The sequence below is a fragment of the Leucothrix mucor DSM 2157 genome (assembly GCF_000419525.1).
Classification (GTDB): Bacteria; Pseudomonadota; Gammaproteobacteria; order Thiotrichales; family Thiotrichaceae; genus Leucothrix; species Leucothrix mucor.
The window spans coordinates 2,129,485-2,360,170 of the sequence record NZ_ATTE01000001.1; the positions used below are offsets into that span (position 1 = coordinate 2,129,485).

The window sequence follows — 230,686 nt, forward strand, 5'->3', positions numbered from 1 at the left end:
TTTCATTATTGGTCTGGTCAATGAGATAAACCTCACTATCGCCACCTACGCTATCCTGAATAGCCATTAATACTTGGCTGCCACCGGCGCTACAAGCCACTGATTGAATCGTTCTGTCTTCATCCATGACGAACACGGCTTTCTGGTTATCTGTATCGGTACTCAGATCGTATTGAAGGATGCTCCAGCGATGCTTACCAATGGGAGTATGGAGAATATTGCAGGCCAGACCCTCAATGGGGATACCGGGGCTAAGCGTGGTTTTACCAAGCAGTTCTGGTTCCGCAACTGAAGTATCCGCCATAACAGTACTCGACACACTCAGCGCTAAAACAGTAACCGTACTAATTAACCACCTAGCCAGAGGATGAAGACAATAACCGTTCATATGAAATACTCCAAAACACCAATGTTTGCGTGACCAGCCGAGCTGATCCATAAAAGCCATACTCTTAAAATACCACAATTACAGGCCACAAATTATTAACATTAATCTAAAATATTTTTATGTCAGACCATACTAGCAGCGCGAATGATTTTTCTACATTCCCTTTTATCTTGTTCCACTAACTAAACGGGTACTGTGGGCAGCGCTCTTAGGGTAAATAAAGTAATTACCGTTATAAAAATCAATGTTCCAGGCACCTTCAGCATCAGCAGAATTTGAATCCGCAGACCAAATATGTAAATCCGTCACCAGGGTGTTAACGTCATTAAAGTAATTGAGGTCAACTGCTGCATTTTTATTCCCATAATTGAGCGTTGAAATAACTTCATGTCGCGAGGGCAAGCGCCAACTCGAAATACCACAGTATCCCGCTTGATTGACGCGGGCAACGTAAGCTTCGGTATTGCAGTACGTTGATGGGTCTGTAGCTTCATACCCGGAGCAATCATCCCTCTGGCTGTTCGCATATCCTTCGCTTCCAGCATTCGTATCAGCCGTCGTGCTGTACCAGGTAAATCGGTCATCTGAGTCATGAAGCCCCTGATCACCTACACGATTATTCATACCTGTTTTAATCTCCCAGACTAAACCACTCACATCATCCCGCACACAGCTCCAATCAGACGCTGTTGCAGGCAAGGCCTTGCCATGCTCGTCAAGCTTAGTATAAGTAAATCCCGCCACGCCATCCGTATCGTCATTAAGCGTCACATCACGTCCATACGCCTGATCCTGATTTGGATGCGCAGCGCAATCATCAGGCAGACTCCACCAATCCTGCGTATCGACACAACGAGTAATGCCGGTATCATTTAATGGCTGATACAGAGAGTTAGAATAAAAGGAGGCTAAATAGCGATCCGGCCCTGACAATGCAGCGCCTATAGGAATTATTTGCTGTGGCTCTGCCCACAGGCTCGCCAAATAAGATTGTCTGTCGCCATCAACCTCATTAACACTGAAGATCAGGGACTCACCCTCTCCAGATAGCATAGGGTGTTCAATGCCGTGTTCATTGGTAACAACTTGATGAGATGTTTGACTTAAAACGTCTTTAACAATATAGCGATTACTTTGTCTTCCCTCTGTCCAGCCAACAAAATTACCATCATCACTAATGCTAGGATTGGAAATCCTTTTTCGGCGAGGCACCCGCCGTATTTCAGTAAACGCCTCTGTCGCCACCTGGTATCTGAGCACACTATAGTTGTTGGCACGCAATTGAATAAACGTTAGCCACTCACCGTTTTGACTCAAAGAGGGTTGCAGGAAGGGGAATGCACTCGCTAAGCGCTTGGTGAGACGGTAGCTACCGTCTAATTTCAGTTGATTTATGTTAATTGCTTGCCGACCATCACTTAGCTCCGCAGGGCAAACGCATGAACATAAAATAATCAATTTCAGGGCCAGGTATCCTATAAAATGAAGATTTTTCTTCATGAGTCAGCGCTCACTCTTAGAATACATCGAACAACTCCCCGACCCTCGTCAGTCTAACAAATGCAGCCACCGCTTTAGTGAAGCCATTTTTATGGCGGTCTGCGGTATTTTGTGCGGTGCTGATGACTGGAATAGCATCGAATTATACGCAAAAACCCGTGAAGATTGGTTTCGTCGCTATCTGAAACTCCCTGGCGGTGTTCCGTCTCATGATACCTTTAACCGCTTGTTTTCATTGCTGGATCCGGCGCATTTTCATGATATTTTTATCGAATGGGTACAGGACACATTAGTACAAACGGAGTTAGCGGGTGTCATTGCGGTTGATGGGAAAACGCAACGTGGCTCCCGCGGTCACTCTGCCCCCACCAGTCATACCGTCAATGCCTGGTCCACTGAGCTGGGTATTTGTTTAGGTCAGGAGACGGTAAATGACAAGTCAAACGAAATCACGGCAGTCCCTACCTTGCTGGAAAAGCTGGCGATTAAAGGGTGCTTAGTGACGGCGGATGCAATGAGCTGTCAAAAGAAGATTGCGAGTCAAATTGTGAAGCAGCAAGCGGATTACCTATTAGCGGTTAAAAAGAACCAACGGAGTCTGTATAACGCCATCGATACTCACTTTATGGGTTATTGGGCACAGCATCCGGAGGACTCACCGACTGATCCAGCGTTCAGTGTGATGACGGATGCGAAACACCACCGTCAGGAGTATCGCCGTTGTTCGGTGCAAGACGCTTCCGGGTGGCCGGCACTCAAGAGCTGGGGGCTAAAACGGTTGCCGCAATTCAGTATGATCGGGAGGTAGGCGAAAAGAAAACCAGTGATATTCGTTACTTTGTGAGTAGCCGGGTGATGTCCGCCGAGGCGGTACTGATCGCCAGTCGCCAGCACTGGCAGGTGGAGAATAATCTGCATTGGGTGTTGGATGTTGCTTTCAATGAGGATCAATCCCGCGCTCGGCAGGGATTTGCCGCTAAGAACCTGGCCACTGCCCGACAAATTGCGTTGAATTTACTTAAACAAGATACGACGATTAAGCTAGGCATCAAAAATAAACGGAAAGGCTGTGGCTGGAGTGAGAAGTACTTATGCCATATTCTGGGACTGATTGTTTGATTTATGTTCATGCGTTTGCCCTGCTTAGCTCCGTTTGCCAAGAAGCAACCGTGCCCTGCCTATTTAGGGTGACGTGTAAGTCATCTTGCTCATTGTCAGTAAGTTGAAGAACCTGCTTGCTACCGTTCAGTAAGGCATATATTTCATATTTACTGCGTGGGCTTTCCTGCATAGAAAATACAATCACATTGCCCGTATAGCTGCAGGCAACTGATTGGATTTTACGATTATTGGCAATGCCAAACGCCGACCGGGAAGTGCCGGCATTTAAATCGTAAACGTTAATACCCCACTTACGAATATCTGTTGGAGTATGTACTACATTACAAAGCACCCCGGACATCAGAACATTAGGGGCTTCATCAACAGCAAACGCGCCTGAAGGGATTATTAGACTAAGGAACGGGATCAGTACACCAACTAACCCTCTTTTGTAGATAACCATCGAGACTCCTGCTTTGGACTATTAGCGCACCATACGAACAAAGTCAGCTGAGCTGATATCATTGATAGAGATGCCCCCGCTATCAGGATGGAAAAACCATGCCGCCATTCGTTGCTCATGATAAATGTAGGGAGATGAGCTCCATAAGAAAGCGCCAATACTATGAGGCGTGCCTGGAAAGACCACTGTGTTAATCGAAGGGCTAAAGCATGCTACTTCTGAAATACTCTCCAGCTCTTTGATATTAGGCAGCCGCCAAGTACCATCAGATAATGCAAGTGCGGCAGGCCAATCATATTGGGCTGCGATACCAGTACAGACTGTTCCATTCCAAGCCCGCCCTTCAGGACACCGTTTCCATATCAGCCCCGTCACATTATCTCTTACTTCTTTTCCATCCAGCAAAAAATCATAGCGACTTAGCGGTGTACTACGCGCCATATGCTCATTACAACCTTGGGTAGCAGCCAGAGCAACTTGCCCTGATAAACCCGCAACAAATACAAACCATATGATGACTTTGTGCACTTTTTCCTCCTCTAAAGCAAGGTCATTACTTACCTACTGAATGAGGCACTACCCGAATAGTCCGGGGAAGGTGTATAGCTAACCGTATTACCCGCAACACCGTGCTGCGGTTGACCGGTTAGCTATGAACGCTTCACCCAAATCAATCATCCCCATATAGGAAGCCAATATTTCGGAATACCCCACCAAGGCCATCCGGAGCAATTACTGACACGGCATACCGAGTCCCAGCAATACCCAGCAGACGATAAATGGTTTTCGCCCCTAATGAGTCGGCGACAGACCCTGCTTAGTCACTACCTTTTCCTAATAAAATAGCATAGATATGAATACTGGTTTGATTAAAAAAACAACCTTGTTAGTATTTTTTATATAGGTTAGTATCTTGTCTTAAATACATATATAAGCATTTTTGGGCGATAAGCCCTGTCCTACATGAGTAGAGGAGTTCTAGGTGCAAAAGTTGTTACTCTGTTTGTTTTTCGTACTATTCACATTCAACCTTTCAGCTGACTCATCACTCGATGACCCCCGCAGTCAGATCAAAATAACGTCTTTCTCAAGCATTGCTAAAACAACACCAACTGAGCAAGGCTTGACATCTGAAGCTCCACTCTTACAAGCTCAAGCGAGCGGATTACTTCCTGAAGAAATTGGAGGTTATGCTTGCAACGTTTCACACACACCAAATGATGAAGTGAAATGGTCGATAAACCTCTATAACCTCAACAATGGCCTTCACAGTGTAAAAACCATTTTCAGCACTAATAAAAATAAGAATATTCAGTCGGTTGCCTGCACTCCAAACGGGCGCTACATATTATTTTCGATGAAGGATAGCCCGCGAGGGGACTACGAAATATATAGCATGGATCTAACAGACACCGAGGTCGTTCAACTCACAACAAATGATACCGACGACGTTGATGTCACCATGAGTGAAGACGGCTTTACCAGAGCTTGGCAGAGTCGGCTTTCAGATGGTCGGCAAGCAATTAACCTGCGAACTTATTCGTCACCAACAGATTACTCCGATAGAACCTTAGCGAGCGCCAGCCCTTTTGTTCAACCCTCTTTAAGCCCAAACGGTGATTGGCTTGTACTTCTACAGTTAAAAAATAACTTTATTCTGAATCGATATAACATCAAGAGTAATAGCTGGTTAAGCATCAAATCAGTTCCCAGAAGAATTAAAATGTACCACCCCACTATTTCAGATGATGGCAATAAGGTTGGCTGGCTGGAACGCAAGAATCAATCACTCTTTTTTATGAAGGATATTGAAAATAACTCAGCTCAAATCGTTCTCAATATTCCAACGGGTATTTCCCACCCGACGATTTCTCACGATGGAAAATGGCTGTCATATGGCGTTAATGATGAAGAAGGCGGGAAGAGCCAGCTCACTTATCTGGCATCTGGCGAAACAGTACAGTTAGGTGACCCTCTTAGTTCTGGAGGTCGCTACTTGGCAACTAGTTGGATGGGAAGGTTTGTTACTGAGGATGGTAGTAGCAATGGATACGGTGGCTGCGTAACAATTGGTATGCCTGAGGCTGGTACAAGAGCTTACTTCGACTCATCAAGTAGTAGCAAGTCAAGAACATACTTAGAAGTGACAGAACTAAACGAAAAGTTCATTGATTTAGAACGTTATGATTCAACTGAAGTTTTGTATGAAAGGCGGTTCTTAATACAATCAAACCAGCGGTATCAAACACACCTTAAAGTTACTAATCTTTCGACTGGTCTGTCATATAAAAGTGAAGATTCTCCTCCAATAAGAGATTACAAGTGGGGTCTCGTATGCTTAGGTCAAAAATTCGATGACGCGGAGGTTGCGTCTATTAATACACAATTCAATGGCTACAAAACGGTGGTCTTCCTACATACAGAAGATGGTGAGACTTTTCCAATACGTAATGACATTTCAACAGGCATATATACTGACCACCTTCTATGGATCGACCAAGTTGATATCAGTGAATATGGTTATTGATATTCTACTAGCTAGGTAATCGAGTATGCGTTCACGCCTAATCTAGCGCTCTACGCACAATTATGATAGATTTTCAGTCATTCAACTGACTATGGATGATTACTTAATGGAGATCAGTGGGATTGCAGATAGCGTTACCTCGCTGAATGAGGCCAGACAGCTCCAAAGCGCCCTCAACGGATTCTCCGGAACAACGTCATCAGCGCAAGAAACGGCCTAAGCCATCCCGAAGTAAAGGGGCGCAACCGGGACATAAAAACACGAACGCACCCTATTGCCGGACGATCAGGTGATACCATCCATCGCTACTTTCCTCTCTCACGCTGCCAGTGTGGTGGCGTCGTGACGCCAAACGCTCAACCCACCTAACGTGCCCTGAGACGACTTTTTTCCGGTAAACTGCTCCAGGTCTGCTTTGGCTAATCCGAGTTGCTGGGGTTGCTTATCCAGTACTTGCTTCAGATAAGTGACTTCGTCATCGTTATAAATCATTGGGCGTCCGCTTCGGGGTTGGTCATACAAACCGGTAAGGCTCTTCTGATGCCAGCGGTCAACCCAGGCACTCACTCTATCGCGGTGTGATTCGAGCAACCGACTAATATCAGGAATTTTGTACCCGCGATTACTCAGTAAAATAGCGTGAGATCGCTGCCGGACACGGTGATTCGTGTGGGTCTGGTAAACGCGTGTGAGCGCCTTTTTGTCCTGTGGGGACAGTGGGTTGACGTATTTCAAGGTCGCCTCTTTCAGAAGACGGTAAATAAAGGCTATTTTGCCACAGAATTTATAGTTGAGTACTTATTACTATTCGCCTGAACTCTGAAGTGGTGTAAACTTTAATTATCCACCATTGCACTTAAACAGCTATTCAAAAGGAGCTCTTATGTCATGTATAAGTTTTCTATTGCCTCAATTATAAAAAATGAATCTCCATACATACTAGAATGGATTGCTTATCATCTATCGATTGGGGTTGAGCACTTTTATATTGCTGACAACTGTAGTGACGATGGTCAATATCAGCTTCTTGAAGCACTACAAGATTTAGGTATAGTAACATTATTTCACCAAGAAAACTTAGAATCAAAAAGCGCTCAGGTAACAGCTTATAATAAAATTATTAAGATGACTTCTCATACATCCAAATTGGTCGCATTCATTGATGGTGATGAGTTTATCACTATTCGCAACGTTGAAAGATTTGAAGCTCGTTTAGACTCTTTAATAAACGATGATCTTTGTGGAGCTATAGCTATAAATTGGAAAACATTTGGCTCGTCTGGGAAAGAAAGATTCGAGGAAGGATTGGTTATTGAGCGATTTCTGCATTGTGGTAGTAATGAATATAGAGGAAACAGGACAATAAAAACCATATCAAAACCTACTTTCGTGAAAAGACAGATGATTCATCATGCAATTTTAAAAAAAGGCAGGTATGAACATATTTCGTTGGATGGGGTCACATTTGAATCCGGCGATAGACAAGGACCCAGAACTACTAATTTTAGCTATGATGTAGCTCAAATAAACCACTACGTTGTTAAATCTAAAGAAGAGTTTATTACTAAAAAAATGAACCGAGGTTGTGCGAATAGAGGTAAAGAAAAAATTAAATTTCTACAATATTTTAATAAAAACGATGTAAATGATGAATATTGCAAAATTGCGAGCAATCTTGCTCCACAGGTCAAAAGTGTCATCAATGAATTAAATGAATCGTTATCTAGATTGGGTTATTTTTCAGATTTTATTTTTAGATTTGACCGTAAAGGTGATGTTTTTTTTTCAGGCTGGGTTAAGTTCAAAGACAGGGAACAATCAGCTAAGTTGAGAGTTTTGATCGATGGGTGTTATGAGTTTTACTATGACGCAAATATCCTAAGGCCTAATTTACTTGAATCAAGTGGTGGTTCTTTTGGAAATTATGGATTTAACTTTAAGCTACAGCACATCCCAGAAAAAAGCATTATTATTAGTGTGAAAAGTAATCACTCTAAACCAATATATTCATATGAAAAAAGCTGAGGGTGTTCAAAATTCTGTGTCAGCGGGTGTATTGGTCAAGTGAATCCTGACACATTAATTTCAAATTCCAGGGGTGCCAAATCGCCATTAGCTGTAAAACTCCAGACCTGATCTGACAGTTACCAATTTTCAGGAGGTGTCTGTCAGGTTCGGTTTAGTTCACAAACTTTTCTTTCCAGGTCGATTTCCCATCGACTAATGTCTGCATGCAATCGTTCAAACAACCAGCTCAGGCACGTACGCGTTCACGCCTAATCTAGCGCTCTACGCCTGATTGTGATAGATTTTCAGTCATTCAACTGACTGTGGATGATTGCTTAATGGAGCTTAGTGAGATTGCAGATAGCGTTACCTCGCTAGATGAGGCCAGACGTAACCCTTCACGGGGTTGCATTTAGGCCACAATTCGTTATGATTAAACAATGAACAAACTAACTGAGGCGCTTTTCAATCACCAACTGCCCGCGGATCTGGCGGCGTCGCAGCGTCTCAATCGTCAGTTATTGGATTTAGTGACCCAACTGGAACAGCGTGTCGCTGAGCTGGAAGACATCGCAGGCAGCGGGAGTTCTTCCAGAAACTCCTCCAGACCACCGTCCCAGGATTCACCGGAACAACGGGCTAAGCGCGAGAAGAAGCCTAAGAGTCCTCGCAAGCAAGGAGCCCAGCCGGGTCATCAGGGTCATCAACGCGTTCGGGTAGAGCTGTCTGCGACGGATGAGCAAGTTCATTACTACCCAGGCACTCAATGCACCTGTGGTGCGGTGTGTGATGTCGCTCAGGAGCCTTATCAGCGACATCAGGTCTTTGACCTGCCTGAGGTTCGCAGTCAAGTCACTGAACATTGTCTTTATGAGGCAATCTGTCCGGGTTGCCGCAAGCGTCAGGTGGCTCGCTTGCCAGACACGGTTCCCTGTGGGCAAATGGGGCCGGGACTGGTCAGCTGGATTACGCTGATGAATGGCGCTTATGCCTTATCGGTGTCAAACATTCAACGCTTACTGAAAGATCACTGGCAACTCGCCTTCAGTACCGGTGCCGTGAGCCAGGCCACCCGCTCGGTCACGGGATGGTTGCTGCCGCTGTATCAGCAAGTGGGTCAGGCGGTACGGAATTTACCCGTTGCTCATGCGGATGAAACCAGTCATTACCGCAATAATGAGCAGCGTTGGCTTTGGGTGCTGTGTTCCTCGCAAGTCGTCTACTTTCTAACGCATCATTCTCGGGGTAAAGGTGCCGCGAAGGGTTTACTGGATAATTTTGAGGGTATACTGGTCACTGACCAACATGGCGGCTACAACGATTATCCGGTCGAAAAGCGCCAGCTTTGCTGGGCGCATATTATCCGTAAGTTTCGGAAAATATCAGAACGTGTGGGACGGGCCGGGGTGCTGGGGAAACAACTCTGGCGATTATCCCGCTTGATTGTACACTGTCGTAATCGTTGGCGATCGGGCGGCTATTCTGATGCTGGCTACCACACACGAATGCGACGATTCAAACAGGCGATCCATACGCTACTGTGCCTGGGGTGTGAGACCGCGCCCGCTGACCCGTTAAAAAAAGCCAGCAAAACAGCCAATCAGTGCAAACGACTGCTGGCGGATGAATCGATGCTCTGGACGTTTTTGCAGGATCGCGCGATTCCCATGACCAACAATGAAGCAGAACGTGCGATACGTCCTTATGTGATCTGGCGTAAAACCAGTTTCTTCAGTCAGTCTGCCAGAGGAGATCAGTTCCGTCCGGTGATTCTGACTCTGACTGAAACCTGTAAGCGGTTGGGCTTAGGCGTTTATGGACTATTGAGAAAAGTCTGTGAACAAGGCCTGTGTGGTGAGGCTATTACCGTACGGCTACCCTTAGGTCAGCACGCTATATCAGCGTAAGCCCCCCGTGAAGGGTTACGGCCAGACAGCTCATTCGTGAGTTGGTGGCGATCAATCAAGCTCTGCAAACAGAAGTAGCGACCCTAAAAGTAGCCGTTGAGTCTTTGCAATCACAGCACGGTTCAAGTTCGCGCAACAGTTCTAAAGCCCCCTCAACGGATTCTCCAGAGCAACGCCATCAGCGCAAGAAACGGGCCCAATCCTCTCGGAGCAAAGGGGCGCAACCGGGGCATAAAAAATACGAGCGTACCCTGCTGCCGGACGACCAGGTCGATACCATCCATCGTTACTTTCCTCATTCACGCTGCCAGTGCGGGGGCGTTGTGACGCCAAATGCTCAGCCCACGTATCGTCATCAGGTGTTTGAGTTGCCCGAAGTGCGTTATCGCATAACAGAGCATCAGCTCTTTACAGGACAGTGCGCAAATTGTCAGCGTCAGCTAACGACCACCTTGCCGGATTGGGTCCCTAGCGGACAAATGGATGCGGGGTTAGTCAGTACCATTATTCAATTGAGTGGGCAATTTCATTTATCCATTCGCCAGATACAAGCGTATTTGTCTGAGTGTTGGCATCTGGACTTCAGTATTGGTGCGATTAGTCAGGCACAGGGGAAAGCCAATGCCTGGTTAGGGGTGCCTTATCGGCAAATTGCTAACAAGGTGAGACAGAGCCTGATTGCACATGCGGATGAGACCCGCCACTACCGAGGGACTGAACAGCGCTGGCTCTGGACGCTAGCCACGCAGTCACTTTGCTTTTTTATGGTGCACTACTCACGCGGCAAAGCCGCGGCCAATGAACTGCTGGGTGAGTTTACAGGGTATTTGGTGACGGATCATTACAGTGGATATAACGATGTGCCGGTTGAGCGGCGTCAATTATGTTGGTCGCACCTGATTCGTCATTTCACCAAGATCAGCGAACGCAACGGATTAGCCGGAGAGATTGGGAAGCGCTTATTATTAATCAGTGCTGCAGTGGTCAGAACGCGGCACCGACAATTGGATACACCTGATCACCTTGAACGATACCAACGCCGTTTGCGGCGTCTGCGACAAAGCTTCTCCACCACATTGTTGCAAGGCACTGAACTCAAGCTTGCGGATCGAACCCGCAACCAATGTAGGCACCTATTGAAAGATGAAGCGATGTGCTGGACCTTCCTCAAAGACTTGTCGATTCCATTGACCAACAATCTGGCTGAACGTGCTATCCGACCGTATGTGATTTGGCGGAAGCTCTCTTTTGCCAGTCAGTCCTCTCAGGGAGATCAATTCCGACCAATGATTTTGAGTATTATTGGAACGACACGGTGTTTGGGTATACGCACCTCAGACTATCTGAGAAACCTCTGCAACGAAGGACTTCGGGGTGACCCGATTAGCCAATTACCGCTGGATAAAGCGCTGCAAGCCACTGTTTAGGGCATGAACGCGTACAACTGTGATGACCCGCTGACACAGAATTTTGAACACCCTCTTGATTTATGTTAATAGAGTACTTAGTCTTTTTGGGTAATTAACAAAGGGCTGTCCAAAGTCGATGGCATGGTAGCCCATAGAACACAATTCATAGGCCAAGACAGTGCCTGCCATTCCCTGACTTAAAACAATCATTTTTTTTTCAAGATCAGGGAAGCTTGTTATTTTTTTCAAAATTTCATAATAATGCTCACTTAAGGCATTTTCCAGAACCGTTTCAATAACACAAACCGATTTAGCTGTCTTGAATATTTGGTTTATACTCAAGCCATAAAGCTCACTCGTTTGCGAAGACCCCGTTACATACAAAATATCTTTTTCTCTCCAAAGAAATAGGTGTCTCTCGTATACTGTGTTTCTGAATATTCCTGTTTCAAAAATATGCTCTCGGGCTCTTTCTGGACATTTATAAAGTGCTAGTGCGTCATCGCGATACTCGGAGAATATAGGCATTCTTGGTAAAAATCCGGTCTTTTTAGTGCGAAAGAAAATACTTAACGCATTAGCAAAGGTCAGTTGGTTTACAACCACATCATCTTCAATCAAGCCAATAAGGTGTTTTTTAACCGGCTTTCGCAGTACCTCTTGAAGCTTCTGTTTCGCAAAGTCAGTAGATTTATCGAAGTATACTGGTCGATCACGTTTGCTTTGGAGCATCGAATACTCACCATCTCCAAATCGGCTAAAACTGTACCCATCCCTCAACATGTTTAATAACTTTTCATAATCGTCGCATGTTTCAGGATAGTTATTGTCTTCAAGTATTTTTTTAGACTTAACTACCAGTGATTTTCCATTTCTTGTATAGAAAAGCTTTCTTAGTTCTTTATTTTTAGAATTTAATATTTTCCGCTTAGTATAGTTGCGGTTAATTACCGGCTTGAAAATTTTATATATAAATACTAAAAGCAATATCTTTAAATCATCAAGCTGATTAAATTTTACAGACATAGCGCAGACGTCCCTTCATACTTTATGGTGTTTGAAATATTTTTGATGAGTGCTTTGAGCGACTACTCTCTGAAGCTTATCACACCATTCTTATTGGGTCCCATTTAGACAGTCGACATATGAACTATTGCTGGTGAATGGGCATTGGTGGCGTATATCACCTGGCGACAGGATTTGGCGGACCGCAAACGCCGTAATAGTGATGTTGCAATAATGTAAGCAGGTCAGTTGCAATAATTAGTATAAAATACAATCTTAATTGACTTAAGTTAAACCAAATAAAACACTTTTCAATATCCTGAACTATAGTTTTGATATCTGGCAAACACATTGTCAGCTATCACAAACATCATTAAAAATGGAGATAATTAAAGTGATGAAAAGGTTATTACTTACCAGCATAAGCTTCATACTTTTACTAGCAGGCACCAGTACCTATGCAGACTATCCCGTTGCCAAAGCAAGGCCTGGAACTTCAGATCTGATGACAGCTGTTTTGTTAACAGGGGACTGAATGATGTGGTGTCATCGATCATTATCACCGCTGCCCCTGCCCGAAATCAGGAACAAGCTTGTTTCAACATGGTGCAGGGAAAAGTTGCCTGGAATCAGGCAGGAAACACAAAGTGGGGGCCAAATAACATAAAGAACTTATGTAAAGGTAGCCGCAATCCATCACAAACTATTTCCTGTTTCAAACAAGGTATTGCCCGCCATAATAACTGGGGGCAAGCGATATCCAGCTGTGCTGGCAAGTTCTAATGTAACCAGTCTTCAGCGCTAGTATTAACTTCACGCAGACCTTCCGAGCAAAGCGAGGGGCGAAGTGCAGTTAATACTAGCGCTGAGGACGACCTAATTACTACAGAAACACACCCTTAAGCCGCTCAACAGCCTCCAGCACCATCTCACGCCGACAAGCAAAGTTAAACCTTAAATACCCTTCCCCACCAGTACCAAACATCGCCCCATGATTGGTCGCAATGCCCGCCTGCTTCTGTACCCGATCAATCACCTCAGCGCTAGACAAGCCGGTATCCCGAAAGTCCACCCAAGCCAAATACGTCGCTTGCATCGGCATCGACTTCAGCCCAGGTAGATCCTTAATCCCCTCATCAAACACGCGACGATTCTCATCCAAATACGCCAATAGTTCTTCCAACCAGCTAGCACCATCGCGATACGCCGCAGTCGCCATCAACACCCCATAGCGAGCCGGTGAAGTACCTGATGCCAAATGCGCCGCCATAAAGCGCTTGCGCAGTGCGGCATCTTGAATAATCACATTTCCGGTTAAGCCACCAGCGATATTAAACGTTTTAGTGGTCGCGGTCAGCATCACCAACTGCGGGATAATCGTAGGCTCAGCCACTGCCATCACCGTGTGCTTGGCTGGTGCATACACCAAGTCATGATGAATTTCATCGGCGACCATGATCAAGTCATGCGTCTTACAAAAAGCGGCTAATACCTGCAGCTCTTCAACGCTCCACACACGACCACCAGGGTTATGCGGCGAGCACAATATCAGCATTTTCTCATGGCCTTTGAGCTGGCTGGCGAGCTTATCCAGATTCATCTCATAGCGCTGATTATTGATCTCCAGTGGTGACTCAATCACTTCACGACCATTGGCTTTAATGATTTTGGCAAAAGCATGGTAGACCGGCGTAAACAAAATCACGCCCTCGCCCGGCTGAGTGAATGCCTGCACACACAGCGCAGTCCCCTGCACTAGCCCGTGCGTGGTGCTAATCCACTCCGCTTCAACGCTCCAGTTATGACGGCTTTGCATCCAGTTGATAATGGCTTGATGATGTTCGGTTTCATCCCCGAAATAGCCATGCACGCCATGGTCAACCGCGCCTTGTAGCGCCTGACTAACCGCTTGAGGTGGTTTAAAATCCATATCCGCAACCCACATCGGCAGGCTGGTTTCAGGCTTTAGCCCGTAGAATGGTTCTAACATGTCCCACTTCATGGAGTGAGTGTTGATACGGTTGATTGATTCGTCAAAATTCATGGGCTGTGATCTCACTTACAGTCTGTCGGCAAAGCGCCATCATACTGCATCTTTTAAGCTGACCACAGCCACAAACTCGGCGTATTTGAGCAAGTGTTACAAATAGCCACCAGTAGCCTGCACTACCGTTTGGCTGCCGGGTACTGATAACCACACCGCTATAGCACTATTGCGCTGTCCGCGTTGCGGGATTTGTGGCTTAGCAAGCTGCCATGCACTCGACCCTGCGGCTACTGTTTGGGCTTGATGGCTCAGGACCACAAAGTCATGTTTAAGCGTTACGCCGTGGTTTTCACCCGCAGTTACATCCGAGCTTAAACCCATACCCAACACCGCCACATTCAACACGTAATTTTTAGGCTTGGCGGCATTGGTTGACCAGTTATTAGTTTGCGGTTTAAAGCTTACGGTTAGTGTATTGGATTGCTCGGGCATAGAAGCTTTCAGCACACCCACATTGGCATTACGCGGCTCCCATTGTCGGCTACCAGAAAGCCATGCAGACCACTCTTGACTATTGGCGACAAACTGCGGTGTATAGGATTGTCGGGTATTGCCATTCACCACATGACGACGCTGGCGTTGGCTAAATTCAGCGCTGGCAAAGCGATCCTTCCAGCCAATGTAATCCCAATAATCGACATGAAAAGCCATTGGCACAAAGTCTTTAAACACACCTTGCTTAGTCACCAAGGTGCTAAGCCAGCGGTCGGCACGTGGGCAGCTACTGCAGCCTTCTGAGGTATATAACTCCAGCACGTCAGTCGATTGCACGCCGCTACTAAACTCTTTAGCCGAGACGCTACCAACCAATAGCGCGGCACCAATCAAGGCGCTAACGCTGGTATATTTGAGCAATGAAAAAGGGATATTCATGGATGTTGCCTCCGTTACTGTGTTTCTAGTATACGAAAAGCAAGGCGCTTCAGATTAGAATCAACGCCAGCGGCAAATTTCAGGCATAAAAAAGGCCCGACAATTGCCGGGCCTCTTACACTTACTTAATCGCTTAAGCTTAGTGTACTTTTATAGTGTTGAACTTAGGTGCGACTTCAACTTCTTTGTAAGAACCTGCTGCTTCACCCACTTCTGAGAACTCAACGTTAGACGCGCCATCGTAGTCGATCTCGCCGCCTTCAGCCAAAATCTTCAGGCCTTTAGCCAGCTCACCCGGTAGGATTTTCTCACCAGGAGCATTCGCTACTTTCATGATGTTCTTAGCAATGTCTGCACGGTCAGCTGAGCCACCCGCTTGAATAGCCAATACGATCAGCGCTGCAGCATCGTAGCTTTCTGCGCGGTAAGGACCATCGCCGTCCATGCCGCTGGCTTTAGCCACATCCAGGAATTTCGCCGCACCGGCAGACTCAGAGCCTGGAAGTGTTCCGAAGGTACCCGTCAAGTCGCCATCAACGTTTTGGATTAGTGAGTCACCAATCATGCCGTCAGCCAGAATGAAGCGAGAGAATGCATCCGCATCCATAGAGGCCTGAATGATTCCACGGCCACCTTGGTCCAGGTAACCCAGTACCACTAGATCTTCTGCGCCAGACGCTGACAGTGCGCCAACTTCAGCCGAATAATCCGCTTTACCATCTTCATGAGCGGCAGAAATTGCAACCTTACCGCCTTTAGCTTTGAATGCAGTACCAAATGATTCTGCTAAACCTTTACCGTAGTCGTTGTTAGTGTAAGTCACTGCAACTTCTTTGATGTCGCGGCCAATCGTTACTTCAGCCAATACTTCACCCTGACGTGCATCAGAAGGCGCAGTACGGAAGAACATGCCGTTATCATCCAACGTGGTTAACGCAGGAGAGGTTGAGGATGGAGAGATCATCGCAACGCCGTTTGGCGCAGCAACTTTAGTTGCAATCGCCGTAGATGCACCAGAACACGCTGCACCGACCATTGCCACAACATTTTCAGAGGTTACCAAACGCTCAGCAGCAGAGCTGGCAACAGCCGCATCGACACAGGTTGTGTCAGCGCGAACAGGAGTAATTTTTGCGCCTTTCAATAACAGGCCGCTGTCTGACGCTTCTTTAAAAGCCAGCTCAGCAGACGCTGCCATATCTGGGGTCAATGATTCAATCGGGCCAGTGAAGCCCAGGATAATACCAACCTTAATATCGCCACTGTGGCTTGCAGCCATAACACTCATTGTTGCTGAAAGTGCTAATGCAGTTGCCGATGCTAATAATGTTTTTCTCATGAATCTTTCCTCTATTTTCTTTAAAAATTCCGGCTTCCCGGAAGGTGACCCGCTTTTATTAACTAGCTGGTTCAAACATTACTACACTTGCCAGATTTTGTCTGCCAAGTGTAGTGAATTTTAGGAATGCCGCACCTTTTCAGGCAGTATCCCTCGGGGGCTGAAGCGCAATACCAACAGCAATAATAAGCCCATCAGGAACAGGCGTAAATGCGGTGCGTTCTCAACCAAATGCGTGCGAATTGGGTTCGTTGCCTCAAGGCCACTCGTCAATGTCGACATCAGTACAACCGCAATCGGCTCTGCTTCAATCCACATAAACCAGATCAGGAAGCCACCAAACACCGCACCCAAGTTATTACCACTACCGCCCACGATCACCATGACCCAAACCAGGAAGGTAAAGCGCAATGGCTGGTAACTGGTCGGCGTGAACTGGCCATCCAAGGTAGTTAGCATAGCACCGGCAATACCGATGACCGCCGAGCCTAAAATGAACACTTGCAGGTGACGACGCTTAATGTCCTTACCCATTGCACTGGCCGCTTCATCATTATCACGAATGGCGCGCATCATGCGGCCCCACGGCGAGTTCAGCGCGCGAATACTCAAGGCCAGAATAATCAGTAGTACCACACTGAATAAGCCCGCATAACACAGTTTTACAAAGATACTGGAGCCTTCAATCACCATGCTGCGCAAGGCATCATCGTAAGCAGAATCCATTAAGCCTTCTAACTTACTCTCATTGAAGCGCTCAACCAGCGAGATAAACCACTGAGAGGATTGCAAGTCAGACTCAAACGGCACCGGACGCTTTAAACCCGTGACGTTTTTAACCCCACGCGTTAGCCAGTCTTCGTTTTTAATGACGGCAATGACGATCTCAGAGATACCTAAGGTGGCAATCGCCAAGTAATCAGAGCGCAAGCCCAAGGCTACTTTACCGATCATCCAAGCGACGCCGGCGGCTAATACACCACCTACAAACCAAGAGAACAAAATCGGTAAGCCCAAGCCGCCTAAATAACCGTAGGTGGATGGGTCATAAGACTCAATGCGAGAAACTGCCGGGTAGAAGGTTTGACGAATCACGTACAGGCCAGCAAACAACACCAAGGTCATCAGCAAAGTCCTCAGCTTGCCTTTCCGCATTGATTTGTGGATGAACATTAAAATGCCCACCAACACAATCAACATCAGCAGCGACAGACCAATGCCCACACCGCCGACTGACCATGCCTCGCCCACTGGCGAGCTGGAAACCAATACTGCAGCCACACCACCAATCGCCGTAAAGCCCATCACTCCGGCATTAAACAGACCGGCATAACCCCACTGGATATTCACGCCCAGCGCCATCACCGCAGAGATCAGGCACATGCCTAAAATGCTTAAAGCCACTGACCAGGATTGATTAACGCCGACAAACACCAACATGCCAGCCATGATTAAAAATACTAAGGGTGCTCTTAAAGCTTGCATCAGATCACCTTCCCTTTAAACAGTCCGGTCGGTCTTATCAGTAGCACCACCACCAGAATAATAAACGATACCGCGAACTTGTAATCGGTCGATAGCAACTGCGCTAAGCCATCTGGCTGCCAGTTTTCCGGAAAAATGTAGATGAACACTTTCTTATAGGCGTAAGTCACCATCACTTCCGAGAAGGCGACCACATAACCTCCCACTACAGCCCCGACCGGATGCCCGATTCCCCCTACAATCGCTGCCGCAAAGATCGGTAGCAACAGCTGGAAATAGGTAAACGGTTTAAAGCTTTTATCCATGCCGTACAGCACGCCCGCCGTTGTAGCCAAGGCCGCCGCAATAATCCACGTAATCAGTACGACGCGATCAGGGTTGATACCCGATAGCAGCGCCAGATTCTCATTATCCGAAAATGCGCGCATGGCTTTACCGGTACGCGAGCGCTGCAAGAACCAGAACAAAGCAATTACCACCAGAATAGTGACCGCTAAGGTCAACACCTGCGTGTAACGAATCGACAAGCCTTCATCCAGCCCCGTCATTTTCTTGAACTCTCTGGCGCCTAGCAGGAACTTATCACCGTCGTAGAACTGCTGATCATTTGGTCCGATCACGAAACGCACAATGGCGTTCATCATGAACATCACTCCGATCGAGGCAATGGTCAAAATCACCGGCGCACTTTTCTTAATCCGGTAAAAACGGAATACCGAGCGATCCACCAAAATGGAGAATATCGCCGTCACCAAAATACCAACCGGCAAGGCCAATAAGGCGGTGGGTAGCGGGCTAATGCTCACGCCCATTGACTGCAACCACCACGTCACCAAAATGGTCACCATGGTTCCAAATGCCATTAAATCGCCATGAGCGAAGTTGGCAAAGCGCAAAATACCAAACACCAGCGTCACACCCAATGCGCCAAGCGCCAGCTGTGAGCCATAGGCTAAACCCGGCACCAATACAAAGTTGGCGAACAAGGTTAGCGCATTTAAGATTTCCATTGATTCAGGCATGGCTTAACCTCCCAGGAAGGATTTGCGCACTTCAGGGTCGGCCAATAGCGCAGCCCCAGTGTCGGTGAATCGGTTGCTACCGGTAACCAGTACGTAGCCGCGATCGGCAATTTCCAGTGCCTGACGCGCATTCTGCTCAACCATCAGCACAGCAACGCCGGTATTTCTGACCTCAATAATGCGGTCAAATAATTCATCCATCACAATCGGTGACACTCCGGCGGTCGGTTCGTCCAGCATCAGCACGCCGGGCTGGGTCATCATCGCGCGACCAACAGCCACTTGCTGGCGCTGTCCTCCGGATAATTCGCCAGCAGCTTGCTTACGCTTGGTTTTTAAAATCGGGAACAGCTCATAGATCTGCTCCATAGTTTCAGTGATATCGTCGCGGCGCAAAAAGGCACCCATTTCCAGATTTTCCTGAACCGTCATACTGGTGAATACGTTTTGGGTTTGCGGGACAAAGGCAATGCCTTCGCCAACGCGCGCTTGAGGTGTGAGGTTGGTAATGTCTTTACCGCCCAATAGCACCTTGCCTTTACGTAAATCCAACATACCTAACAAGGCTTTCATAGCGGTCGACTTACCAGCACCGTTCGGGCCAACAATGACCGCGATCTCACCTTTATCAACGCTAATGGTCAAGTCATTTAGAATGTCCATGCCACCGTAGCCGCCGGTGATGTTTTCCCCAATCAAATAACTCATGATTGCAGCTCCTCGCCCGGTTTATTTTTGAGGCCAGTACCCAAGTAGGACTCGATAACCTCTTCGTTATTTTTAACTTCCTCAGCGGTACCTTCTGCTAACACGGTGCCTTCAGCCATTACGATTACCGGATCACACAAGCGCGAGATAAAGTCCATATCGTGCTCAATCATGCAAAAGGTATAGCCGCGTTCCTTATTCAAACGAATGATGGCATCGCCGATGGTGTTTAGCAGCGTGCGGTTTACACCCGCGCCCACCTCATCCAGCAACACCAGCTTGGCATCGACCATCATGGTGCGGCCTAGCTCCAGCAGCTTCTTTTGGCCACCAGACAAATTGCCTGCCAGCTCTTGAGTGATATGGCTTAAGCCTAAGAATTCGATCACGTCAACGGCTCGGGCGCGAATCTCAGCTTCCTGCTCACGCACTAAGGAGGGCTTAAACCACGCATCCCACAGTCGTTCGCCTGCTTGTTCGCCGGGCACCATCATCAGATTTTCCAACACGGTAAGCGTTGGGAATTCATGAGCGATCTGGAAAGTCCTTAACAGGCCTTTGTCGAAAAGTTGGTGAGGTTTAAGTCCGGTGATGTCTTCATCGGCTAAATAAATGTGGCCAGAGGTGGGAGCAATATTACCGGCGATGATATTAAACATCGTGGTTTTACCTGCCCCATTTGGGCCAATTAATCCGGTGATAGAGCCTGTCTCAATAGTGAGCGTAGCATTATCAACCGCCTTAACACCGCCAAAGTGTTTACTTACTGCTTCTACACGAATCATGCGTGGCGAGTACTCAGTTAGTTTATAGATTGCTTCTTATTCGAAACATTTGATAATTATTATCTGGATTCCTAGGGAGAAGGAATACCGGCTGGGGACGTATTGTAGTCGCCATTAAGGCTTATACTCAAGGAACGAACCTCAATTTAAACCAGAATTTAATTTGACATTTGTATAAACTAGCCTTCATGCCGGTATAAGTGAACATAATGCCAGCCCGCCGATACCAAGGATAAAATATGCCGTTGCAGGAAATACCATCATGAGTGAGCAAAACAATCAACAAGAAGTCGACTACTCAAATAAACGCTGGTTTGTATGGGGTATTTCCGCTGCACTAGGCCTGTTAATTGTTGGATTGCTAACGCTGCTCAGCCCAAAGTCAGAACCGGAAACAGTCGCTACCATCCCCAGCCTGTCATCTAGCCTGATGCTGCAAGAGTCTGGCGGTAAAACGAGCTTAAGCGGTGTGCTCCCCTTAAACCCCAGCTCGCAAAAATTCCTCACTAATATTAAGCAAATATTTGGCGACAAGATGGCCACCGATAAGCTGATCATCACCGCACAAGCCAAGCCGGCCGAATGGCTGACCAGTGCCGCTCACTTTATTACGGTATTGCCCGGCACTGAAAAATTAAGCTTTAAGATTGATGATAATCAGGTGTTGCTGTCTGGCATCGTTGCCAATAACGAAGCCCGCAACTCATTACTGGATCTGGCCACGGTTCGCTTTGGCGATAAGCTCAGTGCTTCGCTGGACGTTACCCCAATGCCACCTAACCTTGCAGAACTCGCTGCCACCAAAGCCACTTGGCACGCCCGCCTTTCAGAGCAAATTCGCTTTGCCAGAGAAGCCGAAGCCCGCGCTAAAGCAGAATACGTTGCAGCAGAGCAAGACAAGTACATCGAGAATCAACAAACCCGGATCGATGCCTTAGAAGCGCAATTGGCCAATGAGCAGCGCGCGCGTCTAGATAACGAAGCCATGTTGAAAGCAGAAATTGAAGCCAGCTTAGCCACTCAAACTCAACAGTTAATTGTGCTAAAGCAGACCGAAGCAGATTACAGAGCTGAAATTGCACACAATAATGAACTGGGCGCGTTAATCGATGACTACCAAGCCATTGAGATAGAGCGGATTGAGGAACAGGTAAATCTTGAAATCGCCGCACAGCAAGCAGAAGCAGCACGCCTGGCTGCACTCGCTAAAGCCAAGCATGAGGCCGAGCTTGCCGAAATCGCCCGCCAAGAAAAGGCTCGGAAACTGGCCAAAGCACAAGCTAAAGCTCAACGCGAAGCAGAATTAGCAGAGATTCAACAACGAGCGATGCAAGCTGAGCAGGTTCGCCTAGCCAGACAACAAGCCGCCACCCAAAGCCGTATTATGATTGCCAATTGCGAACAGTTATTGAACCAATTAGGCAGCCAAGCACCCTCATTGTTTGTTGCTAATAGCGCGACGATTAATGGCGCAAGTTATGGCGCGCTAGGCCTGTTAGCTCAGCAAGTCCAGCTGTGTGAGCCTGCTTTACAAGAGAATGAGTTATTTATTGGCGTTAGCGTGGCAGGCAATAGCCAGCAAACGCAGAGCCTGATTAATTATTTAGAAAATTTTTATGGGGTTTATCCGGGCTTACTGCGCGCGATTAATCACCCTGTTACACAGTCCGGCAATAATTCGCCACTGTACTTTACAATTAGCCCGCTGAAGCCAAGCTAAGGCAGCGTGCTCAACCGATATAATCACAATGACCGTCACGTCAGGAGCAAGTCATGATCGATACAGTTAAGATTTTGGGAAGTTTGTTAGGGAATGGTGCTTTATCTCAAGGCTCTGGTAGCAATGTATTAGGCAATATACTAGGCGCAGCACTCGGCGGCGGCTCCAACCAACAGTCTGGCGGCGGCATGGGTGACCTTCTTGGCAGCTTGCTCGGTGGCGGCAACACACAACAGCAATCTTCTGGCGCTGGTGGCATAGGCGATTTGCTCGGTAGCGTGCTGGGCGGCGGCAATAACCAGCAACAAGCTGGCGGCGGTTTGGGTAGTATTTTAGGTGGACTATTGGGCGGCGGCGCGCAGCCTCAACACACCAACAGCACTGCTGATTTATTGGGCGGTTTGTTTGGCGGCAACCAGCGCAATATGAATGCGCAATCCGGCGGTGGTAGCCTAAGCGATTTACTGGGTGCAGCGGTTACCAAATACGCGCAAAGCCAGCAGCCAGCTGATGCGACTCAGCGTATTAACAACCCATTTGAAGCACAAATCAACCAAAGCGAAGCGCTGGATCAGGCTGAATTGCTAATTCGTGCGATGATTAATGCGGCAAAGGCCGATGGCCGTGTTGATCAGCAAGAACAGCAAAAAGTGCTGGGTCGTTTGGGTGAAGTAAGTCAGGAAGAAGCTGATTTTGTACGCCGCGAATTGGCTGCACCACTGGATACGCAAGCGTTTATTCGCAGCATTCCAGCAGGTTTTGAGCAGCAAATTTATATTGTGTCTCTAATGGCCATTGATCTGGATACCAATCAGGAAGCACAATACCTGCACCAGCTGGCACAAGGACTAGAGCTGCCTGCTGCACTGTGCAACCAGATCCACGAGAAACTGGGAGCACAAAAACTTTATAGTTAACCCATTACTCACAGAGGCCTGCTATGCCAAGCATGATCGACTACCGAAGCGACACCGTTACTAAGCCCACGGCGGTAATGAAACAGGCGATGGTCGATGCCCCTCTCGGCGATGATGTGTACGGTGAAGACCCGACCGTCATCGCGCTGGAGCAGCAGGTCGCAGCACAATTTGGGAAAGCCGCTGGATTGTTTTTACCCAGCGGCACCCAAAGCAATTTTGTGGCGATGCTCTCGCATTGTCAGCGTGGCGAAGAAGTCATTACCGCCGAGCAATACCATGTCTTTAGTTATGAGGCGCGTGGTGCATCCGTATTAGGTGGCGTTTCACTGCACCCTCTGCCCAGCACACTTTATGGTGCGTTGACTCCAGATCAGATTAAAGCCGCAATCAAAGAAGATGATTCCCACTTCCCTATCAGTCGTTTAGTTAGCTTGGAAAATACTGTTTCTGGTTGTGTGCAGGATCAACAAAACCTAGACGCCATTACCACCCTAGCGCATCAGCACGGTTTAAAAACACACCTTGATGGCGCACGGATTTACAATGCAGTTGTCGCCTCAGAGCGCTCACCCGCAGAGTTAACCGCGCAAATGGACTCGGTCTCGGTTTGTTTATCTAAAGGACTTGGCACACCAGCGGGCTCAGTATTAGTAGGCGATGAAGAGTTTATCCGTTATGCCCGACGCCAGCGTAAAATGCTGGGCGGTGGAATGCGCCAAAGTGGCATGTTAGCGGCAGCAGGTTTATATGCGCTGGAGCACAATGTGGCACGACTGGCCGATGACCATACAAATGCTAAGCGACTAGCAACAGCGTTAGCAGAGATTCCTGCTTTAAACGTCGATCTTGGTCGGGTGCAAACCAATATGGTGTTTATTGCCCCGAAAGAAGATGAACTGACTGAGCTGGCTTCGTTTATGCAGCAGCACGATATTATTCTCAGCCGCCAACGCTTGGTATTGCACCTTGATATTACGGCTGAAATGGTTGAGCGCACAATTAGCGCATTTCAGGCATTTTACGCCAAGCGTTGATTGAAAAGACGGGGCACTAATTTCAGTGCCCCGTCTCGTTATAGCAGCTCAATACCATTAGTTAAGTGTTAAGCCATAGCCCGCTTTTCAATCGCCACCAACGTATCGTTATAACAAGCACCACTCATAATATCGGTACGCGCATCAGCCGACATTAATGCATTCACCGTTTGCCCACTGGCACTCGTCGCCTGCCACGCCCCTTTCGGGGTATACAACACTCCCGCCTTAACCGCCTCAGTCACATGAGCGCTAAACATCACCTCACCCAGCGCATTCCACACTCGGACTTCATCGCCATCAGCAATGCCTAGCACCGCCGCATCATCCGGATGAATCTCAACCGTTTGGATCCCCAGCGACTCAGCACAGCCACCAAAGGTGGCATTCGTCCGGTCATCAGACGAAGGCGAAATAATCATAAACGGATAATCCACCTCAGCTTCCAGCGGATAATAACGCGGCACACCAAAACCATAGTCACGCTCTAGCGTCTCACTAAATAACTCAATTTTCCCCGATGCAGTCGCAGGCTTTACCGTATCGCACATAATGGTTGGCTCGCCCTGCTCGGTATTTATCAGCAGCGCTTTATCCAGCGGCAACTCACTTGGCTTGTAGCCTTGTAATCGCGCATCATTATCAACAAAAGCCTGATCCATTAATTGCTTATCGCTTTGCTGGAATAACTCATCATCCATACCAAAGCGCGCGGCTAAGCGCCGGAAGATTTCAGTATTTGGCAGTGCCTCGCCCACCAGCGGAATAATCGCCTCGGCACGTTGTAAATAACTGTGCCCGTAGGAGCCGTAAATATCCTCAATTTCAAACACACTAGCGGCCGGTAAAATCACATCGGCATAGCGCATGCTATCGGTCATCACCACCTCGCAGCCGACAATAAATAAAGACTCCTGACTCAACGCCTGCTGCATACGATTTTGATCAGGATGCGTGGCTATCGGGTTGTGGTTATAAATCATCATGGCCTTAATTGGCGGAGCCAGCGCGTCATCTAAAAGCGCTTTGCTGATATCCACGATATTCAGGACACGCGTATTGGCTGGTGCTAAATCGGGACGAGATAGCCGATCGCCGGTTTTGGGAAATGCCAGTCCAGGCTTGGCCATTACGCCAGTGCCCACTTTGCCTAAGTTACCCGTGAGCGCCTGCAAGGCCATCGCCGCCCGCAAGGCAGAACCACCACAGCGACCGCGCTCAATGCCATTGCCTAATGAAACCGATACGCGCTTTGAGCTGCTGTACAAATCAGCGAGCACATCAAATAGCTCCAAACTCAAGCCACAGATTTGCTCTACATCCTGCCGTGAATATTGCCGTGCTTGCTCAAGGTATGGCTCACTGCCCTGCACCCATTCAGCCATAAACGCCTGATCTAACGAACCACGGCGCTCCAATTCTGCAGCCAGCGCCATGGCTAACACCACATCAGTGCCCGGTTTGATTTGCAGATAATGATCGGCGCGCTCCGCAATTCGCGTGCGCTTTGGATCAATCACCACCAGCTTGCAGCCGTTTTTCTGCACCTGTGCAGCAATGCGTCCAAAGTGCAGATTAGACACAGTGACGTTATTACCCCAGACAACAATCAGATCAGAATCCAACGCTTGCTCCGGCGGCATCCCCGGCGCACTGCCAAATAAACTAGTGTAAGCCCCACCGCGCACGCCTCCGCATAATGGCCCGCGATCCAGCTGCGTGGCACCCAGCACATTAAAAAAGCGAAGATCTAAAGAGCTACCCGCCAACTCACCATGCGGGCCAGCGTAGTTAAAGCCGAGCACCGACTCCGGCCCATGTTCCGCAATGGCTTTGCTAAACCCCTCATGCACCAAATCAAGCGCCTGCTCCCAGCTAATGCGCTGATACTCGCCACTACCACGCGGCCCAACCCGTTGCAGCGGGTATTTCAGGCGCTGCTCGCCATGTACAAAGTCAGGATAAAACCGCGCCACCTTGCTGCAAATCGCATTATCGGTATAAGGGTTCGCACGCGAGCCTCGAATCTTGGTGATTTTATCATCCTGCACCGTCACCGACAGGCTACAGGTATCCGGACAATCCAGCGGACAAACCGCCGGGCGCACTTCACTAGTTACAACACTCATAATTCTTCCTGTAATCTCTGTTTAGACCGACCGAAATTCGTTTAGCGACTGGCGCTGCTGGCCGTTTTCATCAAAATTCTCTGACGCTAGCCATTGCTCAAAACTGCTTCGCAATCGTGGCCATTCACTGTCAATTACCGATAACCACGCTGTATCCCGATTGCGGTTTTTGTAGATCGTTGCCTGCCGGAAAATACCCTCAAACTGAAAACCTAAGCGCTTAGCCGCATTTTTAGAGGGCTCATTTAAGGCATCGCATTTCCACTCATAGCGACGATAACCCAACTCATCAAACACCCGCCGCATCATTAAAAACATGGCTTCGGTGGCCAGTGGTGTGCGCTGCATCAGTGGTGAAAAGTGAATATGCCCAACCTCGATCACACCCACCGCTGGCTCAATGCGTAGATAGCTGGCCAAGCCAACCGCCAGCCCCATCGACAGATCAATCACCGCATGAAATAAGGGATCAGACTGTTGCGATTGTGGCGTTAGCCAGTTGTTAAATGCCTCAAAACTATCAAAGGGGCCGTAGGGTAAATACGTCCAATTGGCATGATTTTTATCCTGCACAAACGCCTCATATAACGCCTTGGCATGAAGCGCAGGTTGCAAAATTTCCAAACGGCAATAACGCCCAGGCATCGGTAACAACGGCGGTGACTGGCATCGCGACCACCCATTGATCGCAACGCCAATCGGCTGGCCTAACTCGTTTAAACGCTCACTCATAACCCTGACACCTTAAGTTGATAACCGCTGCTGATCACTAAACCGCTCATTGCAATGCATCGCCACTAGTTGGTAGCTGGTAGCTGGTAGCTGGTAGCTGGTAGCTGGTAGCTGGTAGCTGAGCCTATCGTTAAGCAATATTTGATTTCTAGTGAGCATACTGGCTAAATGGGCCAATAGAGAGATCCATTTTAAAACATAATTGAGGCCCACTTTGTCGGATACTGCCTTCCCCTCAGAACTGTTCTTGCCATTCCTCAAAGCCGAACAGAATTTGCCGCAATACATGGCCTTATTTCGTGCCTTTCAGCAGGCGATTTTACAGGGCGATTTGATTACCGGCGCCAAGCTTCCCGCTAGTCGCCCGCTTGCGATTGCGCTGAATATCTCCCGCAATACCGTTAAAACCGCCTATGAAATGCTGCAAGCTGAAGGCTATATTGAAACTCGCCATGGCGCGGGCAGCTATGTGGCGCAGCATTTATCACATCAAAACTCACCGCAAAAGCGCAAACAGTCCTCAGTCAACAAAGCTATCCACGCACCAGTACTGTCCGATCTGGCAAAACGGCTGCAAGCGTTAAAGTCCTCACAAACACCTTCCCACGGCAACCTTTTCTCGCTGGCATTACCCTGCCTCAATAGCTTCCCCTGGCAACAATGGCAACGCCATGTAAACAGCGCCGGTCGTAAAATGCGTCATGCCAGCGGCGACTCAGGAATCGGCAATGCCATGCTACGCGCACAAGTCGCGGACTATCTGCAAGTCTCGCGCGGGGTAAAGTGCGATGCGGCCCAAGTGATGATCTGCTCCGGCTCACAACAGGCGCTGTATCTGGCGCTGCAAGTATTGGTCAATCCCAATGAGCCCGTGATGGTGGAAAGCCCCGGCTATCGCGGCATTGATGGCGCGCTGCAGTCGGTGGGGGCGCGTAAAATTACCGTACCCGCCGACCAAGAAGGCTTTTGTTTGGAACAAGGCTTAGCTCAAGCCAAACAGGCGCGGGTTGCCCTACTCACACCCTCGCGCAATTATCCGATGGGTTACACGCTGAGCTTAGAGCGCCGCCTACAACTCATCCAATGGGCGAGCGCGGCAAGCGATACAAACCGCTGGATTATCGAAGATGATTACGACAGCGAGTTTCGTTTCGATGGTCCGCCGCTCACCTCATTACACGGCCTTGGCGGCGAGCAGCAAGTGATTTACATCGGCACTTTCAGCCGCATTTTGCACCCGTCCATTCGCTTAGGTTATATGGTGATGCCCACTGCGCTAGTCAAGCCATTCACGCTGGCTAAGCAATATATCGACGGTGGATTATCCCAGCTGCCGCAGCTGGCCTTGGGCGAATTTATGGCCTCCGGTGAGTTCTCCAGCCATGTACGGCGAATGCGTAAACTGTATCAGCAGCGTCGGGATTGCTTAAGTGAATTGATGGAACAAGCCTTTGGCACACGCTTAAAACGAGTCAATAGCGATGGCGGAATGCATTCGGTGTTTTTACTGCCAGAAGGCTATTCCGATACCGACATTTGCCAACAAGCAGCCGCGCACGGCTTGGCCATTAAGCCGCTATCGGGATTTTATAGTGACGTTGATCAGCCGGTGACGCAAGGTTTAGTGATTGGCTTTGCGGGGTTTACGGCAGAGGAAATGGCGCGTGGTGTTGAGGTTTTAAAAGCAATCATCCTGAATCAAGCCCCATCGCAGCAACAGACCTAGCCATATCCGGAACCACAACACAGAAACGAATGGTGTATTGCTAGAAAGCCCGTTAGATTGCACCCACTAACCACTAAAGGCACACCGCCATGACCCCACAAGCGCCCAATATTGATTTGAAATCAGGCTTATTACTACTCGTGCTGGCATCGGTATGGGGCGGCTTCTTCTTCTTTGCAGAAATTGCACTCAGAGAAATCGGCCCATTTACCATTGTGCTTTATCGGGTGTTTCTAGCCGCACTCGCCCTATTTTTGGTGGTTCGCTGGAAAGGCATTGAGATTCCGCGCTCAATCAAAGTCTGGCTTTGCTATCTCGTCATGGGCGCACTCAATAATGCCATCCCCTTTTCACTCATATTTTGGGGTCAGGTCACGATTGATAGCGGGCTTGCCTCCATCCTAAATGGCACCACCGCCGTCTTTGGTGCGGTAGTAGCCGGTCTACTACTCGTCGATGAACGCCTGACGGCACGAAAAATCATTGGCGCACTATTCGGGCTTTTTGGTGTCGCGGTCATTATGGGGTTTGATGCCTTAACCAACTTTGATCTGCGCAATCTCGCCCAGCTCGCCATCTTAGGTGCAGCCTTGTCCTACTCCTTTGCGGGAGTCTGGGGCAAACGTTTCCTTGGAGGCTATCCTCCGCTAATGAATGCCTTTGGCATGTTAGTCGGCTCCACTCTGCTGATGATTCCAGTGGCTACGCTGACAGAGGGCTCACCAACGCTGACATTATCAGTGGAAGTCTGGGCTTCAATTTCGGCCTTGGCTTTCCTGTCGACCGCATTCGCTTACCTACTCTACTTTAAAATTCTTGCGCAGGTAGGTTCTGCTAACCTAATGCTGGTGACACTACTAGTCCCACCAATGGCCATCGGCTTGAGTGTTACGTTTTTGAATGAACACATAGGCACAGCAGCTTGGATAGGATTTGCCTTTATTGCGTTTGGCCTTGCGATTACGGATGGGAGATTACTGGGCAAGTTGAAAGGCAAGATAACGTATGGCTAACTTGATATATATAAACCCGTGATTGAAACAAAGCTGTAACACACCGAACGAGTAGCGGGTGTACTATTCGGGGTTGCCCTCAAACAAAGCAACGATGGATTATATGATATGAGTGAACCGATTAAGGTAAAAAAGAGACTTGAGGACCTAACATCAGAGTTTCTAATGCCTCGGGAGCTAAGCTGGCTTTCCTTTAACGCGCGCGTACTGCAAGAAGCCGAAGACCCTTCAGTACCGGTAATCCAGCGCCTGCGGTATCTGGGTATATTCTCCAACAACCTTGATGAATTTTTTAGAGTACGTGTGGCGGAAGTCCGTCGCCTTATCTCCCTGTCAAAATCCACCAATCGGGATCGGTATAAATCTCTGTTGGAAGATATCCAGCACGAGGTAGCAGCCCTACAGCTCAAGTTTGAGGAGACTTATTCTCACGTATTAAAAGAGCTCTTCCGTCGGCATATCTACCTCATTAACGAGATGCAGCTATCGGATAATCAGGCGCAGTTTGTACGCGACTACTTTCGGCGGACGGTGTTGCCCGAGTTGGAGCCTATCCTACTGACAGAGAACCGTGATCTAGCCAGCCTTACTGATGAGTTGATCTATTTGGCAGTTGATATTCGTTCGGGCAATGATCGCCACTATGCCTTGGTTGAAGTCCCTACTGACCGTCTTGAGCGGTTTGTGCAAATCCCCAATCGAGAGAAAGGCGGCAGCAAAGTCTTCATCGTATTAGAGAATATTATTCGCTTCTGTATGCCTGAAGTGTTCCGTGGAGTGATTCCAATCGATGAGACCCACACCTATACCATCAAGTTCTCTCGCGATGCCGAGTTGGAAATTGATACAGGACTGGGTGAAAGTTTTCTGGAGAAAATGGCAACCAGCTTAAAAGCACGGCGTACCGCTGAGGCCGTTCGCTTTGTTTACGACAGCGAAATGCCGGATCATTTACTGGAGCTGCTTAAGAAACGATTCAAGCTAGGTCGCTATGATAGTTTGATTGCCGGTGGGCGATATCACAACTCCAAGGATTTGATTAGCTTCCCGAATCTCGGTCCCAAATACCTGGAGTTCAAGCCGCTGCCACCGTTGAAGGTAAACGCTTTGGAGACGCGCAAGGGCAGCATTTTCTCTGCCATTCGCCAGAAGGATGTACTGCTCTACTATCCCTATCACTCCTTTGATGTCATTACCGACCTCCTTAAAACAGCTGCGTTGGACCCCAAAGTCACCAGTATAAAAATTTGCCTGTATCGTGCCGCTAAGAACTCACGGGTCTGCGACGCTCTGGGCAATGCAGTACAAAATGGTAAGCGAGTGCTGGCCGTGGTTGAGCTACAGGCACGTTTCGATGAGGAGGCTAATATTAACTGGGCTAAACGGCTCACCGATGCCGGCGTCGAAGTGATGTTTGGGGTGCCGGGCCTCAAAGTCCATAGCAAGCTGTTGCTGATCGAGCGCATGGAGAGCAGCCAACTCCGTTACTACAGTCATATTGGTACAGGGAATTTTAATGAAAAAACCGCTCGCCTCTATACGGACTTTTCATTGCTCACCTACCACCAGGAAATGGGCGAGGATTTAGCCAATGTCTTTGATTTCTTGCGGTTCAATTATAAGCGTCCAAAATACAAACATTTACTGGTATCGCCACACACCAGCAGACCGGGCATCACTGACCTGATCGAGCAAGAGACCAAGAATGCCCGAGCCGGTTATCACGCAGCCATCACGCTCAAATGCAATAGTCTTGTGGATTACGACATTAATATGCGACTGTACGAGGCAAGTAAGGCTGGGGTAAAGATCAAGCTGATTGTACGTGGGATGATCTCACTGAAACCCGGCTTGCCGGACGTTTCCGAGAATATTGAAGCGATCAGTGTGGTCGATCGTTTTCTTGAGCACCCCAGAGTGTACGTATTTCACAACCGTGGTGAGCCGGTTTATCTCATTGGGTCAGCAGACTTAATGACGCGAAACTTAGATCATCGGGTAGAGGCGTTGTGCCCTATTCTGGATCGCGATCATCAGCGGACACTTCAGGATATATTGGACTTACAGTGGAATGACAACACAAAGGCCCGAGCGCTGGATGCCGAGCAATCGAATGCCTTCGTGCCTGCCCGTGGCCGCTCGCACATTCGCTCTCAGGAAGCGATTCACAAGTATTTGGATTCGGGCGTGCTACCCCGTATGCCGCGATCAGAAATGAGCCGGCCACCGACGCGCAAACGTTCGAAAAAAACGAATCATCCATCATGATTTTACGAATAATCACGCCAGCGGTTTTCCGGTAGAATTAGAGCTATTTTTTCATTAATAATTGATAGTGGAGCTAATAACAATGGAATACCTTTTAACCCTCGCCGCGGACCCCGTTGTCTGGCTTGCACTGGGCACACTGATCGTCATGGAGGTGGTATTAGGCATCGACAATCTGATCTTCATTGCCATACTCACCAACAAACTGCCCGAAGAAAAACGCGAGTTTGCCCGTCGCTTGGGTATCGGTGGCGCACTGATATTACGACTCGCCCTACTCGGCACCATCGCCTGGATCGTCAAGCTGACTGCACCGGTTTTTTCAGTCTTCGATCACGGCTTCTCGTGGCGTGACCTGATTCTGATCGTGGGTGGATTATTTCTGGTTTGGAAAGCGACCAAAGAAATTCACCACCATGTCGACCCAGACCCCGAGGAAGATGTCTTCGGTAGCAACACCAAAGCGGCCACCGTTACGATCGGCTCGATTATCGTGCAAATCCTGCTGCTGGACTTAGTATTCTCGGTGGATAGCATCCTAACGGCGGTGGGGATGACGGAGCATTTGCCGATTATGGTGATCGCGGTGATTGTCGCGGTATTAGTGATGCTGCTGGCGGCGACGCCACTGTCGAACTTCGTCAATGACAACCCGACCGTGGTTATTCTGGCGCTCGGCTTCCTCTTGATGATCGGGATGATTCTGATTGCGGAAGGCTTTGGCGCACACATTCCAAAAGGCTATGTGTATACCGCCATGGCATTCTCCGCGCTAATCGAAGGCTTGAATATGATGGCCCGTCGCAAGCGTCAGAAACTGGCAAAACAAGCAAAATAAGCTCAACAGGCCGCACTCGTTTGGGTGTGGCCTTTCCCCGCTTCACCTCACTTCCATCTCATCTGCCTCAAATCGACGCCAAGCCAGTATCAGCTTTGCTGCAAAACCCAGTGTTAGTAGCAAAGCTGCACCGGTCACCATAAAGCTAATCGCTAAGGTCGAGATTTGAGGCAAATTACCCGCAAAGGTATAGCCCAGCATCACGTAAGTCGTGGTCCAAATCATCGAGCCAACCAGCGCCATTGCGGTGAAGTGCACTCGTTTCATCCGCTTGATGCCACAGAAATAGGCAATGTACGGGCCAATGGAGCTTAGCACCGTGCGGCTTAATAAAATCGCCAGCAAACCATTCTTTTCATAGAACGTTTCACTGCGCTGAACCAATGGCCCTATCCGCCTTGAAGCCCGAAAACGCGCCAGCCATTGTGGTTTGGCCAAACGACCGAGCGTGTAGGCGCATTGGTCACCCACCACATAAGCCGCGAGGGTTGCCAGCAACACCTCTGACAGCGCAAAATCGCCGGTCGCGGCCAAGCCACCGGAGGTCAGCGCGATCACCGATGCTGGCAGCGGAATGCCCATCGCCGCGATAAATACGATGCCTGTGACAATGTATAAGCCATAGTCGGGAACCAATGCCAACAGGTAATCAGTCATCGGGATTCTCCCGATAGGCTTTTTGAGCAGCGCGAACTTTTACCGTCAACTCCTCCAGCGTAATGCCCAAGGAATCAGCCAAGCGATCCAACCGCCGAGGGGATTTTTTGCCTTCCTCTATGCCTAATAACTCCATCACCAGCGGACGCGGTAATTCATAGGACAAAGCCATGTAGCGCGGCGTCATCCACGCCTGCAGCTCGACGTTCTTATGTCGCGGATCGTTAAAATAGATGGCATCGGCGAGGAAGGAAACGGAGACCCAGACCAGCGCCGTCGCTGACAGCAACAAACCGGCAATCGTCCAGCGTTGGGCTTTTAGGAAACGGTGGAGTTTAGGATTCACGGTGTCGCTCGGGTTGGGATTTTGTTGTGGTGATGGCTTGTCTGGTGGTTGTCATGGTGCGAGTCCTTGGTATCTAAATGGCATCGTTGTGAATAAGCCATGGTTAAAATACCTTAAAAGGTTTGAAACTGGCAAACGGCTGGAGGTGTTGGTTGGTGGTTTTTACGAAGGTTTACAATTGAGCTCCGGACTAAGCAAGTCTGGATTAATTAGTTAAACTAGTAGATGTGTCATCAGCCTTAAAGTGCTTTGAATTTCAAGCTATAAGTATGTAGGCCGAATCTCAATGCTGTAGCCGCTATAACTTTTCATTTTTTAACTGTAATATCTGTTCAAATGAACAGCCTGTGTATATTTTGTATACAGAACCTATTTAGGTTAATCAACATGCTCTTCCGGATAGAATATTTTTAGCTTCAAATAAGACAAGGAATTTAAGATGGATCAGATGGCTCTAATACCGAGAGTAGAAGAGGGAGAAATTATTCCTCAACGTGTCGGTGATGGATATATCAGTGCGACGGCCCTTTGCCAGTCTGTCGGCAAACAGTTTTCAGACTATCGTAGCTTAAAAAGCGCTCAGGCTTTTCTCGCAGAATTAACAGCTCAAACTGGGCTGTCAGAACAACAGCTGATTCATGTTATTCGTGGCGGGAATGCTAAGCTTCAAGGCACATGGGTACATCCATTCTTAGCGATCAACCTTGGTCAGTGGTTGTCGTCGAAGTTTGCTGTAAAAGTATCTCAATGGGTTATAGAATGGCAGCAAGGTGGAGCTAAAGCGGTAATGCCTGTGCATATTGATCGCTATATGCAGAACAGGAGCAAGGTTCCATACACACATTTTTCTATGCTAAATGAGCTCACATTAAATCTTATTGCTCCAATGGAGCAAGCAGGGTACACCTTACCCCAAGAGATGGTTCCCGATATCTCAGAAGGCCGAATGTTTTGTAAGTGGCTTCGCGATAATAAGAGTATTGAGCCAAATACGTTTCCTACATATCAACATTCATACCCCGATGGCCGAGTCGTCTCAGCAAAACTATACCCAATAGAGCTATTTGAAGACTTTAGACGCCACTTCAACGAAACATGGCTTCCTAAGCAAGCTCCGAAGTATTTCGGTCAACGAGACAAAACAGCTTTACAGTTTGTTGAAACTTTGCTTTTACCCTCAGCATAAATCTAACAAATAGCTGCGCCGACAGGTACATCATGATCAGAAAATCTATATAAAGGAATAGCGAAATCTATCCAAATAGAGAAAACTTATACCAAAAATGCTCTGCACTCCCAGTTTTAAGTCATGGTATAACGGTTTAGGTCTGGTGCTCCCCCCTAATAAAATTAATCTAAATCTGAGCTTCAAGATGAAAAAAATACTTATAGATATAGAATTATCAGTTCGATATTCTGGCTGCTATACTTTTGATAAACCCATGATAAATAAATTTTGGGCTTCTTATTTAGTTTACTATGAGACTATGGTACTTCTCATGGCTAAGAGTAACACTCTTCCAGAAAGTCTAATTACGATAGAAGAGTACCCGATAGTTGAAATTGTAGCTCATAGCGTTACGGATCTCCCCGTAGATGATCCATTAGAAATTAAATTATGTTCAATATCCTACTGCATTGAAAATGAAATAATTTACTGCGCACAAGAATTTGATAGTATAAATGAAAGAAAAACACTCATAAATGAAACAGGAAGGCACATACCAGAGAGCATAAGTTTTCTCAAAAAATCCTTCCTAACTCTTGATACGATACAGTTTATTTTATTTAATCAAACCCCTGTAGAGGGAAAGCTTTCGGAGTCTCTAGTTAAGGCAATTACTGATTATAAAAAATCAGACCACATTTCAACATTGAGAGAAGGTATTGAGAAAATAATTGAAGAAAACAAAGGGAACTATTATTTAACAGAAGATATAAAAAGAAATATTCAATCCAAATTGGTTGAAAATCAAACCAAGATACTTGATATGTTAGACTTCGATAAGATAACTACTTTTGATTTGAAGTCTCTAGTATCTGATGGTGCTTCCATAGTCGCAGGACTGCTAACACCTTTTCTTCCGCTAAGTACAATACAAGAAATATACACTCAATTTAAAAACAAAAAAACAATCTCAAACAACTCTGATATTTTATTTACACTATCTGTAATGTACATCCAGAAAGCTATAGCACAGAACAGCAGTTATGAGGCTAAAAGCCAATGTGGCATATGTAAATTAACTTCTGTAGAAATTGACAATATTAACGATAATGATGTTGATGATTTCACTTTTAAGTCAATGGAGCAAATATGCTTCAAGCATCTTGAGTCTTACTTAGAGTTAAGAAAATTTCATGGACTAATGGGAAAACCATTATTAAGACGCTTGATAGAATCGTAATAAAAAGTTATGGGCAGATACCACATACAGAGTATCAAAAGATGAAAGGTAAAGCTTAGCTCATCACTCCCTCAGCTTTGTTGAGCGATAATAATTTTTGCAAAGAAAAGATCAGGCTCAATTTTTCACGCCTGATATCATGTAATAAAGATGGGAATCAGCATGTAAAAAAATACCTGCCGCCTCACCAGGCGTAACCCTTCACGGGGTTGCATTTAGGCCACAATTCGTTATGATTAAACAATGAACAAACTAACTGAGGCGCTTTTCAATCACCAACTGCCCGCGGATCTGGCGGCGTCGCAGCGTCTCAATCGTCAGTTATTGGATTTAGTGACCCAACTGGAACAGCGTGTCGCTGAGCTGGAAGACATCGCAGGCAGCGGGAGTTCTTCCAGAAACTCCTCCAGACCACCGTCCCAGGATTCACCGGAACAACGGGCTAAGCGCGAGAAGAAGCCTAAGAGTCCTCGCAAGCAAGGAGCCCAGCCGGGTCATCAGGGTCATCAACGCGTTCGGGTAGAGCTGTCTGCGACGGATGAGCAAGTTCATTACTACCCAGGCACTCAATGCACCTGTGGTGCGGTGTGTGATGTCGCTCAGGAGCCTTATCAGCGACATCAGGTCTTTGACCTGCCTGAGGTTCGCAGTCAAGTCACTGAACATTGTCTTTATGAGGCAATCTGTCCGGGTTGCCGCAAGCGTCAGGTGGCTCGCTTGCCAGACACGGTTCCCTGTGGGCAAATGGGGCCGGGACTGGTCAGCTGGATTACGCTGATGAATGGCGCTTATGCCTTATCGGTGTCAAACATTCAACGCTTACTGAAAGATCACTGGCAACTCGCCTTCAGTACCGGTGCCGTGAGCCAGGCCACCCGCTCGGTCACGGGATGGTTGCTGCCGCTGTATCAGCAAGTGGGTCAGGCGGTACGGAATTTACCCGTTGCTCATGCGGATGAAACCAGTCATTACCGCAATAATGAGCAGCGTTGGCTTTGGGTGCTGTGTTCCTCGCAAGTCGTCTACTTTCTAACGCATCATTCTCGGGGTAAAGGTGCCGCGAAGGGTTTACTGGATAATTTTGAGGGTATACTGGTCACTGACCAACATGGCGGCTACAACGATTATCCGGTCGAAAAGCGCCAGCTTTGCTGGGCGCATATTATCCGTAAGTTTCGGAAAATATCAGAACGTGTGGGACGGGCCGGGGTGCTGGGGAAACAACTCTGGCGATTATCCCGCTTGATTGTACACTGTCGTAATCGTTGGCGATCGGGCGGCTATTCTGATGCTGGCTACCACACACGAATGCGACGATTCAAACAGGCGATCCATACGCTACTGTGCCTGGGGTGTGAGACCGCGCCCGCTGACCCGTTAAAAAAAGCCAGCAAAACAGCCAATCAGTGCAAACGACTGCTGGCGGATGAATCGATGCTCTGGACGTTTTTGCAGGATCGCGCGATTCCCATGACCAACAATGAAGCAGAACGTGCGATACGTCCTTATGTGATCTGGCGTAAAACCAGTTTCTTCAGTCAGTCTGCCAGAGGAGATCAGTTCCGTCCGGTGATTCTGACTCTGACTGAAACCTGTAAGCGGTTGGGCTTAGGCGTTTATGGACTATTGAGAAAAGTCTGTGAACAAGGCCTGTGTGGTGAGGCTATTACCGTACGGCTACCCTTAGGTCAGCACGCTATATCAGCGTAAGCCCCCCGTGAAGGGTTACCACTGCCCTAGCCCTCTCAACCATGCCATCCGTTAAACAATTAACGCTATTAGGCAGAAGGCCCGCCGAAAACATCGTTGGCGACTCTGTTTCCCAGCATGAAATCGACATCTTTTCACCACAATCCTACGAGCCTTTTTTAGCCGATCACGACACCGCAATTTGCACGCTGGGTGTCGGTCAACCTTCAAAGATGAGTAAGGAAGAGTTCGTTAAAATCGATAAAGATGCGGTGTTAGACTTTGCCACTGCCTGCAAACAAGCAGGTGTTAAGCATTTCTCATTGTTGAGTTCTGTGGGCGTCAGTTCAACGTCTTCTTCGTTCTTTTTGCGTACGAAAGGCGAGCTTGAAGATGGCTTAGAAGCACTTGGCTTTGAGCGCTTGAGCCTGTTTCACCCCTCGATGATTATGACGCCCACCAACCGCTATGGTTTATCGCAGGGTATTACGCTTGCCGTAATGCCATGGCTTGATCATATATTGATTGGCCCACTGAAAAAATTCAGGAGTATCTCCTCCGAAAAGTTGGGGAAGTCTATCGCCATGAACCTGCTTGAAAATAGCCACTCCACTGGCACCGAATCGCTGCAGTGGGGTGATTTTATAAGGCTATGTTGATTACGTTATCAGAAACTCATAAATATCATCCACCCGCAACTCTATTCCAACAGAGCGAAGTGTAATAACATCACCACCGGAGAAATACTCAGTACTCCAATCGTTATCACGCCGGTGTAACTCTATTGACGGTGAATCCTGCGAGCATAGAAGATACTCCTGCAAGCTTGAGATTTGCTGATACGCGTGGAGTTTTTCAGTACGGTCTGTGCGCGCCGTGCTGGTAGAAAGTACTTCAATGATCAGACAAGGTGACCGATTGTAATACTGGTCATTCTCTTCCTCACAGCTCACCTGAATATCGGGGTAGTAAAAATAGCGCTCGTCTTGCGTACTGATTCCAACCTTCATATCCGATTGAAAAACTTCGCACGGGCTACCTTCAAGGTGATTAAAGAGTCGATTGAACAGTTTACCGCATAGGCGATTGTGGTTTCTGCTAGCGCCTGCCATTGCATAAACTTTGCCATTGACGTATTCGTAACGGATGCCATCGGATCGGTCATTTTCACCCAACAGGTACTCTGAAGGTGCGATGTAATCAGACTGTGTTGCTATACCCACAAAGTAACTCCTGATAAAAATTTAGCGACTTAACTTACTGCTTTTAATAGCCATATTAGCACAGCAAAACCTAGCATAGTCATCACGTATTTTTACAAATGCCCGCAAAGTGATACTATAGTGACACTCTAATCAACTCAAGACAGATCTCATGCGCACAGAACTGGTAACCACTCTCAAGCGGCAAGCCACCAAACTACTCGCCGAGCTACGCGAGTCCAAAGAGCCAATTCTAATTACAGAACACGGCCAACCATCCGCCTATCTACTGGATGTTAGCGACTACGAATACATGGTGCAGCGCATGGAAATTCTGGAAGGGATTGCCAGAGGCGAGCAGGACATTCGCGAAAACCGCACGATGACAAATGCTGACGCTAAAAAGAAGCTGTCTAAATGGCTGAAATAATCTGGACTGAGGAAGCACTAACGACCTTGGAGAGTATCGCAGACTACATTGCTGTGAGTTCTGAAACGGCCGCATCCAAACTGGTCAAAAACATCTTTGAAAAAACAGATCGTCTCGAACGCTTTCCTGAATCTGGTCGTGTTGTCGAAGAAGTCCGCGAAATGGGTTACCGTGAAGTGATCGTGAATCCATGTCGTATAATTTATAAGCTGGAAAGTGACACGGTGTATATCCTGCATGTGATCAGGCAAGAGCGCGATTTAAGGCGCTTTGTGATTAATGAAACGGCAGCTGACTATCGAGCGTAAAAAGCCTGCAAGCCAAATCCACTTGCAGGCCTTTACCATTACTGACTAACGACTACCGTTGCAGCGTCTTTCACCAATAACGTCGCCAACTGAAAGTCTTTTTTACCTCCAGTGCTGGTTCCATACTGAATATTCCCAATCCAAATACTATCTGCAACCGCTAGCGTCAATGAGCGGCGAGCAGGCGTCGATGACCAAATACTCAAAGCCTCTCGGCCAATCGGGAAGATCGTCATATTCATACTAGGCGAGGCACAAGCATGTTCCATAATGCTTTGGAGTTCCTTGATATTCGGCACACGCCAGTCGCCAGTTGCAAGCTCCATGGCCGACTTCCAGTGCACCGCCGTGACCGTACCGTCGCATTGGCTGGTCTCACTGTTCCAGCTTTGACCTTGTGCGCAGCGCTGCCAGATCAGGCCGGTTTGGGTATCAGTAACTTCATCATCATTCACTTGAAAGCGGCTATCGGGCGTGGTCGGTGTGAGGTTTTCATCACAGACTTGCGCCGCATTGGCCGCACCTGCAAGCAACAAAGCTAGTAGCGCAACGCGGGATTGTTTGATCAGTTTCATAAGATTCTCCTGTTACTCTGCGACTGGTGCATTGCTAACCAAACGCGCTGCCGTATTGCGGTTTTTCGGGTGCGTCAGCATGTGTCCATCGTAAAAGGCGAAAGCCTTCTGTAGGGATGGATAAGCAACGTTGGTGCTAGACGTGTGGTATGTCGCATAGGCGGTATTTGGAAAATAAGCCGTGTCGATGGTTGGCGCACGCCCGTCGTAGTTCGCAATGGATTGCAGCTCTGGCAGGCTCGGTAAACGCCATGTGGTGATGCCGCACAGTGCTTCAGTATTTACGCGTTGCGCAAAGGCTTCAGTATTACACCAAGTCTCCGGCAGCCACGACTGATAGCCATGACAACTGATTAAGCTGGCATGTTGCCGCGTTCCGGCATCCCCGCCATTGGTGCTTGTATTGCTGTCATACCATGTGTATTGATCATCCGCGCCATGCAGTCCAGCCGCACGAATTCCCTCGGAAAGCCCGACTTTGCTTTCCCAGATCAGTCCGGTGACATTATCTTTGACGCAAGACCACGTAGTCGCTTCTGCCGCTAATGGCTGGCCATCAGCATCGAGCTTGGTAAAGCTAAATCCGGCATGGCCATCGCTATCATCCGCATGGGTAACATCACGGCCGTTTGTGGCATCTTGCTTAGGTGGAATCGGGTCGCCTTCGGCATCAACGCCTGAGCACGTGGTGAGGTCGGCATTATCATGCCCAACCACCGGAAAGTCTGCGCAAGTCACTGCACCCGTGTCATTCAGCTGCCCAAGTTGTACTGTCTGGCCCGGCTCTTCGACGGTGATTAACACTTTGGCGCTATCGGTTTTGCCGTAGATGTTTTCGACCACATACCAAAATTCATCCTGCCCCGTAAAATCGGCCGGTGGCGTGTACACAGCCTTATTACCGTCGATGCTAATCGTGCCCCATTTCACCGAGCTTTCATTGACTGATTTAATGAATTTTCCAGTACCAAAGTCATTGGATAGCACATCAATGCTGATCTGAGTATTTTTTAAAATACGGCTGTTGTCTTCTCTGGCCGTCGTCCAATCCTGAGCGGCAGACTCGCCCAGCGCGATGGTGACTTTAGCGGAATTTGTGCGTCCCCAAGCATCGGTCATGACATACCAGAAACTATCCGTCTCCGGCCAGACCGCAGGCAAGCCGAGCTTGCGATAGCTCAGCGTTTTATTATCAGGGTTAATAAAGACCTTACCGCCGTTACTGCTCCACTCATTCACGCTGGTCAGCGTCAAGCCCATCCCCGTATCATTCTCCAGTACCGGAATGGTGATGAGGTTTTGGTCGGTGGTGGTCGCTAGGTCGGCCGCTGCGCCGGGCCATGCTTCGGGTTTCTCACCCACGGGAGGCTCAGGGTCAGTCACATAGATCGCGACTTTAGCGGCGTTCTTTCTGCCTTCATTATCGGTGAAGTTATACCAGAAATAATCCACCCCTTTGAAGCCTGCCGCAGGCTGGTAGATAACAGACAGCTTGTCTTCACTGATTGAAGCGCTGCCGCCTTCGACGGTCGTGGTATTGACGGTGGTTAGCGCCAGCTCCGTGCCAATGTCATTATCTAGCACGGAAATGGTGGTGGATTGATCGGGCGTGGTGCTTACATAATCCGGCGTTGCGGTGGGCCAAGGGCTGGCCTGAGCCACACCGCCGAGTAAGCTAAGAATGGCGAGTGCTAAAACGTGCTTTTGTAGCCTCATGGGAGTGCCTTTATCAGTTAGTCGGGGTATTAAAAACCACAATAACCAGCGGCACTAAAGCAAGATATAACAGGCCCATTAAAGGCATAATGAGCCAGACCATCGGTAGTACATTTTATGGCGAACACGCTCATGCAAATGGTATGCGCAATCGCCAGTCAGTCACCTAAAAGCCATCAACGCGACTAGACGCTTTTCGGCTCAACCGCCAGAAAGCCTGTCCAGCGATACGCTTGGTTATTAAACTCAACCGTCGTTTCACTTTGTTCAGTCGCATCAGGTCTATTATTAACCATGACAGTCAGCGCAATGCCATCACCCAAAATCTCAATCACCGAAGCATTGTCATCAAAGCCAATCACATTCACAGACTGAATTTTACCGCTGGCATCGATACTGATTTCTTTAGACTCGTTAAAGAAGCCGTGGGTTTCTACCACATTGGCAAACAAGCTATTGCTAGCCTCTCGGCGCAGTACAAAGCCTGGCTCACTGCGCAGGTTAAATGACGGATCATTGGCCCCTGTGCGTGTGAAAATCAGCGTGTCGTCGGAGGATGAAGCGCTTAACCAGGTGTAGAAACTCTGGCCTTGTAACCAGCTCACTTTATTGGTGTCTTGCCCTGCACCCTCGGCCACATTCCACAGATGCTGATAACCAAAATCTTCACCCAATGCATTCATGGATGCGTGCTGCTGCGAGTCAACGTTGGTATCAATAATCTGACCTTGGTATTGCAGCGCGTAGTCATATTGGTGCGTTGCTTCACTGCTAAGACGGAATAAATCCACTAATAGCGGCTGTGCCAACTGCTCATGTTCGATCAATATTAAAGTGCGCTGCTGATCAACGCCTGGGTAGAAGTCATGGGCAAAGGCGCTCATCGCCTGCGTGTTGCCAGTGCCGATAAAGAAATGCGGAACCGCGTGCTTGCTATCCCCGATGTCACAATCTGAATTGTTCTGGCTGCTGCCATCCACCGCTACCACATTGTGCGCGATGGTTTGACGTGCGTAAGAGGCATTTTCCGCAAGATAGCGGCCACCAAACTTCGGCTCAACATTGATCCAACGACCATAGCCATATTCACGTAACACTTCTTGATTATTGTTGAAGTACGTCAGCCCCAGCGTATCGAAATGGCCATGTCCCATGCCGTGTTGACCATATGCCATAACCAGCTGGCTAATGTCGCCCTCAGCATTTTGCATACGGATAAAACCTTGCGCGCCTTTGTCGCCATTCGGGCCTTCGTTTAGCTCAACGCTAGGCAAGCATGGCAGCTCAACCGAGTCTTGCGCTTCATAAGCTTGAGACAGCGCCACACCGCAACCACTTACCCACACTTGGTTTTGGATTTTCGCGATGCCGTAGAGGTTTTTATCTTCGGGGTAATGCTTAGCATACAAACTCACGGCAATTACCACACCCTCGTCGGTAATATCCATGCTTTGTGAGGAGTCGTTCAAGGCTGGGAACACGCCATTAGGGTAAGCCGTTGAGAGCAATGCCTGAATGGTTTTGCGAATGACTTGATCTTTAAAGTTAAAGATATCGATTTCAGGGCGCAGTCGCTGGGTGATCTCTGCCAACACGCATAAAGGACGGATCGCATAACGGTGGTAATACGGCCCTTCGATGTAATAGCCAGACGGCGCAAATAAGTTACTGATCTGCGCAAGGAAGCCACCAGTGACATCATCCCCCGCTAAGCCATGCAGCGCTTGATCGATATATTTTTCCTGACCGCAAGCAACACCCATTGCCGCAACGCCCGCCACAGCCCACACGCCATGGTTATGAATCGTGTCGTATTTGTCGCTGTATTTTACGGTCGCGACTTCCAGCATCGGCTCAAACAAGCGCTCGATAATGTGCTGGCGTTGCGCTTCTGATAGGTGACTACTGATACAGCTGTAACCCAAGCCCACATACATCATCCAAACATGCTCATTCAGCATTTGGTGAAATAAACGGCCCGGAGGGTTGGTATTTTTCTGCTCGTGAAAGCCCATCTCTAAATACTTATCGGCGTATTCCGTTAGCAAGTCGGCGGCAAACTGCGCGTACTTGTCATCGCCAGTAATTAGAAATAAACGCCCTGCCTGATCAATGTATTTACCATTTTGAACGTGTTTATTATGCGCGTAGCCACCGGCTGGACTTTGGCCGGGTACGTCGATGCCAAGCGCCAAATAGTTGTCTGTATCGAGAATGAGTGCGTCGAGGCTTTGGCCCATCAGGCTCGGTTTGCCAAGCTCTTGTTGGATGGCAGCGATTTCTTCTGGGTTCAGTAACACAGGCTTTGTATTGGAAGGCATTGATTTTCTCACTCACTAAAAATGGTAGTCATAAAAAAGGGGCAGCACCCTTTTGCGCATTATTCGCTTGAGTTGTCGACTCTTTCGATAAGCATAGCACAACTAATATCTTAGTTTAACTATCTAATATATTTCAAGGCGTTTTTAGAAGAAATCTGCTGCGGGGCTAGCTACTGCGTTGTTTACGATTACAAAAAATACTCAAAACTATTATTAATGATAATTTCCTGAACTAATAAAACAGATGTACATTGCTCCTCATCGACAATCCTGTCCTCTTTTTTAAAGGTAGACCGTATGACTGCTTCACTTTTTGAGCCGATTAAATTGGGCAATTTAACACTTAAGAATCGTATCGTGATGCCACCGATGACGCGCTCACGAGCCACACAGCCAGGTAATAGCGCCAATGAGTTAATGGCAGAGTATTACGCGCAACGCGCCACTGCTGGGTTAATCGTGAGTGAAGGCACGCAAATCTCAGCACTGGGCCAAGGCTATGCCTGGACGCCGGGTATCTACTCGCCTGAGCAGATTGCAGGCTGGAAAAAAGTCACCACTGCAGTACATGAGAAAGGCGGCGTGATGTTTGCGCAGCTATGGCATGTTGGCCGTGTGTCGCACCCTGATAATACGGGCGGCGTGCAGCCTATTTCATCCTCTGCCCTGAAAGCGGAAAACGTGAAAGTGTTTGTTGATAATGGCAAACAAGAGCCGGGCTTTGTGGATGTGGTAATGCCACGCGAAATGACTAAAGCGGATATCAAGGCCGTGGTCGAAGAGTATCGCCAAGCAGTACTTAACGCGATGGAAGCCGGCTTTGATGGGATCGAGTTGCATGCGGCGAATGGCTATTTGATAAATCAATTTATCGACTCTGAAGCAAATAACCGTACCGATGAATACGGCGGCTCGACGGAAAACCGTTTACGCTTCTTGGGTGAAGTGGTTGCGGCATTGGTTGAGGCGATTGGCGCGGATCGTGTTGGGGTGCGGTTGGCTCCGCTGACTTCATTAAATGGCACAGTGGATGCGACACCAGTTGAAACTTATACCGCCGCCGCGGCATTGTTAAATACGTATAAGGTTGCCTATTTGCATATCGCCGAAGTGGATTGGGATGATGCACCGGATACACCGGTTTCATTCAAGCAGGGCCTGCGTAAGGCTTTCCAAGGCGTGCTGATATTTGCAGGTCGTTATAATGCAGAGAAAGCTGAGCAAGCATTGGCTGATGGCTTGGCGGATATGATTGGCTTTGGGCGGCCTTTTGTAGCGAATCCTGATCTGCCGAATCGGATGAAGCATGGCTATCCGCTGGCAGAGCATGTGCCTGAAACGCTGTTTGGTGGCGCAGAAAAGGGGCTGACTGATTATCCGGTTTATGGATAGTTAGTGGCGAGCCTCTTCCACCTCATCGTAACTAAAATTAGAGCCTGCCTTAGTGGTGTTCAATCTCATCGAGCACCACTAAAGCACTCAAGCAAGTACGAGTTGCTATGAGTGCCAGAGGAATTTTCGCACAACATTGAATGTCATCACGTATCACAGGGCCCTTTCTGGTGCACCACCGCAACCTCCTAAACAAAACAAACTTCTAACAAACTGTATTATAAACACTTAATTTTTTGGCACGCAGATTGCTCTGATAGGGAAATACACTCCAAAACCTCCCTATCGAAAGGATAATGCACCAAATGAATACGAAATCCGTCACTGAGCTGTTAAGTGAAGTTGAGCTGTTTCAAGGTATCGACGCCCCAGACCTCGCACTCTTTGCAGAACATGCTCAATGCCAGACGCTGTTGGCCGGAGATATTCTGTTTCGTACTAATGACTTGACCGATGCGCTGTACGTCATTGCCTCGGGCAGTATTCAGCTGTTCGATGACCAAGGAGCACGGGAGCGAAGCCTCACGGTATTTTCACAATACGAATTCATTGGTGAAACCATGCTGATCGCGCCGGCGCACCGCCAAGGCGTGTGTGCACGGTTGTTATCCGATGGTGTTTTATATCGCTTTGAGCGGGATGCATTGCATGAATTACTCAGTCAGCGCGGCGATCTGGCCTTAAAAATCTCTGCGACGATTTCGCAAATTATTATTCGCCGCATGGAGCACGCCAACAGCCGTTATAAAAACATCTCCGCGCTGTATCGAGCCAGAGGCAAGCGTATCGAACATGACTTACTGGGCGATAAAGAAGTGCCAGCAACTGCCTATTACGGTATCCAAACGCTGCGAGCTTTGGAGAATTTTAATATCAGCGGCATTAGCCTCAACTTCTACCCCGACTTTATTAAGGGGCTAGCCAAGGTCAAAAAAGCGGCGGCGATTGCCAATCATGAATTGGGGCATATTCCGGATGAGCTGATCGGAGCCATTTGCCAAGCTTGCGATGAGATCGGATTGGGCATGCTGCATAACCATTTTATCGTCGACATGCTGCAAGGCGGTGCGGGTACTTCCACTAATATGAATGCCAATGAAGTAATTGCCAACCGGACCTTAGAAATCCTCGGGCATCGCCGTGGTGAATATCAGTATTGTCATCCTAACAATCACATCAACCGCTCCCAATCCACCAATGACGCTTACCCGACTGCAATCAAAGTTGCGCTCATGGATGCCAATGACAAGCTACTGGCGGAAGTTCACAAGCTGATTGACGTGATCGATGATAAGACTTTTGAGTTTGCAGATATTCTAAAAATGGGCCGCACTCAGTTGCAAGATGCCGTGCCAATGACCCTAGGCCAAAGCTTTAACGCCTACGCCACCAGTTTGCGCAATGAGGTCAAACGCCTGAAAACCTGTAGTCAATCGTTTCTAACCGTGAATATGGGTGGGACGGCAATTGGTACCGGCCTGAACGCCGACCCGCGCTACCGTGAGCGCGTGGTACAGCATCTAAGCAAAGTCACCGGTCGGGATATTGTGCTGGCCGATGATTTGATTGAAGCCACCCACGATACCGGCTCGCTGGTGATGTATTCATCCGCACTAAAACAGCTGGCGGTAAAGCTCTCCAAAATCTGTAATGACCTGCGCCTGATGTCATCCGGCCCACGTGCCGGACTCAATGAAATCAACCTGCCACCGATGCAGCCAGGTTCCTCCATTATGCCGGGCAAAGTGAATCCGGTGATTCCTGAAGTGGTTAACCAAATCGCCTTTAAAGTGATTGGAAATGACCTGACCACCACACTTGGTGCCGAGGCCGGACAACTGGAACTCAATGTGATGGAACCCGTCATGGTCGAGAGTTTATTTGAGTCAATCGAGATTCTAAAGCGCGGCATGGATACCTTGGGTAGTCGCTGTATTGCGGGTATCACCGCTAATAAAACGGTGTGCGCCGACAATGTTAAAAACTCTATTGGCTTAGTGACTGCGCTCAATCCGCACTTAGGTTATGAGGTCTGCACCGCGCTGGCAAAAGAAGCGCTAGAGCATAATCGCAGCGTGTATGATTTGGTGCTTGAGCAGGAGTTACTCTCGAAAGAACAGCTTGATGAGGTACTCGCGCCGGAAAACATGGTGCGCTAATACTCAACGGCAAAGCCCATGCAGCATTAGAATAAACCATGAATTCTGGCTTGAAATCAGTACTAATTTTGAAAGCGGTCAGAGAAATATGAATGTACACTGAGGCTGCACCACGCTGGACTTTTAGTTCAGTATCGTTTCTAGTAAGGCATGCAGGCCCCACGGCAGGGGCTTTCTGTCTATTGTTAAGTAGTATCAAAAACCATCCGAAGTAACATGAATGTCATGGATTTCCAAATAAAGGGAGCAGTGTATGAGTGAAGCGAAGAAAATGAGTTTAACGATCAAAGTGCTATTAGGCATGGGTCTTGGAATTCTCGTGGGGTTGTTTCTTAACCTCACGGGTTTAGTTGCCAACCCATTTGTTGATGGCTATATCGTTAACGGGCTGTTCCACATTGTTGGAAAAATGTTTGTTAACGCCCTGAAAATGCTAGTCGTACCCTTAGTCTTCTTCTCGTTGATTTGTGGTGTGTGCGGCATCGGCGATATCAGAATGCTGGGTCGAGTTGGCGGCAAATCGTTTGCCCTCTACATGATGACCACAGCCATCGCGATTGCGACAGCGATCATCATCGCCGTGACTTTCGGTATCGGTAAGGGCATGAATGTTGATTCTGCTGCGAATTTCACGGGTAAAGAGTCACCACCACTGAGCGAAGTACTGATCAGCATTATCCCGACCAATCCGGTTAATGCCATGGCTCAGGGCGATATGCTGCCGCTGATTTTCTTCTCTATTCTGTTGGGTATCAGCATGCTGCTGGTCGGTAGAAAAGCGAAGGGATTTGTTGCGGGCGCAGAAGTGGCCAATGAAATCATGATGAAGATGGTGACCATTGTGATGGCCGTTGCGCCGTATGCTGTGTTTGCCCTGATTGCAAAATCAATTGCGACCTTAGGTTTGGATTTACTCTACTCCTTAGCAGGCTACGTGCTGGTACTGGTCGGTGCATTGATGTTCCATTTGTTCTTCACCTTAATGGTTGTGCTCAAAGTATTCTCCGGTTTGAGCCCTTCAATCTTCCTGAAGAAAATCCGCAATGTGCAGGTGTTTGCCTTTAGTACCGCCAGCTCCAATGCAACGATCCCCGTGACCATGCGGACCGTGACTGAGCGCTTTGGTGTGAACAACTCTGTTGCGTCATTTACCGTTCCGTTTGGTGCCACCATCAATATGGATGGTACGGCGATCATGCAAGGTGTCGCGACGGTATTTATTGCCAACGTGTATGGCGTTGAGCTAGGTATCGCAGGCTATCTAACCGTCATCCTGATGTCAGTACTGGCTTCTATTGGAACCGCCGGTGTACCAGGTGTTGGTTTGATCATGCTGTCGATGGTATTCGCACAGGTTGGTTTGCCGATCGAAGGTATTGGTTTGATCTTGGGTGTTGATCGCCTGATGGATATGATCAGAACTGCCGTAAACGTATCAGGTGATGCGACGGTATCGACGATTGTTGCTAAGAGTGAAGGTAAGCTGGATCTTGCAGTGTATAACGACCCGGATGCAGGCACTTACGACAACGATGAGATCGGCGAGTTTGATGCTGAAGTGGAAGCTGAAATGGCTCAGGCTATCCAAGAGTCCAGAGAGAAAAAATAAGCGTTAAGCGCTTGAAGTAGAAAGAAAAGGCAGAGTTCATACTCTGCCTTTTTTGTGCCCATTCATAATCCCTATCAACCCGTCATCAAACTCTTTTTTCATCCAAGCCACTACACATTCTGCGCGCGGTCTCTAACATTTTGTTGACAGTTCTTTGAGAATGGGACATATTAAAAAGCAGAAGATATACCGGTATACCTAACATAAAGTTCAAGGTTAACCTATCAACTAAAGCAATGCCTGAGCCGCTAACAACGGAACATGTTTTACAAGGAGGAAAGAGAATGCAACGACCCGGTTTGGCATGAATAGTCATCGCTAAATGGTACCAATATTAACTGCAGTTCTTTAAAAATCATCCAGGAGGTTTTGTGCTTTCCTACATCTTACGACGCTTTTTAATAGCGATACCCACCCTGATCATAATATCGATTATATCCTTCGTTATTATTCAGCTCCCGCCGGGTGATTTTGTCGATGCCTATATCTCTGAGCGATTAATGATCGACGGTTCGATCAATGATGTTGATGCGCTGAGAGCCAGTATTCAGGCTGAACTCAATATCAGTGACAGCATGACCGTCAATTACTTCAAATGGATTAGTGGCTTCCCGCAGGGTGATTTTGGCTACTCATTCCAACACCAAAAGCCAGTTCATGAATTAATCTGGAGCAAATTAGGGCTAACCTTTTTAATTACCTTCATTACTCTGATCTTCACGCTGGTCACCGCTTTTTTCACCGGTATTCTTTCTGCACTAAAGCCGTATACCCTATTTGATTATGTCGTTAGCTTCTTAGGATTTTTAGGCTTAGCCGTTCCGAATTTCTTGTTAGCGCTACTGCTGATGTACCTATCACTAAATTGGTTTGGTACCCCTTTCTCAGGTCTGTTTTCACCCGAATATATCAACGCGCCATGGAGCGTGGATAAAGTGCTCGATGCACTCAAGCACATGTGGATTCCGGTTATCGTCGTCGGCACCGCAGGAACGGCAAGCCAGATCAGAATTATGCGTGCCACCATGATGGATGAGCTGCACAAGCCGTATGTTGATACGGCGCTATCCAAGGGCTTACCAATGCACAGAGTAATACTCAAATACCCTGTCCGACACGCTGTTACCCCGCTCGCTTCCACAATCGGCTGGATGCTACCGGAGCTAGTATCCGGCAGTGCGATTGTTGCCATCGTGCTGAGCTTACCAACCACCGGCCCTTATTTATTAGAAGCACTCAGGGGGCAGGATATGTATTTGGCGGGCACCTTCCTGATGATGCTGGCAGTCCTTACCATTATCGGTACCTTGCTTTCCGACATTATTCTCGCCTTGCTTGATCCACGCATTCGTCTTTCTTAGGAGTTACTATGACCTCGGCATCTAATCTCGGGCAAAGTAGCTCGGATATAGCAAATAGCTTTGATGATGAAGATCAAGGCAATGACATCTTTTACGCGTCGAAATCCCGCTTAATGTGGCTTCGGTTCAAGCAGCATAAAGTCGCCCTGTTTAGTGGCATCATGATTATTCTGTTTTATCTGGTCGCTATTTTCGCCAATTTTATCAGCGTTCAAGACATCAATACCTATAGTGCCAAATTTACCTATGTGGCACCGACTGAGATTCACTTTACGGATAAAGACGGGAATTTTACCCGACCCTTTATTTACAACCTAACCCGTAAGATGAATATGGAAACGCTGGAGTATGAATATACTCAGGGTGATGAGGCGTATCCAATTAAGTTCTTTCATCGTGGCTACCGTTATAAATTCCTAGGCTTAATTGAAACCGATCTGCACCTCATGGGCGTTGATGATGGAGCTGCTTTATTCCTGATGGGCTCCGACAAACTGGGGCGTGATATCTTCAGTAAGGTCGTTCATGGTGCCAGAATCTCGCTCTCCATCGGCTTAATTGGTGTGTTCCTAAGCTTGATATTTGGGGTCATTCTGGGCGGTATTTCAGGCTTTTATGGTGGCAAGGTCGATACAGTTATCCAACGTGTGATTGAAGTACTGATGTCATTCCCTTCGATTCCATTGTGGATGGCACTAGCGGCATCCTTACCGCCAAGTTGGTCGCCAATTTTTGTCTATTTCATGATTACCTTGCTGCTATCCATTATCGGCTGGACAGGTATCGCTCGTGTAGTTCGAGGCATCGTGATGCGCCTAAAAGAAGAGAAGTACACCGAAGCGGCCCTCCTCTCCGGAGCCAGTAATGCCTATATCATTCGAAAGCATTTGCTACCCGGTGCCACCAGCTTCGTGATCGCCCATGCCACGCTCAGTATCCCGGCAATGATTATTGCTGAGACATCGTTAAGCTTTTTGGGTATCGGGCTGCGGCCACCAGTTGTTAGTTGGGGTGTATTGCTTCAGGAAGCGCAAAGCGTTGAGGTGATTGCTAATTATCCTTGGATTCTGTATCCCGCCATCTTTGTCATCGTGACCGTGTTGTTTTTTAACTTCTTAGGTGATGGCCTGCGTGACGCGGCTGACCCATATATGAACAGGGCTTAAATGATGCGAAATAAACTACTTGAATATAAAAACGTCGCGGCTCAATTTCATACGATTGAAGGCGTAACCAATACCATTAACGACATTGATCTCACCATTTACGAAGGCATGAGCCTTGGGATTGTTGGCGAGTCAGGCTGCGGTAAAAGTGTGACGGCCCGTTTGCCGATCCGCCTGCTGCCGGAGCCATCGTTCAGAATTACCCATGGTGACGTGATTTATCACCGCAATGGTGAGCCGTTTGAAGTACTGAAAACTAAGCGCAACGGCAAAGAGATTAACAAGATTCGTGGTAAAGAAATCTCGATGATTTTTCAGGAGCCGATGAGTAGCTTAAGCCCTATTCATACCGTCGGTAGCCAGATGATTGAGCTCATCATGCAGCATACCGATATGGATAAAAAGCAGGCTAAGGAGCATGCCATTCATATGCTGGATCGTGCCAGAGTGCCCCGCGCCAGAGAGGTTTACGATGACTACACTTTCCAGCTATCAGGTGGTATGCGCCAACGGGTAATGATTGCCATGGCAGTGAGCTGTAGCCCTCGCCTACTATTCGCCGATGAGCCAACCACTGCATTGGATGTAACCGTTCAGGCACAGATTCTGAGTTTGATCAAAGACATCCAGCGTGAACAGAATATGGCGCTGGTATTGATCACTCACGATCTGGCCGTCGTGGCCAATATGGTAGATGAAATCGCTGTATTTTATCTGGGCTATATCGTCGAGCATGGCACCACCGATCAGATATTGAAGAATCCCAAGCATCCGTATACCAAGGCGCTTATCGAGTCCATCCCGACCTTGCACACCAATGAACCGCTTAAACCAATTAAGGGCAGCATTCCTGATCCTTATAGCAAAATTACCGGCTGCCCGTTCTGGAAGCGCTGCAATCAGGTGACTGATAGATGTCGCCAGGAAGTGCCCCCGTTTGTTACCCAAGAAGATGACCACAAGGTCAGATGTTTCGAGGCATAAGACATGAGTACTACACCATTAGTTGAAGTCGACGGCCTGAAGATGTATTTCAGTATGAAAGGCGGCTCATTCAGTCGACGTAAAGGCGTAATCAAAGCCGTTGATGACCTGAGTTTCAAGATATATCCCAATGAAACCTTTGGCTTAGTTGGCGAGTCAGGCTGTGGCAAAACCACCGTTGGCCGAGCCATTTTAAAAGCCGTTCAACCCACCGGCGGTAAAGTGATTTATCACAGCAAAAACGGTGAAAAAATTGACCTTGTACCCATGTCGAACAAGGAGCTTCGCCCTTACCGCCAAGAAGTACAAATGATATTCCAGGACCCTTATTCATCACTGTCTCCACGTATGACGATTCAGGAGATCTTGGAAGAACCGATGCGGCTCGCAGGCATTACCGATAAGGAATACCTGTACGAGCAAGCCGCAGAGATGATCGAACAAGTGGGCTTAAGAAGCTCTCACTTGATGCGCTACCCGCATGCTTTCTCTGGTGGCCAACGCCAGCGAATTGGTATTGCACGTGCCTTAATTACGCGCCCACGCTTTATCGTGGCAGATGAAGCGGTCAGCGCACTGGATGTGTCTGTTCAGGCCCAGATTCTGGAGATACTGGCAAACCTCAAGGATAAATTTGAGCTGTCATACCTGTTTATTTCGCACGACTTGAGCGTAGTGAAATACCTCTGTGACCGGGTTGGCGTTATGTACCTTGGACGCATCGTAGAGGTAGCCCCCACCGAGGCCTTGTATGCACGGCCTTTACACCCTTATACCGAAGCTTTATTACACGCAATTCCCGATATAAACGAACGGCAAATCCGCAGCGATATTCTGGCAGGAGAAATTCCTGACGCAGCCAATCCTCCCTCTGGCTGTGCCTTCCATAACCGCTGCAAATATGCCAAAGACCGTTGTAAACGCGAAGTCCCTGAATTAAAGGAACTGACCGATACGATCAATGGCAAAGCTATCTTACGACAGAGTGCCTGCCACTTTGTTGAAGAGATCTACGACAAGCACTGAGAGGAAATCATATGAAACGTAAACTGATGGCATTAACCCTATTGCTGGGTTCATTTAATGTCTGGGCAGCCAATCAAGAAGCACCAATGCTGACTGAAATGGTCGAAAAAGGCTCGCTTCCTGCCTTGGAAAAACGCCTTCCTGAAAATCCGATGGTCATCACCCCAATTGATAAAGTGGGGAAATACGGTGGTACCTGGCGTCGTGTCGAACCTAACTATCACTTTCATGAGTGGAGTAATGAGCCTCTTGTCATGCTGGATAGCAAACAGGATTATGTCCCTAATCTGGCAGAGTCTTTTGAGCTATCAGATGACAAGCGCACTTATAAATTTACCCTGCGCAAAGGTATGAAATGGTCCGACGGTGCGCCATTCACCACGGAAGATGTAGACTTTTGGTATAACAGTCTGGAACTGAATTCAGACCTGGAGCCCAGTGTTAAGTCGCTATTTTTATCCGGTGGCGAGCCTGCCAAGTTGAACATCATTGATGCCCAAACTTTTGAGTTGCAGTACAAAGAGCCCAACCCGAACTTTATCGAGATGCACCTGCGCTCAACCATGGAATTCCGACTGCCACAAAGCCCCAAGCACTATCTTAAGGATTACCTGCAAGGCATGGCTGACCAAACTGAACTGGATAAGAAAGTGGCGGATGCAGGTATGACCGATTGGCGCCAGCTGTTCCACAACCGCTGGAATACCCGCTCTAACACCAACCCTGATCTGCCAGTACTTTATACTTGGGTCTACAACACTGATCCTCAACAACTTCAGCAGCAAGCCGTGCGTAACCCTTACTACTGGAAAGTTGACACTGAAGGTAACCAACTGCCTTACATTGATGCGATGAATTGGCCACAAACCGCTGAGCCACAGGTCATTATCCTGAAAGCACTGGCGGGTGAGGTCGACATGGACCGCATATCCAAGCTGACCAGTGATTTCACCGCGTTGAAGAAAGGTGAGAAGAAAGGTAACTACAAAACCCGCATGATGGAGCTAGATGATCACGCCAATATGCTGGTGCTATTTCCAAATCTGGATTATGACGGTGAGGAAAAAGAAGTTCAGCGCCTGATGCGCTCGAAATCCTTCAGACAAGCTATTTCATTAGGAATTGATCGTGAAACGCATAACGATATTCTGGGTATCGGCCTTTCTACACCGGCCCAATCGGTCATTTTGCCAAGCTCTCCGGGTGGTAGTGAAGAAACTTCCAGCGCTTACACCAAGCTGGAACTGGACAAAGCAAACAAGATACTCGATGACCTTGGTCTGAATAAGCGTGACTCTGATAACTACCGGCTGGGTAAAGATGGCAAAGAGCTGAGCTTTTTAGTGCACTTTCAGGCAGGTCGTAAGATCAGTGAAGAAGGCGCGATTTTGCTGAAAGCAGACATGGACAAGCTAGGCCTGCGCTTTACCATGCGCTCGGATGAAAAAAGTTACTTCGAGCAAGTTCGACGTGGTGGTGATTATCAGATGGTATTACACAACAATACTTCCGGTTTGAATCCATTGTTTGGGGCTAACAACTACTTCCCTGTTATGTCGGAGAATAACTTTGCACCTAAGCAGTCTGCTTACTTCTTATCGAAAGGTAAAAGCGGGGTAGAGCTCACACCAGAAATGAAAGAGCTGGCTGATATCTACGAGCAGCTACTTCAGGAAGCGGATAAAGCGACCTTCGCCAGTAAAGTTGATCAGGTGATGAAACTGCATGCTGAGAACCTGTGGGCGATCGGTATTTTACGCTATACCGCCTCTCCTGCCGTGGTTCATAACCGGATGAAAAACGTACCGGCAAAGCTTTACTCGGTCTATAAGAGCCCGTTCTACCACTACAAAGAACAGTACTACATCGAAGAGTAATACCTTAGGGGCCTATCTTTCTTGGTAAGCCCCTTTTTCATCTACCAGCTTAGTAATGGAGCCAACTTATGTCAGTACAGCAGCAACATGGTGGTGAGTTAAGTGATGAGGAGTTCCGGAAATTCACACTCTATTGCAACCAAAGCAACAATTACCATGATGACACCAAGCGCGCTGAGATTCTCGGCCAGCCGAATGAAGATGTCCGAATAGCACCCGGCGCTATCGTTCGGGTTAAAGAAAACCACATCGGGAAAAAGTCCTACGTTGGTTTATACAGTTATGTGAATGGTGATGTTGAGATTGGCGAGAATGTGTTAATCGGCCCTCATGTCAGCATTGTTGCCTCTAATCACCGCTACAACCCTGCAGAAGATAAATTTAGCGGCAGAAGCGATGAAGTGGCTGGCAAGGTCGTGATTGAAGACGGCGTTTGGCTCACCTCGGGAGTCGTCATTACACCCGGTTGCCACATCGGCAAATGTGCATTGATCTGCGCCAATTCGGTGGTCACCACCGATATTCCGGCTTACGGAATTGCCGCCGGAAGTCCTGCCAAAGTCATCGGCAACATCGACCCGAAAACGGGAGACTACCATTGGTTCCACAAGGAACAGAACAATGCTTAATTTAGCCAGAACCCACGATTTTCAAGTCCAGCTCTCACCTAGTAAGGCCTACCCTGCAGCGGTAAACCCACCGAGTTTTAATTGGCCAGAGGCTACCGCCCACGAGCACTACACACTGGAGCTAAAGCACCCTTCAAGCGATCAGCTGTGGCGTTGGGAGCAAGTCAATTCACCCATGCAGTTATCCCATGAGTTGCCGATAGGGCAGTACCAATGGCGCTTAATGACTAGCTCGGCCCAGCAGCCAGAACAGGTTTCAGACTGGATCGATTTTCAAATCACAGAAGCACAGCCCAACTACCTGGCGCCCACCGCAAACGAGCTGTTTGAACAGTGTGATGGCCATGAACAATGGCTGATGTACTTTGACGAAGATATCCAATCGGTCAAAGCGCATTCTAGCGAGCTATACCCCAAGCTTAAGCACACTGCCTCGCTCTCCGTCCCTCTTTCAGAGATTCGCTACCCCAGTCACTATCAACGTGGTCAGGAAGAAGGTAAGCGAGAAGCAATCGCGAATGCCCGAGAGTGGATAGACCGTGACTTAATGGTGCATGCCCTGCTCTATCGGGTTTGGGGTGAAGAGGCTCATGGCCAAGAGGCTATGAGCCGGCTACTACAACTCGCCGAGTGGAGCACCGAAGGTCCGGCCTCGCTATTGCAACCCTGCACTTGGGGTGATGAAGTTGGATGCTCGCTGGCACGTAATCTATTTATCGCCTATCACTGGCTAAGTCCGTTGCTCAACGACAATGAAAAAGGCCTGTTTATCAGGCCGATGCTAGTGCGCATTGCAAGGCAAATTATGGAGCGCCTTGCTCAGGATAACTTTAAACAGTACCCCGGACACTCACACACCTCACGACTCCCAGCTTATCTTGGCCTCGCAGGACTTGCGCTATACCGCGAACACGACCGCGCAGAATGCGAGCAATGGCTAACCGAAGCACTGACGATTTACCGTGGCATTTTACCGTTTTATGGTGGCATTGATGGCAGTTGGGTCGAAGGCCCATTCTACGCATCCACCTATAGCAAATGGTTTCATCCGTTCTTTTTAAGCGTTGAGCGCCTATCAGGCTTCTCATTTTATCAGCATCCGTTTTATCAGAACTTTCTGAGCTTTGCTCAGGATTTTATTGCCCCGGAGCAATCCATCCACCCCTTTAGTGACGGCTTTTGGTGCCGAAGGGAAGGCAAAGAATGGCCGGGCTTTTTTGCCCAAAACCCCTTGCGAATTTACGCCGCACGTTTTGGGGATGCGCTGGATTATCAGCAGTCACTAGCGCTGGAACGTGCAATTACTGATTATCGGTTGCACCTGTTAGATCTGGTGCCTACGGTTAAACAAATTGCCTTTAACGCAGCCGCTGAGCACAAACAACCCAGTGATGAAAAACTGGCAGAGCAACAGGCTCTCAGTCATTACTATACGCATGCGGGCTTGGGTAAATTAACACAACAGGGTTTGTCGCTTTACTATCGTGCCAGTGCATTTGGCAATAGCTCTCACCGCCATGGTGATCAAGGTAATGTCAGTTTTTTTGATAATAATATTGGCGTACTGGTTCCCACCGGCAGCTATGGCTATCGCTTTGGCAGCAAACACCACAGCCAATGGACGCGACAGACAATCGCTCACAACTTGCCATTAGTGAGTGAACAAGGCCAAAAGCTTGATGATCAAAGCGCGGTAGGCCTCGTAGTAAACAGTCTCACCGAGTCGAACTGTCACATCGTCACCTTAGATTTAAGCGAGTCTTACGCAGAGCCACTTGAACGCTTTTACCGGACGCTGGTATTGGTGGAGGCTTATGGCCTGATTATTGTGGATTCTATCGAGCTGAGTGATGAACACACTTTACATTGGCGTTTACATAGCCCGCTCAGCGCTAGCGTGAGTGATGACCAAAGTACTGTGTTGTTATCTGACCCAGCCACCAACATCAGCCAATATAAATGCCACATTTTGAGTCATTTAGATGTGCAGCTAACCTTAGCGCATGGTTATGAGGGAGAATTAACTATTCCGGAGCGAGCCATTGAATCAGATGCCAGCAAAGAGATTGTGCATTTGGACTGGCAATTACCGCTTAGTCGTACTCATTCTGTAGTCGCTTGCTGTATTAAGGAAGGCGCAGAGCTGCCGAAAATACGGTATTCAACCGATAATTCAGGTGGTAGTAGAACAGTGAGTGAGTTACTGATTGGAGAGCAAGTAATACCGATAGCTAGCTGATGAAGTAAGCGGTGAAGAATATGGGAATTCGTGAGTAAGGAGAGTAACTCACGAATTCCCTATTTCTTGCGATGTGACCAACGAATTTCTTTTTATTGTTTTGATTTTTATTATTATTTTTGTTTCGTTGTAGCCCCTTGAAGCTGATGCCCATTATGCTGGTTCTGGATGAACGGTCTATTAATTAAACAAACTAAATGACCTAATAGTTGACCCCTCCCACCAAGAAAATACGCAATACAATATAAGAGTGATCCAAAAAAGCTCCTGTCACCGCTGGGTACACCGGGCATTTAGCGGGACATTTCTTATTAGCTTGGAGGGATACTGATCATGCTTAAGCAAACTACACTCATTCTCACCACGGTAGCGGTATTATTAGCCGTATCGCAGGTAGTGGTTTCATCTCCCAACCTCAGCGATGTCAGCATACAAAACATAGGCTATGCCGGTAACGGCTGCCCTGCTGACTCTGCAGCCATCGTTTTTGCAGAAGACAGGAAGAGCGTGTCGGTACGGTTTGATGAATACATCGTTGAAGCAGGCGACTCTGGCCAGCGGACTTTTGCCCGTAAAAAATGCGATATCGCTTTTGGTTTGAAAATTCCAGAAGGGATTAGTGTCATGCTAGTCGATGCAGACTACCGTGGCTTCCTTAATCTGCCTGCGGGTGCTAAAGCGACTTTTACCCGTGATTATTTCTTCGCTGGCAGCAAAGGGGAAACACAGACTTCTAGCTGGGATGGCAGCCTTAGCCAAGACTTTCAGATTAAGGACAGTTTGGATATTTGGTCACCCTGCGGAGCTGATGTGATTCTGCGCTCCAAAAATGCGAGCACCGTTCGCACTAAGACTGGAAAGCCAGCTTCGTTAAGCGTCAACACCAGCATCAAGCTACAGGAAGAGCCGGTTGTACGTTACAACCTTGCTTATCGCAGCTGTTAAAAAGCAAAGCCCTTTGCTAGCAAAAGTGGTCTTAAGTTTTGTGATTTGAAGCGTGCCGGAAACGGCGAAGATATAGCGAAGTATGCGATGAAGAATATGGGAATTCGTGAGAGAGGAGAGTAACTCACGAATTCCCTATTTCTTACGATGTAACCAACGAATTTCTTTTTATTGTTTTGATTTTTATTATTATTTTTGTTTCGTTGTAGCCCCTTGAAGCTGATGCCCATTATGCCGATGCTAGATGAATGGTCTATTAATTGACCAAAATAAATTACTTTTTGTTTAGATTTCTCAGTAACAACTCACCTGTCGTGGTCGACAATGGAAGTCAGATCAGGGAGGCAAAGGCCTCATCAGTCAATGCTTTAATATCTGCTTCACTGCTTTCACTCGCTCGCGCATAAGCCCGCAAGCCCATTACCTGCATCTGCAGCAAGCTAGCCAAGCGCTTAGGGTCCTTACTGCTGGCAAGCTCGCCCTTGGCTTGAGCTTGCGCAAATAGTTTCGCAAAGGCCACTTCTACTGTGCCCAGCAGCTGCTGCGCTTCGGCCAGTAGTTCAGCATTGTCATCGGTTAACTCTGAGATGGTTTTCACCAACATGCACATATTGCTAGGCGCTTGGGCATGGCTAATCACCACGCTGCTTAAGAACTGCCGCAGTGCTTCAAGTGGCGACTCATTGGCGTCTGCAAAGGACTGGAGCAACTCCAAACTGGCGCTGGCGTAGTACTGTAAGGTTTCCTTAAACAAGCCCTCTTTGCTGCCAAAGCTGGCGTAAATGCTGCCGGGGCGCATATCGATCGCCTCTTGCAGATTGCGCATTGAGGTTGCGTGAAAACCCTTTTCCCAAAATAAATCAGTCGCTTTTTGTATCACGTCCTGACGGTCGTACTTAGCAGTGTTGGCCATAATAAGCCCTCAAAATATCACTCTGAACATGCGTTCAATGATAGTTTGAACAGGTGTTCAAGTCCAGTTATAATCAAGTCCATTACAACTTATGAACCCACATAGGCCATAGAAATGAACAAGACTAGTCAACCTGAAGTACTGCTGTTCGATGTCAACGAAACGCTACTCGATATCACGATTCTAGAACCTTTCTTTGAGCGCGTTTTTCACAATCCATTGATGATGCGAAACTGGTTTGCCGAGCTGATTTTGTACTCACAAGCCATGACCGTTTCTGGCCTCTATGAGCCGTTTGGCAGCCTAGCCGTCGGCACGCTGAAAATGGTGGGAGCCAACCACCAGATTTCAATCAGCGATGACGATATTGCCGAGTTTAAATCGCTAATGGGAAGCCTGCCGCCGCATCCCGATGTTAAGCCTGCTCTGGAGCGCTTTCAGGCAGCGGGCTATCGCCTAGCAACACTCACCAATTCAGCCCCGACACAATCGCCGACCTTATTAGAAAAGGCAGGTATTAATGACTTTTTTGAAGGCCAGTACAGCGTCGAAACAGTCCAAGCCTTCAAGCCGCACCCAGCGACTTACCAACATGCCGCTAAAGCATTAGGCGTTGAAATGGATAAAATCTGTCTGGTTGCGTGTCATTTGTGGGATACGCTTGGCGCACAAGCGGCCGGTAGTTCTGGGGCATTTATCACTCGCCCGAATAACAATCGGCTAATCACCGATAAGGTTCCACAACCCGATTTTGTAGCGCGAGACCTGATGGATCTGGCAGATCAGCTTGATGCCAAAAGCTAAGCTGCACTATGCGTGGATTATGGCTGCGGTGGGTGCCTTGGCCATATTCTGCGGGCTGGGCCTAGCGCGCTTTGCATTTGGCATGTTACTGCCATCCATGTCCGCGTCGCTGGGGCTGGATCACGCTCAGGGCGGCCTGCTGGGCTTTGCCAATATGGCCGGATACTTAATTGCGGTATTACTAGTTCCTTTTGTATTGCCCCGACTTGGCACACGTGCCAGCGCCACCGCCAACCTCCTCCTGATCGCCGCCTCAATGATCGGCATGACGCTAACCACCAGCTTCCCCCTACTCTGCGCGCTCTACTTACTCACAGGGATTGGCAGTGGCGGCGTGGTATTACCCATTATGAGCGTGATGTCGCAATGGTTTCATCCCTCACATCGCGGTCTGGCATTAGGCATCGCTATGTCCGGGCCGGGCTTTGGCATTATTCTTTCAGGATTCGTCGTGCCAAAACTGGCTCCCGTTTTCAGCTTATTGTCTTGGCAAACCGGTTGGTTAATCTTTGCCGTCATTAATATCGCCGTTGCCGCTGTGACGGTTGCCTTAATCCGCAATAAGCCAAGCGATATCGGCCTCGCTCCCTTCGGGCGCGCACCAGCCTCATCGCTAAAAAGCACCGAAGTCCCGAAAGAAGATAAATTTAAACTGCTAGCGCACTTAGGACTGATTTTTGTCGCCTATGGTGCCACCTATATGGTCTATGTTACTTTCGTGGTGACCAGTATGGTCGAGTCCTATCACTTGAGCGAAGCCGCCGCCGGCGAACTGTGGGCGTGGTTTGGCTTCCTCAGTATTTTTTCAGGCATCGTGTTTGGATGGGTGTCAGATCGGGTCGGTCGGCGTATCGGCTTGGCCTTAGCTTTTACGGCGTTATCCATCGCCTACTTTCTAGTCGGCTTAAGCGACTCGGAGTCTGGACTAACGTTCTCGATCATTCTGTTTGGTCTCGCGGCGTGGAGCGTTCCCGTGATTATGGGCGCATCGGCGGGAGACTACTTCGGTCCTGCAGCGGCGGCCAATGCCCTTGCTGCACTTACTCTGGCCTTTTCTGGCGGACAAGCCATCGGGCCCGTGGTAGCGGGCCTGGCAGCAGAAGCGACCGGAGATTTCAGCTCAAGTTATACTGGTTCCGGAGTAGCCGCTATGGTGGCTATTGGACTGGCTTTACTGCTTCGTACTCACAAAATTAATCGCTAATCGAAACGGAGAGACTCATGTCAAATACTGAAACGAAACCCGATTACCAAGGCCTCAGCGCTGTCTTTATTAACACCACATTGACCCCATCCCCCAAGGACAGCCACACCGATATGCTCATGGACGTGGTTCGCGACATCATGCACGGTGCAGGGGTTTCTGTAAGCTCCTATCGCAGCGTGGATCACGATATTGCGCCCGGCGTTTATCCCGATATGACCGAGCATGGCTTTAAGAGCGATGCATGGCCCGCGATTGGCAAGGCGGTCAAAGACGCTGATATTCTAGTGCTAGGCACACCGATCTGGCTGGGCGAAGTGTCATCGGAATGCCGCAAAGTCATCGAGCGCCTTTATGCACACAGCGGCGAGATGAATGAGAAAGGTCAGTACGTGTTTTATGGAAAGACGGCTGGCGCGATCATCACCGGTAATGAGGATGGCGTGAAGCATTGCGCGATGGGTATGCTCTATTCATTGGCGCATATCGGGTATATGATTCCGCCTCAGCCTGACGCAGGTTGGATTGGCGAGATTGGCCCCGGCCCATCGTATGGCGATGAAAAAGAAGATGGCTCACGCGTCGGCTTCGATAGCGAATTCACCGCACGCAACGCCACTTTCTTAGCATGGAACCTGATGCACACGGCCAATATGCTTAAACAGGCAGGCGGCTTGCCAGCGTATGGCAATAGTCGCCGCGCATGGGATGACGGTGAGCGGTTTGACCACCCTAACCCCGAATATCGCTAGCAACACATTTTAAGGGCCTCAATAACAAAGCCCACCAAACTCATAAGAGGAGAGAATCATGTCGACACCATTGGACCACAGCCGTCACGCAACATCGATTGGACAGTTTTTAGAAGAAGCCGCACAGCGTTATTCCAACCTCAATGCCTTTTCCTGTGGCCCGATGAAGCTGGGCTATTCTGAGCTTGCCCAACATGGAAAAGCTTTTGCCGCCTACTTACAAAGCGTTGGTGTAGCGAAAGGTGATCGCGTGGCGATAATGACGCCTAACCTGCCCGCATTCCCGATTGCGACTTTAGGTATTCTCAAGTCCGGCGCGGCTCAAGTTAATATCAATCCGCAATATACCGCTTCCGAATTAGAGCATCAGCTAAATGATTCCGGCGCAGAAACGCTAGTCGTGTTTAGTGGCAGCACGGCTTCTTATGCTGCGATTAAAGATAACTGCCCCGTTAAGCGCGTGATCGTTGTTAATATGAGCGATGGCACCAGCAGCGATTTGCCTTCACCGGAGCTAGACCCTGCGATTACCGACTTTGTACGCTTCTCCGATGCCTTGGCTACTGGTGCTGAGCTTGAGTTTCAACCTGTGGAAATAGCGCGTGAAGATCTGGCCTTTTTACAATACACCGGCGGTACAACAGGCCCATCCAAGGGGGCAATGCTTAGCCACCATAATATCCTCTCGAATATCGCCCAAAGCTACGAGCGGATTGCAGATGTCACTTGTGAAACCGAAGAAGTGGTTGTCACGGCGATTCCGATGTATCACATCTTTGCGCTGAGTGTGAACTTCCTGACTTTTGCTGGCTGTGGCTCACACAATATATTGATTACCAATCCACGCGATATGGCTGGCTTTATGGCCGATATCAAAGACAGTGGCTTTACCGTTATCACTGGTGTGAACACCTTATATGCGGGTATGACTTCGCATCCTGACTTTGTAAATGTGGATTTCTCAAAGCTTAAAGCCAGCATTAATGGCGGCACGGCAGCACTGGAAGCGACCTCAGATAAATGGCAAAGCATCACCGGACGCCCGCTAATTCAGGGTTATGGCTTGTCAGAAACCTCGCCAATTTTAACTTGGACCTTAGCCAGCGTGCGCACCTTTACCGGCAAGATCGGGCAGGCATATCCAGATACCGACATCAAACTGCTGGATGATGCTAATAACGAAGTCGCAGTTGGTGAACGTGGTGAGCTAGTGGCCAAAGGCCCACAAGTCACCAGTGGCTACTACAAGCAGCCTGAAGCGACTGCCGAAGCATTTACAGCCGATGGTTACTTCCGCACCGGCGATATTGCCATTGCTGATGAGACTGGCACTTTTAAAATCGTCGATCGCAAAAAAGACATGGTGATTGTCTCCGGCTTTAATGTGTACCCCAATGAAGTGGAGCAAGCAGCCGCTAAATGCGAGGGTGTTCGAGAATGCGCTTGTTTGGGTGTGCCCGATGAAAAAACCGGTGAAGCAGTGAAGCTGTTTGTGGTTAGAGAGGCAGGCAGCAAGGTGACTCAAGAGGATATTATTGCGCATTGTCGCGATCATCTGACCTCATACAAAGTCCCTAAAATCGTGACTTTCATTGACGAAGTGCCTAAATCAGCGGTTGGTAAAATGCTCAGACGTGTCCTGCGCGACGCGTAAATTTCGAGGCTCATGGTTAAATTAGTCATGAGCCTCTCCATTGATCAATTAGAGAGAACCATGACAAGTTTAAAACAACAAACTGAAGCAAAAGTTGCCGCTGGCCGACAGGCTAATCCTGACTTTATGAAAGGCATTGATGAAGTAATTGCAGAGGCCAAAGCCTTTCAGCAAGGTGGCGATGCATTGGCGGTGGGCCAGCGAGTGCCTGCGTTTGAACTGCCTGATGCAGAAGGTAACTTAGTCTCTTCTGCGGATTTATTGGCGAAAGGCCCGTTGGTGGTGACTTTTTATCGCGGCAGTTGGTGCCCGTATTGCAACCTGCAGCTGCGAGCCTTACAAGCGCGCTTGGCGGATATTAATGCGCTGGGTGCGCAGTTGGTTGCGATCAGCCCGCAAGTCCCTGATGGCTCACTCTCCAAGAATGAAATTAGCGAAATGGATTTCATTGTACTGTCTGATCAAAATGCAAAGGTTGCTGCAGAGTATGGCGTGGCATGGGAAGTGCCTGAGTTTATGTTGAATCACATGAAAGTGGATCGCCAGCTTGATCTTGAATCCATTAATAACGGCAATGGCAGTGTGTTACCGATTCCGGCGACCTTTGTGATTGGGACTGATGGGGTTATTACTTGGCGCTATGTTGATGTGGATTATCGAACCCGCTCAGAGCCTGACGATATTATCGAGGCATTGAAAAAGCTGTCAGCTTAAGCCTTCGGTAAGCAACTAGGCTAAAGTTTAACGGCATTCTCCCGCGCAAGAAGCAACTAGATAACAACTGCCGCTCGAAATAACTTTTTAGTTAGATACTTAAACAGTAAAAAGCGAGTATTTACACCCGACTATCGTTCTCCTAAATAAACAGAATCCCTCGCTTAGGAGGGATTCTTGATTGTGCTATTTGGATATGCGCTTTTCCATAATTGGAGGCTAGACCACTTAGGAGACCGTTCCAACCGAAGCCACTGGCTGATGCTTCGGCAAGCCAATCGAAATCAGCGCCGTTAGCACAATAAAACCGGTAGACACCCACAAGCACATCGCCAGTCCATAGCTTTGATACAGCCAACCAGACAACACCGTACCTAACAGCCGCCCCATGGCATTGGCCATATAATAAAAGCCGACATCCAGCGACACACCCTCTTCTCCGGCATAGCTCACAATCAGATAACTGTGCAGCGAGGAGTTCACCGCAAACACCGCGCCAAATACCAACAAGCCCAGTAATAAAACCGCTTCAGCTTGCCAATCCAGCGTCAGTGAGAGTGCAATGATTGCGGGGATGATCGCCAAGCCCGTTGCCCATTTCAGCGCAGCGCTGCCATCCGGTACTTTACCCGAACGCTTGCCGGTAAAGTGCGGTGCAAAGGCCTGCACAATGCCATAGCCAATCACCCATAGCGCCAGAAAGCCACCGACCGACCAATGATCCCAGCCGAAGGTTGAGGCCAAATACACGGGCAGCGCCACCACAAACCACACATCGCGCGAGCCAAATAAAAACATGCGCGCCGCAGAGAGGTAGTTAATGGCTTTGCTTTTGGAGAATATTTCAGTGAATTTTGGTTTGTTTTTAGCCTTGCCTAAATCCTCTCGCAAATTAAGCAAGCTAAACACCCAGACGACCGCTAATGCCACTGCCATCGCCAACACTGCGCCCTGAAAACCAAGCACACTCAGCAATACGCCACCGAGAAAAAAGCCCGCACCTTTCAAGGCATTTTTAGAGCCAGTTAAAATCGCCACCCATTTGTACAACTGCTCGTCCGCACCCGCCGGTACCAAGAGCTTAATCGAGCTTTTGGCACTCATCTTATTCAGATCTTTAGCAATGCCCGACATTGCCTGTGCTGCCATCACCCAAGGAATGCTTAGCAAACTGGCGGGTACCAGCAGCATAGCCAGTGCCACAATCTGCAAAAACAAACCGATATTCATGGTTTTGTTTAAACCCAGACGTGCGCCCAGCCAACCACCAATCAGGTTAGTGATAACCCCAAAGATTTCATAAAACAGGAATAGCATGGCAATTTGCAGCGGCGCATAACCCAAGCCATGAAAGTACAACACCACCAACATTCGCAGTGCGCCATCGGTGAGAGTGAAGGCCCAATAATTGCCGGTCACCACCAGATACTGTTTGATCTGAGGTGACAAATCCGCGAGCTTAATCATCAGTGATTAGACCTTATCTTGTTGCCCAACCAAACGCATGAGCTCTGCTGTGCGATTGGCATAGCCCCACTCATTGTCGTACCAGACATAGAGCTTGAGCTGCGTGCCATTAATCACCATGGTTGATAGCGCATCGATAATGCCGGAGCGTGGGTCAGTCTTGTAATCGATGGATACCAAAGGCCGTTCTTCATAGCCGAGAATGCCTTGAAGGTCGGTATCGGCGGCTTGCTTAAGGAGCGCATTCACTTCCTCAACAGTCGTCTCGCGGCTTAGCTCAAATACGCAATCGGTAATAGAGGCATTAGCCAACGGCACGCGAATAGCATGACCATTAAGCCGCCCTTTTAGCTCGGGGAAAATATGGGTAATCGCCGTCGCCGAGCCGGTGGTGGTCGGGATTAAACTCATGCCACAGGCGCGCGCACGGCGTAGATCTTTATGCGGCGCATCGAGAATGGTTTGGGTATTGGTGATGTCATGAATGGTCGTCATTGAGCCGTGCACAATGCCGAGCTGCTCGTGAATCACTTTGACCACGGGCGCTAAACAGTTGGTGGTACAAGAAGCCGCCGTCACAATCGGGTGGCTGGCTTTATCGTATAGCTGATGATTGACGCCCATCACCACATTCAGTACGCCTTCTTCTTTAACCGGAGCGGTAACCACGACGCGCTTTACGCCCTGATCTAAATAAGCCTGCAATAGCGCTTTGGTTTTCATTTTGCCAGAAGCTTCGATCACCACATCGCAACCGGACCAATCGGTCTCGCCGATCTCACGGTTTTGGCTGCAAGCGATTCGCTGGTCATTCACCAGCAGTGTTTCGCCCTCGTGCGTGGCTTCGTGATGCCAGCGCCCGTGTACCGAATCAAAGGTCAGTAAATGCGCCAAGGTGGCCGCATTGCCTGCCGGATCATTAATCTGGATAAACTCCACATCATCCCAATCAAATGCGGCTCGTAAAGACAAGCGCCCCATACGACCGAAGCCGTTGATACCTACTTTAATTGTCATTCGTCTTCCTTATAAATCGCTGATGTAATGGCTTTGGTCAGCCAGGCTTTATCGTTTCGGGAGAACCACTTTCCAATTTTCACGAGCAAAATGCCGAACAGCAGCATCGCCAAACTAACGACCACCGACAGCCAATCGCTGCCGTCGGCCATACTAAAGTGCATTAATGACTGGATTGTGAAAAGAGCCACAAAAAGAAACCAAAAGGTCATGAAAATTTGCACAATTCGGTGAAAACGCAACACGCCATTGAGTGAGGTTTGGTTTTCTTCAGACTCAAAAGCACCAATAAATACGGGTTTAAACGAGTTCTGCACCATCGGAATCACGCGTTGAATCGCAACGTCATCCTCAGAGACACGACCCACCATGCGTTGTGATTTGAAATTTGAAAAATACGTTCTGTTCACTTTTGAACTCAGGCGTGCAACAGCCATGTCCACGGGAACATCGAAGACAATTTCCAGTGGCTCGGAAGCGTATAGAAATTGGGCAATCTTATTCATTAAACGTGCTCCTGCTAATGACGGTTAGGTCATAAATTCGTGGACTTGGTTGCCTGAACTCAACATATACGTTTTACCATATATGCAAACCACAACCAAGCAATAAATAGCACCTGTCAGTATGCAGGACTAGTACTGTATTATGATGGGGATTACGCGAAGGGGTTCGGTTAAAAATGACTTTATGACTGAAAGCAGCACGCAGCACTTTATTCAAAACCAGTCCGGCACACAGCTTGGCCTAACGCACTTCCCTGCCAAACACCCAAGCCAAGGGCCTGTCATACTTGCCCACGGTGCGTTTTCAAATAACCGGTCTCTACGTGGCCTTGCGCAACACCTCAGTGAGAACGGCTTCGATAGCTGGGTATTAGACTTCCAGGGCCACGGCCATAGCGCACAACCAGAAAAGCCGCCCAGCTTTGAGTCGATGTGCTTAGAAGACTGCGAAGCGGTTTTATCTTTTTTGAGCCAACGATGCCCGACTGAAAAAATCAGCTGGGTCGGCCACAGCGGTGGCGGCTTGGCCATCCTAATGTATCTAGCGCGTAACCCAGAGCTAATCGACCAGTTCAACACCATCGTCACTCTAGCCAGCCAATCAACCCACGCCGCAACCACACCCTTGAAAAGAAGCAGCATACGCTTGTGCCAACTTACAACGGCCCTACTCGGATTTGCGCCGGGCAAGCGCCTCAAACTTGGCCCTGAGAACGAGTTCGGCCCCGTGATGATGCAATGGTATCAATGGAGTTTGAGTGGAGAATGGCGTGGAGCAGACGGGTTTAGTTATACTGACGCATTAGCCAATATCCAGCTGCCCTGCTTAATGTTTTCCGGAAACGGAGATCGATTGATTGCGCCACAAGCAGGCTGTCGTCAACTATTTGATAAGCTCGGCAGCACAAATAAGCAGTTTATTGAATGTGGCATTGAGTCCGGCTTTATTGAAAACTATAACCATGCCCGCATCATCAGCTCGCGTAATGCATCAGAAGATGTTTGGCCAAAAATTTCAGCATGGCTAAACACCTATAAAAATTAAATACGCTCACTCACAACTTTGCCAGCTTTGAAATAGAACGCGCATAAAACATTTTTTAGAATCGTTTCCAAACGGTTGACGTATACTACTAAGCCTATGCTCAGATCACACATTATTAGTCTTCAGCTCATTTTTCTGTTGAGTTTTCTCCTGCTAACGACGGGACTGCACGCGGCTGAAAACGGCTCCGTTCCGGTATTGGACTGGAATGAATACTCACGCCAGCTTGATCAGGCAGATGAGTTACTGAGCAAAAATCTGGACGACCAAAAAGTTCTCAGCAAGCTTACAAGCGATGCTCAGCCCATTATAAAATACGCCGATGCGTGCATTCAGGAGCAGGAAGCCAAGCTCGCCAAAGTCGTCGAGTCGATTAAAAGCTTGGGGGTTGCCAGCTCCTTTGATGAGTTGGATGCTCCCCGCAAAAAGCTTGAAGCCGATCAAGCTGATATCGAAAAAACACTAGCCCAATGCCGACTCCTAAAGCTCAAAGCCAGTGACTTGCAGGAACGCGCCTATAAAGCCGGACAAACGCTACTGCAACAACACCTATTCGCTCAGGGTTCATCCGGCTTTGACTTCATCTCTGAAATTATCAACAAGCCAGAGAGCCTGATTGAGGAAAGTGTCCAGATCGGCGTGAGCCTCTCCACACTTCCGATAAACCTGAGGAATACGTATCAGGCATTGGCATACGGCCTACTCGGCATGTTCATTGGTTTGTTCTGGAGCATTCACAAACGGCGGCAATCCGAATCCGGTAAACAAGAACCAGAACTCCTCAAGACCAGCCCCGCGCTAGCAACGGTCTGGAATAGCACCATTCGGGTGGCTCCCTTCCTGTTCTTCTTCGGCGCGACCCGTTTATATTTCATATTCTCGCCACCTGAGCTGCCGATCATCACCGAGGTATCCGGCATCTTGCTGGTATTTACCATCAGCTATGCCATTTTTCGGGCCATGATACGCCCAAAAACGCGGCTAAATGGGTTTAATCCGCTATTACCCGGCACCAGTAAAAAACTGTTTTTCTGGGGGAAATTACTTCTCTTAACCTTCCTGCTGGCCTTGCTGCTCAAAGCCATCCGCTTTCAGGATATTAGCCATGGTCATCTAAGCGGCCTGCTGATTATCTTGCTAAAAACCCTCGCCAGTTTTGCCATGATGCGAGTGCTATGGCTACTGCGCAAACACCTTAATGTGGTTCGTGACTGGTATCTTCATCTGGCCGGCATCACCATTTTACTAGTCTCCGTTATCGCGCTCTGGCTGGGCTATAACAACTTTGCCGCCCTACTGTTTCAGGGCGTTTTCGGCACGATTTTCATTCTGCTGATTGGTTGGTTATTGATGCGTATCCCTGTCGAGCTGTTTGATAGCCTCGATGATGCCAGCGGGTCATGGCAGCAAAAGCTACGCTATAGAATGGGGCTGGTTGAAGGCCAGATTGTGCCAGGTTTAATCTGGCTGCGACTGGCGCATTTGCTGGTTGTTGGCAGCGTGATTGTGATTAGCCTGCTCAGCTTGTGGGGGATGTCTGAGCAAAGCATCAGCTTAATGTTATCCGGCATTATGGATGGCTATGAGATCGGTGGATTTACGCTGGAGCCCATACGGATTCTTAGTGGCTTATTAATACTCCCCGCCGTCATGCTGCTAACCCAGTTTGTAAAACGCAGCTTATCCACCAGCTGGCTAAAACGCACTAACCTTAGCCGTGGCGCTAGAGATGCAACGGTAACCATTACCGGCTACACCGGCGTTGCGCTGGCAATCCTGATCGGGCTTTCGGTGGCGGGGATTAATCTGGGTAGCCTGGCCATTATCGCCGGAGCCTTATCGCTGGGTATTGGTTTCGGTTTACAGAATATCGTTAATAACTTTATCTCCGGCCTAATCCTGCTGTTTGAGCGCCCGATTCGTCGCGGTGACTGGATTAAAGTGGGTGTGTCGGAGGGTTATGTCAAAGACATCAGCATCCGCTCGACCGTGATTCAGACCTTCGACCGTGCCGATATTATTGTGCCGAACTCGGAGCTGATCTCGACCCAAGTAACCAATATGATGCTCCACAACCAGTTCGGACGCATCATTGTTCCACTGCGTATCGCCTATGGCACCGATACCGAACAGGTAATGAAAATCCTCATTGGCGTGGCAGAGAACCACCCGCTTGTGCTGCTTGATAATGAGGATATGCCTATTCAGGCCTTATTCCGTAGCTTTGGTGATAGCGCGATGAACTTTGAATTACGCTGCCATATTCGTGATGTGGAGCTGATTATCGTCACCACCAGTGAGATTAATCTGGCTATTGATAAAGCGTTTCGAAAGGCCGGTATTAAAATACCACCGCCACAGCAAATTATTCGAATGGCACGTAATGATTATCAGGATGTAGAAGAGCCTTAAGCGACTGCCGCGACTAAGGCATTGCTATTTACTTGATCAATCAAGCGAATGACCTTGCCTACTTCCTGATCATCAAACACACCAAACAAGCCCTGATCATGAATATTCGTAAACGGCGGCTCGAACAACATCTTTCGGTCAATCGTTCCGTTTTTGGTGAGATGAGTAATAATCGTGTTAATGAATGTCATCTGGTCAGCCCGCAGTGTTCCGGCCTGAATAAACTCAGCAAATGCCCCCTGAGCTGCCGCCACATCAAGCCCCACAATGCTACGGATAAACTCGCCCAGTGGCTTATCGCCATAGTGCTGAAGATAGTCCTCCTTAGTGCCCACAGTCACGCCATCAAATAAAATAGTCTCCAGCGACTGAATATCCAACTCCGTAATCGGCTTATTAAATTTCAGCTTCTGTATCACCAAATGATCATTATGGTTTCGCACATAGGAAGCTACACGATCCTGATAGCTCTGCAAGCGGCCATAAGCCGGCATTAGATCATGCTCCTTCACTGCAGAATGATCCAAGGTATCCTCAAACTCAGTCCGCACATTAGCCTGCTTTTCTTTATCCAAATACTTCATCAGGTCACGCAAGGCAATGCGCACCTCATCCAAGCGATTTACATTCACAGCCTGCCAAAATATCTCAGTCTGAAGCGACTTAAGTAGTGGAACCTGCCGACCAACCTCATCAATATTTTGCTTCTTCAGCAACGCCCCAGCGATGGAATTAATCTTAGAAACGTAGCGCTCAGTGCTATGCGCGCCACTGAGTAACGCCAGCTGATAATTCAAAATCAATACATCAAAACGGCGTGCCAGCTCATCATCTTCAGCCGCAGGCATTACAAGGCCCGATAATGAGCTATTGATCTCAGCCATATCGGTTTTCGATAGATTCTGCCAACGCGCTGCCTCGCTAAACTCGACAACCATCCTCAATTTGGCCTTTATCACAAAACGCGACCGATCCATCGCCGCTACAGCCCGCTGCAACTCACTCAGATACGTCTCACCCAAAGCCCGCAGCTCATCATTACTATCCGCCTTTTCACGAATCAATAAGCCCAGCTCCAGCTTCGCCTCAAAAATTTTCTGCGTCAGGCTCTTCACCAGCTTGCCTTCAATACCTTCTGGATTAACATCAAAAAACTCAAAATTCTGGCAATAATCGAAAATCAAAAAGTGCTCTTTATCCTCACCCGGCCCAAATAAATCAGGGCATAAACGCGTACCACGCCCAATCATCTGCCAGAACTTCGTCGAGGACTTCACCTGCTTAAAGAACACCAGATTCACTACCCGAGGCGCATCCACACCGGTATCCATCATATCGACCGACACCGCAATCTGTGGGTCATTATCCGCATACTTATCTGTGAATATCTCTAACAGGTTTTGCGCCTTAGACTCATAATTATCAATCACCCGCAAGAAATGACCCGAGTTAGAATGCTCATGAAAATTGAGATTAAAGCGTTCTTCAATAAACAAAGCATGTTCATGATTCTTAGCGAAGATAATCGTTTTACCCAGCCGGTCGCCACCCTGAACTTTAATGCCATTATCCATCAGGTAAGCCAACACCTGATCAACCGTATCCGTGTTAAACAGCCACTTATTTAGCGCGGCACTACCAATTTCATCCGGCGCTTCGCCAGCAGTAGGGTCACCAAATTTCTCTTCGTATTGCTTCTTCTCTTCTTTTGACAGCTGATTGTATTTAATCCCCTCACGCACAAACTTCAGTGGCACAGAGATCGCTTTTGGCGGCACCAAATGCTTCTCGCGCACCGCACTATCCAGCTCATAAGCAAAGGTCGGGTTATCATCCTGAATACCAAACAAGCCATAGGTATTGTGGTCAACCTCAGTCTTAGGCGTGGCGGTCAGCCCCACCACCATGGCATCGAAATAGTCAAAAATAGCGCGATACTTTTGATAAACCGAGCGATGCGCCTCATCCACAATAATCAGATCAAAATTACCCACGCCATAAAACCGCTGCCCACTCTCATCCAAGCGATCAATCCGGTTCATAATCGTGGGATAAGTTGAGAACACCAGACGCGTGCCTTCCGTCTCCTTATCTTTGGTCAAATCAATCGCCGTAAGGTTTGGCAGGGTTTCATTAAACGACTTTTTAGCCTGCGCCACCAAAGCATTGCGATCTGCCAAAAACAGTACTCGCTTCACCCAGTTGCACTTACTAAACATATCGACAATTGCCGCCGCCGTTCGCGTTTTACCGCTACCCGTGGCCATCACTAATAAGCTGCGGCGAGCACGCCCACGTAGCTCGCCATTGGCACTCATCGCCACACTATTTTCCGCAACGCGGGTAACCGCCTCCAACTGATAAGGACGCCCTTTTCCCGCAATCTCCGGATTCACCGTAAACTCACGCGGGTCGGTACGAGTGCGGCGGCGATCAATCAGTAGTTGCAACTCATCCTTGCTATAAAAACCCTGCACCTCCCGCTCAGCATAAAACTGGTCATCCCACAGAAAGGTCTCAAAGCCATTACTGTAAAAAATCACCGGACGTTGGCCATGCATCGCCTCCAAACAATCGGCGTAAAGCTCCGCCTGGTGCTTACCTTTACGCGCATCCGACAAACTCTTTTTAGCCTCGATCACCGCCAGCGGCAAGGCATCATCACCCCATAGCACATAATCGACAGAACCAGCACCACTGGGATTGGTACTAGCAGGCATACCACGCACTTTGTACTCCAGCTCATAGCCTTCACGCAGATTATCCCAGCCACTTTCCTGCAAATTCACATCAATATAACGGCGACGCGTGTCTGCTTCCGACTCCTCCAGCGGCACCGCTGTTTTAATATCAACCGACTGCTCACGCTGCAACCTCAAGGCTGCCATCTCTAGCTTTGATTGCTCCAGCTCAGCCTTAAGCTGCTTATTTACTTTGGCGTGCTCCGCTAGCTGTTCTTCAGCCTTGCGCATCTCGCGATTTTTATAATCAAGATTATCCTGAAGCTTCTTAACGCGCTTCGCATCATCCTTACTACTTAGCTGCTTAGTCACCGGTCGCGGAATCAGCGCCTCATCAAACACCTGCGACTTAGGCTCTTGCTTGCCGTAATAAATCGCCAAATGGCGCAGAAACCGGAATAAATACTTAAGCGAAGCCAGTCCATTACTTTCACTGACCTTCTTGCCATGAGCCGCTTGGTTACCGTACTTACGCACCAGATGCAGCTCACTTAGTAACGTCTGATTAAACTGCTCAACAAAGCAATGCTCCAGCATCAGCGAGTTCAAATCGGTTTGCCAAGGGCGAGTGAGCTTTCGGTCATGTTCGTAGAGCCAGTTAATGGCATTTTCCAAGGTACTGCGGCAAAAAATGGCGGTGGCCGTTGGAGAGTCAAATGCAAAGCGCTCGGCCTCCAGCACGTCGTCATAGAGCTGCGGGAAGTCTGCTTTGATGAATGTGAAATTGCTCATTAGGAGGCGTTACCTTTTAGTCTTTTTCGAAGACTTCACGTTAGTGATGACCGAGTTTTGAACACATATTACAGCTAATGAGGGGGACGGCCAATGGTTCTATAAAAACGCTTCGCCTCCTGCGTCGGAAGGCGCTTGTTTTATAGAACCATTGGCCTTTGTGGTGGCGGCGAGTTTGGTTTATCTCTGGAATTTCTATGGTGTAGGTGTCATTTAACTCTGGAATTTTATAAGTCTGGTTATGAAACAACTCAGTAAAAACCAAACTCACTATGCTTTTTGGTGATTTCTCTGCTGTCTTATCAGAATTTTTCAGACTTTGGCGCTACGTTTAACATACCAACAAACGAAAGGAGTGGGTTTTACACAGAGGGATCAATTGTGCACGCAGTGCGTGCACAATGTTTTGATCAGAAAATGCTTCCGAAAATTTAACTATGAGTTTTCTCTTGAGAATAGCTCAATATACTCACGGAACAGGTATAGGCGATTTCGACGCTGCCCCGTCATTTCTGATAAAACGCCTTGTTCTACAAGATCCGCAATAAATGCCCCTGCGGTATTTGGTGCGACATCAAGATAACGCCCCACCGTTTTTGCATCAATCACAGGTTTTTTATACAGATATCGCATCAACTTTTGTGCATTATCCTGACGGCGCATAGTGAAACGTGGCAAGACCTCTCTCTCTATCCGCTCTTTTAGAATGAGAATATTCTTAAAGACTGTGATTGATGATAAAGCCGTTTCCTCCACGCCATGCAAGAAGAACACCAACCACTCATATAAATGGTTTCCCTCTCTTACAGCCATTAAGTGGTCAACATAAGCGGTCTTATGTCGCTCAAAGTAATCTGAAAGGTAAAGTGCTGGCTTTGACAGAATCTGCTCAGACGACAAATAGAGTGGGATCATCAAACGACCCAAACGTCCGTTGCCATCAAGAAAAGGATGTATTGTTTCAAACTGATAGTGAGCAAGAGCTATTTTCACCAACGGTGAAACATAGTAAGTGTCTTCATGAAGGAATTTCTCCATATCACTCATCAGATCAGGCACGCGATTATGATGAGGAGGGACAAACGCAGCATTTTTAAGACTGACGCCAATCCAGTTTTGACTGGTCCTAAATTCACCAGGATGCTTTGTCTCACCTCGCACACCTTGTAGCAAAATTGCGTGTGTTTCTTTCAGCAAGCGATTGGATAATGGCAGTGTTGATAGGCGTTCAACAGCAAAATTCATGGCTTGGATGTAGTTTTGCACTTCATCCCAATCATTGCGCTTTTCAGGTGAAACATCATCGGCATCCTTGAATACATCTTCAACATTAGTTTGCATACCTTCGATTCGACTTGAGTATGTTGCCTCTTTTGCAACATACATCTGAATAAAAAAGTCGACATTCGGCACTAGTTGCGAGAAGGCATTCAGCTGTCCGAGTGCGCGATCTGCTTGGCTGATCAACCGTTGTATCTTCGAATCTGAAATCATCCATGCTTGGTTGATCGATGATGGAAGGAAGCTTTCATATTGATATTGAGCTTCATAAGCTCCCGCTTGATAGTCTGATAAATTCATATGTCAGAAAACACCTAGTTTCTAGAATAAGAAATATCTTAGTGCAAGTTCTTGCAATAAGAAAAACTTTATTTCAGAAACTACCTACTTTTCTAGAATAAGAAATACCTTAGTGCAAGTTCCTGCATTAAGAAAAACCTTATTTCAGAAAATACCTACCTTTCTAGAATAAGAAACACCTTAGTGCAAGTTCCTGCAACATTGCGCAGACAGTGTCTGCACAATTCCTTAGCTTTGTTTAAGTGGTTAGGTGGTTAGGTGACGACAGTGCTTTGGGTTAACTCGCCTTTGAAGGCTCGTTGTAGCAGGATATTGAAAAGCGCTTCAGATTTTTCCAAGGCAGCTTGGGCTTGTTGTTTTTGTTGTTCAATGAGTTGCAAATGTTGACCAAACTGCATCTGTAAGTTGTACGGCGGCAGTGGCACGATAAGTTGTTTTAATTTCGCTTTTGATATATTCAACATAGAACCACTACTTCCTGTTGCTACCTTCCTCAAGTTTTCTCTGAACCCATCATGACTCAGTAAAGACTTTATATACCAATTAGCAGCTTTGGATTGTTTCAAGTCCAAGCGCCAAATTTTATCTGGTAAGAACAAGTTTTCATAATCGGCATCAACAATGCAGGTTGCACCGACAAGCTCGTGAGTGTTTGCCCGGCTAAATAGCAAGTCGCCCTCTTGCGGATGAATTAAAGCTTTAGGTACTTTAGAACACTCAACAACTTTGTATTGGTTAGAGTTAAAAAAACCTGATGTTACAGCGCTAATTTTTATAACTGCTTTCTCATCAGGTCGTAATGCCCGCTCATCTCCCCCAACACTTTTACCGCCGAGAATATCATCAAGACAATTACTAAAAACGGTTACATCCCACCCCTTCGGATTATTCACAGGATCACCAAACATCTCCAAAAACAGCGACTGACCAAGCGCAGTATAGTGCCCAATCAGCTGCTGGTCTTTTTGTCTTAACTGATCCGCCGCATCCAAAATGGCGGCAATTTTTTGTTGCTCAGCCAAAGGTGGAAGTGGGATTACTCGCTTTTCCATTCCTCCCTTTGTTGCATGGATCATTGCAATTCCATTTCCCTCTGATTTTATCTCAGCTGAAATAGAGCCTAGTAAATAGTATAGGTAGTACTTATCAATATCTGGTGACGTCAGGATCTTCCAAATGTGATAGTGGTATATGACTTTTGGCCCATCCCATATTTTTGGACCAAACGATGCTGACCATGCAAAAAGAAGGTCGCCCTTTTCGCAATACTTGTCTGCGGGTAATTCGAGATCGGAATAGTACCAACCTCGATTTGAAAAAAAGTTACCAACACGAAGAACTGGTACTGGACCAGAGTCTAATAGCTCATTTTTCTTGTAGGCTCTACCGTTGACAAGAGTTGCAACATCACCCAGTGCTACCCACTTCCAGTTTCTCGGCAGCTTATTCAAACGTTCACTCACGCTAACAACTCCTTCAAAACCCGCAAAGCCTCAGCCCGCTCTTTATCCAATGCTTCTATCTCAGCAATAATTTCCGCTGGCGGCGCATACTCCACTTCCTCATACACGACTTCTTTATAGCGGTTGATGCTCAAGTCCCAATCGTTTGTTTCTATTTCTTTAAACGGGACTAAAAAGCTGCGGTCGGTGCGTTCGCGGTCAGTTTCCTGATCACGTTGTTTAAAGCGTTGGATAATATCGGAAATATCGCTGTCTTTTATCTCGGCGCGTTTGTCATCGAGGCTAAATCCATCGGCTTGCATATCGTAAAACCAGACATTGTCAGTGCCGCCGTTATTGGTCTTGGTAAACACTAAAATCGCGGTGCTAACGCCAGCATAGGGTTTAAATACCCCGCTGGGCATGGAGATCACAGCATCGAGTTTGTGTCCTGCAACGAGGGTTTTACGCAGTTGTTTGTGCGCACCGGATGAGCCAAACAGTACGCCATCGGGAACGATTACCGCGCAGCGGCCACCGATCTTCATCATGCGCAGCATCAGGCCAAGAAACAGCAGTTCGGTCTTTTTGGTTTTGACGGTTTTAAGTAGTGAATCTTCAACACTATCGTAGTCTAGCGAGCCTTTGAACGGCGGATTGGCAAGAACCAAGCTGTACACATCACGCTGGTCTGCATTGGCTTCGCTGAGTGCATCGCGGCCCAATAGGTTTGGGTTTTCGATGCCATGCAGCTGCAGGTTCATCGCGCCGATACGCAGCATGGTGCTGTCAAATTCGATACCGGTAAACATGTCGCTGTTGTAGTGTGTGCGAAACTCTGGCTCATGAAACACATCAGGCTTGTGTTCATGAAAGTACTCGCTGGCAGCGACTAAGAACCCGGCTGTACCACAGGAAGGATCGCAAATCGTGTCTTCCTGATTTGGCTCCATCATCTCAACCATCATTTTAATAATGTGGCGAGGTGTTCGGAATTGGCCATTGGTGCCCGCACTGGCAATTTTTGACAGCAGGTACTCGTAGAGGTCGCCCTTGGTATCGCGATCGTCCATTTTGATCTTGTCGATCAGCTGCACGACAAGGTCCAGTAGTCGCGGCGAGGGGATCATAAAAGTTGCGCCCTTCATGTATTTCGCAAAGACACCCGCTTCACTGCCTAACTGTTTCATCAACTCGAAAGCCGTTAGGTTATCGGCGTCGAGTTGTGGCTGTGTAAACAGTTCAAACAGCTTGTCTGGGTCTTCGTTTTTAAAGCTGTGCCAGCGCAATTTTTTGTAGGCCGGTGCATAGATGGGGTTTTGCATTTCGATGCCCATCATGTTGGCTTTTTTCTCTTCCAACAGTTGGTTTTCATCCAAACGACGCAGGAATAGCAAGAATGTGAACTGCTCAATAACCGTGAGTGGATTGGAGATTCCACCTGTCCAAAACGCTTCCCAAATTTTATTAACTTGGCTTTTTAATTCACCGGTAATCATATTGTATGCTGCTAGCCTTTGTGGGTTGTTGTACGTTGTACACGCTTGAAAGGTGGGTAGTATAACGCTTCTGGCCTATTTTATAGGCAATTGTCGTTGGCGCTTAAGGATACCTTAGTTGAGAAAAAGAGCGACCAGCCAGCACCGCTTTACGCTCAATCGCCTACGCTGATTCTATCCAATTGTGCTGCTCAAGAAACTCCAGAAATGCTCGGGTACTGATCTTCCTGCAATTATCAGGCAGTACAAAACTGGTTCGCGCAATCTTATGATCTTCAAACAGAAACACGCCGATTTCTGGTGGCTGTGTTAGCACAAACTGCTGCATCAGTTCCTGAATTGCTAGTTCGCCCAAATTTGACTTACGGGGATTCTGCCCTGCACTCAGGGCAGCAGAGTAGCGCTGATAAGTCTCTGACTGCTTCACCGGAATAGTATGTTCAGCAATCCAGTCAGAGATCTTTTGGCTAGTCGGCGTATCATTGCGGGTAACCTCATGAACGACCATATCCACTAATTGAACAGACCAACCGGGCTTGAACAGCACGTCTAAAGCATCAGCATAGGCCAGAGTAATCAGCGGTCCTGCATCAGCAATTAAAATAACATTCATAGTGCAGACCTCAGTTTAGTAAATCGTTGAGATCCGCCACCATTTTTGCTGTTCGATCCGGAGATAAACGAGGCATTGGTAAGTGCGCTTTAGCCATAAGAAGAAATAAGTCCTCCTCGTTATCTAAGCCCAATACCTCCATCGTCGCAATATCCTCCGCTTTACCCAAAGAGAAGTTAACCAAAGCCTGATAGTTATGAATGCCTGTGCTTTCTGCCGCTTCGAAGGTTTCAACGAGATAGCGCAATTCATTGCTAAACAAAGCATTCACAGAAGTATCGTGCTTTGCTGCAATAACCTTTGCGCGACGCAGAAGGTCGCGCTCGACTGACGCCGTAAAATTAACAGTGGCTGATTTCATAATGTTACATCCAAATTAAACACATAATTAAGTGTAACACATAAATATGTGTTTAATGAATCTAGACCCTACCCTAAATTCCCCAAAAAGAAATCACGAGCCCGCCCATACATCTCCAGCGCCAATGCCGGATCATAGCGATCGCCCTCATCCCGCATAAACGCGTGCACCGCATTCAACTCTAGCCACTGGTAGTTCAAGCCCGATGTTAAAAAGATACTGTAAAGCTTCAAGCGCCCTTCAGCTGGCACGTGTGGATCTTGTTTACCAAACACCATAAACACTTCACCTTTAATATCGGACGAGCGGCTTAAGGTATCGTTGCCTTGCTGGCTCGGTATTGCGCCACTGTGAATATCGGTGGCGTATAAGCAGAAGGCACTTTTTATTGCAGGGTTGATAGCCGCGCGGAACGCCAAATGGCCACCCAAACATACACCCATCGCACCTATTTTTCCTGTGCAATAGTCTTGCTGCGAACAGAAGTCGATAATGCTTTGTGTGTCGTCATCGTGGGCTTCCAGTGGCTTTTCAAACTTGTCGTTATTGCCTTTGTCTTTACCGCTGTCGTCGTAACCGAGTACGGTGCCCATCGGGTTAAGTTCGTGAAACACTTCGGGCACAACAACCACAAAACCTAATCCCGCCAGTAAGTTAGCGCTTCGTGCAATGGGGGCGGTGATTTGAAAAATTTCGGAATAAAAATAATGGCAGGAAAAGCGCCTTCTTGTTGCGGACGAAACACCTGAGCTTGCATCGGGCCAGTCGGTGTTTCTAATTGTATGTAATGGTTTTGCGTTTGCATTGTTTACTCCGGTATTTGTGTCTTTATTAATTACTGTCGATATTGTCAGGCAATTAAACCATCAGGGCAAAAATTGACTGCAGCACATATAAATTCAGCCCTGCCGTATTATAAGCGGATCAGTGATTGGCCTACTAATAGCTTCCCAATCACAGCACTGATTCTGTCACCATAAAGATAAAGACTCTCAAGCCAATGGCGGCCAAACATCACAACAAGTGGGCTCTGAGGGCAAATAAACCACCCAAACCGGCTCGCCAACAAAGTGATTGACCACGGTAGAGTCATAGGTGAATTTCATACTGCGCACGGGCTCGCCATTGGCCTCAAAGCGAAAATACACCCGATACATCGGCGTGGAGCCTTTCTGTTGCTCACCATAACGATGCACCGATTCAATCTTGCCTTCCGTCGGTATGCCGTCTTTCAGTCCACGGTGGCGCTTGCGAGCTATCCAAAAATTACTGGAGAGCGCCAAGCCAACTAAAAATAAGACTAGCGCAGTCAACGCCGATTCGCTCATCACTGCGATTGCAATAGCAGATACCATCATCAACACGCCAACCCAGGCAGAGATAGCGTAGCGTCCATAAAGGCGCATCAGGAATTGACGCGGGAGCGCGCGTGGCGTTACAGGTGGCGGATCGCCGAGGTCAAGGCTAGGTGGCGGAGGCAGCACTCCGCCGCAGGTGGTGCAGTTAGGATCGGTGGGGCGCTCATCATAATGTACCCCGCACCAACCACAAGAAACGTGCCCTTCCATTTGCTCTCGCAACGACTCACCACCACTTTCAAACAATAAGCCCTGAGACTGTATTTGCCGATCGGCGGCATCAGCCAACTTTCCCGCCAATGAGAATTTAGGCAGCGCAAGGTTAAGCCGCTGAGCGTCCCCCGGGACTTCCGCCAGCATCAATGAGTGACCGCAGTTTTCACAGCTTAATCGTTTGTCAGCAACCTGATAAAGGCTCTCGCAGGAGTTACAAATCACCGCGCCTAGAATATCGGCTTCCGAACTGGATGTTTGATGGGCGTCCATCGCGCCTCCTCATAAAAATACATTAGAGTAGTTTCATTATAGTCACAACTTTATCGCCTCTGGGGTCTAAGGTGTTTTTAGCATCCGGCGGGTACCTGCCTTTCTTGATTAAGGTCAAGACTCTAATCATGCAAAATCCCTACGCTAAGCGCTCTAGAATCATCTTCTGAGTAGTTATCATGAGCGTCAACTTAGACAATCCAATCACCGACTTTTCAGGCTGCCACGATGGCATCCTTTTAGAATTCAGCAAACTCAAAGCCCTACCCAAATTACTGGGCCAGCTGGATACTTTTGAAGAGGCACAAGAAACAGCCGCAGAGTTACGCCAGTTCTTTGAGAAAGTCGTTAAGCCACATCACGACGATGAGGAATATGAGTTATTTCAATCGGTGCGTGAGTCGCTAAAAAAGCATCCTGAAAGTGCCATGCTGGCGCGTGGATACATTGCCCGATTGATAGAAGAGCATCGCTATCTGGAGAAGTGCTGGAAGAATATTGATAAGACGCTGAAGAAAATCACCAAAGGCAAAACCACGGAGCTGGATATCCCCGCACTCACGCAGTTCGCAGAGGATTATCTGGCGCATGCAGAGTTTGAGGAAGCGTATTTTTTGCCGCTAGCTGAAGATATATTGAGTGATAGCGACAAGGCTAAACTCGGCCTGTCATTGCATATTCGTCATCTGGAATATCCAAACCAGACTTATATCTAAGCCACTATAAAAAACGCCGCAGACTGATTTTGTAGTCTGAGGCGCGATGAAACCAGTCTTGTCAGGGTTTAAAAATCGACTGAGGGAGAGTTTCGATTTTATGGTTTGCTACTCCATGAACCAAGACTGGTTAATAACGCTGTTAGGCTAGCCACAGAGCAGCTTCAAGCCTTTACCAAGGTCAGATCAAAGTCCACTTTCAGGTAAGCATCATTCACATTACCTGACAGCTCAAAGCCATTCGGAAAGCTTCCTGCTGACATGATCTGGTAGCGCATCACTAAATCTTCACGCACGCCAAACACTGTATCCTGATCTAAATAGGGGTCATCTTCCGGAAATACTTCAGTCACCAGATTCCGATAGCCCTCGGCTTTTACAATAAAATGCAAATGCGAAGGACGCCATGGATGACGACCGCAAGCATTCAAAATATCCCCCACAGGGCCATCGGTTGGCACCGTGTATTCCACCGGACGCACCGAGGTAAAGCCATAGCGCCCATCAGCCGCCGTGGTTTGAATACCATGAAACGAATAGGTTTCCTGATCAGGGTCTTGGCTGGAATAAAGCCCATTGGGAGCCGTTTGCCAGATATCCAAGGTTGCACCCTCAATCGGTTCGCCATCCACGTTTTTGACCATGCCTTCCACCAATAACACAGGGCCGGGGAAATCACCTTTCATGTCGCCGCCAATGGCTAATGGAGGCGAGCCAGAGATATGAAATGGCCCTAACACGCTGGATGAAGTGCCCTCAGAACGTGAGTTAATCATATCCACCAGTGACGACAGCCCCAGCACATCCGACAGCAATACAAACTCATGGCGTTCTTTATTGGAGATCTCGCCCGCGCGTTCAAGAAATGAGATGCCCTGCTCCCACTCGGTATGGGTCAGGCTCACGTCTTTGGCAAAGTCGTGCAAGTGTGTCACCAAGGAGCTCATCACCTCACGCAGGCGCGGGTTCACGTCCGGCCCCATATAACTGTTGAATACATCGGTGAGATTGTCTTTGTTTACATCACGCATTTTATTCCTCCACGTTGACGATTGCGCGGGCCTCTAGCCATGGCAATTTAAATAGTCAGATTGATGTTAGTTATGCTTTAAAAAGTCGGATAACAGCTTGCCGGTTTTACGGTAATGGCTGAGCAAATCCGCCACAGCTTGCTCTTCATTGCCGCTTAAAATGTGGTCGAGTAGCTCCTTGTGCTCATCACCCACCTTGCGCTCGGCTGACACATAAATGCCGGAGACATTGCGATAGCGAATGTTCTGATCATAAAGTTGATCGCACACTTTCAGCAAAATCGACGAGCCACAGGCCGAGAGCAGGCTCATGTGAAAGGCTTTGTGGCGATCTTCCCAATCGGCATTTAAGCCGCCTTTTTTTGAGGTGCGAGATTTGCGCCGCAGTCGGTGATGCGCCAGTAGCACACGCTCTTCCCAATCCCGATCTTTAGCTTGCATGGATTGGCGCAAGGCAATTTCTTCCAGCCAACAGCGGGTTCTGAGTAGCTCATCAAAGGCTTCGGAATTGATGTGCGAAACCCGAAAGCCCCGTTGATCAATTCGCTCAATCAGCTGCTCCGAAGTCAGCAGGCTCAAAGCTTCCCGCAAGGGGCTGGCACCCACACCAAGCACCGTACGCAAGCTCTCTATTTTTAACTTTTCACCGGGCTTAAGATCCCCCTCAATAATCATCGAGTAGATCCTGCGAAAGGTCTGAGTCGTCAGCGATGAAGTACTTGTCTCTACGGCAGTCATATCATTCCCCTCGTTAGTTAACGTCATCCCAAAATAAACAGGCTAAGCTGCGGGAATGCGATCAATAGCACCAGTACGCAGAGCATCACAAACGCAAATGGCAGCGCACCGAGGAACACATCTTTTAGCGCAATGCGGTCATCATTGAGCGAGGCTTTGATTACAAAACAAGATATTCCCAGCGGTGGCGTGAGTAGCCCGATTTCAGCCCCAACCACCGTCACAATACCGAACCACACCAGCGATAAACCCATGGGCTCAATCAGCGGTAAAAACAGGGGTACGACAATTAGGATGATGGATGAGGTATCCAGCAGCGTGCCCAAAAACAGCATCAGCAACACATAAACCACCATAATCATCAGCAGTCCGGCTTGGCTGTTTTCCATAAACTCACCCAGCTGATTGGGCAGTCCGGCAAGCCCGAGCATGCGGCTATACACCGACGCGGCGGTAATCAGAAACAGGATGGTCGCGGTGATGTGGCCAGTTTCGATCAGCACTTCCCAGAACTGCTTCCAGCTCATGGTGCGGCGCATGAGCGCGATGACTAGTCCGGTGAGCGAGCCGGCAGCACCGGCTTCAACCGGCGTCATCCATCCCGTGTAAATGCCACCGAGTACAATGGTAATTAGCGTGAGTGTTGGCAGGGTTTTGGAGGCGACTTCACGTAGCGGCATGCTCTCGTAATCGGAACTGGGGCGGCCACCGACAAACTTTGGAAAAAACCGCCCCATAAACCAGATTGCAGCCACATAAGACACGGCCAACATAAGGCCCGGCACCACGCCCGCTAAAAACATATCCCCGACCGATTGCTCGGCAACAAAGGAGTAAATAATTAGCATGGCAGACGGCGGAATAATCATCCCCAATACCGAGGAACCCGCGACCACCCCAACGGCAAAGCGTGGGTTGTAATCGTACTGCATCATCTGCGGCACAGAGACTTTGGCAAACACCGATGCGGATGCGATTGAAGAACCTGTTACGGCGGCAAAAACTGCATTCGCTCCCACCGTCGCCATGCCGATGCCACCCTTGACGCGTCGGAATCCATTATTCATTACGCCGTAAATATCGGTACCTAAACCCGCCTTGGAGACCATCAAGCCCATAAAGGTAAATAAGGGAATGGTGGCGAAGGTGTACTCCATTGCGCTGTCGCCAATGGCGATTTTTAGCAGATTGAGGGCCAGATCAAAGTTGTCCCGCATCAACCAGATCGATACAAAGGAGACCGAGATCAGCGCAATCGGAATGTACACGCCGATATAGATCAGGAACACGATGGCAGCAACCGAGATGGAGCCTATTTCGATGGGTGTCATGTCAAAGGTACCTTATGGTTTCTTGGTGGGGAGAATCTTGAGTAAAAAGATGACGGTACATAGGCCGGCACTGCATAAAATGGTGAGCTTGATGGGCCACCACGGCGCAGTGAAAATACCGGGAATACCAAAGAAGTCCTTGCTTTCCCACATCTCGATAAACTCGGGAAAGATGGCGATGGTGATCAATGCCATCACGCTGGCAGAGATGGTATGGATAACAAAATTCATCACAAAGGCGACGCGCGGAAAGTGATCTTTCATCATCAACAGCAAGCCATCTGAGCGGGTTAAGCGCCCTACTTTAATCACGTCGGGCAGTTGCAAAAACACGATCAGCACCATCGCAAACTGGACGACTTCAACCGCGCCGCGAAAAGGCATATTAAACAGTCCGCGGGCAAAAATATCGTAGTTAACAATCACAACCAAGCCCAATACCATCAGGGTTCCAACGACATTGGCCAGGGTTGCTATATTGTTCGTGATCTTTGACAGACCCGAAAAAGCATTCGTCAGCATTCGATTATTTTCCTCTTTTTCAGGTGTGTGAAGTGGTTCACGAAATGAGTTATTGATGGGCCTTACTTAACCGTCCAATCGCGCACGCCAACAAATCCGGCATCTTTTAGCTTGCCGATATAGGCGTTGAGCATTTCAGTGCCGGCTTCGCCGCGCTTATCAAGATTGGCAGCCCACTCCGCCGCAAGGTTCGGCATGGCGTTCGCCCAAGCCGCACGCTCTTCGGCGCTGACTTCGATGATTTTTCCGCCGGCAGCGACATAGGCTTGAAGGCTTTCTGCGGCGCGGTCCATGGCAATATTGGCGATGTGGTCACGGTAATCGACAGCCACTGCCTGCAAGACTGTTTTGACTTCATCCGGCAGTTTTTTCCAGTAGGATTCGTTTACTGTTACGGTCTTGGTATTGACCGCGCCCAAGTTAGCGTTGAGCATAAAAGGGGCCACTTCGGCGATTTTGAAAGTCTTCGCCGCTTCCGGCCAAAGCATGGCGTAATCCACCAGACCCGTTTGCAACATATTGTAGAAGTCGGTCAGACCACCACGCACTCCGGCGGCATCTTTGATCCCTTCGATATACCGCAAGTTAGTCCCCGCACCCGCGACTTTGCTGCCCTCCAAACTTTTGATCGAGGTGACATCTTCCTTGCCAAACATTTGATAAGTATCGAGTACTACGCCGGTGGCTAAGTACACTTGACCTTGCTTTTTGAACTCGTTTTGCATCGCTGGGTATTCTTTAGCAATCTCATCAATGGCTTTAGCCACCACGCGAGCATCCGCCGCTACAAATGGCGTCACTGCCGATAAACTTTGGCTCGGTAGTTTGGAGGAATGGAAAATAGTGGTCACGATACCGATGTCGCCCAAGCCCAGCTTGATGCCTTCCAGTACGCCTTTTGGCTTAACGATGGAGCCGCCGTAATTCTCCCGCCACTCCATTTTATAATTGCCGGTCACAGCCAGGCGCTTATCCACTTCCGGAATGAAAAAATCCGTAAATTCCTTAACCCACAACGCACGATCAGGATAGCCATCAATCACCGATACTTTAATGGTCTCCGTTGCAAATGCCGGACTGATAGACAAGCAGGCAGTTACCACGCCCAGGCTCAGCATGGTCTTTTTAATCCATTGATTCATTGTATTTCCTCCAATGGGACGCAGGTCCCGTTTACATCAGGCGCCATTCAGGAGAAACCCGACAGCGAACTCTAGCCCTCATTGCCTCATAGAAAACTGCACACTTTTTCAAACGGGAAACGCGGTAATTTCTGGAATAATGCGGTCTCATCGGCATAGCCGAGGTTGCAAAGAAAGTTTGATTTCCAACCATTCTCAGCGAAAAATTCTTGATCGACGATGGCATTGGAAAAGCCAGACATGGCTCCGACATCAAGCCCCATAGCGCGGGCGGCAATCATAAAATACGCGCCCTGCAAGGTTGAGTTGCGATACGCCGTGTCATGGCAATATTCTGGCTTGCCATCAAATAGTGGTGTGCGATCTTCATGCGGGAATAGGAAGCTTAATTCTCTCCAAAACTCAGGGTCCCAGGCGATAATGGCCGTGACTGGCGCATCCATCATCTTGTCGATATTCTTCGCTTTGAGTGACTTGGCTAGGCGCTGTTTACCTTCTTGACTGGTCACAAATACAAAGCGCGCGGGGCAAGTATTCATACTGGTCGGGCCAGCAATGGTGATGTCGTAGAGTGTTTTGAGTAATGCTTCAGAGACCGGCTTATCGGTCCATGCATAGTGGGAGCGGGCATCTCTTAAAATCAGATCGATTGATGCATCGTCCAGTTGGGGTTTATTAGCGCGCACCTGCCGCACGGTTTCCTGTGCTGCTGCTCGTGCCTGTGCTAATGCTTCATCGCTTAAAGCCATTGGTATCCCTCACTGACTATTTCAGGATGAGACGTTATTGCTTGGGTACCTGACTGAGCAGTGCCTGAAATAACCGCACCGCTCGTTCGTTATCTGCCTTAGTACTTTCTAACATTCCGCCTCTTGTTTGCTTTTTATTTTTGACGATTATCTGATACATTGTCAAATAAAATCGATTTTAATTATTAAAACTTAAAAATGAGGACAAAATTATGCCTAACTGGAATGAATACAAGCAAGGTGCAAAGCAACGTGGCGCATTAGCCTTAGAACTGTTTGTCGTGGAATCAACCGCTGCGCAGTCGCCAGAGCAAGTAAAAGCCACGCTGCCAGAACATTTAGCCTATCAACAAACGCTGGAACGCGCAGGGAGATTAGCCTTCGCAGGCCCAACGTCTGATCTTTCAGGTGAGCTAATGGAAGGTTGCGGGTTGATCATTTATCGTGCCGATTCAATGGAAGAAGCCCGACAACTAGCCGATGCAGACCCAATGCATAAAACCGGTGCCCGCAGCTATACCCTACGCAAGTGGCTGATTAATGAAGGCTCTTTGTCATTGACAGTTGGCTTATCAACTAATCAGGTCGATTTTAAGTAAATGCTTTACGGGCGACGGCTTTAAAATAACGACAATAATTAATATTTAATAAAAATATCGATAATTATTTGAAAAAGTCTTTCGCGTCGACTATTCTCAAGGCTCTACTTTTTGGAGGAGTCTTGAAAATGAATAAGCTTATTAAGAATTTTTTGGCGATTACGAGTGTTGCAATGATCGCCAGTTCTGTTGCGATCGCAGAAGAGTACCGCATCGGTACTGCCAGCCTAGGCGGTGCCTTCTACCCTATCGGTCAGAGCATTTCCAACCTGGTTAGCAAGCACACCGATGGTGAGATTTCGATGGTTCCTGTGGTCACCGGTGGCTCGGTGCAAAACCCAAGATTAATTCACTCCGGCGAAGTTGAAATCGCCATCACCAATAACAACCTCAGCTTGTTAGCCACGAAAGGCCTTGGCCCTTACCAGAAAACCGGCAAGATCGAAATGAGCGCAGTGGCTGCACTTCACCCCAGCGTATTGCACATGATTGTGCTGGCTGATTCCGACATTAATACCATTGAAGATTTGAAAGGTAAGAAGGTTGCGGTTGGCCCAGCCGGTGGCGGAACCTTAGGCTTTATCAACTTCCTGCTGCCCCTGCACGACATGGAAATGGATGATATGACGCCAAGCTTCCTGTCGTATTCCGATGGCTTTAGCCAACTCACCGATGGCAATGTGGACGCTGCATTTGCACTGTCTGGCTATCCAGCAGGTGCCGTTATGCAGGCCAGTGCCGGTAACAAACTCAAGTTCATTTCATTCTCTGCTGGCATGCTCGATAAAGCCACTGAGGCGAATAAAGCGTTTAAAGCGGTCACCATTCCTGCTGAGGTTTATGGCACTGAAGGCGATGCCACTGTGATCGGTGTTAACAACATGTTAATCGCCCCTAACTCAATGAGTGCCGATGTAGTTGAGAAGATTGTCGCGGCTGTATTTGATCATTTAGATGAGTTCAAAGCGGAGAACTCCAACGCCAAGCAAATTGATCCGGCGGCTTCTTTAAGCTTAGCTATACCGCTACATGAAGGTGCTGCAAGATACTTCAACAAGTAATTTAACCACCACAGTCAAGCAGGCATGAACATGTCAAATAACCAATCACTTAAAACCCTCGCGACCAAGGCTAACCTACTGTATGTAGTGGCCTTTGGCTTGGGGTTATTTCACTTACTCGTTGCCGCAGGTATGCTCAATATCTCGACAATGCCAATGCGCTTAACGCATATATTACTGGCCTTTTCGCTATTGTTTGCGATGAAGCCGGTCTCCAAACGTTTAGCCGGAACGCGCTTTAATGCGGCGCTCTCTGTCACGCTCATTGTGGCTGTGATTATCGCCAGCTTATGGCTGATCTCGCGCTGGAAGGAAATTGCCTTTAGCGGTGGCGAAACTGAAACGGCAGACTTCTACGCCGGAGCAGTGATCATTGCTTTGGTCTTTGAGGCGGCGCGTCGCGGTATCGGTTTAGTGCTGGCATCGATCACATTGTTATTCTTTAGCTATCCGTTTCTTAGCCCTTATTTACCGGGTGTGCTGAGTGGTCGTGGCTATAGCTTTGAGCGCATCGTAACCTTTCTCACCACCAATACGGAAGGTGTTTACGGCATCCCGATTGGGGTCGCGGCCAGCTATATTATTGTGTTCACCATCTTTGGTGCATTGCTGTCGCGGTTTGGCGCGGGTGATTTTTTCTTTGAAATCTCGGTGCGCATTACGCGTGGATTGCGCGCGGCTAGTGCTAAATCGGCTGTATTGTTTTCGACTTTGATTGGTATGGTTTCCGGCTCTGCGGCCGGCAATGTGGCAGTCACCGGCACCGTGACCATCCCCATTATGAAGCGCGAAGGCTATGAGCCTCATCAGGCTGGAGCGATTGAAGCGGTGGCCTCTACGGGTGGGCAGCTCATGCCACCAGTCATGGGCGCTGCGGCTTTTATTATGGCTGAGATTGTCGGCGTGCCTTATACCGAGGTGATGTCTACTGCCCTGCTACCTGCCCTGCTGTTCTTTGGCTCTGCGTTTTTTATTGTGCATTTACAGGCGGTGAAATCAGGCATTAAGCCGGTCACCAAACGTCAGGATGATGGTCGTCCACTGCGCAGTGTGCTGTTACAGGGAATGCCATTTATAGCCACGTTTGCCACCTTGATTATTTTGATGCTGATGGGGTATTCGCCGTTTAAAGCCTCGATGTGGGCCATGGTGGTATTGATTGGTTTGGATCTGTTGTGGAAGCGTGAGATCAACAAAGCCTTCTTCGAGAAATTGGTCGGAGGTATTAGTGAAGGGGCTAAAAGTGTTGTCACTATTTCAGCCGCTTGTGCGGCAGCGGGGATTATCTCCGGCATCTTAGGCATTACCGGCTTAGGTTCCAAAATCGCCTTGTTAATCGATACGGCGGCGGGTGGCTCACTGGTGCTGGCACTGGTGTTTACCATGTTCACCTCGATTATTTTGGGCATGGGATTACCCACCACAGCGGCTTATTTGATCTTGGCAACGGTTGTGGCACCGGCACTGGTTAAGCTCGGTATTCCTGCACTCACCGCTCACTTCTTCGTCTTTTACTACGGCTGTATTTCAACCATTACACCGCCGGTGGCACTCGCCTCCTATGTGGCGGGAGGCATCGCGGGAGCCGATATTAATAAGGTCGGTTGGACCGCCGCCAGTTATGCAGTCACCAGCTTTGTATTGCCGTTCGCATTCTGTTTTGGCCCTGGATTATTGCTGCAAGGCGACACTCTCCAAAACGTCATGGCAGTGATGACAGGCTTTGCCGGTATCGCAGCGATTGCGGTGGCAGTTATCGGTTGTATGTTTACGCCGCTCTCCTGGCCGCTACGGATTGCCGCCGGTATTGCTGGGTTCTGCTTGCTATTTCAAGGCTGGGCTACCGCGGTTATTGGCATCCTTGTGTTTGCCGCTCTCTTTTTATATCAGCGCACTGCCAAAGTCGCGCAACCCTCATTTTAGAATCAGTTAGATAGGAGTTTATCTACTATGCGTGAATTTAGACGCGTTGTTACCGGTCATGATGAAAATGGCCAAGCCGTAATCGAATCCGATCAAATTGCGACCCATATTCTGGAGCGCCCGAATCGCCCCGGAGTACGGCTAACTAACTTTTGGTTATCCAACAGCACACCTGCCGAATACGATGGCGAGACTGAAACCTGCGAAGGCCCGTTCATTCTGCATCCGCCTAAAAATGGCAATGTGTTTCGCTGCGTAGAGTTCTTACCGGAAGACCCAGAAGTAATGGCGAAGCTGGACGGTAAAGCGGCATTTGCCGAAATGGGCGCTGGCGATAATATCGTTGAAAATGCCCGTCATCCTTGGATGCATCGAACTGATTCGGTGGACTATGGCATCGTTGTATCCGGCGAAATTTATATGTTGATGGATGATGAGTCGGAAGATGTACTGCTGAAAGCGGGTGATATGGTGGTGCAGCGTGGGACTAATCATGCCTGGGCGAATCGTGGGACTGAGCCTTGTGTGATTGCCTTTGTATTGGTTGATGGCGTGACGCAATTGGATGCGCCGGAAGCACATCGCAAGGGTATTCCGGTTCGCTAAACACTACTTAGCAAGCCTCAGTTTTTAATGCTGAGATATTTCGGGAGCCAGCTATTTATCGGCTCCCGAATACTGCAAGTCTCTTTCCTTGATAGATACAAACCATGATCAAGTATGTAATATCATCATCTACCATAATGATGAGTACATTTTGTAATGATCAATCCTGTCTGGTTACGCAGCTTTTGCACCTTAGTAGAGGTTGGCCATTTCACGCGAACCGCCGAGCGTTTACACATGACGCAATCCGGCGTCAGCCAACATGTACGCAAACTTGAAGATCAAGTGGGACAAGACTTACTGATTCGCGAGGGTAAGCAATTCATTCTCACCGATGCAGGCGAGCGCTTATACCGCGAAGCACGGGTTATTATTCAATCTCTATCTAATCTTGAACAACGCGTCAGGGATGATCCCGCTGATGAGGGCTTAGTTCGGGTCATGTCGCCCGGTAGTGTGGGCCTCAAACTCTATCCGCACTTATTAGCGTTGCAACAACGCCATCCCAAGCTCGTTATTGATTTTCGCTTTGCGCCAAATGCCGATATCGAGCAATCGATTGCAGAGCATGAAGTCGATATTGGCTTGATGACCTGCCCTTCAAGTTTGGACTCGGTAAATGCAAAACCTGTTGCCGAAGAAGCTTTATTGCTAGTGACACCAAAGGCAATTGTTGAGCCGAGCTGGGAGCAATTATTGGAGCAGGGGTTTATTGACCATCCTGATGGCGCACATCATGCGGGTTTGCTGCTCAGTGCTAATTATCCAGAATTCCAACACAGTAATTTATTCAAACAACGTGGCTTTTCAAATCAGATTGCTTTGATTCTTGAGCCGGTTAGCATGGGTTTGGGTTTTACGGTACTGCCCGCTTATGCCGCGGAGGCATTCCAGAAACCTGAACTGATTAACACCCATCGGCTGACTAATCCGGTGAGTGAAACACTCTATCTTGGCACCAGCCGTGAGAAATTCATTCCTAATCGCGTGAAAACGGTCATTGTCGAAGCGAAAAAATGGTTATAAAAAGAACAATCTTAATTGAATTAGCTTAAATAAAAGACAACAATGGCAGTAGTTTCAGTACAGGTTCAGGCTAATAGTGGATACTGTTCCATTTAAGCATTAGTCGTATTTATAATCACTCACACTTGGTCAAGCTTAATTGACAGTCAACTATTTGAATTTCATAATGAAGCCAATAAAAATTAAAAAGATTACAATCACTTAGAATGCTTAAACACCTTACCGGTTTTAGTACTACGCTAAAAATAACATTGCTTGTCAGCTTACTGTTCTTACTGGTAGGTATTTCTGGTTACCTCTTGATGGTCAATCAAGAGAACATCATCATTAAAAATCAATCAGTTAGTGTCGCTGAAATCGTGGCTCGTCAAGCGTCGGCTGCGCGCTCAGTTTATTCAAAAGACGTGCTTGGCAAAGTCAAAGCAGACAAGATGGGCTTTTCTGATAGGGATTACCACAATAAGACGGGTGCCCTGCCAATCCCTGCTCAATTTCTAAAAGACATGGCGATAAGAGCCTCTGAAGACTCAGAAGGCTTGTACAAGTACCGCGCTGTAAGTAAGTGGAACCTTGCCAATAATCAAGATTTAAATAATGACTTCCTGAAAAGCGCCTGGGCAGAGCTGGAACTGCAGGACCAAGCCAATCCAAAGCAAGCCATTGACTGGAAGCCAATTTACAAAGTTCAGAAGTTCGAAGGTCAGGAAACCCTGCTCTACTTAAGAGCGGACCCGGCATCCCATGCATCCTGCGTTAGTTGTCACAACGACTATGAGAAACGCCCGAATATTATGGCGCGTCGCGTCAGTCAAAATATACAAGCCGGAAAAACTTGGCAACAGCATCAATTGCTGGGGGCTATTTTTGTACAGATCCCAGTGGAGTCAATGCAGATAGCGGCCTCAAGCCAGAGTAAATGGACTATCTTATGGATATTGAGCGTGCTGATCTTAGGTCTCGGCGCCCTCGCCTTTTTCTTCTCTAAAGACTTGATCAAAGCCAGAAGTGTAAGAAAGCAACTTTTCTGGCAAGCCAAGCATGACTCGCTGACCAGCTTACCGAATCGAATCAATTTTGAAGAACGCGCTCAAGAGCTCATCACCGAAGCCTTTAAAGATAATGGCACGCACGCCATGTGCTTTTTAGATCTGGATCAATTCAAACTGGTTAACGACACCTGCGGCCATGCGGTGGGTGATGAGTTACTTTGCCAAATCACTGAAGAGCTACAAGAAGGCCTAGAAGGCAATGACTTGCTAGCGCGACTGGGTGGCGATGAGTTTGGAATACTACTGACTAATTGCAGCATCGAAGCTGCCACTGCAAAAGCCAATATGCTGTGTGACCAAGTAAAAAATTATCACTTTATCCGACAGGAATACTCTTTTGATATCGGCGTGAGCATTGGTGTGGTGGCGATTAATAAAGAGTCAATCAGCGTTGATCAGCTCATGCGCTGTGCCGATTTAGCCTGCTATGCCGCAAAAGAAGCCGGCCGAAATCGGGTGCAAACCTATTATGAAAATGATGAAAACCTCAATAACCGCAAAGGTGAAATGTCGTGGGTTTCTGGCATTCTTCGCGCGCTAAAAGAAGACCGAATCATTATCTATAGCCAGAAAATCGGCTCAGTCGCTCCAGACAGCCAATACATGCACCATGAAATACTGGTGCGCTTAATTGATAGCAATGGCGATATTGTGTCGCCGGGTGAATTTATACCGGCAGCTGAGCGTTATAACTTAATGACTAAGCTCGATTTGGCCGTTATCAATCGCTCTTTTGCAGCCTTGAGAAACCAGTACTTTAGTGACTTGGGAAAGAATGGATTTATTTCGATAAACCTTTCCGGACAATCTCTAAGTGACCCCCACTTTCTGCTGAATGTAAAATTTCTGATGATGCAGTATCGGGTTAACCCTACGCAAATCTGCTTTGAAATTACAGAGTCAGCTGCCATTGCTAATCAGATTTTAGTGCAACAGTTTATGGTTGAAATGAAGCGCATCGGTATCAAATTTGCGCTGGATGACTTTGGAACTGGCCTCAGCTCACTGACCTACCTGAAGCAATTTCCGGTTGATTATCTGAAGATTGATGGCAGCTTTATCAAAGATATTGTCTCCGACCCAATTGATAGAACGCTGGTGGATGCAATCAATAAAATGGCGCATACCATGGGCTTAAAAACGGTTGCTGAGTACGTTGAGTCAGAAGAAATCTTAAAGCTACTCAACACCATGAACATCGATTATGCACAAGGCTATTTCATTCAAAAGCCGACGAAGGTTGAGATGTAATGTTGTACCTGATGGCATTATCGGGTTTTCAAGCTATGATAAGCAGACGATTACCGACAATCGAAACGAGGAGATGAAAATGAAAACAATGACCTGTAAGCAACTCGGTGGTGCCTGCGACATGGAATTTTCGTAACCCTTCACGGGGTTGTATTTAAGCCATCATTCGTTATGATTAGATAATGAACAAACTTACCGAGGCACTTTTCAATCATCAACTACCCACTGAGCTTGCGGCTTCGCAGCAGCTCAATCGTCAGTTATTGGACTTAGTGGCTCAACTAGAGCAACGGGTGGCTGAGCTGGAAGACAACACGGGTAACGGGAGCTCTTCCAGAAATTCATCCAAGCCGCCCTCTCAGGATTCGCCAGAACAGCGCGCTAAGCGCGAGAAAAAACCAAAGAGTCCTCGCAAGAAAGGGGCACAGCCCGGTCATCAGGGACATCAACGTGTGCGGGTCGAGCTTTCTGCTGCTGATGAGCAAATTCATTACTATCCGGATACTCAGTGCAGTTGTGGAGCCCTCTGTGATTTATCTCAGGAGCCTTACCAGCGGCATCAAGTCTTTGACCTTCCCGAAGTACGCAGCGAAATTACCGAGCATTGTCTTTATGATGCAATATGCCCTCGTTGCCAGATGCGTCGGATTGCTCATTTACCAGACACGATACCCCGCGGACAAATGGGGCCAGGGTTAATCAGCTGGATTACGTTGATGAATGGGGCTTACGCCTTATCCATTTCAAACATCCAACGATTACTGAACGATCAATGGCAACTCTCCTTCAGCACGGGTGCAGTGAGTCAAGCTACCCGTTCAGTAACGGAATGGTTATTGCCACTTTATCAGCAGGTCGGCCAAGCCGTCCGCGAGCTGCCCATCGCCCATGCGGATGAAACCAGTCATTACCGCAATAGCGAGCGGCGTTGGCTCTGGGTGCTTTGTTCGTCACAGGTCGTCTACTTTCTAGTTCACTATTCTCGGGGTAAAGGCGCAGCCAATGGCTTACTGGATGAATTTGATGGCATACTCGTGACCGATCAACATGGCGGTTACAACGATTACCCTATCGAAAAACGCCAACTTTGCTGGGCGCATATTATCCGTAAGTTCAAGAAAATATCAGAGCGCGTGGGACGGTCGGGTGTGCTGGGAAAACAGCTCTGGCGATTATCCCGCTTGATTGTTCACTTCCGTAATCGTTGGCGATCTGACGGTTATTCTGATACCTGTTATCACGCTCGAATGCTGCGATTTAAACAGTGGATGCACCGCTTACTCAACTTGGGTCTTGAAGTGGAATCAGCTAATGTGGAACAAAAAGCCAGCAAGACAGCCAATCAATGCAAACGTTTACTGATCGATGAATCCATGCTCTGGACGTTTTTACAGGGTCGTACGATTCCCATGACAAACAATGCAGCGGAACGCGCGATACGCCCTTATGTGATCTGGCGTAAAACCAGCTTCTTCAGTCAATCGGCCCGAGGGGATCAGTTCCGTCCGGTGATTCTGACCCTGACTGAAACGTGTAAGCGCCTGGGCTTGGGTGTTTATGAGATATTGAGAAAAGTGTGTAAACAAGGCTTGCGTGGTGAAGCGATTACCGTACGGCTGCCATTAGGTCATCAAGCTATATCGACCTAAGCCCCCCGTGAATGGTTACGGAATTTTCAGCGGATACCTTCGAGGAAATCGCCAAGCTGAGCCAGCAACATGGCACTGAAATGTTTAAGAAAAAAGACCCCAATCATCTGGTAGCTATGGCTGCCATGCAAAAGCTCATGCAGTCCCCAGATGAAATGAATCAATGGTTTGAATCCAAACGAAAAGAGTTCGAAGCGCTTTAAAACGCACAATCTGTTTTAGCTCGCAGCCAAGCCTACCTTTATACATAGCGCTAAATAATCGAAAATGTGGTAGGCTACGTGATCTTGTTGTTATCCCCACGTTGATCAACGAATAACCGTTGCATCAACCGCATCATTTTTATCGTAGCCACTGAAATGCTGGCTGCGCAGTTATCTAAACGCTCGTTTATTTCAGCTAACTCCTGAACCTGCCTTCCTATACGCAGCGATTTTGTCGTCTGCGGAGTCCGGTCCTGTGCCGGCAGTATTCCCATTTGCTTAGTATCAATCAAGATTATTAAGTGTCACCTTCCGGATCACTATGACTACGACCAACGCCGAATTTCGAGAGCCACAACCGACCATCCTGTCCTTTGTTAAAGACCTCCCCAATCTTTGCTCATTGGCAGGATTAGCCTGCACCATTTTATCCATCTACTTCAGTATTCTGGGTGTGTTTTACGCCGCGATGATTGGCATGGTTTGGGCGGTTGCCTTTGACTGGGCCGATGGATTGATTGCACGCAGAATGCAAGGTCGGACAGGCCATCAGCGCGTGTTTGGTGGTCAGCTGGATGTGCTTATCGATATCGTGAGCTATGGCGTTGCACCGGCCGTTTTGCTGTTGAGCTATGGTCATTTCGAGCCGGTATTTCTGATTGGTGCCTTCATTATGCTCGCAGCAAGTGCGATTCGCTTGAGCTATTTCAGCACTTTCGGGCTTTCTGGTGAATCCAAATACACCGGGCTGGCGCTGGATAATAATAGCTTGATATTAGTCTCCGTTTTCCTACTCGAAGCCGTGTTTAGCCAAAGTGTTTTCACGGTTGTGCTATACGCTAGCGGCGTGACACTGGCGGTTCTTAATGTGTCGCAAATCAAAACCCCGAAGCTCTCCGGTAATCCACGCAATGTGTATATTCTGGCGTTTTATACGCTGGCAATAACAGCAATTTATGCCTGGAAACTCTTATGATCGTTTATACGGTTGGCACCTTTGATTTACTGCATGTAGGACACTTGGCACTACTGGAATATTGCGGAACATTAGGCAATGTCGTCGCCGTTGGGGTCGCCTCTGATCGCGTGGTGAACTCTTACAAGCCCAATGTACCGGTTATTCCCCTTGATCAACGCACTGAAATGCTCAAAGCCTTACGCTGTGTTGATATTGTGCGCCCCTATCATGATCTTGAATATGTTTCTGGCTGCAAAGAGCTGGACGTGGATATATTTGTTGTGGGAGAAGATTGGGGCAGCAAACCCCATAATATCGCAGTGGAGTCTTACCTAAAAAGCAAAGGCAAAGAAATCATTCAGGTGCGCTATAACCCTCGAACCTCTTCTTCGAAGATCAAACGCAATACCATTGCGCAGACTCATAGAAGAAACCATATAGAGCAAATTGTTGCTTAACATTAGGTAATCAGCAGAAACTAATGCGCTCGATGTGTGAACTGAATCGGTGATTTGAGTCTAACTAAGGAATTAGATTCCCTTCAGGAGAGACTCAAAGTGAAATCACACACCGCTGCGCGAAGAGATTTGCTCAAAGTTTTTGGTGCCGCCTCATTAGGTAGCTTAGTTGGTTATACTGGCCAGCAAAATCTAGCCACAGCAGCCGGTAACGGCCAATGGCTGGCGGGAGGCACCAATCTTATTAAAGCCGCTTACCCTGCCACTGATATTTTCAATAGCCAGAATGCCTGCCAAGTCGCACTCACTCAATCGACCACCCGAGGTCCTTGTTATTTCTCAGATGATAAAGGTGAAGATATTTCACTGGGATTACGTGGCCTACCGATGCAACTCTGCTTGCAACTGATTGATCGCCAGTGCCGCCCTTTACGTGGTTACCAGATTGAAGTCTGGCATTGCGATACACGGGGTGTGTATTCGGCCGATACCCGCAATAGTACCAGTAGCAATCGCTTCTCAGCACGATTTTGCAGTGCCGGTGATGCCGCCGCTCAAAACAGCGCGTGGTTTCGGGGTGTCTTAACCACCGATGCGGATGGGCGCGTAAACTTCAAAACGATTTTTCCGGGTTGGTATCCGGGGCGCACGATTCATATCCATTTTGCGGTCAGCAATGGCCAGCACTCATCCCTTGTCTCGCAATTTTGCTTTAGTGATGCCATGGCCAAAGCCATTTGCACGGGTCATCCGGATTATCGCCAACGCGGTGAACAAGACACACCTCACGAAAATGGTGGCGATGGCGTGTATAGATCGCGCTCCGCAGACTTCTTGTTCAACACCCAAAACAATGCGGATGGCTCACTTCTAGCCTACCGAACCATCCAAGTTTCCTGATTCGCAAGCACAAAAAAATCCGGCCAACTCATTACAAGTAGGCCGGATTGATTTAGCTTAGTGTGTCAGCTATCGGATTCACTCAATCCGCGATTAGCCTCGACGCCATGTGTGGAACTTCTCAACATAGCTCAGCAGCTTCTCAGGTGCATGAGTACGCTTCCAGTTACCGGCAGCGGCCTTGTTAGACTCAGACATGGTTGGGTAGATATGAATCGTGCCCAAAATCTTATTCAAGCCAAGGTTGTACTTCATCGCCAGAATAAACTCAGGAATCAAGTCACCTGCGCCTTTACCCACAATCGTTACACCCAAAATCTTATCTTTGCCCGGAACGGTCAGAACTTTTACCGAACCTTCATCGCTGCTATCGGCAATGGCACGGTCAGAATCATCCAGACCGTAAGTGGTTACTTCATAAGCGATGCCTTGATCTTTAGCATCTTTCTCATTCAGGCCAACACGTGCCACTTCAGGGTCAGTAAATGTCGCCCAAGGAATCACTCGGTAATCCACTTTGAAGCGTTTGAATGTACCAAACAAGGCATTCACACTGGCATACCATGCTTGATGTGAAGCGGTATGGGTAAACTGGTATGGACCAGCCACATCACCTACGGCATAGATATTCGGGAAGTTAGTCGTTAGGAACGCATCCGTACCTACCGTACCGCGCTTGCTGATCTCAACGCCCAGCTCCTGCAAACCAAATCCTTCGATATTTGGCTTACGACCTAGTGCCAGTAATACGCGATCGAATGGAATCTTACGGCTATTGCCATCATGTTCACACACGATGTACTGCTGACCATCTTCAACCACAAACTCGGTTGCACGGTGTGAAGTCAGTACTTCGATGCCATCATCCTGGAAGCGCTGATTCATCAGGCTAGCCACTTCATCATCTTCACGAATCATGATCTGTGGTGCCATTTCAATTAGCGATACTTTAGAACCTAAGCGTGCAAATGACTGCGCCAACTCACAACCGATCGGTCCACCACCCAGCACAACCAGGCGCTCAGGCTGCTCTTCGATTTCCCACAAGTTGTCACTGGTTAGGTAATCAATCTGATCCAGGCCTTTAATGGGCGGAACTAAAGGACGTGCGCCCGTGGCAATAATAATGTTCTTACTAGTCAGTACTTCGCCGTTTACTTCAACGCGGTATGGGTCGATGATTTTGGCTTCGCCAGTAATCACATCCACACCCAGTTTAGTGTAACGCTCAACCGAGTCATGTGGCTCAATCGCTTTAATCACGCCATGTACCCGCTGCATGACTTCTTTGAAATCAAACTCAGGCTGCATGTTTTTCAGGCCGTATTTATCAGCGTGCTTCGCTTCATGAACGGCTTTAGCAGTACGAATCAGCGCTTTACTTGGCACACAGCCGGTATTCAAACAATCACCGCCCATTTTATGCTTTTCAATAAGACCAACTTTAGCTTTTACGGCAGCAGCGATATAAGCAGAAACTAATCCACCAGAACCTGCACCAATTACTAATAAGTTAAAATCAAACTTTTCAGGTTTATTATAAGCAGCAAGGACTTTATTCCCGCGAATCTTATCCATTACTTTTTTGGCAATCATTGGGAATACTCCGAGTAAGGCAAATGCAATTATTAAACCAGGTGACAAAATACCTGATAGTGAATCAATTTTAGCAAGCTGAGTACCGGCATACACAAACACCGCCGTACCCGCTAACATTCCAATCTGGCTAACCCAAGCGAAGGTTATAGTTTTGATATGGGTAAAACCCATCAACAGATTGACTAAGAAAAATGGGAACAAAGGCACCAGGCGCATCGCAAATAAGTACAGCGGGCCTTCTTTTTCAACGCCTTCGTTAATGACGCGTAGCTTGTCGGCATAACGTTGTTGCAGCGTATCGCGGAACAAGTAACGCGCCACCAGAAATGCCAGCGTAGCACCAAGAGTACTAGCAAACGATACAATGATCAGACCCGTTAGCAGGCCAAATAAGGCACCGGCCAGTACCGTCATAATCGCAGCGCCCGGTAACGATAAAGCCGCCATCACTACGTAAATTGCAAAGAACAAAAGCAACGTCAGCAGCGTATTGTTCTGGTAAAAGTCGTTAAAGTCTTCTTGTTTTGCCTTAATGAATTCCAGCGAAAAATATTGCTGTAAATCAAATAAGAAAAATGCCGCAATTAATACTGCGATCACTCCGACTATTATCAGTTTTTTATTCATGGCTTACCTTTGTAGGTTTATAAATGTGTAATTAGCTTATTTTACGCAGCAGATACATGCTTGGATGCTGAACGGATGAAATGAATTAATTTTTTTGCTGCACTTGCACTACGAAACACTAGCGGAGTCAGGCTTTCTGTGGGACTCTGCGGTTTTCTTAAAGTCGAGATACTTGCGGTGTCAAACGCTCTTAAAGCGGACTTACTTCTGGTCTGCGCCACTTTGCTGGCCGGCTTCGGCTGGCTGTTTTCCAAAGAAGTTCTGGAATCCATGAGCCCTATCCTGTTCATTGGCATACGCTTTTTTTTAGCAGGGCTGATCTTGTTGCCCTTTAGCTGGGCCGTGTTGCGCAAGCTTGAATGGCTGGATATTCGACAGATTCTTATCTCCAGCCTGTTTTTCACCACCGCGATTATTTTCTGGGTGCTTGGCCTACATCATGTCACACATTTGGGTGTTGGTGCATTTATCAACAATTTGGCGATTGTGATGGTGCCGGTCATTGCCCTGTTCTTTTTTAAAGAGAAAGTGAATGGTTTGTTGTGGGGTTCATTGCCGCTGACCATTGCTGGATTAGCTTTGCTGTTTCTAGAAACCGACCTCAGTGCAGGATCCGGTGAGCTGATTTTTGCAGTAGGTGCCATTTTCTTCGCGATCTTCTTTAATCTGAATACGCGATTGGCGCAGCGACTGCCCGCTATGGTGCTGGTCACCATGCAAATGTTAGTGACGGGTATTGTCGCCCTGCCTATCTCTGCGATGTTTGAGACTTGGAGCTTTCAGCATGCAACGGGTATCTGGGGATTTCTTATAGCATCCGTCGTGCTTTCGACTTGTGGCCGCTTTGTACTCCAGACTTGGGGGCAAGGCATGTCATCTGCCAGCCATGCTTCGCTATTAATGACTTTGGAGCCGGTCTGGGTTGCGCTGATTAGTATGGTTTGGCTTAGTGAGCGCATGAGTACGATGCAGGCGGTTGGCTGTGGTTTGTTGTTCTCAGCTATTTTATTGAGTCGCTCAGGCTTTTTATGGCGTCGTTTTAGACGACCCAAAGCGGTTCAGCCCTTAAGTTAGTTGCTTTTCCATTGATGGCCACTAAGTTGGCTACCTTGCACTATGCATTAGCCGCTGAACTAAGCCCTGTTAGGCGCTATGCATACGTTACGGCTAGCAAGCTGAGCATACATCACAACACAAAAAAGGGAGCCACAAAGCTCCCTTTTTATTTAAGCAGCAAAACACATTAAGCCGCTGGTTTATTTCCTACCCGCTTGCGTATCATCTTAAGTAATGGGAATAGCCAAATCATAATGGTCAGCACACCCAGCGACGCGGCAATTGGCCTTGAGAAGAAGGCAAGTAATTCACCATCTGCCTTAATCATGGATGATAAGAACATCTCCTCCAGCATCGCACCCAATACAATTCCAAGAATCGTCGGGGCAATCGGGAAGCCATTCTCTTCCATAATATAAGCCAGTACGCCCATCGCCAGCATAATCACGACACCAAAGATCGAGTTAGTAATGGCAAATGAGCCCACCAAACAGAAAATCAAAATCGCCGGCATCAACATTCGCGATGGGATTTTCAATAGCTGCGTGGATAAGCGAATTGCCAGATAGCCCAGCGGCAGCAATAACAGATTCGCCACAAAAAATACGATAAACACCGCATTCAGCATCTGTGGGTTTTCCTGAAAAATCATCGGACCGGGGTTCATCCCCTTCATATACAACACGCCGATGGCAATCGCTGTAATCGAATCCCCCGGAATACCAAATACCAAAGCAGGCACCCAAGCACCGGCTAAGCCAGCATTATTCGCCGAACTGGCATCGACCAATCCTTCCACATTACCTTTACCGTAGGACTCCTTATCCTTAGATGCCCGCTTTGACACGCCATAAGCAACCCATGCCGCAATATCAGCCCCCGCTCCCGGTAAGACTCCGGTTACCGCACCAATTGAACTACCACGCGCCACATTGAATTTGTACTTGTAAAGCACGCCACCGACACCCTTAAACAGGCTGTTCATGGACTGCTTTGGCACGCTCGGGCGACCTTTATCTGAAGAAGCGACATAACGCAGCACTTCAGAGATCGCGAACATTCCAATCATGGCTGGGATAAAGCTAATCCCCGCCAGCAGCTCCGTGCTACCAAAGGTAAAGCGCGGATGCCCTGAGATCAGATCGATACCAATCGTGGAAATAAACAAACCGATTAATAGCGACACAAAGCCTTTTAAGGTCGAACCGCTCGATACCACGACCGCACTGGAAAGCCCCAAACACGCCAACCAAAAGTATTCAAATGATGAGAATTTAAACGCAAACTCAGCCAATGCAGAGGTCGCCATCATCAGCACCACCGCGCCAACCAAGCCACCAATCACCGAGCTCATTAGCCCAACACCCAGCGCCAATTGGGCTTTACCTTTGCGAGTTAAGGCAAACGCCTCATCGCAATACGCCGCTGATGCGGGCGTTCCGGGAATTCGTAATAGCGCGCCGGGAATATCACCCGCAAAAATCGCCGTCGCCACCGTGGTGACAATCGCCGCAATCGCGGGCACCGGGTCCATAAAAAAGGTCACCGGAATCAGCAATGCGGTTGCCATGGTGGCGGTTAAACCTGGGATCGAGCCTACCAGCAAACCAAACGCCGCCGCACCAACCATCACCATCAGTACGTAGGGATCAAAGACCAAATAAAGTCCTGCTATAAATGCATCCATAATAAACCTCTAAATACCGAGTGGGCCAATTGGAAGCGGTACCAGTAGCCATACCCCAAATAGCATTTTTGTAATCACCGTCATTAGTAGCGCGCCAAGCAACGACGTCACCACCCCATTGCCGAGCCGGTAAAACAGTACCAGTAACAGCAAAAACGCGACGATTACAAAACCCAAAACATCGACAAAGCCAATGAAAAATAAAATGCAGAGCAATACCGCAAAGAAATTGATCACCGAAGGCCGCTTCTCAGCCCAACCTCTCAGTGATAATAAGTTAGATTCGCTGGGTGCTTCATCAGTCGCCACCGCTCGCTTTCGATAAGCGCTGAACAACAAAAGACAACCACAGATAATAAAGCCAACACCGATCAATACCGGAAAGTCGGATGCGCCAAAGCGCTGGCCGTGAAGGGATGGAAACGTACGGGTATATGCTATTTCTGCGATCGCAAAAATAATCAGAAAAATGCCAAAGACTGCATCATTAAATTTCATGATTGCCTGACTCCCTCAATGTGTAAGTGCGTAACAACAAATACCCCCGCTACCGATTAGCCACCAGTAACGAGGGTATTTTTTACAGCAAAGCAGACAAACTTATTTGGCTAAACCAACTGCTTTCATAACCACGCCAAGGGATGCATCACTCTTTTCCATCCACTTTTCAAACGCGTCATTACCCAGATACGTGATACCAAAACCACGACCATCCATGAACTCTTTGAATTCATCAGACTTTACAACTTTATCCAGTGCAGTGCGCAGTACTTCAGCTTCAGCATCTGGCAATCCGGCCGGTGCGACCAGACCACGCCATGAAGCCATCTCCCACTCAGGGCCGCCCACTTCAGTCAGTGCAGGAACATCCGGGAATGCCGCTTGACGCTCAGGTGCCATGACGCCAATCGCTTTGACTTTACCAGCGGATAACAAACCAGAGGCTTCTACGATAGATGACGTCACGATATCCACGCCTTCAGCAACGAGCTCCTGAAGTCCACCTGCGGAGCCTTTTGAAGGTACCCATGGGATTACGTTGGGATCAAGTCCATCAGCGTTGAGCATGCCGGCTAGCGCAAGGTGCCAAATACCACCTTGACCTGTACCAGAGGCTTTGTATTCGCCTGGCTTCGCTTTAGCATCGGCCAGCAATTCGCCAACAGTGGTCCAAGGTGAGTCAGCACGCACAATAACGCCAGAATGGTCGCTGTTAAAGAGTCCGATTGGAGTGTATTGTTTGTAGGTTAGATCGGTGAGTCCGGCCCAGTGCATCATGCCGATTTCAACGGTTGCCACGCCAATGGTGTAGCCATCTGGCTTTGCGGTTGCAATGGCCGAGTGACCGATAACGCCACTACCGCCGGTGCGGTTGATGACATTAACGGGTTGTCCTAATTCTTTTTGCAGCAGGCTACCGATGATTCTTCCGGTTGCATCTGTTCCGCCACCAGCGCCCCAAGGCACGATCAATGAGATAGGACGTTCAGGGTATGCCGCCATAGCAGGCGTTGCGATACCAGCGATAAAAGTAGCGGCAGCCACGACGCCAGCAGTTGTCTGAACGATCTTACGTAATGATTTCATAAAATTCCTTCCAATTGTGATTTCCTCGAAGTTGTAAATTAGTTTTACAACCTTAAAACAATTATGAACTACTTTCTGCTTGCAAGACAAGTACATTCACCATCATATATTTGTATGCACTTGTAAATTCATATTGCTTCGAGGAATAACAATAGCCCATCAGCATCGGTTCGCACAGTAATATAAAATCCCCAATTGATTAAAATCAATGCTCCTTAGCGTAACCCTTCACGGGGTTGCATTTAGGCCACAATTCGTTATGATTAAACAATGAACAAACTAACTGAGGCGCTTTTCAATCACCAACTGCCCGCGGATCTGGCGGCGTCGCAGCGTCTCAATCGTCAGTTATTGGATTTAGTGACCCAACTGGAACAGCGTGTCGCTGAGCTGGAAGACATCGCAGGCAGCGGGAGTTCTTCCAGAAACTCCTCCAGACCACCGTCCCAGGATTCACCGGAACAACGGGCTAAGCGCGAGAAGAAGCCTAAGAGTCCTCGCAAGCAAGGAGCCCAGCCGGGTCATCAGGGTCATCAACGCGTTCGGGTAGAGCTGTCTGCGACGGATGAGCAAGTTCATTACTACCCAGGCACTCAATGCACCTGTGGTGCGGTGTGTGATGTCGCTCAGGAGCCTTATCAGCGACATCAGGTCTTTGACCTGCCTGAGGTTCGCAGTCAAGTCACTGAACATTGTCTTTATGAGGCAATCTGTCCGGGTTGCCGCAAGCGTCAGGTGGCTCGCTTGCCAGACACGGTTCCCTGTGGGCAAATGGGGCCGGGACTGGTCAGCTGGATTACGCTGATGAATGGCGCTTATGCCTTATCGGTGTCAAACATTCAACGCTTACTGAAAGATCACTGGCAACTCGCCTTCAGTACCGGTGCCGTGAGCCAGGCCACCCGCTCGGTCACGGGATGGTTGCTGCCGCTGTATCAGCAAGTGGGTCAGGCGGTACGGAATTTACCCGTTGCTCATGCGGATGAAACCAGTCATTACCGCAATAATGAGCAGCGTTGGCTTTGGGTGCTGTGTTCCTCGCAAGTCGTCTACTTTCTAACGCATCATTCTCGGGGTAAAGGTGCCGCGAAGGGTTTACTGGATAATTTTGAGGGTATACTGGTCACTGACCAACATGGCGGCTACAACGATTATCCGGTCGAAAAGCGCCAGCTTTGCTGGGCGCATATTATCCGTAAGTTTCGGAAAATATCAGAACGTGTGGGACGGGCCGGGGTGCTGGGGAAACAACTCTGGCGATTATCCCGCTTGATTGTACACTGTCGTAATCGTTGGCGATCGGGCGGCTATTCTGATGCTGGCTACCACACACGAATGCGACGATTCAAACAGGCGATCCATACGCTACTGTGCCTGGGGTGTGAGACCGCGCCCGCTGACCCGTTAAAAAAAGCCAGCAAAACAGCCAATCAGTGCAAACGACTGCTGGCGGATGAATCGATGCTCTGGACGTTTTTGCAGGATCGCGCGATTCCCATGACCAACAATGAAGCAGAACGTGCGATACGTCCTTATGTGATCTGGCGTAAAACCAGTTTCTTCAGTCAGTCTGCCAGAGGAGATCAGTTCCGTCCGGTGATTCTGACTCTGACTGAAACCTGTAAGCGGTTGGGCTTAGGCGTTTATGGACTATTGAGAAAAGTCTGTGAACAAGGCCTGTGTGGTGAGGCTATTACCGTACGGCTACCCTTAGGTCAGCACGCTATATCAGCGTAAGCCCCCCGTGAAGGGTTACTCCTTAGCCGGCTGGTTTTTATAGTGGCTAGCTAAAATCACTCAGGTAGCTCTTATGAAAATCGGTATCACTAGTCAGAATTTCCGCACCATCACCGGTCATGCCGGTAAAGGCCGACGCTTCCTTATTTTTACCGTACAGGAAGGTCAACCAATTACTGCCAGCGATCGTTTGGATCTCCCGCTCAATATGTCGATGCATGCCTGGGATGGTCTCGGCAAGCACCCTCTGTTTGAGTTGGACTACTTAATTACTGCGGGCTGTGGTGAAGGCTTTATTCAAAGGCTGGCGCGCTCAGGTGTACAAGTAAAAGTGACCTCCGAAACTGATCCTGTTGCTGCAGTTGAAGCATTACTTGCGGGAAACCTTCCTGCTGGTGAGGCGCATAGCCATGCACCCGATCACCAACCTAGGCACAGAAATCAGTAGTAGCAAAACAGATCAAACTCTATGCCGCACTCGCAATGTTTCGGGCTGGTAAATTATCGGCTGGAGGAGCTTGTGAGTTCGCCGATATCGATCGTTATACCTTTATGGAAGAATGCTTCAAACAAAAAATACCGGTCCTTGACTATGAATCTGAAGAGTTGAAAGCAGAGCTCAGTAACTTACAAAACACCCTATAATCATAGTAGCTCCTACAAAGTATGGCTTGTATTGAATCGCTTTCTTAGTGCTTAAATAGAATTAAAGCCTCATCAAATCAATACACAATAAAAGCCATGATGCTTTTAGAAGTGCGTTGTTTTCAATAATGCTTTACCAACTTTGTGAGCATTGAAACAAGCTTTTATCAAACCTGTAAATTCTTGTGATGGATTTTTCAAAAAAACAGTCAAACGCCCAAAAATCTGCTTTGCTTTACCCCTACTTTCGATACAATTTTCTTCTTTATACTTTTGATAGTATTTAGCATATTCATCGAACTGAGCAAATAAAGATACCCACAGCTCCTTTCTCTCATTACACAATTCATAATTATCTAGGCCATAAAAACTGATTGAAAATTTAATTCTCTGCCTATCCCACTCATCCAAGTCAAAAACGGGCTCTGAACATGGCTCAGGTTCACCTAAAGCATTGAAACTAATCAGATCGACATCTAACTGGTTTGTCGGATCTAGAAACATTGGAACTTCACGACTTAAAGCAATACCAGGTCTAAGAACTGCTTGAGATCGTTCTTTAAGAGGAAAGTAAGCACTTTTTTTAGTATTAGGAACTGGCTTCGAAAGGCGGTAGTTCTCAAGATCAAAAGCAAGCCACCAATAGCCATCATGTCGTATATTTCGACTCTCATCGAAAGCACAACTTTTCGGTCGAAAATGCTCTAGGTGTGGATATTCAGCAGTAAATTTTGCCTCTGAATACCAACACTTACCATCAGATAAACCTTTTAAAAATGATAGTAATACTGGCTCTCTCCAGTGAGAACTACACCGTTTGATAATTACTTTTCTCTTCTTTTTATCAGGTTCATTTTTAAGCTCATCAAGTATCTGTAATGACCTCTCTTTCCAATCCTTCAATGATTCTTGATCTGCATCTCCCAGAGGAATATATCTCACGAATTTCCCCCCTCGTTTGATTCATCCATAATTTCCTGAAGTAATTCTTTTGTAAAGTCTTCGAGATCCTTCATCTCTTCAGGTGAATATTGGCTCTTGCTCATGATTGGATTTTTGGCTAGTGCTTTTGAAAACTTATCAAAATATGGATGAGGGAAAGAAGTCGCAACACCCAAACTTTCTAACTCTCGGGTTAATCGTTCAAACTCTTCCGACATTTCTGGTGTTTTTCCACTCAACCCAAGTAGCTGATACCGTCGCGTAAGAGCTTCAACGACACTCGGAGAAAGAACTGATTGCAAACCAAATATCTCAGATTGCAGCAACCCATCTACGCCCATTCCTATAGGATCTTCATCTGGTATATCTGCGCTAACAACAGACCCAGTTTCTGTTGTTTTTCGATTCAACAATCTTACTTGTTCTTTCTTGAGGCCTCCTATCATCAATGGATTGTGAGATGCTATGAATAATTGTGACGTACTATCTACAACCTGACTTTCAAGCAAATTCAAATACTCATACGTCCAAGCTGGATTTAAGTGAGTATCAGGCTCATCCAATAGAAACAATGATTCTTCGCCCTTCGTAAAATGAAGTAACCCCAGAACGGTAAGAAGTTGCTGCTCACCTTCAGATAGTTGATCAAAACGAATATAACCAGCATCACTATGCTTTACCGTAACCCGAACCTCATCAATTAAGTCACAGAGGCTTAAACCCTCTAAATGTGCAAAAAAATGGGTTTCATCTTCTCCAGGATAAACCAACTCCTTTAAGGTCGCTTTATCTTTTATAAATAGATACAGCCTTTCTTGATCCTCTTTTCTATCCCTAAAATCCTTGGTGACAGATTCATCATTTCGAATAGGTGCTAGAGAGTGACGCCAAAGCCGATCTGTAAACGTTTGAAAAGCTCCTTTGGCATACCAAAAGGTTGGGTCACCATTTTCAAGGTCATTCTTATTAGGCTTTCCAGTTCGCCAAAAAGGCCTGTGCATTACGAATAGTGCTGACTCGAAGTCGCTAATTTTAAGATATTTTAACAAAAAATCTTTAATCTTGGGGCCTTCGTCCATTAAGAAAAATGCCAGTAAAACCAATTGACTATAATCTTTACGGCAATAGAACAAACGACGCAATGGAATATTCTCGGAAGTACTACCACCCTTCCAAGCTTTATATAAATTTTTAGTTGGCTTGTCGAATAGCTGCTCTAGTCTTTGATTCCAGCCAGAATAGTACGAAAAAACATATTTTGGTAAATACATCTCTGCATTATCGGCAAAAGCTTTAACAGCAACCTTTTTTTCCCCAACCTCTATCCTAAGCTTAGGCCGGGAGTCTGGATTACAGCAGACCTTTACCTTCTTATCTCGTATAACATAATCCAACTCATAGCAAAAACTTGAAGCCACACTCATTTCAAGATCACGAAAAATTTCCACTAAGACTTCAATAAGGTTGGACTTTCCTGCCCCATTCCTGCCTAAAACAACCGTCGTTTGCTCGACTGCATCCGGACAAATTTCAAAATTCTGAAGGTTGTTATAATCTTTTACAAAGAGACGTGTTATTCGCATTTCTACTATGCTCCAATAAGATTGGGATTAGTAATTTTTAGCAGCCTAAAGCTTGGATCAGCTGACTCATTATCTTCATCTATATTTTGCTCCTTGAGTTCTTGCTTAAGCTTCGCATAAAAGTCATCAATTGGAAGGCCTGACAACTTCCATAAAACATCAGGGTGAGCTTCACCACCATTATTTTCCAAAAGTCTAAATAAGTAATCTTTTGGCGCTTCATCTAGTCTCATAACATGTACCTTTGTTTTTACCACTCTTTTCTGTACTGCTTTTTTGCTATTCTTTGATTCCGCAATTTTTAGTTCTTGAGTCCGCTTTAACAACTCCGCAGCTGGCTCATCGTTTGGATCTTGCGGAACCAATGCACCACGAAATGCCTTGGCAATAATGGATTGAGTTAAGCGGTCTACTCGGGCTTTAGAGGTTTGATATTGCTTCTCGACGGAATCGGCTAGGGCAAATAGGGATTCTACTCGGCGGACTATTTCTTGTTGTTCTTCAATAGGAGGTAAATCAACATTTGCCTCTTTGATAACGCCAAGCGTAATACGCTGGTGACCCGCAGAAGACTTAATACTTTCAATAATGTATCTCTTAAATTTTCTTGAAGAAAAAAACAGCTCTAAGTATGATGCATACTCAGGTTCTTTAAGTTTTGCGCAAAAAAGCCTATCGGGATATTGAAAGACCTCTGTTTCTTCTAGCCCAACAACACAAGCACAGTTACCAACATACTCAGTGGAACCGCTAAGTCTTGTAAATAACAAGTCGCCATTAGCTAAAGTATTAGCTGATTTCAACAAGTCATCACCCTTCAGATATCGATGATCCGTAAAATCTATCGTCATGTCTCTTACAGCACTAGATCTTAGAATTTTGGTTTCACTCACCTCATCCAAAGCCTTACCTCCCGAGCCGCTTCTAATCTTATTAACCAAAGTTAAAAATGAAACCGAACTCCAACCTGTTTCTTCTGTACCCCGCCACTCCCGCGTCAACTCCCCCGAAGTCGCAGCCGCCAAAACAGACTGCCGAAAACGTTTCAACTGAACAGGTATTTTTTCCAGCCGAGCCTGAGCCTTATCAACTTTGGCAAGAAGACTATCGAGTTTATTGGCTATGCGGACTTGTTCGCTTAAAGGAGGAAGTAAAATATCTGCCTCCTTCAAAAACTTAAAGTGCCGCGCATAACCTTTATCTAAAATATTCAGACTACACAGCTGGTAATAAAAAAATTTAGGTGCCAAATAGGCCTTCGGGTTTAACACTTTTGTTCCATCAGCTCCCGGCACAAAAGAAAAATCCACCCACTTTATAATTCTTGTGTGATCTCCAAAGATACAGACAGGTGTGTTTATCTCTATTACTTTCTCCTCATCATTCACATAACCCGCAATGAAGTTCAAGCCTTGGTCAATTACCGGGAAAAGACCCTCAACCATTGTATCTTTAGTCTTCACTTTTAATTTTGTAGTTGAGATCTGCTCGAAGGTTTCACCGCATTTGAGAGACTCCCACCCAATCGGCAACCCACTCACAAAGCCACCTCTTCACCTTCACCTTCTTCTGCCACATCCAACTCAACCAAAATCGATCTCAATTCCGTCATCGCGCCCGCCAGATCCTCCAACGCGCCATTAATCAATACATCCGGCTCTGGCAAGTCAGCACTGTCTTCGGTGCTGTCATCACGAATCCATGACAAATCCAATGAGTCATCTTTTGCCGCAATCGTTTCACGGCTAAAACAACGCAAACGGCTGCTGTCAGCACCATCGGCACACCCGTCAACGAACTTCTGGCGCGCTGCCTCATCGACGGTTGTTAGGTCGCCTCCTACCGCTTGGTAGAAGTCACTCAAATGGCTAGTGTTAAACACTGTGCGCTTGCCAAATTGTGGCATATTCGAGCGCAGGTCATACACCCACACATTTTTGGTATTACCTTTGTCTTGCCTCAAATCGTTAGGTTTGGAGAAAAACAGCACATTGGTTTTTACGCCAGCCGCATAAAAGATGCCGGTCGGTAGCCGTAAAATGGTGTGCAGATTGCATTTTTCCATCAAATCATTTCGGATGGTTTTACCCATACCGCTTTCAAACAGCACATTGTCTGGTAGGACAATCGCTGCGCGTCCACCGGGCTTCAGCATGCGCAAATACATCAAGTGTAAAAACGCTAATTGCTTGTTGCTGGTGTATTGCACAAGGTCATCACGGGTTGGTATGCCGCCGCCCTGCTTGGTGCCAAACGGTGGGTTCGCAAGGATTAAGCTGGCTGGTGGCAGCGCTTTGCCTTCATTAGAGAGTGTGTCGCCAAACAGGATGCCTGCATTGTCATCATCCACCGCCAAATCATGCAGCATAAGATTCATCATCGCCAGTCGGCGCGTATCTGGTACCAATTCCATGCCGAAAAAGGTTTTGTGCTGATACTTGTCGTAGGCGATTTCGTCCAGAGCCTCAACGTCGTTGTGCTTAATAATATGGTGATGCGCGCTGATCAGAAAACCACCGGTACCCGCTGTTGGGTCAACGATCACATCATCCAGCGTCGGATTCATTAATTCGACCATGGCATTGATCAGCACGCGTGGCGTGAAATATTGCCCCGCGCCAGATTTCTTTTCACCCGCGTTAATTTCCAGCAGGCCTTCGTACATATCGCCAAGCCCTTCTTCTTTGGCGCTGTACCAATCGAGTTTATCGATTTCAGAGACTAGCCTGCTGAGCGTGGTGGGCTTGCGAATCACCGAGCTGGCATTGGCGTAAATAGCTTTGGTAATTAGCGAGCCGTGTGTACCCAAATGGATCAGCAATTTTTTATATTCTTCTAAGCGCGTCGCAGCGTTGTAAGCTTCCAGATCAGACCAGCGATAACCCTCGGGAATATGCTCTTCCTGTCCGGTTTCATCCACCATTTTTAGAAACACTAAGTAGGTCAGTTCGTTGATATATTCGTGGTAAGTAACGCCATCATCGCGCAGCAGATTACACAGGTTCCAGAGTTTGGCAACGAGGTCTTGAGTGCTCATTTGTGTCCTTAAAGTTGGGGGTTTCAGGCTTTGTATCGTTTCTAATCGCTGTGCAATTCTACGCCTCAAATTCAAAAACTCACAGTGCTAGCCGCTATAAACTGGCAATGTTACTGTCGTTAAATATCTCAACAAACGTTACAGAGGCTAGCCATCTCAGGTATACACTTAGATGAAGTATGTAAACAACATGAGAACGAGCTAACCGTCACTCGCTGGCAAGAGTATCAAGAGATACAGGAAACCATTAGCAACGATAAAATGACGGAGTGGTTAGAGTCTTGGGGGGAGCTGATCAGGAGAAGCCATGCCCAGCGAAGATAGTGAGAAATGTATAGTTCGTATCATCACTGCCAAAGCGCCTGATTAAAGGTTTGAAGCAAGTCATTTGCCGCGTTATCAAATAGCTTATTCGCGCGGCTAATGCCGCCATTTTGCTTGAATACACCTTGGTTTAGCGCGGCTTCATCCACAACAATCATCGCTTTCATTTGCTTGGCAACACGCTCCAGCCATTGCCGTTGTGGGGTGCTCCAGTTTTTTAGAGCTAGCATTTTGACTAAAGCCTGATCGACGCGTTGCTCCCATGGAATCAGCGCTTCGCCAAGTGCTGCCTGGCGAATAAAGCCAATAATCCGCGCGGCGATGTCTTCACTTTTGACTTCGTTCCAAGCAATCTGTAAATCCTGCTCCCGAAATTGGTTGCGATCTAACTCAACGGCTAGCTCCTTGAGGCTTTGGCGGCTCAACTCCCATGGACGCTGCACCACTACTTGCAAAGCAGCCATGCGGTTGCTGTTGGCATTGATAAATTGCGTGAAGGCTTGCAGATAATCCTCTGGCTTCTGTCCGTCGCCATAGCCTGTGGTGGTTTGTGTAAATTCATCCTCATGATGAGATATCACTAAATCTGGACGTTTACTGCCTCCCTGTGCTTTGGCATCTAGTATTTCACCCAAGCCAGGGTGTTCTTTAAACCATTCCGCTACTGCCTCCAGAGGCATGTTCTTTAGAGTTTTAGCGAACTCCTCTGCAGTTTCGCCAGCCACCGTTTCAAATTGGCTGGCTTGGTTGTCGCTGAGGTAGTTTTTCTTTACCTGTAACTTAGCGATGAACTGATCCTTGGCCAGCTGTTGTAACTGTGGTTCATCACTTCGAATCATTTCATTGCTAAGATCGGTAAAGCCAACATCCACCCTTGTCACAACAGGCTTCATGGTATTGACGTTTTCCAACTGCTCGTAAATATTGACTGCGTCATAAATACGGAATGGCCCTTTGCCGATTTCAGGACATAAGCGCGTGGCACGCCCAAGCATTTGCTCAAATAGAATCCGGCTGTTTACGCGGCGCAAAAACACCAGATTACTAATTGGACGCACGTCGATTCCGGTTGTCAGCAAATCAACAGTGACCGCGACATTGGGGAGCCGGTCGTTTTTGTAGGCGATTATTTTATCCAGCGGCTTGTCAGATGTACCGGTTATTTTCTGGATGGCATCATCTTCAACTTCACCATGAAAGGCCTCACAGGCTGACTTCAGCGCTTCAACCACCTGATCTGCATGTTGATCAGTCACGCAAAAAATTAGCGTTTTCGCCGGTAAATACGGATCAATCGAGCCACTCTCGATCAGCCATTTACACACAGTTTTGGTAAATGAAATCGAACGCACTTTGCGGTTAAAGTCAGCAACGTCAAACTCTAGCTCATCCGGTGTATTAAAGGTTTCGAGTGTGCTGGTATCTCTTTTTAACACCTGAACCTCATCATTCACCTCGTAGCGAATCCCCTGCTCAGAAAGCTTGGTATGTATGCGAATCGGTGGCAAATGATCGTTTAACCATCCATCCAGCACTGCTTCTGGGTAGCTGTAAGTAAACACCGGCTTGCCAAAAATATCGGTGGTGTGCAGTGCAGGCGTAGCAGTCAGCCCGACCTTAAATGCATCAAAGTAATCGATCACTGCACGGTATTTGGATTGGTAGTCTTTTTGGTTACGAAACAAGATTTCAGTCTCGCTAAGATCTTTATCCAACAAGTAACCACGGTGACATTCATCCACCACAATGCAGTCGTATTGACCAACGCCAGGCTTGCTATCGTTATCGTTGGGGTAAAGGATGCGCTGAACTAAGCCTTGTACGGTCGCCACATGGACCTTGGTGTTGTCATCAGGCTGCTTATCGCCAAGTTCTTTTAACTCAAAAGTGTCGGCGAAGGTTTGAAGGTTTTCCAACCGTACTTCCTGAAAGTCAACAGTGGCTTGCTTGCCCAGCGCGGCCCGATCCACCAAAAACAAAACGCGTCGGAAGCGTTCAGCTTTAAGCAGTCGGTAAATGAGTGCGATACAGGTTTTGGTTTTTCCGGTGCCGGTGGCCATAGCGACTAAAGCACTGTCCTTACCATCGCGAATCGATTGCTCGACGGCTCGAATGGCAGTGACTTGGTAGTCGCGCAGCTTCAAATCATAGTTGAAATCCATCGATTCCAGCTCGTCTTCTGCTTGCTGTGGCGTTTGGCGTAAATACGTTTTGATTTCGTGTGGGGTGTACCAGCCTTGCAGGGCTTTGCGGCGGTTAGTGGTGTTACGGACATCTAAAAACCAGATGCCACTTTCCTGCTCCAACTGTTTTAGGTATGGGCGACCATTGGTGGCAAATACCAACGGCACTTTAAATTCGCCATAGCTGGTCTCAATGGTAAATAGGCCATTTTCTTTTAAGCCTTTGGCATAGCGCTTGGATTGATCAAGTGCACTGTACACATTTTTGGCGTGCTTTTTAGCTTCTACCACCGCAACCGGTGTTAGCCCCATAAATAACACGTAGTCGGTTGGCCCTGAGTCAGTTGGCCACTCAGCAATAGCACGATTTTGGTTGGCTAGCGGGTGAGAGCCATTGGCGTAGCGCAAGTTTTTGGTATCGGCTTCCCAGCCTGCTTCATTGAGCTGTAGATCGATAATGACGCGAGTCTCAGCTTCGCTCAGCTGAAATGGAAATTTCTCAACACGGGCTATCTCTTCGGCTTTCGCTTGCTGGTTTTTCTGTTCAAACTGTTCACGCTTAGCCGTATTAGCTGCATCCATTTCTGCGCGGAAAGCTTCGAGCTTCGCTTCGGTCTCTAGTGCCAGTGCTTCCCATATCTTGCTTTCTTCAGCCATGGTTTGAGCACGTTTGCGTTCGGCTTCTGCTTTGCTTGCTTCTATCTTCTTTAGCTGTTCAGCGGTTGCCAAACGTTCGGAGGCTGTTTTTTGCTGACGCTGTAACTCAGTGATGGTTTCTTCTAATTGGCGAACATCATCGGAAGGGTCTTTTGGTTTTTTATAAGCACCAGGCTTGAAGTTTTTGGCGCTATCGCCACCGAAAGTTTGGTGGTACCACGCGCTGAGTGAGAATCCGACTTGTAGCGACTCCAGCGCTTTGCGGTGTGTACTGGAGATAATGTCATGGCTGGCATCATTCCCTAGCTTGCGCAAACTGTGGAAAGCATCTTTGATATTCCTATCGAGCCTGAGCGTGTAATCCAGATCGCGTAACAACTCGTACTGAGTCACTTCCGACCCAAACGCAATACCAACACGCGCAGCAATCGCCTTAGCCAAAGCCTCACCGAGCTGTCGCATTTTGATGAGCGTGGTATTCGGGTCAGGGACAAAACAATGCTCGGCGGTTTCGGCTAGTCGCACCAGCAATTCATCGTGATGTTTCAGAAAATCAAAGTTGCTGCTCATCGGTAATTATTGCCTTTTCTGCCAAGCCGGATAGATAGAGGCTATTTTTGGCACAAAGCACAAAGTTATGTCCAGTTATTATTCATTACACCGAGTTTTAACTCTGCTCAGTCACATCTTTTACAAGGTATGTCTGTCAAAAAGACGAACAAACAAAATTAGCATATTAATTTATACTGATATTCAACGAAGGTTCAGCTAAAAAAGTTACACTGACTGTTGATTTGCTCCCGCTGGCTATTCCCCCAAATAGTGTATGCCTGTTCACTTCATTCTATTGTTTTTACATAAACCCCTTGAGTGTCACTCAGTTGTTACGCCGCTAATTATAAAAATAAGCCTCTGCTTGCTGTACCGCTCCACCGGAGACAATCCAATGAATAACAAGAAAACCCTGCTTTCTATTGCTTTATCGTCCTGCCTGCTATTTTCAGGCCATGCCTCTGCTGATACATCAGTTGGTGCATATGTTGATTATGATGGATGGAGTTTAACAACCATCGATCAGTTCAATGCGGACACGGCTAGAAACGCAACCAATATCAATATCTTTTCAAGTTTCAGTTCAAACTGGGACAGCCTTTCCGTACAAGCTTCAAACATTGTGTCACGCGACTCTGTGCCACTCATCACTTGGATGCCTTACAACAACGCCGCACCAGATTCTAATGTGATAGTAGAGATCGCGTCTGGTCAATGGGATGCTTACATTGACAGCTGGATCGAAGGCTTAACAAACTGGCGTAACACGTATCCAGCAGGCACTGAACCATCCATCTTACTGCGTTTTGGCCATGAGTTTAACGGCAATTGGTACCCTTGGGGCAACCAGCCGGACGCTTTAAAAACAGCTTGGCGTCATGTGCATCAGCGCTTTGCCGATGCCGGTCTTAACGACGTAGTTGGCTGGGTTTGGTGCGCCAATAATGTCGATGTTGATAGCGTTAACGATGTAACCGCTTATTACCCAGGTGACGATGTGGTCGATTGGTTATCCATCGACGGTTATAACTGGGGCAGCAACTACTCATTTAGTCGCTGGAAGTCTTTTGACGAAACCTTTAGCCAGCAGTACGTAAAAATGGTGACTGCATTCCCCGGTAAGCCAATGATGTTGGCTGAGGTTAGTTCTGCCGAGCCGCATGATGTTCCAGATCCAACTTGGGGTCAGGATGGTGATGATAGCGATTCGGTACAAAGTAAAGCGGCTTGGATCACTGACATGATGCAGAGCGTTCAAAACAACTACCCGGCCATCAAGTCCATTGTTTGGTTTAATACCAATAAGGAATTGGACTGGGCACTGAACTTGTCTGGCAATACTGGCTTGAACGAGTACAACGACTCAGTTAGCACTGATTACTTTAGTGGCAAGTTACAGATCAAATCTCAGCCTGCAGTTGAGCCAGTTGAAGAGCCGGTCGTTGAGCCTGTTGAGGAAGAAGTGGTTGTTGAAGCACCTACTACTAAAACCAAAGGAAAGTCAGGCAATAAAAAGAAGACCGACAGCTTACGTATTGCAAGCACTGAGGCCGACACTGAAACAGCACCTGTCACAGGTATTGCGAAAGCGATGGCAGTGAGCAAAATGCCGACTGTAGTGGGTGAGCGCTTGTTAGCCAGAGAAGCAGAAGGTTTACGCAATATGCCAAAGGCTGAACTCAGCAAATGGCGTTTAGGCCGTGTTTTAGGCGAGTAAATATTTAACGCTTAAAATCAGTAAACGCAACACTCGCCCGCAAGTTTTGAACGATTTAATGTTCAAAGTTTGCGGGCCTTTTTTGTGTCTATCAAAATGTTTTAATCACTGCCTTCTTCGATATATTTCCACATACCGCACATTACGAGGTGCTGGTCTGGTTGGAAAGGTAGTAAAAACCACAGGCCGGAATCGATAACAAATGCGGTTCCGGCAGCACTAATTGCTCACCGCTTTTAACATCATAAATTGCCGTGCCGTGTAAGTAGCCTTGCGCGCGCAGATCATCCAAATTCAGAAAATGATCCTGCTCATCGAAATTGGCAACTACCACAACCGGTGCCAGTTTGCCTGCGGGGTCATAGCGGGCAAAGCTGAACAGGTGTTGGTTATCATTCCCGAGTAACTCACGATTATTAAAGTCAGCAAACACTTCGGTGCGCTTGCGCAAAGCAATCAACTCTTGAAGCCCTGAAAAGATTCGTTGCTCCTTAGTGCCGTCAATATGACGTTGTTCCGCGCGCTGCCAATCAATTTTCGGGCGATGTACCCAACGATTATCCGGCGCTTTTTCAGGCTCGTTTTCATAGCTGTAATCATTGAGCGTTGCGAGCTCGTCGCTGTAGTACAGCAAGGTGATTCCGCCATAAGCCATGGTCAGTGCATGCAAGGTGAGAATGCGCTGTAAGGCCAGCTCGGTCGCGCGGCTGTCCTGATAAAGCACGGCTGCTTCAAGCCCTGCCAGTGATGCTAGCGAGCCTGAAATTCGAGCATCACCGGTCTTTTCATTGGTAGCAAAGGCCAAGCCACGTGAGCTGCTGTGCTCGTGCTGTCCGGTTAAATATTGCATCAAGTAACGGCGATGATCGTACGGAGTAAGACCTGCTGCAGTGATATCTGCATCCTCAAAGCCCAAACCAATGTCATCATGGCAACGCACATAGTTTAACCACGTGGTGCGCTCAGGCTTAGCTGGCAAACTGTGCAACGCCTGATTTAACACCTTCGTATTGCGTGTCGCAACCGCATCCCAAAGCAATGCCATAAAGGTAGCATTGTAGGCAATTTCACACTCGCGCCCTGCGACCGGATCTGGACCAAAATATTTAATGATTTCTTTAGGTGCGACGATGGCTTCCGCAATAAACAACACGCCAGGGCAAACAATTTGCGCGCAATCTTTAAATAATTGCAAAATCAAATGGGCTTCTGGCAAGTTCTGGCAGTCAGTACCCAATTGCTTCCAGATGAAAGCCGGTGCATCCAAGCGCAGAATATCCGCCCCTTGATTGGCCCAGAACAGGATGATTTCAATCATCTCTCTAAACACATCGGGGTTACGGTAGTTCAAATCCCATTGATAGTTATTGAAAACCGTCATCACCCATTGCTGCAGCTCATCATCCCAGGTAAAGCTTCCCGGTGCTGTTTCCGGAAAGATCTCTGGCAGTGTTTGTTCAAACTGATCAGGCAGCTGCCGGTCAGGATAGAGGTAATAGTAGTCGCGGTATTTGGGATCACCTTCGCGCGCCTTTTGTGCCCACTGGTGCTCATCTGAGGTGTGATTAATCACCACATCCAGTGTTAGCAGCATTTCTTTGCTGCGTAGCGTGTCGCTCAGCGTGGTGATGTCGCTTAGCGTACCAAAGCGTGAGTCCACTTGCCTAAAGTCACTAATGGCATAACCACCGTCATTCGCGCCAGTCGGGGCTTGCATCATGGGCATAATATGCACCATATTCACACCCAGCTCATCCAGATAATCAATGCGCTGATTGACGCCTGCCAGCCCGCCAGCAAAGCGGTCGCAATACAGCGCCATACCCACCCAGTTTTGGCTCAGAAACCAATCAGGGTTTTGCTCGCGCTGCGCATCTTTCTCACGCAACTCAGCAGGCCGCTGTTGATAGCTATTGGCCAGCGCCGCAATTAACTCCGTCAGTTTTGCTTCAGCGTCCGCTCGATTCCCATACAACTGCTGAAACAATGTATGCATTGAGTAGAAGTTAGCCCCCAGCCGTGAATGAAAGACTTGTGAAGTGTGATCATCAGACTCAGAATTAACTGAATTCAGGATGCGCTGAAGCAGCGCTTGAGTGTGGGATTCATACATAATTTTATAATATTTTATTTACTGCAAACGTTTTGGATATAGATTCTACGCGGGTCTAGCTTAACACAGCAAGTATTTGAGAAAATATTCTGATAAATTAGGCCAATCCACTAAAAAGGTGCCCGCAATCGAAATAAAGTGTGGCGGGTAGCACGATTGTTTACTTCTAATGACAGGAAAAACGGATGAACTTTGATCAATACAAATCACTGCTGGCGACCGATATTTCAGATGCTCAGTCGGCTGGGCAGGCCATGGATATCGGCATTAAGTCGTTACTACCCCAGGCACCTCAGATTATGGGGCCAGCGTTTACCGTTAAATGTACCAACCGCAGCAACACCTATCTGCACGATGCCATTTACCGTGCACCAGCGGGCTCTATTATCGTGGCTGAAACCGATGCGAATGATTACGCAGTAGCCGGTGGGAATGTTTGTGCCGTGGCTCAGCAAAATGGCATCGCAGGTTTTGTGATTGATGGCGTGATTCGAGATGTGGGTGAATTAAAGTCTTTAAACTTTCCGGTATTTGCGCGCGGTGTCTTCCCTAAGCCCGGCGGCAAATCAAATGATGGCGCCTCGCAAGTTGAGATCACTTGTGGTGGCGTCACGGTAAATACCGGCGATTGGATCGTCGCGGATGAAGAAGGCATTGTCGTCATCCCTAAAGCGGAGATTGAGGAAACCTTAAAAACAGCATTATCCAAGCAGCAAAAAGCCGAAGCGCAGTCGCTAGCTGACTGGAGAGAAAACCATGAAAAGACAATCAAGGGGATCTTAAGTTAGGTCATTTTCATACACCATATAGTGACCATTAAGACAGCAAGGTAGTTACATAAGTCCTGTAGTGTGTAAGAATGGCTCCCCGCTGAAATAGCGGCTTTTGCATCCTGTGTCGCGCAGGTGATCATTCAGCCGCTAGTTTCATATAAAAACCGTACCACAAGAATGAACCTGCTAACCCAGCGAGGGGTATATTAAGCAGGCGCGTTGTGGTGTCGACTCCTATATCAATCCACTAAACTAAATAGGAGTCGGGAGAACCATAAAAATACTGAAGGAATCTACCGATGAAATCCCGCCATCACACGCTCACCAGCGCCCTTATTTTGTCCAGTCTGATACCTGGCCTACTTATTTCACAGGCCGCCTTGGCTAACGATCAAAACCGCTTTGAATTTAAGAAAACCGGCATTGCCCTATCCGTCTATTCGCAAAAGCAAGACTACAAACTGAACTCACTGTCATTTGATAATCCGGCACTGGCTCCATTGGCCGCGGCTAAAGATCAGGTGGTGGTTAAAAGCGATGTTAAAGCCACGACGCTAAAGTTGGACTACCAAATCCTGCCTAGCCTAAACGTGTTTGGTTCTGTCGTCAGAACACGTGGTGATGCGCTGGTTAAGCTATCAAATATCCCACTCCAGACAGGCCCATTACCCGATATGACGCTGGATGTCGGTGGCACGATTTACCACCTTGGCGGCACTGCAATCGCGCGCCATAAGGACTACTTTGCCACCCTGAGCTATATCCATTCGATCACTAAACTGGAATCCAGCTCAGAAGATGGCAAGGCCAACACCTGGATACCGAGCATTGGGAAGAAAACCAAGCTGGGTGCATTTAGTTTAGGTGTTATCTATCAAGAAGCGGAAGGTGGCCTCACGGGTACCTACGATGTTCCGCAATTGGGTGGTCCGGTTAAGGTCACGGTAGAAGCTGAAAACTCGCATAAACTAAGCTACAGCGCAGGCTATTTCGTGCCAGTGGCAAAAAACACTTTTTTCCGTGCGAATGTGGAATTTGGTGACCGTGAAGGTATGAATCTGGAGCTCAACCACCGCTTTTAAGTTTCTCAACGCTTGATGATTAGCAAGGACGCTATCATCCAGTTTGCTTTAACAACTTCTGAATCAGGGCATACAGTTCTTCGTACTCAAACGGCTTAGATAGCACCTCATTCATTCCTGCCTCCCGACTCTCTTTAATCACTCGTTCTTTCAAGTGTGCCGTCAGTGCAATAATCGGCAGATCAGGGTTTTTCCCATGCTCACGTAACCAGCGAGCCACTTGGTAACCGTCGACCTCGGGCATACTAATATCCAATAGCATCAGATCAAAGTCGTGCTGTTGAAGCTGAAGGATCGCCTCCTCACCACCGGGCGCAAACTCAACCGCATCAATCCCCATATTATTGAGCATTTCACCGCCGACAAAGCAGTTAATCTCCGAATCATCCACCAGCAGTACCCGCAAGCCTTTGGGTAAGGATAGTGAGGTCACGGCTGACTCGTCGATCTCCTCGCTATTGATCACACTACGCTGTAAATGCAGGGAAAATGAGAACTGACTGCCCTCACCTAATTGACTGCTAACTGTCAAATTACCGCCCATGGCTTCCACTATGCCCTTACTAATCGCCAGCCCTAAACCGACGCCACTTTGAGGAAAACTCCCTTCATGATTTAATTGCGAGAATGGCTCAAACAGGCTGTCTAACTCGACCTTTGTAATACCCGGACCCGTATCGATCACATCAAAGTGGCAGCTATAGCTCCCGTCAATCAGAGATTTGATGTCAACACTCAGCGTCACCACTCCAAAGCGCGTGTATTTAATAGCATTACTCAACAGATTAATCAGTACTTGAGATAAACGAACCCGATCACCCAAGACTGTAATCTCAGGTTTAGCGCCGCTAAAGACCAGTTCCAACTCCAAACCTTTCTGAATGGCCGACTGCTTCATCAGCCCGACAACCGAATTCACCGCGATATCTAATCGAAAGGCTTGTTGATCGAGATCGAAAGAACGGCTATTTACTTTGGCAAAATCTAACACGCTGCCAACTAATTGCAGTTGGTGTTGCGCCGCGCTATTAAGTTGGTCGATATAAGCTGATTGTTTGTTATCAAGCTTACCCAGTCGCAATAAACCGCCCAGCCCGATAATGGCATGCAGCGGCGTTCGTAGCTCATGGCTCATATTGGCTAGGAACTCATCTTTAGCCTGATGCTTTGCCTCTGTCTTAAGCACCTCGGTACGCATGATGCGCACACGCTCTGCCTGCAACCAAGTCATTGGCAAGATCAGGATCAGCTCCGAAAAGAACAGACTCAGCTCAACCGTGGTATGCCATTGCTCAGGGCGAAACAGAATTAACCACCAATTAGTACTCTGCGCCGAAATCGATGCCACATGAATTAAAAAGTAATACAGGGCAATTCGGCTGCCCTTGAGCATGATGTAAAAACTACAGCATGAGACCGCAAAGAAGAGCACGGTTCCCAGATACATTTGAACGACGGTACCACCGGGGATTAAGCCCACCACGGCAATTAAACCAACACTCAGCACTGTTAAAAACTGAAATAATCGGCTCCAGGTTCGCGAGTATTTGGGGATATCCAGCATGTTATGCGCAAACCAAAAGGCGCTGGCAATACCTAAAAAAGTAGGCGCGGTATAGAAGTAGCCTGCAGTGCCACCGACTAACTCTGGCCAATGAAACACCGGATTTACCCGATGAATACTGATCACCATCATAATGATATGAAACGCCAGAATCAGGTAACTGCTTTCCCTCAGGCTTAAATACATCAGCAGCTGAAATGCCGCCAGCATTAGCAATGAACTGTACAGCGCACTAAGCAACCAGTAACTGGCAATAGAGTTGTCTAGAAATTCCTGCTCAGTGAGAAACTTAATCGGTACATCCACCACCGCATCGCCATTACTCACCCGCATATAGACTTGCAGCGGCGTATTCTCCGGTAAGGATAAGCGCCACGCCCGACGCCGGTAATCTTCGACAGGGGCAGCATAAGTTTGAGTGACAGCGTTCAGATCACTCGGGATGGAATTGCCTTCAGGGAAAATGTATAAATCAAACTGGTCGGATAAATTGGCATCGATCAACAAATACCAATCTAATTCAGATTGATTGACCAGATTAAATCGCAGCCACCAGATGGAGCGGCTACGGCCAAAATTTAGTCTATTGCTTTGATTGCGCTGAAAACGTTCAGCAGTGCTAGCCGAAAATACTTGTTCGGGAGTGAGTTCACCGGTGGTATCTTCCAGAAAAGCAACGGATGAGGTAGCCATTACCGTTTGCGACTGCATGCCTAAGGTAACCGGATCATTTTTCGCGAATGCGTGATCGGCCAAACAGCACAGGAGTAGCACTCTCAGCCACAGCCACATTAAATCCACAGTGCCCCTAAATTATAGATTCTCATTATTTTAAGTGTAGCCGAGGCCCTAAATAGAGTAAATCTGAACTGTACTAAAGCCACTCACATGATTATAAATTAATCGAAACAAACAGTATTTATACATTTTACCTTGAGCAATTATCCGGCATAATAGAGATTCCCCCATTAAAATGACTAAAATGATGAAAAATCAATCAAGTAATTTAGCTGGTAAGATCAGACCCGACCGCATGGCTATGTTTATGCGCAAAGCCTACGGAGAGCTCAGTTTCGATTACGAGAAGCTGGATAGGTTACTTCAGGATGAGTGTTGGCCCGAAGCCTCAAAGCTGGCGCACAAGCTCAAATCAGTAGTCGTACTCGTCGATCTAAATGGTCTTTTACCGCCCTTGCGCACGATCGAAGCCATTGAGCTTGCAGAAATCAGCAGTTCAGATTTTCAGAGCAACTTTAGAAACCAGTACCGTGAAAGCCTGCAACAATTCAGACAAAGCATCGGCGAATGATCCCCCCACCAAAGTTTTTGCTAAAATCTTACGATAAATTTGACAAAATAAATAAACCGCATAGTTTTCCTATATTTGCTATTATCCGCCTTTAATTCAGAATTATCGCAAGTACCTCTATGAGACCCGTAATCGCACTCGTTGGCCGGCCAAATGTTGGCAAATCTACTCTTTTTAATCGCATCACCAAATCACGGGATGCACTGGTTGCAGACTTTCCAGGTTTAACCCGCGACCGTAAGTATGGCGCTGGTTTTGTAGGCATTAGCGAGCGCGAATATCTGGTGATCGACACCGGCGGCTTAAGTGGCGACGATGTCGGCATCGACGAGTACATGGCGAAACAAACGTGGATGGCGGTTGATGAAGCCAATATCGTGCTGTTTTTGGTAGATGGCCGCCAAGGCTTGACCCCAGCCGATGAGTTGGTGGCAAATCGCTTGCGTCGCGCAGGTAAAGCGGTTTATCTCGCGATCAACAAGACAGATTCCGTTGATCCTGATCAGGCGCGTGCAGAGTTTTTCAGCATGGGCTTTGAAGGTATGTTTGCAATTGCGGCCAGTCAAGGCCGTGGTGTTACGCAGATGATTGATCAGATTCTGGCTGACTTTCCAGAAACGGATGATGAAGAGGTGCCTGATGAGAATGACGATAGCATCCGCATCGCCTTCATTGGTCGCCCTAACGTGGGTAAATCAACACTAATCAATCGTATTTTGGGTGAAGAGCGCGTTATCGCCTTTGACCAGCCGGGTACGACTCGCGACAGTATTTTCATTCCGTTTGAACGTGATGAACAACGCTATACCCTGATTGATACAGCGGGTATTCGTCGTCGCGGTAAGGTGAATGAAGCGGTTGAGAAGTTCAGTGTCGTTAAAACACTGCAAGCCATTGAAGCGGCTCACGTCGTTATTATGGTAATCGACGCTCAAGATACCATTACTGATCAGGATGCGCATTTGTTAGGTCTGATTCTGGACTCTGGTCGCGCACTGGTTGTGGCCATTAACAAATGGGATGGACTGGATGCCTACGAACGCGAGCAGATTCAGAACAAGCTGGAACTTAAGCTGCCATTTATTGATTTTGCGGAAAAGCACTTTATCTCAGCATTGCATGGTACCGGTGTTGGTCATCTGTACAAATCAGTATTGGACGCCCATGCCTCCTCCATGATTAAGGTGGCGACTCCTCGTCTGACACGGATGCTAGAGACCGCGTTGACGGAGCATCAGCCACCGCTGGTAAATGGTTTCCGTATCAAGCTGCGTTATGCGCACCAAGGTGGGAATAATCCCTTTATCGTGGTGATCCACGGTAATCAGGTGAATAAAATCCCACCAAGCTATAAACGCTACCTGATGAATTATTTCCGCATTACGCTGAAGCTGAAAGGAACACAGGTTCGGGTTGAGTTCCGTGGAAATGAGAACCCATTCGGCGATAAAGTTAAAAAACGTGCGTCGCTGTCTCCAAGCCAGCAGTACCGTTTGGACAAGAAAACGCCAGATTATAAGAAGACGAAAAAACCCAAAAAGGATTAATAAAATAACCGATACACGGAGGTATAAGCATGCGAACTCTTACTGCTCGCGGGTCACTTAGTCATTATCTATTGGGGCTCCTGATAGTATTTCTCAGCTTACCGGCTGTGGCTAAAATGCCCATTGGTATTAATACCAATGAAGTTACACAGATGGATTCCAGCGTACCCTTCGTGGACTTATTTAAGATGTCCCTGCCCTTTGATGAGTCTAAAAAGCTCACCAAAGGCTATATTGAATACGATGAAAACGGCTGGCCAACCAACCTCAAAGGTGGGGAGGCTGGCGCGAATGTCATTCATTGGCTGCCAGCAGGCGCTCTGCCTGAGGGTAACTACACCGTACTATATGATGGCGAAGGCCAAATTACCTATGGTGATGATGCGCGTGCCGTGCATAGTGCACCCGGCAAAGATATTGTGCAGATCCGTTCAGGAAAGGATCAGTGGTTTAAAGTCACGATGAAAATTGTGCGCAGTGACCCACAAAACTATATCCGCAATATTCGCTTTCTAATGCCCGGCGGTATCTGCGCAAACAATCCGTTTAAGCGAGTGAATAGCCCGAAGCAATGCCCCGGCAATTTCCAGTCCTTTGAGCAATACCACGAACATATTCTGTTCAACCCTGATTATCTGAACTTTATGCGCCCGTTTAAGATTATTCGAATGATGAATATCAGCGGAATTACGCGCAATCACGTAAGCCAATGGGACAAGCTGCCACGCATGTCGCAAGCGACCTGGGCCGGTGCCGAAGGCCGACGCGGAGCACCACTTGAAGTTCAGGTGAAGCTGGCGAATAAGCTGAATGCAACGCCTTGGTTTAATATCCCTCAGGAAGCCGACGACAATCTGATTCGCAATTATGCACAGTATGTAAAACAACACCTGCGCCCTCACCTGAAGCCTTATATTGAGTACACCAACGAGGCGTGGAATAGCGCATTCACCAGTGCGGCGTATACCAAGAAAATGGGATTGGCACAGCGCTTAGATACTGACCGCGCACAGGCTGGTCATAAGTTTTACGTTAAGCGCTCTTTGGAAATGTATCTCATTTGGCAACAAGTGTATGGCGGTACTAATCGTTTCACCCGTGTACTGGGTGGCTGGTCAGCTAATCCTCGTTTAACGCCCATCTTACTGAGCTATATGAATGCGTATCAGCAAGTGGATGCTTTTGCCATTGCGCCCTATTTCTTTGTACACCAGCGCAATTTACATGAGATTAAAACCGTACCGGATGTGTTCCGTTTGTTAAGAGATCCAAAAAACCCGTACTCTCTGGATAATGTTTACAACATGCTGGAGCGACAGAAAGTTGAGGCAGATAAGTACAAGGTTAAGTTGATTGCTTATGAAGGTGGGCAGCATTTGGTAGCTTCGGGGACTCGTTCGACTAAGGATCACCCGAATCCGCAACTGATTGGTGCCAACCGTGCACACCCAATGGAAACGATGTACGTAGAGTTTCTAACAAATTGGGCACGGATCACGGGCAACCAGCCTTTTGTCACATTCTCAGCACCACGTACCTATCAATTTTTTGGCAGCTGGGGCATTAAAGAACATATTAATCAACCGGCGGCTAAAGCCCCTAAATATCGCGGCATTGCCCGCTTCTTTTAAGGAAATACGCTCATGACTGTAATGCTTTATGGTATTAAAAACTGCGATACCGTGAAGAAAGCTCGCAAGTTTTTGGATCAACATCAGGTTGCTTACGAATTTCACGACTATCGTGAAGAAGGTGTCAACCCGATCCAACTTGCCGCTTGGGCTAAGGAACTGGGCTGGGAAGCGCTGCTGAATAAACGCAGCACGACCTGGCGTCAGCTTCCGGATGAAACTAAAGACAATATCAATGAAGTACTGGCGATGATGGTAATGGAAGACCAACCTACCCTTATTAAGCGCCCAGTACTGGAACTGCCTGATCGCGTGTTAGTGGGCTTCAATGAAGCCACTTACACAGAAATTTTTAACTGAACGTCGTACACCTGTACTACCCGGATAGACAATAATATGAATGAAACGCTCGCACTGACTCAAGACCTGATCAACCGAAACTCTGTCACACCGGAGGATGCAGGCTGTCAGCCACTGCTTTGCAAACGTCTGGAACCATTGGGCTTTACCGCAGAGCATATGCGCTTTGAAGAAGTGGATAATCTCTGGTTACGTCGCGGTACTGAAGCGCCGGTATTCTGCTTTGCAGGCCATACCGATGTCGTGCCGGTTGGCCCAATCGAGCGTTGGAATAGCAACCCGTTTGAAGCTGAAATTCGTGATGGCATGCTGTACGGACGTGGCGCGGCGGATATGAAAGCCAGTATTGCGGCATTTACTGTGGCTACTGAGCGCTTTATTAAAGACTATCCAGACCATAACGGCTCACTCGCGTATTTGATCACTAGTGATGAAGAAGGCCCGTCGGTTAACGGCACGGTTAAAGTCATTGAAACACTCGAAGCGCGTAATGAAAAAATCGACTGGTGTTTAGTTGGCGAGCCATCCAGCACTAACAAGCTGGGCGATATGGTCAAAAACGGCCGTCGTGGTTCGCTCAATGGCTACCTGACCATCAATGGCTTACAAGGCCATGTAGCCTACCCTCAGCGTGGCCGCAATGCGGTACACCTGACGACACCCATGCTGGCTGAGCTACTGGAAATGCAGTGGGATAATGGAAACGACTTCTTCCCACCGACCACTTTTCAGGTCTCCAATATCAATTCAGGCACCGGCGCGACCAATATCATTCCGGGACACCTTGATCTGATTATCAACTTCCGTTTTTCAACTGAGGTCACTGCTGATCAATTAATGGAACGTGTTGAAAACCTGCTGAAAAAACACGAGCTGGACTATGAGCTGAAGTGGATACTCTCAGGAAATCCATTTCTGACGGCTGAAGGCAAGCTACTCACTGCTGCACAAGCTGCGATCTTGGAAGTCACTGGCACAGAAACTGAGCTATCGACCTCTGGAGGCACTTCAGATGGTCGCTTTATCGCCCCTACTGGCGCGCAGGTGCTGGAACTTGGACCTTGCAATGCCACCATTCACCAAATCAATGAATGTGTGGCTGTAGCCGATCTGGAGCCACTGGAAGAAATCTACTACCAGATGATGAAAAAGCTGCTAGTTGATTAGTTTCTAGATAGCCAGCCGTGGTAAGTGGTATTCCGTTGGCAGTCCAAACTCTGCTGGATAATCCACATGCACAAAATACAAACCGCCGGCAGGTGCTGTAGCACCGGCAAACCGGCGGTTTTTTTGTGCCATCAATTCAGGAATCCAGCTTGTAGGCTGCTTACCCTCACCCACCAAAAACAAGGTGCCTGCGATATTGCGCACCATGTGATACAAAAAGGCATTCGCCTTTACATCCAGATAAATCATATCGGCTTCACGTGTTACGGAAATATCCAGCAATTCACGCACTGCATGCTTGGCTTGGCAACCTGCCGCGCGCAAGCTGGTAAAATCCTGACGCCCCATAAGGTGCTGTGCTGCTTCATGCATCGCCTCGTGATCCAGAGGGTTTCGATACCAAGAGACTCGATTAAACAATACCGCTGGACGTGTATCCCGATTCAGTACGATATAGCGATAACGGCGCGCGCCTGCTGAAAAACGAGCATGGAAGCTATCATCAGTCTCTTGCACCCAACGCAAGGTGACGGTATCTGGCAAATTGCTATTAATCCCCAGTTTCCAGCTATGCAGCGAGCGAGGCGCTTCGCTTTCAAAATGAATAATCTGACCAATGCCGTGTACGCCAGTATCGGTTCTGCCCGCACAAATCACCTTAACAGGATGATTAGCGACGCGCGAGATCGCTTCTTCAACGGCGGCCTGCACCGAGACGCCATGCTTGAGAAACTGCCAGCCCATAAAGGCGCTACCGTCATATTCTATGCAAGCTGCATACTTCATAAACAAATTCTGTGGGGTTTAAAAGGCGCTATTCTAACAGGCTAAACGCAAAAAGGCCGGACTATTGTCCGGCCTCTGTATTGGCGTACTACGGCTAGGTATTAACCCGCCTGATGTAGCATCTCTTCAGCTTCGCGTCGCTGATCATCATTACCTTCATTGATCACTTCTTCCAGCGTGCTGCGAGCACCTTCGACATCACCCATATCCATGTAAGCACGTGCTAAGTCCAGCTTAGTACTGATCTGTGCTTCCACCAGGTCATCGTCGCTATCGGTTTCTAAGTCTAGAAAAGATAGGTCATCATCAATTTCACCAAGCATGTCGTGGTTAGTTGCCACTTCTGCTTTTGGTGCCATTTTGTAAACGCTGTTCTCTGGCAGAATCTTACCAACACCTTCACTAGAACCATCCAGTGCCAGATTCAGATTAGCCATGCTCAGGTCATTGTTATCCAAGTCGCTTAGCAGCTCAGTGTTGCTTTCGCCCAGATCAAGGTCATTGAAATCATCAAAATCGAAGTTATCAATGTCAAAGTCAGTCGTCAGCTCTTCTTCTTTTTTATCGGCGGCATCAGGTGAAGCTGCAACTGGCGCCTCATCTTCGATATCGTCATCTAACTCAAAGTCGCTGAAGTCGAAATCCATATTGTCTAGATCAGCATCTGGCAACTCATCAGTTACTTGCTCTGCTTTAGTATCCAAGTCCAGACCATCAAGATCCAAATCGTCTAAGCCATCCAAGTCAGCAGTGGTTTCTTCTTTGATGTCACCAGACGCTAATAAGCTATCCAGATCCATCTCATCAAAATCCAGTGACTCAGGAGTCTCTACCTTTGGCATCTCAAGATCATCAGTCAGATCGCCAACGGTATCGGCAGCACTGTCTTTCAAATCCCCCAGACCGGCATTCAGATCGTCAAGACCGTTACCAGCCATGTCACCTAAATCATCCAGCTTGTCTTTGCCTGAGTCTGCAATCGCTTTACCCGCAGTGACTGCAATGCCACCTGCGACCGCTGCAGCACCCGCAGCTTTAGCAACGCCACCCATTCCGCCTGAAATATCAGACTTTAAGCTGTCTGGTACGCCACCGGTTGAGAACAAAGAGTTACCTGGCAGCATCTTACGACCCCAGCCACTCACTTTATCCCACAGTGCATCTTTATTCGGACCTTCAAGCTGTGCGAACTCTGCCGCTTCGGTAGCAAAGGCATCTTTGTTATCTGAAGCGTGGTAGTTTTCAAGCAACTTAGCACGGTACTCAAGGTTATCTGGTTGGCTAGCAATCGCCTTCTTCAGCTCAACTTCTGCCTGCTCGTGCAAACCATATACGATGTAAACATCGGCTTCCTGAAGAATGTCATCTTCGCTCTGATCCTGATCTTGTACTGGTGCCGCAGCTGCTGCTTTTGGCGCAGCCGGTGTCGGAGTCGGTGCAGCAACTTCGTTGTTCAGCTCATCCATTGGATCAGCACTGAAGTCTGCTTTAGGGTTCTTGGTGTCGCCTAAGCCAGCAAACGGATCGCTGCTATTTGCATCACCTGATGGCTCATTTGGCTCATCACCGAATGTACTAGTACCCGGAGAGAACGTCGGATCATCAAAATCGATCGGACTGTAATCTTCGTATTCTTCTTTGGCATTGCGACGACGCATGAACAAGAAGCCTGCCAGTAATGCCAGCAGAGATCCTGCACCCAGTCCCATCACCAAAGGAGAGCTCAGCATGCTCAACAAGCCATCATCTTCTTCAACGGCAGCTGGTGCGTTCAGAGCGCTATCAATCTGACTATCCAACTGATCGGTAACCGGCGGCTGGAAGATTTCAGGTTGCGTGGTATCAGTAATGATCGCCATTGGATCTTCTGATTCACGAACGATGGTACCTTCTGGCGCATCTGCTTCAGCGAGTTGCTGCTGAATGCCCATGCCCTGCTCAAGTGCCGGATCGCTGGCAATGATATCTGTTTCCAGCTCATCATCGCTAATTGGGAGTGGCGGCTTGCCTAAGCTTGCCTGAAGTTCCGCTAACTGCTCATTCTTCAGTGTAATCAGACGATTCTTCTTACGTAACAGCGACTCAAGCTCGGTAACCCGGGATTGCAGTTCGTTGTTTTCCTGAGTTCTAGCCGTCAAAGACTCACTCGCTAGCGTCAACTGGCGATTCAAGTCATCAAGCTTAGCCTGACCTGCCAGATTCCCGCTATTAGCTGAGTTATTGTTCGTTGAGCCCAGAACTTCCATTCTAGCTTCGCTAGTGGTTGGAGCCGTGCTACGAGGTGTCGGTGTATTATTAGTCGCCGCCGCTTTAGGCGCACTAGCAACTCTGGTTGGTGCTGCACGAGACTTCCAATCAGACGTCTGAGATTTAATTTCCTGACGAGCCTGTGAAATCGTAATGCGTCGCGCTTCATCAACTGAAGGACGACGTAAATCAACACCAGCTTTTAAGTTATTAATGTTACGACGACGGAAAGCAGTCGGGTTCGCTTCAAACAGAGCAATCATCATCTGTTCGGTACGTACGCCGTTATAACCCACTTTCTTCGCTACTTTATAAAGTGTGTCACCGCTTCTTACGCGGTAAGTACGACCAACACCTGTACGGCTCTTAGTGGCGGCTGCCTGAGCAAGCGGCGCACTTGGACGTCTCAAGCCATCATTAACCGGCGCGGCGGCCTGTTGCTGACGAGCTTGCTGCTGTTGCGCAATAATGCGTTGGCGCTGTTGCTCACGTGCTGCAGTCTGATTAGCAATCGCTTGTTGCTGGCGTTGCTGTTGTGATTGCAGAGTATTGACAGGATCAGGACGTACACCGGCCGTGTTACTGGCAATGGAGGTACCTGGCTGCATCAATACAGGTGGGTCTAATAGCACCGTGTATTCTTTTAACAACTGACCGTTAGGCCAGCTCACTTCCAATAGGAAGTTAATGAAAGGCTCTTTAATCGCTTCAGCAGAACTGACCAGAATAACTGGCTTGCCGTTCTGAATCGTGGAACGAAAACGTAGACTGTTTAAATAGTTCGGACGGTCAATACCGACTCGACTAAACACTGATGGCGAAGCAACTTTGACACGAAGTTGACTTGGGTCAGTGCCATTAGTAGAGAGTAAGTCTATTTTAGCGTTAAAAGGTTGGTTAAGGTGTGAAGCAGACTCAATCTCACCTAAGCCTAGTGCAAGCGTTACTCCTGGGTAGGTAATAGCCATGCAGATAGCTAAACTTAAGGTCTTTTTATTCACTTGTTAATCCCCTTCTTAAGCAATAACGCTCTATCCATTCCATATGTATCACAAGACTTTGTCTTTCTCGTATTGGCTGTTCGAATCATGAGCGGTGCTTTGTTGTTATTTTATTTATATTCAAGAGTGTGTTACGTATACAAGTTGAGAACATTTGTTCATTCTGAACTCACCGGAATCAACACGCTTTCCGACCGTGTGTAATTAATAGCAACATACCAATGAATAGTACCTTAATAATTCAATTTAACTGTCAATATCTGACGAGTGATTGTCATAATGTGACAATTCACTGTCAGCTTTCAAGCTTTACTAGGACTAAAGGTAATCAGTGATTAAAATTTCTGCGATCTGAATACTATTTAAAGCAGCACCTTTTCGTACATTATCAGCAACAACCCATAGATTCAAACCATTTGAATAAGACACATCTTCTCTGATTCGACTAACGAAAACGGCGTCATTATTGACTCCTTCCGTCACTGGCGTCGGATAAACTTTGCCTGCAATGTCATCCATTAGTGTCACTCCGGCCGCTGACATCAGCAATTCTTGTGCCACTTCAGCCGTAATTTTCTCACGGGTTTCAATGTGCAGTGACATAGCATGACCAAAGAACACAGGAACCTGTACCGCAGTCGGGTTAACTAAGACCTCTTCATCCTCCCAAATCTTCTGCGTTTCGGTGAGCATTCTCATTTCTTCGCGGGTATAGCCATTCTCTTCAGCTTCATCAATCTGTGGCAATACGTTGAAAGCGATTTGTTTGGCGAACACAGAATGCTTAGCCTCACGACCATTCAACAGTTGTGCTGTCTGCGATGCCAACTCCTGAACACCATTCTTACCTGCACCAGAGACTGACTGATAGGTCGACGCATTAACTCGCATGACCTTCACTTGCTCGTGAATAGCCTGCAGGGCAACCAGCATCGCAATAGTATTACTGGATGGGGTCGAGATAATGCCACGGTTGCTGTACTCGGCAATTGCGTGAGCATTTACTTCAGGAATTACCAACGGCACATCGTAGTCAGTGCGGAACTGTGCGGAATGATCAATTGCCACACAGCCCGCCAAGGCCGCAATCGGTACAAAAGTAGCGGAGACTTCTTCTGAAGTTGCGAAAAAGGCAATTTGTACCTGACTAAAGTCGAAATCCTCAAGGCGCGCCACTTTGATGTAAGACCCACCAAACTCCAGTCGGGTGCCCGCTAAGTCATCCGTATCTAAGAGGTGCAGTGTGCCGATCGGGAAATCGCGTTCTGCCAGAATGGACAGTAACGTCTCACCGACCGTACCTGTTGCTCCGACTATTGCGATATCGTAAGTGTTGCGCATTTCAAATTCCTTTATTAACTTTAGGTGTTACGTGTAAATGATTGATTAGTATTAATTAAACAACCATGGGGTTTTACTTTTTTGTGAGGTTTCGTAGGCTTTAATGCTATTGGCATGCTGTAAAGTCAAGGCGATATCATCTAATCCATTGATCAGACAATACTTACGAAACTCATCAATATCAAAGGCATAGCGCTCACCATCTGGTGTTTCAACGCACTGCTCTTCAAGGTTAATGGTTAGCTCATAACCTTCGTTCGCTTCTACTTTCTCAAATAAAGAAGAAACAATATCTTCATTTAAAACAATAGGTAAGAAACCATTCTTAAAGCTATTATTGAAGAATATATCAGCAAAGCTTGGCGCAATTACGGCTCTGAAGCCCGCATCATCCAGTGCCCAGACCGCATGTTCACGTGATGAGCCACAGCCGAAGTTACGGCGTGCTAGTAATACTGAGCCGCCTTTATAACGAGGCTTGTTTAAAACGAAGTCTGGATTCGGTGTACGCTTGGTGTGGTCCATGCCCGGCTCGCCAGGTTCCAGATAACGCCAGTCATCAAACAGCGTCGGGCCAAAACCGCTACGCTTAATCGACTTCAGGTATTGCTTAGGAATGATGGCATCGGTATCCACATTTGAGCGGTCCAATGGCACGACTAAGCCGGTGTGTACTGTAAACTTTTCCATTATAAACTCCTTACATCCGTGAAGTGACCCATCACTGCAGCTGCTGCAGCCATCGCCGGACTTACCAAGTGCGTGCGTCCGCCCTGACCCTGACGACCTTCAAAGTTACGGTTTGAAGTGGAAGCACAACGCTCACCGGGCTCAAGGCGATCAGCATTCATCGCTAAACACATGGAGCAACCTGGCTCACGCCACTCAAATCCGGCATCACGGAAAATTTGATCCAATCCTTCTTCTTCAGCTTGCTTCTTAACCAAACCAGAACCTGCAACCACCATCGCTAGCGTCACATTGTCAGCCACTTTACGACCTTTGGCCACGTCTGCCGCTGCCCGTAAATCTTCAATACGTGAGTTGGTGCAAGAACCAATAAACACTTTATCAATCTTAATTTCATTGATCGGCTGACCTGCGCTCAAGCCCATGTAGTTCAACGCGGATTGGATACCGCTACTTTTAACGGCATCGCTCTCAGCGGCTGGGTCTGGCACATTAGCCGTCACTGGCAACACCATTTCTGGTGACGTTCCCCAAGTAACCTGAGGCATAATATCGCTGGCATTTAAGCGCACAACCACATCAAACTCTGCATCATCATCAGACTTTAAGTCGGACCACGCTTCAACTGCCGCATCCCACTGCTCGCCTTTTGGTGCATATGGGCGACCGTTGACATAATCAATAGTCGTTTGATCAACTGCGATCATGCCTGCACGCGCACCACCTTCAATAGCCATATTACAGACTGTCATACGGCCTTCCATGCTGAGGTCGCGAATTGCTTCACCAGCAAACTCAATTGCACAACCCGTACCACCTGCGGTACCGATCTCGCCAATAATAGCCAACACGATATCTTTAGCGGTAACGCCAGGGCCGACTTTGCCATCCACGCTAACCAGCATGTTTTTCATTTTCTTCTGGATCAGACACTGAGTTGCCATCACGTGCTCAACTTCAGAAGTCCCGATACCATGCGCCAATGCGCCAAAGGCACCGTGAGTCGAGGTATGTGAATCACCACAAACGACCGTCATGCCAGGCAATGTAGCGCCCTGCTCAGGCCCAATCACGTGAACGATACCCTGACGGATATCATCCATCATGAATTCGATTACTTTGAAATCAGCACAGTTTTGATTCAACGTTTCGATCTGAATTTTAGAAACGGGATCACTAATACCCGCCGTACCATTGCCACGATCCGCTTGGGTGGTTGGTACATTGTGATCAGGCACTGCCAAAATCGAATCTGCACGCCATAAAGGGCGATTCGCGATGCGCAAACCTTCAAAAGCCTGCGGCGATGTCACTTCATGCACCAAATGACGATCGATGTACAATAAAGCCGTACCATCTTCTTCCTGACGCACCACATGGGCATCCCAAAGTTTGTCGTATAACGTTTTTCCAGCCATTACTTCACTCCTTAGTAATTTCCCAACATCTTATGCTTGCATACCCGATAACTCAAATTCATAATCTTCATTTATTTAAGTCGCAGTAGGAATATGGATACCCGTAACTATCAAGCTTTTCTAGCCGTTGCCGAATTGGGTTCCTTCTCCAAAGCGGCAGAAACCTTATTCATTACGCAACCGGCTGTAAGTAAGCGCATTGCTACGCTTGAATCCTTATTGGGTAGTCCAGTATTTGATCGAGCGGGCCACAGCATCCTGTTAAATGAGGCTGGCCGCGCCCTGCTACCCATTGCGCAGCGCATTATACGCGATATTGAAGAATCGCGTCGGGTTTTGGCTAATCTGAATGGCAAAATCAGCGGGCAATTATCCTTAGTCACATCACACCACATTGGCCTGCGGCGGCTGCCTGAAACCTTGCGGCGTTTTGGCCAGCAATACGCTGGCGTAAAACTGGATCTGGCCTTTATGGACTCGGAAGAAGCTTGTCATCGAATTGAACAAGGCGAGTTTGAAATGGGGGTTGTCACCTTGCCATTAAGAGCCTCCGGACAGCTGAAACTCACCCCAATTTGGCAAGACCCGTTATGCATTGCCGTGGCACCCGATCATCCGTTATTGGAGTTAGACACGGTCACGCTGGCAGACCTTGCGACGCATCGAGCTATTCTTCCGGCACGTGGTACTTACACCCGATCCATTATCGAAGGCCAACTAGTGCAACAGCAAAGAGCTTTGGATGTGGTACTGGAAACTAACTACATGGAAACCATTCGAATGATGGTAGCGGTGGGTCTTGGCTGGAGCGCACTCCCTAAAACCATGCTAAGCAATGACTTACGAGAGATTCCTATTAATGAGTTGAAGATGGTGCGCACTTTGGGGCTAGTCCAGCACGCTCAGCGCAGTGTCTCAAATGCCAGCGCCGCCTTTATTAAGCTACTGCCAATCTAAGAAATTGTCACAATTTGACACAAATATGAGTGAAAGCCCGAGATATTCAGTACCGATTCATGGCAGCCATCTACCATAAGCCCTGCAACTCGCATTAATACTCCAAGGTAAACTCATGAACACAATCCATAAAAATAATCGGGCGTTCTTTTTAATCTGCATTTCACTCTTACTCGTGCTGGGTATTCTCAGCTCAGTGACTATGGCGGCAGAAGATCAAATCAAAGTATGGTCAAAAGCGGAAACGAAAGAGAAAGTAAAAGAAAACGGTAAAGACGTTGAAAAGAAAGTGCCGGCCGTTAAGGCGCTACCAGGCACTATCATTTATTACACGACGGAATTTAAAAACATCAGCCCAAAATCAGTTGATGGCATCAATATCATCAATCCAATTCCGAAGTTAACCAGCTACATCGACAAATCTGCCTATGGCGATAACACGGACATTACCTTCTCAGTCGACGGCGGCAAAAGCTGGAATACAGCCGATAAGCTCAAGGTCAAAGGTAAAGACGGCAAGATGACTACGGCTAAAAGTACTAGCTACACTCACATTCGCTGGAAGCATAAAGGACCACTAGCGTCCGGTAAAACAGGTAAGGCTTTGTTTCAGGTTAAGCTGCTAAAGCCCTGATTATTGTTTCTTAAACAATTCGGGGGCTTGGCTACGCATAAAGTCTAAACCTTGGCGACCAGGTTTTGCGGTTAGCGGTTTTGGTGGCTCTGGAACAGGGGGAATATACACTCCCGAAACTCTTCCGGAGCCGCTCTGCGCATCAGATTTAACCAGTCGCTTATACGGGAAATACACAGCACCATTAGCAATTGTATTGGTAGGATAAACAGACTTACCCGGTGCTAGTTTAGAGTAGATAGACAGAACATTACGTACGTAGTTTTGCGTTTCGCGATAAGGAGGTATGCCGTTATATTGATCAACCCGCCCTTCACCTGCGTTGTAGCCAGCTAATGCAAACTGCACATTGCCATTAAAACGCGCTAACAACCATTTCAGATAACGTGAGCCCGCCAGAATATTCTGCTTTGGGTTAAAGCTATCAGATACCCCGAAACGGTCCGCCGTATCCGGCATCAACTGCATTAGCCCTTCAGCCCCTGCTGGAGACACAGCACGTGCATTAAAGCAGGACTCGACAGCAATTACCGCCTGAATCAGTTCAGCGTCTACACCGTGTGTTTTAGCGGCTTGCGTTATGATAGCAGCATGAGCGGCCGATTTTTGTAGTAGCGTACCAGGTTGAGCGGTTAAACAGCTTGCGGCTAACACTGGTTGCGCCAGCACTAACCCACCGCACAGCAGGCTAAGCGCTAGTCTTCGCCTTATTATCGTCGGAATGTTCATAAAACTATTAGTTTGGCCCGATGTACTTGTCTTCTAAAAAGACTTAGTCCTAGGTTTCGGTCGGAAGTTCAGTCGCATCCCGAAACTCACCTAGCTCCTGCAGCACACTCGTGGCATAACTTCCTGGCGGTAATGAAAAGCTCAATTCCAGGCAATCATCACTTAACCATTGGTGCTCAAGCTCACCCACCATCACTCGTAGCGAGCGGCGCTCTTGCTTTAAACCATGCTTTTCAAGACCCGCACACAGCACCGGAAACACCTCAGTCATTGAGGACTCCAATGCGGCAACTTCGCCCTGAGAAACCAGCTCACCAGCACCCCACAATGGACCTGTTGGATGCAAATCAAGCTCAGTAACCCGTTGGATCAAGGTGTCATTTAACGGCTCATAGAAACAACTATTGGTTCCATCAAGCTTAAAGACATCACCATCAACTGCCGAACTCCACTGCCCCTGTGCCACACGTTGTGACAAGCAGTGGTTATAAATCAAGGATCTAGCCGCAGAAAGATACATTCCACGTTGCTTGCTAGCCTTTGGTTTACTGTGACCTTCAAACCACGAAGTCGCGCGGACAATGTTTTGCTGATCGTGACCAAAGCGCTGCACACCAAAATAGTTAGGTACACCATCTTTACGAATGGCTGCGAGACAGGATTCTAACTGAGTTTTATCACCTTCACAGTTACGGATTACTAACTTAAAGCGATTGCCTTTAAGAGTACCAATTCGCAATTTACGGTTATGGCGCACTTGCTCAATAATTTGAATGGATTCTGGTAATTGTGGCTGCCAATCCGGTGCTTCTTTGCCCGGCAACCAGACGCTATACCACTGCGTTGTAATCGCATGACGATCTTTTAATCCGGCATACGACACATCACGGCGCGCAATACCTGCGATATCAGCGAGCTGGCGGCCAGTCCATTCGGTATTCTGCCCGTCCTTACGAATTTTCACACAGACATGTTCACCTTCACCACTGGGTTCAAAATCAGGAATTTCATCAACCTGAAAGTCGGCGTGAGTAGTACGAATGTCGCCACGAAAATTGGCAGCGTTCGCTGTCCGTTGAAGATCCATCATTTAAGTCTTACCCTGCTCGCCTTTTTTCAAGGCAACGTTATTACGCAAATAAACCGGTTCAGCGTCTGCTGCATCGATGGTTTCACCACGCAGCCATGCGGCAGCCGCAAGCTTCGCAACATAGTAGGCACTTGGGAATACTTCACGGATAATCCCTTTAATCCAAGGTGGAGGATTCTGCAGGAAGGTCTCTTGATAAGCCTCCCAACCGCTACCAAACACAATGGCGGGCTTACCATATTCAGTTAAAACTTCAGGTGCAGAGACTTGCTCTTCACCAATCAGCACTAGCTCATCACCTTGCTTTGCGTATTCACCCCAATAAACCTCACCCATACGAGCATCTAAGGCTGCAATATAATTACCTTCAGCATCGGGTTGATTTTCCAGCACTAACTCAGCCATAGTGGCTAGGGTTGAAATTGGAATCAGTGGCTTGTTCAACGCCAAGCCTAAGCCCTGAGCAATGCCCACAGCAATTCGCAAGCCCGTAAAAGCACCGGGTCCACAGCCAAAAGCAATCGCATCGAGCTCTTCACGTGTGACGCCAGCGTCTTCCAGTACATCATCCAGCATCGGAAGAATCAGCTGTGTATGCTCGCGAGGTGCAAACTCAAAACGCGCTGTAATCTCGCCATCATTGTAGACAGCCGCAGAACAGGCTTCGGTGGCGGTTTCAATTGCCAGAATTTTCATTTACTGATACTCGTAAAGAATCGTTCAACCACTTCCCGCTTACTGGTGCGCGGTACACGTGGAATACTTTCAAGGAAGGTACGGCCATAAGATTTAGTTCGCAAGCGTGGGTCGCAAATCATTAATACCCCTTTATCTGCCTCATCACGGATCAGACGTCCAACACCCTGCTTCATGGCAATAATTGCCTGCGGGAGCTGATATTCATTAAAGGGATTACGACCCTGCTCGCGAATCGATTTAATCCGCGCTTCCAGCACCGGATCACCTGGGGATGCAAAGGGAAACTTATCGATAATGACGCAACTCAGCGCATCACCACGCACATCCACACCTTCCCAGAACGTGCTGGTGCCAAGTAATACGGCATTGCCCAGCTCTTTGAACTGTTTAATCATTTCAGCCTGAGAGGTATCACCTTGTACCAAAATCGGATAATCAATCTCTGACTTCAGCAGTTCGGCCGCCTGATTGAGCGCACGGTAACTGGTGAATAGCATAAAGGTTCGACCTTTAGCCGCTTTAATCACCGGAATCGCTTCTTCCACAACCCGAGGAGTGAAGTCAGCGTGTTGTGGCTCTGGCATATTAGGTGGCGCATACAGCAGCGCATTATTCCAATAATCAAAGGGACTATCCAATAGCAATGATTTGGGGTTTTCTAGCCCAATGCGTTGAGTGAAATGCTCAAAGGAATGACCAACGGCCAGAGTTGCTGAGGTTAAAACCCAAGCACAGGGATAGGCATCAAGCTGTTTACGGAACGGCTCTGCTATTTCCAATGGGGTTGAGATAAGCGAGAAAGAGCGAGTATAGGTCTCATACCACTGCACGGTTTCTGGCTTGGGCGACTGGAAGTTTTGCAGACGTTGGGATTGTACAAATAAACGCTCATAGCAGGATTGCAGGCCTTTACTTCGCTCGCTAGCGATTTGTAACTGACCTAGCAACAAGTCCATTACATCGCTAAGATTTTGCAGCTCGCGTTGAATTGGCTCGTTATCGCGGATTTTATACCATGGCTCACGCAGGCCAGGCTTATCCATTGCCAAGCGTAGGTCTAAGACGGTTTTATCCAGCTTAGCCAACTGCTCGCGCAAGTCACCCATATCAGAAGCAGACTCTAAACACTCCGCTAAAGTATCGCGACTCCAATCCTGTAACTGACGGCTACTTAAGGTATCGCTGAAAAAGGTTGATGCAATTTCCGGAAGCTGATGCGCCTCATCTAAAATCACCGCATTGGCACTTGGTAGTAACTCACCAAAGCCTTCTTCTTTCAGCGCCAGATCAGCAAAGAACAGATGATGGTTGACCACCACAATGTCAGCTTCTTGCGCATTACGCCGGGCAGTCACAACATGACATTCTTGGTAGTCGCCACACTCTGCGCCAAGGCAGTTATCCGTTGTGGAAGTCACACTCGGCCAGATTTCAGCATCGCGTGGTACAGTGATCAGCTCGGCAACGTCACCTGATTTGGTAGCAAATGCCCAATCATCAACACGACGCAAATGCGAGATGGATTTTTTATCTTTAAAACGCCCTTCCAGCTGTACTAAGCGCAAACGGTGCTTACACAAGTAGTTAGCGCGGCCCTTCAGCAAAGCAGTTTTCGCAGTCGACTTCAGAGCCTTTTTTACCAGTGGTAAATCCTTCAGAAACAGCTGATCCTGCAAGGTTTTACTACCGGTGGACACAATCACTTTGCCGCCGCTTAAAAACGCGGGCAGCAGGTACGCGAAGGTCTTACCGACACCGGTACCCGCTTCAATCACGACGGAGCTATTCGTTTCGATGGCTTCAGAAACCGCTTCCAGCATCTCTTGCTGTTGAGGTCGCACCTGAAAGCCGGAAATGACCTGCGCTATTGGTCCATCATCGGCCAATAAGGTTTTCCAATCTGTTTTCGCCATTAGAGATTCATTTTCTTATAATCAAGCACTTCTTTGAACACGCGAGTGTTATCTGTTTTGGTCGCTGCGCGATTCATTAAATCCAGACTCTTTTCGGTCAGATCACGATTGCCAGAGGCTAAAGGCAGCGCCTTACGCGCAAGGCTGATTGCCTGATCATAAATACCTTTATCATAGTTTAGCGAGGCCAGCTGATACCAAAGCTCAGGGCTTTGCGGCTCAATGCGTAGCGCACGCTCTACTTTGTTAATCGCCGCATCTTGACGGCCCACAGCCGCTTCCGCCTTAGCTGATAACAGCAGTGCGTTAGCCGCCGCAGATAATGGCTTAGTCGCTCGCGCTGGTGCTGGTTCAGCAGTTGACTTATTAGGACGCGTCGCAGTTAACACTTCGCGATCAGGTACGCTAGCAAAAGGGTCAATATCCAGCTCACTTTTACGGCGCTCTGCCGCTAAATCCGCCGCAGTCACTACCGGAGCAGGCTCAGGCTCTACTGCAACCAATGGCTCAGGCTTTAGTGTTTCCACGACCACCGGCGCATCCGGCTCAATCGTAGAGGTGTAGGCATCTTGATAGTCTTTTTCCGGCGCGTAAGTATCATCGTACTGCGGCTCAGAATAACTTTGAGGCTTGTACTCCTCAAACGCTGGCGTTTCATACTGACTACGAGCAGGTGCAGGCGGCTGCACTCTCGGCTGAGGCGGCTCAGAGATTGGAATCGGTGGCAGCTGATTAACCGGACGAGAGTCCCGTATATCCTGATTAGAACAAGCCGCACTCCCCAGCGCAATAACTGCTAATAACGCATATCTTAAATCGGTGTTTCTGAACATTATATTTCCAAAAAAATCTGTTTAATCGAGTGTATTATTATTGTTTAACTACTCTTCCACGGCTGCTGGTGCATCTACAACACAAACCCGATACTTGGTTGGCTGAGTGCCACGCAAAAACGGTAAGGTCTGGCTTTTTCCGCAGCTTGGGTTGTAAAGTAACCCCGTCTCCGCATCAACCTTCACAAAGCGTACATTACCCGGACGCACTGGTTTCAGGGGCCTTGTTGGCAGCACTTTAAACAGATCCCCCCAGACTTTAATCGCGCCAGTTCCACCCGTTAAGCCGGTTTCTTTATTATCATCCCGACCAACCCAAACAGAAGCAACATGCTGACCGGTAAATCCGGCATACCAGCTATCTCGCTTGTTATTGGTGGTTCCGGTTTTACCCGCTGAGTTTTTCCAGGCTGGCAATACTCTGGATAGGTAACTTGCCGTTCCACGCTTGGTGACTTGATTCATTGCATAGGTCAGCAGATAGTTTGCTTCTGGCGTAGTCACTTGCTGAATATTCAGCGGGTAACGACGCAAGGTACGGCCGAATGAATCCATCACACTGCGAATAGATTTTAATGGCGTGTAGCTACCACCCGAGGCAATCGTTTGATACATCTGCTGCACTTCTAGCGGTGATAATTCTAATGCACCAAGCAGCACTGAAGGATATGGCGGAATATCAGCAACAACCCCCATCGCATGTAGCTTTTCAACGATCTTAGGCATCCCCAAAGTCACACCGATTCGCACGGTTGGCGTATTGCGGGACTTAACTAACGCTTCTTCAAGCGTCACTAAGCCACGATCACGATTATCGTAGTTTCCAGGCTCCCACACTTCACCATTAGATAGACGCACTTTAACCGGCCCATCACTAATCAGGCTCGACAACGTATATTGATCAGGGTTTTCCAAAGCCGCCAGATAGACACCCGGCTTAACCAAAGAACCAATTTGTCGCTTAGCATCAATCGCACGATTATAGCCAGCATAGCGCACATCACGTCCGCCAACCATCGCCAGTACTTCGCCATCCTGCACGCTACTCACAACGATTGCGCCGTTTAACTTACCAGCGGGAATGCGTTCTTGTTTCTCAAGCTGCTCAACTCGCTTGCTTAACACCTTCTCAGAAGTCAGCTGTACAATCGGGTCCATCGCAGTGAAAATCAGCAAGCCTTCGCTGCGCAGATCTTCTTCCTGATAGTCACGCTGCAACTGGGATTTCACCAGCTCTAAATAAGCGGGGAATGGGCTAACACTCGGTGGGGCATTGGCTGTGATATGCAATGGGCGAGTCTTATACAACTCAGCATCTGCATCGCTAATCACGCCCTCACGAGCCATGACATCCAGAACCAGATTACGACGTTCGATAGCACGGTCAGGGAAGCGACGCGGGTCATAATACGAAGCACCCTTCGCCATACCAATCAACAAAGCCACCTGATCCGTTTCCAGCTCACGAATCGGTCGGCTAAAGTAAAACTGTGAGGCCAAACCAAAACCATGAATCGCACGCTTTTTATTCTGCCCAAGATAAATCTCGTTCAGATAGGTCTCTAAAATTTTGTCTTTGGAATAGTGTAATTCCAATAGCAACGCCATGGTTGCCTCATTCACTTTACGCTTGAGACTACGTTCATTGGTCAGGTAAAAGTTCTTAACCAACTGCTGGGTAAGTGTACTACCACCTTGCACCGTTTGACCGGCTTTAGCATTCGCCAGCATCGCCCGTAAAATCGACTTGGGATTAACCCCAACATGGTCGTAATAGTTTTTATCCTCAACCGCAATCAGGCCCTTAATCAACATGGGAGACACTTCATCCAACTGGACCAAAACCCGATCTTCATTATGACTTGGGTAAAAATTACCAATCAGTAGCGGTTCAAGGCGCATCAGACTAAGCGGGCCAGTGTCATCAACATGGCGCAAGGAGGTTACTTGTCCTTTGCTGATTTTTAACTCAAGGCTGCGTTTAGGTTCGGTATCTTCCGCGAACTGGAATCCACGCGAATGAATGACAAATGTATTGCCATTACGCTTAAATGAGCCGGTGCTATTACTGTCAGTTCCCTGTGTGTAATTAAGCAGCTGTAATTCTTTTTCCAGGTTCTCTGCAAGCAAAGTTTGCCCTTCATACAACTCTAACGGTCGTGCAAAGACGCGTGCAGGGAGTGCCCAGAGCTTGCCGGCAAATTGTGTTTTAACCTGGTCATCCAGCTTAAGCACGTAGGCGGCAGCCACTACAGCTCCGATGACAATCGAAACTAAGAGCGTAATTCTGAAGATACGCCAGATAATTTTGATAAAAGACCAGAGAAAACTCACAATTCAGCCCCTTTAGGTTGCTTTGTAGTTAAATATTCGCAGGGATATGACAAAGTAATTTCCGTGTGCCTGTGTTTTTTATTGATACCCGACAGCAAACACTGCCCAGCTAGTGAAGAATACCGCAGATTCTATATGAATTTGTGAAAAAATAGTATCTACCAAAATACCTCCAGTCAGCTATTCAGCATGGACTAAGGAATTTAGAGTAAGCTTTTCCAAAAACACTCCCAATCACATCGCTTAATAAATAAGAAGAACATGAGCCATGCTGAAAAAAACGACTTGTCTATTGCTCCCTCTCGCCCTTGCCTGTGCAACAACTGCGCAAGCTCAATACACGCAAATGATTGTTGATGACCGCAATCAATTAATGCCAATTTTCTTTGATGATCCAGCCATGCAGCAGCAGGTATTGGCTCCGACTCCGGTCAGCATTCCCTCAAATATGGGTGGCCAGCAACGCTATCCGGGTTCATCGCCATCGATAGTTCGCGCGCCACCGCCACAACCAAGCATACGGCCCGTTTCATTTAATCGCCCCGTTGCTCCACCGGTGCGCACCGCTTCACGACCCGCTCAAAGAAAACCAAGCAATCCACTGACCGGCCCCTATTTTATTAGCAGTGAACGCCATCGCATTATGGATGCCGCGTATGCAGCACTTGGAATCCCTTATAAGTATGGCGGCAACAATCCTGCACGGGGACTGGACTGCAGCAGCTTGATGCAATTTATTTACAAGCGCGCACTAAACACCAAACTGCCCCGCACCGCCGCTCAACAACGCGATAATAGTAAAACACTGGCTTTCCAAAACTTGCAGCCAGGCGACATGCTATTTTTCAAAATTAACCCACGCACCAACCATGTTGGGGTGTATATCGGTAATGGGAAATTTATCCACGCATCATCTGGTAGTCGCAAGGCGGTGATTGCCTCCATGAACTTGCCTTACTGGAAAAAGCGCTTTGTTAAATTCGGGAGTTATTTAGAGAGCTAAAGCAAAACCGCGTGTTTAATACTTGAATAGTCCCGCAATTCCCCTATTATGAATATGCTATAACTTAATAATTCAAATTCAGGAGTGGAAACATGGGATTGTTTGATTTTGCCCGCAATATCGGTAAGAAAATTTTCGGCAGTGATGACGATGACGCCTCAGAAAAACTACAGGCACATATCGAAGAGGACAACCCTGGAGTCGATGACCTTAAAGTAGTGGTAAAAGACGGTGTCGCAACCATTAAGGGGACCGCAAAAACCGCCTCGGCCTATGAAAAAGCAATACTAATGGCGGGGAATGCATTAGGCGTTGAAGAAGTACGCGCTGATGAATTCGTTGCCCCGGCTCAAACGGTAGAAGTGACGTATTACGAAATCATCAAAGGCGATAGCCTTTGGAAAATTGCTGAGAAATTCTACGGAAACGGCAGCAAGTACACTGGCATTTTTGAAGAGAACCGCGAAGTCATTAAAGACCCTGACTTGATCTTCCCTGGCCAGAAAATCCGTATCCCAATGGATCACAAGTAATTGATTCTCAGAATAATCTGATATCAATCGCTACAAAAAAGCCACCTGAAAAGGTGGCTTTTTTTATACCCTGTTTTCCTTAAGCAATCACTTTTCAGGACGCATATGCGGGAACAGAATAACATCACGGATTGATGGCGCATCGGTAAACAACATCACCAAGCGGTCAATACCAATACCTTCACCCGCAGTGGGTGGCATACCAAACTCTAAGGCACGCACGAAGTCATCATCGTAATGCATGGCTTCATCATCACCGGCATCTTTCTCAGCAACCTGCTGCTGGAAGCGCTCAGCCTGATCTTCCGCATCATTTAACTCAGAGAAACCGTTACCAATCTCGCGTCCACCAATGAACAGCTCAAAGCGGTCAGTCACAAACGGGTTCTCATCATTGCGACGTGCCAGCGGCGATACTTCAGCTGGGTATTCAGTGATAAAGGTCGGATCTTTTAAGTGATGCTCAACCGTCTCATCGAACAGTTCAGTGATAATCTTGCCCAAGCCCCACTGCTCTTTAACCGAGATATTCAACTTCTCAGCGGCAATGCGCGCACGGTATTCAGTCTCTAAATCACCTTCTGTCAGCTCTGAATTATATTTCAGAACGGCATCTTTCATTGGTAAGCGTAAAAACGGCTTTCCAAAATCAAACTCGCTTCCCTGATAAGTGACTTGCGTATTGCCATACACATCAGTCGCCAGACCACGGAATAACTCTTCAGTCATATCCATCAGATCGTGATAGGTCGCATACGCCTGATAGAACTCAATCATGGTGAATTCAGGATTATGGCGAACCGACAGACCTTCGTTACGGAAGTTACGATTGATTTCGAACACACGCTCAAAACCGCCCACAATCAAACGCTTCAGGTACAGCTCCGGCGCAATTCGCAGGAACATATCAATGTCCAGCGCATTGTGATGCGTCACAAACGGACGCGCGGATGCACCACCTGGAATCACCTGCAACATCGGCGTTTCCACTTCCATGAAATCACGCTGCACGAAAAAGTTACGGATATAGCTCACGATCTTGGAACGCATGTTAAACGTATCACGTGTGTCCTGACTCATGATCAGGTCCAGATAACGCTGGCGATAGCGCTGCTCGTGATCCGTCAAGCCGTGGAATTTTTCTGGTAATGGACGCAGAGACTTAGTCAGCAGCTTCAAGCTATCCAATTTAACCGACAGCTCGCCTTTATTGGTTTTGAACATGACGCCCGTCGCGCCAACAATGTCACCAATATCCCAAGTCTTGAATGAATCGTATAAGGCTTCGCCCATCGCAGCTTGTTGCACGTATAGCTGCAAACGGCCTGAACGATCACTGATTGTGATGAAGCTCGCTTTACCCATTACACGTTTCAGCATAATACGGCCAGCCACACTCACCTTCGCTGGGTTTTCTTCCAGCTCAGCCTTCTCTTTATCGCCGTACAATGCTTGCAAATCTGCGGCATGTTGCTCAGGTTTAAAGTCATTCGGGAAGGCATTGCCTTGCTCACGCAGACCCGCTAATTTTTCGCGGCGTAGGGTAATTAACTGATTTTCGTCCTGCTCTTGCAGAATATCCTGTTCACTCATGAGTGTTCTCTCTTACAAGCCGCTCTTCAGGCTAGCCTCAATAAATTGATCCAATGAACCGTCCAATACTGACTGCGTACTACCAGTCTCAACACCGGTCCGGTGGTCTTTAATGCGTGATGCGTCCAATACATAAGAACGGATTTGGCTGCCCCAACCGATGTCTGACTTATTGTCTTCCATCGCCTGACTTTCAGCGTTCCGCTTTTGTACTTCCTGCTCGTATAATTTTGCGCGCAACTGCTTCATTGCCGTGGCTTTGTTCTGATGCTGCGACCGGCCATTCTGACATTGCACCACGGTATTGGTGGGCACGTGCGTAATACGCACAGCAGATTCCGTTTTGTTTACGTGCTGACCACCTGCCCCTGATGCGCGGTATACGTCAATTCGTAAATCAGATGGGTCGATATCGATTTCAATATCATCATCGATTTCAGGCGATACAAACACCGAACAGAATGAAGTATGACGACGTCCGCCCGAGTCAAACGGTGATTTTCTTACCAGTCGATGCACACCGATCTCGGTCCGTAACCAACCAAAGGCATACTCACCATCGAACTTAATGGTCGCTGATTTAATACCCGCCACATCACCAGGCGATGCTTCCATTAGCTCAACTTTAAAGCCTTTGGCCTCACCCCAACGTAAATACATCCGCAGCACCATCTCGCCCCAGTCCTGCGCTTCGGTTCCACCGGAGCCGGATTGGATATCCAGGAAGGCACTACACGCATCCATCTCACCGGAGAACATGCGTTTGAATTCAAGCGCTTTCAGCTCTTTTTCATATTCGCCAAGCTCAGCAATGACGTCGGCAACGGCGGCCTCATCATCATCCGCTTCGGACATTTCCAACAGCTCGAAGGTATCGTTTAAACCTTCAAATAAACGATCGATAGTGACGACGACACCTTCTAACAGTGTGCGGTCTTTACCCAATTGCAGGGCGCGTTCACGATCATTCCAGACGGCGGGGTCTTCTAATTCTCTGACTACTTCTTCAAGCTGTTCTTGCTTTTCAGCATAGTCAAAGATACCCCCTAAGCGCTTCTAAACGCGTCTGCAGATCCTTAATTTTCGAGTAAGTGAGGTTTAATTCCATAATTCTTGCTTGGCTGCTTCATTCGGAACGGTATGATACATGAACGAATCGTGACTAAGATAGGCTTTTGAAAAAATCCAATCGAAATTTTGCCCAATAATCCGGTATTATACGCGCTTTGATTTATCAGGAGATTCAGTCATGCCCTCATTTGATGTGGTGTCCGAAGTTGATCTTCACGAAGTGCGCAATGCGACAGACCAAGCCAATAAAGAAGTCACCACACGGTTTGACTTCAAAGGCAGCAACGCAAGCTTTGAGTTGAAAGATGAGATTATTACCCTAAAAGCAGAGAATACTTTCCAGCTAAAACAGATGATGGATATTCTGCGAGCGAAATTTGCCAAGCGCAGCATTGATTCAGGCGCCTTGGACCCGCAAGACCCCAAAGAAACCGGTATTAACAATGCGAGCCAGCAGGTGTTATTGCGTCAGGGACTGGATTCTGACAACGGTAAGAAAGTGGTCAAAGCACTGAAAGCATCTAAAATTAAGGTGCAATCTCAAATTCAGGGCGAGCAAGTTCGGGTAACCGGCAAGAGCCGCGATGATTTGCAAGGCGCCATTGCGCTGCTGCGCGAACAGGAATTGGGGCTGCCATTGCAATTCACCAACTTCCGCGACTAATCCCCAGAAAAGCGATCAATAAAAAAGGCCGGTATCATACCGGCCTTTTGCGTTCTATCTTACGTGTTACTGGTTAACGACTTTCGGTAAGGACTCAGCATGACGAATCCACGCGGCGACTGTCGTAATCCCCGGAATATTCGACACTTTCTCAACGCGCTGGTTAACAGCCTTGATCGACTGAATCAGTTTTTCAGGATTGGCTTCAGACAGCGCCTCAGTGGAATACACACCACTTAACTCCAGCACTTCGGCCATTGGCCCATCAATGCCTTTCACCCGTAGCAAATCAGCAATCGCTACCCATGAAGAGATCACCCATGACTCACGACCCAGTGCTTTAGAAATCAACGCCACACCATCACGGTCTTTGCATTTATTCAACAAGTTCAGCGTGGTTGTCACACCCATATCATGCAGTTGGCGACGATTGTCACTACCAATAGAACGGATGATTTCAATACGATAGTTTTCATCATTGGGGGATGCCATCGCAGTTGCCGTCACGACTTCAGCCGTCGTATCTTCAACCTTCTCTTTAACTTTCTCATAGCCTTCGCGCGCCATTGAGCTGAGCTTAGTCCAGTTAGAAGCCCGCGAACTGCCGGTTGCCGCATGAGTGGCTGGTCTGCCAGAGATAATACCGGAGGCGAGTCCGGAGTAATCCCGAGGTGCTCGTGGGGTACTATCGGCCTGATCTTCCAGCTTGCTCACTTGCAGCTGACTGGCTCGTAGCTCTGTTTCAACTTGATTCAGTCGCTTGTGGCTTTCGGTTAATGCTTTCTGAGTTTGCTCCAGCTGACCTTTAACATGCTCTAATTGCCCTTTGCCATCAGCAACGGCTTTCGTTTGCAGCTTTAGGGTATCGTCACGCTCACTTAACTGAGCTTGCAACTTAGTAAATTGCTCACCCTGCTCATCAACACGGCCATTCAATGCCTGAATCGCGTCACTGCTTTCTTTCTGCTTAGTCGCCAGCTCAGCATTCGCGGCTTCCAGGGCTTTCTTCTTTTGAGTTAGCTCCTCGGAAACTTCACTCAATTTATTTTCAGCACAAGTCAGCTGCTCTTCGCACTCCTGAGCCTGACGCTTGTACTCATCCAAAGATTCGCTATCAGTTTGATGTGAACCTCTTTCTTTTTCTAAGTCAGCCAGCAGCTTTGTTTTTGTCTCGCTCAGCACCGTAAGATTGGTTGCAAGCTTCTGATGCAGCACGTCGATTTTCTCATCGCGCTGCTTAACCGCCGCTTCTGACTCATGCAGTCGCGTAATATAGTCATTTAATTGAGTGGATGAGCCATCAACCGTCGCGCCGTCCAACTTCTCATTAGCGATTGCCAGCGACTGCTGAGTCTCGGCCAGTTGCTTTGCCGTGTTATCCAGCTGAGCCTTTAACTCACTCATTTCAGCTTCGGAATGGCTTAGCTTTTGACGATACTCTGTTGTTACCAGATCATTGTCTGCATCGCCATTGTTGCGCTCGCTTAAACGGCTAGATAACACATCACGCTCTTCAGATAAGCGTAAGAACATTTCACCCTGACGCACGCCTGCTGCATTCAGCGCATCAATTTTGTCGCGATACTCGTCGCGCTCCAGCTCTAAATTCTCCAGCCGCTGCGACCACTCCTGATTCATTTTATCCATTTTGCGCTGTGAACCACCCCGCAAAAACCAGCCTGCCAGCACACCAATGACGGCGGCTAATAATAGAAATGCCCAGATTTGAATAATTAGATACGCCATTTTATTGTGTTCCTTTTACGATCAATTCGATGCGACGGTTCTTAGCCCGCCCTGCTTCTGTTTTATTGTTGGCAATTGGTTTGCTTTCCCCAAAACCTTGCGCTTCTAAACGTGCTGACTGCACACCCAGATTGACCAAATAAGCCATTACCGATTCGGCACGTGCCTGACTTAAGGCCTTATTGGCTTTTGCATCGCCATAAGAGTCGGTGTAACCATTAATGTAGATACGATGTGCCGGGCAGCGACTTGCTGGCTCTACCACGCCTGCCAAAATGGATTTTGCCGCATCAGGCAGTGTCACTGAGCCACTTTCAAATTGAATACTGCCCTGCTTCACGGCTTCATTTAGCAAGCCTTGGCAGAACTTCTCAACGTATTTATTAGAGCCAACAATGGGCGCCTGAGCGACCGGAGCCACCACAGCAACGGCGTCTGTTTTTAACACCATTTCAGTGGCATAGGTGCCTGCCAAGCGTTGCGCATAAGCCTCGGCTGCATCGCTGGCATCCTGAGAGCTGGCAATACCTTTCACCAACGCTTTATCATCGATAATACTGACGCTACCTTGCCTTAAATACTGCAAAGCGCTAATGCTGTCTTTTACGTTTTCCTGCCAGTCTTCAGGGGCTGCTAAGGCGCTCTCCTGTAATGACCAAGTAGTTTGATTAGGATCGGCACCAATTGACTGCAAGTGAGCCTCAATCGCTTGCTGAAATTCCATACCAGAAGACACGCCGTTAATGGTGTACAGACCCGCCTCATCGCGCTGAATTTGCATGCGATAAGGGATATCACTGGACAGCTGATCCGCCTCAGTAACTAATGGTATTTCCATTGGGGTATCAACCGGCGTGACGCCAGTGGTTCCGTCGTTGGTAATCACGGTAACGGCGACATCTGTTTTTAATACTTCGACTGCGGCGCTTGGCTGTTCCGTCAGGACCTGATCAATTACCTGATTCACACCCCGAACCTTCACTAAGGTCAAGGCCTGTCGCTGTTGCCGTGAGCTTTCGGCCACACCACTCACGATCACATCCCGACCATCAGCCGTTGCCTTTGCCCAACCCATATTATTGGCAATCAATTCCCGCTGAGCGCGTTGCTGAATATCCGCCTCAATCGCCGGCCCCTTAACCTGATAAACCGCAAACCAGCCGAGCACCAGTAACGCCAATATTGCGACTAGCGCAATCAGTAGTTTTTTCATCACTATTGTAAGTCCTTTTTACCCGCCCAAACCCCAACGGAGCGTTTCCTATCTGCAGCCCAAAAACGCCTGATTATCATCGGGTACCGACACATAACTTAGATTAATAAATATCAATCAGTCAAGGCTGTCCACAATTTCAGCCATTATCGGAAACAACAGGCGTGCTGCAATCAAATTTTCTGCCAGCCCCGCTTCATCGGCGATCGGGCTGCCAACAAACACACTGACACTGTAGCGTTGACCACGAATAATGACACTCGCCAGCAACCACTGATCCCGAAGGACCTGTTGCTTAGTGTAGCTCTGACCGGATTTGGTTAATAAAAACTTTGCATTCGTTAGGCGACTGAATAGATGCAGGGCACCATTCGGTGGGGTTGTCTCAAATTGCAGCAATTTACGTAACGTAGCCTTGGCATTCGCCGTGCGCAAATAGTTACCAACAATCGTAATTTGAGAAGGACTTTTACCAAAATCTAAGTAGCGACGACTTTCACCCAAATCATTAATCAGGAACTGAGAAATACTCTGAATCGCCTGCGCCTCACCGGTGCCATACAGCATTTCACTGATCTGATGAATTACATCCAGCATATTCAATGGCGTGGATTGCATGACGCCGTAGCTCATTTCATAAGCCAACTGTTCAGCATGTGTGGCTTTACCCTGACGGCTTCTCAAATCCTTAATATCAAACTGCTGATACAAAGTTTGTAATTGCTCAGGAGTCGCATATTTGCGTAGCGCATAAAACAATGGCAAGGAAGCACGCGCCTGTATGGATTCTTGAAAACTTAAGGAGTGACCGGGTTCATCCAACGTCTCGCAGTTCACAATGCCGGAAGGAAAGTCTTTTACTGAACTTGGCAAGTTGCGGTAGGTCTGGTTACAAAAGCGAGTCTCCGGCAGATTATTTCCGCGTGAGGCGAGTAACACCGCCGCAGGCAAACTCGATAGCGCACCGGTTGCTCGGTCTTCAATCTCGCCACGGCTAAAATAGCGCACCAAGCGCCCTTCGGCATTGGCCACCATGATTTGAATTTGTGCGCCACCCGCTTCAGGCTCTGGCCCCAAGCTGCGCTTTAATCCGCAGTCACCACAAGTCCGCTCAGTTTCTTTTAGGCGCGCCAGAATGCCTTTTTCAAAATTCATATTTTCAATAACCGGCAAACTGACCTGCACATCACTGATGATCTGGTCGGCTTGGGTTAATTGATATTCGCGATTTAAGCGCTCTGAGACTAGACTTGAGAATTCACTTAATACCGCTGCACCGCGCTTTAGCAAATGAGGCTGCGCTAAAGCCGCTTCCGGGCTTAGATTCTCTGCATTGGCAGTGGTAATCACACGGGAGCCTTTAAGCGAGGTCAAATCACGCTGAATTTCATTGGCTAATGCCGGCTGCTGCTGGCCATATAAACGATTGGATATTTCACCCGCTAGTTCAAGCAAGGCGGACCAATCACTGATTTCTAATAAAGGCTGCTTGGCTAATTGTGCAACGGCGAATAACGCCTGCTCTGCATTGCTTAGCTGCTCAGGTCGCTTTGAAAACACGGTTTCTGACGCTGCCCGCAAACCCCGAACATCATCGCCATAGCCTTGCAAAGTGCCATGAATTGCCGTCCAGCGTTTCAGCTCCGCACCATTATTAGCCGCCAGATACGGGAAAGTATGCTTAGCAAATCGAATCGATGATAGCGCCTCACACAAACGGTCAAATACGCCTAAGCAGGTACTTGGCTGCCCTTTTAAATTCTGCGAGAGATTAACGATTAAGTTTTTAGCGTTGGAAGTACTCCACGGGTTTAGCGCCTGAATTAATTGTGCAGCAGCAATGCCTTTGTAGTTAGTTTTACGACGTAACAATAAATCCGTCACGCCAGTATCCTGATAATTCAGCTCTAACTGACGCCCTGTGCTGTAATCAAGAATATCCCAATACACCGGCGACACAATTTCCGCATACAAACCACCAACTCGCGACTCACCCACTTGCTGAGGATTCGCCATAGCACCGATTAGGCTACCTTCCTGCCCCAATAATGCCGTTGCAGTTAGGTGCTGATGTTGCACGCGATATTCGGCCAACACTTCAGGATCAGGCTCGCCAGATAAGTAGCCATACAAGCCCGCCACACTCAGGATTGCCAGCACAAACACCAGCTTGACGCCACTGAGCACAAACTCCGGCACACTGCGGGTGTTAAAGAAAAACAACCAGCGGCACACTTGCCAGATGCTCAACACCACCGCTTCAATCAGCGCCAGCACAATACTCAAAGGGTAGCGCCAATCGCTTAAAGGCAGCTTAGCCGCACGCTCACCAGTATTACCAAAGCCACCTTGAAAGGTATTGCTGGCAAAAATCCGCAGCGCATGAATCCGTACCCAATTGAACGCTTCTCTGATTAGCCAGATTAGCTTAATTACTGCTAAGTACACGATCGCTTTCCGCCGCTTGAGCTGCTCGTTTTAGTCGGTTTTGCTGTGCCACACTCAAAGATTGTTTTAACTCATCCCACTGCGTCGCACTCATGCGATACACATTGAAGGTCATAAACTCAGAGTCATCGCCAAAAATATCAAATAACTCATCGCGCACACTGCGTGGAATCCAGCTATAAGGCACTTGTCGCAACATAGCCGGACGAATCCGCTCGCTGGCCAATATCTCAAACAGCTCCAGCATTTCACTGGCAATCCGATTGCCATGAATTGGCGAGCTTGGAATCATAAAAAAGTGCTGCCCCAAGCTGTTGTATAAATAGGGCTGAATATTGCTGGATAGGTATTTAATATCGCTGATATTACCCAGTTTATCGACATCTTCAGCGCTAAAGTATTCACCCTCAAACCGAGGACTCAACCAGTTACGACGTCGCGAAATATAACCATCCGCCAAGCCCACAATCAGCAACACAAAGTCAACCAACGCTCCTAATAACAAAGGAACATAGTCATCGCGCTGCGTAGAGTCTTTACCCTGCTCCATTAATGGCGTCAGGTCGTCACCCCGCCACCAAGCCTGCGCCAAGCTCGGAATCGAACGGATAACATCCATCGCACGATTCAAGACATTACGCTGATCATAAGGGTTGAATAGCTCCACATCATCCAGACTTGGTAAGTTCTGAATGCTATTGAGCATGGCATTACCATTTAAGCTAATCGTGTTATCCGGGCACGCAATATAGCCGGTTGCGGTTGGTACAATTCTTAAACGCTTGTCATCCACACGCTGCTCGATAATCCGTGAAGACTCCTGAAGTACTGGCGCGCTGCGGCTGGTGTTCACCTCATGAATAATGCTGTTCACCTGACTTTGCAGCGAGGCAACATCCTGCGTATCCGGACGATAGCTATCAATAAAGCCCTGCAGTCGAGTGATGTCGCCTTTCACTTTAACGCCCAAGGGCTGAATGCTATTAGCAATGGCGGCAAACACTTCCGCTTCATTGTTTCTGAAGGTTCTGCGTGGTCCCTTACCCGGCACGGAGCCATCACCACACGTACCACCAAACGATTCTTCTTCGCGAGAACGGCGCTCGGAGTATAGCTTTAACTGATTACTACCGCGCTCCACTGCTTCAAAGGCTAACAGATAGTTTTGCGCACCTTCACGCACTTCATTGAGCTGTGCGGTAAAGTTCTCTTTCGCAAAGCCCTCGGCCCGTAGCATTTTGTAGTAGAAGCCATAACTGAAAAACACACTGATACACATCGTCAGCAGATACAGCGGCAACCAGCGTACTTTGGCCATCCAACGGCGTGACAATGCCATTTTGCGCAGCGCGTAAACCAGCACTAGCTGAATACAAAACACCACCAAGCCCAGCACGGTGAGGCTGATCCAGGACGCCTCTTCCGGCGTGGTAAAGGAGAACCGTACCAAACCATCGTAGCTGGTATAAAACGATATCACCGATAACAAAATAATAAGAACCACCGGAGTGGTTCTCGCATTTGTAAAAAAGCCGTAAATCAGGCCGGGGGAATTGGAGCTTGCCATGTTTTCCTTGCGCCACATGGCGCTCACACTGCTTTATTGGGTCGGGATGTATTCGCCTGACATCAGGGACAGGGGTTACTAATTTCCTGATGTATTTCCTGAATACCAGCCATCAGCTCATCACTTAGCGTAATGCTGTGAGTTTCAATATTTTCTTTCAGTTGTTCCATGGTTGTGGCACCGATAATGTTTGCGGTCACAAACGGACGGGTATTCACAAAGGCCAATGCCAACTGAGTCGGGGTTAAGCCATGCGCCTTTGCCAGCTCGATGTATTTACCGGCTGCGGCCATCCCCTGATCATTCTGATAACGGGTGAAATAGTCTTTCCAGATTGTGACACGGCCTTCTGCTGGCCAAGCACCCTGATGGTATTTACCCGTCAACATACCAAAACCTAATGGCGAGTACGCCAACAATCCTGCTTTCTCACGGTGCGAGACTTCCGCCATCCCAATTTCATAGCTGCGGTTTAATAAGCTGTACGGGTTTTGCACAGAAACAACCCGCGCCAGATTTTGCGCCTCAGCATATTGCAGGTAACGCATTGTGCCCCAAGCCGATTCATTGGAGATACCAATTTCGCGAATCTTACCTTCAGCCACTAAGTCTGTCAGCACCCGAAGGGTTTCTAAAATGGTATCGTCTTCGGCTTCTGCCTGTGCTTCATAGCCCAAACGGCCGAAGAAATTACTGTTACGCGCAGGCCAATGAACTTGGTACAAATCTAAATAATCGGTTTTCAGTCGCTGAAGACTACCTTCAAGTGCTTCAGTAATGTGTTTGCGGTTTAGTTGAGAACCACCACGCACATGTTCAACGCCAGGGCCTGCCACTTTTGAGGCCAGTACGATTTTATCACGATCGGCGCGCCCTGCCAGCCAACTACCGATGTATTTCTCGGTTAAGCCCTGAGTCTCAGCTCTCTGAGGAATTGCATACATTTCAGCCGTATCAATAAAATTAACCCCGTTATCCAGTGCAAAATCCAGCTGTTCGTGAGCGTCTTGTTCGGTGTTCTGCTCACCATAGGTCATGGTGCCTAAACAGATCACGCTCACATCAATATCGGTGTTACCCAGCTTTCTGTATTCCATTCAAAAATCCTGTGTTTTTTCGGCCCGCACAATATAACTGCTGGCGTGTGAATGTCAAAATTAAGGATGCGTTACAGGCTGTTAATCTTAACGCGCTGATAGTTTTTCACGCAAACCACTGTGACGTTGGACCCGCTGCTTAACCGTATAGTTGAATACCGGCTGAGTCGCAGCGATATCAACCTGCGTTTTGGCTCGGGTAATCGCAGTGTATAATAGTTCACCAGACAATAAGGGATTAATCTGCTCTGGTAAGACAATCATCACATGCGGAAATTCCGAGCCCTGACTCTTGTGGATGGTCATGGCATACACGGTTTCATGCTCTGGCAAACGCCCCGGCATCACCGCACGATGCGAACCATCGCTTTGCTCAAACCAGACTTGTAATTGTTGCACACCCTGATCATAAAGACATAAGCCAATATCGCCATTAAATAATCCTAATGAGGGGTCATTACGGGTAATCATCACCGGACGACCATGATACCAATGGCGGTAAGTATCCAGCCCTTTAGCCACTAGCCGTTTTTCTAGCTCATGGTTCAGCCCTTCAACCCCATGCGGGCCCTGTCGAACAGCGGCTAAAACCTGAAAGGCGTGGAATGACTCAAAGGCTTGGGCCACTGAAACCGACCCAGCTGTACTGCGGTAGGCTCGAACCTGTTTAATATATCCGGAGTAATGCGCCAGCATATGGCTAACAACGCCTTGAGTGACCACATTGACTTCGGGTTTGGATTCATCCTGTAATAACTGCCACGCCTGATTCGCTTCTCGGGCATTCACCGCTAGCGCTAACTCTTTAATCGGGCCATCGAAACGGTAAGTCTTTTTGAGTTGCAAGGTGTGCTCGGGGAGACTCGCGCAAAGATCGCTGAGCACAGCACCAGACTCTACTGACGCTAGCTGATCCTGATCACCGAGGAGAATTAATCGCGCATTTGGGCTAATGGCATCGATCAGTTTGCCCATTAGCGCCAAATCGATCATTGAGGCTTCGTCCACCACCAAGCAATCAAATGGCAATGGGTGTTTGGCATTGTGCCTAAAATGAATAGATTGGTTAATCGGGCCAAGTAAGCGATGCAAAGTACTAACCGTTTCCGGAATAGAATCTTTCAGCTCAGGGCTAATCGGTAAGCTTTGTTTGCCGCCAATGAGTGACTGCTGCAAGCGCATCGCTGCCTTACCTGTAGGAGCGGCTAATGCAATGGATAATTCACCCTGATGCAGCTCCTGCAATAAGGCTAAAATTCTGAGTACAGTGGTTGTTTTTCCCGTTCCGGGGCCACCGGTGATCATACTAAAAGTTTGCTGAGCGGCTTTTGCGGCGGCCTCACGTTGCCAATCGGTTTCAGTACTGCCAGCTTCTGGTGGGAAATATTTATCCAGCAACTCATCAAGCTGAGGAGGTGCTGTCGCTGCTCCCATACGTGGAAAAATACTGCTGACTAAGCGAGATTCATAACGCCAATATCGTTGCAAATATAAACGCGTCTCTTCTAATACCAAAGGCGTATTTTCATGACCTGCCGATACTAATGGTGAGGTATTTAATAAGGCCTGCTGCTCCGTATTAACATGCAAACAACTGTGGCCTGCTTGCTGCGCGGCGGATAAATCCAGCACTAGCTGTTTAAATTGCGCCTTGGCTTCGTCTTCTAAACCACAACGTAGACTCAAAAAATCGGCCAATGCCACATCTAAGCGGGAATAGCTATTAGTTGACTGACTCATGCTGCCATCCCCCTCAGCACATCACTGATCGCTTCGATAAGCTCCAGCTCGGGCTTATCAACAAATACACCCTGCATCGGTTCGGCGGCATCCATACCACGAAGGAATAAATAGCGTACCCCGCCAAAATGCAGATCATAATCATAATCCGGCAAGCGTTGTTGCAAATAATGATGCAGCACCACCGAATACAGAAAATACTGTAAGCCGTAATTGTGCTCACGCATGGCGCTCTCCAAGCTTTCCGCATCATAATCCGGCAAGCTATTGGACTTATAATCCATCACATAATAGCGGCCTTGGTACTCGCAGATAAGATCGATAAAACCGGTCAGTTGGCCACTTAAAGTACGAGCGGATAGCGGCTGACAGGTTGCCTGCCCTGCCAATAACTGATTCAGGCTCTGGGTTTGCAAATCATTCATTGTGAAGTAAAACGGCATTTCTTTCAGGCAAGCTTTATCGTCTAAATTGGCTAGGTAGAATTCGCTATCATCAGCGTCGAGTGGCGCGGCTACTGAGCTAGCCAGTAAACTATCCAGCGCCTCATAGCCTTCTTCCTCCAGCACTAAACCATATCGCAAGCAGCTACGCTCTCTTGATTTAACATAACTTTCATACTCTGGAAGCTTAACGGTCTCCGGCGTTAGTTTAGCCAACCATTTGAAACTGTGGTTTTCTAGTAAATCGTGCAGCACGTTACCAGTGTGCGCGCCTTTAGGTAATACCTCGGCTGCGACTTCGGCCACAAGCACCGGCACTTCAGCAGGTTCCTGAGATTTATCTTGCGGTAATTCCAAAGCATGTTGCTGATGGCTAAGATATGCCAAAGCCGAGTAGCTACTCATTTGCCAACGCTGTTTAATGGGCTGCAACAGTGTACGAGCCGATAAAATCTCCGTAGAAACAGCCTGAGTGATGGCTTGCTGTGGCTCTACAATTGCCGGAATTTCAGTAAACTCAAACCCTGTATCGCTATTAGCCAGCGCCTGTAATTTTTGTGGCCAGTCTTCACCCGCATAGCCTTTTAATAAATAAGCAAAAGCTGAGCTATTATCCTGAGATTTAGTGCGCACAGTGGCCCATGGCGCATAGCAGCGATACGCCGCGCGGGTGACTGCAACATATAATAAGCGCAGATCTTCAGCGTCCTGCTCAAACAGCGATTGTTCAAAACGCTCTGTTTGCTTGCTGCTGCCAAGGTCGGCGATCAATGAGTCACCTTCATGACAAATCACCACCTTATCGCCAGATGGCGCGGACATGGTGCGCTTGCTACTCCATAGCTCCGGACAAAACACCACCGGATACTCCAATCCTTTAGAGCTGTGAATGGTGACAATATTGACGGCGGCTTCATCCTGCTCCAAACGCAGCTCTTTGCCCTCGCCTTGCAGCCTTTCGCTAATCGCTTTGCTCAGCCATTCCAGCGTTTTATGGCTATCTAAGCGCTCATCCTGAACCGCTTGCTGCAATATTTCTAATAAGTGGTTGAGGTTAGTAATGCGTCGTTCGGCTTGTAGCTGCTGAGCCAATTGCTGCGGTATCTGGTATTGATCCAACAGGCTGCGCATCATCGCCATTAGCCCACGCTCCAGCCAGCGCTGCTGAAACTGCTGAAAGTCGCTAACGTATTGTTGCAGCTTGTGATCATCACGAGCCAAGGCATCAAACGCCTGCCCATCCAAGCCAAACCACGGCAACGCCAACGCTTGGCGCACCCGACTAATATTGCCTGGTTGAATTAATGCGGTTAACAGTTGCTGTAAATGCAGCGCTTCTTCACTTTCAAATACCGACTGCTTGCTATTAATGACCGCCGCAATGCCCGCTTGCTGAAGGGCAGACTGATAGTTTGCCGCTTCCTCATTCCCGCGTACTAGAATCGCAATATCCTGCGCGCGCATGGCACGTGAATCTTCCAGCGATTTACCAAGCCGAGCGCCACTACCTTCTGCTAGCAATGCAACAATTTCATTAACCACTGACACCCGCAGCACTTGGCGCGCCACGCCACTACCCCAATAGCCTTCGGCAGACTCAGGATTAACTTCCAAACACCACAGCACCATGGCTTGCGCGGGCTGATCGTTCCACCAAAAGCCATCGTCAGTCTTACCGGCTTTTACTGAATAATAGGGAATCTCTTTGAGTAAAAATGGATTTTCAGCTGCATCAAATAAGCGATTGACCGAATTGACCAACGCCGGATGCGAGCGGAAGTTAGTATCCAAGGTATAAGAACGATGAGCCGCTCGCTTGGCTTCTAAATAAGAATAAATATCCGCCCCACGAAATTTATAAATCGCCTGCTTGGGATCGCCAATCAGATAGAGGAAATGATGCTCGGTGTTATAAACCGAGGAAAAGATATTCCACTGCTGCTGGTCGGTATCCTGAAACTCATCAATCAACGCAACTTTAAATTTCCGCTGTAGCGCTGATTGCAATAAGGCACCGCCCTCACCTTGCAGCACTTGCGATAAGCGCGTAATCAGATCATTAAACGATAAAACATTTAAGGTGGATTGACTGTGTTGCAGGTGCTCGCTCAGATACTCCAGCAGCCCCAAGCGAAAAGCCAACCCCGATTGCTCAAGATTAATTAGCAGGCTATCCAGCGCATCGGTTTGAGTAATGCCATAGTCAGATAAGAACGTGCGTTTGCGATCTTCAGCCGCCAGCAATTTCGTTTTGCGAAATTTATTACCGTTTAGCGCATCGCTAAACAAGCTGTCATAACGCAGTGCGCTTAGACTAGTGACGGGGATGGCAGAGTCAGGGTGATCTAGCCAATGCTCAATAGCAGCATTCAGCTCTGGGAATTTCTCCACAAAAGCCGGTTTAAAATTGGCAGGGTGCTCAGCTAATGCGGTAGCCAATGGCGTTAATAACACCCGCTTTAGATCTTTCAGCTGCTCGCTGGCCGTCTCAACCTGCCGTAAAGTGTCATCCAGCTTCAAGCCAGCAGGCTCGGTCACCATGCCTTCCTGAATTTTATTAATACTTTGCAGCAATGCCGCTGGGCTTCGATATTGCGCGCAGCACACGGAGACTTTCAGCTCGCTTGCCGCATACAATTGCTGACGCCAGTAATCTTCAGCCAGCGCTAATCGCAACTGATCGACATTGGCATTTAGCTCTGCATCAAATAGCTGTCCACTTTCTAAAGCATACTGGCGCAACATGCGCTGACAAAAACTGTGAATCGTGAAGATAGCCGCATTGTCGATAGAGGCCAAGGCCTGAGCCACTCGGTTCGCTGCTGCTTCTGGATTGGGTAGGCTATCCGCCCAATCCTTAAATGCCTGATCCTGATTATCATTACTAGGGTCCTGCGGAGTCACCAGATAGCGGCGTAAGTCCTGCAAACGCTGGCGTATACGAAGCCGTAGCTCCTGAGTCGCTGCCTTGGTAAATGTCACCACCAACACTTGCTCAATGGGCAATTCATGCTCTACTACAAAGCGCAGCACCAACATCGCAATCGAAAAGGTCTTCCCCGTTCCGGCACTGGCTTCAATCAAATTAATGCCCGGCTCCAGCGCAGTTGAAAATGCGTTAAAGGCTATGGGTAGTGCGGCGTCATTAGATGGCATGGGCAAATTGGGCTGGCTGACAATAAGTCTAACATTGATACCATATATCGGTTAGTGATCAAGCTATTTCTCTAATAAACCTGTGGTTCAGTTTGAAGGGCCTAGACTCCGCAATAAACGGAGCCCACTGTTGAAAAACCGAACCTACGCAGAAAACATCATCCTAATAGGCTGCATTGCAGGGATGTTACTGATTCTGCCTTTTACGATATTCCGTTTTCTGAACGGAGACTATCTGGTATCCCTGATTGAAGGTTCACTGATGGTCACCATGATGGGGATTTTCGGCTATGTACTAAAGACTCGTAAAGTAGCCGGCGCAGCCCTATTACTAACAGCGCTTTGCCTGCTGGTGACGGTTGTGGTTGTGAATCTCAAAGGCCCGGCAGCCGTCTATTGGTATTATCCCGCAGCACTGGCTTGCTACTGCATTATTAATGTCAGAATGGCCAGTATCTACAATATTATTGGTGTCACGCTACTGTTCCCTGCCCTGTATACCAATATGCCAATCACTGAAATGATGACCGTATTTACCACGATTACCATGTTGTGTGTATTTGGTTATTCCTTTGCACTACAAACCAGAAATCATCAAACCAAACTCACCCACTTAGCCGCACGGGATGCCTTGACTGGCGCCTGGAACCGTCGCTCGCTGGATGAGTCATTGCTGCAAAAAATCAGTAGCAAAAAGCGCAACAACCACCAAGCCTCACTATTAATTCTGGATTTGGATCATTTCAAACACATTAATGACACTTATGGTCATGGGGTAGGTGATGAAATTCTGAAAAAAGTAGCTGACCTGATCCGCTCCAGTATTCGAATTACTGATAAGTTTTACCGTTATGGTGGTGAAGAGTTCGTGATCGTTGCTGATTCCACTGACTTAGAGGCCGCATCGGTACTCGCAGAGTCTATCCGTTCACGGGTTGAGCACAGCCGAATTTTCAGCAAAGAAAAGATTACGATTTCTCTTGGCATCGCATCAATCAATCAAGCGGATACCGCAGAAAACTGGCTAAACCTTGCCGATGAAGCCCTGTATGAAGCTAAAAACCAAGGCCGAAACATGGTTTGTATGGCTGCTGCTGCCTAAATTTCAGTACTGGCTAAGCTAACACTCGTTAGCCTGAATGTCGTATGCTTGTACAAGGATCAAGCTATTTTTAATGCACCTATTATTCGGCTTGGATAGATAAAACTCCCAACCTACGGAGGTCCAACGTTGAACAACCGAAGCTACAAAGAGAACATCATTCTACTGGTCTGCTGTGTAGGCTCGTCGTTGATACTGCCATTTATGGTATTCCGTTTTTTCGGCGGTCACTACTTTGTATCTTTAATGGACTTCCTACTCTTGGTCGTCATGCTGGGAATTTTCGGCTACGTATATAAAACTGGCAAGGTGATTGGAGCGGGATTATTACTCTCAATGCTTAGCTTGTCAGTTACGGTTATGCTTATCCACCTCAAGGGACCTCCGGCTGTTTATTGGTACTACCCGACCGCCCTAACCTGCTACTGCATCACCAGTTTTAAGATAGCCAATATCTTTAATATTATTGGCGTCACCCTGCTAATTCCCGCGCTTTACACTGCCATGCCAATGGATGAGATGATGACGGTATTTGCGACCATTATCATGCTTTGCGTGTTCGGCTATGCATTCTCGTTTAATACTGAAAGTCATCAATCAAAACTAAGCCAGCTCGCAGCGCGAGATGCGCTAACCGGTGCCTGGAACCGCCGCTCATTGGATGAATCACTCATTGCAAAAGTCGGCAGTAAAAGGCAACGTGATCGCCAGTCATCCCTATTGATACTAGACCTTGATCATTTCAAACATATCAACGATACCTACGGACATGGGGTTGGCGATGAGATCCTGAAAAAAATAGCTGACCTAATCCGCTCAAATATTCGGGTGACGGATAAATTTTATCGTTATGGCGGTGAAGAGTTTGTGATTGTGGCTGACTCGACTGACTTAGAAGCCGCATCCGTACTTGCCGAAACCATTCGCGCTCGCGTAGAGCATAGTAAAATCTTTAGTGAAAAGCAGATCACTATTTCATTGGGAATTGCAGCGCTGGATAATGCAGACTCTCCCGAAAGTTGGTTAAACCGTGCAGATGAAGCGCTGTATTCTGCTAAAAACCAAGGCCGCAATAAAGTCTGTATGGCTGTTGCAGCTTAATCTTAACCCCGAAGTAGAATATGACTAATAGGCCGCTGCAACCTAAGCTGATCCCGTGGCCAAATTAGATTTGGGTGACAACAGCAACCTAAGCCCAAGACAAGTCCACGATAGAATAAAGTAGTCACCCTGTTTTATTTCAGAATCTCTGATAATGGCTTATTCAACATAAAACCATCCGCTCCCAGCGCAATAAACGACTCAATGACCGCCCTGCGCTCTGAGTTAGCATCACGTCGCCAGAAAATCACTTGTTTGCCTGCTCGATGAATTGCTTGCACCAATGCTGCTTGTTGATATTGAACGACCGCAGGCAAGCCTACATAGCGCACATACGCTGGCACCTGAGTCACCGAAAATGATCGCGAAAACAAAGCCAGTAGCTCAATATTACTCCCACTCTGGTTGATTGCCGCTAAATCCGCATGATTAAAACTCTGAATCACCGATTGATGCTGATATTGATAACGGCCCAACAACGCCAAGGTTCGCTGAATAATGCCGGGGTACAAATGGCTTTGCTTTATCTCAATCCATAAGGGCTTATTAACACTTTTAGCTAAACTAACCACCTCTTCCAACATGGGAATCTGCGTGTTTTGCAGGATTTCATTCAGGCTCAATGACTCGACAGTGCGTGAATTAAGCTCAGTCACTGCCCGATCATGATGCACAACCAATACACCATCACGGGTTTGGCGCACATCCAGCTCTAATCCGTCCGCGCCTACAGCAATGGCGTATTCAAATGCCTGCAAAGTAGATTCTGGCTGCATATCAGCATAACCGCGATGCGCAATATCCAGAGGCTTTGCCAGAGCGACATTGCTAAACCCTAGCAGGCACAGCCCTGCTAGCAAGCGACTAATCAACCCTTGTCTGGAAAACCTAAGCCAGTGATTGACCAATCCTTGTCTAGCAAACCTAAGCAAGCCATTCAGCAGCTTATTCATCATCACTAGTAACGCGGACTAGGACATCACCCTCGTAATCCTGCGAGACATCAAAATTAATTGGACGACAGCATACCTGACAGTCCTCAATATACTGTGCGGGCAGCTCTGAGCCGTCGATCAGCACCTCAATAGTCTCTCCACAGTACGGGCATTCAATATCCCGTGGCTCTAATTGATCCATGTTTTACTCCCCTATTCTGTTTTTGAAGGTACGGCGAATAACATTGTCCATAATTGCTTAATCGCGCCACCGGCGTCATCGCGCTCGGCATAATATTCAACGTGATCTGTTGGCTTGGCATCAGGTGATAACTCAATACCCCACAGTGGTTTGATTTGCTGTGGCAACATGGAATAACGAATATCAACAATGCGATTCGGGTTCACAGCATCTTGCGCCAGATAGCCACCAGAGAACCAGCGGAAGCGCTCAATATCTTTGGCCTGCTGCGAGTCTTTATCCAACCAAGGGAAATCCCGCTCAAGGTCTAATTTAGCCACAGATTCGCCCGGCCAGTAAACCATGCCACTCAGGCCTGCGGTGACTGCATCCACATAATAGCTATCTGGCGTTCGGTAAATCACTTTCCAGACCAGAATATTGCCAAAGCTAGGCTTGGCTTCCAGCTGTAAGACGTCATGTCCACGGGCTTCAGCCTGCTGCAGCCCAAACTCAATCGCACGCTCATGCTGCACAAAGGCAAGGCTGAAATAAGTGCATAACCACAGCAGGCCTAAATACACATAGCGACGTGATTTTCGCCGCGATGCCAGCACGATCGCCAATAGCAGCGGCAAGGTCACCAATGGATCGATGATGGAAATAATATCCCAGGCAAAGCGCTGATCCGTCAGCGGCCACAGCAATTGGGTGCCGTAGCTGGTACAACCATCTAGCAAGCCATGCGTCGCAAATCCAATCACACACCAAAGCAAGGTTTGCCAGTAACTTAAATGCCATCGCTTACCCAATAAGGGGTGCAGCACCAAGCTACAAATCAAGCCCCCAACTGGGATAAATAATAAGGAATGGGTGAAGTGACGGTGATATTCCAGCGCCAATAAAGGATCGTCGGTTGAGCGAATCAGAATATCCAGATCCGGAGTCATACCGGCCAAAGCACCAATAACTGCAGCCTTGGTCAGCTGCTTTTTGCGAGCTGGGGCCTGAGCGAAAATCGCCCCAAACACACCTTGAGTAACCGGATCCATAGACCATTCCTGTGAGCTTATTATTTTAAAGGTGGCTATGGTATCCCAAGCATCGGCTAAGCACTATTTGCCACTATAATAAATCCGGTAAACCGCGCCCGCTTTATCATCAGAAACCAATATCGAACCGTCGATGTACTGCGCCACATCAACCGGTCTACCTAGATAACGCCCTGCCGCATTAAGCCAGCCTTCTGCAAAGGGCTCCATTTTAATAGCATCGCCGTTATCATCCAGATAAGTCACCATCACCCGCGCACCCACTGGTGTACTGCGATTCCACGAACCATGCTGAGCGCTGAAAATAGCATTCTGATAAGCCTTTGGAAATTGCTCTCCGGTATAAAACGTCATCCCTAAATCGGCAGCATGTGCCACGGTTTCAATCTGCGGAGCCACATAACGTGCTAAATCTTCTTTAGGAATCGCCTGATCTTTGTATTCATTGGTGCGGGTATCACCGCCGCCATAGTGAGGAAAGCCGTACCACATGCCCATTTTCGGGGCTTTATTTAGCTCGCCCGGCGGAATGTCATCGCCCATGCCATCTACCTGATTATCGGTGAACCACAAGCTGCCATCTTTCGGATTGAAATCATGCCCAACGGAGTTACGAATACCTTGCGCCACAACCTCGCGCTCACTGCCATCAAAGCGATTTAAACGAATGATTCCGCCAATGCCGGTTTCTTTGTAGAGATCTAATTTTTTGGCGGGCGACACATTGTAAGGCTGTCCGAGGCTGATATAGATTTTATCGTCCGGCCCGATTTTACACACACGCGCATTGTGTCCATAAGACTGCTCTGAACGGGGTGTTAGCTCGCCCAACTTAACCAGTGGCTCGGCTTTTGGCGTGTCACTTTGCATATAGGTTTCTGCATCGAAAAAGTGCATGACCCGATTATGCTCAGCCACATATAGCGAACCATCTTTACTTAAGCATACGCCATTAGAGACTTTGAAATTCACTTGCGGCGCGAACCGCTCAACCATGTCAGCGATCTTGTCGCCGTCCTTATCGGTAGCCTGCCAAACCCGATCACTGCGGGTGCCAATCCATACCGTTCCTTTAGGACTAACCGCCAAGTGACGGGCATTCGGAGCGATCGCAAATAGCTCAATTTTAAAGCCATCCGGCAAAGTGATTTTAGGCAAAACATCATTACGTAAATCACTGGCTGCTGCCGTACTTTGGGCAATGCGTTCACCCGCCGCTTGAACATTGCCAGCCGCTAGAGCCAGCACTGCAGAGATTGTTACAACCGACGCTGTATTGAGCTTCATACATCCTCCGTGATTAATGAATTATCAGGCCACCATACTGCTATCGAAACTGATGCCTTGGCGCGCCTCGTACATTGGCTTGAAAATAGACTCCAAAGCCAGCTCGAATTCTGGCGAACTGATCAAGCTCTGGGCATCGCCATTGCGGTATAGCTGCTGATAATAGGCATCATATTCGATTTCTTTGAGGTAGGCTTCAAACGCCATTTCCTCTGGGGTTTTAGTGCTGCGGGAACTGGGCTTTTTAAGCCGCTCCAGATAAGCCACAGCAGCCGACGATAATATAGGGCTCAAGCCAGTTTGCGCTTGTCGATAAGCATCTAACAAGGCCAATAGATTCTGCTCTGGCGCATCCACCGCTCCAAACTGCCACGAGCCATCCATATGCAAAAAGCTGGTGGTTACGGGGCTTCGGTCGGGCGCATTGGAGTAAATTAAATGATTGAGCCAGGCATGGAGCTGGTCTTTAGCTTTGCAGCGCGCATAACGGTAGAGCAGATTGCCATTTTGATACACGCAGTTGAGTGAACCACGCAAACGATAATCCCCAATCTGATAATCAACTGCAAAGCCATCTAGCTTGTCACCCAAATCCAGCGTTTGTAGTTTACTCACAAAACCACTGAGCTCTTCGGACATAGACTCAAATAACTGATCGCCCAATACGCCATGCGGCCAGCGTCCTTCTGCTCTGAGGCGCTTTAAAAACGCTTGATCAACATCGGAAGCCTCATCACTTAAGTGACGGTTGAGCCATTCCTGATTAACAAAGAAGCGCTCCAGATTATCTAACTCAAAGGATTCACTGGGAACAGGAATGGAGTCAGCTTGTGCCAATCGCAACTGCAGTTGCTGTTCGACAAAATAGCGCTGCGGATGGCTGTAAAACCGGAATAGGTCCTGTAAATCAATCAGCATTTTGGGTGCAGGAGCATCTCGCCCTTGTAGCTCACCTTGCCACCAGAAACCTGAGTTAGCAGGCTCTGAGCCTTGCAGGCGTGTCGCCAGATCACAAGCCGCAGTTGAATAACTAAATAACTGACCGGATGGCTCTTTAGTCTCGCTTTCAGCCGGTAAGAAATAACGTGGGCTAAAAGCCTGCAAAGGATGACGTGTAAGCACTCGCTGACTATCAACATGGTAATACTGAGCTAACACATCCAGCAGCTCTGAAATCACCACCGAAGGCGGAATTTCATCATTATTCTTTATCGACTGACCGATATAACTGATCAATACCTGCTGACGCGCCGACATTAGAATTTCCAGAAATTGATAGCGCTCATCGGCTCGACGGGAGCGGTCACCACGCCGGAATTCCACATCCATTAAATCAAAAGCCGCGCGCCCATCGACATTTGGAAACTCGCCTTCATTCATACCCAACAAGCCGATCACTGAGAATGGAATGGCTCGCATCGGTAGCATTGAGCAGAAAGTCAGCTGCCCACGCATAAAACCGGTAGCCGTTTTTTGCTCGCTGGCGCTGGCTTCCAGATAATCCATTAAGACAACTAAGCTAATCGGCTGGTCATGCTGGCCTGCCACTTCAGCCAAATTATCAAACAGCTCGCGCAGCTGGCCCCATTCCAAATCGTTATCATTACTTTGCAGCAAAATCTGCGTGGCAAAATACTGCAGTTTTTCCAGCCACTGAGCTAAGGTATGCTCTTGCGACAGCTGTTTACGCGCCTGCTGTAGCAATTTGAAGTACGCATAAAAGCCACCCAAGGCGAGCGCTTGTGAGCCTTCAATATCACTAAATGGCAGCACATCATCACAAAAATCACGGTCATCCGGTACCGCATAGCCCATTAGCAAACGCTCTAAACCGGCCTGCCAGCTATTTTCTGAGAACTCACCCACGCCAAGCTCTGCACGGTGCAGCGCCGACTCACCCCAACGAATACGCGTGGCTTCGACCCAATGGCGGATCAGCAGTAAATCGGCTTCAAATAAACCAAACTGCTCACGCACCGCTGGCTCATCTAACAGATCTAAGACCTCATGCCATAACAAGCGACTCTGGCTTAGCCCGAAAAAGCGCAGCAAAATATCCAGCAAATGGTTGCTCTGGCGCAAACTGCGGTCGGCAACTGCGTAGGGAATATCGGCAAACACCGCGTCGATATAGGGCAAGTAGGTTTGAATATCCGGTGCCATCACAACCACATCGCGAATGTCCAAACTTGGGTCTTGCTCAAAGCTTGCCAGCAGCTGATCTTTCAACACTTCCACTTCGCGCATTCGGGTATGACAGGCGTGAATGGAAATACTGCGGTCGTCAATCTCTGGCAAAAAGCCATCATCACCGCCACGATTATATAAAATATCGTTTTGGACTTGCTGCAATAAGCTCAGACTGCCTTCGGAGGCCACCGCATCAAACGAGGAAATCTCAATTTCATTGGCCTGCTGCTCTAAGAGTAAGACCTGAAAATCCCGGCCTTGCTGCCCCAGCATTCCCAGTAACGGGTTAATCGGCTCCGCTTCGGCATCATTTAGCGGCTCAGTCATTAAGGATTGCTCCCTAAGCTGCTGGCGAACTTCGCTATTGCCCTCAGCCCAAAACTCCTGACAAGGATTCAGCAAATAAAAATGCACCTGAACATGCTGTGACAAAGCCTGTAAATACGCCAGATACATGGGTGACAAGGTATTGATCCCGATCACCGAAATGCGCTCGGGTAATATATTATCTAAGTCACCGTGCCGGCGTGTTTTTAAGGTTTCAATGGCATGTAGCCAGCGTTCACCATGATGCTCGGAGCCTGCTTCTTGTTGCGATAGTAGCCTACGCCATAGTGCAGCTTGCCAGTTTTGTGTCGCTTCGATCACCGGATTCGTCTCGGGCAAGCGAATGCGCTCCCCCTTCTCCCAAGCGGCTAACCAATCCGGTCGCATAAACTGATATTGATCGAATAAATAAGTGAGTTGCTGCGCTAATTGATACCGTTTGCGGTCAATCGCATCGCCACTTAAGTATTGAGACAACGGCTGAAAAACAGGGTCATCCAAATTGCGTAATAACGCCTCAAACTGCCACAACAACCCTTCACGGCTAAACGATTGCTGATTGAGTTTGAGATCCAGCTTTTCCGACATGTTATTGAAGAACTTTGCCGGAAATAAGTATTCAAAATTCCCCCATAATCCAGAGCGCTCTGCCAGCTGCTGAGACAGCCAACGCTCCATGCCTTGGCTTTGAATCAAAAACATTTCTTTAGCCAATATCGACTGCTGCGGCGCTTCAAGTATTTTAACCAAGTGCTCCAGCAGATTTTCAGCTCGATTCGAGGTATGCAAAACAAACATGATCAAAAACTCACAATAACGAAAATGGAAAATAAAAGGACGAGCTAATCATTTAACAAGATAAGCCGTTAATCCGCTGACATTTATTCAGCATACAGTAGCCCAACATTGCTTACTATAAAGATCCCCCAAACTAAAAATGTGTTCGGTATGGTTCTTGAAATACCCAAAATAATTCGATCAGGTCTTAGCCGTAAGCTGGCTGGTGTTGTGCTATTTAGCATTGTTCTGGTCGAGTTTATCATTTTGTTTCCATCCGTCATGAGCTTTAAACATAAGCAAGTGCACATGGTTGAAATGCATGCCGATATCATCGTGGAACTCATTAACTCTAACCTGCTGAGTGGCAAAAAAATTAGTGATAATTATGACTACCTGAACTACCTGAATAATCACAGTCTGATAACGGGGTATAAGATTTGCTTTAACGATGACTGCAAGGCGAGCTCTGGTGAAGAGATCATCTCAAAATTTGATGCATCAGATACGCCTGTTTCCAAGCTGGTGGATTCCGATACGCGCCTTGAGGTCCGCCGTAGTTTGTTTGGGGAGCCGGGGGAACATAATGCCATTATTATGCGCATTGATACTTCAGACCTTAAACATCAAATTACGATGTTTATCTGGCAAATGATTGGTTTGGTGGCGCTGATTTCGGTGTTCGTCACCATCGCCTCGATGATTGGCGTATCCAGCATCGTGATCAGCCCTATTCTTAAACTGAAAGAAAACATGTTTAAGGCAATGGAAGATCCAACCCGACCGGGGCTCTATTATCTGGAAAATAACCAGATGGATGAGATTGCAGACCTAACTCAAACCTACAATCGCCTACTCTTTGATATCAATCACTATCAAAACCAGCTGACGGAATCTAAGCGCGAAATTGAAAGAGGCTTAAGCTCCAGTGAAGCACGTTGGAAGTTTGCGCTGGAGGGCTCAGGAGATGGGGTTTGGGATTGGAATCCGCTGACCGATAAAGTCTTCTTCTCCTCACAAATTAAAGAATTACTGGGTTATCCCGAGGGCGTGCTTGAAGACACTATGAGCGCCTGGCTCTCGCTTGTGCACCCGGAAGACCGTAAAGAATCCATTACTGCAATGAATAATCTACTGAGTAAGAAGAATCAGGATTATTCCCGCGAAAACCGCGTACGTCATAAGGACGGTCATTGGATCTGGATTTTATCGCGCGGCATGGTCATTACACGCGATAGCAAGCAACAAGCTAATCGCGTTGTAGGCACTCACACCGATATCAGCTCACACAAGCGGGCTGAAGCACTGATTTGGAGTCAGGCGAACCTCGACTTATTAACAAATTTGCCTAATCGTCGCCTGTTTCAGGAAAACTTATGCAGCGCAATTGAAACGGCTAATCGTAACCAAAGCAGTATGTCGCTGATCTTTCTGGACTTAGATAACTTCAAGATTATTAATGATACCCATGGCCATAAAATGGGTGATGCGCTACTTCAGGAAGCCGCTAAACGACTAAAAGCCTGCGTCCGCGACAATGATACCGTCTCGCGCTTAGGTGGTGATGAATTCACCATTATCATCAATGATGTACGTGATGTAGATATTGTGACGCGCATTGCTGAAAATGTACTGCACTCACTGTGCCGACCTTTTGCATTAGAAATGGAGTCATTCCATATCTCAGCCAGTATCGGCATTACCTTCTACCCGGAAGATGCTTCAGATACCGATACGCTGTTAATGAATGCGGATCAGGCGATGTATGTCGCCAAAGAAGAAGGACGCAACCGCTATTCCTACTTTACCCAATCCATGCGCACCAAAGCGCAGGCTAGAATGCGCACCATTAACGAATTACGCCAAGCCATTGTCGATGATGAGTTTGAGCTCTACTTCCAGCCGATCGTCGATATGCAAAGCGGATTGATTGTGAAAACTGAGGTACTGATTCGCTGGCGTCATCCGATACAGGGCTTATTGGGCGCAGACGACATTATTCCGATTGCCGAAGAGACGGGCTTGATCGTGGATATTGGTAACTGGGTATTTTATGAGGCCACCAAGCAGCAGGCCAAATGGCGCAAGCAGTATGATATTGACCTGCAAGTCAGCGTTAATACCTCACCGGCTCAATACATTGATGACGGCTGTGTGGTCGACGAGTGGTTTGCTCATCTGGACAAGCTTAACTTGCCCTATGACAGCTTAGTGGTGGAAATCACCGAAGGCATGTTATTAGAGCTCAACGATACGGTTGAAAGCAAGCTGGCGGCCTTCCGTAAAGGTGGCGTGAAGATTGCGCTGGATGATTTTGGTACCGGCTATTCCTCGCTCTCTTATCTACAGAAGCTCACCAGTGATTACCTGAAAATTGATCGCTCGTTTGTGAGCAACATCACCGAAAGCGAGCAAAATATGGCGCTGTGTTGTGAGATTATCCACATCGCTCATATTTTTGGTATGAAAGTCATTGCTGAAGGCATCGAGACTGAGGAGCAAAGCTATCTACTGGCGTTAGCAGGCTGCGACTTTGGTCAGGGCTATTTGTACGCAAAGCCCTTAGCCGCCACAGAATTTGAAGAACAGTTAGCCAAGCAATGCCAACAGCAACACAAAAAGCTAAGCCAGCCATTGATTCCAACACTGGAAGCGCCGGTTGCAGAACCTAGTCGTAACAAGCAACTGCAACTGGAAGCCATGGAGAGTTAATCCAATTAAGGGTTAATCGCTTTAGAGTAGACGTTGATCAAAATAACGCCTGCAATAATCAGCACCATGCCAGCAATCGCGGGCAAATCCAGCGTTTCTTTGTGGTATAACACACCAATGATCGCGACAAATACAATACCAACACCTGACCAAATCGCGTAGGTAATCCCTAATGACATGTGCTTAAGTACTAAGGTTAACAGGAACATCGACACGCAATAACAGCTCAGCGATAGAACGGTTGGCCACAAACGCGTAAACTGTTCTGACGACTTTAAGGCATTTGCGGCAATGATTTCAGCGATGATCGCGATTACCAGGATGATATAAGTTTTTGTCATTTTGGGACTACACAGCAATAATTCAATAATGGGCGCAGTAAATACCATTATAAAACAGTAGACGCAACCAAAACACATTGCCCTCCAATAGGAAGACAGCCATCCATGAAGCTTGCAACGATCAATCTCTATCAGTTCGCCGAACAAGGCTATTACTGGTATGACCGCGAAGAAAGCAACACCTACCACTCCCGCGAATGGAAGAAAAAACAACTCTGGGTGCAGCAGCAATTAATTGCGATGGATGCCGATGTGGTGGGCTTTCAGGAAGTCTTTAGTGTTGATGCGCTGGAGCGGCTGGTCGAAAAGCTTGGCTACCCCTACTTTGCCACGGTTGAAGCACCGCGCACTGATGATCAAGACCCACAAGTCTTTGTTAGCCCGGTTGTGGCATTGGCCTCGCGCTTTCCCTTTACCAAAATTCAAGGCGTTGCGCTGGATGGTGATGTTAAAAAAGACTTGCCAGTCGCCGATGATTTTTCCTTTAGCCGCAAACCCATTTGTGCCACGGTAAACACACCGGACTTGGGTGAAGTCATGGTCTATGTGGTGCACTTAAAGTCCAAACGTGCGGTGATGGATCGCATCGAATATGCGGCCGATGAGCCTTGGGATGCGCGGATTCGCGACAGTCTATTACGTCGCTCACGGGGCGATGTACTCTCGATGATTCAACGTGGGCTGGAAGCAACGTTGCTGTACCATGATGTCATCCTACAAATGCAGTCGATTAAGCAGGTGGTGGTGATGGGAGACCTCAACGATAGCGAAGCTTCCTCACCAATGGATGCCCTCACCCAACGCCAAAAAGTTTATGATATTGGAGGCATTGAAGATAAGCATTGGCCCAATGAGAGCCGTCGCGAGCTGCATGAGCATCGCTTATTCGATAGCTTTATGATTACGCCGAACCTTCGCGCTAAAGCTCGCCCCTACACCCATATGCACCATGGCGAGCCGGATGTACTCGATCATATTCTGGTTAGCAATGCGCTAAACCCGTTGAATCGCGAAGCGACCGGCGAAGTTTGCCAATATCAAGTTTACAACCAACACGTGCGTGGCGATGATGTAGATAACAAACTGCAATCGGATCATGGCCAGGTATGCATTGAAATAATTCCCTGCACGCCAGTTGAGAAAGTCACCAAGCTAGAACCTAAAGTTACTCCCAAGCGCATTTGGACAAAGCAGTTTTCAGCTGCGGAATGTGAGCACATGCGCTTTATTGAAAAAGCCGGCGGCGTATATCAGTCGAATAAGGATTATTCACACTTTAAATCCCGAGATAAATGGGATCATTTCTGGGCTTTCTTTTTTGATACAGACCATGGCTGGGTTAAATCAGTGTATGGCTCGATTCCTGTTGATACTTTAGTACAGAAAAAACGCCATACTATCGAACACATCGTTCCGCGTTCTTTTATCAATGAATACCTGATTCGCAAGCGAGTACCACGTAGTGTGCGCTTTGGCGCTGAAACGAATCCGCTGAATTTTGTACCGGCTGACCGCACTTTGAACTCACGTCGCTCCAGCTTTCAGTTTGATTTTCAGGGCGATGAAGTAAAGCGCCCACATAAAATCCATCTCAATCCGCAGGCCTATTCCAGCACGGGCCACGATACGGATGAAGAATGGGTAGTGCCCAAGCGCTCTCAGGGCGATATTGCCCGCGCCATTTTATACATGTTGTTGGTGTATGAAATTGATGAGCTTTATCTCGACCACCTGAATACTCTAGTGCATTGGGCCAAAGTCGATATGCCGTCTAAATGGGAACTGGCCTATAACGATTGGGTGCAGCAAACTCATGGCATCCGCAATCCATTTATCGACACTCCGGCGCACACCATGGAATGGCTGAATGATGAATCGCTATTAAAAGGTCTGATGTGTAAGAACCAACCGAGCCAAACTGAGAAGTAAACCACTCAACTATTTTCCCCAAGGTGGTTTGCTGCAGCGCAATAACGCAGTATATTAGCTGGCTTTTACGCACAGGTGATCGCCATGTCTTCTTCAGAATACTTTCGTCTGCAGCTGATCGTGTTTGCGGTGGTGTCTGCTTCGTTCACCAATATCTATCTGACACAGCCTGTGCTGCCGGTACTTCAGCAAGAGTTCGGTGTGGATATCGTGCAAGTCTCCTTTACGGTCTCTGCCGTGGTGATGGGGATTGCGCTTTTTAATCTGCCGTTTGGTTTGTTGGTCGATAAGATCGCGATTCAGCCCATTATTATGTTGGGCGGCTTTGTGGTCGCAGCTGCTGGTTTATTGTGCGCGGCTACGGATAATTTGAATGTGCTGATTGGCGCGCGCTTTGTGCAAGGTGCGTTTATTCCGGCGCTCACTACCTGCATCGCCGCTTATCTCGCTAAAACCCTGCCGCCGGAACGACTCAATATTGTGATGGGCTCTTATGTCTCAGCCACGGTGGTGGGTGGTCTGGGTGGTCGCTTGCTGGGCGGCTGGATTCATCCCCCACTACACTGGCGCTATGCCTTTATCTCGGCTGCTGCGCTAATTGCGATTGCCAGCTTTGTGGCGGTGCGTGGCTTACCCAAAGCCCCTGTCGAACCGAACAAACCGCGCAGTACCGTCAGCTATTGGCAACTGGTTAAACAATGGACATTCCTCAGGCTGTTTTTTTGCGCAATGGGCAGCTTTGCGGTGTTTTCTTCAGTATTTAACTACTTACCTTTCCGACTAAGCCACGAGCCGTTTAATTTCTCTACGGAAACCATCACCCTGCTCTACCTAGTCTATGTGATGGGTATTTTTATGGGGCCCATGGCAGGACGCATCAGCAATCGCTTTGGTAATGGCGCAACGCTAATCGGTGGAAGCTTGGTGCTAGTGCTTGGCTTGGTACTGATTTTATTGCCTTCGGTAGTCGCTATTATTAGCGGATTACTTGTAGTTTGTACTGGCTTCTTTGCCGTTCATGCCGCCGCCATTGGCGCACTCAATCGCAAACTCAGCAGCGGCCAAGGCCGTGCGAATGCGCTGTATGTATTGTTCTATTATGTCGGCGGAAGTATCGGCATCACGGTTGCGGGTATCTCCTATGAGTCGGGTGGTTGGGAACGGGTTATTTCGCTGTGCATTATGCTAGTGTTAATTCCATTGAGTGCCGGCTTGTTTGAGCGCCGCTCGGCCAAAGCTGCGCTATAAATCAGGATTAAATTAAGCCTCGACTATCGAATTAAATTATTGCAACTATCAGCCCACAAAGCAGGCATAACCCAACTATATCGGTTATGCTTAGCACAGGGTGAATAACATATTTTGATCTACAATCAAGGAGTGAAATCATGTCACGTGATGTTGTTGTATTAAGTGCTGTCCGTTCTGCAATTGGTGGTTTCGGAGGTTCGTTAAGCACGATCGAGCCGCACGAATTGGCTGCTCAAGTCATGAAAGAAGCGATTAGCCGCTCCACGGTCAACCCGGACCAGATTAACTACGTTACCGTCGGTAACTGTATCCCGACAGATTCCCGTTACGCTTATGTTGCGCGCGTTGCCTCGATTCAGGCTGGCTTGCCAATGGAATCCGTAGCGATGGCTGTTAACCGCCTGTGTAGCTCTGGCTTACAAGCGATTGTTAACACTGCTCAATCCATTATGCTGAATGACTGTGACTACGGAATTGGTGGCGGTGTTGAAGTAATGTCTCGCGGTGGTTACATGTCACCCGCAATGCGCTCTGGCGCTCGTTTGGGCGACACGCAAATGGTCGACATGATGGTTGCTGCGCTGAATGACCCTTTCGGTGCTGGCCACATGGGTATCACTGCTGAGAACCTGGCTGAGAAGTGGAACCTAAGCCGTGAAGAGCAAGATGCGCTATCGGTTGAGTCTCATCGCCGTGCAGCACACGCTATTGAAGAAGGTCGCTTCAAATCTCAAATCGTTCCAATCACCATGAAAACCCGCAAGGGCGAAGTCGTGTTTGATACCGATGAGCATGTACGTCCGGGCACTACTTTAGAGACACTGGGCAAAATGCGCCCTGCGTTCAAAAAAGACGGTACGGTAACGGCTGGAAACGCATCTGGTATTAACGATGGTGCGGCGTTCTTCGTGTTAGCTTCTGCTGAAGCGGCTGCAAATGCTGGCCAAAAGCCAATCGCACGCTTAGTATCTTATGCGGTTGCTGGTGTCCCGAATGACATTATGGGTGAAGGCCCAATCCCTGCGACTAAGTTGGCATTGAAAAAAGCAGGCTTAAAGCTTGATCAGATGGATGTGATCGAGTCTAACGAAGCATTTGCTGCTCAAGCACTGGCTGTGGCTAAAGGCTTAGGCTTGGATATGGAAAAAACCAATCCAAATGGTGGCGCGATTGCATTGGGCCATCCGGTTGGCTGTTCAGGTGCATTCATTGCAACAAAAGCATTGTACGAACTAGAGCGCATTAGCGGTAAATATGCACTCGTGACTATGTGTATTGGTGGTGGTCAGGGTATCGCGGTTATTTTCGAACGCCTGTAAGCAACAGCACATAAGGATTAGCCATTCGCTAGTCTAATCGCTTGATCATAATGGCCGGACTTTTGCTCCGGCCATTATTGTATCTGCTACTTTAAAATCCCTGCTTTCAGAAGACTCACCGACTCAATCGCATTCATTAATGCTGTTAAAGTGACCATCGGTAGCACCACTAATCCATAATAACCTGTATTCAACCACCCTATTTGTTTAGCCTAGGGCATACCCATAATAATAATTAGATAATCGGTGCCCCATCATGATTCCCCTCAATCGCTTACGCGCTTTCACTCTGCTCTGTGTTATCAGTGCTATTCAGACTGTTTCAGCTGGCCAATATGTTAAAAAAGAAGCGGTGATTGGTGAGGAAATTCGGGAGTATTATGTGTACACGCCAGACTCCCTGAAAGGCAAAACTAAGCGCCCTGCTATCATTGCGTTTCACGGCTATAAGTCGGATGCCAACGGTTTTCGCTGGTTGATCGCGCCAGACAAATGGGCAGATAAACATGGCTTTGTGATGATCTACCCCAATGCAGTCAACAAAAGCTGGAATGCGGGTAAAGGCATGGGTAGCAAGAATAAAACTACTGATGATGAACGCTTTGCAGCGGAACTTCCTTCCCTAATTATTGAGCGCCATAATATTGCGGCGAATAAAATTTACACCATGGGTTTTTCAAATGGTGCACAAATGGCGGCTAAATTGATTTGTCATCAATCAGTACAGATTGCTGGCGCTGCGATGGTGGCTCAGTCGCTGAATGAAGAATACTGTCATCCCGCTTATAAGGTTCCTGTCGTGGTAATGCATGGCATGGCCGACCCTGCTGCCCCCTATAAAGGTGGCGGAAAATTTAAGGTGCGCTCCCATCAACAAACTGTCGACTTTTTCCGTAATTGGTATGAGATCAAGGCTGAAAAGAAAACGGTAAAAGGTGATTCCAGCTTTAAGTGTTCGGAATATAAAGATGGTAAAGCGAGTACGTCAGTAATTGGCTGTAGTATGTTCAAAGATGGGCACCAGTGGCCTGGCTCGCAGAATTTTCTGGTTAAGCAGTTGGGTACTACCAACAAAAAGCTGATTGCTAATGACTTTATTATGCAGTTTTTTAAGCGCTTCAGCGGCACACCTCCTTATATGGGTGACACCGTGTTGGCGGCTAAAACAGATAAATCGGCTGCTCCTAAAAAGGCTGCTGTAAAATCAACATCGGGCAAAGCGCCAGCGAAAGCATCGGCTAAGCCTGCTGCTAAAGGGACGCCATCTAAGCAAGCCAAACCTTCTGCGAAATCCGCCAGTAAGGGAAAGCCAGAAGCTAAAAAGACAAGCTCAAGCGCTAAAGGTCAATCAACTAGTAAAACCACAGCAAAGCCAAGTGTCAAAGCGGCGTCTAAACCTGCTTCAAAAACTACGGCTAAGCCCAGCAGTAAATCGACGACTAAAACAAACACTAAACCCAGCGCTAAGCCAGCAGATAAAGCTGCAGCAAAGTCCTCAAGCAACGACAAGCCAGCGGCAAAAAGCTAGGACTAATACTGTATATTTGTTAACCCTGCGGCGACCAAATCTCAATTGACTTTAGAAGATTCTTATATAAAACTAAGAATCATTCTTATTTAGATTCAGGTAAGCCAATGCCACATAGCCACTCCCTGGCAGCCAGCCTTGAAACAGCGACTGTACATATCATTTCTATTGCCACCGATACCGCAACCCGTATTCGATTACTGGGAATGGGGCTTGGTAAAGGCAGCCGTATTGAAGTCTTGCGTAACCGCAAAGGTGACATGGTACTCGGCAGCGGCCACAACCGCATCAGCCTTGGCCGCAGCATTACTCAGTCAATTGTGGTCACGCCAGCAGGACATGACGCATGAGTAAGGAGTGCTGTGAAACAGGGGATGCAGTAAGCTCTAAAGCCCCTTGCGACCAACGCATTGCCCTGCTGGGAAACCCTAATGCCGGTAAAACCACGCTGTTTAATATACTGACTGGTGCGCGCCAACGTACGGGGAATTGGCCTGGCGTTACTATTGAGCGCAAAACGGGTCAGTGTCGTCTCCAAGATCAGAATCTGGATATTATCGACCTACCGGGCACTTACTCACTGGACTTTAGTGATACCTCCAGCGATGAGCTGATTGCTCGCCAGTTCGTGCAGGAAAATCCGGACGTGCTGTATCTGAATATTGTGGATACCAACACGCTGGAACGCGGTTTATACCTGACGCTGCAATTGCGTGAAATGGGCGTTCCCATGATCGTGTTGCTGAATATGATGGATGTTGCCGAGCAACGCGGCATGGTGATTGATATAGAGGGCTTACAACAGCAGCTGGATTGCCCCGTTGTCGCTGTTTCCTTGCGTAGCAGCAATGCCTTCGCGCAACTGGAACAGCCAATCTGCGCCTACCGCAATACACAGAACCCAGCATTTAAACTGGACTATCACTCCAGTGTTGAAACTGCCCTTAGCCAACTTCAGCAGCAAAATGACTGGAGCCGGCAACAGGCGCTTCAAGCCCTGCAAGTGACTCAAAATGATGCCAGTATCACGGCAATGCGCGAGCAGATCGAAGCCGATACCGATGAAGAGTTCGACTTCCTGCTAGCCGATGCCCGCTTTGACCAAGCCACTAAAACAGCCGCACAACACACCCACGAACGAGGCAAAATCAGCCGAACCAATTCTGACGCAATGGACCGTTGGGTGCTGGGTCGCTGGACAGGTGTACCAGTATTTTTGCTAATGATGTATCTGCTGTTTTTCTTCAGTATTAATCTCGGCGGCGCATTTATCGATGTGTTTGATCTTGGCGCGCAAGCAATATTTGTGGATGCCAGTCGTCAGTTATTTGAATCAATGCACTTCCCGCAATGGCTGATCGCCTTCCTATCTGATGGTGTGGGTGGTGGTTTGCAAGTGGTTGCCACTTTTATTCCCGTGATTGGTGCGCTGTATTTATTCCTGACTTTACTTGAAGAGTCCGGTTATATGTCACGCGCCGCGTTTGTCATGGATCAGTTAATGCGCAAACTGGGCGTGTCGGGTAAAGCCATTGTGCCGTTAATTGTTGGCTTTGGCTGCAATGTGCCATCCATTATGTCGACCCGCACGCTGGATACGCCACGCGAACGCATTATGACGGTGCTCATGGCGCCGTTTATGTCCTGCGGCGCACGCTTGGCAGTGTACGCCCTGTTTGCTGCGGCATTCTTTAAAACAGCCGGTCACAATATTGTGTTCTTACTGTATTTAGTGGGAATTGCATTTGCCGTTCTGACTGCATTGATTATGCGTAAAACCCTGCTACAAGGTGGTGCTGGCCACTTTGTCATGGAAATGCCAACCTATCAGTGGCCACAACTGCGCAATGTGTTGCTCAATACTTGGAGCAAGCTCAAAGGTTTCGTCAAAGATGCCGGCAAGATCATTGTGATTATGGTGGCCGTTATCAATGTCATGAACTCGCTGGGTACCGATGGCAGCTACGGTAATCAAGACAGTGAGAAATCAGTGCTCAGCGCGACGGCAAAAATCATTACACCAGTGTTTGCACCCATGGGGATTGAACAAGATAACTGGCCAGCCACCGTGGGTATTATGAGCGGCGTACTCGCCAAAGAAGTGGTTGTTGGTACGTTGGATGCTTTATATAGCCAGATTGACCAGCAAGCCGCCAATGAAAATAGCGCGGTAGCAGAAACATCTGAAGCCGAGCCATACTCGCTAATGGCCGGATTATCCGGTGCACTTGCCACCATTCCTGAGAATCTGGTCGGGCTTAAAGATACCCTGCTTGACCCCTTAGGCTTTAGCGCAATCAGCGAAGATCAGGAAGTACAAGATGAAACTTTTGTTGCCATGCAAAATCGCTTTAATGGTGCGATCGGTGCATTTGCCTACTTGCTGTTTATTTTGATGTATTTCCCCTGCGTTGCCGCCACCAGCGCAATGCACCGTGAAATTGGCACACGCTGGACGGTATTAGGCATCGCCTGGAGTACCGGCTTAGGCTATGGCGCAGCAGTATTATTCTACCAACTGGCAACAATCGCTCATCACCCTACTCAATCACTATTGTGGTCAGCAGCGGTTTTAACGGTCTTTGGCCTCGCGGTTTATGCCTTTTACCGGGTCGGCAATAAGCCCGATCGACACTCTGGCTTATCACTGAAGGTTAGCTAATATGATGTTAGGTGAAATTCGAAATTACGTGAAGCAACATGGCACGGCATCATTAAATGACATTGCCCTGCACTTTGATATTGCGCCGGACACTGTGCGCTTTGCGATTGATTACTGGCAGCGCAAAGGCAAAATTCGGGAACAAACGACCGCAAGTTGCGATTCTGACGGTTGTGGTGGCTGCAGTAGTAACAGCGCTCCGAGGGCCTTGTATGAGTGGGTAAAGCGAGATATTCCAATGCAATGGACCCCATTTCGCAGCCACTAGCCATGATAAAAATCAAGGACAAGCTTTGTGATCTGGGTATATTGTAAGTTTGGAAGTTAAGTATGATTAATCTGAACTTAGACACATTTTAAGCGACTAACTAGTTGATTTAGCCCATGATGATGACAATCTGCGGCAGCCTGCTGTGTTTATAACCTTTGGAGTAAAGTAATGAATCTTGTACGTAACGTTGGTAGAACTGATAAGAATATCCGTATCGCAGCGGGTATCGTGTTGATCATTCTAGGCATGTTTTTCGCGAAGAACTTTCTGCTAACTATTGTTGGTGCAGCCGTGCTAGCAACTGGTGTCTTCAGCTTCTGTGGTCTTTACAGCGTGCTGGGCATGAATACAGCAACCGTGGCAGAGCAAGCATCAGCGAGCCCAGACCTGTCTGACCGTGCGGTAGAAAATTTGGAAGATTTCAAAGAAGAAGCCATCGAAACAGCGGGTGAGTTAAAAGAAAAAGCAGAAGACACAGTTGAAGACATCAAGAGCAGTGAGTTTGCTAAAGATGCTCAGGAAAAAATGTCTGAGCTAAAAGACAAAGCAGGCGATGTGGTTGATGATTTCAAAAGCGGTGAGCTGGCCAAAGATGCAAAAGAGAAATTCTCAGAGCTGAAAGATGACGCTGAAGAGCTGCTGGACTCTGCTAAAGAGAAGCTTTCAAAATCAAACGATAAAAACACTCCACCAAAAGCCTAATTAGACTGAATCTGTGCCGGTGAGGATACTCATCGGCACAGCTTATTTTCTTCCCTCAAACTAACCGTTAACTCCCTCTCTATTCTCTTGCCTATGCCATCACCCATTACGATTGACTGGCAGCGTTCGGTTATTCAAGCGATTACTGTCAACGGTCGTGACTATTTTCTGAAACGTGATGATCTGCTTGCGCCAATTTCAGGGAATAAAGCTCGGAAGCTCGAAGGTTTACTTAATCAGGATTTAAGCGACGTGCAGCGCCTTGTGAGTTACGGTGGCGCACAGTCCAATGCCATGCTCGCACTGGCACAACTTGCCAATCTGTTAAATATTCGCTTTGACTATTACACGCGCCCACTACCAAAGTGGCTTAAGGCCTCGCCCAACGGCAATTTACAGGCAGCTCTCAGCTATGGAATGCGCTGGCATATCAGTGAGACTGGCCAGCCTCCAACAGACATTGCACTGGCAAGTGACCCTCACACAAGACTGATTCCACAAGGTATCTCAATGCCAGAAGCTGCAATTGGCATAAAGCGACTAGCTGATGAGATTCAAAGCTTTTGTGATGCACAAAATATTGAGGACTTAGCGGTTGTATTGCCATCTGGCACTGGAGCGACTGCTCTGTATCTGCAGCAATATTTATCGCATATGGTGTACACCATCCCCTGCATTGGTGACCGCAAAACCCTAGAGCAATTATTTAAACAATTAGAACCAAATGCAAAACAGTATCCAGAGATTCTAGATACCCAAAAGCGCTATCACTTTGGTGAGCCACACCCCGAACTGCTAACCATGTATCAGCAGTTGCTCGAAGAAACCGGCGTGGAATTTGAATTATTGTACGATGCAAAAGCTTGGCTGGTATTACAAGAATGGGCTTGCGATAAACCCATTCTGTATTTACATAACGGCGGCGTCAGTGGCAACGCAAGTATGCTGGCACGTTACCGACGCCTTAATGATTCAGCACAATAAGCTTGCACCACTCTCAAAGACTTACGACGGTAAGCTAGGGTCATCCTTAGGCACAATAATTTTATGATTAGCTTTTAGTACTTTCGCTTTCAAATAAGAATGGTTGCCAGCGCTGATATACGCACCAGTAGTCACCATTTCAGTCACATCGATATGATATTTTTTAAGCTGCTCAACTTTATTAGGGTTATTGGTCAGCAAGCGAATCTTGTCTGCTTTTAGGGCATGCAACATTTGCGCGGCAACTTCGAAATCACGTAAGTCATCGGCAAAGCCGAGTTTCTCGTTTGCCTCAAAGGTGTCATAACCCTCAAGCTGCAAGGCATAAGCATCAATCTTATTGTAAAGACCAATTCCCCGACCTTCCTGACGCAAGTACAGAATATAACCGCCTTCCTGCTTGACCTTCTCGATCGCCTCTTCAAGCTGAGCACCACAATCACAACGCTGGGACTCAAACACATCGCCAGTCAGGCATTCAGAGTGCAGGCGAACCAGAGGTACTTCAACCGAGTCAAAGTCACCCAAGCCAATAGCAATATGCTCTTTGCCATCGGTTAAGCCATTGAAGGTAAAAAATGTCGATTCGGTCCCACCCAGTTTGTGCAATGGAATAACGACCTGATTGCGAATATCTGCCGGAGCCACTATAACCGGCGTCGCATCGGTGCTGCTGGGGTTTGTCATCTGGGATGGTTCCTATCGGTCAAAAGGGAATTTTAACAAGAACCTATACCACAAAGATACTTTAGCTTGATCAAATTGCGGTTACCAAATCGTTAGCGACGCACAATTTTTTGTCCACAGAAGCTGTGGACAAGATTGTTGATAGCAGTGCAATAAGGGCATTAACCGTATATAGATCATAGCCCTTAGCGAATTGCCTAATAATTAGTCAAGCCTGTGCAGACGTCGCAAAACGCTCCATATGGCGCTTAAACTTAAAGTAGACATCAAACACTTCAACTGTGTTTTTCTCAGTATCTGTTACAACAAAAAATGGTGCACGGTCTACATTGTACTGCTGGGCCAACTGCATACCTTCAGACTCAGGGTTATTCATCTCAGCAATGACGGTATTGTTGATGAAGTTAATGGTTCCATCTTTTTCCAAACGCGCTGAAACGTCAACACATTTTGGGCACCAGTCGCCATTTGCCAAAATTTTCTTTACGAAAGTAACCTGTGTCATTGTGCAGTTCTCCTGTTATTGATCTATTTATTGTCTAACCGCGATAGTATGCAAACCACACTCACGGTCATTCTCTGCCTTGGTTGGATCGAAGTATTCTGTCTCATTCGGAAGATCATGCTCTTCGATGTACTGCGCAACTTCTGCTTCAGTCCAGTCAAGTAGCGGTGCGATCTTAGTCAGTCCAAATGGACCTTCTGCAACATAATCCATCTCTGCACGAGTCGCTGTCTGCTCACGGCGTACTGCCGTAAACCAAACCCGGTTACTCTGTGCCTTTACCGCTCGCTCAAATGGCTCTAACTTGAACTGTTTGGTAAACTCTGCATGACGACTATCATTCACACTCGGAATACCACCCATCACAGCCTCAAGGCGCGATAGAGTCATATTCGGTGTATACGTCATCATGTTTAAATTTAATTCTTCTATGCAGATCTCAGCGAACTCATAGGTTTCAGGCTTATTAAGCCCTGAATCAATCCATACCACCGGAATATCGGGCTTCACTTGCGTCAACATGTGCAACAACACTGCGGAGTTAGGTCCAAAGTTAGTCGTCACAAAAATATTCGGGTCTGCCTTAATTACCGCTTCGATAATCTCTTGCGGGCTTTTACCGGATACATCGGCATTGAGTTGGGCAATATTGATGGTCATGGTGCGCTTCTCAAGTCATTTATTAGTGGTGTCAGTATGTTGCTAAGCAGCAACCTGATCTGTTAACGAGATGATAGTGGTATTTAGATATCTGTTAAAATGATATAAATTGATTTATAAATTCAATTTGGGCATAGATAAGTTTTACTTATGAGTATTTATGAAAATCATTTAATAGCCTAATGCGCAATCCGATGCATAAGAAACACCACAAGGCGCAACAACAAACTCGCGGAACTTAAAAATCCTATATACTCCAACCCTTAAAATTAGCCGCAGCAATCTGTACAAAGGAAACACCATGATTTTTTCGTCCCTAGACTTGGCACCTGACCTTCAAAAAGCCATCGATGCCTGTGGCTATACCAAAATGACTCCCATTCAGGAGCAAGCAATTATCCCGGCTCGCCGTGGAAAAGATATTCTGGCGACCGCACAAACCGGCACGGGTAAAACCGCCGCTTTTGCTGTTCCGTTATTACAACGCTTAATCGATAAGCCACGCCAAGAGAGCCAAGGCAAGAATCCGCGAGCTTTAATCCTCACCCCGACGCGTGAATTGGCCGAGCAGTTAGCCAGCACGATTGGTGGCTATGCAGAGTTTCTGCCGCTATCGATTATGGCTGCTTATGGCGGCGCAAAGATGGGTGGTCAGGCCGCTAAGCTGAAAGTCGGCGTTGATGTCTTGATTGCAACTCCTGGTCGCCTACTGGAACATCTGGAACAATGTAATGTTGACCTAGCTTCAGTTGAATACCTAGTGTTAGATGAAGCAGATCGTATGCTGGATATGGGCTTTATTGCCGATGTACAAGCACTGATCAAGCTCACACCCAAGCAGCGCCAGACATTATTATTCTCAGCGACGTTATCGCCTGCCGTGAATGAGTTATCACACAAGCTTTTGAAAAACCCGCTGACCATTCGCGTGACCAAAGCCAATAGCACCGCTGATACCGTGCAGCACGTGGTATATCCGGTCGAAGAGCGCCGTAAAATTGATCTATTTCTGGATTTACTGGAAGAGTTTAACTGGTATCAAGTATTGGTTTTCACCAGTACTAAACAACAAGCTGATGAACTCAAGCTAAAGCTCAAAAAGCATCCCGTAGCAATTTGCCATGGTGATAAAAGCCAAGGTTCACGCCGTCGTGCAATCGCTGATTTCAAATCTGCCAAAGTACAGATTCTGATTGCAACTGAAGTTGCAGCCCGTGGATTGGATATCGAAGGCTTAGAATATGTGGTGAATTTCAACCTACCGTATCTGGCGGAAGACTATGTGCATCGCATTGGTCGCGCCGGACGCGCAGGTCAGGATGGCTATGCAATTTCCTTTGTGAGCCGTGAAGAAGAGCGCAATCTGGATAACATCCAACGCCTGATCGGCCAAAAAATCAAGCGCGTGTACCGTGATGGTTTTGAAGTGAATTTACGTGATGAGCTGGTTAATAAAATTGCTGAGCACAAACGCCCGATGCGCATGAATAAAGCCTCTCAAACTATCATCAAAAACACTCCTGATGGTGGCAAGCGCAAGTCCAGCTCTAAAAAGGCAGGCAAAAACCCGAACAAATAGATAAAAATGAGTGGCTTGGTTATAGTGCAGCAATACTATTCTCTACAGGATACCTGCTGCTTTGACCGAGTCATTCATCTCCCGCCCTTACCGCATCGGCCTACCCCAATGGCATCACACAGACTGGTACGCGCCTGATCATCTTAGCGCCAATTCTTTGGCAGTCTACTCTCAACACTTTTCATCCGTAGAAGGCAATCATAGTTTCTATGGTTTACCAAGTGTCAGTAGCGTTCAGCAATGGGCTGAGCAGACTCCGGCTGGCTTTGAGTTCTGCTTTAAGTTTCCTCGCAGTATTAGCCACAGCGGCGACCTGTTGGCCTGTGAGGCATTAGTGGATGAGTTTATTGCGCGTATTGCGCCGCTAGGGCCGCGTATTGGCATTATCTGGTTGCAGCTAAGCCAGCAGTTTTCTCCGCAACATCTGGAGTCTCTGAACCTGTTTCTGCTGCGCTTACCCAAGCAATATTGCTATGCGGTGGAAGTACGCAATCTCAGACTATTCGACAAGAGCACTTTTGAAACGGAACTCAATCAGATTTTAATCCAGCACCAAGTCAATCGCGTGATTTTCGATACGCGCAGTTTATTTGCCAACCCCGCAGAAGACGCTGAAACGTTGGATGCCCTGCGTAAGAAGCCCCGAGTGCCAACCCATGTCATTGCAACTGCTGATCAGCCACTGGTGCGCTTTATTAGCCCTGTGAATACTGAGCTGTGCTATCAGTCACTAAAGCCGTGGATTAACAAGTTTGTACAGTGGATTGATGAAGGAAGAAAGCCCTCTATCTTTTTTCATACACCGGGAAATGAAACCGCACCTGAATTGGCGCAGTGGTTTGCTCAGCGCCTGCATGAAGCCAAGCCGGAGATTCCAGCCTTAACGCTTTGGGATAGACAACCTAAGCAAGGGTCGCTGCTGTAGATTTATAGGAATTACAGGCAAAAAAAGCCTGCTATCGCTAGCAGGCTTTTTTTTAATTCTTGGCGGAGAGACAGGGATTCGAACCCTGGGTGGGCTACAAACCCACGCCGGTTTTCAAGACCGGTGCATTCGACCACTCTGCCATCTCTCCGAAGAGCGCGTATAATAATAAAATTATTTGCATCGCGCTAGGAAAATTTTCACTTTTTTTGAAATTTATTCGCTTTGATTACCCAAAGCCGAAATTCCGGGAAAAACGGACACATTATCACCGCCATCATAGTCAGTAATCTTACACACGCCGCGTTCTTTTACTTCATCAATCCGAATAATCGCATGCAGAGGTATAAAGCTGCGCTTCACCCCGCTAAATTCGGCTTTTAACTTTTCTTCACTAGGATCAATAACGACCTCGCTAGCATTTCCAAAGACGATTTCTTCAATCGCCAGAAATCCGTACAAATCAGATTCGTAAACCTGCTTTGCAAAAATATCATAGACTTTGTCTTTGTTGATAAAACTGATTTTATAGAGTCGTGAATCGTTCACTCGTCATCCACCTTGAATAAATTGATCGGCCTTTCTACCAGAAAACCAAAGTATTGGCACCTGTTTTCTAGTTATTCCAAAAGAATGTAGGATTAGTTAGCACTTACGTTCTCTTGCTCGCGCATAAGCTCCAGCAGCGGCACAGTGACATAACCATCAGCAGTTAATTGATGGTTTAGCTGCCAAGCCCTAAGCGCCTGACGCGTATTAGGTCCGATAATTCCATCGACCTCACCCACATCATAGCCAGAATCGAGAAGTAAGGTTTGTAACTCCTCCTTCTGCGAACGACTCAGGGACACATCCGAACGCGGCCAGGAAGCGGTCAGCACTTTGCCATGCGCAATACTCTCTGCCAGCAAAGATACCGCTAGTACATAACTGGTCGATAGATTATAGCGCTTGATGACTTCAAAGTTTTCAAACACCAGAAACACTGGGCCTTTAGCCCCAGCCGGTAGAAACAGTTTTCCCGACAGTGTTTTATCGGCAAACGGCTCACCACTGGCGCTATGCACATCTAACGATTCCCAACGCTTTACACTCATTTCATAGTTAAGTGGGTTTAGCTTCCAAGGGAATGATTTCGGTAAACGAACCTCAAGCCCCCAAGGTTGGCCTGCTTGCCATCCTGATGATTGGAGAAAGTTAGCGATCGAGGCAAAAATGTCATCATGGCTCCCCAAATATCGCTCACACCGTCATTATCCTGATCAACCGCATAGCGCTGGTAAGTACCCGGAATAAATTGTGGTTGTCCCATTGCACCAGCCCAAGAGCCAATCATTTGCTCAGGCTTGACCTGACCCGCTTCAAGGATTTGTAATGTGGCGATAAGTTGCTTGCCAGCAAAGTCTGCACGCTTACCTTCATAAGCCAAGGTGGCCAATGAACGGATCACGTTGAAGTTACCGAAGTTGCGCCCAAAGTCACTTTCCAGTACCCAGATAGCAATCATATACTCGCCATCCACACCATACTGATCTTTCAGAGTGCGCAGGAGTTTGCGGTGCTTTAATAACTCCGTGCGACCACGAGCAATTCGTTTTTGGGAAATGGCACGATCCAGATATTCCCAGATAGCTAGAGAGAATTCCGGTTGGCGGGAGTCTAACTTAAGTACAACGTCATCAGGCTCAGCACCTGCCAGCGTAGTATCAAATATCTCAGGATTAAGCCCTTCAGCAATTAGGGTCTCACGAAACGAACGCTTCCACTCATCAAAACTTTGGGGGCTCTCAGCGATAACTCCAAGCTGGGCGGCATTGTCTTTGGGAGCAATGGACTCAAGTCCGGCGGAGCGGCCTTTAGCCTTAGTGGAAATGGGCTTAAGTTCGACGGTATTATCTTCAGCAGTAACAGATACCGTCAGAGTGCTAAGCACTAGCAGTCCTGCACTGCAATACACACTGCGTCGTATCATATTTCCTAGAGCGGAATGCTTTTCAGGCGAAGCAGAATCAAGCGAGCGGCATCTTCACGTAAAGCTTTACGGATTTTGCGTTGCTCTTCTTGCTTACCCAATACATAGTCAGCATCGTAGTTCAGGGTATTATCAAGGCTCATAAGATATGGGCCATGCTGCTTGCCATTCACTTCAAAGCTGTAACTGAACTTCATGGTAAGCAGATACTGGCGCACTTCCAGGTCAGAGTCATAAGAGAGTACGCGACGCTCTTCCTCTAAATCAGAAATACTCAGCTGAACCGGCAAATCACCGTTTTCCAGCAACTGACTGCGGGCATCAATAAACGCAATTTTCAGCACACTGCCAAAATTACGATCGACATCAACCCCTTTTAAACCAACCTGCTGCATGGCTTCAGGCAGCGGTTGGCTTTCGCGCAAATTAAAGCCGCAGGCGCTGAGCATTACACTCAGCACCAACAAGAGACCTAGCTTATAAACGTGTTTCATGTGCATGGTGCCTCCTGAATTGCGGCTTGGTTTAGCCAACAACAATATTGACTAAGCGGCCTTTAACCACAATGACTTTGCGAATGGCTTTGTCTTCGATAAAACGCTGCACATTGTCATTGGCCTGAGCCAATGCTTTGACTGTTTCATCGTCAGCATCTACATCCACATCGATTTTGCCACGCAGTTTGCCGTTGACCTGAATCATCAACTGCACAGAGCTTTGTACCAAGGCTTGCTCATCAACCTCAGGCCAGCTGTGCTGAATCAGCGCATCGTCATGGCCTAATGCTTCCCACATGACCTGACAGATATGGGGTGCAATCGGTGCCAGCATCAGTACGGCAATTTCCAGCGCTTCCTGACGCACGCTGATGGTTGCTGCATCACTGTCTTTAAACTTGGCAATCTCGTTAATCAACTCCATATTCGCAGCAATTGCGGTATTGAAAGTGTAACGACGTGACATATCATCAGTCACTTTATTCAGTGTCTGATACAGCTTTTGGCGCAATGCTTTAAGCTCATCGCTCAGGCTGGCTTTATCTAATTCCAATGCAGGACCGGATGAAACATGCTCTTGAACCATTCGCCATACACGTTTCAGGAAGCGATTCGCACCCTCCACACCAGTGTCAGACCATTCCATACTTTGATCAGGTGGTGCGGCAAACATTGAGAATACGCGCAAAGTATCTGCACCATAAGTCTCAATCAATTGCTGTGGGTCAACACCATTGTTTTTAGACTTGGACATTTTGCTCATGCCCGCCGAAGTGACTTCCTCACCCGTTGCAGTGATCGTAGACTTCACAATCTGACCACGGCTATCACGCTCAACACTGACATCTTTAGGTGCAATCCAGTTCTGGCCGCCCTTGTCATTTTCAGTGTAATAAGTATCGCAAAGCACCATGCCTTGAGTTAACAGCTTGGTGAATGGCTCATCGCTATCAACCAGCCCTTCATCGCGCATCAGCTTGTGGAAGAAGCGCGCATACAACAAGTGCAATACGGCGTGCTCAATACCACCAATATACTGATCCACTGGCAACCAGTAATCGGCACGTTGATCCAGCATCGACTGATCGTTATCAGGGCCAGTAAAGCGCGCGTAATACCAAGATGACTCGAAGAAGGTGTCAAAAGTATCCGTTTCACGTCGGGCAGCGCCCTGACATTTCGGGCAGCTCGTCTCATAAAACTCAGGCATTTGCTTAATCGGCGAACTGCCGGACTCATCAAAAACCACTTCTGTTGGCAATTCAACCGGCAGCTGATCATCAGGTACGGGCACCGCACCACACTCATCACAATAGATGATTGGAATTGGGCAACCCCAGTAACGCTGACGGGAAACACCCCAGTCGCGCAAACGGTAATTAATAGTCTTGCGGCCTTTGCCTTCTGACTTTAACAACTCTGCGATTGCATCAAAGGCTTCTTCTGAAGTCAGGCCATCAAAGCCACCAGAATTCAGCAAGCGCCCTTTTTCAGTAAATGCAGCTTCTGAAACATCAACCACATCGCCATGATCCGCTGTAATAACCTGCTTAATCGGCAAGCCATAAGTTTGGGCAAACTCCCAATCACGCTCATCATGTCCGGGAACGGCCATTACCGCGCCAGAGCCATAAGACATCAAGACGAAGTTAGCAACCCAGACCGGAACGGTCTCACCCGTTAGTGGATGAATCGCATACTTGCCAGTTGGCATGCCGCGCTTTTCCATGGTGGCAAGGTCGGCTTCCGCAGTCTTGGCATTCTTACAGCTATCGATAAACTCAGTCAGAGCCGGATTATTTTCAGCAGCGGCCAAAGCCAATGGATGCTGCGCAGCTACGGCTACATAAGTCACACCCATCAAGGTATCAGGGCGGGTAGTGAAGACTGACAACACTTCTTCAGATTCTTCGATACCGAATTCCAGCTCAACGCCTTCAGAACGACCAATCCAGTTTTCCTGCATGGTGCGAACTTGCGTCGGCCATTCTTCCAGCTTTTGCACGTCTGTCAGCAACTCATCAGCATAAGCGGTGATCTTCAGGAACCACTGATCGATTTCACGCTGTTCGACTAAAGCACCAGAACGCCAGCCGCGGCCATCAATTACTTGCTCATTGGCCAGTACCGTATTATCAACCGGGTCCCAGTTGACGGTCGCTTTCTTGCGGTATACCAAGCCTTTCTCAAATAGACGCAGGAAGAACCATTGCTCCCAGCGATAGTAATCCGGCTTGCAGGTAGCTAACTCACGCGACCAGTCATAGGCAAAGCCCATCTTTTTAAGCTGGCCACGCATGTCTTCAATATTCTGATCCGTCCAAGCAGCCGGTGGCACATTGTTCTTGATCGCTGCATTTTCAGCCGGCAGACCGAAAGAGTCCCAGCCCATGGGCTGCAGCACATTTTTGCCCTGCATCCGCTGAAAACGGCTGATCACATCGCCAATGGTATAGTTGCGCACGTGCCCCATGTGGAGCTTGCCACTAGGGTATGGGAACATGGAGAGGCAGTAATACTTCTCTTTGCTCTCATCTTCGGTAACCGCAAATGCGTCTTGCTGGTCCCAAAAAGCCTGTACTTCGGCTTCCACGGTAGAATGGTTGTATTGTTCCTGCATAAGGTATACTGATATAAATCTGTAAAGCAGGAAGGATACCGAGGATTAATCCCATCTGCCAGTGATGAATGTCGGAATAGCCAGATATTTATGCGGTTGTGGTACGATCCTGCTCTCCACTGATACCCCTTAGCCACCAACTAGTCTAAAATAGCAGGTACTCTTTCATTTGCTGACAGGACTTTTCCATGTATACATCCGGCACCACACTTTCAACTTTCATCATTGAAGAAAAACGTCGCCTCGGAGAACAAGCAACCGGAGAGTTTACCGGCCTACTAAACGATATCAGCATTGCCTGCAAAAGCATTGCCGCCTTAGTCAACAAAGGCGCATTAGCTGGCGTATTAGGTGTTGCCGGCTCTGAAAATGCCATGGGTGATGCACAAAAGAAAATGGATCTGATCGCCAATGATCTGTTTATTAATGCCCTGCAAAACAATGGCCACTGCGCCGGAATGGCTTCCGAAGAGCTGGACGAAATCCTAACGCTGCCAGAAGGAAAGGTACGCGGTAGCTACCTAGTCACCTTCGACCCGTTGGATGGCTCATCCAATATGGATATCAATATTGACGTTGGGGCTATTTTCTCAGTACTTAAAGCGCCCAAAGGCAAGCAAGACCCAACCGCTGAAGATTTCTCTCGCGCTGGCGTTGAGCAAATTGCCGCAGGTTATTGCCTGTACGGCCCTTCAACCATGTTTGTACTGACCACCGGCAATGGCGTGAATGGCTTCACACTGGATACCACGATTGGTGAATTCATCCTGACTCACCCTGAGATGAAAGTCCCAGAAACCACTCAAGAGTTTGCCATCAATGCCTCTAACCAGCGCCATTGGGAGCCAGCAGTTCAGCGCTACTTTGCAGACTGCTTAGCAGGCGAAGAAGGCCCCTTAGCTAAGAATTACAATATGCGCTGGGTGGCAGCCATGGTGGGTGAAGTACACCGCATCTTATGCCGTGGCGGTGTGTTTCTGTATCCGATTGATGAGCGTAATCGTGACGCGGGCGGCAAGCTGCGCCTTCTGTACGAAGGAAACCCAATGGCAATGATTATGGAGCAAGCTGGTGGATTGGCTTCAACCGGTTATGGCCGGATTATGGAAGTTGCGCCGAATGGCGACCCACATCAGCGTGTGGCCGTGATTATGGGCTCCAAGCAAGAAGTTGAAACCATTTTGGCCTATCACGACGCGGGCTAATTAACCGCTTAAATGCCAAATAACTGACAAGAAAATGCCCGAGCAAGTCGGGTATTTTTTATGAGCTTATTCTGTTGTATCAGGCCGGAATGCATCTTTGAGATACAACACCATCGACCATAGGGTCAGAATCGTCGCAATCGCCAACAGGAACAAACCAATTTCATGCAGTGGCAATCCCAGCATCGGCTTGTCATATAGCAAAAAGGTTAGTGACATAATCTGAGCGGCTGTTTTCAGCTTTCCAGTAAATGCCACCGCCACCTTACTGCGCTGACCAACCTCTGCCATCCATTCGCGTAAGGCTGAAATCACCAGTTCACGACTAATAATAATGGCAGCGGCTAAGGTCACCCAGATATTTGCCTGACTTTCTACAATCAAAATCAAGGCAACGGCGACCATTAACTTATCCGCAACTGGATCAAGGAAAGCGCCGAATCGAGACTCCTGCCCCCAGCGGCGAGCTAAATATCCATCCGCCCAATCAGTGAAACCTGCTAATGCAAAGACCACAGCGCTGGTGAGTGGGAAATCGAGATAAAACAAGGCCACCATAAAGGGAATGGCGAGTATTCGGAGATAGGTGAGGAGGATCGGGATGTTAAAAACCATGTTCGTACCAACGCTATTTTAGGGGTCAACGACAAATTGGCCACTAGTCGCCATTAAATCGATCATAAATTTTTTCTGCCAAAGCCCGGCTAATTCCGTTTACTTTTGACAGCTCTTCGACACTGGCACGGGTAATGGCCCGCTGGCCACCAAACTGCTTGAGCAACTCCTGCCGACGTTTTGGCCCGAGCCCTTCAATAGACTCTAACGGCGAACTGGTACGTGCTTTTTGACGACGCTGACGGTGCCCAGTAATGGCAAACCGATGCGCCTCATCGCGAATTTGTTGAATCAGATGTAAGGCACTGGAGTGCGGGGGAAGTTCAACACGTCGCTTGCCAATGGTGAGCGTATCCAGCTCCGCACGCCGGCCCTCACCTTTAGTCACACCAATAATATCGATGCCTGAAATCTGTAGCTCCTGAAGCACTTTAATCGCTTCATTGACCTGGCCCTTACCGCCATCAATAAACAGGATATCCGGCAAATTAGATTCGCCATCCTGGTTTTGCACTTTGGCAAAGCGTCGTGATAAGGCCTGAGACATCGCCGCATAATCATCACCAGGCGTAATGCCGTTAATGTTATAACGCCGGTACTCACTTTTTAATGGCCCTTCAACCCCAAACACCACTTGCGAAGCAACCGTCGCCTCACCTTGTGTATGACTGATGTCGTAGCATTCCATACGGGCCGGAATATAGTCTAAACCCAAGGCCTCCTGCAATGAAACAACCTGCTTTTCCAAGCTATCTTTGGAAATCAGTTTATTCTGCAGTGCATGGAGCGCATTTCGTTCGGCCATCGCTACCCAGCGGGCACCATCACCACGCGGCTTACTGGTCAAAGCCACTTTACGCTCTGCTTTAGAGCTTAGCATTTCTGCCATTAACTCTGCATCATCCGGCACATGATTCATCAACAGTTTGGCAGGTATCGTGCGATTGAGATAGTACTGGCCGATAAAGTTGCTTAAAACACTGGCTTCGTTTAAATCGACGGCAGGTAGCTGTGGGAAATAATTGCGGCTTCCTAAGTTGTTACCAGCACGAATCGTCATCACGTGCACACAAGCAACATTCGAGGTTAGTTGCAGAGCAATCACATCCACATCGCCCTGCCCGCCACTAATGTATTGCTGCTGGGAGATCAGGCGAACTTTCTCAATCTGGTCGCGATATTCGGCTGCTTGCTCATAACGAAGCTGAGCGGCTGCCTGATCCATTTGACTAACCAGTGACTCAATGACTTGTGGACTTTTTCCCTGCAAAAACTGCACGGTATAAGCGATACTTTCGCGATAATCCTCAACACTGATTTCTTCGGTGCAAGGCGCAGTACAGCGCTTAATCTGATATTGCAAACAAGGCCGTGAACGATTACTGAAATAACTATCTTCACATTGGCGCGCTTTAAATAGCTTTTGCAGCTGGCTTAAAGTCTCACGCACGGCCCCTGCGCTGGGGTAAGGGCCAAAGAACTGGCCTTTCTTTTTACGTGCCCCACGGTGGAAGCTCAGGCGTGGATACTTTCCGTCCGAGACATAGATATAAGGGTAACTTTTATCATCGCGCAGCAGCACATTATAACGTGTGCGGTGCTTTTTAATGAGATTGCTTTCCAGCAGCAGCGCTTCGGCTTCGGTGTCAGTAATGGTGATTTGCACATCGGCAATTTGCTTCACCATTGACCAAATACGGGAATTGACCAACGTATCGCGAAAATAGCTGGAAACCCTGTTTTTAAGGTCTTTCGCCTTACCCACATAGAGCACTGTATTTTCAGCGCTCATCATGCAGTACACCCCAGGCTTATGGGGAACAGTTTTCAAAAAGGCTTTGCTGTCAAAGCCCTCAGGTTTCGGCTCGCTCATACAGAGTGTCCGGCTTTAGAAACGAATTAAGGCAGAGCCCCAGGTAAATCCACCACCAAAACCTTCCAATAGAATGGTCTGGCCGCGCTTGATACGACCATCGCGCACCGCCTCATCCAGAGCCAGCGGTATTGATGCACTGGAGGTATTACCATGGCGCTCAACGGTGACAACCACCTGTTCCATTGGCATTTTTAATTTCTTGGCAGTCGCTGTGATGATGCGAATATTAGCCTGATGCGGTACCAGCCAGTCAATGTCGGACTTATCGAGCCCACTCGCCTCTAAAGTCTCATCAACAATCCGACCTAAGGTTCTCACCGCAAAGCGAAACACTTCATTACCCTGCATTTGCAAGTAGGCTTCGCCCTTCAGGTAATTTTCGCGGCCTTGAGAAATACCGCCACTCACATTCAATAAATGCTGGTAACGGCCATCGGCATGCAAATGAGTCGACAAGATGCCCGGCTCTTCATCGGCTTCCAACACCACAGCACCCGCGCCATCAGCAAATAATATGCAGGTGCCGCGATCCGTCCAGTCGATAATACGAGACATCGCCTCAGCACCCACAACCAGTGCGCACTTATGCGTACCACTTTTGATAAATTTATCAGCAACTGCTAAAGCGTATACAAAGCCCGTACAAACCGCCTGAACATCAAATGCCGTTGCGCCATTGGTATTCCCTAAACGCTCTTGCAATAAGCAGGCAGTACTTGGAAAAATAAGATCGGCTGTAGTCGTTGCGAAGATGATCAGGTCAACGTCATTGACTGTTTTGCCTGCCATTTCCAAAGCACGACGACTGGCGTGCTCGCCCAACTCAGACACCGTTTCATCTTTAACAATATGCCTGGAATGAATACCCGTGCGCTCTACGATCCACTCATGCGACGTGTCTACTAACTTCTCAATATCATGATTTGTCATGATCCCAGGAGGCAGAAAACTTCCGGTGCCAGTGATTCGTGAATACATTGGTTTCCCTTCTTTATTGTACTTTGGTTTGTCCTTGATCAACCAAAGCTTGCAGGCGGTGGCGAATCTTTTTAGGAACTTCGGCAATTATTTCTTTACGGGCGACACTAATCGCATTGGCGTATGACAAGCTGTCAGCACCGCCATGACTTTTAATCACAATACCCTGCAGTCCGAGAAAGCTAGCGCCATTATAGAGCCGGGGATCAAACTGTTTTTGTACTGATTTCAGCACCGGCATCGCAACTAATGCCATCAGTTTGGTTAACCAGTTTCTCGTAAATTCTTTTTTCAGGATGCTGGCTAGCATTTTGGCTAAGCCTTCTGTGGTTTTTAGTGCCACATTGCCAACAAAGCCATCACAGACAACCACATCAACCCGATTACTGAAGATGTCATCTCCTTCTACATAACCAATATAATTCAGTTTCCCCTGACGGAGCAAACGATTCGCCGCTTTTACCTGCTCATTACCCTTAATATCTTCCTGACCGATATTTAAAAGACCAACAGAGGGGTTTTCAATACCATCAACCGCTCGGGCTAACTCAGACCCCATTACCGCAAACTGGTATAAATGCTCCGCTGTTGAGTCGATATTGGCACCAAGGTCTAATACGTGGGTATGACCTTTGTCAGCGGGGATCGGGCTACAAATTGCAGGGCGATCAATCCCCGGTAAGGTACGCAGCACAAAACGTGCGGTTGCCATCAGTGCGCCGGTATTACCCGCGCTCACGGTTGCATCAGCCAAATCTTCTTTGACCAAATTAATGGCAACACGCATTGAGGAGTCTTTTTTACCACGAAGTGCTAGTGCTGGAGGCTCATCCATACCGACAGTTTGTGAGGCATGATGAACAGTAAGGCGAGGATTATCTAGTGCGTTGTGTGATTCAAGCGCGGCTTTCAGCTGCGTTTCATCACCCACCAGAACAAGGGATATATCATCGTACCGCTCTAAGGCTGCAAGGGCTGCAGGTACGGTGACTGAAAGGCCATGATCCCCACCCATGGCATCCAAAGATATACGGTAGTGTGAGCTCATATTGGCTTCCAAAAATCTTTTATGGGATCTTTATGACGCAAAATCGCGGGACAGGCCCGCGATTTTGAGTATTTGTTGAGCGTACGCTAGTGCGTATTACTCAGCGCTATCTTCAGACTCATCTTCAACTTGAGCTTTAGAAGCAATAACTTGGCGACCACGGTAGAACCCATCTGGAGTCATGTGGTGACGCAGGTGAGTCTCACCTGATACCGGATCCACAGACAATGTTGCTGCGGTCAGGGCATCGTGTGAACGACGCATGCCACGTCTGGAACGTGATTTTTTACTTTTCTGTACTGCCATGGTTTGTTACTCCAAATAAGCAAGCGCCTAGTGGTGCTTAGGACTGATTGCCTGGGTTCTTAAGGTTTTGCAGCACCGCAAAAGGATTTTCTTTTGCCTCTTCCAGTGCCTGCGATACGGTTTCAGGCGACGCTTCAATCAATGGCCGGAAAGGCTCGCACTGATCATGCATCACCAACTGGGGAATCCCCAACAACACTTCATCTTCGATGAAATCCTGAATGGAGATCCGACTGTCTTCAACTAGATAAGTTTCATAGCCTGCCTGCAGGCGCTGAGCGTCTTCGTCGCTACTAACCAAAACCAAATCAATTGGCTGATCAATAGGCATACTCATCGGCTCCATGCATCGCTGGCACACTAATGTTAACTCACCACTTGCCTGCCCGCGAATCGCCGGCAAACCGGATTCATTCCTATAAAATGACAAACTCACAGATACAGTTCCACTGTCATCCGCGAGCAGATCAGAAATTCGTGTGAAGCTCTTAATCTCTAACGCACCATCGAGCTCTCTAGCTTGCTCGACTAAACGATAGGGATTTACTTCTATAGGTAACCTAGTTGACATAAGCGCGGGATTATAGGAATTTCTCACTACCTATGTAAAGCATTATTCTCGGATTTTAACCACAAGGTCGCTCTCAGTGGAAAGCAGTCCGGAAATGATCCAATCAGGCACCCATTATTATATGTATGATTCTGCCATGCATTTATGCCCGATCGATGACGACGATACCCATTAATTAAGATGTCTCCCTACTATGAAACATAAACACCCTATTATTCTGGCTTCCAGCTCAGTCTTTCGTAAAGAACTGCTTAGTCGCTTAGATTTGCCGTTTGAAACAGACTCACCCGATATCGACGAGAGTCAGTTATTAGGTGAATCACCTGAAGACTATGTAAAAAGACTATCTCTGGAAAAAGCTCAAGCGGTTGCTCATCGCCATAAACACGCGTTAATCATCGCTTCTGATCAATGCAGCGTTGTAGCGGGTAAGATTAACGGCAAACCGGGGCATCATGATGTTGCCATTCAACAACTACAGGAAAGCTCGGGACAGCAAGTCAGCTTCTTAACCGGCCTTTGCGTCATGGATAGTGAAACGGGTGACTACCAATTAGATCAAGTCCCCTACTTTGTGAACTTTCGCGAGTTGAATCAGACAGAGATAGAGCGTTACTTAATTAAAGAGAAGCCTTATAACTGTGCGGGTAGTTTTAAATCGGAAGGTTTAGGGATTACTTTATTTAAACGCATGCATGGTGATGACCCAACAGCACTGATCGGCCTGCCATTAATACGGCTTTGTGAAATGTTGCGCAGTTATGAGATTAAACTCCCGTAATTAGTCGCGAAAAGCTACAAACTATAAAATTATTGTGTTTACGCCTCCGGCACTGGACAGTACAATAGCGCCCCAATTGCCCTCTGGGCACTGAAGTATTTGGATTTTAACATTTTATATCAATTTGGAGTCTCTTGTGGCTATCGAACGTACTATCTCAATCATCAAGCCTGATGCAGTAGCAAAAAATGTAATCGGTCAAATCTATGCTCGCTTTGAAGCAGCTGGCCTGACTGTTGTTGCCGCTAAAATGAAGCAACTGAGCCAAGCTGACGCTGAAGGCTTTTACGCTGTACACAGCGAGCGCCCTTTCTTTAAAGATTTGGTCTCTTTCATGACTTCTGGTCCTGTTATGATTCAAGTTCTGGAAGGCGAGAACGCTGTTGCTAAAAACCGTGAGCTAATGGGTGCAACTAACCCAGCTGATGCTGATGCTGGCACTATCCGTGCAGATTTCGCGTCAAGCATCGACGAAAATGCTGTTCATGGTTCAGACAGTGCAGAGAATGCTAAAATAGAGATGGATTTCTTCTTTGGCGCGGACGAAGTCTGCCCACGCCTACGTTAAGGTTAAAAAAATGAGTCAAGCGGGTGCGAAAAAAATTAATCTACTCGATATGAGTAGTGAGAAAATGAAAGCTTTCTTACAGGAACGCGGTGAGAAGCCTTTTCGCGCCACGCAATTGATCAAATGGCTGCATCAGCATCAAGCTGAGTCGCTCGATCAAATGACGAATATCAGCAAAGCTATGCGGGCGAATCTGGCGGAAATCGCCGAGATTCGTTTGCCTGAAGTTGTGCTGGACAAAGCCTCTGCCGACGGCACCCACAAGTGGGTACTCCGTCTGGCAGATGGCAATTGTATTGAAATGGTGTTCATTCCCGAAAGTGATCGAGGCACGCTCTGTGTTTCTTCGCAAGTCGGTTGCGCACTAGACTGCACTTTTTGCTCCACTGCCCGCCAAGGCTTCAGCCGTAATCTTACCGTTGGTGAAATCATTGGCCAGTTGTGGATTGCTAAGAAGACCCTGCAACCCGACCCACTGGGTAATCGCGTCGTCAGTAACGTCGTGATGATGGGCATGGGTGAGCCACTGCTCAACTTTGAAAACGTGATCGATGCCATGTCGCTAATGTTAGATGACAATGCCTACGGCTTGAGCAAGCGTCGCGTCACTCTCAGCACCTCCGGTGTAATCCCAGCAATGGACCGTATGCGTGAGCGTATTGATGTCTCATTGGCCGTTTCTCTACATGCACCTAATGATGAGCTGCGCGACAAGCTGGTACCGGTTAATAAAAAGTACCCTATCAAAGATTTAATTGCAGCCTGCCATCGTTTTCTTGATGGTAAAGCAGCCCGCGAACACATCACCATGGAATATGTGATGTTGGATGGCGTGAATGATTCTGATGAACATGCGCGCGAACTCATCCAAACCCTGAAAGGACTCTCCGTTAAAGTAAATCTCATTCCGTTTAATCCGTTCCCGGAAACACGCTACAAGCGTTCATCCAATAACCGGATTCATCGCTTTTATGAGATTTTGAATAATGCCGGAATGGTAGTGATGACCCGCAAGACCCGCGGTGATGACATCGATGCTGCCTGTGGTCAACTTGCCGGACAGGTAAATGACCGTAGTCGTCGCACGATACACTTTGCCAAGATGGAACAAGAGACCAGCTAACCAATGAAGTCCACAATAACAATAATAAAAAAACTCACATTGTTTACCGTATTGATCACCAGCTTGGGTGCCTGCAGCAGCAATGACACCCGACCGGTTGAAAAAAAAGACTCTGCCGCCACGTATAATGCCCGCTTAGGTGCAGAGTACACCGGCAAAGGTCGCCTCAACCTTGCTAACGAAAAGCTTCAGAAAGCTTTAGAACAAGATCCCAACTCAGCAGACGCACATCATTATTACGCCATACTGCAGCAGCGACTGGGTGCAGATGATAAAGCGGATGTCCACTTCCGCCGCGCCATGCAATTATCCCCCAAAGATCCGCAGCTACTAAACAACTATGGCTCGCACCTTTGCAAGGTCGGACGATACCAGGAAGCAAGCAAACAATTTCTGGCAGCAATTAATGATCCCCTTTATACTACGCCTGAATTCGCATACACTAACGCGGGAATTTGTATCAGAAGCTCAGGTGACACCAGTCAGGCGGAAGCGTACTTCCGTAAGGCGCTGGAATCAAAGCCAACCTTCGGCTCTGCCTTGTACCAAATGGCAAAACTTAAATACGATCAAGGTGATTACGCTCGCGCTCAAGCCTTTTTGCAACGGTATCATCAACGGAATCGTGAGGAAGCTGAAACACTATCCCTGTGCGCCAAGATCAATACAAAATTAGGTGATCAGGTTGGTGCTGAACGATGCCGAAATAAATTGGCAGGCACCATCTCAAACAGTAAAGAATTCGCAGAATTTGGCGGCTGACCACGTTAACACGGAGGTTGGCGCAACAATATAAATGGAATTAGGTATTCATGGCAGTAGAGCAATCGATCGATGCAGCGGCAGACACAGCTGAAGTAAAACCCGGTGATTTGACCACTATTTTCAGGCAGCACAGAGAAGAACACGGCCTGAATGTAAACCAAGTTGCTGAGGCCCTTTGCCTATCGCCAAAAATTATTACCGCATTAGAAGCCGAAAAATTCGACATGCTGCCGGAGCCGCCTTACGTTCGCGGCTATCTGCGCAGCTTTGCGAAATTTATCGAAATTGATGCGACCGAAATGGTCAATGCCTACGAGAAACTGCGTGGTGCTAATCCGAACGAATTGGATTATCGCTTCACGACCTCTCCAGCGTCTACTGCCCGCAAACGCAAAGGCGCCTCTGCTGGTATTATGAAGTTTGGCTTCCTGATTGTATTACTCGGTTTATTGGCAATTTTGTCGATGATTCCGGGCGTACGTGATTGGGCGGGCAATACCTGGAATAGCTTTTCTGAGAAATCAGATCCAAACTCCGCACTGACCAACAATAGTGATAACCCCCTACTGACTGGCAACATCCCTGCCCCACTGCCGATTGATGACAGTGAAGAAGATACTGAATCTGAAGCCCCTGGCTCTACAGAAACAGCTGACGCAGATGGCACCACAACAGAAGCAGGCACAGAGACCGCTGCGGCTAACACTGGTTTTCCAGGCGTTGGTAATGGTCCTGTCTCTGCCGACACACCAGCGGATACTGCAGAAGCAGACACGACTGAAGAAACGGATGCAGCCGACAGCGCTGAAGAGACAGAAACTGCAGACGCCACTGACGCAGCAGTTGATGTGCCTGAAGGCAGCTCACAGCTAAAGCTTAGCTTCAATGATGAAGTATGGATGCGAATCCGCGATTCCAGTAACAAGACCTTATTCGAATCACTGTCACAAAAAGGTGATGCGAAAGAATTAGTATTGGCTAAACCACTGACAGTACGAGTCGGTAATGCGCAGCAGCTGGAAATCACCGTTGACGGCAAGCCATTTGATATGACTCCTTTTATCCGCGGTAGCGTGGCCAATTTCACCATCGAATAAACGATCTGAACTGATACAACACTCATGGCTAAAATTATTCAATCGATCCGCGGGATGCATGACATCCTGCCGGATCAGTCTGCCGCTTGGCAGTATCTGGAAGGGACAATCCGCACCCTCTTCACCCAATACGGCTACCGGGAGCTACGGACTCCGGTTCTGGAATCCACTGAGCTTTTCTGCCGCTCTATCGGTGAAGTAACCGATATTGTTGAAAAAGAAATGTACACCTTTGAAGACCGCAATGGCGATAGCCTAACGCTGCGTCCTGAGTGTACCGCTAGCTGTGTACGTGCTGGCATTCAAAATGGTCTGCTGTACAACCAGCAACAACGGATTTGGTATATCGGCCCGATGTTCCGCCATGAGCGCCCTCAAAAAGGCCGCTACCGCCAGTTTTATCAGGCCGGTATCGAGACTTACGGCATTCCGGGACCTGATATCGACGCTGAAGTGGTGGCTATCTCTGCAAGATTGTGGCGCTTATTAGGCCTGCGCAATGTGGAGCTGCAGATCAATTCACTGGGTAGCAGCGAAGCCCGTGCAGCCTACCGTGACATTTTAGTGGCTTATCTGACAGAGCATGAAGCGCAACTGGATGAAGATTCCAAGCGCCGAATGCTGAGCAATCCACTGCGCGTACTGGACAGCAAGAACCCTGATTTAGCTGAGCTTATTGAAGCGGCACCTAAGTTGCTGGATCACTTAGATGATGAGTCCAAACAGCACTTTGAGCGCTTCCAGCAGTTACTGACTGATATGGGCATTCCTTTTGTCGTGAATACTCGCTTGGTTCGCGGCTTGGATTACTACAGCCGTACAGTATTTGAGTGGGTTACTACGGAGCTTGGCACCCAAGGCACTATCTGTGCTGGTGGGCGTTACGATGGCTTGGTTGAGCAGCTAGGCGGTAAGCCAACGGCTGGCCTTGGCTTTGCTATGGGTCTGGAACGTATTCTGCTGTTACTGGAAGAGCAATCCATTGAGATTCCAAGTTTAGCGCCTCATGCTTATCTATTGATGCAAGGCGACGCGGCTGAGCGTGAAGGCCTGAAACTGGCAGAAACCCTGCGGGATAACGTCTCTGGTTTACGAATCATGAGCAACTGCGCCTCTGCCAGCTTTAAATCACAAATGAAGCGTGCCGATAAATCCGGCGCGCAGTATGCAATCATCCTTGGTGACAATGAAATCAACGAAGGCGTTGTTAGCCTCAAGCCGTTAAACGGTGGCGAGCAGCAGCAGTTGAGCCAAGATGCATTAATTGAACATCTGACACACATAGTTTCAACGGAGAATAATAATGGCTGATGAATTAAAGACTGATGAGGAACGGGCAGAAGAACTCAAAGCCTGGTGGCGCTCGAATGGCACATCTGTATTAGCAGGTATTGCTATCGCCATCGGTGGTGTATTCGGCTGGCAGCAATGGCAGAACTACCAACAGAATGAATCTGAAGCAGGCTCTGCACAACTGCAGGCAGCTCAAGCATCTGATGCGAATAAAGTCACTGCACTTAAAGCCGTTACTGAAGAATACAGCTCAACACCTTATGGCGCCTTAGCGGCACTGTCTGTCGCAGCTGAAACCAGCCAGACGGATGCAGACGCTACTATTGCAGCCTTAAAGCAAGCGATGGAAGCAAAAGATCCTAATGTTGCAGACATTGCTCGCCTGCGTTTGGCACGAGCTTATATTGCAGCTGGAAAATTGGGCGAAGCAGAAACTTTGCTGGATACCAAGATGGCGGTCGCATACACTTCTTTAGTTGAAGAGCTAAAAGGTGACTTATTCGTTGCCAAAAAAGATTTGGAAAATGCACGCATTGCCTACGACAAGGCGATTCTTAGTGCGGGAACAAACTCCGCAGAATACCTGAGAATGAAGCGTGATAACCTTGGTAAAGGAGCGTAATTAGTGAATAGCAGACTACCCACTTATCTTAAGCATGGCTTGTTAACCGTTGCAATCAGTGTTGCGGTTGCAGGCTGTAGTGGACAATCCTTTCCGGGTAGTCAGCTCTTGGGCGGACAGCAGAATGCTTATGTGCCGCCGAAGATTAAAGCACTAAAACCTGTGACTGCCTCAGTTAAAACGCTGTGGCAAGTTAAAACCGCATCGTCGGTTAGCAGTGTTCGCATTCACCCTTACGTAAATGATGTAGCAGTTTATACCGCTGCCGGTGGCACCGTGTCTGCCTGGAACAAAACCACGGGCCGCGCGCTCTGGTCTAATCCGGTTGGCGAGCTAATCAGTGCTGGCGTAAACGGTGGCGAAGGCAAAGTCTATGTTGGAACCCGCAGCGGTAAAGCACTAGCGCTGGATGCCAACACTGGTAAAATTCTCTGGATTGCACCGCTAGGCACTGAAGTACTGGCTGTTTCTCCATCATCTAACGGTAACTTAGCTTTCCGTACCATCGATGGAAAATTAGTTGGTCTTGACAGTAATACTGGTGAGCAAGCTTGGGTACGCCAGCAACGCACTCCACAGCTTTCAAGCTATGGCGCCAGCGTGCCTATTATTGTTGATAACGGCGTCATTGCTGGTTTCGACAATGGTAAAATTGCAGCTTACTTGCTGAAAACAGGTAAACCAATCTGGGAAGTCACCATTGCAACGCCTCAAGGTGGATCAGAACTTGATCAAATCGTTGATGTGGATGGACGCTTAAAGCCTCTGGGTAATGCCCTATTCACCAGCAGCGTGAATGGTCGCATCCTCGGCGCTAATATGCTAAACGGAAACGTAGTGTGGAGTGATGTTTTATCTTCCTACACCGGTGCAGACGCTGATCCTAAAGGTGTTTACAGCACGGATTCCACAGGCAGAGTTTGGAAGTATGGCCCGTTAAATGGTCAGAAGGCTTGGGATAATAGCGACCTTGAAAATCGCCAACCAACAGCGCCAACGGTTGTCGCTGGCGGAAGTCGCATTGTAGTGGGTGATCGTCAAGGTAACCTACACTGGCTCGACACCAGCAATGGACAAATTGTTAGCCGCACCACAGGTGACCCAGCAGGTTACCAAGTACCGGTCGCAGTCAGTGGCAATACCATTTATGCCTTTGGCCGCAGCGGTATGCTGACAGCCATTAGCAACCAGTAATACCCATCGTTTACAGCAGTCGCTGCACCATTAATTGCAGCGACCGCTTGCCGTTATACTCATTCACCGACAATTGATACAGCAGATGTGCTTGCTCGCCCTGCTTCGGCCATTGCGTCGGATCAACATTAAATACAATTCCCGACAACAGCTCTGAGCTGCCTTTCGCGCGCAATGTAAGCTTTAGATGAATTTGTTTTAACTCCCGCCGCTCGACAATCTCAAACACATCATCAAACACCGGTGCCGGAAACGCCTGCCCCCATGGAATTCGATGAGATAACTCCTCAGCAACGTCCAATGAATAGTCATCAGCCGCCAGACTGCCATCACTCAGAATTTGCTCCTGAAAGACTGCCGCATCCGTTTGCTCAGCAACCACCGCTTCTACCGCTAACCGAAAAGGCTCAAAATCGCCTGTTTTCAAAGTGAGGCCAGCAGCCATGGCATGCCCCCCAAACTTTTCAACCAAGCCCGGATGCGAACTCGCCACCCGGTCAATCACATCGCGCATGTGTATGCCAGTAATCGAGCGACCAGAGCCTTTGATTTCACCATCCGTACCCGGTGCAAATATCAAACAAGGACGATAATAACGCTCCCGAATCCGCGCCGCTAAAATCCCAACAATGCCCTGATGCCATTCTTCGTGATACATGCAAATAATGGGTGGCAGCGTATCCTGATCCAGATTCAGCGAATCCAGCTGCTGCATAGCATCCTGTTTCATATCGGATTCTAATTCACGACGCGTGCGATTCATTTCATCCAGCTCAGCGGCCAGCGTCAACGCCGTGGCTTGCGAATCTGTTAGCAGGCACTCTATGCCAAGCGACATATCATCCAAACGCCCTGCAGCATTTAAGCGCGGACCACAAACAAAGCCGAGGTCTTGGCTACAGACTTGCTGATAATTCCGCTTGCCAAGCTGCAACAAGGCTAAAATACCTGCACTACACTTACCACTTCGGATACGACGTAAGCCCTGCTCAACTAAAATTCGATTATTAGTATCCAAAGGTACTACATCAGCGACCGTACCCAATGCCACCAAATCCAACCATTGAACCAGATTAGGCGGGGCCAGTTTATGCTCTGCAAAATAATTTTTAGTCGCCAGCGTTTGTTTCAATGCCAGCATTAGGTAAAAGATCACCCCAACTCCAGCAAGATTCTTTGACGCAAATTCATCACCCGGCTGATTAGGGTTTACGATGGCAGCGGCCGCAGGTAAGGCTCGACCCGGTAAATGATGATCAGTAATAATCACATCAATTCCAAGCTCACGAGCATAGGCAACACCCTCGATACTAGAGATACCATTATCAACGGTAATAATTAATTCAGGCTGGAAAGGCGCAGCTACATCAATAATCTCAGGAGTGAGACCGTAGCCATACTCAAAGCGATTGGGGACAATGTAATTGACCGACTGAAAGCCGAGACTAGTCAAAGCGCGCATGGCTAAGGCCGTGGCGGTTGCACCATCAGCATCAAAATCACCCACAATCAAAATACGCTTCTGGGCGATTAAGGCGTCATACAAACGCTGTGTAGCTTGATCAACTCCCATGAGCGATCCAACCGGCTGTAGGTGTTTGAGTTCACTGGAAAGCTGTATCGGGTCGGTAATTCCACGACTGGCAACCACCCGTTGCAGCAGGCTTGAAACGCCCGGCAGTGAGGGCAAAGTCTCAGGAATCGCGCGGCGCAGTAGTGCTACCGACGTTATATCAGCCATTGTATTACTCATTATCATCCCCTTAAATCTGGGGACAGACTATAACGCAATCCGGTTTTGTTTGCGTTGTATCTCCTGATATTTCAATACCAGTGTTGGCCAGTATGGCTCATGAGTGTAGAGGTTAAAGGCACGGCGTATGGGGTCGAATAAGGCATCTTGCCAGCGCTTAGGTTTATACATTTCTGCAATGATTTGTTGCGCTAGCCAATGCTCATCAAAACCTGACCAAGCACCAACTGGCATTAGCAGGTTTTTGTATACGACGGGGGCGACTTCTGCATCACAAATGGCGCGTAACTCGTTTAAAGAGTAGCCGCTATCAACCATGACCGCAGCAATGTGGATCAGGTCACTTTCCTGAAGCTCCGTATCGAGCCAAAGGTCTGCGAGGGCGCTCCAAACGGGCGTCCGACGTTCTATTTCATCTTCGGTCAATCGCTTAGCAGGCATGAGATTTACCTATTGATTACCAGAAATACCATTCCCTATTATTTCACAATTACTAATAACTATACAAATTAACGTTTTTCCGCACCGACAAAAACCAACTGATGTGACTGAATTTATTAATGAATTTCCTCTTGGGTTGCGGTAGTTATTGCTTCTTCTGCCAATCCCGCGCTACCCGAAATCCATAGAGATTACTCCGATCATGCTGCGAGCCCGGACTACGAATTGCCGAGCGCATACCCGCCCCATTCATATCCCAGGAACCACCACGACGCACTCTCACACTGGGGTTTTCACAGCCCGCCTCCCACGCTTTCCCATCTATTGGGGCATTGTGATAAGTTGTATGCCAGCAGTCCTCAACCCACTCCCACAAATTGCCAGACGTATCTTGCACATAATATTTATTTGCTGGAAATTGCCCAACCGGTGCAACCGTTGGCCACTGATCCTTACCGCCAACCCCACTATAATTTGCCTGATTATTGCTGGCTTTAGAGCCCCAAAAATAAGCTGTCGCTTGACCACCTCTAGCCGCCCTCTCCCACTCTACCTCAGTCGGCAAGCGATAAGGTGTTTTGGTTTCAGCGCTTAGCCAAGCAACATACTGCTGCGCATCGTGCCAACTCACACAGGTCACCGGATGGCCATCCGTTTGCTCATAACCTGGGGTTTTCCAGGTCAGCTTGGGGTTCATTACAAAAGGCGTTCCGGGTGCATCCATATCCTCGTGCACGCATCCTCGATTATTCTTTTCAGCATCGGTCACATAGCCTGAGCTTTCGATAAACTGCCTAAACTGAGCGTAAGTCACTTCATGCTGAGAGATTTCAAAAGTATCAATCGTCACCGCATGTGAAGGAAACTCACTGGGGCGGCAACCACCCGAGACATCGTCCCAACCTTTGGCGCAGCCGATACTCGTAACGCCGCCGGGAATTAGCAACATATTAGGAAAAGACCCAATCTCCTCATTAAACTTAAGTGCCGGATAATCCGAAAAGTTTAGACTGGCATCGACCGGAGGATTGGGTAGCGCGGGAGATATCGGCGGCTTAACAGTCTCAACCACAAACACCGTCGCTACGGTGGCACATAGCGCACCAATCAAAGCTCCCAGACCATAAGTCTTGAAAAAGCGAATACGCTGACGTCGTCGGGACTCATCCTTTGCCTGTCGATAAATAACCCGCGCTTCTTCTGCTGAAATAGTATCCAAACCACCGGAGTCGACCGCAATATCCGCCGCAATAGCCTCATCTCGGGCAATCAGATAATTCCGTATTTTTAGCGCGCTTACCTGTGTGTCATTATCATCAACGGCCGGGCTCTCACCATGCAGCACTTCAAACCATTGTTTCTCATTTTCTTTAGGTAATAGCGTCTGCTTGGGCTTCTTATCTGGCATAGGCCTCCTTCAGCAATACTCTTCTATGAGTTTTTTAAGACGTTTTTTTAGTATTGAGATTCGATTTCCTATCGCGGCGACGGTCCTGTTTGAACTCGCTGATATCTCAAGATAACTTAAACCAAAGGCATATTGCGTGTAGATAGCAATATCTTCTTTGCCCGTTTCCTGTGCCTCAATTTGATCGAAGACTTTCTGTAGGCAATCGATGGAATCAATCATATCCACATTGAGGCCATGATCTAGTGATGGCGCTTTGCCCACGATGCTCGCGATCGCATCGTAGTTCTCAGTGGATTTAATGATCGATGATCGGCAAGTTCGCTTACGGATATGATTGATACACTGATTGCGAACGATGGTATAAACCCACGCTCGGGAGCATTTCTGCCGTACACTTTCACCATGATGCAGTAAGTTAATCGCGACTTCTTGTTGAATATCCTGCTGCTCGTCGAAGCTCAGGTTGCAATAACGTCGCCCAAAGTGATGAATATAACAATCGACCAAGCTTAGCAATGCCGCCCCATTATCATTCTCCTGATCAAGGAGATTGCACAGCATTGTTGTGCAGCTAGGAATTCCAATATCTGTCGGCGTTTTACCCTTCACGAGATCCTCTAAAAAAAAGCATATGCCTAAAGCGTGTGGCAAGGATAAACGCAGTAGACAACCGCGTCACAGTAGTAACCGTAATAGAACGAATGCTCAGTATAGCAGGATCAGCCAAAAAAGGACGGGAATCACCAATTGACCAAGAGAACCCAGCCAACCTAGTGATTAGTAAGACTCAGAGCGATTAACGAGTCAGATAATAATAGCGATACGCGGAACGATCATGCAGCATCGCAAAGCCATTGAACTGGCTACTTGATGGTGTATTCACTGCAGTCAATAGCGGCACTGACTGGTAGCCATACTGATAAGTACTCGTGCCACGATTAAATGCAAACTGGTAGAACTGGTTCACATTGCGCTGCTTACCAATGTATAGGCGATAATGGCTGCCATCGTGCAACATCGCCCAGCGACGGTTGTTGGTAATATCGGCAGGTGCACCGGCGATCTTGATAACAGGCATTGACTCATGGCCATACACATACTGATTGGTTCCCACCTTAAACGAAGCCTGATAAAGCGTGGAGGCATTACTACGACTGCGCATATACAAGCGGTAATTGGAGCCATCATGCAGCATCGCGAAGCTGCCAGTGTTCGCATCGGCTGGCATGCCGACAACTTTCAACACCTTAATCGAATTATTAAAACCGTACTCATAGCTCGATGTCGCTGGGTTAAAAGCAAACTGATACAGGGTATCCAAGCTGCCTCTTTTAGGGAGATACAAGCGATAAGTCGAGCCATCATGCAGCATGGCAAAACGACCATAACCCGCATCGCTAGGCGCACCAGTGATTTTCACATTGGGGATGGAGTTATAGCCAAACTGATACTGCGAGCTTCCGGGTACATAGGCCGCCTGATTCAGACTATTTGGCACACTGTAGGCCGCTGCAGACATTAACAATAGCGACGCCCCAAGCACTAAACGGCTTATCAGCGCACCTGTAAGATTGATTTTCATTAGATATTCCCTCTCTTTACAATAATTATTTTACTCACGCAGGCAATGTCATGATTTTTAGGCATGGCACTACACTTATAAGCTTAGCCTAGCGGCCAGCGATTTGCTGATAAACCTAGCCCCTGTTTAAACCCTACCTCAATTGACCCAAATTGAAATCCGCTGCCACCTAATGCAAATTAACTAAAATCATTCATTATGGTGCCCTGATGACTCACACAGTCGGCTTGTACTGCTTCACCACCGATCTACGCTTGCATGACCAACCGGCACTTACCAAGGCGGCTAGCGAGGTAGACCAACTCGTTTGCTATTACCAATGGGGAAATGCCTGGAGCCAACACGCCCGCAGCATGAATGCAGAGATCGGCAGCGCTAGACAACGTTTTTTAGCGCAATCAGTCGCCGACCTGAGCCTACAACTCAACTCACTACAACAACGCCTGTGGCTCTCTCATCATAATGACGGCACTACGCTCGGCAAGCTTATCGAAGCACTTGGGATTACAGATGTATATCGCAGCGTGCAAGCAGGTTGGTTTGAGCATCAACAGTGGCAAGAATTACAATCTAAATACCCACACATCCGCTTTCATAACATCGACACTCGAACGCTATACGATCAAAGCACACTCCCCTTCGCCATTGAAACCATGCCCGGTGGATTTAGTGGCGTAAGAAGCAAACTTGAAAAAAACGAACCATGCACGCCTATCAGCACTCTCAAACAACTGCCACCCATGCCCGAGTCGGCATCACAACTTGAGCAATGGCCAGAAATAAGCAGGCAAATCCCACCCAAGCAATCAACCACTGACTCACCAGAGCATAATAGCTTCAAAGGCGGCGAACGCGCAGGCTTAGCCCATCTCTCGGCATACTTAAGCTCAGGCGCAGCCTCAAGCTACAAGCAAACCCGCAATGCACTCGATGGCTGGAATCACTCCTGCAAATTCTCACCTTGGCTAGCCACCGGCAGCCTCTCCGTGCGTAAAGTAGTGGCCGACTTAAAGCACTACGAAGCCAAACATGGCGCAAATAAGTCCAGCTATTGGATTTATGTAGAACTGCTATGGCGTGAGTATTTCCAATGGTATGCAATGCGCCACGGCTCCAAGCTCTACCAACACGGCGGCGCGAATGACACCACACTGCACTACACTCACGACTCCGAGCGCATCGAGCAATGGATTCATGGCAGAACCGACTATCCATTAGTGAATGCCTGCATGACCGAACTGCGCTTAACTGGCTTTATGTCTAACCGTGGCCGCCAGATCGTCGCCAGCTGTTTGGTCAATGAATTGGAACAAGACTGGCGATTTGGTGCCGCTTATTTCGAGCAAATGCTGATCGATTACGATACCGCATGCAACTGGGGCAACTGGCAATATATCGCTGGCGCGGGGCCAACCACCGTCCAAAAACGTCACTTCAATCTCGATAAACAAGCTAGCCAATTCGATCCAAAACAACGCTATACCCAATACTGGCTTGAGCAACGCGATGCCTTTACCCGATGAGCCAAACAGAAGCTCAAACCCCAAAGCAAACCATCAATGTCGTCTGGTTTAAACGTGACCTGAGGCTCAGTGATCACCAGCCACTAAAAGCCGCCGAAGACTCGTCACACCCAAGCTTATTACTCTATATTTTTGAACCGATGCTGCTGGATGACCCACACTACTCAGAGCGACACTGGCGCTTTGTCACCGAGTCGCTCACGCAAATGAATCGGCAGCTCAATGGCCGTGTTGTGGCCGCGCATGACGATGCCATAACCGTGTTTGAAAGCATTGCCAGCCACTTTAATATCCATCAAGTCTTCTCACATCAGGAAATTGGTCTCGATAACACTTTTCGCAGAGATAAGGCACTCAAGCATTGGTTTCAGGAGCGACTAATTGACTGGCAGGAAACGCCACACGGCGCAGTGATTCGCGGCGCAATCGATCGCCAACGCTGGGATAAAAACTGGAAACAAGTCATGCATCAGCCGCTAGTGGAGAATGCACCCGCACAGCTGACCTTGATCACTATGCGCTTTGACACCTCCGCCCTACCGGCAAGCTGGAAAACGCCTGCCCCCAATATGCAGGCTGGTGGCGAACAACAGGCGCAGCACGTCTTGGATGATTTTTTTGACGAGCGCGGTCAACACTACAACCTGTTTATATCAAAGCCAGCGCTTAGCCGCGAAAGCTGCTCCCGGCTCTCGCCCTATCTTGCGTGGGGCAATATCAGCCTGCGACAAATGTACCAACAGCTGCTAAGCCACTGGCAACGCAAAGGCTGGCGGCGGGCATTAGTCGCGCTATCATCCCGCCTTCACTGGCATTGCCATTTTATGCAGAAATTTGAAAGCGAATCGCGCATGGAGTTTGAACACCTCAACAAAGGCTATAACTCGCTACCTTACCGCTCAACACAGGAAACTCAAACCCTGCTTCAGGCTTGAGAAACAGGGCAAACTGGCTACCCGATGATAGATGCCAGCATGCGCTGCCTGATTGTCACCGGTTATATGAACTTCAGAATGCGCGCCATGCTGGTCAGCTTTTTGTGCCACCACCTACAAATCGACTGGCGACGTGGCGTTAAACACCTGGCTCGCTTATTTTTGGACTTCGAACCCGGCATCCATTATCCGCAATTTCAAATGCAAGCCAGCGTCACCGGCATTAACACCATCCGGGTTTATAATCCGATTAAACAGGCTGAAGAACATGATGCCGACGGGCATTTTATTCGGCAATGGTGCCCTGAGCTTCAGACCTTGCCGAATGAGCTGATTACCAAACCGCATACGCTGAGTGAATTGGAGCAAGTGATGCATGGGATTGTGCTTGATCAGGATTATCCCAAGCCGATTGTCGATGTTAGCCTGACTTATAAGCAAGCCAGTGAACTGCTTTGGTCTTGGCGCAAGCGGCCAGAGGTGAAAGCTGAGGCTAAGCGCATACTCAGTCGACATGTCAGGCTATAACAGAATGGATTATCCGCAGAACTAGACATAAGCTTAAAAGAATTGCCACCACGACTGAACGGGTTACCCGACTACTGATTTGCGGCGAGATCTGCATTACTGGCTCGGCCGTCGTCCAATTGCTATCTAGAGCTCCGTCTAATTGCTACCTAACAGGCGGTCAGGTATTAACTTCGCGAAGACCTTCCGAGCAACGCGAGGGGCGAAGCGCAGTTAATACCTGATCGCCGCCCTTACCTCTCCCTTGCACCCATCCCTCACGAAAGCTACAATTCACCCCATATATTTAAAGGAAAGGTTTAAATATCATGGATAAAAAGCGTCATATCGCCGGAAAAGTCGATCAGTTACTTGCTATGTTCCCTGCGGTCGCCGTAATTGGCCCTCGCCAATGCGGAAAATCCACTTTGGTTAAACAGCTACGTCCGGACTGGAAGTACTACGATCTGGAAAGCCCCGATGACTACCAGCTGATCACCAACGATCCGATCGCCTTTTTCACGCTCAATACTGACAAAGTCATTATCGACGAAGCTCAGCAGTACCCTGATTTATTCCGCGTATTAAGAAGCGTGATTGATGAGAATCGTAAGCTTAAAGGCCGCTTTCTGCTGACGGGTTCAAGCTCTCCTGAAATCGTGAAAGGGATCACTGAGAGCTTAGCCGGACGAATCGCAACGGTAGAAATGTGGCCGTTTAAACAAACTGAGCGTTACGATCAGCCCTTGTCTGAGCTGTATGACTTGATTAACTCAGGCGTGGATGAAATTCAGGCATTCTCCAATTTATCCACCTCAATGACGCTCCCGCAGAGTATGCAGGCGCTGATTCATGGAGGCTTTCCCGAGCCAACACTGGAGGATGAAACCAATGCAGCCTACTTGCCACAATGGATGGATAACTACATCTCCAATTATGTAAATCGTGATATTCGCGGTCTGTTTCCCAAGTTGAATATTCACGTTTACCGCCGCTTTCTGTCTTTGTTAGCGCAGCACTCAGGTCATCAGTTGAATATGAGCAGCATGGCGCGTGCTTTGGAAGTTAGCGTACCAACCATCAAGGAATACCTGGATATTATTCACCAGACATTTTTATGGCGAAACGTGCAGCCATTCAGCAATAACCCACTTAAGAAAATTCAAAAAAGTAACAAAGGTTTTTTCCGCGATACCGGCGTCGTGCATCACTTATTAAAAATCAATAGTCTGGAGCAACTACTCATTCATCCAGTTGCCGGGTTCTCATTTGAAAGCTTTGTCACGGAAGAACTGATTCGCGGTTTTCAGTCCACCATGGCGACGCAGCTTGAGTTCAGCTATTACCGCACGGTCGACAAATCCGAAGTGGATTTTGTCATTGAAGGGGCATTTGGTGTCGTCCCCGTCGAGGTCAAACTCAATACAGTGGTAAAACGTCAAGCATTAATAGGACTTGAAAACTTCATAGCAGACGTAAAATGCCCCTACGGCATCGTGATTAATCGTGGAAAGCGAGTCGAGTTTCTGAGCCAAAAAATAGTGCAAATACCCATTCACTTCATCTAACAAAAACCCACCGCCGCTCCCCTGCAAACGGCGGTCAGGGTTTAATTTCGCGCAGACCTTCCAAGCAATGCGAGGGGCGTAGCACAGTTAAACCCTGATCCCCAAACCACCTTTATCTCATAACAAACGGATTAGCCATCGGCGCATCCGATGTATTAATCCAGGTCGTCTTAGTATTGGTATAATCTAACACCGCATCCAGCCCCGCTTCACGCCCATAGCCCGAGTCACCATAGCCTCCAAATGGCGCAATCGGCGATATCGCCCGATAGGTATTTACCCAGCATATCCCTGCCTTAATCTTCTTCGATACGCGATGCGCCCGCGCCAGGTTCTGCGTAAATATCCCCGAGCCAAGCCCGTAAACGCTGTCATTCGCCATCGCAATTGCTTCAGCTTCAGTATCAAATGGCACGATCGACATCACCGGCCCAAACATCTCAACGGTTAGCGTTTCAGTTTGATCATCTGGGCAGTCCACCAGCGTTGGGCTAAAGTAATTGCCCTGCTCCAAACCTTGCGGACGCACGCCACCAAACACAATATTAGCTCCCTGCGCTTTGGCTTTTTCCAGAGTGTCTTCAATGCGTTCAACCTGCGCACTGGTACAAAGCGGCCCGACATGGCTGTTAGCATCGAGCGGATCACCAATCACAATCGAGGTGGCCTTTTCTTTGATCAGCGCGATCAGTTTGTCTTTAATGGATCGCTGCACAAAAGCACGCGAGCCCGCCACACAGGACTGCCCCGATGCTCCAAAATTACCGGCGATCAAGCCATTGGCTGCGCTATCTAAATCTGCATCATCAAACACCAGAATCGGCGATTTACCGCCTAACTCCAGCGTAGTCACCGCAAAGTTATTGGCCGAGTTTCGCACCACATGCCGTGCCGTTTCAGGGCCACCGGTGAACGCAATGCGATCTACATCGGGGTGACTGGTTAAGGGAATTGCACAATTATCCGCATCACCAGTAATCACCGAGATAACGCCCGCAGGAAAACCTGCTTCATCAATCAAGCGCGCAAATTCAAGCATAGCAACCGGTGAAATCTCGGAAGCTTTTAATACTACCGTACAACCTGCTGCCAAGGCTGGCCCTAGCTTGGTCGCGGTTAGAAACATTTGCGCATTCCACGGTACAATCGCAGCCACCACACCAATCGGCTCGCGGGTGGTGAATACGTGCATATCTGGCTTATCGATGGGCAAGGTCGCGCCCTGAATCTTGTCCGCCAGCCCGGCGTAATAGCGGTAGTAGTCGGCAACATAGCCGGTTTGGCTTTTAGTTTCTGCCAGTAACTTTCCGCTGTCGGTAGTTTCCAGTTCACCCAGTTTGTGGGCATTTTCCTGAATCAAGTCAGCCAGTTTGTAGAGCAGCTTTCCGCGTTGAGTGGCGGTCATTTCCGACCATGGGCCTTCATTTAGGGCACGCCGTGCAGCAACAATCGCACGGTTCACGTCCTCAGCGCTGGTGCAGGCAAATTCGGCCCAAGGCTGGCCGGTAGCAGGGTTAACGGTCTGCATGGTTTGTTGCTTGCTGCCATCAGTCCATTGGCCATCGATATACAGCTGAAACATGGGTAATTGGGTGGTCATTATGTTGCTCCTGCAGGTGTTGTGTTTCAGCTAAAGGCTGGCATTACTTCATCAATAAAACGAGAGAGTGATTCACGTTTGTCTTCACTACTCATCCCCGAATCAATCCAAAAGGAAAACTCATCATAGCCCAAGTCTTCATAGTGCTTGAGTCGGTCTATCACTTGCTGCGGGGTTCCGATCAGTAAGTTTTTGCGCATGTTCTCAGGACTGTACATCTCGATTTTGGCCATCTCATCGTCGGTCAGCGCTTTAATTTTCGCTTGCGATACTGGCCGCTCATTTTTAAACCATGAGCCAAAGTAACAATAGAAACGGCTTAGCTGCCTAGCTGCCTGCTCTAGTGCGGCTTCATCTTTACCAACATAGGTGTGCTGTAGCAGCATCACTTTGGGGCGCGGCGTTTCAGCATATTTTTCACAGGCATCGTTGAAGCGCTGCATTAGAGTTTCGATTTCTTCTAAACCGAGCCATAGTGGTGTCACTTGCACATTGCAACTATTGGCGACTGCGAATTCATGGCTGTTGGGGTCGCGTGCGGCAACCCATAGCGGCGGCCCACCTGCCTGTACCGGTTTGGGTGCACTGGTGCTGGATGGGAATTGATAAAACTCACCCTTATGTGCGTAATCGCCTGCCCACAGCTTCCGGATAGCCGGAACGATTTCACGCATGCGCTGCCCCGCTTCCCAGGCATCCATTCCCGGCATCAAGCGTTCGTATTCGTAACTATAAGCACCGCGTGCAATACCAATATCCAAACGCCCGCCAGTAATCACATCGGTCATCGCTGCTTCACCTGCCAGCTTTATGGGATGCCAAAACGGTGCAATCACCGTACCGGTTCCCAAGCGAACGTGCTTGGTACGATGGGCTAAATCAACCAGCGTAGTGAATGGGTTGGGGGCAATTGTAAACTCCATCCCATGATGTTCACCGGTCCATACCGCGTGCATGCCGCCTTCATCCGCCATTTGGCAGAGCGTAACGAACTCATCGTACAGTGTTGTGTGCGGGACATCGGCGGTGACCCGCTCCATGTGTGCAAATAAAGAAAATTTCATAGCCTCTCCATCATTGGTGCTTTTTCAGTGGCTCGATATTAAGCAGTATGCAAACTGTGAACATCCCCATCATCCTCATCCCCCAGATACAAACCAAACACGCCAGTCTGGCGCTCCAGTGCGTAACGGTTAAGCATAGTTTTAAGGGGTTCGGAAGCCAGTGCGATGTCTGCCAGCGTGTCTAAAGCCACGTACTCTCCAAACTCAGTCGCGATAGACTCATGGCTGTTGGCCAGAAAGTAGACTGAGTAGTCGCCAGTTTTAGGATTGTCAAAAATGGAATAAACCGGCCCCAAGTCTGCCGCTAAGCCTGCATCCTGCAGGTACTCACGAATGGCGGCTAAGGCACCGGTTCGACTTTGAACTTCCACGCTAGGTAGGCGGTAGCCGTCATCGCTGCTTTGCAACAAGACTTTGCCATCAGCTTCAATAATTGCGCCAACCCGAAACGAGCGAACCGTGGCGGGTGCTTCCCCGGCCCCACGCTCTAATCCCAGACTAAAATAGCCTTGGTTGGAATAGCCCAAGCCTTCTTGGCCGGTGCTGCTGAAATCCTGAATCTCGCCCATCAACACCACGTGGTCGCCAGCATCCACCTTTTGATGTGTGCTGCATGAAAAGCTGCTGGTGGCTCCAGCGAGAATAGGAGAGCCAAAGGCATCCGGATGCCACTGCACTTCGGCGAAACGATCCCCGCTAAAACCGGCAAATAGATTGGACACATCCTGCTGATCTTCTGCCAGAACATTCACGGCAAAGTGAGTGCATTCATCAAACACCGGATAGCTCGTTAGCGATTTGCTGGGACAAACTAATAGCAAGGGTGGCTCAAGGGAGACGGAGGTAAAAGAATTGGCGGTAAACCCCACCAATTCTCCTGTGTTACTTTTGGCGGTGACCACGGTAACGCCGGTTAGAAACGTACCGAACGCCTGCCGCAAGGCTTTAGGGTCGAAATGAGTCATAAAAGTCCTCCTAAAAATCCCAGCAGAGCCGGGTTAACAGCCTCAGCATGGGTTAATGGTGTCATGTGGCGTGAGTCACTAATGACCAGTACCTCGGAGCCATTTACACAGGCTGCCATGGCTTGGCTCATTGCCGGATTGGAGTTTGCATCCAATGCGCCGGTAATGAATAAACAGGGTAAATCAAGCGCTTCTAAGTCGGCAGTCGCTGGCCCATCTTCTTGTGAAAATACGAAATACGCAGCGGCATAGCCTGCTAAGTTAGCCGCCAACAACCATTCACAACACATGGCGGCATGGCGCTCATCCTGCGCTGACGGTGTATCACTAAACCAGCGTTTGACCGGTGCCGTTGGATCAGCCTGTGTTGCGGCCCGTAAATTCGCCGCCCGAGTCTGGACGGCTTGTCGAGCCTCATCCGTTCGTTGATACACGGCATTTAGCGATACAACGCCACGGCACAATTTGGGATAGCGGCTGGCTAATGTCAGCGCCAGCAATGCTCCCATAGAATGACCAATAATGACTGCAGGGCGACCAACAACCGTTTCTATAAATGAGGCTAAGCGCGTTACAAAGTCGGTCAAAGTCGCTGGCTCCTGATCAATCAGCTCGCTCTCGCCGTGACCGGGCATATCCATGGCGAACACATCATACTGAGCTTGCAGTGACTCAATTTGCTGGTACCAACTCTCCGATCGTAAGCCGACGCCATGCACCAACACCACGGGAATTCCCGCCATGTTGCCGCTACGGTGATAGGCAATGCCGTCGGGTGTTTTATACCGATGCAGGATTATTGACGTCATGGCCTAACTCTTTTAAATCCTGATAACGATCACCAATGCGGTGGTGAGGACGTCCGCCCGAAGCGCCACCCAACACAATCACCACCTCATCCGGACCTGGTGCATCGGCAATTGAAAACTGAATCGTCAGATAGTGGGAGCGTCGTCCTGCGTCGTTTTTATCCATCAATGGAATGCTGATAGCCGCGTTCGCGGGGCCGCGGGTATTGGTAAAGGATAAGTAGCTTTTTGCACCGACGGCTTCGCGATAATGATTACCAAAGTGCAGCGTGTGAATCAGTGCCGAGGCATGTTCTATTTCACCATTGGTACCGACCACACCGGCTTTGCCGTAGGCTTCAATGGCATCACCGCCACCAGCTAGCGCTACGATTCGTTGCGTTAACAACTCTCCAAGAACCGGACCATAAGCCCGGATTTCCGGGTTCAAATTCTCAACATAGCGACCAGCCCAAGGGTTCTTAATAACTGCTGCGACAGCAAACAATCTCCAAGGCTTATCAGCTTTACGAAAGCCCTCAATCAGGACTTCTTCTTCAAAGGTTACGATTTTTCTAATTTCAGGCGTCATGTCTAGTACCAATATTCGATATTTTTTGTATGATGGTATACAATATACAAAAAAGCAAACTCATTTCTAATCAACGCCTAAAAAAATTATGCTATCGAACTTGGAACGCCCAAAAACACTCAAAGAAACCGCGCTGGAACGATTGCGTGAAGCCATTACTCTGGGCTATTTTTTGCCCGGAGAACGCTTAAAAGAACGCGAACTATGCGAGCAGTTAGGCGTCAGCCGAACCGTGATTCGTGAATGTATTCATCATTTAGAGAGCGAACAGCTGATCACCTCCAAGCCCAATGTTGGCCCTTCTGTTGCCACCCTTCACCCGCATGAGGTTAAGGAGATTTATGAGATTCGAGCCATGCTGGAAAGCGCGGCAATAGCCAGTTGCGCCGAGGCCGCCAACGATAAAACCGTTGAGTTGCTGGAACAATATTGCAATAAGATTGGTAACGCCCTAAACCAAGCTGATATAAAACAAGCGCTGAGTGACACCCGATTATTTTATCAAACTGTATTTATGCAGGGAGAAAAGAGCGTTGCATGGGATTTGGTAGAGCGCCTAAATGGCCGTATCGGGCGGTTGCGTGCAGTTACGCTAAGCTCTAAAGGACGTGCAACAGAAGGCCCAAAAAACTTGATGGCGATTACCGATGCCATTAAACAACACGACCCAAAACAAGCTTCAGCAGCTTGTAGACGGCACCTTGAACAAGCAATGCATATTGCCTTGCACGAGTTGGAAAAATCTAAAGAGGATGTACTGGATGGATAAGGATTTATTTGAAAAAGGCTTGGCTCAGCGTAAGGCTACGCTTGGCGCAGAATACGTTGAGAAGAACCTTAGCGCAGCTGATGACTTTACCCTGCCGTTTCAGGAAGCGATGACGGCTTGGTGCTGGGGCTTTGGTTGGGGTGATGATGTGATTGACCCTAAAACCCGCTCGATGATGAATCTCAGCATGATTGGCGGATTGGGTAAAATGCATGAGTGGGAAATTCACTGCCGTGGCGCCATCAATAACGGCGTCACTAAAGAAGAAATTCGCGCGATTATTCATGTTGTGGGGATTTATTGCGGGGTGCCGCAGGCCTTAGAATGTTTTCGGGTGGCGCGCAAGGTGCTAGAGGAAGACGGACAACTTTGATGTTTCTTGGCCAGCGCCAGTATTAAATTCACGCAGTCCTTACGAGCAAAGCGAGTCGGCGAAGTGGATTTAATACTGGCGCTGGCCTGCTACCCAAATCACTACACATAAGTATGGTGGCGGGTGGCACTAAACCGATTCAGCAATTTATCCATGAGATAAACAACACACAAGCTCAAAAGAATGGCCACCGCGACTGAGCTGAAGCGGTATAAGGCACTGTAAACTAAGTCTTGTCCCGCCCCTAATGACTGCCCGAATAAAATCCCAAAGGTTGTTAGTACACCAAAGCCGATTCCCGGCGGACCTCCTCCTAAGATATGTAACCGGGAGAAAACAAACGATAAGATCCACAAAATCAACACCGGAAACAGGAGAAAATCGGCGTGGTTATATAAAAGCAATTGCGATAACAGCGCCGCATTGCAGCCGATCAGTGTACCTATCACTCTCTGCCAGCCTGACATTCCGGTTGCCTTCCAACACAGCGAAAACAAAATTAAAACAGATGAGGCTTGTGCGGAGATTGAGTCCTGCAAATCAAACACTTGAAAAACCACAAACGACAGCGTGGCAACCGTTGCGCATAAGATGACCTCATGGCGAATGCTTGCTTTCGCTTTTGGAGGCATCGCGCGACCAGAGCGCGGCGCAACATCCGGAAACAAGCCATGCATTGCAAGCGCAATCAGTACCGTCACCAGCATAGCCATTGCGTTGCTCAGAATCATTGGGTAGATACTGCCGCCTTGATCAACATAGCTGGAAAAGTGAAGTTGAATCGATAATCCCACAACGCTCATCGCACCAAATAAAAAGGCACTGCCGCTGCTCATCTTATGAAATAAAAAACAAAAGATAAGAAACACCAGCAGGATCATCACCACGGGTAAGTGTGAAACAAAGCCTTGGATGATCAACACCACAAACGCACTAAATCCCGCCGAGGCAAAAAACTGACGCACAATGCTTCGATTTAAGACAGGCACCATCCCCAAAAGCAGCATCGGGTACACCGTAAAAAAGATACCATACGGCCAGTCCATCAACTTAC

General features: G+C 48.0%; 197 protein-coding genes, 1 tRNA gene and 2 pseudogenes (2 of these 200 running past the window's edge). 97 read left to right on the forward strand and 103 right to left on the reverse strand.

The genetic code is table 11. The features are described from left to right. Together LEUMU_RS27890 and LEUMU_RS27895 are read right to left on the reverse strand one after the other, a co-directional pair. Positions 1–388, reverse strand: the 5' portion of a protein-coding gene (locus tag LEUMU_RS27890) for an Lcl domain-containing protein (RefSeq protein ID WP_169446396.1). It extends 1,823 nt beyond the left edge of the window; 388 of the gene's 2,211 nt are visible here — the first part of the coding sequence; the start codon lies at positions 386–388; its stop codon lies off the left edge, out of view. Between the two features lie 165 nt (positions 389–553). Next, complete coding sequence (locus LEUMU_RS27895; RefSeq protein ID WP_022952044.1) at positions 554–1,888, reverse strand: Lcl C-terminal domain-containing protein; 1,335 nt, start codon at positions 1,886–1,888, stop codon at positions 554–556. Between LEUMU_RS27895 and LEUMU_RS25405 the strand changes: the two genes are divergently transcribed. Next, positions 1,887–2,696, forward strand: a complete 810-nt coding sequence (locus LEUMU_RS25405) for an ISAs1 family transposase (protein ID WP_051155982.1) — start codon at positions 1,887–1,889, stop codon at positions 2,694–2,696. The genes LEUMU_RS27895 and LEUMU_RS25405 overlap by 2 nt on opposite strands. Further along, complete coding sequence (locus LEUMU_RS27900) at positions 2,633–3,007, forward strand: ISAs1 family transposase (RefSeq protein ID WP_051155980.1); 375 nt, start codon at positions 2,633–2,635, stop codon at positions 3,005–3,007. The genes LEUMU_RS25405 and LEUMU_RS27900 overlap by 64 nt, the downstream gene beginning before the upstream one ends. 7 nt (positions 3,008–3,014) lie before the next feature. On the opposite strand, the gene LEUMU_RS0109455 is transcribed toward LEUMU_RS27900, so the two are convergent. Further along, positions 3,015–3,452, reverse strand: a complete 438-nt coding sequence (locus LEUMU_RS0109455; RefSeq protein WP_022952045.1) for a hypothetical protein — start codon at positions 3,450–3,452, stop codon at positions 3,015–3,017. 21 nt (positions 3,453–3,473) lie between these two features. Further along, positions 3,474–3,980: an Lcl C-terminal domain-containing protein gene (locus LEUMU_RS27905; RefSeq protein ID WP_022952046.1), complete on the reverse strand. Its 507-nt coding sequence runs from the start codon at positions 3,978–3,980 to the stop codon at positions 3,474–3,476. A gap of 454 nt (positions 3,981–4,434) precedes the next feature. Here LEUMU_RS27905 and LEUMU_RS0109465 point away from each other — a divergent pair, with 454 nt between their 5' ends. Both LEUMU_RS0109465 and LEUMU_RS29415 read left to right on the forward strand, forming a co-directional pair. Beyond that, positions 4,435–5,979: a TolB-like translocation protein gene (locus tag LEUMU_RS0109465; RefSeq protein WP_022952047.1), complete on the forward strand. Its 1,545-nt coding sequence runs from the start codon at positions 4,435–4,437 to the stop codon at positions 5,977–5,979. Positions 5,980–6,125: 146 nt separating this feature from the next. After that, complete coding sequence (locus tag LEUMU_RS29415; protein ID WP_425411593.1) at positions 6,126–6,272, forward strand: DUF6444 domain-containing protein; 147 nt, start codon at positions 6,126–6,128, stop codon at positions 6,270–6,272. 25 nt (positions 6,273–6,297) lie between these two features. Here the strand turns inward: LEUMU_RS29415 and LEUMU_RS28540 are convergent, their stop codons facing one another. Next, positions 6,298–6,714: a helix-turn-helix domain-containing protein gene (locus LEUMU_RS28540; protein WP_169446398.1), complete on the reverse strand. Its 417-nt coding sequence runs from the start codon at positions 6,712–6,714 to the stop codon at positions 6,298–6,300. Between the two features lie 153 nt (positions 6,715–6,867). Between LEUMU_RS28540 and LEUMU_RS0109475 the strand changes: the two genes are divergently transcribed. The 3 genes from LEUMU_RS0109475 (at position 6,868) to tnpC (LEUMU_RS25425) (ending at position 11,320) form a co-directional block, all read left to right on the forward strand. Continuing rightward, positions 6,868–8,004: a glycosyltransferase family 2 protein gene (locus tag LEUMU_RS0109475; RefSeq protein WP_022952049.1), complete on the forward strand. Its 1,137-nt coding sequence runs from the start codon at positions 6,868–6,870 to the stop codon at positions 8,002–8,004. Positions 8,005–8,426: 422 nt separating this feature from the next. Beyond that, a complete protein-coding gene (gene tnpC / locus LEUMU_RS25420) occupies positions 8,427–9,893 on the forward strand; it encodes an IS66 family transposase (RefSeq protein WP_022950222.1) in 1,467 nt (488 codons plus the stop codon). 32 nt (positions 9,894–9,925) lie between these two features. Beyond that, positions 9,926–11,320: an IS66 family transposase gene (gene tnpC / locus LEUMU_RS25425; protein WP_425411607.1), complete on the forward strand. Its 1,395-nt coding sequence runs from the start codon at positions 9,926–9,928 to the stop codon at positions 11,318–11,320. 60 nt (positions 11,321–11,380) lie between these two features. Here tnpC (LEUMU_RS25425) and LEUMU_RS0109490 read toward each other — a convergent pair whose 3' ends face one another. The 8 genes from LEUMU_RS0109490 to LEUMU_RS0109525 all read right to left on the reverse strand — a co-directional run bounded on the left by LEUMU_RS0109490 (position 11,381) and on the right by LEUMU_RS0109525 (position 20,566). Then, on the reverse strand, positions 11,381–12,328 hold the full coding sequence (locus LEUMU_RS0109490; protein WP_022952051.1) for a GT-D fold domain-containing glycosyltransferase: 948 nt from the start codon (positions 12,326–12,328) through the stop codon (positions 11,381–11,383). A gap of 862 nt (positions 12,329–13,190) precedes the next feature. Beyond that, positions 13,191–14,351 (reverse strand): MalY/PatB family protein, encoded by a 1,161-nt coding sequence (locus LEUMU_RS0109495; protein WP_022952052.1) that lies wholly within the window; start codon positions 14,349–14,351, stop codon positions 13,191–13,193. A 96-nt stretch (positions 14,352–14,447) separates the two neighbouring features. Continuing rightward, entirely contained in the window at positions 14,448–15,227 is a 780-nt protein-coding gene (locus LEUMU_RS25430; RefSeq protein WP_022952053.1) for a DUF1223 domain-containing protein, read from the reverse strand. Positions 15,228–15,366: 139 nt separating this feature from the next. Beyond that, the gene (locus tag LEUMU_RS0109505) at positions 15,367–16,566 is read right to left on the reverse strand and encodes an ABC transporter substrate-binding protein (RefSeq protein ID WP_022952054.1); all 1,200 of its coding nucleotides are present in this window, start codon (positions 16,564–16,566) and stop codon (positions 15,367–15,369) included. Between the two features lie 120 nt (positions 16,567–16,686). Beyond that, positions 16,687–18,051, reverse strand: a complete 1,365-nt coding sequence (locus LEUMU_RS0109510; RefSeq protein ID WP_022952055.1) for a branched-chain amino acid ABC transporter permease — start codon at positions 18,049–18,051, stop codon at positions 16,687–16,689. Continuing rightward, positions 18,051–19,073 (reverse strand): branched-chain amino acid ABC transporter permease, encoded by a 1,023-nt coding sequence (locus LEUMU_RS0109515; protein ID WP_022952056.1) that lies wholly within the window; start codon positions 19,071–19,073, stop codon positions 18,051–18,053. Before LEUMU_RS0109515 ends, LEUMU_RS0109510 begins: the two co-directional genes overlap by 1 nt. A gap of 3 nt (positions 19,074–19,076) precedes the next feature. Beyond that, positions 19,077–19,781, reverse strand: a complete 705-nt coding sequence (locus LEUMU_RS0109520; protein WP_022952057.1) for an ABC transporter ATP-binding protein — start codon at positions 19,779–19,781, stop codon at positions 19,077–19,079. Beyond that, positions 19,778–20,566, reverse strand: a complete 789-nt coding sequence (locus tag LEUMU_RS0109525; protein WP_022952058.1) for an ABC transporter ATP-binding protein — start codon at positions 20,564–20,566, stop codon at positions 19,778–19,780. The genes LEUMU_RS0109520 and LEUMU_RS0109525 overlap by 4 nt, the downstream gene beginning before the upstream one ends. Before the next feature lie 262 nt (positions 20,567–20,828). Between LEUMU_RS0109525 and LEUMU_RS0109530 the strand changes: the two genes are divergently transcribed. The 3 genes from LEUMU_RS0109530 to ltaE are packed head-to-tail and all read left to right on the forward strand — an operon-like array spanning position 20,829 to position 24,240. Further along, complete coding sequence (locus LEUMU_RS0109530) at positions 20,829–22,286, forward strand: hypothetical protein (RefSeq protein WP_022952059.1); 1,458 nt, start codon at positions 20,829–20,831, stop codon at positions 22,284–22,286. Positions 22,287–22,339: 53 nt separating this feature from the next. Then, a complete protein-coding gene (locus LEUMU_RS0109535; RefSeq protein WP_022952060.1) occupies positions 22,340–23,203 on the forward strand; it encodes a DUF533 domain-containing protein in 864 nt (287 codons plus the stop codon). 23 nt (positions 23,204–23,226) lie between these two features. Further along, the gene (gene ltaE, locus LEUMU_RS0109540; protein ID WP_022952061.1) at positions 23,227–24,240 is read left to right on the forward strand and encodes a low-specificity L-threonine aldolase; all 1,014 of its coding nucleotides are present in this window, start codon (positions 23,227–23,229) and stop codon (positions 24,238–24,240) included. 68 nt (positions 24,241–24,308) lie between these two features. Here ltaE and LEUMU_RS0109545 read toward each other — a convergent pair whose 3' ends face one another. Both LEUMU_RS0109545 and LEUMU_RS0109550 read right to left on the reverse strand, forming a co-directional pair. Next, positions 24,309–26,369, reverse strand: a complete 2,061-nt coding sequence (locus LEUMU_RS0109545; protein ID WP_022952062.1) for a molybdopterin-containing oxidoreductase family protein — start codon at positions 26,367–26,369, stop codon at positions 24,309–24,311. A 21-nt stretch (positions 26,370–26,390) separates the two neighbouring features. After that, complete coding sequence (locus LEUMU_RS0109550; protein WP_022952063.1) at positions 26,391–27,101, reverse strand: GNAT family N-acetyltransferase; 711 nt, start codon at positions 27,099–27,101, stop codon at positions 26,391–26,393. A gap of 214 nt (positions 27,102–27,315) precedes the next feature. Between LEUMU_RS0109550 and pdxR the strand changes: the two genes are divergently transcribed. The 4 genes from pdxR to LEUMU_RS0109570 all read left to right on the forward strand — a co-directional run bounded on the left by pdxR (position 27,316) and on the right by LEUMU_RS0109570 (position 32,946). Next, positions 27,316–28,827, forward strand: a complete 1,512-nt coding sequence (gene pdxR / locus LEUMU_RS0109555) for a MocR-like pyridoxine biosynthesis transcription factor PdxR (RefSeq protein ID WP_022952064.1) — start codon at positions 27,316–27,318, stop codon at positions 28,825–28,827. 89 nt (positions 28,828–28,916) lie between these two features. Next, positions 28,917–29,840 carry a DMT family transporter gene (locus LEUMU_RS0109560; protein WP_022952065.1) on the forward strand — a complete coding sequence of 308 codons (924 nt, stop codon included), beginning with the start codon at positions 28,917–28,919 and terminating at the stop codon, positions 29,838–29,840. 108 nt (positions 29,841–29,948) lie between these two features. Further along, on the forward strand, positions 29,949–32,108 hold the full coding sequence (gene ppk1, locus LEUMU_RS0109565; RefSeq protein WP_022952066.1) for a polyphosphate kinase 1: 2,160 nt from the start codon (positions 29,949–29,951) through the stop codon (positions 32,106–32,108). 82 nt (positions 32,109–32,190) lie between these two features. Continuing rightward, positions 32,191–32,946 (forward strand): TerC family protein, encoded by a 756-nt coding sequence (locus LEUMU_RS0109570; RefSeq protein WP_022952067.1) that lies wholly within the window; start codon positions 32,191–32,193, stop codon positions 32,944–32,946. A 42-nt stretch (positions 32,947–32,988) separates the two neighbouring features. On the opposite strand, the gene LEUMU_RS0109575 is transcribed toward LEUMU_RS0109570, so the two are convergent. After that, positions 32,989–33,603, reverse strand: coding sequence for a DedA family protein (locus LEUMU_RS0109575; protein ID WP_022952068.1), 615 nt, complete (start codon positions 33,601–33,603; stop codon positions 32,989–32,991). Next, on the reverse strand, positions 33,596–33,949 hold the full coding sequence (locus LEUMU_RS0109580) for a hypothetical protein (protein ID WP_022952069.1): 354 nt from the start codon (positions 33,947–33,949) through the stop codon (positions 33,596–33,598). The genes LEUMU_RS0109575 and LEUMU_RS0109580 overlap by 8 nt, the downstream gene beginning before the upstream one ends. A gap of 1 nt (position 33,950) precedes the next feature. Between LEUMU_RS0109580 and LEUMU_RS25435 the strand changes: the two genes are divergently transcribed. The 5 genes from LEUMU_RS25435 (at position 33,951) to LEUMU_RS25445 (ending at position 38,705) form a co-directional block, all read left to right on the forward strand. Continuing rightward, positions 33,951–34,166 carry a hypothetical protein gene (locus LEUMU_RS25435; RefSeq protein WP_040503965.1) on the forward strand — a complete coding sequence of 72 codons (216 nt, stop codon included), beginning with the start codon at positions 33,951–33,953 and terminating at the stop codon, positions 34,164–34,166. A gap of 222 nt (positions 34,167–34,388) precedes the next feature. Next, a complete protein-coding gene (locus LEUMU_RS0109585; protein ID WP_022952070.1) occupies positions 34,389–35,135 on the forward strand; it encodes a KilA-N domain-containing protein in 747 nt (248 codons plus the stop codon). 187 nt (positions 35,136–35,322) lie between these two features. Continuing rightward, entirely contained in the window at positions 35,323–36,357 is a 1,035-nt protein-coding gene (locus LEUMU_RS0109590) for a hypothetical protein (protein ID WP_022952071.1), read from the forward strand. Between the two features lie 243 nt (positions 36,358–36,600). Then, complete coding sequence (gene tnpC / locus LEUMU_RS25440) at positions 36,601–38,067, forward strand: IS66 family transposase (protein WP_022950222.1); 1,467 nt, start codon at positions 36,601–36,603, stop codon at positions 38,065–38,067. Between the two features lie 41 nt (positions 38,068–38,108). Then, entirely contained in the window at positions 38,109–38,705 is a 597-nt protein-coding gene (locus LEUMU_RS25445) for an NAD(P)H-binding protein (RefSeq protein ID WP_022952072.1), read from the forward strand. Here LEUMU_RS25445 and LEUMU_RS0109605 read toward each other — a convergent pair whose 3' ends face one another. Further along, complete coding sequence (locus LEUMU_RS0109605) at positions 38,706–39,269, reverse strand: Uma2 family endonuclease (protein WP_022952073.1); 564 nt, start codon at positions 39,267–39,269, stop codon at positions 38,706–38,708. Between the two features lie 151 nt (positions 39,270–39,420). Between LEUMU_RS0109605 and LEUMU_RS0109610 the strand changes: the two genes are divergently transcribed. Together LEUMU_RS0109610 and LEUMU_RS0109615 are read left to right on the forward strand one after the other, a co-directional pair. Then, positions 39,421–39,678 carry a type II toxin-antitoxin system Phd/YefM family antitoxin gene (locus tag LEUMU_RS0109610; protein ID WP_022952074.1) on the forward strand — a complete coding sequence of 86 codons (258 nt, stop codon included), beginning with the start codon at positions 39,421–39,423 and terminating at the stop codon, positions 39,676–39,678. Next, positions 39,666–39,986, forward strand: a complete 321-nt coding sequence (locus LEUMU_RS0109615) for a type II toxin-antitoxin system RelE/ParE family toxin (RefSeq protein ID WP_022952075.1) — start codon at positions 39,666–39,668, stop codon at positions 39,984–39,986. The genes LEUMU_RS0109610 and LEUMU_RS0109615 overlap by 13 nt, the downstream gene beginning before the upstream one ends. A gap of 38 nt (positions 39,987–40,024) precedes the next feature. Here LEUMU_RS0109615 and LEUMU_RS25450 read toward each other — a convergent pair whose 3' ends face one another. The 3 genes from LEUMU_RS25450 to LEUMU_RS0109630 all read right to left on the reverse strand — a co-directional run bounded on the left by LEUMU_RS25450 (position 40,025) and on the right by LEUMU_RS0109630 (position 44,598). After that, a complete protein-coding gene (locus tag LEUMU_RS25450; protein WP_022952076.1) occupies positions 40,025–40,561 on the reverse strand; it encodes an Lcl C-terminal domain-containing protein in 537 nt (178 codons plus the stop codon). Positions 40,562–40,573: 12 nt separating this feature from the next. Continuing rightward, positions 40,574–42,277 (reverse strand): Ig-like domain-containing protein, encoded by a 1,704-nt coding sequence (locus LEUMU_RS27910; protein WP_022952077.1) that lies wholly within the window; start codon positions 42,275–42,277, stop codon positions 40,574–40,576. Between the two features lie 185 nt (positions 42,278–42,462). Continuing rightward, positions 42,463–44,598 carry a heparinase II/III domain-containing protein gene (locus LEUMU_RS0109630; protein ID WP_022952078.1) on the reverse strand — a complete coding sequence of 712 codons (2,136 nt, stop codon included), beginning with the start codon at positions 44,596–44,598 and terminating at the stop codon, positions 42,463–42,465. Between the two features lie 297 nt (positions 44,599–44,895). On the opposite strand from LEUMU_RS0109630, the gene LEUMU_RS0109635 reads away from it, so the two are divergent. The 11 genes from LEUMU_RS0109635 (at position 44,896) to LEUMU_RS27915 (ending at position 59,985) form a co-directional block, all read left to right on the forward strand. Then, positions 44,896–45,990: an alkene reductase gene (locus tag LEUMU_RS0109635; protein ID WP_022952079.1), complete on the forward strand. Its 1,095-nt coding sequence runs from the start codon at positions 44,896–44,898 to the stop codon at positions 45,988–45,990. Between the two features lie 305 nt (positions 45,991–46,295). Then, positions 46,296–48,149, forward strand: a complete 1,854-nt coding sequence (gene aspA, locus LEUMU_RS0109640; protein WP_022952080.1) for an aspartate ammonia-lyase — start codon at positions 46,296–46,298, stop codon at positions 48,147–48,149. A gap of 253 nt (positions 48,150–48,402) precedes the next feature. Next, positions 48,403–49,758: a dicarboxylate/amino acid:cation symporter gene (locus LEUMU_RS0109645; RefSeq protein WP_022952081.1), complete on the forward strand. Its 1,356-nt coding sequence runs from the start codon at positions 48,403–48,405 to the stop codon at positions 49,756–49,758. Between the two features lie 371 nt (positions 49,759–50,129). Next, positions 50,130–51,119 carry an ABC transporter permease gene (locus tag LEUMU_RS0109650; protein WP_022952082.1) on the forward strand — a complete coding sequence of 330 codons (990 nt, stop codon included), beginning with the start codon at positions 50,130–50,132 and terminating at the stop codon, positions 51,117–51,119. 8 nt (positions 51,120–51,127) lie between these two features. Continuing rightward, positions 51,128–52,285: an ABC transporter permease gene (locus LEUMU_RS0109655; RefSeq protein ID WP_022952083.1), complete on the forward strand. Its 1,158-nt coding sequence runs from the start codon at positions 51,128–51,130 to the stop codon at positions 52,283–52,285. After that, positions 52,286–53,269 (forward strand): ABC transporter ATP-binding protein, encoded by a 984-nt coding sequence (locus LEUMU_RS0109660; RefSeq protein ID WP_022952084.1) that lies wholly within the window; start codon positions 52,286–52,288, stop codon positions 53,267–53,269. Positions 53,270–53,272: 3 nt separating this feature from the next. Next, on the forward strand, positions 53,273–54,295 hold the full coding sequence (locus tag LEUMU_RS25460; RefSeq protein ID WP_022952085.1) for an ABC transporter ATP-binding protein: 1,023 nt from the start codon (positions 53,273–53,275) through the stop codon (positions 54,293–54,295). An 11-nt stretch (positions 54,296–54,306) separates the two neighbouring features. Continuing rightward, complete coding sequence (locus LEUMU_RS0109670) at positions 54,307–56,172, forward strand: ABC transporter substrate-binding protein (protein WP_022952086.1); 1,866 nt, start codon at positions 54,307–54,309, stop codon at positions 56,170–56,172. Positions 56,173–56,240: 68 nt separating this feature from the next. Then, positions 56,241–56,801 (forward strand): acyltransferase, encoded by a 561-nt coding sequence (locus LEUMU_RS0109675; RefSeq protein ID WP_022952087.1) that lies wholly within the window; start codon positions 56,241–56,243, stop codon positions 56,799–56,801. Further along, positions 56,794–59,040, forward strand: coding sequence for a heparinase II/III domain-containing protein (locus LEUMU_RS25465; protein ID WP_022952088.1), 2,247 nt, complete (start codon positions 56,794–56,796; stop codon positions 59,038–59,040). Before LEUMU_RS0109675 ends, LEUMU_RS25465 begins: the two co-directional genes overlap by 8 nt. A 333-nt stretch (positions 59,041–59,373) precedes the next feature. Continuing rightward, positions 59,374–59,985, forward strand: a complete 612-nt coding sequence (locus tag LEUMU_RS27915) for a DUF4360 domain-containing protein (RefSeq protein ID WP_022952089.1) — start codon at positions 59,374–59,376, stop codon at positions 59,983–59,985. 331 nt (positions 59,986–60,316) lie between these two features. Here the strand turns inward: LEUMU_RS27915 and LEUMU_RS0109695 are convergent, their stop codons facing one another. Continuing rightward, positions 60,317–60,898 carry a TetR/AcrR family transcriptional regulator gene (locus LEUMU_RS0109695; RefSeq protein ID WP_022952091.1) on the reverse strand — a complete coding sequence of 194 codons (582 nt, stop codon included), beginning with the start codon at positions 60,896–60,898 and terminating at the stop codon, positions 60,317–60,319. Between the two features lie 114 nt (positions 60,899–61,012). Between LEUMU_RS0109695 and LEUMU_RS0109700 the strand changes: the two genes are divergently transcribed. Genes LEUMU_RS0109700 through LEUMU_RS0109720 form a run of 5 tightly spaced genes read left to right on the forward strand, consistent with a single transcriptional unit; the run spans position 61,013 to position 66,026 of the window. Next, positions 61,013–61,702, forward strand: a complete 690-nt coding sequence (locus LEUMU_RS0109700) for a haloacid dehalogenase type II (protein WP_022952092.1) — start codon at positions 61,013–61,015, stop codon at positions 61,700–61,702. After that, positions 61,689–62,906, forward strand: a complete 1,218-nt coding sequence (locus LEUMU_RS25475; protein ID WP_022952093.1) for a YbfB/YjiJ family MFS transporter — start codon at positions 61,689–61,691, stop codon at positions 62,904–62,906. The genes LEUMU_RS0109700 and LEUMU_RS25475 overlap by 14 nt, the downstream gene beginning before the upstream one ends. Positions 62,907–62,923: 17 nt before the next feature. Next, positions 62,924–63,658: a flavodoxin family protein gene (locus LEUMU_RS0109710; RefSeq protein WP_022952094.1), complete on the forward strand. Its 735-nt coding sequence runs from the start codon at positions 62,924–62,926 to the stop codon at positions 63,656–63,658. Between the two features lie 58 nt (positions 63,659–63,716). Further along, positions 63,717–65,312, forward strand: a complete 1,596-nt coding sequence (locus LEUMU_RS0109715; protein WP_022952095.1) for an AMP-binding protein — start codon at positions 63,717–63,719, stop codon at positions 65,310–65,312. A 60-nt stretch (positions 65,313–65,372) separates the two neighbouring features. Beyond that, positions 65,373–66,026 carry a peroxiredoxin-like family protein gene (locus LEUMU_RS0109720; protein WP_022952096.1) on the forward strand — a complete coding sequence of 218 codons (654 nt, stop codon included), beginning with the start codon at positions 65,373–65,375 and terminating at the stop codon, positions 66,024–66,026. 228 nt (positions 66,027–66,254) lie between these two features. Here the strand turns inward: LEUMU_RS0109720 and arsJ are convergent, their stop codons facing one another. From arsJ to LEUMU_RS25480, 3 genes are read right to left on the reverse strand one after another with little or no spacing between them, the layout of a single operon-like run. Then, positions 66,255–67,493, reverse strand: a complete 1,239-nt coding sequence (gene arsJ, locus LEUMU_RS0109725; RefSeq protein WP_022952097.1) for an organoarsenical effux MFS transporter ArsJ — start codon at positions 67,491–67,493, stop codon at positions 66,255–66,257. 6 nt (positions 67,494–67,499) lie between these two features. Next, positions 67,500–68,510, reverse strand: coding sequence for an ArsJ-associated glyceraldehyde-3-phosphate dehydrogenase (locus LEUMU_RS0109730; RefSeq protein ID WP_022952098.1), 1,011 nt, complete (start codon positions 68,508–68,510; stop codon positions 67,500–67,502). Further along, a complete protein-coding gene (locus tag LEUMU_RS25480) occupies positions 68,507–69,016 on the reverse strand; it encodes a hypothetical protein (protein WP_022952099.1) in 510 nt (169 codons plus the stop codon). Before LEUMU_RS25480 ends, LEUMU_RS0109730 begins: the two co-directional genes overlap by 4 nt. A 184-nt stretch (positions 69,017–69,200) precedes the next feature. Here LEUMU_RS25480 and LEUMU_RS0109740 point away from each other — a divergent pair, with 184 nt between their 5' ends. Together LEUMU_RS0109740 and LEUMU_RS27920 are read left to right on the forward strand one after the other, a co-directional pair. Beyond that, on the forward strand, positions 69,201–70,061 hold the full coding sequence (locus LEUMU_RS0109740; protein WP_169446400.1) for an alpha/beta fold hydrolase: 861 nt from the start codon (positions 69,201–69,203) through the stop codon (positions 70,059–70,061). 138 nt (positions 70,062–70,199) lie between these two features. Continuing rightward, a complete protein-coding gene (locus LEUMU_RS27920) occupies positions 70,200–72,473 on the forward strand; it encodes a mechanosensitive ion channel domain-containing protein (protein WP_169446403.1) in 2,274 nt (757 codons plus the stop codon). On the opposite strand, the gene LEUMU_RS0109755 is transcribed toward LEUMU_RS27920, so the two are convergent. The 9 genes from LEUMU_RS0109755 to LEUMU_RS0109790 form a co-directional block, all read right to left on the reverse strand. After that, on the reverse strand, positions 72,470–75,946 hold the full coding sequence (locus tag LEUMU_RS0109755) for a DEAD/DEAH box helicase family protein (protein ID WP_022952103.1): 3,477 nt from the start codon (positions 75,944–75,946) through the stop codon (positions 72,470–72,472). The genes LEUMU_RS27920 and LEUMU_RS0109755 overlap by 4 nt on opposite strands. A 435-nt stretch (positions 75,947–76,381) precedes the next feature. Then, on the reverse strand, positions 76,382–77,527 hold the full coding sequence (locus LEUMU_RS0109760; protein WP_022952104.1) for a Fic family protein: 1,146 nt from the start codon (positions 77,525–77,527) through the stop codon (positions 76,382–76,384). Between the two features lie 254 nt (positions 77,528–77,781). Continuing rightward, positions 77,782–78,990 carry a restriction endonuclease subunit S gene (locus LEUMU_RS27925; RefSeq protein ID WP_022952105.1) on the reverse strand — a complete coding sequence of 403 codons (1,209 nt, stop codon included), beginning with the start codon at positions 78,988–78,990 and terminating at the stop codon, positions 77,782–77,784. Next, on the reverse strand, positions 78,987–80,468 hold the full coding sequence (locus LEUMU_RS0109770; RefSeq protein WP_022952106.1) for a class I SAM-dependent DNA methyltransferase: 1,482 nt from the start codon (positions 80,466–80,468) through the stop codon (positions 78,987–78,989). Before LEUMU_RS0109770 ends, LEUMU_RS27925 begins: the two co-directional genes overlap by 4 nt. A gap of 163 nt (positions 80,469–80,631) precedes the next feature. Continuing rightward, entirely contained in the window at positions 80,632–81,081 is a 450-nt protein-coding gene (locus LEUMU_RS0109775; protein ID WP_022952107.1) for a PIN domain-containing protein, read from the reverse strand. A gap of 10 nt (positions 81,082–81,091) precedes the next feature. Continuing rightward, the gene (locus LEUMU_RS0109780; RefSeq protein WP_022952108.1) at positions 81,092–81,442 is read right to left on the reverse strand and encodes a hypothetical protein; all 351 of its coding nucleotides are present in this window, start codon (positions 81,440–81,442) and stop codon (positions 81,092–81,094) included. A gap of 68 nt (positions 81,443–81,510) precedes the next feature. After that, positions 81,511–82,074: a dienelactone hydrolase family protein gene (locus LEUMU_RS25500; RefSeq protein ID WP_425411594.1), complete on the reverse strand. Its 564-nt coding sequence runs from the start codon at positions 82,072–82,074 to the stop codon at positions 81,511–81,513. 5 nt (positions 82,075–82,079) lie between these two features. Then, on the reverse strand, positions 82,080–82,247 hold the full coding sequence (locus tag LEUMU_RS29160) for a hypothetical protein (protein WP_245570696.1): 168 nt from the start codon (positions 82,245–82,247) through the stop codon (positions 82,080–82,082). Between the two features lie 187 nt (positions 82,248–82,434). Beyond that, positions 82,435–83,286: a DUF3592 domain-containing protein gene (locus LEUMU_RS0109790; protein ID WP_022952109.1), complete on the reverse strand. Its 852-nt coding sequence runs from the start codon at positions 83,284–83,286 to the stop codon at positions 82,435–82,437. Between the two features lie 179 nt (positions 83,287–83,465). Here LEUMU_RS0109790 and LEUMU_RS0109795 point away from each other — a divergent pair, with 179 nt between their 5' ends. Then, complete coding sequence (locus tag LEUMU_RS0109795) at positions 83,466–84,002, forward strand: hemerythrin domain-containing protein (RefSeq protein WP_022952110.1); 537 nt, start codon at positions 83,466–83,468, stop codon at positions 84,000–84,002. Positions 84,003–84,166: 164 nt separating this feature from the next. On the opposite strand, the gene LEUMU_RS0109800 is transcribed toward LEUMU_RS0109795, so the two are convergent. The 6 genes from LEUMU_RS0109800 to LEUMU_RS0109825 all read right to left on the reverse strand — a co-directional run bounded on the left by LEUMU_RS0109800 (position 84,167) and on the right by LEUMU_RS0109825 (position 89,515). Then, positions 84,167–85,033, reverse strand: a complete 867-nt coding sequence (locus LEUMU_RS0109800) for a dioxygenase family protein (protein ID WP_022952111.1) — start codon at positions 85,031–85,033, stop codon at positions 84,167–84,169. A 66-nt stretch (positions 85,034–85,099) separates the two neighbouring features. Further along, complete coding sequence (locus LEUMU_RS0109805) at positions 85,100–85,771, reverse strand: GntR family transcriptional regulator (protein WP_022952112.1); 672 nt, start codon at positions 85,769–85,771, stop codon at positions 85,100–85,102. A 23-nt stretch (positions 85,772–85,794) separates the two neighbouring features. Beyond that, entirely contained in the window at positions 85,795–87,102 is a 1,308-nt protein-coding gene (locus tag LEUMU_RS0109810) for a TRAP transporter large permease (RefSeq protein WP_022952113.1), read from the reverse strand. Positions 87,103–87,114: 12 nt separating this feature from the next. Then, positions 87,115–87,624, reverse strand: coding sequence for a TRAP transporter small permease subunit (locus tag LEUMU_RS0109815; RefSeq protein ID WP_022952114.1), 510 nt, complete (start codon positions 87,622–87,624; stop codon positions 87,115–87,117). A 62-nt stretch (positions 87,625–87,686) separates the two neighbouring features. Next, on the reverse strand, positions 87,687–88,766 hold the full coding sequence (locus LEUMU_RS0109820) for a C4-dicarboxylate TRAP transporter substrate-binding protein (protein WP_022952115.1): 1,080 nt from the start codon (positions 88,764–88,766) through the stop codon (positions 87,687–87,689). 86 nt (positions 88,767–88,852) lie between these two features. Then, entirely contained in the window at positions 88,853–89,515 is a 663-nt protein-coding gene (locus LEUMU_RS0109825; protein ID WP_022952116.1) for a malonic semialdehyde reductase, read from the reverse strand. A gap of 212 nt (positions 89,516–89,727) precedes the next feature. Between LEUMU_RS0109825 and LEUMU_RS0109830 the strand changes: the two genes are divergently transcribed. The 11 genes from LEUMU_RS0109830 (at position 89,728) to LEUMU_RS0109885 (ending at position 101,198) form a co-directional block, all read left to right on the forward strand. Beyond that, entirely contained in the window at positions 89,728–90,114 is a 387-nt protein-coding gene (locus tag LEUMU_RS0109830) for a YciI family protein (RefSeq protein ID WP_022952117.1), read from the forward strand. Positions 90,115–90,242: 128 nt separating this feature from the next. Continuing rightward, positions 90,243–91,175: a TAXI family TRAP transporter solute-binding subunit gene (locus tag LEUMU_RS0109835; protein WP_022952118.1), complete on the forward strand. Its 933-nt coding sequence runs from the start codon at positions 90,243–90,245 to the stop codon at positions 91,173–91,175. Positions 91,176–91,205: 30 nt separating this feature from the next. Continuing rightward, positions 91,206–93,098 carry a TRAP transporter permease gene (locus tag LEUMU_RS25505; protein WP_022952119.1) on the forward strand — a complete coding sequence of 631 codons (1,893 nt, stop codon included), beginning with the start codon at positions 91,206–91,208 and terminating at the stop codon, positions 93,096–93,098. 27 nt (positions 93,099–93,125) lie between these two features. Then, the gene (locus LEUMU_RS0109845) at positions 93,126–93,704 is read left to right on the forward strand and encodes a cupin domain-containing protein (RefSeq protein ID WP_022952120.1); all 579 of its coding nucleotides are present in this window, start codon (positions 93,126–93,128) and stop codon (positions 93,702–93,704) included. A gap of 156 nt (positions 93,705–93,860) precedes the next feature. Further along, positions 93,861–94,730, forward strand: coding sequence for a LysR family transcriptional regulator (locus LEUMU_RS0109850; protein ID WP_022952121.1), 870 nt, complete (start codon positions 93,861–93,863; stop codon positions 94,728–94,730). A 302-nt stretch (positions 94,731–95,032) separates the two neighbouring features. Beyond that, positions 95,033–97,030, forward strand: coding sequence for an EAL domain-containing protein (locus LEUMU_RS27930; RefSeq protein WP_245570721.1), 1,998 nt, complete (start codon positions 95,033–95,035; stop codon positions 97,028–97,030). A 182-nt stretch (positions 97,031–97,212) separates the two neighbouring features. Further along, the gene (tnpC, locus tag LEUMU_RS25515; protein ID WP_022952123.1) at positions 97,213–98,679 is read left to right on the forward strand and encodes an IS66 family transposase; all 1,467 of its coding nucleotides are present in this window, start codon (positions 97,213–97,215) and stop codon (positions 98,677–98,679) included. Between the two features lie 11 nt (positions 98,680–98,690). Next, a complete protein-coding gene (locus LEUMU_RS25520; RefSeq protein ID WP_022952124.1) occupies positions 98,691–98,882 on the forward strand; it encodes a hypothetical protein in 192 nt (63 codons plus the stop codon). 322 nt (positions 98,883–99,204) lie between these two features. After that, positions 99,205–99,858, forward strand: a complete 654-nt coding sequence (locus tag LEUMU_RS0109875) for a CDP-alcohol phosphatidyltransferase family protein (RefSeq protein ID WP_022952126.1) — start codon at positions 99,205–99,207, stop codon at positions 99,856–99,858. After that, complete coding sequence (locus LEUMU_RS0109880; protein ID WP_022952127.1) at positions 99,855–100,298, forward strand: FAD synthase family protein; 444 nt, start codon at positions 99,855–99,857, stop codon at positions 100,296–100,298. The genes LEUMU_RS0109875 and LEUMU_RS0109880 overlap by 4 nt, the downstream gene beginning before the upstream one ends. Before the next feature lie 99 nt (positions 100,299–100,397). Beyond that, positions 100,398–101,198, forward strand: a complete 801-nt coding sequence (locus LEUMU_RS0109885) for a dioxygenase family protein (protein WP_022952128.1) — start codon at positions 100,398–100,400, stop codon at positions 101,196–101,198. A gap of 93 nt (positions 101,199–101,291) precedes the next feature. Here LEUMU_RS0109885 and lpdA read toward each other — a convergent pair whose 3' ends face one another. Then, on the reverse strand, positions 101,292–103,424 hold the full coding sequence (gene lpdA, locus LEUMU_RS0109890) for a dihydrolipoyl dehydrogenase (RefSeq protein ID WP_022952129.1): 2,133 nt from the start codon (positions 103,422–103,424) through the stop codon (positions 101,292–101,294). Positions 103,425–103,601: 177 nt separating this feature from the next. On the opposite strand from lpdA, the gene LEUMU_RS25525 reads away from it, so the two are divergent. Next, the gene (locus tag LEUMU_RS25525) at positions 103,602–104,498 is read left to right on the forward strand and encodes a DMT family transporter (protein WP_157474301.1); all 897 of its coding nucleotides are present in this window, start codon (positions 103,602–103,604) and stop codon (positions 104,496–104,498) included. A gap of 169 nt (positions 104,499–104,667) precedes the next feature. Here the strand turns inward: LEUMU_RS25525 and LEUMU_RS0109900 are convergent, their stop codons facing one another. The 3 genes from LEUMU_RS0109900 to LEUMU_RS0109910 form a co-directional block, all read right to left on the reverse strand. Then, positions 104,668–106,167 (reverse strand): tripartite tricarboxylate transporter permease, encoded by a 1,500-nt coding sequence (locus LEUMU_RS0109900; protein WP_022952131.1) that lies wholly within the window; start codon positions 106,165–106,167, stop codon positions 104,668–104,670. Between the two features lie 9 nt (positions 106,168–106,176). Then, a complete protein-coding gene (locus tag LEUMU_RS27935; RefSeq protein ID WP_022952132.1) occupies positions 106,177–106,665 on the reverse strand; it encodes a tripartite tricarboxylate transporter TctB family protein in 489 nt (162 codons plus the stop codon). Between the two features lie 102 nt (positions 106,666–106,767). Beyond that, on the reverse strand, positions 106,768–107,754 hold the full coding sequence (locus LEUMU_RS0109910) for a Bug family tripartite tricarboxylate transporter substrate binding protein (protein ID WP_022952133.1): 987 nt from the start codon (positions 107,752–107,754) through the stop codon (positions 106,768–106,770). Positions 107,755–108,024: 270 nt separating this feature from the next. On the opposite strand from LEUMU_RS0109910, the gene tnpC (LEUMU_RS25535) reads away from it, so the two are divergent. From tnpC (LEUMU_RS25535) to LEUMU_RS28545, 3 genes are all read left to right on the forward strand, one after another. After that, on the forward strand, positions 108,025–109,491 hold the full coding sequence (gene tnpC / locus LEUMU_RS25535) for an IS66 family transposase (RefSeq protein WP_022950222.1): 1,467 nt from the start codon (positions 108,025–108,027) through the stop codon (positions 109,489–109,491). 73 nt (positions 109,492–109,564) lie between these two features. Beyond that, positions 109,565–109,939, forward strand: coding sequence for a NifB/NifX family molybdenum-iron cluster-binding protein (locus tag LEUMU_RS0109920; protein ID WP_022952134.1), 375 nt, complete (start codon positions 109,565–109,567; stop codon positions 109,937–109,939). An 11-nt stretch (positions 109,940–109,950) separates the two neighbouring features. Continuing rightward, on the forward strand, positions 109,951–110,136 hold the full coding sequence (locus tag LEUMU_RS28545; protein WP_281169950.1) for a UPF0175 family protein: 186 nt from the start codon (positions 109,951–109,953) through the stop codon (positions 110,134–110,136). A gap of 105 nt (positions 110,137–110,241) precedes the next feature. Here the strand turns inward: LEUMU_RS28545 and LEUMU_RS27940 are convergent, their stop codons facing one another. The 5 genes from LEUMU_RS27940 to hsdR all read right to left on the reverse strand — a co-directional run bounded on the left by LEUMU_RS27940 (position 110,242) and on the right by hsdR (position 119,432). Further along, positions 110,242–111,078 (reverse strand): hypothetical protein, encoded by an 837-nt coding sequence (locus LEUMU_RS27940; protein WP_022952136.1) that lies wholly within the window; start codon positions 111,076–111,078, stop codon positions 110,242–110,244. Then, positions 111,075–112,661, reverse strand: coding sequence for an AAA family ATPase (locus LEUMU_RS25545; RefSeq protein ID WP_022952137.1), 1,587 nt, complete (start codon positions 112,659–112,661; stop codon positions 111,075–111,077). The genes LEUMU_RS27940 and LEUMU_RS25545 overlap by 4 nt, the downstream gene beginning before the upstream one ends. Before the next feature lie 5 nt (positions 112,662–112,666). After that, positions 112,667–114,202, reverse strand: coding sequence for a restriction endonuclease subunit S (locus tag LEUMU_RS27945; RefSeq protein ID WP_022952138.1), 1,536 nt, complete (start codon positions 114,200–114,202; stop codon positions 112,667–112,669). Further along, positions 114,199–115,698, reverse strand: coding sequence for a class I SAM-dependent DNA methyltransferase (locus tag LEUMU_RS0109945; protein WP_022952139.1), 1,500 nt, complete (start codon positions 115,696–115,698; stop codon positions 114,199–114,201). Before LEUMU_RS0109945 ends, LEUMU_RS27945 begins: the two co-directional genes overlap by 4 nt. Positions 115,699–116,045: 347 nt before the next feature. Beyond that, entirely contained in the window at positions 116,046–119,432 is a 3,387-nt protein-coding gene (hsdR, locus tag LEUMU_RS0109950) for a type I restriction-modification system endonuclease (protein ID WP_022952140.1), read from the reverse strand. A 376-nt stretch (positions 119,433–119,808) separates the two neighbouring features. Between hsdR and LEUMU_RS0109955 the strand changes: the two genes are divergently transcribed. After that, on the forward strand, positions 119,809–121,131 hold the full coding sequence (locus LEUMU_RS0109955; protein WP_022952141.1) for a glycoside hydrolase family 26 protein: 1,323 nt from the start codon (positions 119,809–119,811) through the stop codon (positions 121,129–121,131). A 142-nt stretch (positions 121,132–121,273) separates the two neighbouring features. On the opposite strand, the gene LEUMU_RS0109960 is transcribed toward LEUMU_RS0109955, so the two are convergent. Continuing rightward, positions 121,274–123,244, reverse strand: coding sequence for an alpha-amylase family protein (locus LEUMU_RS0109960; RefSeq protein WP_022952142.1), 1,971 nt, complete (start codon positions 123,242–123,244; stop codon positions 121,274–121,276). Between the two features lie 185 nt (positions 123,245–123,429). Here LEUMU_RS0109960 and LEUMU_RS0109965 point away from each other — a divergent pair, with 185 nt between their 5' ends. After that, positions 123,430–124,032, forward strand: a complete 603-nt coding sequence (locus LEUMU_RS0109965; protein WP_022952143.1) for an RraA family protein — start codon at positions 123,430–123,432, stop codon at positions 124,030–124,032. 284 nt (positions 124,033–124,316) lie between these two features. After that, positions 124,317–125,099, forward strand: coding sequence for a hypothetical protein (locus LEUMU_RS0109970; RefSeq protein ID WP_022952144.1), 783 nt, complete (start codon positions 124,317–124,319; stop codon positions 125,097–125,099). A 34-nt stretch (positions 125,100–125,133) separates the two neighbouring features. On the opposite strand, the gene LEUMU_RS0109975 is transcribed toward LEUMU_RS0109970, so the two are convergent. Beyond that, positions 125,134–127,455: a hybrid sensor histidine kinase/response regulator gene (locus LEUMU_RS0109975; protein WP_022952145.1), complete on the reverse strand. Its 2,322-nt coding sequence runs from the start codon at positions 127,453–127,455 to the stop codon at positions 125,134–125,136. 190 nt (positions 127,456–127,645) lie between these two features. Between LEUMU_RS0109975 and LEUMU_RS0109980 the strand changes: the two genes are divergently transcribed. The 5 genes from LEUMU_RS0109980 to dapE all read left to right on the forward strand — a co-directional run bounded on the left by LEUMU_RS0109980 (position 127,646) and on the right by dapE (position 132,677). Continuing rightward, complete coding sequence (locus LEUMU_RS0109980; protein WP_169446407.1) at positions 127,646–127,972, forward strand: hypothetical protein; 327 nt, start codon at positions 127,646–127,648, stop codon at positions 127,970–127,972. A gap of 119 nt (positions 127,973–128,091) precedes the next feature. After that, positions 128,092–129,519: a ribosome biogenesis GTPase Der gene (gene der, locus LEUMU_RS0109985; protein ID WP_022952147.1), complete on the forward strand. Its 1,428-nt coding sequence runs from the start codon at positions 128,092–128,094 to the stop codon at positions 129,517–129,519. Between the two features lie 29 nt (positions 129,520–129,548). Further along, entirely contained in the window at positions 129,549–131,150 is a 1,602-nt protein-coding gene (locus LEUMU_RS0109990; protein ID WP_022952148.1) for a hypothetical protein, read from the forward strand. A 12-nt stretch (positions 131,151–131,162) separates the two neighbouring features. Continuing rightward, complete coding sequence (locus LEUMU_RS0109995) at positions 131,163–131,510, forward strand: ArsC family reductase (RefSeq protein WP_022952149.1); 348 nt, start codon at positions 131,163–131,165, stop codon at positions 131,508–131,510. A 36-nt stretch (positions 131,511–131,546) separates the two neighbouring features. Beyond that, positions 131,547–132,677 (forward strand): succinyl-diaminopimelate desuccinylase, encoded by a 1,131-nt coding sequence (dapE, locus tag LEUMU_RS0110000; protein WP_022952150.1) that lies wholly within the window; start codon positions 131,547–131,549, stop codon positions 132,675–132,677. Between the two features lie 3 nt (positions 132,678–132,680). On the opposite strand, the gene truA is transcribed toward dapE, so the two are convergent. The 5 genes from truA to leuC all read right to left on the reverse strand — a co-directional run bounded on the left by truA (position 132,681) and on the right by leuC (position 140,160). After that, positions 132,681–133,463 (reverse strand): tRNA pseudouridine(38-40) synthase TruA, encoded by a 783-nt coding sequence (truA, locus tag LEUMU_RS0110005; RefSeq protein WP_022952151.1) that lies wholly within the window; start codon positions 133,461–133,463, stop codon positions 132,681–132,683. Between the two features lie 101 nt (positions 133,464–133,564). Beyond that, positions 133,565–136,711 (reverse strand): motility hub landmark protein FimV, encoded by a 3,147-nt coding sequence (locus LEUMU_RS0110010; protein ID WP_022952152.1) that lies wholly within the window; start codon positions 136,709–136,711, stop codon positions 133,565–133,567. A gap of 318 nt (positions 136,712–137,029) precedes the next feature. Then, on the reverse strand, positions 137,030–138,052 hold the full coding sequence (locus tag LEUMU_RS0110015; RefSeq protein ID WP_022952153.1) for an aspartate-semialdehyde dehydrogenase: 1,023 nt from the start codon (positions 138,050–138,052) through the stop codon (positions 137,030–137,032). A 51-nt stretch (positions 138,053–138,103) separates the two neighbouring features. After that, entirely contained in the window at positions 138,104–138,742 is a 639-nt protein-coding gene (leuD, locus tag LEUMU_RS0110020; RefSeq protein WP_022952154.1) for a 3-isopropylmalate dehydratase small subunit, read from the reverse strand. Next, complete coding sequence (gene leuC, locus LEUMU_RS0110025; RefSeq protein ID WP_022952155.1) at positions 138,742–140,160, reverse strand: 3-isopropylmalate dehydratase large subunit; 1,419 nt, start codon at positions 140,158–140,160, stop codon at positions 138,742–138,744. Before leuC ends, leuD begins: the two co-directional genes overlap by 1 nt. Before the next feature lie 93 nt (positions 140,161–140,253). Between leuC and LEUMU_RS0110030 the strand changes: the two genes are divergently transcribed. Further along, on the forward strand, positions 140,254–141,117 hold the full coding sequence (locus LEUMU_RS0110030; RefSeq protein ID WP_022952156.1) for a LysR family transcriptional regulator: 864 nt from the start codon (positions 140,254–140,256) through the stop codon (positions 141,115–141,117). A 115-nt stretch (positions 141,118–141,232) separates the two neighbouring features. Continuing rightward, positions 141,233–141,751 (forward strand): hypothetical protein, encoded by a 519-nt coding sequence (locus LEUMU_RS0110035; RefSeq protein WP_022952157.1) that lies wholly within the window; start codon positions 141,233–141,235, stop codon positions 141,749–141,751. On the opposite strand, the gene LEUMU_RS27950 is transcribed toward LEUMU_RS0110035, so the two are convergent. From LEUMU_RS27950 to mrcB, 6 genes are all read right to left on the reverse strand, one after another. After that, positions 141,752–142,420: a lytic transglycosylase domain-containing protein gene (locus tag LEUMU_RS27950; RefSeq protein WP_022952158.1), complete on the reverse strand. Its 669-nt coding sequence runs from the start codon at positions 142,418–142,420 to the stop codon at positions 141,752–141,754. It lies immediately after the preceding gene. Positions 142,421–142,529: 109 nt separating this feature from the next. Further along, complete coding sequence (truD, locus tag LEUMU_RS0110045) at positions 142,530–143,570, reverse strand: tRNA pseudouridine(13) synthase TruD (protein ID WP_022952159.1); 1,041 nt, start codon at positions 143,568–143,570, stop codon at positions 142,530–142,532. Next, complete coding sequence (gene tsaB / locus LEUMU_RS0110050) at positions 143,571–144,266, reverse strand: tRNA (adenosine(37)-N6)-threonylcarbamoyltransferase complex dimerization subunit type 1 TsaB (protein WP_022952160.1); 696 nt, start codon at positions 144,264–144,266, stop codon at positions 143,571–143,573. Beyond that, positions 144,263–146,182, reverse strand: coding sequence for a DNA repair helicase YoaA (yoaA, locus tag LEUMU_RS0110055; protein ID WP_022952161.1), 1,920 nt, complete (start codon positions 146,180–146,182; stop codon positions 144,263–144,265). The genes tsaB and yoaA overlap by 4 nt, the downstream gene beginning before the upstream one ends. After that, on the reverse strand, positions 146,182–147,015 hold the full coding sequence (locus tag LEUMU_RS27955) for a tetratricopeptide repeat protein (protein ID WP_022952162.1): 834 nt from the start codon (positions 147,013–147,015) through the stop codon (positions 146,182–146,184). The genes yoaA and LEUMU_RS27955 overlap by 1 nt, the downstream gene beginning before the upstream one ends. Before the next feature lie 48 nt (positions 147,016–147,063). Further along, the gene (gene mrcB / locus LEUMU_RS25565; RefSeq protein ID WP_022952163.1) at positions 147,064–149,349 is read right to left on the reverse strand and encodes a penicillin-binding protein 1B; all 2,286 of its coding nucleotides are present in this window, start codon (positions 149,347–149,349) and stop codon (positions 147,064–147,066) included. A gap of 268 nt (positions 149,350–149,617) precedes the next feature. On the opposite strand from mrcB, the gene LEUMU_RS27960 reads away from it, so the two are divergent. Together LEUMU_RS27960 and lysM are read left to right on the forward strand one after the other, a co-directional pair. After that, positions 149,618–150,352: a C40 family peptidase gene (locus LEUMU_RS27960; RefSeq protein WP_051156006.1), complete on the forward strand. Its 735-nt coding sequence runs from the start codon at positions 149,618–149,620 to the stop codon at positions 150,350–150,352. Positions 150,353–150,444: 92 nt separating this feature from the next. After that, positions 150,445–150,885: a peptidoglycan-binding protein LysM gene (gene lysM / locus LEUMU_RS0110075; protein WP_022952164.1), complete on the forward strand. Its 441-nt coding sequence runs from the start codon at positions 150,445–150,447 to the stop codon at positions 150,883–150,885. An 87-nt stretch (positions 150,886–150,972) separates the two neighbouring features. Here the strand turns inward: lysM and lysS are convergent, their stop codons facing one another. Continuing rightward, positions 150,973–152,478: a lysine--tRNA ligase gene (lysS, locus tag LEUMU_RS0110080; protein ID WP_022952165.1), complete on the reverse strand. Its 1,506-nt coding sequence runs from the start codon at positions 152,476–152,478 to the stop codon at positions 150,973–150,975. A gap of 12 nt (positions 152,479–152,490) precedes the next feature. Further along, a protein-coding gene (prfB, locus tag LEUMU_RS0110085; protein ID WP_157474305.1) for a peptide chain release factor 2 occupies positions 152,491–153,586 on the reverse strand; the annotation gives its coding sequence in 2 pieces (ribosomal slippage) (positions 152,491–153,513 and positions 153,515–153,586; 1,095 coding nt in all). 141 nt (positions 153,587–153,727) lie between these two features. Here prfB and LEUMU_RS0110090 point away from each other — a divergent pair. Beyond that, positions 153,728–154,213 (forward strand): YajQ family cyclic di-GMP-binding protein, encoded by a 486-nt coding sequence (locus LEUMU_RS0110090; RefSeq protein ID WP_022952167.1) that lies wholly within the window; start codon positions 153,728–153,730, stop codon positions 154,211–154,213. 66 nt (positions 154,214–154,279) lie between these two features. Here LEUMU_RS0110090 and LEUMU_RS0110095 read toward each other — a convergent pair whose 3' ends face one another. The 7 genes from LEUMU_RS0110095 to recB all read right to left on the reverse strand — a co-directional run bounded on the left by LEUMU_RS0110095 (position 154,280) and on the right by recB (position 167,623). Next, on the reverse strand, positions 154,280–155,959 hold the full coding sequence (locus LEUMU_RS0110095; protein WP_022952168.1) for a DUF4332 domain-containing protein: 1,680 nt from the start codon (positions 155,957–155,959) through the stop codon (positions 154,280–154,282). A gap of 1 nt (position 155,960) precedes the next feature. Next, on the reverse strand, positions 155,961–157,172 hold the full coding sequence (locus LEUMU_RS0110100; RefSeq protein WP_022952169.1) for an OmpA family protein: 1,212 nt from the start codon (positions 157,170–157,172) through the stop codon (positions 155,961–155,963). A gap of 117 nt (positions 157,173–157,289) precedes the next feature. Then, entirely contained in the window at positions 157,290–159,620 is a 2,331-nt protein-coding gene (locus LEUMU_RS0110105) for a hypothetical protein (protein WP_022952170.1), read from the reverse strand. Then, on the reverse strand, positions 159,601–161,187 hold the full coding sequence (locus tag LEUMU_RS0110110) for a hypothetical protein (RefSeq protein ID WP_022952171.1): 1,587 nt from the start codon (positions 161,185–161,187) through the stop codon (positions 159,601–159,603). The genes LEUMU_RS0110105 and LEUMU_RS0110110 overlap by 20 nt, the downstream gene beginning before the upstream one ends. A 62-nt stretch (positions 161,188–161,249) precedes the next feature. Further along, the gene (locus tag LEUMU_RS0110115; protein WP_022952172.1) at positions 161,250–162,284 is read right to left on the reverse strand and encodes an NADP(H)-dependent aldo-keto reductase; all 1,035 of its coding nucleotides are present in this window, start codon (positions 162,282–162,284) and stop codon (positions 161,250–161,252) included. Positions 162,285–162,371: 87 nt separating this feature from the next. Continuing rightward, positions 162,372–164,024: an exodeoxyribonuclease V subunit alpha gene (gene recD / locus LEUMU_RS0110120; protein WP_022952173.1), complete on the reverse strand. Its 1,653-nt coding sequence runs from the start codon at positions 164,022–164,024 to the stop codon at positions 162,372–162,374. After that, positions 164,021–167,623: an exodeoxyribonuclease V subunit beta gene (gene recB, locus LEUMU_RS0110125; RefSeq protein ID WP_022952174.1), complete on the reverse strand. Its 3,603-nt coding sequence runs from the start codon at positions 167,621–167,623 to the stop codon at positions 164,021–164,023. The genes recD and recB overlap by 4 nt, the downstream gene beginning before the upstream one ends. Before the next feature lie 130 nt (positions 167,624–167,753). Between recB and LEUMU_RS0110130 the strand changes: the two genes are divergently transcribed. Beyond that, positions 167,754–168,725: a GGDEF domain-containing protein gene (locus tag LEUMU_RS0110130; RefSeq protein ID WP_022952175.1), complete on the forward strand. Its 972-nt coding sequence runs from the start codon at positions 167,754–167,756 to the stop codon at positions 168,723–168,725. A gap of 129 nt (positions 168,726–168,854) precedes the next feature. Further along, complete coding sequence (locus LEUMU_RS0110135; RefSeq protein WP_022952176.1) at positions 168,855–169,826, forward strand: GGDEF domain-containing protein; 972 nt, start codon at positions 168,855–168,857, stop codon at positions 169,824–169,826. 134 nt (positions 169,827–169,960) lie between these two features. Here the strand turns inward: LEUMU_RS0110135 and LEUMU_RS0110140 are convergent, their stop codons facing one another. The 5 genes from LEUMU_RS0110140 to recC all read right to left on the reverse strand — a co-directional run bounded on the left by LEUMU_RS0110140 (position 169,961) and on the right by recC (position 176,596). After that, complete coding sequence (locus LEUMU_RS0110140) at positions 169,961–170,782, reverse strand: glycerophosphodiester phosphodiesterase (RefSeq protein ID WP_022952177.1); 822 nt, start codon at positions 170,780–170,782, stop codon at positions 169,961–169,963. Continuing rightward, on the reverse strand, positions 170,772–170,963 hold the full coding sequence (locus tag LEUMU_RS0110145) for a CPXCG motif-containing cysteine-rich protein (RefSeq protein ID WP_022952178.1): 192 nt from the start codon (positions 170,961–170,963) through the stop codon (positions 170,772–170,774). Before LEUMU_RS0110145 ends, LEUMU_RS0110140 begins: the two co-directional genes overlap by 11 nt. 11 nt (positions 170,964–170,974) lie before the next feature. Continuing rightward, on the reverse strand, positions 170,975–171,994 hold the full coding sequence (locus LEUMU_RS0110150; protein WP_022952179.1) for a metal-dependent hydrolase: 1,020 nt from the start codon (positions 171,992–171,994) through the stop codon (positions 170,975–170,977). 63 nt (positions 171,995–172,057) lie between these two features. Continuing rightward, complete coding sequence (locus LEUMU_RS0110155; protein WP_022952180.1) at positions 172,058–173,281, reverse strand: PQQ-dependent sugar dehydrogenase; 1,224 nt, start codon at positions 173,279–173,281, stop codon at positions 172,058–172,060. Between the two features lie 24 nt (positions 173,282–173,305). Next, positions 173,306–176,596, reverse strand: coding sequence for an exodeoxyribonuclease V subunit gamma (recC, locus tag LEUMU_RS0110160; protein ID WP_022952181.1), 3,291 nt, complete (start codon positions 176,594–176,596; stop codon positions 173,306–173,308). Between the two features lie 150 nt (positions 176,597–176,746). On the opposite strand from recC, the gene LEUMU_RS25575 reads away from it, so the two are divergent. Next, positions 176,747–179,287 carry a GGDEF domain-containing phosphodiesterase gene (locus LEUMU_RS25575; RefSeq protein WP_022952182.1) on the forward strand — a complete coding sequence of 847 codons (2,541 nt, stop codon included), beginning with the start codon at positions 176,747–176,749 and terminating at the stop codon, positions 179,285–179,287. A 5-nt stretch (positions 179,288–179,292) separates the two neighbouring features. Here LEUMU_RS25575 and LEUMU_RS0110170 read toward each other — a convergent pair whose 3' ends face one another. Then, positions 179,293–179,628: a DMT family transporter gene (locus LEUMU_RS0110170; protein WP_026744651.1), complete on the reverse strand. Its 336-nt coding sequence runs from the start codon at positions 179,626–179,628 to the stop codon at positions 179,293–179,295. 105 nt (positions 179,629–179,733) lie between these two features. Here LEUMU_RS0110170 and LEUMU_RS0110175 point away from each other — a divergent pair, with 105 nt between their 5' ends. The 9 genes from LEUMU_RS0110175 to LEUMU_RS0110215 all read left to right on the forward strand — a co-directional run bounded on the left by LEUMU_RS0110175 (position 179,734) and on the right by LEUMU_RS0110215 (position 190,274). Further along, positions 179,734–181,557 carry an endonuclease gene (locus LEUMU_RS0110175; protein WP_022952184.1) on the forward strand — a complete coding sequence of 608 codons (1,824 nt, stop codon included), beginning with the start codon at positions 179,734–179,736 and terminating at the stop codon, positions 181,555–181,557. A gap of 84 nt (positions 181,558–181,641) precedes the next feature. After that, the gene (locus LEUMU_RS0110180) at positions 181,642–182,805 is read left to right on the forward strand and encodes an MFS transporter (RefSeq protein WP_022952185.1); all 1,164 of its coding nucleotides are present in this window, start codon (positions 181,642–181,644) and stop codon (positions 182,803–182,805) included. Positions 182,806–182,945: 140 nt separating this feature from the next. After that, positions 182,946–184,127: an acetyl-CoA C-acyltransferase family protein gene (locus LEUMU_RS0110185; protein WP_022952186.1), complete on the forward strand. Its 1,182-nt coding sequence runs from the start codon at positions 182,946–182,948 to the stop codon at positions 184,125–184,127. A 256-nt stretch (positions 184,128–184,383) separates the two neighbouring features. Continuing rightward, positions 184,384–185,655 (forward strand): alpha/beta hydrolase family protein, encoded by a 1,272-nt coding sequence (locus LEUMU_RS0110190; RefSeq protein ID WP_022952187.1) that lies wholly within the window; start codon positions 184,384–184,386, stop codon positions 185,653–185,655. Between the two features lie 107 nt (positions 185,656–185,762). After that, the gene (locus LEUMU_RS0110195; RefSeq protein ID WP_022952188.1) at positions 185,763–186,005 is read left to right on the forward strand and encodes a FeoA family protein; all 243 of its coding nucleotides are present in this window, start codon (positions 185,763–185,765) and stop codon (positions 186,003–186,005) included. After that, positions 186,002–188,317, forward strand: coding sequence for a Fe(2+) transporter permease subunit FeoB (gene feoB / locus LEUMU_RS0110200; protein WP_022952189.1), 2,316 nt, complete (start codon positions 186,002–186,004; stop codon positions 188,315–188,317). The genes LEUMU_RS0110195 and feoB overlap by 4 nt, the downstream gene beginning before the upstream one ends. 1 nt (position 188,318) lies before the next feature. Further along, positions 188,319–188,585: a FeoC-like transcriptional regulator gene (locus tag LEUMU_RS0110205; RefSeq protein ID WP_022952190.1), complete on the forward strand. Its 267-nt coding sequence runs from the start codon at positions 188,319–188,321 to the stop codon at positions 188,583–188,585. A gap of 171 nt (positions 188,586–188,756) precedes the next feature. Further along, positions 188,757–189,290: a YgaP family membrane protein gene (locus tag LEUMU_RS27965; RefSeq protein WP_051156007.1), complete on the forward strand. Its 534-nt coding sequence runs from the start codon at positions 188,757–188,759 to the stop codon at positions 189,288–189,290. 93 nt (positions 189,291–189,383) lie between these two features. Continuing rightward, the gene (locus LEUMU_RS0110215; RefSeq protein WP_040503969.1) at positions 189,384–190,274 is read left to right on the forward strand and encodes a pyridoxal-phosphate dependent enzyme; all 891 of its coding nucleotides are present in this window, start codon (positions 189,384–189,386) and stop codon (positions 190,272–190,274) included. Positions 190,275–190,295: 21 nt separating this feature from the next. Here the strand turns inward: LEUMU_RS0110215 and ribA are convergent, their stop codons facing one another. The 3 genes from ribA to LEUMU_RS0110230 all read right to left on the reverse strand — a co-directional run bounded on the left by ribA (position 190,296) and on the right by LEUMU_RS0110230 (position 192,126). Continuing rightward, positions 190,296–190,961: a GTP cyclohydrolase II gene (gene ribA, locus LEUMU_RS0110220; RefSeq protein ID WP_022952192.1), complete on the reverse strand. Its 666-nt coding sequence runs from the start codon at positions 190,959–190,961 to the stop codon at positions 190,296–190,298. Between the two features lie 208 nt (positions 190,962–191,169). After that, the gene (locus LEUMU_RS0110225) at positions 191,170–191,466 is read right to left on the reverse strand and encodes a hypothetical protein (RefSeq protein WP_022952193.1); all 297 of its coding nucleotides are present in this window, start codon (positions 191,464–191,466) and stop codon (positions 191,170–191,172) included. Between the two features lie 27 nt (positions 191,467–191,493). Beyond that, on the reverse strand, positions 191,494–192,126 hold the full coding sequence (locus tag LEUMU_RS0110230; protein ID WP_022952194.1) for a phosphoadenosine phosphosulfate reductase domain-containing protein: 633 nt from the start codon (positions 192,124–192,126) through the stop codon (positions 191,494–191,496). Between the two features lie 301 nt (positions 192,127–192,427). On the opposite strand from LEUMU_RS0110230, the gene LEUMU_RS0110235 reads away from it, so the two are divergent. Next, positions 192,428–193,705 (forward strand): DEAD/DEAH box helicase, encoded by a 1,278-nt coding sequence (locus tag LEUMU_RS0110235; RefSeq protein WP_022952195.1) that lies wholly within the window; start codon positions 192,428–192,430, stop codon positions 193,703–193,705. Between the two features lie 61 nt (positions 193,706–193,766). Beyond that, positions 193,767–194,630, forward strand: a complete 864-nt coding sequence (locus tag LEUMU_RS0110240; RefSeq protein WP_022952196.1) for a DUF72 domain-containing protein — start codon at positions 193,767–193,769, stop codon at positions 194,628–194,630. A gap of 60 nt (positions 194,631–194,690) precedes the next feature. On the opposite strand, the gene LEUMU_RS0110245 is transcribed toward LEUMU_RS0110240, so the two are convergent. From LEUMU_RS0110245 to leuS, 6 genes and pseudogenes are all read right to left on the reverse strand, one after another. Then, positions 194,691–194,781, reverse strand: a tRNA-Ser gene (locus LEUMU_RS0110245). Between the two features lie 65 nt (positions 194,782–194,846). Beyond that, positions 194,847–195,179 (reverse strand): DUF1820 family protein, encoded by a 333-nt coding sequence (locus LEUMU_RS0110250; protein ID WP_022952197.1) that lies wholly within the window; start codon positions 195,177–195,179, stop codon positions 194,847–194,849. A 92-nt stretch (positions 195,180–195,271) separates the two neighbouring features. Continuing rightward, entirely contained in the window at positions 195,272–195,616 is a 345-nt protein-coding gene (locus LEUMU_RS29420; RefSeq protein WP_425411608.1) for a peptidoglycan-binding domain-containing protein, read from the reverse strand. Then, a pseudogene (locus LEUMU_RS29165) lies at positions 195,590–196,602 on the reverse strand (lytic murein transglycosylase); the annotation flags it as partial. The gene LEUMU_RS29420 and the pseudogene LEUMU_RS29165, both read right to left, overlap by 27 nt. Positions 196,603–196,607: 5 nt before the next feature. Continuing rightward, positions 196,608–197,096 (reverse strand): LPS-assembly lipoprotein LptE, encoded by a 489-nt coding sequence (locus LEUMU_RS0110260; protein ID WP_169446409.1) that lies wholly within the window; start codon positions 197,094–197,096, stop codon positions 196,608–196,610. A gap of 31 nt (positions 197,097–197,127) precedes the next feature. Next, positions 197,128–199,719 (reverse strand): leucine--tRNA ligase, encoded by a 2,592-nt coding sequence (leuS, locus tag LEUMU_RS0110265; RefSeq protein WP_022952199.1) that lies wholly within the window; start codon positions 199,717–199,719, stop codon positions 197,128–197,130. Between the two features lie 188 nt (positions 199,720–199,907). Between leuS and LEUMU_RS0110270 the strand changes: the two genes are divergently transcribed. After that, the gene (locus tag LEUMU_RS0110270) at positions 199,908–200,924 is read left to right on the forward strand and encodes a class 1 fructose-bisphosphatase (RefSeq protein WP_022952200.1); all 1,017 of its coding nucleotides are present in this window, start codon (positions 199,908–199,910) and stop codon (positions 200,922–200,924) included. Positions 200,925–200,990: 66 nt separating this feature from the next. Here the strand turns inward: LEUMU_RS0110270 and pgsA are convergent, their stop codons facing one another. The 6 genes from pgsA to LEUMU_RS29300 form a co-directional block, all read right to left on the reverse strand. Then, positions 200,991–201,539 carry a CDP-diacylglycerol--glycerol-3-phosphate 3-phosphatidyltransferase gene (pgsA, locus tag LEUMU_RS0110275; RefSeq protein WP_022952201.1) on the reverse strand — a complete coding sequence of 183 codons (549 nt, stop codon included), beginning with the start codon at positions 201,537–201,539 and terminating at the stop codon, positions 200,991–200,993. A 43-nt stretch (positions 201,540–201,582) separates the two neighbouring features. Further along, positions 201,583–203,412: an excinuclease ABC subunit UvrC gene (gene uvrC / locus LEUMU_RS0110280; protein ID WP_022952202.1), complete on the reverse strand. Its 1,830-nt coding sequence runs from the start codon at positions 203,410–203,412 to the stop codon at positions 201,583–201,585. Between the two features lie 15 nt (positions 203,413–203,427). Continuing rightward, positions 203,428–204,393, reverse strand: a complete 966-nt coding sequence (locus LEUMU_RS0110285; RefSeq protein WP_022952203.1) for a beta-ketoacyl-ACP synthase III — start codon at positions 204,391–204,393, stop codon at positions 203,428–203,430. Positions 204,394–204,406: 13 nt separating this feature from the next. Then, complete coding sequence (gene plsX, locus LEUMU_RS0110290; RefSeq protein ID WP_022952204.1) at positions 204,407–205,441, reverse strand: phosphate acyltransferase PlsX; 1,035 nt, start codon at positions 205,439–205,441, stop codon at positions 204,407–204,409. A 96-nt stretch (positions 205,442–205,537) separates the two neighbouring features. Further along, positions 205,538–205,747, reverse strand: a complete 210-nt coding sequence (gene rpmF, locus LEUMU_RS0110295; protein ID WP_022952205.1) for a 50S ribosomal protein L32 — start codon at positions 205,745–205,747, stop codon at positions 205,538–205,540. Between the two features lie 37 nt (positions 205,748–205,784). Continuing rightward, positions 205,785–206,318 (reverse strand): YceD family protein, encoded by a 534-nt coding sequence (locus LEUMU_RS29300; RefSeq protein ID WP_022952206.1) that lies wholly within the window; start codon positions 206,316–206,318, stop codon positions 205,785–205,787. Positions 206,319–206,511: 193 nt separating this feature from the next. Between LEUMU_RS29300 and LEUMU_RS0110305 the strand changes: the two genes are divergently transcribed. The 8 genes from LEUMU_RS0110305 (at position 206,512) to bamB (ending at position 213,761) form a co-directional block, all read left to right on the forward strand. Beyond that, entirely contained in the window at positions 206,512–207,099 is a 588-nt protein-coding gene (locus tag LEUMU_RS0110305) for a Maf family protein (protein WP_022952207.1), read from the forward strand. Between the two features lie 136 nt (positions 207,100–207,235). Beyond that, positions 207,236–207,667: a nucleoside-diphosphate kinase gene (gene ndk / locus LEUMU_RS0110310; RefSeq protein WP_022952208.1), complete on the forward strand. Its 432-nt coding sequence runs from the start codon at positions 207,236–207,238 to the stop codon at positions 207,665–207,667. Positions 207,668–207,677: 10 nt separating this feature from the next. Continuing rightward, positions 207,678–208,790 carry a dual-specificity RNA methyltransferase RlmN gene (rlmN, locus tag LEUMU_RS0110315; RefSeq protein WP_022952209.1) on the forward strand — a complete coding sequence of 371 codons (1,113 nt, stop codon included), beginning with the start codon at positions 207,678–207,680 and terminating at the stop codon, positions 208,788–208,790. A 3-nt stretch (positions 208,791–208,793) separates the two neighbouring features. Continuing rightward, positions 208,794–209,552 carry a type IV pilus biogenesis/stability protein PilW gene (gene pilW / locus LEUMU_RS0110320; RefSeq protein WP_022952210.1) on the forward strand — a complete coding sequence of 253 codons (759 nt, stop codon included), beginning with the start codon at positions 208,794–208,796 and terminating at the stop codon, positions 209,550–209,552. Positions 209,553–209,602: 50 nt separating this feature from the next. Next, complete coding sequence (locus LEUMU_RS0110325; RefSeq protein ID WP_022952211.1) at positions 209,603–210,652, forward strand: RodZ domain-containing protein; 1,050 nt, start codon at positions 209,603–209,605, stop codon at positions 210,650–210,652. A gap of 24 nt (positions 210,653–210,676) precedes the next feature. Continuing rightward, complete coding sequence (gene hisS, locus LEUMU_RS0110330; RefSeq protein ID WP_022952212.1) at positions 210,677–211,963, forward strand: histidine--tRNA ligase; 1,287 nt, start codon at positions 210,677–210,679, stop codon at positions 211,961–211,963. Further along, a complete protein-coding gene (locus LEUMU_RS0110335; protein WP_022952213.1) occupies positions 211,956–212,567 on the forward strand; it encodes a YfgM family protein in 612 nt (203 codons plus the stop codon). The genes hisS and LEUMU_RS0110335 overlap by 8 nt, the downstream gene beginning before the upstream one ends. 3 nt (positions 212,568–212,570) lie before the next feature. Then, the gene (bamB, locus tag LEUMU_RS0110340; protein ID WP_022952214.1) at positions 212,571–213,761 is read left to right on the forward strand and encodes an outer membrane protein assembly factor BamB; all 1,191 of its coding nucleotides are present in this window, start codon (positions 212,571–212,573) and stop codon (positions 213,759–213,761) included. A gap of 10 nt (positions 213,762–213,771) precedes the next feature. Here the strand turns inward: bamB and recJ are convergent, their stop codons facing one another. From recJ to LEUMU_RS0110365, 5 genes are all read right to left on the reverse strand, one after another. Next, positions 213,772–215,502 (reverse strand): single-stranded-DNA-specific exonuclease RecJ, encoded by a 1,731-nt coding sequence (gene recJ, locus LEUMU_RS0110345; RefSeq protein WP_022952215.1) that lies wholly within the window; start codon positions 215,500–215,502, stop codon positions 213,772–213,774. 39 nt (positions 215,503–215,541) lie between these two features. Further along, positions 215,542–215,955: a DUF7079 family protein gene (locus tag LEUMU_RS27985; protein WP_022952216.1), complete on the reverse strand. Its 414-nt coding sequence runs from the start codon at positions 215,953–215,955 to the stop codon at positions 215,542–215,544. A 145-nt stretch (positions 215,956–216,100) separates the two neighbouring features. Further along, entirely contained in the window at positions 216,101–217,363 is a 1,263-nt protein-coding gene (locus LEUMU_RS27990; RefSeq protein ID WP_022952217.1) for a formylglycine-generating enzyme family protein, read from the reverse strand. A gap of 9 nt (positions 217,364–217,372) precedes the next feature. After that, positions 217,373–217,927 carry an RNA polymerase sigma factor gene (locus tag LEUMU_RS0110360; RefSeq protein WP_022952218.1) on the reverse strand — a complete coding sequence of 185 codons (555 nt, stop codon included), beginning with the start codon at positions 217,925–217,927 and terminating at the stop codon, positions 217,373–217,375. 235 nt (positions 217,928–218,162) lie between these two features. Next, positions 218,163–218,948, reverse strand: coding sequence for a hypothetical protein (locus tag LEUMU_RS0110365; RefSeq protein WP_022952219.1), 786 nt, complete (start codon positions 218,946–218,948; stop codon positions 218,163–218,165). A 209-nt stretch (positions 218,949–219,157) separates the two neighbouring features. Between LEUMU_RS0110365 and LEUMU_RS25600 the strand changes: the two genes are divergently transcribed. The 4 genes and pseudogenes from LEUMU_RS25600 (at position 219,158) to LEUMU_RS0110380 (ending at position 223,481) form a co-directional block, all read left to right on the forward strand. Continuing rightward, on the forward strand, positions 219,158–220,471 hold the full coding sequence (locus LEUMU_RS25600; protein WP_022952220.1) for a DASH family cryptochrome: 1,314 nt from the start codon (positions 219,158–219,160) through the stop codon (positions 220,469–220,471). Continuing rightward, entirely contained in the window at positions 220,468–221,406 is a 939-nt protein-coding gene (locus LEUMU_RS29025; RefSeq protein WP_211223023.1) for a deoxyribodipyrimidine photo-lyase, read from the forward strand. Before LEUMU_RS25600 ends, LEUMU_RS29025 begins: the two co-directional genes overlap by 4 nt. 15 nt (positions 221,407–221,421) lie before the next feature. After that, positions 221,422–221,934, forward strand: a pseudogene (locus LEUMU_RS29030) (FAD-binding domain-containing protein); the annotation flags it as partial. Between the two features lie 308 nt (positions 221,935–222,242). Continuing rightward, the gene (locus tag LEUMU_RS0110380; RefSeq protein WP_022952221.1) at positions 222,243–223,481 is read left to right on the forward strand and encodes an ATP-binding protein; all 1,239 of its coding nucleotides are present in this window, start codon (positions 222,243–222,245) and stop codon (positions 223,479–223,481) included. Between the two features lie 112 nt (positions 223,482–223,593). Here the strand turns inward: LEUMU_RS0110380 and LEUMU_RS0110385 are convergent, their stop codons facing one another. From LEUMU_RS0110385 to LEUMU_RS0110405, 5 genes are read right to left on the reverse strand one after another with little or no spacing between them, the layout of a single operon-like run. After that, the gene (locus LEUMU_RS0110385) at positions 223,594–225,081 is read right to left on the reverse strand and encodes an aldehyde dehydrogenase (protein ID WP_022952222.1); all 1,488 of its coding nucleotides are present in this window, start codon (positions 225,079–225,081) and stop codon (positions 223,594–223,596) included. Between the two features lie 26 nt (positions 225,082–225,107). Then, entirely contained in the window at positions 225,108–226,145 is a 1,038-nt protein-coding gene (locus LEUMU_RS0110390; RefSeq protein ID WP_022952223.1) for an LLM class flavin-dependent oxidoreductase, read from the reverse strand. Between the two features lie 38 nt (positions 226,146–226,183). Then, positions 226,184–227,110 (reverse strand): flavin reductase, encoded by a 927-nt coding sequence (locus tag LEUMU_RS0110395; protein WP_022952224.1) that lies wholly within the window; start codon positions 227,108–227,110, stop codon positions 226,184–226,186. Further along, positions 227,107–227,919 carry an alpha/beta fold hydrolase gene (locus tag LEUMU_RS0110400; RefSeq protein ID WP_022952225.1) on the reverse strand — a complete coding sequence of 271 codons (813 nt, stop codon included), beginning with the start codon at positions 227,917–227,919 and terminating at the stop codon, positions 227,107–227,109. Before LEUMU_RS0110400 ends, LEUMU_RS0110395 begins: the two co-directional genes overlap by 4 nt. After that, positions 227,891–228,490: an amino acid synthesis family protein gene (locus LEUMU_RS0110405; protein ID WP_022952226.1), complete on the reverse strand. Its 600-nt coding sequence runs from the start codon at positions 228,488–228,490 to the stop codon at positions 227,891–227,893. Before LEUMU_RS0110405 ends, LEUMU_RS0110400 begins: the two co-directional genes overlap by 29 nt. An 88-nt stretch (positions 228,491–228,578) precedes the next feature. Between LEUMU_RS0110405 and LEUMU_RS25610 the strand changes: the two genes are divergently transcribed. Then, a complete protein-coding gene (locus tag LEUMU_RS25610) occupies positions 228,579–229,259 on the forward strand; it encodes a GntR family transcriptional regulator (RefSeq protein WP_022952227.1) in 681 nt (226 codons plus the stop codon). Beyond that, a complete protein-coding gene (locus LEUMU_RS0110415; protein WP_022952228.1) occupies positions 229,252–229,632 on the forward strand; it encodes a carboxymuconolactone decarboxylase family protein in 381 nt (126 codons plus the stop codon). The genes LEUMU_RS25610 and LEUMU_RS0110415 overlap by 8 nt, the downstream gene beginning before the upstream one ends. Before the next feature lie 101 nt (positions 229,633–229,733). On the opposite strand, the gene LEUMU_RS0110420 is transcribed toward LEUMU_RS0110415, so the two are convergent. After that, positions 229,734–230,686: the 3' portion of a DUF2955 domain-containing protein gene (locus LEUMU_RS0110420; protein ID WP_022952229.1), read on the reverse strand. 97 nt of this gene lie beyond the right edge of the window; only the last 953 of its 1,050 coding nucleotides appear in the window; its start codon lies off the right edge, out of view — the gene reads right to left on this strand; it ends in the stop codon at positions 229,734–229,736.

Coding starts and splice junctions, on each gene's coding strand:
- tnpC (WP_022950222.1), top strand. CDS start 8,427: ATGAACAAACTAACTGAGGCGCTTTTCAATCACCAACTGCCCGCGGAT.
- LEUMU_RS0109490 (WP_022952051.1), bottom strand. CDS start 12,328: ATGTCTGTAAAATTTAATCAGCTTGATGATTTAAAGATATTGCTTTTA.
- LEUMU_RS0109630 (WP_022952078.1), bottom strand. CDS start 44,598: ATGCCTTCCAATACAAAGCCTGTGTTACTGAACCCAGAAGAAATCGCT.
- LEUMU_RS0109830 (WP_022952117.1), top strand. CDS start 89,728: ATGCCTAACTGGAATGAATACAAGCAAGGTGCAAAGCAACGTGGCGCA.
- arsJ (WP_022952097.1), bottom strand. CDS start 67,493: ATGATTAAGCTCGCGGATTTGTCACCTCAGATCAAACAGTATCTGGTG.
- truA (WP_022952151.1), bottom strand. CDS start 133,463: ATGAAGTATGCAGCTTGCATAGAATATGACGGTAGCGCCTTTATGGGC.
- LEUMU_RS0109455 (WP_022952045.1), bottom strand. CDS start 3,452: ATGGTTATCTACAAAAGAGGGTTAGTTGGTGTACTGATCCCGTTCCTT.
- LEUMU_RS0109700 (WP_022952092.1), top strand. CDS start 61,013: ATGAACAAGACTAGTCAACCTGAAGTACTGCTGTTCGATGTCAACGAA.
- LEUMU_RS0110335 (WP_022952213.1), top strand. CDS start 211,956: ATGGCTGATGAATTAAAGACTGATGAGGAACGGGCAGAAGAACTCAAA.
- LEUMU_RS0110170 (WP_026744651.1), bottom strand. CDS start 179,628: ATGACAAAAACTTATATCATCCTGGTAATCGCGATCATCGCTGAAATC.
- LEUMU_RS0110270 (WP_022952200.1), top strand. CDS start 199,908: ATGTATACATCCGGCACCACACTTTCAACTTTCATCATTGAAGAAAAA.
- LEUMU_RS0109560 (WP_022952065.1), top strand. CDS start 28,917: ATGACCCCACAAGCGCCCAATATTGATTTGAAATCAGGCTTATTACTA.
- uvrC (WP_022952202.1), bottom strand. CDS start 203,412: ATGAGCGAGCCGAAACCTGAGGGCTTTGACAGCAAAGCCTTTTTGAAA.
- LEUMU_RS27930 (WP_245570721.1), top strand. CDS start 95,033: ATGGTCAATCAAGAGAACATCATCATTAAAAATCAATCAGTTAGTGTC.
- LEUMU_RS25545 (WP_022952137.1), bottom strand. CDS start 112,661: ATGCGAATAACACGTCTCTTTGTAAAAGATTATAACAACCTTCAGAAT.
- LEUMU_RS25405 (WP_051155982.1), top strand. CDS start 1,887: ATGAGTCAGCGCTCACTCTTAGAATACATCGAACAACTCCCCGACCCT.
- LEUMU_RS0109740 (WP_169446400.1), top strand. CDS start 69,201: ATGACTGAAAGCAGCACGCAGCACTTTATTCAAAACCAGTCCGGCACA.
- LEUMU_RS0109850 (WP_022952121.1), top strand. CDS start 93,861: ATGATCAATCCTGTCTGGTTACGCAGCTTTTGCACCTTAGTAGAGGTT.
- LEUMU_RS0109655 (WP_022952083.1), top strand. CDS start 51,128: ATGACCTCGGCATCTAATCTCGGGCAAAGTAGCTCGGATATAGCAAAT.
- LEUMU_RS0109880 (WP_022952127.1), top strand. CDS start 99,855: ATGATCGTTTATACGGTTGGCACCTTTGATTTACTGCATGTAGGACAC.
- LEUMU_RS0109975 (WP_022952145.1), bottom strand. CDS start 127,455: ATGTGGCTGTGGCTGAGAGTGCTACTCCTGTGCTGTTTGGCCGATCAC.
- LEUMU_RS27960 (WP_051156006.1), top strand. CDS start 149,618: ATGCTGAAAAAAACGACTTGTCTATTGCTCCCTCTCGCCCTTGCCTGT.
- pgsA (WP_022952201.1), bottom strand. CDS start 201,539: ATGGTTTTTAACATCCCGATCCTCCTCACCTATCTCCGAATACTCGCC.
- LEUMU_RS0109505 (WP_022952054.1), bottom strand. CDS start 16,566: ATGAGAAAAACATTATTAGCATCGGCAACTGCATTAGCACTTTCAGCA.
- LEUMU_RS0109545 (WP_022952062.1), bottom strand. CDS start 26,369: ATGAGTGTTGTAACTAGTGAAGTGCGCCCGGCGGTTTGTCCGCTGGAT.
- LEUMU_RS0110230 (WP_022952194.1), bottom strand. CDS start 192,126: ATGACCATCAATATTGCCCAACTCAATGCCGATGTATCCGGTAAAAGC.
- ltaE (WP_022952061.1), top strand. CDS start 23,227: ATGCCAAGCATGATCGACTACCGAAGCGACACCGTTACTAAGCCCACG.
- LEUMU_RS25575 (WP_022952182.1), top strand. CDS start 176,747: ATGGTTCTTGAAATACCCAAAATAATTCGATCAGGTCTTAGCCGTAAG.
- LEUMU_RS27990 (WP_022952217.1), bottom strand. CDS start 217,363: ATGCCAGATAAGAAGCCCAAGCAGACGCTATTACCTAAAGAAAATGAG.
- LEUMU_RS0110260 (WP_169446409.1), bottom strand. CDS start 197,096: ATGAAACACGTTTATAAGCTAGGTCTCTTGTTGGTGCTGAGTGTAATG.
- LEUMU_RS0110365 (WP_022952219.1), bottom strand. CDS start 218,948: ATGAAAATCAATCTTACAGGTGCGCTGATAAGCCGTTTAGTGCTTGGG.
- LEUMU_RS25520 (WP_022952124.1), top strand. CDS start 98,691: ATGGTTACGGAATTTTCAGCGGATACCTTCGAGGAAATCGCCAAGCTG.
- LEUMU_RS0109810 (WP_022952113.1), bottom strand. CDS start 87,102: ATGACACCCATCGAAATAGGCTCCATCTCGGTTGCTGCCATCGTGTTC.
- LEUMU_RS0109720 (WP_022952096.1), top strand. CDS start 65,373: ATGACAAGTTTAAAACAACAAACTGAAGCAAAAGTTGCCGCTGGCCGA.
- LEUMU_RS25480 (WP_022952099.1), bottom strand. CDS start 69,016: ATGAATAAGATTGCCCAATTTCTATACGCTTCCGAGCCACTGGAAATT.
- recD (WP_022952173.1), bottom strand. CDS start 164,024: ATGAGTCAGTCAACTAATAGCTATTCCCGCTTAGATGTGGCATTGGCC.
- LEUMU_RS0109530 (WP_022952059.1), top strand. CDS start 20,829: ATGAGTGAGCAAAACAATCAACAAGAAGTCGACTACTCAAATAAACGC.
- LEUMU_RS0110145 (WP_022952178.1), bottom strand. CDS start 170,963: ATGGATCAATTAGAGCCACGGGATATTGAATGCCCGTACTGTGGAGAG.
- pilW (WP_022952210.1), top strand. CDS start 208,794: ATGAAGTCCACAATAACAATAATAAAAAAACTCACATTGTTTACCGTA.
- feoB (WP_022952189.1), top strand. CDS start 186,002: ATGAGTAAGGAGTGCTGTGAAACAGGGGATGCAGTAAGCTCTAAAGCC.
- LEUMU_RS0109790 (WP_022952109.1), bottom strand. CDS start 83,286: ATGGACGCCCATCAAACATCCAGTTCGGAAGCCGATATTCTAGGCGCG.
- lysS (WP_022952165.1), bottom strand. CDS start 152,478: ATGAGTGAACAGGATATTCTGCAAGAGCAGGACGAAAATCAGTTAATT.
- LEUMU_RS0110140 (WP_022952177.1), bottom strand. CDS start 170,782: ATGATGAATAAGCTGCTGAATGGCTTGCTTAGGTTTGCTAGACAAGGA.
- LEUMU_RS29300 (WP_022952206.1), bottom strand. CDS start 206,318: ATGTCAACTAGGTTACCTATAGAAGTAAATCCCTATCGTTTAGTCGAG.
- aspA (WP_022952080.1), top strand. CDS start 46,296: ATGAATACGAAATCCGTCACTGAGCTGTTAAGTGAAGTTGAGCTGTTT.
- LEUMU_RS0109780 (WP_022952108.1), bottom strand. CDS start 81,442: ATGAAATCAGCCACTGTTAATTTTACGGCGTCAGTCGAGCGCGACCTT.
- LEUMU_RS0109800 (WP_022952111.1), bottom strand. CDS start 85,033: ATGCGTGATGTAAACAAAGACAATCTCACCGATGTATTCAACAGTTAT.
- LEUMU_RS0109475 (WP_022952049.1), top strand. CDS start 6,868: ATGTATAAGTTTTCTATTGCCTCAATTATAAAAAATGAATCTCCATAC.
- LEUMU_RS0109570 (WP_022952067.1), top strand. CDS start 32,191: ATGGAATACCTTTTAACCCTCGCCGCGGACCCCGTTGTCTGGCTTGCA.
- leuC (WP_022952155.1), bottom strand. CDS start 140,160: ATGGCTGGAAAAACGTTATACGACAAACTTTGGGATGCCCATGTGGTG.
- LEUMU_RS0110185 (WP_022952186.1), top strand. CDS start 182,946: ATGTCACGTGATGTTGTTGTATTAAGTGCTGTCCGTTCTGCAATTGGT.
- LEUMU_RS0109635 (WP_022952079.1), top strand. CDS start 44,896: ATGACTGCTTCACTTTTTGAGCCGATTAAATTGGGCAATTTAACACTT.
- LEUMU_RS0109910 (WP_022952133.1), bottom strand. CDS start 107,754: ATGAAATCATTACGTAAGATCGTTCAGACAACTGCTGGCGTCGTGGCT.
- LEUMU_RS0110195 (WP_022952188.1), top strand. CDS start 185,763: ATGCCACATAGCCACTCCCTGGCAGCCAGCCTTGAAACAGCGACTGTA.
- LEUMU_RS0110385 (WP_022952222.1), bottom strand. CDS start 225,081: ATGACCACCCAATTACCCATGTTTCAGCTGTATATCGATGGCCAATGG.
- LEUMU_RS0109510 (WP_022952055.1), bottom strand. CDS start 18,051: ATGCAAGCTTTAAGAGCACCCTTAGTATTTTTAATCATGGCTGGCATG.
- LEUMU_RS0109835 (WP_022952118.1), top strand. CDS start 90,243: ATGAATAAGCTTATTAAGAATTTTTTGGCGATTACGAGTGTTGCAATG.
- LEUMU_RS0109805 (WP_022952112.1), bottom strand. CDS start 85,771: ATGACTGCCGTAGAGACAAGTACTTCATCGCTGACGACTCAGACCTTT.
- LEUMU_RS0109610 (WP_022952074.1), top strand. CDS start 39,421: ATGCGCACAGAACTGGTAACCACTCTCAAGCGGCAAGCCACCAAACTA.
- LEUMU_RS0110110 (WP_022952171.1), bottom strand. CDS start 161,187: ATGGCAAGCTCCAATTCCCCCGGCCTGATTTACGGCTTTTTTACAAAT.
- LEUMU_RS27895 (WP_022952044.1), bottom strand. CDS start 1,888: ATGAAGAAAAATCTTCATTTTATAGGATACCTGGCCCTGAAATTGATT.
- ribA (WP_022952192.1), bottom strand. CDS start 190,961: ATGACAAACCCCAGCAGCACCGATGCGACGCCGGTTATAGTGGCTCCG.
- LEUMU_RS0110405 (WP_022952226.1), bottom strand. CDS start 228,490: ATGACGCCTGAAATTAGAAAAATCGTAACCTTTGAAGAAGAAGTCCTG.
- leuD (WP_022952154.1), bottom strand. CDS start 138,742: ATGGAAAAGTTTACAGTACACACCGGCTTAGTCGTGCCATTGGACCGC.
- LEUMU_RS0109775 (WP_022952107.1), bottom strand. CDS start 81,081: ATGAATGTTATTTTAATTGCTGATGCAGGACCGCTGATTACTCTGGCC.
- LEUMU_RS29415 (WP_425411593.1), top strand. CDS start 6,126: ATGAGGCCAGACAGCTCCAAAGCGCCCTCAACGGATTCTCCGGAACAA.
- LEUMU_RS0109920 (WP_022952134.1), top strand. CDS start 109,565: ATGAAAATCGGTATCACTAGTCAGAATTTCCGCACCATCACCGGTCAT.
- LEUMU_RS0109980 (WP_169446407.1), top strand. CDS start 127,646: ATGATGAAAAATCAATCAAGTAATTTAGCTGGTAAGATCAGACCCGAC.
- LEUMU_RS25460 (WP_022952085.1), top strand. CDS start 53,273: ATGAGTACTACACCATTAGTTGAAGTCGACGGCCTGAAGATGTATTTC.
- LEUMU_RS0109955 (WP_022952141.1), top strand. CDS start 119,809: ATGAATAACAAGAAAACCCTGCTTTCTATTGCTTTATCGTCCTGCCTG.
- rlmN (WP_022952209.1), top strand. CDS start 207,678: ATGAGTCAAGCGGGTGCGAAAAAAATTAATCTACTCGATATGAGTAGT.
- LEUMU_RS0109845 (WP_022952120.1), top strand. CDS start 93,126: ATGCGTGAATTTAGACGCGTTGTTACCGGTCATGATGAAAATGGCCAA.
- LEUMU_RS0110175 (WP_022952184.1), top strand. CDS start 179,734: ATGAAGCTTGCAACGATCAATCTCTATCAGTTCGCCGAACAAGGCTAT.
- LEUMU_RS0110150 (WP_022952179.1), bottom strand. CDS start 171,994: ATGGATCCGGTTACTCAAGGTGTGTTTGGGGCGATTTTCGCTCAGGCC.
- LEUMU_RS0110015 (WP_022952153.1), bottom strand. CDS start 138,052: ATGCGCAACACTTACGATATCGCAATAGTCGGAGCAACAGGTACGGTC.
- plsX (WP_022952204.1), bottom strand. CDS start 205,441: ATGAGCTCACACTACCGTATATCTTTGGATGCCATGGGTGGGGATCAT.
- der (WP_022952147.1), top strand. CDS start 128,092: ATGAGACCCGTAATCGCACTCGTTGGCCGGCCAAATGTTGGCAAATCT.
- LEUMU_RS0109965 (WP_022952143.1), top strand. CDS start 123,430: ATGAACTTTGATCAATACAAATCACTGCTGGCGACCGATATTTCAGAT.
- LEUMU_RS0109960 (WP_022952142.1), bottom strand. CDS start 123,244: ATGTATGAATCCCACACTCAAGCGCTGCTTCAGCGCATCCTGAATTCA.
- LEUMU_RS25475 (WP_022952093.1), top strand. CDS start 61,689: ATGCCAAAAGCTAAGCTGCACTATGCGTGGATTATGGCTGCGGTGGGT.
- LEUMU_RS0109730 (WP_022952098.1), bottom strand. CDS start 68,510: ATGACAATTAAAGTAGGTATCAACGGCTTCGGTCGTATGGGGCGCTTG.
- LEUMU_RS0109495 (WP_022952052.1), bottom strand. CDS start 14,351: ATGAATTTTGACGAATCAATCAACCGTATCAACACTCACTCCATGAAG.
- LEUMU_RS0110390 (WP_022952223.1), bottom strand. CDS start 226,145: ATGAAATTTTCTTTATTTGCACACATGGAGCGGGTCACCGCCGATGTC.
- LEUMU_RS29025 (WP_211223023.1), top strand. CDS start 220,468: ATGAGCCAAACAGAAGCTCAAACCCCAAAGCAAACCATCAATGTCGTC.
- LEUMU_RS0109535 (WP_022952060.1), top strand. CDS start 22,340: ATGATCGATACAGTTAAGATTTTGGGAAGTTTGTTAGGGAATGGTGCT.
- LEUMU_RS0110305 (WP_022952207.1), top strand. CDS start 206,512: ATGAAACATAAACACCCTATTATTCTGGCTTCCAGCTCAGTCTTTCGT.
- LEUMU_RS0109990 (WP_022952148.1), top strand. CDS start 129,549: ATGCGAACTCTTACTGCTCGCGGGTCACTTAGTCATTATCTATTGGGG.
- LEUMU_RS27965 (WP_051156007.1), top strand. CDS start 188,757: ATGAATCTTGTACGTAACGTTGGTAGAACTGATAAGAATATCCGTATC.
- LEUMU_RS25430 (WP_022952053.1), bottom strand. CDS start 15,227: ATGAATATCCCTTTTTCATTGCTCAAATATACCAGCGTTAGCGCCTTG.
- LEUMU_RS0110190 (WP_022952187.1), top strand. CDS start 184,384: ATGATTCCCCTCAATCGCTTACGCGCTTTCACTCTGCTCTGTGTTATC.
- LEUMU_RS25445 (WP_022952072.1), top strand. CDS start 38,109: ATGCCATCCGTTAAACAATTAACGCTATTAGGCAGAAGGCCCGCCGAA.
- LEUMU_RS27915 (WP_022952089.1), top strand. CDS start 59,374: ATGCTTAAGCAAACTACACTCATTCTCACCACGGTAGCGGTATTATTA.
- LEUMU_RS25465 (WP_022952088.1), top strand. CDS start 56,794: ATGCTTAATTTAGCCAGAACCCACGATTTTCAAGTCCAGCTCTCACCT.
- LEUMU_RS0109585 (WP_022952070.1), top strand. CDS start 34,389: ATGGATCAGATGGCTCTAATACCGAGAGTAGAAGAGGGAGAAATTATT.
- LEUMU_RS0110325 (WP_022952211.1), top strand. CDS start 209,603: ATGGCAGTAGAGCAATCGATCGATGCAGCGGCAGACACAGCTGAAGTA.
- LEUMU_RS0110215 (WP_040503969.1), top strand. CDS start 189,384: ATGCCATCACCCATTACGATTGACTGGCAGCGTTCGGTTATTCAAGCG.
- LEUMU_RS25610 (WP_022952227.1), top strand. CDS start 228,579: ATGCTATCGAACTTGGAACGCCCAAAAACACTCAAAGAAACCGCGCTG.
- LEUMU_RS0109945 (WP_022952139.1), bottom strand. CDS start 115,698: ATGAGCACTCAAGACCTCGTTGCCAAACTCTGGAACCTGTGTAATCTG.
- LEUMU_RS0110400 (WP_022952225.1), bottom strand. CDS start 227,919: ATGACGTCAATAATCCTGCATCGGTATAAAACACCCGACGGCATTGCC.
- LEUMU_RS0110285 (WP_022952203.1), bottom strand. CDS start 204,393: ATGTATTCACGAATCACTGGCACCGGAAGTTTTCTGCCTCCTGGGATC.
- LEUMU_RS0109795 (WP_022952110.1), top strand. CDS start 83,466: ATGAGCGTCAACTTAGACAATCCAATCACCGACTTTTCAGGCTGCCAC.
- LEUMU_RS0109820 (WP_022952115.1), bottom strand. CDS start 88,766: ATGAATCAATGGATTAAAAAGACCATGCTGAGCCTGGGCGTGGTAACT.
- LEUMU_RS0109875 (WP_022952126.1), top strand. CDS start 99,205: ATGACTACGACCAACGCCGAATTTCGAGAGCCACAACCGACCATCCTG.
- recJ (WP_022952215.1), bottom strand. CDS start 215,502: ATGGCTGATATAACGTCGGTAGCACTACTGCGCCGCGCGATTCCTGAG.
- tsaB (WP_022952160.1), bottom strand. CDS start 144,266: ATGAAAATTCTGGCAATTGAAACCGCCACCGAAGCCTGTTCTGCGGCT.
- LEUMU_RS0110395 (WP_022952224.1), bottom strand. CDS start 227,110: ATGACTCATTTCGACCCTAAAGCCTTGCGGCAGGCGTTCGGTACGTTT.
- LEUMU_RS0110115 (WP_022952172.1), bottom strand. CDS start 162,284: ATGGAATACAGAAAGCTGGGTAACACCGATATTGATGTGAGCGTGATC.
- hsdR (WP_022952140.1), bottom strand. CDS start 119,432: ATGAGCAGCAACTTTGATTTTCTGAAACATCACGATGAATTGCTGGTG.
- dapE (WP_022952150.1), top strand. CDS start 131,547: ATGAATGAAACGCTCGCACTGACTCAAGACCTGATCAACCGAAACTCT.
- LEUMU_RS0109900 (WP_022952131.1), bottom strand. CDS start 106,167: ATGGATGCATTTATAGCAGGACTTTATTTGGTCTTTGATCCCTACGTA.
- LEUMU_RS0109615 (WP_022952075.1), top strand. CDS start 39,666: ATGGCTGAAATAATCTGGACTGAGGAAGCACTAACGACCTTGGAGAGT.
- recB (WP_022952174.1), bottom strand. CDS start 167,623: ATGCCATCTAATGACGCCGCACTACCCATAGCCTTTAACGCATTTTCA.
- LEUMU_RS0110180 (WP_022952185.1), top strand. CDS start 181,642: ATGTCTTCTTCAGAATACTTTCGTCTGCAGCTGATCGTGTTTGCGGTG.
- LEUMU_RS25505 (WP_022952119.1), top strand. CDS start 91,206: ATGTCAAATAACCAATCACTTAAAACCCTCGCGACCAAGGCTAACCTA.
- LEUMU_RS0110380 (WP_022952221.1), top strand. CDS start 222,243: ATGGATAAAAAGCGTCATATCGCCGGAAAAGTCGATCAGTTACTTGCT.
- LEUMU_RS0110360 (WP_022952218.1), bottom strand. CDS start 217,927: ATGCTGTGCAATCTCCTTGATCAGGAGAATGATAATGGGGCGGCATTG.
- LEUMU_RS25450 (WP_022952076.1), bottom strand. CDS start 40,561: ATGAAACTGATCAAACAATCCCGCGTTGCGCTACTAGCTTTGTTGCTT.
- tnpC (WP_022950222.1), top strand. CDS start 36,601: ATGAACAAACTAACTGAGGCGCTTTTCAATCACCAACTGCCCGCGGAT.
- LEUMU_RS0109770 (WP_022952106.1), bottom strand. CDS start 80,468: ATGATTACCGGTGAATTAAAAAGCCAAGTTAATAAAATTTGGGAAGCG.
- LEUMU_RS29160 (WP_245570696.1), bottom strand. CDS start 82,247: ATGCAAACGCAAAACCATTACATACAATTAGAAACACCGACTGGCCCG.
- tnpC (WP_022950222.1), top strand. CDS start 108,025: ATGAACAAACTAACTGAGGCGCTTTTCAATCACCAACTGCCCGCGGAT.
- LEUMU_RS0109660 (WP_022952084.1), top strand. CDS start 52,286: ATGATGCGAAATAAACTACTTGAATATAAAAACGTCGCGGCTCAATTT.
- LEUMU_RS0109715 (WP_022952095.1), top strand. CDS start 63,717: ATGTCGACACCATTGGACCACAGCCGTCACGCAACATCGATTGGACAG.
- leuS (WP_022952199.1), bottom strand. CDS start 199,719: ATGCAGGAACAATACAACCATTCTACCGTGGAAGCCGAAGTACAGGCT.
- LEUMU_RS0109645 (WP_022952081.1), top strand. CDS start 48,403: ATGAGTGAAGCGAAGAAAATGAGTTTAACGATCAAAGTGCTATTAGGC.
- LEUMU_RS0110235 (WP_022952195.1), top strand. CDS start 192,428: ATGATTTTTTCGTCCCTAGACTTGGCACCTGACCTTCAAAAAGCCATC.
- tnpC (WP_022952123.1), top strand. CDS start 97,213: ATGAACAAACTTACCGAGGCACTTTTCAATCATCAACTACCCACTGAG.
- LEUMU_RS0109695 (WP_022952091.1), bottom strand. CDS start 60,898: ATGGCCAACACTGCTAAGTACGACCGTCAGGACGTGATACAAAAAGCG.
- LEUMU_RS0110415 (WP_022952228.1), top strand. CDS start 229,252: ATGGATAAGGATTTATTTGAAAAAGGCTTGGCTCAGCGTAAGGCTACG.
- ppk1 (WP_022952066.1), top strand. CDS start 29,949: ATGAGTGAACCGATTAAGGTAAAAAAGAGACTTGAGGACCTAACATCA.
- LEUMU_RS25600 (WP_022952220.1), top strand. CDS start 219,158: ATGACTCACACAGTCGGCTTGTACTGCTTCACCACCGATCTACGCTTG.
- LEUMU_RS0109760 (WP_022952104.1), bottom strand. CDS start 77,527: ATGAATTTATCAGACTATCAAGCGGGAGCTTATGAAGCTCAATATCAA.
- LEUMU_RS0109575 (WP_022952068.1), bottom strand. CDS start 33,603: ATGACTGATTACCTGTTGGCATTGGTTCCCGACTATGGCTTATACATT.
- LEUMU_RS0109710 (WP_022952094.1), top strand. CDS start 62,924: ATGTCAAATACTGAAACGAAACCCGATTACCAAGGCCTCAGCGCTGTC.
- LEUMU_RS0110205 (WP_022952190.1), top strand. CDS start 188,319: ATGATGTTAGGTGAAATTCGAAATTACGTGAAGCAACATGGCACGGCA.
- lysM (WP_022952164.1), top strand. CDS start 150,445: ATGGGATTGTTTGATTTTGCCCGCAATATCGGTAAGAAAATTTTCGGC.
- LEUMU_RS0109825 (WP_022952116.1), bottom strand. CDS start 89,515: ATGGCTTTAAGCGATGAAGCATTAGCACAGGCACGAGCAGCAGCACAG.
- LEUMU_RS0110095 (WP_022952168.1), bottom strand. CDS start 155,959: ATGGCGTATCTAATTATTCAAATCTGGGCATTTCTATTATTAGCCGCC.
- LEUMU_RS27985 (WP_022952216.1), bottom strand. CDS start 215,955: ATGCCTGCTAAGCGATTGACCGAAGATGAAATAGAACGTCGGACGCCC.
- hisS (WP_022952212.1), top strand. CDS start 210,677: ATGGCTAAAATTATTCAATCGATCCGCGGGATGCATGACATCCTGCCG.
- rpmF (WP_022952205.1), bottom strand. CDS start 205,747: ATGGCAGTACAGAAAAGTAAAAAATCACGTTCCAGACGTGGCATGCGT.
- LEUMU_RS27955 (WP_022952162.1), bottom strand. CDS start 147,015: ATGTTCAGAAACACCGATTTAAGATATGCGTTATTAGCAGTTATTGCG.
- LEUMU_RS0110035 (WP_022952157.1), top strand. CDS start 141,233: ATGAACACAATCCATAAAAATAATCGGGCGTTCTTTTTAATCTGCATT.
- LEUMU_RS0110090 (WP_022952167.1), top strand. CDS start 153,728: ATGCCCTCATTTGATGTGGTGTCCGAAGTTGATCTTCACGAAGTGCGC.
- LEUMU_RS0109550 (WP_022952063.1), bottom strand. CDS start 27,101: ATGAGTGAGCGTTTAAACGAGTTAGGCCAGCCGATTGGCGTTGCGATC.
- LEUMU_RS0109970 (WP_022952144.1), top strand. CDS start 124,317: ATGAAATCCCGCCATCACACGCTCACCAGCGCCCTTATTTTGTCCAGT.
- LEUMU_RS0109515 (WP_022952056.1), bottom strand. CDS start 19,073: ATGCCTGAATCAATGGAAATCTTAAATGCGCTAACCTTGTTCGCCAAC.
- LEUMU_RS0109590 (WP_022952071.1), top strand. CDS start 35,323: ATGAAAAAAATACTTATAGATATAGAATTATCAGTTCGATATTCTGGC.
- LEUMU_RS0110155 (WP_022952180.1), bottom strand. CDS start 173,281: ATGAAGCTCAATACAGCGTCGGTTGTAACAATCTCTGCAGTGCTGGCT.
- LEUMU_RS0109670 (WP_022952086.1), top strand. CDS start 54,307: ATGAAACGTAAACTGATGGCATTAACCCTATTGCTGGGTTCATTTAAT.
- LEUMU_RS0110225 (WP_022952193.1), bottom strand. CDS start 191,466: ATGACACAGGTTACTTTCGTAAAGAAAATTTTGGCAAATGGCGACTGG.
- LEUMU_RS0110030 (WP_022952156.1), top strand. CDS start 140,254: ATGGATACCCGTAACTATCAAGCTTTTCTAGCCGTTGCCGAATTGGGT.
- LEUMU_RS27910 (WP_022952077.1), bottom strand. CDS start 42,277: ATGAGGCTACAAAAGCACGTTTTAGCACTCGCCATTCTTAGCTTACTC.
- lpdA (WP_022952129.1), bottom strand. CDS start 103,424: ATGAATAAAAAACTGATAATAGTCGGAGTGATCGCAGTATTAATTGCG.
- LEUMU_RS0109520 (WP_022952057.1), bottom strand. CDS start 19,781: ATGAGTTATTTGATTGGGGAAAACATCACCGGCGGCTACGGTGGCATG.
- truD (WP_022952159.1), bottom strand. CDS start 143,570: ATGATGGATCTTCAACGGACAGCGAACGCTGCCAATTTTCGTGGCGAC.
- LEUMU_RS0110100 (WP_022952169.1), bottom strand. CDS start 157,172: ATGAAAAAACTACTGATTGCGCTAGTCGCAATATTGGCGTTACTGGTG.
- LEUMU_RS0109525 (WP_022952058.1), bottom strand. CDS start 20,566: ATGATTCGTGTAGAAGCAGTAAGTAAACACTTTGGCGGTGTTAAGGCG.
- LEUMU_RS0109815 (WP_022952114.1), bottom strand. CDS start 87,624: ATGCTGACGAATGCTTTTTCGGGTCTGTCAAAGATCACGAACAATATA.
- LEUMU_RS27935 (WP_022952132.1), bottom strand. CDS start 106,665: ATGAAATTTAATGATGCAGTCTTTGGCATTTTTCTGATTATTTTTGCG.
- LEUMU_RS0109675 (WP_022952087.1), top strand. CDS start 56,241: ATGTCAGTACAGCAGCAACATGGTGGTGAGTTAAGTGATGAGGAGTTC.
- LEUMU_RS0109995 (WP_022952149.1), top strand. CDS start 131,163: ATGACTGTAATGCTTTATGGTATTAAAAACTGCGATACCGTGAAGAAA.
- LEUMU_RS0109755 (WP_022952103.1), bottom strand. CDS start 75,946: ATGAGCAATTTCACATTCATCAAAGCAGACTTCCCGCAGCTCTATGAC.
- recC (WP_022952181.1), bottom strand. CDS start 176,596: ATGTTTGTTTTGCATACCTCGAATCGAGCTGAAAATCTGCTGGAGCAC.
- yoaA (WP_022952161.1), bottom strand. CDS start 146,182: ATGGCGAAAACAGATTGGAAAACCTTATTGGCCGATGATGGACCAATA.